Here is a 230,686-nt window from a genome sequence, read left to right as displayed (position 1 = left end):
ATTTCAGCCGCCACCAGTTCACGTACGTGCCCATGGACATCGACGAGGGCCGACGCCACGTCATGGTCGTCGACGTCTTTCCCCCACGATGGGGCGACCTCATCTACCCCCTGCACAAGGAATTTGATCGCCTCCGCCCAGGTGTCGTCTTCCACCGGTACGCCGGGAGGACCGAACCTGCTCACCCTGCCGAGATATATGAGCTCACCGAGCGGGCTCGCTCGCAGGGCAACGAAGCGCGTGAACATCAAGGTCACCGTGACCACCGGCGCTGTCGCCGTGCTCGCACCGACCGAGGTCGCCCGACGAACGATCACCGGTTTCCTCCGCGACGAGCTGCTGGGCCAGCCGGAGGCCGCAGACCAGAGGAAGAAGGGGGCGGCCTCCAATCCGTTCGGGGGCTTCACCTCACTCCAGGCCCTGTGGCCTGACTCCCGATCCCCGGAGGAGTTCTGGCAGGAAGGGAGAGGGCGCGAGTGTGCGCCGGAGTGCGGAAGGAGCATTTCCCAGACCGCTCCGGAACACGCGCTCGCACGTCGGGGTGACTACCGGGGCACGTCGGTGCCTCACCTCCCGTACGGTCGCCCTCGTTCGGCCTCGGCCGGCCAACGGTGGAACGCGCCACGCCACACCCGGCCGCACGCCCCCGACGGGCCGATCACCACTGCTGTCCGCGCGTGTCGGCTCGGTGGCCGACGGCGAAGACGCCGTTATGGTGGCGTGTTCTGTTCTGCGTGGCCGACAGTGACCGCGCTATGAGGTGACCCGGCCTGCTGAAAACCTGCTCGCGGGTGGGGGAGCGACGTGTGCGGCCACCCGGGGCGGGACTGGGACGTCGGGCGGCCTGGCCGGTCGGCTGCTGCTGTCCGCAGTGCCAGCCGAGCCGGATTCTGCGGTTGTCCGTGGTGAGGGCCATGCACAGGTTGCCGAATTCAACGGCGGGGGCTTGTGGTGCGGGGCCGGTCAGCCCGGGGCGATGCGGCTGAGGTGTTCCCAGGACCGGTACAGGTCCGCCTGGGCCTGGTCCATCTCCAGGACGTGGTCGAAGGACTGGCTGCCGACGATCAGTCGCCGGGGCGGATCCGGCAGTGCGGCCAGCTTCATGATGACGGGAGCAGCGGTGTCCGGCTCGGGAGCGACGGCGTCGCCCCACATCGCCTCCATCTCGGTGCGCAGGGACTGATACGGCTCCAGGGGCTGGGTGGTCGTGGTGCCGGTGGTGAACAGGCCGGTGTTGTAGCCGCCCATCTGCACGATGGTGACCTTGACGCCGAACCCTTCGGCTTCCATCGCCAGTGCCTCGCTGACCGAGTCCAGCGCGGCCTTGCCTGCGCCGTAGAAGCCGACGGTGGCCATGCCGCCGCCGCTGCCCATCGAAGTGACCTGGAGAAGCCGTCCGCCGCCCTGGGTGCGCAAAAGAGGAAGGACTGCCTGAGCCACCCACACGGCGCCGAAGAAGTTCACCTCCATGTGTGCCCGGATCTGCTCCTCGGTGGCTTCCTCCACCATGCCGTAGAGCATGGCGCCGGCGTTGTTGACGACGACGTCCAGCCTGCCGAACACGGCCGCCGCCTGTTCTGCCCCGGCGAACACGGCACGGCGGTCGGTGACGTCCAGGGCCTGTGGGACCAGATGGCTGGGGTACTTCTCGGTCAGTTCCTTCAGGGGCTCGACGTTGCGGGCGGCCGCCACTACGCGGTCGCCTTGCGCCAGTGCGGCCTCAGTGAACGCCTTGCCCAGGCCGCGGGATGCGCCGGTGATGAGCCAGACTTTTGCGTTCGACACAGTCATTCACTCTCAGTAAACGAGACGGTGCGTACCGGTTCGTTCTCAGCCTAGGGTGCCACGCTCGACCTATCAATACGGTCCGTCTCGTTTCTGTTCAGAGGTAGGACCGGGTGGGTGCCTGACGAGGACGGTCTGCCGACGGTGGCCGTCGAAGAGCGCCGTCGTCTTCGCCGCCTTGCCGGCTCTGGGCGAGGACGTGGGCGGGCAGTCGGTCGTGCTGCCGGACAGGGGCGACCTCAGACCGACCTGAAGCTCGTCATGCATGCCACAGCACAGGAGCTCGCAGCCCCCTGTCTCCACCCTGGGGGAGACCGCCTGCCCATAGCCAGCGTGGCCGGGTGCCGGGACAGAGCTTCCGGGATGCTGTGGCTGGTGACATGGCAGCGGTGCCGTCGTGTCCGGTCATGACTCTGCGCTCTGTTCGTGCTGTCCTTGTCCTGGCGGCTGCTGCGGGTACCGGCTTGGCGGGAGTGGCTCCGGCGGTGACGGGCGGGGTGGGCGATGTGCTCTGCCCGGCATTCGGTACCAGTTGCGCCAATCGTCGCGGTGCCCACGCGGCCGGTACCACCCCCCCCGAGGCAGCGGCTCGGGTGACGTCAACCCCCTGGGGCTTCCCGTCGGCAGCCCGCTGGACCAGTGCGGAGGCTCCGACCTGCCCTCGCCGGACTTGACCGTCGCCCCCACCGCCAGCTCCGACGTCTGCGAAACGACCGAGGAACTCGGGCCCGTCGGCCTGGCCAAGGCCGGTCTCGCCGCGCCCGCCGGACTGTGCAGGTAGCTGACAGGCCGCAGGTGACAACGCCTCTGCTCAAAACCGGCGGCACGCGCGGTTGCACTGGCACTTGAACTGCCCATCGCCCTGGTAGGCCCGGTTCAAGGCCGGCTCACGATGTCGCGGCTGGTCAGCTTCTGGTGCCGTAGCCGAAGAGCGAGGGAATCCCGGCCAGTGCCAGGGGGTTGGCCGTGCCGGGCAGTTCGGCGCCGCCGCACTGGTTCAGTGGACTGCCGAGGGGCAGTCCGGCCCTGTTGCCGCCAACTGTGCCGGTGCCGTGGCCCGTTGTCGCGGCGGTCTGTGTGGTGCTGTGGTTGCCGCAAGAGGTGCCGAAGGCGGGGGAAGCGATCGGCAGGAGGCCCCCGGCCAGTGCGGGCGCGGCCGTGAGACCGGCGCCGAGCAGGACCAGGGAAGCGACGGTGCAGCTGCGGTACATGCCTGCCCAACGAGGACCGTTCCGGTCGGACACGCGCCGTCGGGGGTGGCGCCACCGGCCGGAGGCGACACGGGCGGCGACGCTGCCCTCTGCAGCCAGATTGGTCCCCACCAGCGTGACGGCGGGCGTCTTGGGGCTGATGCCCGACCCGCGGCGGGTTCATTTCCCGGGCTTCCCGGGCGCGGAGGCGGTGGGGTGAGGTTGAAGATCTGGTCGGTGCCCGGGTCTTGCTGGTTCTGCGTGCCTACGCCGAAGTGTCTGGGTGTTCGCTCTCCCTGGAGCCGCACGTCAGTCGCTGTTTCACTGACGGCCATTCGTCCTGCAGGATGCTGAAGAAGACGACGTCGTGGCGGCCGCCGCCGGGCGTGGGGTCGTAGCTGCGCAGGATGCCCTCCTCCGTAGCACCGATATTGCGCAGCGCACGGCGGGCCTGCTGGTTCAACACGTGCGTCTTGAACTCCACGCGCTCAGCCTTCATCTGTTCGAAGGCGTGCCCCATCAGCAGGAAGTCCACCCAGCGGTTGATGCCGCGCCCTTGGAACTCCTGTCCCAACCAGGCCTTGCCGATCTCCAGACGGCTGTCCGCCTCGGCCATGTTGCAAAAGCTCCTGCTGCCCGCAGCACGGCCGCTGCGCTTGTCGGTAATGTGAAAGACGGCACGGCGCCCTGCCTGATGTTCGCGGAGCGCGTCCTCGAAATACGCATCGAAGTCGGCGTCGGTCTCGATGCGGTCGACGGTATAGCGCCAGATGCTCGGGTTCACTGCGATGGAGTGCAACGACGCACGGTCACCCCGGACCAGGGGGCGCAGCCGGATGTACTTGTTCTCCAGCGTGGTTGCTGCCATGTCCAGCCAGCCCATGCCGCGCCTCCGTTCATTCCAGCCGTTGCAGCGGCTTGTCCAGAACCGTGGTCGCAGGCCCGTCCCGGTTCGAGGACACCCTTGAGGGAAGGCGGGGACGCCCTTCAGGGAGCGCTCAGCCACCGGCCAGGCGAGGAGTTCTCTCGCTGCCGACTGGCACTCGGGACCTGGCCGCGCCCCTACGGCACGGTCCCGGCCATGCTGCACCCCGAGCCGCACGGCGTCCGTACGCGCCGACCTCTGTCGCGCCCGCGCTCCGCACGAGCAAGGTTTCAAAAAGCTGGTTGTGGAAGGAATCCTCGGGCGTTCTTCGGCAGCCCCTCTACTGGGCGTAGGCGGCCAGGAGGGAGGTGACAACGTTCTTGATTTTGCCGGTCTCGCCAGTTGCCTGGGGCAGGTCGGCGCCACCGCATTGAGTGAGGGCGCCGACGACTGGCAGGCCTGCACCGTTGCTGGTGAGTGCTCCGGTTGCGCGCGTTGTGGCACCTTGGGCACGCGCCTCATTGTGCTGATTGGCGCAACTGGTCGCGAACGCGGGGGGAGAGGGAATCGCCGATTCCTCCAGCTGCGGCGGGTGTTGCTGTGGCCAATACTGCGCCCGCTGCGGTGGCTGAGAGCGTGAAAGCGAGGAATGCTGGGCCCCTGGTCATACCGTGTGGACGATCACGTAGTCGACCAGTCACCCTGCTCCGCGCTGGTCACGGCAACCCACCCCTGCCGGGCCGGGTCGAATGCGTGGCTGCCACGTCGTCTTCCACCGTGACGCACGCACGAGATCAGCAAGGGTTCAAAGATCTCCGTGAGTGGTGATTTCGGCGAGCAGGTACTGAAGGTCCGGCTCGGTGTGTCCTGGGTACAGGCAGCGGACTGCATCGTCCTCGCCTGGCCAGCCGCCGCCGTTGGGGATCGGGTGTCGGCGGCTGATGGCCGTGCGCCAGCCATGCCGCTCGTCCCACACCAGAACAGGCGTCGGAGCAGTGTCGGCCAGGACTAGGACAGCGGCCAGGGCAGTTCCGGATCGGCCACCGAGGCCGCGAGCATCGGGCCGGGAGGGACCATGGCGCGGGCACCGGGATCGGTCGTCGTCCTCGTCCAGGTCGACGTCCTGGGCGCCGTTGCGGTCGGGGTCGTTGCGGCCGGCTGCTGCGTCGGCGCGCTCGTCGAACCCGGACACGGCCGTCGGACTCTGCTGGTCCTGTGCGGCTGCGACGCTGATCCGGTAGGCGGTGTCCCGGTCCATCGGTGTCCCACGTCCTATACGGCCACCCTCACCCGACCCTGGCCGTCAGCGGGAGGCGCCACGTCACGCCCGGCCGCACACACCGCAGAGCGGACAGTGCCGCCGTGCCGGGGGGAGCGGCACAGTGCTCGTCCTTGGGCGCTGTCGTCCTTGCGGGCAGGGCAGCAACGGCGGGCTTCGGGGCGTAGGGAAGGTGCGCAGCCATGCGGCAGGGAGGGGATCCCGCGCCCGCAGGAGGGAAGCGGACTGCCCCTTGTGCTGCTGCTGGCTCGTGAGCGCTGCCAGCGGCTCGAACACCCTGAGGGGGAGGCCTCCTCCTGCCGCCCCTGGCGGGGGTGGGGTCCCGTCAGGGGGTGGTCTGGGCGAAGTCGTTGTGCTGCTGACGGCGTTGGGGGTGTGGACCGGGGTTGTTTCGTACAGGGCTGGGAGGTCTGGTGAGGGTGCTGGGATTCTCGCATGCGTGCCGGGGCGGTGGGAGACGGATTCCGCGTGGCCGGGTCTGTGGTGTCCGGCTGTGCCGTCGGCCGGTGGAGGAGCAGTCATAAAGACGGATGCAGTGCCCGGGCGTGAGGATGCTGTGGCGGCGGAGCTGTCGGGTGCTTACTGGTTGGACAGTGTCCTTCCCGGGGCGGGGCGGTGCTGGCGGTGGTGGCCGCCGGGTGGGTGGGACGGGCCCGCGGGGCGGGTGCCGGTGTGTCCGCGGGCGGGGGAGCGCTGCCGGTGAGGTCCTCCGTTGCTCGGCGCTGGGGTCCCGCGGTGCCGTCGGCGGATCGGGGGTTCGAGTTGGCTATTGCCGGCCTGTCGGCTTGCCGTTGCCGTTGCGGTGGCGGGAAGGAGGGCTGGGAGGTGGTGGGGTGTTCCGGCGCGGGCGTCAACACGGCGAGGGACTGCTGGACGTCGGCGATGTGTGCGGCCCGTTCCTCCAGGCGTTTGCGCAGGTGTCGGGCTTCGGCTTCGGCCCGGGTGCGGGCGTGGTCGGCTCAGGCGGAACACGTCGGCCCCTCGCGCCCGCGGGACGCGTCCCTCATCGTGCAGCCGGGCCCGGGGCGGTGCCTTCTGGGGTGGTGTGCACGTGATCATCAAGCAGTGCTCTGGCCCCGCAGTGGGCAAGGTCTGCCGCCAGCAGCTGTCGGGGCCAGATGGGCGAGGCAGACCTGCGAAGGGGTGTGTTCTGGGAGCAAATGGACCGGAAAGCGGGGCCCGTACTGCCGTGATCGATGGAGGAAACAGTGATGCGTATGCATACCGCCTGGGTGTCTGTGGGCCTGGCCGTCGGTGGCGTGCTGGGGGCCGTGGTCCCGGTTGCCGCCGCCGGTCAGGCAGCAGGCCGGGCTCCTCAGGTGGGCGACGTCAGGATCGGACTGATCGCCGAGAGCACGGCTGCCTGTCTGGGCATGCCGAAGAAGACTCCTCTCAAGGGGATCCCCGACTTGACGACCTTCACCGTGAAGGATTTGACCCGCTTCCAGACGAAGCAGGCAGACGAGTGCGTGCAAAAGGCGGGCAAGGACCCGGCCAACCCCGTCAACGCGTTGATCAAACGGCTCACCGCGCCGACGTCTCCCCCCGGCCCTGTCCCCGGCAAGGCAGACTCGCCCGGTAGCGCTGCTCTTCGGCCTGCATCCGCCCTGGGCAACCGGGCACCGGGTGATGAGAACCCGCAACTCGCCCTCATCGAAGCATCCTTCAACAAGGCCTGCCTCGGCTTGCCCGCCAAGGGGAAACTCCACGACCTCGTCGACCTGGCCCCTGCGGATGTCCAGCATTCCCCGCTCTTTGCCGCTCCGGCCACACACCAGTGCGCCGAGAAACACACTGCTGACGGAAAGGAGCCACTACTGCAGATCCTCGAAAACGTGGCCGTGCTCAGCAACAACGGGACCGGCACCTGAGGCCCCGCCAGCCGCCGCACCGCGGGCTCCTGGCGGCTAAGCGAAGATCCGGGCATCCGAACGGAACGGGACCGCGACGTACTCGCGAAGACGGTGGCGAGGGCGGCCACGCAGCCGCTCAGCTCTGGGGCGCTCCCATGCGCACGTCAGCGGCGTCACGATCGGCGCCGTGACAGACGGGCCGTGGTCAGCAGTGCGCCGACGGTAGCGGCTGCTGTGCGGGCAGGGCGGTGGTGCGGCCGGTGTACCGCACTCGGGCATGCCCCTGTCGCCGTAGCCGACCGATTTCTGAGCTGACCGGCCCGGCACCGCAGGACCTCCATCGGCTGCCGGGTCGGCCTGCCTTCCCTCGCCGCCGACGTGGAGGTCTCCCGGGCGGCGTCATCCTGCGCGTGCAGGCCGGCTGCGTTCGGCCGCTGTAGCGCCGCCTTCCGGTGGTCCGGGCCGTCGGCTCGATCTGGCAGCGACTGATCGTCACGGACGATCTGTTCGCGGGGGCGTCCAGACGGGCACGGACCCGTGTCTTTCGCGGCGCCGGGGGGAAGTCCAGGAACTCCTCCCGGGCAGCGAGCTGTTCCTGCCACACCTCTGCGCCCGGCTCCGGCCCGGTGGCGGCCCGCACCCCTTGGCGGTCCGATCCCGTCCCGGTGAGTGCCGGTCCGCGGTACCGGGCCAGTGCGGACCTGTACCGGTCGGTGACGGACGACTTCGCGGTCTGCTCCCCGCACGTCCGCGTGTTCCTGCCGGAGACCGGGACGTGGCCGTGCGCGTCGGCAATCATCTGCGGACGTGGCGCTGCTGGTGGAGATGTGTGCGAACTCACCGCTCCACTCCGGGCGCGACGCCGGCTACGCGAGCTGGCGCTCGGTGATTCGGCTGGGCCTGCCGAGCCTGGGGCCGCCGCCGTACGCCGAGTCCTTCGAGGACTACCGGCGCACCGCCGCGGCACTGGCCGCGGCGGGAACGATGCCCTTCGCCGAACGCTCTCGCCGGTACGTGGTCGTCACCCGGCCGGCCCGCCCGGGTCGTGCCGGTATCCCTGGCGTGGTCGCGTGGAAGGGCGGCCGATCATCGGACGGGTCGGCGCGGACGAAGGGTCCGGCACCGCTGGGCCGCCTTCCCGGAGCAGCAGGAGTGGTCATGGCCTTGCCACGTTGGAACCGTTTCGTCGTGCCCGTGTGCGCGATGGCCGGAGCCGGGTGCGCGCTGTCATGGGCCGGTGCGGCGGCCGGGGTGGCGCCGAGCGTGCTGCCCGCTCCCCAGATCAAAGTGTCGCGGGCACAGGCGGATCTGTGCCCGACCCCGGCTGTCACCCGGGCACTGGCCGAGCAGGGCGTGACACTGGGGGCGAAGAGCCCGGCGAGCACGGTCGACGTCGGCGGCCGCCGGTGCGTGCGGCTGCCCATGACCAGGGGAGAATTCGCACTGGACCTCAGCAGGGGCTCGGTACCGGCCGACGGCGGTATCACGTTCACCATGAAGCCCGCGGGCAAGACCGTGACCTTCGCGGACCTGACCTTCGACTTTGCCTCGCACAAGGTCCTCGGGACCTCCGGCACGCAGGCCGCAGTGCCCCGCGGTGCGCGGCGGCAGCCGGAGGAACTGTTCGGCTTCGTCTTCCAGATGGACAAGACCAAGGTCGATGTGATCGCGGGAGCGGCTCAGGGCGCCGCTGCCCTGCACACGGGCCCCAAGAGCCAGAGCACACTCGCGGACGCCTTCGGCACCAGCCCGCTGCCGGTGCAGGGCACCGTCTTCGACGCCACCGCCGCCGGGGATGTGGCCCAGGCCGCCGAGGCCCTGACCCGCACCCTGCTGCCGTGACCGGGGCGCGCGACGACGTTCTGACACCGGAAGCGGCCGGTGTCCGCGTCGGGGATGCGGCAGACCGCATCCATGTGGTGCTCCCACCGCGCTACTGCCCCCTGCCCACCGCCGCGCATCCGGACACCGCCCTGCTGAACGCGCGCGCCGCCACCTGGCTGCACGGGTACGGCCTGTGCCGAAAGGGTGCACAGCGCGTCCGGATGGCCGGCAACGACTGCGGGGGCTTCTACGGCCGGATCCTGCCCGGCGCACCGGCCGAGCGCCTCCAGCTCGCGGTCGACTGGTGCGTGCTGATGTTCGCCTTCGACGACCTGTACTGCGACGAGGGCCCTGCCAGCATGCGCGCCGACAACTTCACCGAAGTCGCCACGCGCCTCCTGCGCGTACTGGAGGCACCGGGAGCCGCACCGGTGACAGGGGACGGGGACCCGTTCCTCGCGGCGGCGGGCGACCTGGCGGCGCGCTGCCGGGCGGCAGGCACGCCGGTACAAGTGAGGCGAGTGATCGAAGGGCATCGTGCCTGGTTCTCGGGTGTGCTGTGGGAGTTCGGCTGCCGCCTGCGGGGCCGCACACCCTCCCTGGACGACTACGCTCCCCTGCGGCAGCACACCGCGGCGGGTACGGCGACGACGAGCTGGATGGAGATCGTCGACGGTGCGGAGATCCCGGGACGGGCACTGCGGGCACCCGCAGTACGCGCGCTGGAAGAACTGGCCTTCACCACCGCCGCCTTTGACGACGACCTGTTCTCCTACGGCAAGGAACACTGGCTGGCCGCCCGCGCCCCGCGGCCCCCGCGCTGCCGGCTGAACCTCGTGGACATCCTGGCCGCCGAACGTGGTCTGGGACTCGACGCGGCGATGGAGGCGGCCGTAGACCTGTGCAACCGGCTGACCCTGCGCTTCGTACAGCTTCGTGACCACGTGCTGCCCACCGCATGCGCTCCGCTGGCGCGCCACCTCGGCCACCTCTCCCGCCTGATCCGCGGCAACCTCGAATGGGGCCTGCGCGCGGGCCGCTACACCAACCCCGACGGCCGCCACCCCGCAGCGGTCACCACCACCGGCTCCTTCACCTCGACGGCGCCGCGTGAGGGCGCACCTCCGGCGATCCCTTCCATCGCCTGGTGGTGGGACCGCTTCTGACCCCAATGAGCCCCAGCTCGCGCTCAGCGGCGTGGTGTGAGCCGCAGGGCGACCCGGTGCCGGGGCCGCAGCGCCACCGCCGCTCTCGGCTCGGCCCGGCCCATCGCGGTGATGTCGAAACGGTGTGCCATCGTGGCGATGATCAGTGCGGCCTCGTGCAGGAAGAAGGACTGCCCGACACACTGATGAGGGCCGTCACCGAAGGGCAGGTACGCCTGCGGATGCCGACCGCGGACGCCCTCCTTGGTGAAGCGCCCCGGGTCGAAGCGCAGCGGCCGTTCCCAGAACTCGGGCAGCCGGTGCGTCAGGTACGGGGAGAGCACCACCGTGGCGCCGGCCGGAATGCGTACGCCGTCGATGACGTCCTCGGCGGCGGCCGTGCGCGGCACCGCCCACGCCACCGCGTACAGACGGCAGACCTCGGCCAGGACCTGACGTGTGTAGGGCAGCTTTCGCGACGCCGCATGCCGGACAGGGCCGCTTCCCAGCGCGTCGTCGGCCTCCGCACGGACCCGCGCCGCTACCTCGGGATGGCGGGCAAGAGCTGCCCAGGCCCAGGTCAGGGTGAGCGCGCTGGACTCCGAGCCCGCCACGAACAGGGCCACGATGTCCTGGGCGACCTGCTCGTCGGTCAGCCGCCGTCCGTCACCGTCCGTCCCGTCGACAAGGAGGCTCACCAGGTCCGCGCCCCCACCGCCCTCGTGCCGTATCCGGCGGACCAGCGGAAGCAGGATGCCCTTGACCGTACGCGTCGCCCTGCGGAACTCCCGGTCACCCGGCACCGGCACCACCGACGGCAGACCGGGCACCGCCATCCGCCACAGCACCGAGTCGAACGCGACGCTGACCGCCGCCGCGAGACGGTCGCCCTGGAACTGAGGGATGCGCGAGCCGAACAGCACCGGGTTGATGACGCGGTGCACGATCCGGGTCATCTCGGTCTCCGCGTCCACCACCGACTGTCCCGCCACCACACGCTGCTCCAGGTCCGCCACCGCGCAGGCCACCCAGGGGCCAAGGCCGTCGGTGGAAGCCTGCGCGGACACCCCCGCCAGTCCCCGGCACCAGAGGGCACGGCTCACCTGCCACGCGGGCCCCTCACCCGCGATCCCCGTGCCCGTCAGCCGGCTCAGCGCCTTCCACATCGCCGTGCCCCGCCGATAGCGGGTGGCCCGGTCGCACAGCACATGCCGCACGTGGTCAGGGTGCGTGACCACCAAGGGCCGGAACGGCCCGAGTTCCAACCGGACCAGTGCTCCTTGCGACAGCCGCGCGGTGCGCTCCAGGAACTCGAGCGGACCGCCCGCGCGTAGTCCACGCAGAACACGCCCCCAGGAAACGGTGTAGAGATCACCACCGGCAGGGACCGTCATGGCGCTGTGCTCCCGCCGCAGAGGTGACGATCGTCGAAACGGGTCCCGCTGCCCCGCACACACGGACGCTGCCCCGCACACACGGACGCTGCCCCGCACACACGGGCAAGGAGACCCCGCGGCAGACCCTATGCCCCACCGTGTCCTCCGCCAGGGAACGGCACTGCGCTCGGCGAACACGCACTCAGATGGATGATCTTCGCCGTTCCCCTGCCGTCCTTCGTACTTCGCGCAGCGCGTCTACGGAGGCGACGCTGCAGACCTCGCGGGTCAGATCGGCTGCGAGGACTCGCCCGAGGCGTACCTGGAGGCGATGTGGGCGTGCACTGCGGAGTGGGCTCGCGTCCTCAAGCCGTCCGGATCGATGTTCGTGCTGCTCGGCGACGGGGCCAGGGGCACTGGGGTGTTCGGGCGCGGGGCGGCTCCTGCGGCATGAGGGGATGGTGTGCGCGTTCGATTATTCAGTCCGGTCCGCCGTGCCGAGGACGCGGGCCGCAACAGCGATGCTCGAAGGGGCCGGGGCCTGGCGCGTCGTCACTTTCCTGTACGGGTCGGTGACTGTCCCCTGTCACTCCGCTGTTTAGACCGTGGCCGTGGCCGTGAGCGGAAAGCTTCTGGCAGCCGAGGGAGGGAAGCGCGGGCTGTGGGGCGGTGCGGAAAAGATCCAGTACGCCCGTGCCAGGGATGTTGGCCGTGCTAGGGACGGGGCATCAACGAGGCCGGGGGCCTGAGGGATCTGTCACTGACCCGGGGGCGGGAACAGGAGGAGGCACGTGTTCAGCACCCAGGCTGCCCGGCGCCGCTACGAGGCCTGCACCGCTCACCTGCGGCGCTGCTCCCAGTGCCATCACGACACCCGCTGCACCATCGGCGCGGCGCTGGTGCGCGCCTACCTGCGTCAAACTCGCCGGTCCCGTGATCCGCAACGGGTGTGATCTTGAGTGAGCTCGCTGATCGGGTGATGCGCGGCTGGGAGCTGTGTCGGTGGCTGGTGACATGATCGCGGCCATGGTTACTGTCCGTACTACTCCGCCGCGGCCTGTGGATGTGTCCGCGGTCTTTCCCGAGCTTGCTTTCCTCGCGCGGCCTGCGATGCGGCTGCATCCGCGTCCGGGGACACCTTCGGTCACGGACAGCTCGGTCGGTGGGCCGCTGCTGTGGCCGGCTGGGGAACCGTGGCCGCACTGCGATGACGCGTATCTGCACGTGGACACGGGATTTCGCCAGTCACCGGCCGAAGTGCGGCTCCACAGACGCTTGCAGTCCCGGTGGCGCGCTGACGGCCGACGCCCCGTGTTCACACCCGAGGAGGACGCGCTCAAGGAGCGCAGCGCCGCAGAGCTTGCTGAACGACTCGAGGCCGGTCCTCCCTACCCTTGTGAATGCCCGGTCCCGATGCTGCCCGTGGCGCAGCTCTTCCTGCGTGACGTACCCCTGCTGAGGCCGCCGGGGCAGGCCGATCTGCTGCAGATTCTCTGGTGTCCCTACGAGCACGAACCGGATGACAAACCGGCGACCGCACTGTTTTGGCGGTCGGCCGCGAAGGTCGGCGACATCCTCACCACACCACCGGAACCGTACGAGGCGGACTATCCGGGGTACGTGCCGGAGCCGTGTGTGCTGGCGCCCGAAGCAATCACCGATTTTCCCAACAGTCTGGATCTGAGCCCGCAGCTGCAACGGGCGCTGGAGGACTGGGACAGGTGGCAGGCAGCCGGTGTGGACAGTTCCTACGCGCGGTATCCGCGTGAGTTCTATTCCATCCATCTGGGCAACGCGCCCGGCTGGAAGGTCGGTGGCTGGCCTCCCTGGGGCCGCACCGACCCCAGCCCCCGGTACTGCGCTGTGTGTAACGTGCAGATGCTCCCGCTGCTGACGATCGCCTCCTGGGAATGGGACGGCGGCGAAGGCCACAGCTGGGCGCCTCAGGAAGACCAGGCCGTCGCTCTCGTCCGCTCCCACCGGGCGGGCCAGGATCCCGCACAGCCGACGAGGGTCGAAGTCGGCAGCACGGACAACATGCAGATCTACGTCTGCCCGGCCTCCCCCGACCATCCGCACACCGACCTGATCCAGTGAACCGCCGGACCTGTCACGCGCATACCCTTCCGTCGCCGGTCCCGGGGTGCCCTATGACCGGTCGCTTGTCCATCGACACACATCTTGATCGGAATTTCGATGAACGAGGAACCCAGGCGGGGGCAGGCGCCGTCCCACCCGGCCGCACGTCCCTACCGGGTCGGTGGTTGCGGGGCACAGTGCCCACGGCGCGGTCAGCCGCTGCTGTCGGAAGAGGGTTTCCAGGGTGGTCCTGCGCTGGTGGTAGGGCCAGTGGGTGGTGACGGTCCCGGAGTGGCGCAGGAGGTCGAACGCGACGTAGTGGGCGGGTGCCGCGGTGGCGGCCTGCCGTGCGCCGGCCCTGCGGCGGCGCAGCCGGTTCTGCAACCGCTCGAACGCGATCCGGCCTGCCTCTCCGGCTTCCCGCACGATCAGTTCCCCGTCCAGGGCGGTGGCGTCCGGCATGTTCCGGACAACCCGAAGGGTTCGTTCTTCAGGTTCTGCCCGGGCACAGAGACACCGGCTTCCGCCGGAGAAGCTGAGGGAAGCGAGGACGACCAGTAACCCACCTCGGTGGCAGCCTGCTGAACGGCCTCGTGCTCCTCGTCAAGGGTGGCGCGCGCCTTCTCCAGCGCTCGGTCCACGTCGTTGAGCGTGGCGTCGTCGGGGTTGAGCGCGTGCAGATCGGGTCGGGAAAGCGGTGCCGACTCCTGTGTCCGGGTGGGCCGTCTTCCCCCATGTGAGGCCGCAACTCCGCGAGTTCGGCCTCCAACACGTGGATACGGCGTGCCGCGTGGTCGGCTACCTGCTGGGCGATGCCCCGCTCTCGCTCGGCGCGAACCAACTGTTCGCGGAGTTCCGTCTCCTGCCGTTGCGCCCGGGAGAGGAGCTCCACCACCTTGCTGCTGGGGGGTTCAACCGCTGCGGACTCCAGCGCGTCAAGTCGACGCCTCAGTTCGACGACCTTCGCCTGGGCTTGTCCGAGCATGACGAACAGCAACGTGGCCATTGACAGGGCCTGTTGCCGCGCGTGCTCGTCGGCCTCGTAGGCCTGCCGGGCGCGCTGCATCTCCTGGAGGACCTCGATGGTGCGGTCTTTGGCCCCCAGCAACTCCCAGGCGGGCACCAGCTCCTGCGCTTCCGTGATTGCTGTGGGGTTCGCGCCCGCCCGGTCCCACAGCGTCCTCGCCTCCCCGAGGCGTCGCTGGGAGGGGTCGGCCTGTTCGTGGGGAAAACAGACGTCGGCCACGGCCTCGACGAGATCCCACTCCAGCGACTCGCCGGACAGCCGATCACGCAACTGGCGTAAATCGGGCACGGCCCCGGCGACGAAGTGCTCGGGAGTGAGCCGTGCGTGCAACTGCCGTACAGACACCGCCGATTCGTCGAGCCAGGGCCGCACCGTCGCGACCAGCTGGTTGATCTCGACGCACGAGCCCCGGGCCGGTCCCCACGGCCGCCCCGCCCGCTTCCTCTCGTCGGCCACTCGATCTCCCCCATGGTTTGTTCGCCGGACAACCCCCTGTTGTCACCGGAGAAGCGTCCAACCGTCCCACCAAGGCTTCCGCCCGGGGATCGTCGCAATTCGTCATCGACACCACACGACCCAGGCGGTGCCTTCATGAAACACACCTTCCCGGCGTTCCTGCTCCTCGCGCTGGCGGTGGCCGTCCTCTTCTCCGTCGTCGTCGGGGCGATCGCCTCCGCCCTCGCCCGCTGGGAGGGGGCCGCGGTGCCGACCGCCCTGTCACGCTGCGGCATCGCGTTTGCCGCGAGCCTCAGCCTGTGTCTGGCCACCTTCGCGGCATTGGACCAGACGTAGCGGAAGGGGAACAGGGGGCAGGTGGAAGATGGGCCGGGCCTTGACCCCGGCCGCCGACGGGCGCCGGCCTGGCGCTCATTCCGCACCGCCGGCCGTTGCGCCGGCGAGCGGTGACGACGTTCAGGCGGAGCTGGCCGGTAGCCGGCGAGTCCGGCCAGGGCGTGGGCGCCGGCCGCCCAGCCGCGCGGCGGGGGAGGCCTTCAGCTGGGACACGGCGGTGGTGAACCGCTCGGGGTGCAGGCGGGTGGCGTCGCGCAGCGCGCCGTCCTCGTCGACGCGCTGGCGCCGGTAGGCCACGACCAGGGCGACCAGGGCGCCCACGCCAGGCGACGTCCTTCCTGCGTCAGTGGGGCGTTGGGATGTCCCGGCATATCGGCACGTCGAGGCACCAGCTCCGAGCGTTCGGCACATACGTTATGAGGTGTGCCGCGACGCCGTGCTCACGGTGATCGTGCACAGTCTCTTGGTCGCACGCGTGAGGGCGACATACAGGTCGCGCTCACCGCCGGGGCGGGCTGCGGCGATCTCCTCCGGGGCGACGACGACGATCGCGTCGAACTCCAGGCCGCGGCTTTCGGAAGCCGGCACCACACGCGCCCACCGTGCGACATCCGCCGACGCCACCTCCTCGACCAGGTCGTCCGCGCAGATGACGGCGAGCAGGTCGCCCGGGTGCGCTTCCGCCTGGGCCCGGAGCTCCCCGGCCACGGTGGTGGCGACGGAGTGCGGGCAGGCGGTGAGGTGGCGCGGTGACTCGCCGTGGCGGATCGACCGGCTCGGTGTCCGACCGGGGGCGATCCGCGCCAGCAGGCGGTGGGTGCCGGCAAGGATCTCCTGGGTCGTGCGGTAGCTGACGGTCAACGTGTGCAGGGAGAACCTGCTGCCGAGGTGCGGTCCCAGCGCCTGAGACCAGTCGCTCGCCGCCGTCGCGGGGCCGGCCTGGGCAAAGTCACCCACCAGCGTCATCGACCTGGCCGGACACCGGCGCATCACCATCCGCCACTGCATTGCGGTCAGTTCCTGGGCCTCATCGACCACGACGTGCCCGAACGACTGATCCGGAAGCCCGTCCACCAGGGCTGCCGCCTCGTCCAGCAGCGGCACATCGGCATCCGTCCACGGGGCATCAGGCGAACGCACCAGCCAGGACCGCTCGTCGTCGGCGAGCGAGGGCAGGTGCCTGGCCAAGGTGCGAGCGTCTGCCAGCAGGGTCCGCACGACCACGGCGGGCGTCAGCCGCGGCCAGAGGGACTCCACCGCACGCTCGACGTGGGCGTCGCCCGCGAGATCCGCGCGGACGGCGTCCGCGTCGAACACCTCGGCCGGGTCCGGGGCCGGCGCGTCGTCGAAGCCGAGAGCCCGCAGATCGGCCTCGGCCGCGGCATCGAGATCCATGCCTGTGCTCTCGGCGATATCGGCGTCGATATGTTCGAGGGCTTCGACGGCATCGCGCTCGAGGGCATCCGTGACGGCGCTGATCAGGTGCTCCTTGAACACCTCCCGCGCCCGGTTGTGCGCCATACCGCTCGCCAACGCGGCCTCCCGGGCCGCCGCGACGTCTACGCTCTTCAGCCGGACCGTTTGCTGCCCCACCCGGACCGCGAAGCCGCCGACAGGTGCCTGCAGGGAGCGCACCAGGCCCGCGAGCGCCTCCGCCAGGGCGGAACTCCCCTTCAGGCGCGCGACAACCAACGACTCCACGGCTGCGGGCTCCACCGCGGCCAGCTCCGGGCACGTCGCCAGGAGCACGTCGTTCTCCCCCAGCGAGGGGAGCACCTGCGAAACGTAGTCGAGGAACCGCGCGTTCGGCCCGAGCACCAGCACACCGCGCGCGGCCACACCCGGGAACGCGTACAGCACGTATGCCGCCCGGTGCAGCGCAACCACGGTCTTGCCGGTACCGGGGCCGCCCTGCACCACCGTCACCCCTCGATGCGGGGACCGCACGATCGTGTCCTGCTCCGCCTGCAACGTTGCCACCGCCGCACGCATCCGCCCCGTGCGGTGCGCCTCCAGCGCCTCGGCCAGCGGACCGTCACCCACGATGTCGCCGACAGCGGCCAACGATCCGTCCAGCAACTCGTCGCTCACCGCACGCACCGCACGGTCCTCGATCCGCAGATGACGCCGACGCCGTAGCCCCATGGGGTGGACGGTCGTCGCCTCGTAGAAGGGCCGCGCGGCGTCCGCTCGCCAGTCGACGAGCAGTGGCAGGTCCCGGTCACCCAGGTGCAGGCCGAGCCGTCCAATGTGCAGGGCGGTTCCGTCCGCGCCGTCGACCCGGCCGAACGCCAGCCCTCCCCCAGCCCCCTCCAGCCGACGAACCTGACCGGCCAGACGCTCTGCGGCGACATCGCGCGCGTACATCTCGCCCGCGCTGTCGGCCGACGACCTCAGCACATCCGCCAGTTGGGCCTGTGCATCCGCCAGTCGTTCATCGAGCAGTCGGTACATGGCGGCCACATGGGCCTGCTCCATCTCGACCTGTCCCGCGGCAACCTCACCGGACTGCGACAAAACCAGCCCTCCTCTCGACGCGGCCCTCCACTATGCAGCCCAATTTCTTTGAAAGTAAGGCTTGACTTACTTGCCCGGTTCAGCCGGACGTGGCCGGCCTGCCATCACAGCTCGGGTCTGGGCTGCCTTCTGGCACTGAAGGTCGGACACGAGGAACTGACCGGGCTCTACTGATCTCCGCTGATCTCTTCGGGGTGCTGTCGGGTAGTGAGTGATGGTGAGTCCGGTGCCGGTGAGGCAGCCGTCGACGAGGTCGGGGCGGCTTTGGACGTGCCGCAGACCGCGGCGGAGGGTGTGTTCGAGGTGCTCGTCGTCGGTGAAAGCGACGTTGGCCAGTGGTCCCCCGCGCAACAGGGACCACACACCTTCGACCTCTGTAGGCGCAGAGCACATCGGTGGCGGTCTGGCGCAGTTCGCGAGTGGGGGCGTCGTCGGTGAGTCCGGCCAGGGCGTGGACGCCGCCCAGCCGCGCGGCGGGGGAGGCCTTCAGCTGGGACACGGCGGTGGTGAACCGCTCGGTGTGCAGGCGGGTGGCATCGAGCAGGGCGCCGTCCTCGTCGACGCGCTGGCGCCGGTAGGCCACGAGCAGGGTGACCGGCAACGTCGAAGCGTTGTCCGGGGCCGAACTGTCGCCGACGATGCCCCGCCCCCGCCCCGCAGTCTGGACTTGCTGGTCCATTTATGGCGGCCTAGCGTGCTGCCCGTTCCCCCCGTGACGAGCCTGCGCAGAGAGGTATCACCCATGCACGCGATCCGCATCGAGGAGCACGGCGGCCCCGAGGTCATGCGCTGGACCGAACTGCCCGACCCGGCCCCGGGGCCCGGCGAGGTGCTGGTGCGCCTGGGCGCAGCCGGCGTGAATTACATGGACGTCGGCGCTCGTGCAGAGGGCGGCCCGGGCTGGGCCGCCCCGGCCGTTCTGGGCGTTGAGGGGATGGGGTACGTCACCGCTCTTGGCGAGGGTGTGAGGGACTTCGCCGTCGGTGACCGGGTCGCCTGGTTCTACCACCCGGGCAGCTACGCGGAGTTGCTCGCCATTCCGGCACATTCGCTGGTCGGGGTGCCCGATGGCATCGGCGACGAGACGGCCGCCGCTGTGATGATGCAGGGTCTGACCGCCAGTCATCTGAGCACGGAGACCTATCCTGTAGGCCCGGGTGACGTGGCCGTGGTGCACGCGGCGGCGGGCGGCGTCGGGCGGCTGCTCACCCAGATGATCAAGGCGCGCGGCGGCAGCGTTCTCGGACTGGTCTCCCGCGAGGGCAAGGCCTCCGTCGCCGAGGAAGCCGGCGCGGACCACGTCCTGGTCCATACCGGCGGCGGCTTCGAGGAGCGGATCCGGGATCTGACCGGCGGTCGCGGAGCCGACGTCGTCTACGACGGCGGTGGGGCTAAAACGTTTCGCTCCTCCCAGCTCGCTCTTCGTCCGCACGGCGTGCACGCCTACTACGGCCCCTTCATGGGCGTCCCGGCTCTGCGGCCCACCGAGCTGCCCAACAGCATCCTGCTGACCTACCCCGTTGTTCACCACCACGTCGCCACCCGCGAAGCCCTGGTACGACGCACCGGGGAGGTGTTCGACCTGCTCATGGACGGGCGGCTCACCCCCTTGGTCACCGGCCGCTACCCACTCGCCGACGCGGCCCGGGCCCATGCCGACCTCGAATCGCGCCGCACCACGGGCAAACTGCTGCTCCTGCCCTGACCCGCCCTGGCCACAGCAGGCACTGCACCTCACCCCTTCGCCGGGGGCACCGACAACCCGTACCGGGAGGATCCGTGCCACTGACCAGCAAGGGCGCAGCGACCAGGCGGCGCATTGTCGAGGGCGCCGCCGAACAGATCCGTGAACAGGGAGTGTTCTCGGTGACGCTGGAGGACGTCATGGCCCGCACCGCGACCACCAAGAGCCAGCTCTTCCACTACTTCCCCGGCGGGAAGGACGACCTGCTCCTCGCCGTGGCCCGTCACGAAGCGGACCGGGTGATCGAGGACCAGCAGCCGGAACTCGGCTCACTCACCTCCTGGGCGGCCTGGGACCGGTGGCGCGAGAAGGTCCTCGCCCGCTACCGCACCCACGGCAGCGACTGCCCCCTCCACGCGGCCCTGGCCCGGCTCGGCGGGGCCACCGACGCCACCCGGGCCGTGGCCGGCGAACTGCTCGACCGGTGGCAGCGACATCTCGCCGAGGGTATCCGCCACCTGCAGGCCGAGGGCGGGACAGCCCCCGGCCTGAACACCGACCGGGAGGCCGCGGCCCTGCTGGCCGGTGTTCAGGGCGGCGTGCTGATCCTTATGACCACGGGCGCCTCCACCCACCTGGAGGCTGCCCTCGACGCGGGCATCGCCCGCCTGTGCGCCGCGAGCCGTCAAGAGCGTCGACCGTCAGGAGCGTTGCCTGACAGGAGCGTTGACCGACCCCGACGGCCATGCGCGCAACCTGCCGCTCGGCTCCCGCCGACGTGGGGAGACATGCGCACCCGCGGCGAGACGAACCGGGCGGCGGCACCCTGGACGCCGGTATTCCGGCCCGTCCCCTTCAGAGGGGATTCCCGCCGGGACCGGTTGGCTGTGCCGTCGGCATGACACCGGCACAGCCAGAAGAACACCTGACCCATCGATGGAAGGACAGAAAGTTGCTTGAACACGTAAGACGAGCGTCAGTGGGCCTGCTCCTTGCAGCGGCTGCGGCGACCGGCTTGGCGGTGACCGCAGGACCCGCTTCGGCGGCACCCCAGGTCACCTACGTCAACGACTTCGTACACGGGTGGTCGAAATACCCCGCTGACTCCCCGGTCACCGCCATCGGCCTGTGCACTGAACGCCAGCGTGAGTACAACCAGGCAAAATATGGCAACAGCAACGGAAGCAGCGATCAGTACTACTACTGCGCCTCTCGCGGCGACGGCGGAGCCAACCTCTGGTGGCGGCACCGCGTGTAGCACCCGCTCTGGACGACCCGCCCTGCCTAGCCGGTGAGGCCGCCTGCTGTCTCACCACCCGGCCGTCCGGCCAGGCCGTGCTCATACGGGTGCGCGTGCCCTTCCCGGACGGCCGGAAGCCGCCGTCTGACTCACGCCCTATCCGGTGCGTGGGCCAGACGGCGGCGAGACGCCGCAGCGGATGCAGGTGTCATCAGGACTGACACCGGCGCCTACAGCGCTGATCACCGGATCAAGCTGCAGGGCGTCATCACCGCGTACAAGCCGTCACCCAGACCCTGCTCTGCCTCGCCCGACGCCGGGCCGACGTCTTCGCCATGCTCCGCAAGCCGTCGCCGCAGTCACCTGACCTGCGGGTCTGCGTGAAGGACGATTCGATCGGCCTCGACATCGCAGCCGATCACCGGATGGCCACCGTCGTCCTCCGGATCCTTCAGCACCGGCTTGCCCAGCCGTCGGCCGATCTCCCGGAGGAAGTAGCAGAACACGTCCAGTCGTTTCTGGCCCTGCAACACCCGCAGGTCGACGTCGAAGTCGACTTCGCCGGCAGCAGGGAAGCGGAAGATCGCCAACACATCTGCAGTCGGCCAGACCCGCAGCTCCGGGCACTCGGCATCCGCAGGGCGGGGCAGCACGGCCTCCGCCCGGAGCACTGGAAACACTGTCTCTCCCTCGGAGTACTGGCACTTTCAGCCCTTCTCCGCGACAAGATCAAGGACCGTTTGCCAGTGCTCCACCGTGGCGTCCGGGACACGCACGTCCGGCAACGACCCCATCAAGTCCGGGTCGAAGAAGCACTTCACGTCATCCCACAGCAGATCAACCACCCCGCCATGCTGCCCAGGCTCACCGACTCGACGCACCCCCGATTCCCTTGACTGAAGACATAGGGGCCCCCGCAGAGGGACCAGCGAAGGCACCCAGGTATGCCTCACGGAACGTGATGCCTCAAATGGTCGTACGTGGGAAGCCGGAAGCGGTCGCTGTCAGGCGACTACGCCCCGCACATGACCCTCCTCCAGCGTCAATCCGATAGGGACAGGCAGAATTCGTTGCCTTCGGGATCGGCCAGGACGATGTGGTGTGCGTGCCGTGCTTGAACGCTCGCACCGAGATCGGTCAGGCGCTGTATCTCTGCCTCCGGGTCCACGGCGAGCAGGTCCAGATGCACGCGATTCTTACCGGCCTTGGCCTCTGGCACGAGTTGGAACCACAGACGAGGTCCTCCGTCCGGCGACTCGACGAGAACAGTGGGGTCGTCCTCGATGCTGGTGATCCCCAGGGAGCGCAGGCGTGCAAGTTCCGCATCGTCGTACGGTGCGACGGCATAGCCGTCCAGTGCCGCTGACCAGAAGCGGGCGGTGGCCGCAGGACGAGCGGAGTCGAAGACGATGTCGTGGAGGCGCGCCATCCACCCATGATCCGCGCGCCCGGCCACCCTGGTCGACCTGTCCTACACCTACGCCGACGCGGGTCAGGACGGCACGAAGGTCCGCACCCGCACGGACGCGGTCGCCGATTTGAAGATCAGCTACACCTACGACAGTGCTGGCCGGTTCTCCTACGCCAAGGAGGAGAAGGGGTCCACGCCCACCTACTCCTGGCGGTACTGCTTCGACCAAGCCGGGAACCTCACTTCGCAGGGCACCGGCAAGGGCTGCCCGAGCGACTCCACGTTCACCATCAACGACGCCGAGCAGATCACGGCGAAGAACGGCAGCGGCGCCAACTGGTCCTACGACGCGGCCGGGAACGAGACCTCGGGAGCCTCAAGCCTTGAGGGCACCCGCACCGGCGAGCAGTGGTCCGACTTCAGCCAGATGACCTCGAGCACTGTCGGCGGCACGACATATGAGGGCCAGTACGGCTCCACTGACCAGAGCGAACGCATCCGGCTGGGGGACACGTTCTTCCACAACGGGCCGCTGGGCCTTTCGGTGAAGAGCACGGCCGGTGTGGACACGGGATTCAACCGGGAGCCCGGGGGCACGCTGAACTCCATGACGACCGGGGGCAAGTCGTACTACTACCTCACCGACGCGCTCGGCTCCGTCGTCGCGCTCACCGACGAGTCCGGCACCAAGGTCAACACCTATAGCTACAGTCCCCGCGGCGTCGAACGTGCTGCGACCTCGGAGAAGGTCTCCCAGCCCTACCGCTTCGCGGGCGGCTACCAGGACCCCACCGGCCTGTACCACTTCGCGGCCCGCTACTACGACCCGCACATGACCCGCTTCACCCAGCCCGACCCCTCCGGCCAGGAGAAGAATCCCTACCTGTACGCCGAAGGCGACCCCGTCAACAAGCAACGGCACCCTTCCTTTCGGACAGGTCCTCAAGGCTGTAGGGGTGGCAAACACCATCGATACCGTCGGCCGAGCGTGGAATGCAAGCCTGGATGGCCAGTGGGGCAAAGCGGCAGGGAATGCCTTCGCCGGGGCAGTCGGCGCGGCCGTTGAATTTACTTGCATCGGTGCAGGTACTTATCTTGGAGGGCCTTCGACGGGCGCCGCTGTTGCAACTCCCTGCATAGCGGCCGACGAAGCGGCCGGATCGTGCGCTGAAAACAAAACCGTAGAAGCTTGGTCCTAATTCTTATCCGAGCTGCCCGGGGGGATTCCTGCTCATGGGCAGCCTGGTGCGCAGGGAGGTGCCTTGTGAGCGACATATGGCTGGCATCGGAAGGTAGAGGTTCTTGGATCCCCGACGGATGGCATCTGCCCATCCTGGTGGTATCCCTTACGGCCGTGGTTCTGATCATACTTGTGGCGCGGCATTACCAAAAGCGCCGATGAAAGGCACACGAGCATGCGACCGTCGGTACAGAGGAGTGTTTCATGGGGACTCATCTGTTGCGGTGGCCTCTTCTGCCTGTTGTGGGCGGCGTTTGGCGGGTCCAAGTGGATATCGATTTTCGTGGGAAGCGCTGCGATAGCGACTGGTCTGTTCCTGCGCGGGCACAAGAGCCAGCAACGCCAGCTCTCGGGCTATCGCACATGAATTTCTCCGAATTGGGTAATTCGGTTTCCAGGGCGGAAGCTTGCGTCCGTAGCCCGCTGAGCGCGACTTCTACCGCAGGCACAGGCCATGCTTGACCACTTCTCAAGCCGCCAGGACCAGTGGCTTCCCCCGCCTGGACTCTGCCGCCGGGCCACCGCATGTTTCGGCAGTGAACTCACCCAGACGAGCGGGGACACACATGCAGAGCTCCTGCTTCGGGAGGAAAATCCCCTCCATTCCCACGAAAGAGTGAGCCCGTACCGCTCCTGCAACCCTCCTCCGGCCACCGCTTCGCCGGGGGTCCGTATCGCCCCGCCAGCGGCCCCGGCCGCAGGAAGGGCAAGCCCAAGAAGCACATCGTGAAGAAGTGCTACCGCGGGTCCGTCATGGTCCCGCTGCGCTGCGGCAACGATCGCTGGGGGTACAAGCACCTGGTGAAGTCGGGTCGCTGGAGCGGCAGTTTCGACGAGAAGATCAGCCAGACGGTGTGGAGCGGTACCCTCACCTCGAACCGGCCCGGGGAGAGGATCTACGAGCGCAAGTTCGCCGGGTGCCCTCCCAGGACCCTGTTCAAGGTCATCACGAACCCCGGCGCCTACAGCGCTGACCGCAGGATCAAGCCGCAGGGCGTCATCACCGCGTACAAGCCCTCGAGTCTCGCCGCTTCCTGCTAGGAGGACACGGCCATGGCGACAGCCGAACAGGTACGGGACCTGCTCGTGCCGCACCTCATGGGGCAACTGGACGACGCTCAGGAGGAGTTGGACATCACCGCCTTGGAAGTGGTGGAAAGCGGCCGCAGCTTCACTCTCGTCCTGGAGCTCACCGCCTACCGCCAGCGCTGGCGCGTCCGACTGGACAGTGACCGCTCAGCAATGGCGCTGTTCAACGGAACACCGCCCCACCACCTGGTGCGCGCTGTCGCCGCGGAGTTCCGTATCCGCCTCTTCGAGTGGTGGCACACGAAGAACGCGGAGAAGCAGTCAGCCAGGCTCGGAGAACGCATCGACTGACGGCCTGCCGGTGCCACGCACGACCCCCGTATCGAAGTGGTGCGGGGGTCTTCGCCTGTGCCGGACGGCAGCGGTCCAGCCCGTGGGCCGCGATCTGGAACTGGCGCCCGCGCCGATCACCAGGGCGCGTCGGATCCGTCTGCGAGGTCTTCGGTGATCAGAGGGCTGTGGATCTGGTCGTCGCTCAGCCCGTAGTCGGCGAAGTCCTCGTCGTCCCACCATTCGGCGCCGGTGGCGCGGTCACGGAGGTTGTGGAGGCTGAACTCGGTGCGGGCGTGGCGGCGGCCGAGGGTTTCCAGTTCGGCGGTGGTGCGGTGGTGTCAGGCGGCGTGGATGTCGATGAGGTCGCGTGCCGCGCCACGGTCGGCCAGGGCGCGGACCTTGGTGCCGATGACGTCGTCGAGGGCGAGGACGAGGCCGTGCTCGGTGGGGGTGGGCGGGGACCAGAACGCCTTTTTGAGGACGTCGACCTCGCACTCCTGGCGGGATGTGGTGTCGGTGACGATGAGGCGGCCGGAGAGCGGGTCGGTCTCGATCTGCCGCACGTTCCAGCCGCGGGTGGTGAGGCCGGCGCTGAGCGTGTGGATGATCTCGTCCACGGGGGCCGGGTTCGGCGCCTTCGGCGGACCGAAACGAAGGGCGAAGCCCTGAGCATGATCCAGACGGGCAAGCTGGAACTGTCGTCGCAGGACACCTGTCGAGACGAAGAGCGGCAACACCAGCACCTTCACACGGGTCGACTACCCCACCCCGTTCCCGGCCGACTCGAACATCATCACGCAGGCCACGGTGCAGACCTTCAACGGCTCCGACACGCCGGGACTGCGTCTGGCCGACGTGAGGGAGACCGGCTTCCTCACCCGTATGAACGAGCTCTTCGGCGCGGGTGTCCAGAGCAATGGCGTGCACGCCGCGGAGACCGTCGGCTGGACCGCCTACACGGTCTGAGACGCAGCGAAGGTGGCCCCGGAAGACGGTTCCCGAGGCCACCTGCCGCACCGCCCGGCACGACCGGGCAGCAGCCCGCCGTCGAGCCCAGGGTCGTGAAGTCCGGCCTGCGATCAGAGGCGAGGAATCACAAGCCCGGCCGGCCCGGCGCGAGGGTGACCGGCGACCCGGTCATCTCTGGGCCTCGGCCCGCGAGGTCCCGAGCGGACCTGCCCTGCTCACTTCCCCCGGCCGGGGGTGTAGTCGGACGGCAGCGCGTACACGAATTCACGCGGGTCGCTGTATGCCTCTTCCAGCATGGTCGGCACGCTGTGGTAGCCGGTGGTGTAGAGGTTCCGGTTCGGGTCCCACGTGTTGTACGAGAGGATCGCCGCCCGCTTCTTCTTCATGTGCGCGGAGGGGATGTTGAGCACGTAGTCCGCGCCGCGGTCGCGCTGGCTGCGGCTGAACGCCTCGTAGGTGTAGATGTGGTTGAAGCGTACGTCCTTGAGCTCGCCGTTGTCGTGCAACCAGTATGCGGCGTCGCTGCACGCCTTGTGCGTGGCGTTCGTGGGCTGCGACGGATTGGTCGTGTCCAGCCACCCGGCAGCGAACTTGTGCGAAGCCTTCGGATACTGCTGGATGAGCCCGCGGACCTTGCTCATGATCTTCTTGACGAAGGCTTCGTACTCGCTCTCGGTGCCGTAAGCGGTGTCGGAGAGCTTGAAGTTGATGACCTTGTCGACGCCGAGGGCTTTGGCCGACGCGTTGAACTCCGACGTACGGGCCGAAACCACCTCGGGGGTCGGCCAGGTCTCCTGCCAGCCCAGCTCGTGGCGGTGACCGGGAGCCGAGCACTTGCTGCCCAGGACGCACGGTGTCCGGTTCAGGTACTCGGCGATACCGCCGTTCTCGCCCCTGGACACGAGCACGAGGTAGACCGGTCTGCCCGCTGCCTTGTGCTCCAGGATGGAACCGGCCATCCCGATCGCTTCGTCGTCCTGGTGCGGCGAATAGAAGATCGCGGGGGCTGCCGCCGCGGCGGCGCTCGTGGCTCCCCAGGACCCCTGGAGCGCGACGCCCGCAGCCGTCAGACCCGCGGCGGTCAGGACCGACCTGCGGGAAGGACCGGTCGGGACGGTGCCGTGGTGCTGGGGGACGGTCATGCGGTGACTCCTGTTTTCGGCGTGCGGGCCCTGCTCCCGGTCGGGTGCGCGGAACAGGGTGGACACGGTTGTTGTCTGTTCATCACGGTCACATGAGCCGCTCACGTCCGGCTCATGTTCTGCTGCCGCCGCGGCACGGAACCGCCGCTCCGCGCGGGTCCGGTGCTAGTCGAGCATGCGGGCCGCCTGCACGCGCTGCAGGTGGATGACGACGTCGTGCGTCTTCGCGAGCTGGATCCGCGGGGCGTCCGCGATGCCGGGGTAGGTGGCGCCGATGTTCTTGACGGTGTGCGGCGCGGTGAGCCAGGCGCGGGCGGTGGCGGGGGTGTTGCGCAGGTCCACCACGAAGTCGCGGTACCGCACCCGGTCCAGGGTGTGCTCGGCGGTGCCGGGCGCGGCCGGGTTGACGGTGAAGCGGTGGACGCCGCCGTCCTGGCCGAGGGCGTTGAACGAGCCCTGGTCGAAGGTGAGGCCGACACTGAGGTAGCCGTGGCCCAGCTTCTCGCGGAGGAATTCGCCCTGGATCTTCGGATGACTGCCGGGGGCGTAGGTCTTGAGAGCGATGTGGCTGTTGTGGGCGGCGAGGACGATCTTGTCGTCGGTCCGCTGCTGCCACCAGGCGACGTTCTGGGCCATGGTCTGGTCGCGGTAGCGCATGGCGTCGGGAATGCTCTTCGGATCGTCCCAGTCGAAGGCGTACAAGGTGGTCATCTGGTGGATCGCGGTGGCGTGCTGGACGGCCCACGCATGCGCGTCGGCGTCGGAGCCCGTGCCGGGCCGCTGCTTGAGCAGGTCCACCGCCCGGCCGGTCCGCTCGGCGAGCTTCTTGCGTTCGGCCAGCGGCTTGGCAAGGTAGTCGTTGACGTAGGTCTCGGCATCGGTTGCGGGCCGCAGGCCCCGGTACAGCCCGGTGAGCCGGCCGGCGATCCCGGGGCGGGCCTTGGCTGCGTAGGCGCTCACCCTGTCGTACAACTCGGCGCCGGCGAAACCGTTGTCGTCGCCGACGAAGCGGACCGGGTCCTCGGGGTGCTTGACGTTGTACGCGCGCATCCACTGGAGCAGATCGCGGTAGGCGGCGTTGTTCCAGAACCGGTAGGTGCCCTGGAACTCCTCGTCCATGATCTGCTTCAGGTCGCCCTCGCCGCGTACGAGGTAGGCGTCGAGCCGCAGTCCGGTGCTCCACGGGGCTTCCAGGGCGAAGGCCCTGAAGCCCTTCTCCTGGACCAGGTATCGCAGGATGCGGTGCTTGACGGTGAAGAACTCGTGCGAGCTGTGGGTGGCCTCGCCCACGCCCACCACCCTGGCGTCGCCGACCATCCGGCCGAACGGGCGCAGATCGGCCAGATTGCCGCGGGGGGCGGTGGTGCGCAGCGGGTGGGCCACCTGGCCCAGGGCCGCCTCGGGAGAACGGAACGCGGCGCCCGAAACCTCCTGCGGGCCAAAGGGCGCGGCGTTGACGGCGGCCGGGACGGGGGCCGGGGCGGGGGCAGTGGCGGCGGAGACGGCCGGGGCGACGGCCAGGGTGGCACCGAGCGGGACGAGCAGGGCGGTGAGCAGGGCCTTGTGCGTGTTCATGGGCCCAACTCTCGCCGCACGCGGGCGCCCTGCACCATACACCGCGCTCCCCCTTCGGCCCGGGGGCTGGCTACACCTTCCGACGGCTTTCCGGCAGGTCTACGAGGGTCTACGAGGTACGAGGCCCGCAACCGTTACCTGGAGAGTGCCCGGCGGCACAGTAAGTGAGGACCGTAGGGGAACCTCATCCTCCACCTTCCGGGCCGCGCACCCGGCGCCCCACGACCGCAAGAACATCGCCCTGCACAAGCAGAACGTGGCCGATGCCTACGCCGACGTACGGTGGCGGGCGCCCGAACTCGTGGCGGCGTTCCTCGACCACCCGGCTCCGTTCTTCGACCCCCTGACCACCGTCCGGGTGCCCTCGTGGTCCCGCGGCCGGGTCGTACTACTCGGGGACGCGGCGGCGGCGACAGCCTTGCTGGGTGACGGGTCGAGCATGGCGATGGCGGGCGCGTACGCCCTCGCGGAGGAGCTCGCCGCCCACCCCGGTGACCACGTCCGCGCCTTCGCCGCCTACGAGTCGCGGCTGCGCCGCGAGGTGGGTCCGCGGCAGCGACGCGTCGGTCTGCTCTCCAGGTTCATGGTGCCCCGCACCCGTCCGGGCCTCGCGGTGCGCAACGCGACGGGCCGCGCGGTCGCCCGCACGAACCGGGCCGCCTCTCGCGAAGCCGCGCACGCGAACCGGTAGACCGAGTCCGCGCCGACCTCTCAGGTGAAGACGGCCTCTAACGGTCGGCCTTGGCGTCGGGACCGCCGGCCTTGGTGTCGAGGCTGCCCAGAATGAGGCCGGTCAGCGCGGTGACCGCCTCGCCGTGGGTGGTCCGGCCTCGGTTCAGTTCGGCGGCGATCGCCTCGGCCGCGCCCAGCATGCCGACGCAGCCCAGCCGGAGGGGCGGGAGCGCGAGGCCGGAGTACGGTAGCAGCGCCGCCGCCATCAAGTCCGTGTAGCTGTCCGTCAGCTCGTGCAGGACCGTATCCATTTCCGGGTTTCCCCTCAGCGCGGCGGATACGGCGCCGAGCTCCGGCATGTCGGTGGCGCAGGCGAAGTAGGCGGTGCTGATGACTCGGGCGGTCTCGCCGGCGCTGGGTGTCGCGTCCTGCAGTGCCTGTGCGATCGCGGCCCGGTGGCGTTCGTCGAGTCGCCGGTGGAGAGCGAGCAGCAGGCCGGGGCGCGTGGCGAAGTGGTCGTACGCGATCGGCCGGCTCACCCCGGCTTCCTCCGCGAGGGTGACCAGCGTCAGACCGTCGGCGCCGTGCGTGCGCACGATCGCCGCGGCGGTGTCGAGCAACTGCTCCCGCCTGGCCTGTTTGGTCAGGCGGGCCGGTGTCGTGGCCATGGTCCCCCCTTGTGTTCGTACTCCAACTTAGGCTACAAAAAGTAAGTTACAAAATGTAGCTTCGTGGATGTGAGGAGAAACCGCAGTGGGGCAGCCGGAATCGGTACTGATCTTGGGTGGTACGGGGCAGGCGGGTGCGCGGGCCGCCGCCTTCCTGCGGCAATGGCATCCGGACCTGCCGCTGACGATCGCGGGGCGGGACATCGGCCGCGCCCGGCGGGTGGCCGACGAACTGGGCACCGCGACGGCGGTGACCACCGATCTGCGGCGCGGCGATCTCGGCCTACCGGCCGATCACCACTACTCGGCGGTGATCGCCGCACTGTGGGACAACCACCTGAACGGGCTGCGCTACGCACAGCGGCGCGGGTTGCCCTACCTCAGCATCTCCAGCGGCCTGACGGACATCGCACCGGAGGTCGTCGCGGGCGCCCACCGGACAGGTGCCGCACCGATCCTGCTGGCCAGCCACTACTGCGCCGGAACCGTCGTCCTCGCGGCTCTGCACTCGGCCCGGCCGTTCGACCGGATCGACAACCTCCGCATCGGTGCCGTCCTGGACGACCAGGACACCGGCGGGCCCGCGGGAGGAGCGGATCTGCAGCGGTGGTCCACCGCCACCTCGGCGGGGATGGTACGCCGGGACGGAGTCTTCACCTGGATCAGCGGCCCCGGCGCACAAGCGGACGTGCGCAGTACCGATGGCACCGTCGTGCCCGCCCAGAGCATCGCCATCCTCGACGTGCCGAGCCTCGCTCTCGCGACGGACGCGCCCGATGTCCGCTTCGACTTCGCCGTCGGCGAGTCCGCCGGCCGACGCCGCGGCGAACCCGCTTCCTTCGAGGTCCGGATCGACATCGAAGGCGCGGGCCGAGGGGGCGCGCCGCTCGGCACGAGCAGCTACCTGGTCCATCCGGCAGGGCAGTGTCCCTTGACCGCACTCGGCATCGCGCTCGGCACCGAGCGGCTGCTCGGGCTGCGCGGCGACGCCGTCACGCCGGGCATCCACACTCCCGAGACGCTGCTCGACCCGGCCTACGCGGTCGAGAGGATGACCGAGGCCGGCGCTGTCTTCATCGATGTGTCCGGCGTCGGCTGACCTGCACCGCGGGGGAGTCGCGCCCTTCTCCGTATGCCGCCGGTCGCCCGCGCGGGGCACCCGGTACGCGGCCCCGGCGGAACCCCTCCGCTCCCTTCGCGCCACCACCTTCAGCACAGGACGCACACCGTGGGCAGGGCTGGACCGACCGCACGCCTTGCGGTCTCTCCCGCACGCCGACACCGACTGGCGCCGGCCGGGCCCTGCCGAGGTGTGGGCCCCGATGGGCTGCCACCCCGGCGAGGCCATCATCCGCAAGCCCTCCTACGGGGCGTTCTACGCACCCCGCTCGACACGATGCTGCGCAACCTCGGCCGCGACACGGTCATCGTCACGGGAACGCTCACCAACTACTGCTGCGGCACCACGGCCCGGCAGGCGTACGAGCGCGGCTACAAGGTCGTCTTCGGCTCCGACGTCACGGCCACCGACGACGAGTCCCGCCAGGAACCTGAACTCGCGGTCCTGCGCAAGGGTTTCGCCCTCGTCCTGACCGCCGAAGAGATCACCGACCGACTGGCCACAGCCACCTCGACATGAGCCGGTGTCCATGGGTCTCGCCGGTGTCCATGGGCCGGATGACCCGCTCAGCGGCCCCGCAGCTCAGGCCGACGCGAATTCCGCTGACAGAAGGGCCAGCAGTTGCCCGGGTGCGTCCTCCTGGAGGAGGTGGCCGGCGCCCTCGATCCAGTGCAGCTCCGCCTGCGGGACGTGTTCGTGCAGCCACTCGGCGTACTCCGGGGGGAGGATGCGGTCCTCGCGGCCCCAGACGATCCGTACCGGGATCGAGATGCCGTGCAGCAGCTGCTCGTACGCGGTCGTGTCCGCCTGCCTGATCTGGCTGTACTGACGGTAGAACGCCGCCTGGCCCTTCTCCCCGCGCCACGGAGCGAGGAAGGCGTCGAGGATCCCCGGCCGGAACCCGGTGTGCGTGGCATGCCGCAGATGGGCGGCGACCAGCGCTTCGTGCGCGTAGCCGGGAAGCTCGCGGAAGACCTCCTCGTGCTCGAGGAAGAGCTGGAAGAGTCCTCGCTCCCAGGCGCCGCCGCTCACCGCGTCGAAGAGAGTCAGGTCCCGGTAGCTCCTCTGCTCCAGCAGCAGGGTCCGTAGCGCCACGGCCCCGCCGATGTCGTGCGCCACAACGCTGGGGCGCGACAGCCCCCAGTGGTCGAGGAGCCGGGCGAAGTTCTCCGCGTGGGCCGCCAGGCTCAGGTCCTGGCCCTCGCGCTGCTCGGACTGGCCGAAGCCGAGGTGGTCGAAGAAGAAGACCTTGCGCTCACGGGCGAGCGCGGGAGCGATGTCCCGCCACAGGAAGGAGGAGTACGGTGTGCCGTGCACCAGTACGAGTGGGTCTCCGCTGCCCAGCGTCGCCCACCGGACCACTCCTTGGGGCGTCTCGAATTCCTCGTCCAGTGTCCAGTCCACAGCTGCTCTCCTCTCCTGCCTCATGGGCACCACCTTCCACACGAAGCGCGCTTCGATGCCTCAGCGGCCGGGATCTGCTTGGTCCGTTCGGTGGCGCGCCTCGCGCATACAGGTCCAGACCTTGACAGGTCCAGACCAGTAGGGATTGAGTGACCGGCACGTCACGTGGGCCCGCCGAGGTGCTCGGCGCGTCGCGCCGAAGGAGTGAGCAGCGCTGAATCGCATCAAGAGGTTCCTGGCCGCACTGGGCGCCGCCGTCGCCACGGCCGCCTTCCTCCCCGCCGCCGCTCCCGCCGCGGCGGCCGGGGACAAGCCCGCCTGCGCGCCGTCGTGGAGCGCCACCACCGCCTACTCGTCCGGGGGCACCGTCTCCCACCACGGGCGCAACTGGAGCGCCAAGTGGTGGACCCAGAACGAGAATCCGGGCGCCACCGGCGTCTGGGCGGACCGGGGTGCCTGCGCCGGAAGGGTGTCGGACTTCGTCATCAGCGAGGCGCAGTTCGACGCGATCTTCCCGGAGCGCAACCCCTTCTACACGTACCAGGGGCTGATCGACGCGCTGCACGCCTACCCGGGCTTCGCCAACACGGGTACGCCGCAGACCCGGGCGCGGGAGGCCGCCGCCTTCCTGACGCACGCGGACTTCGAGTCGGTCGGGCTGCGGTACGTCAAGGAGATCAACGAGGCCAACTACGGGCGCAAGTGCGACGACAGCCGCCCCTACGGCTGCCCGGCGGGGCGGAAGGCGTACTACGGCCGCGGCCCGATCATGTTCAGCTGGAACTTCAACTACAAGGCCGCCGGTGACGCGCTCGGCCTGGACCTGCTGAACGACCCGTGGATGGTGGAGCGCGACCCGTCGGTGGCCTGGCAGACCGCCCTCTGGTACTGGAACACCCAGAACGGCCCCGGCACGATGACCTCCCACGAGGCGATGGTCGGCGGCGCGGGCTTCGGCCAGACCATCCGCTCCCTCAACGGCGCGCTGGAATGCGACGGCGGCAACCCGGAGTCGGTGGCCTCAAGGGTGGCCCGTTACGAGCGGATCACCGCGATCGTCGGTACGGCGCCGGGGTCCGGGCTCACCTGCTGACGCGGGCCGCTGCCCGCACCGGAGCTGCCGCCGCCGGGTCTCGATCCCCCTGCCGGAGAGGAACTGGAGGGGGACCGGAGAGGAGCCGGGGGGGAACCGGAGAGGAGCCGGAGAGGAAGAGGTGTCGGGTCCGAAGCTGTTCCGTTCATCTGCGCTGTTCCGTTCATCTGCGCGTCGCGGTCTCGGAGGGCAGTTCCGCGAAGCGGTCGCGGTACTCGCGGGCGAAGCGGCCGAGGTGCGCGACACCCCACCGGTAGGCGATCGTGCCGATGGGGTCGGCGGAGGTGAGGATGTCCTCACGGATGCGGTCGAGCCGTAGGTTGCGGACGTAGGACATGGGGGAGAGGCCCAGCCTGCCGCGGAACAGGGAGCTGAGGGTGCGCGGGCTGCAGCCCGCGGCATGCGCGATGCCGTCGAGGCCGAGACGCTCGGCGAGGTTCGCCTCGATGAACGCGAGAGCCACCCGCAGGGGGCGCGGGTGACCGGTTAGCGGACCGTCGCGCAGCTCGGCGGTGTGTGAGTGCGGCTGGGCGAGGAGCAGGGCGGTGACGAGGCAGCGCAGTTGGCTGCGCTGGAGCTCCGCGCGCCGGAACAGGGGTTCCGCCGCGTCGAGTTGCGCGACCAGGGAGCGGAACAGGAGCCGTACCGCTCGGCCCTCGGGCCGGGCCAGGTCGAGGGCGAAGTCGAAGCGTACAGGGGACACCGGCGGGTGCCCCCGCAGCGCGGCGAACTCCTCGTCGACCAGGGCGGCGTCGACGCGCAGGGCCAGGAACCGCGTCCTGCGGCCGGGCAGGGGCCGCAGTTCCTGGGTGTCGCCGGGGTTGGCGATGCCTGCCGTGGCGTCGTCCAGGGTCGCCCGGATGTCGCCACGGGATGCCGAAAGGGCGCCGGAGAGACCGACGTTGACGAAGTACGAGCCGCAGCGGCCGGACACGGCCGAGGTGACGCGCACATCGAGGGGTGAGGCGAAGCAGCCCACCGCGAAGTCGTGCGCGGCTGCTCCGCGCAGTTCGTGCACGCCGCCGCACAGCTCACCCAGCGGCGAGGCCGCGATCGAGCCGCCGAACAGGCGGGTGGTGGCGTTGAGCAGGTCGGCGGGGTTCCGCGACCTGGTGATGAGGTGGTTGCACAGCGGTGTCGGCACGATGGTGGGCCCTCCTTGAACGCCCATTGTCGGTCGGCACAGCACCTGTTGCCCTGCATGGTGTCCGGCTGCGGTCGGCGGGGCCGCCGCCGCTCACACAGGCTCGGCCATCAGCCGGTGACAGGAATCGACCAGCGGATATGCCTCGTGGTGGCGCCGCGCCCGCTCCAGGGCGACGATCGTCACCGAGGTCTCCACCAGCGTTCGGCACCGCCGCCTGCGCCGCCGGACGAAGGCCTGGAGCCCCGCGCCGACGGAGTCGTGCCGTCCGAGTTCGCGGGCCAGTACGAGACCGTCCTCGACGGCCAGGGCGGCGCCACTGGCCATCTGCGGGGCGGGTGCGTGCGCGGCTTCACCGATGACCACGGCTCCGCCCCGGTTCCAGGCACCTTCCAAGAAATCCGTCAGGACCGGACGGCGCACCACCGCGTGCGACGCGGAGATCAGGGGGAGGAGCTCCGCCACCCTGCCCTGGAAGGGTTCGAGCAAGTGACGCAGGCGCGGGGCGAGTTCGGCGTCGGGCAGGCTGCTGAGCCCGACGCCGTTCTCCGTCAGGAACACATACGCCTGCCCGTCCGAGACGGGCACGAGTCCGGCCGTGCCGGTCTTCCCGGCGAACTGATGAATGCCGACGGCCCAGCGCGGACGGGGCACCAGGGCCCGCCACACCATCTGGCCGTGGAAGGCGCGCGCGGACGCGAGCCCCAGCAGGTCCCGTGTCGACGAGCGGATCCCGTCCGCGCCCACCAGCAGCGCGACCTCGCGGACCGTCCCGTCCGACAACCGCACGCGGACCGGACCCCCGTCCTGGTCCACCGCGGCGGCGGTCAGGCCATGGCGCACCACGACACCGCGCCTCTCGGCTTCCGCGTACAGGATGCGATGCAGTACGGGGCGCGCGATGCCCGCCATCGCGGGCCGTCGCGCGCCGATGAGACGCGGCAACCGGACCGTGTCGGCGGGCTCGCCGTGCACGTCCACGTGCGTGATGGCGCTCATGCCGCAGCCCTCGGCCAGACACGCGTCCGCCAGACCCAGCGCGTCCAGCGCGCGCAGCGCGGGGCCGGTCAGACACAACCCCCACCCGGACGTCGCGTCCGGCGGGCCGACTTCGGCGATCTCGACCTGCCACCCCTCGCGCGCCAGGGCGGTGGCCGCTGCCAGACCGGCCACGCCCGCCCCCACGATCAAGGCTGTCCTCGCACCGCGGTCGCTGTCCATGTACCCCTCCAGAGCGCCGATTTCCGCATCACCGTAGGGGGCGCCGACGCTCCGCCTTGTCCGCATCAGGCAGGGACCATCCGCTGTCGGCAGACACGCGGACGACCCCGGACCCGGATGCACCGTCCTCCCCTTCCTCCGTCCCCCCCTTCCTCCGTCCTTCCGTTCCCCCGTCCTCCGTTCTTCCGGTACTCCGCTACTCCGCCAGGGCTTCGCGGAGGAACGCGAGGATCTCCGCACGGGCGGCCGCGGCCTGCGGTTCCACGCCGGGGAGGGTGAGGAACGCGTGCTTCGCGCCCGGGTATTCGGTGAGCCGTACGGGCGTCCCGGCCGCGTGGAGCCGTTCGGCGTAGCGGCGGCCGTGGTCGGCGACGGCGTCCCGGGTGGGCACCACCACCAGCGCCGGGGCGAGGCCGCCCAGGTCGTCCGCGTACAGCGGTGACACCGCGCGGGCGTCGGTGCCCGGCGGGACGGCGAGTCGCTGGAAGTAGCGCAGCAGCGGCAGGGCCCGGCTCGGGCTGTAGGCGTACTCGGTGATCGAGGCATGATCGAACATCGTCGCGGTCACGTCGACGGCCGGGTTGACCAGTACCTGCGCCGCGAGCCGCAGCCCGGCCTCCCGGGCCCGGAGGGCCGTGAGAGCGCTGATCAGCGCTCCGCAGCTTTCGCCGAACACGGCCGTACGCGCCGGGTCGGCGCCCCACTGCGCGGCGTGCCGCACCACGTGGTCGAGTACGTCCCAGCCGTCGTCGGCGGCGTCCGCGAGCGGGCTGTCCGTGGCCACGAGGCGGTGCTCGACCGAGACGACGAGGGCGGGCAGCCGGGCGGCCAGGTGGCTGTTGGTCCAGTCGCACTGCGTCGCCGTACCCACGAAGCCGCCCCCGTGGACATGCACCACGAGCGGCAGGTCGCTCGGCACGGCGGCCTCGTCGTCACCCGTCGGCACCGGCCGGTACACCCGGACCGGCAGGTCGCGGCCGGGCAGTGCGACCACCTGCCAGGTGATCGCGGCGCCGGGGTCCGGTTCCCCGAGGTACGCACGGGCCGCCGCGGAGGCCCGGAAGCGGTTCTCCGCCTCGCGGTAGACGAGCAGTTCCTCGGGCGTCAGCGTCGAGAAGTCCGGCTCCTGCGGCCGTGTCACGGCAGTGATCTCGCTCATGGCTCCTTCTTCCCCCCGGGTCGGGTGCCGGGTGCGACAGCATGTTGTCCTCAGTATGCACGCAGTGCGTGCATCAGCAAGTGCATAGGTTAGGCTGAGCGCGCCGGGAGAGGGGCGAGGGAGCCACGAGAGGGGCGACGGAGCGAGATGACTGGCCGCAGGCGATGGTCGACCGAGGAGATCCTGGACACGGCGGCGCAACTGCTGCGCTCGGGCGACGCCGAGTCGTTCAGCGTGCGCAAGCTCGCCGCGGCGCTCGGGACCGACTCCTCCAGCCTCTACCGGCACTTCCGCAACAAGACCGAACTCCTGCGCGCGGTGGCCGACCGCATCCTGCTTTCCGCCATGGACGGCTACCGCCCCGAGGGCGACTGGAAGCAGCGCGTCACCGCCCTGGCCCTGCGCGTGCGCGAGGCGTTCGGACAGCAGCCGCAACTGGCCGCGGTCTGGGGGCGCTACGGGTCCGGCGGGGCCGGATCCCGCCTGGTCATGGAGGAACTGCTGCAAGCCCTGCGCCTGTCGGGCCTGCCCGACGAGGAGATCCCGGCGCGCTACCACCGCCTCGTGATCCTCATCGTCGCACTGATCGCCTCCGAGGCCGGGATCGGCACGATCTCCCCGGAGGAGTACGAGCAGGGCATGGAGCAGTTCCGCGTCGCGGTGCTCGGCGCCGACCCCGAGCGCTTTCCCGCCCTGGCCCACTTCGCCCGTGACATCCGCCCCCTCGGGGCGGACCGCCGCGCCGCCTTCGACGAGCTCATCGCCGCCCAGCTCGCCCGCATAGAGAGCCAACTCCCCTGACGTGCGGGAACTGACGAGGGTGGAGGTGACGTGCGGGAACTGACGAGGGTGGAGGTGACGTGCCGGAACTTACGAGCGTGGAGGACCACACGGCTACCGGGGTCGTTGCGCGTCCGGCGCCCGCCCTGCGGAGCTACGTCGGCTCGTACGTCGGATTCGACCTCCGCGGGTTCCCGACGGGGGTGCACTGCGGTCCGCCGGGCCGGGTCCTCACTGCGGTGATCAGTCTGTCCGGCCCTCTGGAGATGGCGTCGGGCGTCGACGACGGTTCACCGGTCACCCGCTTCGACAGCGTGGCCGGGGGCCTGATGCGCCGCTCCGTCGCGATCCACCACGACGGGCGCCAGCAAGGTGTGCTGGTGTCGCTGACACCGCTCGGGGCTCGGGCTGTCTACGGCGTGCCCGCCGCCGCGCTCGCCGACCGGCTGGTTCCTCTCGACGAACTTCTCGGGGCGCTCGGTGCCGAGTTGGTCGACCGGCTCCGGGCGGCGACGACATGGGCCGGGCGGTTCGCCGCGCTGGACGAGTTGTTCCTGCGAGCCGTGGGCCGCACCGGCGGCGGCGACCGGGTGCCCCGGACGGGTCCCGAGGTGGCCGAGGCATGGCGCCGCCTCGTCGCCGCGCGGGGCCGTGTCCAGGTCGGGGCGGTCGCCGCGGAGCTGGGCTGGAGCCGCCGGCACCTCACCGAGCGGTTCCGCGACGAGGTGGGCCTGTCGCCGAAGACCTTCGCCCGGGTGCTGCGCTTCGAGCACGCGCACGACCTGGCGACGGCGCACGACCCGCTTCCCTGGGCGGGGGTGGCGACCGTCTCCGGCTACGCCGACCAGGCCCATCTCGTACGGGACTGGCGCGAGTTCACGGGCCGGTCGCCCACGGCCTGGCGTCGCGGCGAAGTCCTCCTCGGGGGCGGGTAGCCGCCGGCCGGCCTGCCCGTCGCGTAGGCAGTCGTTCCCATTTCTTCAAGACCACGCGATCGTCGTCCTGTGACGATCGTCGGCATGAGACTCGTCAACAATGAACGCAACGCCATCGACCTGCGGACAACCCCGGTGCACCTCGGGCTGGGTTCGAGAGCGAAATCAGTCGAGGGTTTCGCCTGGGACCCGGAGGTTCTCCAGGCCTACAGCGCCGCAGTCGCGGCGGACGGCGCCGAGGGCCGACTGGTGACGATCTTCGACGGCGACGGCCCCGGCGACCACTGGGAGTGTCACCCCGCCGGTGACGAACTGGTCGTCTGCGTCAGCGGGTCGGTGACGGTCACCCGCGACGTGGACGGGGTGACCGAGCGCGTGGCGCTCGGTCCTGGCGAGGCCACCGTCAACCCGGCCGGGGCGTGGCACGCGGTCGACATGGCGGAGCCGTCGACGATCCTGACCATCACCGCCGGCCTCGACACCGACCACCGTCCCCGGACCGGCACCCGCCCGCCTGAGCACGCAAACACGCCCGGCGCGCAAGCGACGTGATGAGGCTCGTGCCTGCGACGCGCTTCCCTGCAACGCGTGCCCCTGCAACGCGTGTCCCTACGACGCGCGTCTCTTCGGCACGACGCCGATTCGGCCCGGCATGCGCGGGGATGCCCCGTGAGGGGCATCGCGCTTGAGCGAAGTCGGCCCCGCGTTCGCGGGGCCGACGAGGCCGAGGGAAGGCCCGGCCTACGGCAGGACGATGTTCCGGCCCGGTCCGCCCCGGACGGTGTCCTTGCCGGAGCCGCCGACGATCAGGTCGTTGCCGCCCTCGCCGTGCAGCGTGTCGTCGCCGGAGCCGCCGAGGAGGGTGTCGTCGCCGTCGCCGCCCATGACGTGGTCCTTGCCGGAGCCCGCGTACACGAGGTCCTTGCCGCCGTACCCCTCGATCATGTCGTCGCCCCGGCCGCCCCACATCCGCTGGTCGCCGTCGTCGCCCATCAGGTGGTCCATGCCGTCGCCGCCGTCCAGGACGACGCGCCCCATGACCATGTCGTCGCCCTCGTCGCCCCGGACCGTGTGGGCGGTGTGCGCGTGCAGGGTGTCGTCACCGGGCCCGCCGCTGACGGTGGCGACCCCGGAGTCGCTGGTGGCGATCTCGTCGTCGCCGTCGCCGAGGAAGACGTCGATCCGGTCCGGCCGGGCGCTGCCGGTGGGCAGTTCGCAGACGACGTACGTCTCGTCGCCCGGTTCCAGGTACGTGCAGTGGTCGCCCGGCTGGAGCGGGACCGCGTCGCGGAAGCCGATGCGCCGGACCCCGTCGCCCTGATCCATCGGCACCACGTGGAGGTCGTTGACCTGCCCCGGGGCCGCGGTGAAGGTGATGGACTGCTTCGCCCAGTCGGCGCCGACGCGTGCCTTGCCCCCGGGGGCGGCGGAATCCGCGGCGGCGGGGGCGGCGGCGAGACCGGTGGCGAGCAGGGCCACGGCGGCCGCGCGGGCGGTGACTCGGTGGCGGTTCATGGGACCTCATCTCGATGGGGCCGGGGACGCCCGGAGCGGACGGTGCCCGCCCGCTCCGGGCGCCGGCGGAGCCGGGTCGTGCGCGGTGGTGCGGTGGTGCAGTGATTCGGTGGTGCGGTTGTGCGGTGGTGCAGTGATTCGGTGTTGCCGTGTTGCGGTGTTGCCATGGTGCCGTGGTGCCGTGTTGCGGTGGAGGGTCAGCTCACGTTGACGTCCACGCAGGCGTAGAAGGCGTTGGGGGTGTCGGCGATGTTCCACACGGCCAGAACCTTCTGCTTGCCGGAGAGGCTGCCGAAGTTCACCTGGTGCGTGACGGTCTCGCCGGGCCGCGCCCCGCCGTCGTTGAACTCGGCGATCTTGCGGCCGCCCGCGTAGTACTGCCAGGTGCTGGTGGCGTGACGGGCGGTCAGCCGCCAGTTGAAGCTGGTCGTCCTGCTGACCGGAGTGGCCTTCCAGCCCTTGCTGTCATCGTCGAGCTCGCGGAACGCGGAGTTGCCGCCACTGCAACTGGTCAGGCCCTTGGGACCCTCGACGCTCTGCGGCTCGTACTTGATGGCGCCGCACGAGACGACACCGGAGGCGCACTGGGCCTGCCGGCTGGGCGGAGAGGATATGTAGCCGTGCGCACTCGCGCTGCCGGCGGGCAGGCACACGGCCAGGAGCGGGGCGATTCCCGCTCCGATGGTGACGGCCAGCATCTTCTTGCTCTTCATGACAACTCCTCTGTGGGGGTGGGAGCTTGTCCGTACGAAACGGACAAGCGTGTACATGACAAGCGATGTCACATATGAGGGTGGGGCCTTCATGTGCGACGATGGAAGCGTACCCCGTTTGGTCTAGACCAAGCCATGATTGATTTCGGCGGGACAGTGGCGGGACGGTGGCGGGGCAGCGCCGGGTCGGTGGCGGGCCGATGGCGGGCGCGGTGAACAAGTGCGGCGTGACGGGCCGGGTCCCTACACCCTCGACGCCCCAGTCCTCCCCCTGCAAACCTGACTTTCCGCCAACTCCGCCTCGGTCGAACGGGCCTTCGCGCGGACACGGTCGACTGTTCGAGTCTCCGGTCTGACCTCAAGGCTGTTCCTTCGGGCCCGGGTGCCCGGCGCACGCGCTGCGGATGGGCTCGGTGGCAGTGGAGTGCGGACTGCCGCGGTGACGGAGCCACCCACCTGGCATTTCGCAACTACCCTTCGGTATTTGCAGTGTGGCGTATTTCACGCGGCGAGAAACTCCACTCTGCCAGCATCAACTCCCATCGAAATTCCGCGTGTCCGGACTGCGACGGGGGGGTCGGTCATGGGGCTGCTCGACAATGAGCCGGCGTTCGCACAGGCACTGACTGCCCAGGAGTACGAGAGCGTCATGGCTCTGGGCGGCCGGGTGCGCTACCCGGCTGACGCCCATCTCCTGACAGAGGGGGACCGGTCCAGCCACGTCGTGATCGTCCTTCGAGGATGGGTGACCGTATCCGTGGTGACGGACCGCGGAGCCACCCAGCTGATACTCGGACTGCGCGGTCCGGGCGAACTCCTCGGCGAGATGGCGGCGTTGGACGCGCATCCCCGCAGCGCCACCGTGCGCGCGTTGGGCCCCATGGAGGGGCAGGTCATATCGGGCGACGCCTTCCGCCGCTTTCTCACCCTGCACCCCCGGGTCAGCGGCCTGGTGATACGGCAGCTCACATCCCGGCTCCGCAGCGCCGACCAGGAGCGCTCCGCGCTCGCCTCGCTCACCGTGCTACAGCGGCTGGCAAGCCGACTCACCGAACTGTCGAGACCCAGAGCCGCCGGCCCTTACGCCGCGCCCGCGTCGGGGCCCGCGGGCAGCCCCTCGATCGCGGTCGTCCAACTGGCCCAGGACGAACTTGCCGCCACCATCGGGGCCACCCGGGAGGCCGTCGCCAAGGCCCTGCGGCTCCTGCGCACCCAGAAGCTGGTGCGCACCGGCAACCGCATGGTGGAGATCCTCGATCCGGCCCTCCTCGCCCTCCTCGCGGACGGCCATCGCGAGTAGATCCCCCGGCCCGCCGTGTGTAAACGGCTACAGACGACGCTCGTCCCGGGCCCGATGCTGAGGGAACGGGCCACCTCCACGGACGACTTCTCCGGCAGTACGAACGATCTCTCCGGCAGTACGAACGATTGCTCCGGCAGCACAACCGATCTCTCCGGCAGTACGAACGACTTCTCCGGCAGCACGACCGATCTCTTCGGCAAGTGGACAGAACACGCAGGGGGCATGGGTGAAACACGACGCGCTGGAACTCACCGAGGCGCACTACGAGTTGGTGATCAGCGTCGACGCCAGACGGTCGGGCGAGTACGACGACGTCGACAAGACCCGGATGCGGGACCGCGTCTACCGGGTGCTGGAGACGGCGTTCACCCACGCCAAGGTGGCACGGGACGCCGTGCACATGGAGGACCGCGGCGACGGAGTGCTGCTGGCGGTCGCGGGAAGGATCGCGGCGAGCCGCATGCTCGGCCTGTGGCTGATCGAGGCGCACGAGAAGCTGCGGGACGAGAACCGCGGCCTGGTCGTGCCCCTCGGCCTGCGCATCGGCATGAACATCGGCCCGGTGCGGCATGACGCCCGGGGCATCAGCGGGCGCGCCGTCGACCTCGCCTGCCGTCTGGCCGACACCGCCGTCGCCCGTGAACTGCTCGACGCGGAGAAGGCGAACCTGGTCCTGGTGACCTCCGCTTCCCTGTACGAGGAAGTCGTCAGCACGGGCGGCAAGTTCATTGAGCCCGCGCACTACTCCCCGGCGCGTCTCGAACTCAAGGAGGGGGAGGTCACCGCCTGGTTCCACCTCCCCGGGCGGCCGGCCCCGAAGATCCCCGGGACCTCGCCGGCACCGCCCGCACCGCCCGCACCGGCCGCTGGCCCCCTGCCCGGCGACGACGATCCCGCCCACGGCGACGAAGGGGAGACCGGCGACAACGGCACGCCCGGCTCCGCCGGCGTGCGTTACGACGTCGCCGGTGACATGTCCCACCACCATCACAACGAGTACCGGGGCCCCGTGCACATCGGCCGGAACATCGGCCGCGGCACCGAGCAGGGGAGGGGCTGAGCCGCGTGCAGGACGACGAGCGGGCGGGCGGCGTGACCGACGAGGCCTCCGCGAAGCAGCACGAGGGCAGGTCGCCCGGCGCCGACGACAAGAAGGCCAGGGACGAGCGGGTCCCCGACGACCGGGGCAAGGCCAAGGGCAACGACAAGAAGTCAGCCGATGACGAGGACGAGACCGCGTCGAAGGAGCGGGAGAAGGAACGCGAGAAGGAACGCGAGAAGGAGCGGGAGCGAGAACGAGCCGCCGGGCGGTTCAAGGAACGCACCCGGGACCCCCTCGCCGACGGCGACGGCGAGGACGCGACCACCGATCTCGCCGCCGCCGCGCGGACGCGCCTGGCCACCAAGCAGCTCTTCGACGTCCAGCGTGACCTCATCAGCTTCGCCGACTCGCGCCTCCAGAGCGCCCACATCGGTGACAACATCAATTTGATGCTCGGCCCGCGGCGGCTCGGTCCGGGCCTGCGCAGCGGCCCCGTGCCCGAGGAGGAACTGCTGCGGCTGCGGCAGGTCCATGTGGAGCCGCAGGGGTATGTGAGGCTGCGCACCGCCCTCCGCGCCCGTCGGCTGCTGGTACTCGGCGCCGCCCCCGGTACGGGACGCACCAGCACGGCGCTCTCACTCCTCGACGAGGTCACCCGGCGCCTGCTGGACGGCACCGACGACGAGCCCGTCGTCGGCCTGCGGGTGATACGCGTCGATCCGGAGGGCGGGCCGCGGCAGTTGGCCCAGATGCTGGACGGCGAGGACGAGGGGACGCGATGCGGTACCGGCTATCTGCTGGAGCTGTCCCTCACCCGTCCGGGGGCGCTGCCCCCGGACGAGATGGACCTCGACGAGCTGGCGGCGGCCCTGGCCCGCCAGGAGGCCTTCGCTGTGATCGTCGTAGCCGTGGGCTCGGCGGCCAACCCCTTGCTCGCCGGGCGGTACGGCATGATCTGCCCGCCCGCGCCCACCGAGGAACTGCTCGCCACCCGCCTGCGGGAGCGGCTGGAGGATCGCGCCGCGGAGGCCGGGGAGGACGAGGCCCCCGCGGCCGGGCTGCTGGCCCGCGCCGAGGGTCTCGCGGACCGCGAGGAGATCAAGGACGCGGTCGGTCTGAAGGACCTGCGCCCGGCCGAGGCCGAGTTGCTCGCGTCGTTGCTGGCCGGACACGTGCGGGGGGACGTCTCGTACGAGGAACTGCTGTCCGGCTGCCGCAGCCTCGCCGCCCGCCAGGCCCACGAGTGGTTCGCCGGAGTGGACCGGGTGCTGACAGCACCCCGGGCCGACACGGAACAGCCGCACGGGAAGGCGCGGCGGTCGGCTACGGCGACGCTGTTCCACCCGGTGGCGTTCCGTATCGCCCTGGCCGTGCTCGGCGGGGCCTCCTACAGCTCCGTTGCTACCGCCGCCCACCTGCTGACCTGGGAACTGTCGGTGCAGTGCGATCCGGACAACACACCGGCCCGCCCGCTGTTCTGCGACGACCCGGAAGCCGATCAGGCGCTCTCGCGTGCCGAGGTGGTCGACGGCAAGGTCGAGGTGGACGGGCACGACGTGCCGGCACAGCTGATCTGGTACCGGGGCTCCGCCCTGCCGTCAGCGGTGCTGACCGAGCTGTGGGACCGGCACTTCCCCGTCCGGGCGCCGGTGGTGCGCTGGCTGCGGATGCTGGCGGACGATCCGCGCTCGCAGGTGTGGATGCGCGCCGCGGTCGCCGCCGGTGAGCTGTGCGTACGGGACTTCGACCACGGTTACACGGAGCTGATCCGGCCGCTCGCCGAGGCGTCCACGCCCCTCCGGAAGATCTTCGCGGCCACCACCATGGACCAGACCGCCGTCCACGCGTCACACCGCAAGGCGGTGCACAAGCTGGTCGGTGACTGGAGCAGGAACGGCACCAAGGCACTGCGCTGGACGGCGGCGATGGCGCTGGGATACGGCAACGCCGCCGCCACTACGGGCGACACCCTGGACGCCCTCGCCAGGATCGCGGTCCGCGACGACGGGGAGCAGTTGGCGGTCGCCTCCTTCAACGTCGTACGGCTGCTGGCGCTGCCGGACGCCGCGGAGGTGCTGGCACGGGTGGGCGAGTGGACCCACCACAAGCGCGAGCCGTATCAGGACCTGGGCCTTGTGACCACGGTCCGCCTCGCGGTGACCACCGTGGAGGAGGTACTGACGGACGACCCCGAGTTCCTGTCGGGCGGCCCCGGTTCCCTGTGGGGCGACCGCGGCGACTGGCCGCTGCCGCTCGCTCTCGCCGCAGCCAGGCCCGAACTGGTCGACCCCATGGCGGACCTGCTGTGGACGGCGCTGAACACGGCCCGGTCGAGGGACGTGGCGGTGGACGCCCTGGAGACGCTGCTGCGCTCGGCCGTGCGCAAGGACGGCTCCGCGTGGGCGCGGCCCGGCCTTGCCGCCCTGCTGCCGGCGCTGGTGACCGAGGGGCACGACCAACGGCGCCTCGACTGGCTGCTGCGCCGCATGATGGCCGACCCGGAGAGGCCGTTCCCCGACGCAGCGGCACGCGACCTGTGGTGGCTCGCCGTCGCGCCGGAGGACGGCGTGGCACGCAGGAACGAGCCGCGCCAGGACGGACCACGTCGGGAAGGCCCAGGTCAGGAGAGGCCCCGTCGGAACACATCGCGCCAGGACAGGGCACGCCCGGACCGGCCGCGCGGGGAGAGGACACACGAGGAGAGCCATGGCTGAGGACGAGAACGGAGCCGCAGGCGCGGCCGGGGGAGGGCCTGCGGCCTCGGGGCCCGCGGGCCCGCTGCTGAAGGACTACAGCGCGTCGGCGGCCGGACTTCCGCAGGTGACCACACGGACGGCGGTGGTGCAGTTCTACCGGAACGGCGGTTACAGCGTGTTCAGGGTGTCCGGTGTCCAGCATGTCGGCAAGCGGGCGCTGGCCAGGCCGCACAGCATCTGCGAGATCGCGCTCGGCACCTATGTGACGCCGCTGCGGATGGAGCTTCCGGCCATCGGCGGCACCACCTTCTTCAAGGCGGAGGTGGACATCCAGTGGACCGTGGTCGATCCCCACCTGGTCGCCCTGGAGGTAGTGACCGATGTCGCGGGCCGGCTCACCTCCCCGGTCCTCGAGCGGCTGTGCGAGGTCACCACCACCTACCGGGTGAATGAGGCGGAGCAGGCCAACCGTGCCATCACGCGTGAGTGCGCCGACGGCAGATGGGCCGACCTGGGCTCCGAACTCGGCCTGAGGGTGCGGCTGTACGTACGCCTGCGGGTGGACGACCGGACCATCGAGCACGCCGACGAGGAACGGGACGTGCACGCTCGGGCGAAAGTGACCCGGCTGCGTCAGGACTCGTTCCGGCGCATGCTGCAAGGGGGTGAGCTGGAGCAGCTCAGCTTCATGCTGGCGGCCGACCCGGAGGGGGCCAAGGAGTTCCTGGAGAAGATCCGCCAGGAGGGCCGGCAGGACGAGAGGGACCGCGTCGACCGGCTCTTCGCCATGGCCGCCCAGGGCGAACTCGCCACCGTCGACGTGGAGACACAGGTCCTGAACCTCCTCAACCAGGGCGTCGCCCGACCGGTGGTGGGCCCCATCGGGACGGTTCCCGCCCGTCGGGTGCCGCGGCAGCTCGAGCCCGCCACCGACCAGTCGTTCACCCCGGGCTGGGTGTCGGACGAGCCGCCGCGGCGACCGCCCAGAGGGGCGGAGCCCTCCCGCGCCGAGCGGGGGCGGCGGAGGCCCGGTCCGTGGGAGTCGCGCCGGGAGGAGGACGTCGACCACGACGAGCCACGCCCCCGCACACGGCGCGACACACGGCGCGACACCCACTGGCCCGAGCTGGACGCCACACGTGACGACCCGCGAGTCGAAGGGCGCGACGACCCGCGTGCGGAACGGCGCGACGACGCCGCGTACGACGGACCGCACACCCCGGCCGACCACGCGCCCTACCGGCCCGAGCCGCTCTTCCCGGACGACCGGTACCGCGACGACGACCGGTACCGCGACGACGACCGGTACCACGACGGCGACCGGGACCACGACGACCGGGACCAAGAGCCCCCGCGCCGCCCCATCCGCCCCGAAGTGGGCGGATGGTCCTGGGCGGAAGAGGACCGATGACTGCCGACGGGGCGACACAGACCTCCCCCGACCCGATCGTGCCCGCGCCGGACGGGGGTCGGCACCGTCGCGAGGGGTCGGGGGAGCGCGTCGCCGAGCGGCTGCTGAGCACGGCGCGGGAGGACCTGGGGAGGGCGGACTCCAAGGCGGCCGTACTGCTGTCGGCGACGCTCGCCTCGCCCGCGTTCCTGGTCGGATGGCAGGGCGGCCCCGACTGGGACGGTCCTGCCGACGTGACGCTCGTCCTCGCCGGTGTGCTCTGGGCCGTCGCGGTGACCGCGCTGGTCGGTGCGCTGATGCCGCGCACCGGCACGGTCCGCGGCCGGGAGGCGGTGACGTACTTCCGCGACCTGGTGGCGCCCGTCGACCCCGTGAAGGTGTCCGCCGGGCTCGCCGAGGCCGGGCGTGATCCCGCCGGATGGCTGCTCCTCCAGGTCGTCGACGTCAGCTCGATCCTGTCCGCCAAGTACCGGGCCATCCGCTGGGGAGTGGGCTCGCTCGCTCCGGCGGCGGCTCTGGCCCTGGTCTGGGACATGACCGCCCGCTGACCCCGGTCCGATCCGGCCCCGCACCGCACGGGCCACCACACATCACGCGAACACCGAACGCACAGCGCAGACACAGCGAAGACGAAGACACAGCGAAGACACAGCGCAGACACAGAGCAGTGTCGGACACGAACCGAGGATCAGGGGACGCCGTGGGACGAGTCACGGGAAGACGGCAGACAGGAAGGGGCCGGGTGCGCCGCGCCCAGGTCTCGTTGGCGGTGGGCGGCGCCGCGGTGCTCGTGTCCCTGCTGGCACCGGCCGGTCACGAGCCGGTACCGGCGGCGGACTCCGCGCCGTCGTTCCCGGCCGTCAATTACGCGGTGGCCGTGGACGAGTCGGCCAGTCTCACGCCCGCGGACCTGAAGGCGGAGAAGGCCGCGGCCACGCGCATCGCGCTGGGTGACGTCTCCTCGTCCTCCCACGTCACGGTCTTCGGCTTCGCCGCGGCCGAGTCCGACGACCAGCGCGCCGTGGACCCGGTATGCCCTCGTACCACGCTGGACGCCGCGGGCCGCGAGACGATCGGCGACTGTGTCGGCAAGCTGCGCGGACGCAAGAAGAGCGAAGGCACAGGCACCGACTTCCCGAGCGCGATCCGGCAGGGCGTGCACGACCTGACCGAGGGCACCGACGAGTCGGAGCCACGGGTGTTGTTCGTGCTGACCGACGGGAAGATGGACGTCGCCGACAGTCCTCAGTACGGCGACCCCGCGCACCGCGAGGCCGAGGGCGAACGGCAGCTGAAGGCGGCGCTGAAGGAAGCCGCCCGGCAGCGCGTCCAGGTCTGGCCGCTGGGTTTCGGCTCCGACCCGGACAAGAAGCAACTCGACCGGATCGCCCTCGGCGGCTACCAGAAGGGCTGCACCGAACTCCCTTCCGCCACCCCCAAGGCCCACAAGGTCTCCGACGCGGCGGACGTCGGCACCACACTGGAGAAGATCTTCGCCGCCGCTCACTGCCTGCGCCACGAGGAGGGGCCCAGCGAGCGGCCGCCGGCCTCCCTGGAGATCGGTATCTCACCGCTGGCGACCGTGGGCAGCATCGTCGTCGACAAGGGGGACCCCGAAGTCGAGATCACCTACTTCGACCCGTCCGGTGACGAGGTCCCGACATCGGGGACGTTCAAGAAGTCCCGGTTCGAGCTCGCGGGCGGCAACGGCACCGTCGAGGCGCTGAAGGTCGTCGACCCGCTGCCCGGCACCTGGAAGGTGAAGGCCGAGGCCCCGGAGGGGCACCGCTCGCTGCCCGTCGCCGTCAGCGTGTTGTGGCAGGGCGAGCTGCGCGGTGCCATCACCATGGATCCGCCCTCTCCGCAGGCCGGGGAGAAGGTCACGGTCACCATGCGACTACAGACGCGCGAGGGCTACGAGATCAAGGACCCGCGCGACTACGAGGGGTTGCGCGTCCGCAGCGAGCTGACCGGGGACGGCTTCTCCCCGAGGACACTCGACCTCACCGACGACGGCAGGGGACCCGACGACGGTCCGAGCGACGGCTCCTTCGCCGGCACCACCACGATCCCGGCGGACGCCGACGGGGCGCTGCTGGTGAGAGCCACCCTGACCGCCTCGGGGCTGAGTGCCGACACCCGCAGCGGACGAGGCGAGGTCGTGGCCGGTGAACTGCCCGTCAAGGCCGCGCTCGACCTGCCCACCGTGCGTACCCACCCCGGCGGCGAGGCCACCGGCAGCCTCGATGTCAGCAACGCCACCGGCGCCCCGCACACCCTGCGTCTGTCCGTCGCCGACGTGCGGGACGGGCTGCTCTCCATCGAGCCCAGCAAGATCACCCTCAGGCCCGGTGAGCGGGGGACCCGGAAGGTGACGGTCAAGGCCGCCCCCGCGGCCGCCTTCGGGGAGCGCCTCGGTGCCGGCGAACTGAAGCTCGCGGGCACCGTCACCGTCGTCGACGCCACTGGCGAGGACCGGGTCCTCGTGCGGTCTCCGCTCTCCGTGCACGTGACGCCGGAGCCCGGCATCTGGGAGAAGTACTGGTGGGCCTTCGTGTCCGGCATCGTCCTCGTCGTGACGGCCGCGGTGGCCGTGGCCGCCTGGCTGCGGTTGCGCAGGCGCCGCAGGGACCCCTTCGGCCTGGTGCTGCGCCTGGTCACGGAGGACGGCACCGTACTCAACGAGCACAGGGCCGGACACGGGAACAACAGGCAGTGGTACGAGTTCGCCGTCGCCGAGGCTCACCGCAGCCCGCGCATCGAGCGGCGCCCCCACGGCCCGTACGCCGTCCAGAGGCGCCGCGAGGGCGGGGCGGTGCTCCGCACCCAGGGCGGCAGCCGGACCGCGGTGCCTCCGCACGGCCAGGTCCAGCTGACCGACGCGCTGAGCCTCGCCCTCGGCGAGGTCAACCGCGGCGCGGGGCGCCGACCACGGACCGCCGTAGCCACCACCCCCACCGCCGACTCCAGTTCCGGCGCGGGTGGAAACGGGGGCGGGTACGACGACAATCCGTACCTCTGACGCGCGGGGAGCGGGCGGCGCACGTCACCGCCTCGTCCGCCCCCGGGCATCGCGTCGCACCGCAGCGCGGTCGTCGTACCGCGCGCCATCACAGACGTACCGAGCATGAACCTGCGGCCGTGCCGGCCGTTGAGCGGGGAGGAAACCATGAAGATCTTCCAGCCGATGCTGTTCGTCGGCCTGGGCGGCACCGGAGGCCTGGTCGGCGCCGAGCTGGAACGCAGACTGCGCGCCGAGCTGTGCGGTCCGGACGGCATGGCGCTGAGCCGGCAGAGCGGCAGCCACGCCCCCTTCCAGCTGCCCGACTGCCTCCAGTTCGTGTACTCGGACTACAGCGAGGGCGACCTCAGGCGGCTGCCGCAGTTCAACGTGGACACCTCGCTGCGAGCCGCGTACGCGCGCACCTCCCGTGCCACCCACAACCTGCTGCCGAACTTCGACAGTTCCCCGGAAGTGACCAAGATGCTCCGGGCGAGCATGCGCGGCGAGGTGGCCGACTGGCTGCCACCGATCACCGGCGAGCCGGAGGTCACCCCGCTCCACAACGGCGCCGGGCAACTGCCCACCGTGGGGCGTGCCGCCCTGTTCGCCACGCTGCGGCACGGCCTCTCCCCGGTTCTGGAGCCACTGCTGCAGGCCATCGACGCGATGGCCAAGTCGGTGGGCGAACTCAGTGAGCTGGGCGGCGGCAAGGTCAACGGCTGCGACGTGTTCGTCTCCTTCTCGGTGGCAGGCGGCACCGGTGCCGGGATCTTCCTGGACTATCTGCACCTCATCAACTACGCCTTCCAGCTGCGTCGCTTCGACGGCGTGAAGATCTACCCGCTCGTCGTGATGCCGTCGTCGTTCTCCGCCGCCACCGGCGGCGGCCGGGAGGCCGAGCTCAACGCCTCCCGGGCGCTGGTCGACCTGTTCCGGCTGGTGGACCGGCAGAACTCGCCGAGGGAGGGCGCGGAGATCGGAGACCTCGACCACGACGCCGGCTTCGGCATCCGCTACCCGGGCACGACGCCGGTCCGGCTGCGGACCGGCATCCTGCCCACGGCGTTCCTGTTCAGCCCGACCGCCGGCATCCGCGCGGACGACCTGCGCCGTTCCATCGTCTCCCTGGTGATGTCGCTGATCGGCACCGAACTGGGCGACGGTCGTTCACGGGGCCGGAAGCTGGCGGGCGAGGACGACTTCACGACGTTCGCCGCGAGCTTCATCAACCGGGGAGTGGCCCGCAGCGCCCCGTCCCCCACCGGGATCGGCCGCCAGGGAGTCTCCACCAGCCTGGTCGCCTCCATGACCGCGCCCATGGACCAGATGGCGGACCTGGTGGCGGGGCGGCTGCTGCGGGAGGCGGTCACGGATCTCGTGGAGCGGCCGCGCGCCGCGCTCAAGGACGGAGCGGTGCCGCTGATCCGGCAACTGTTCGCGGACTCCCACCTGGAGGAGCTGTGGGAACGCAAGCAACTGCCGGTGCAGGAGGCCGATCCCCCGCCGCGCGGCGGTAAGAACATCGAGCGGGCGTTGAACGAGCGGATCGCGGACATGCAGCGGGCGCTGTCCGATCTGCGGGCCGAGGCCGATCGGCAGGCCGCCACGATGGCCGACCGGTTCGCCCCGCGCACCGCCATCGACAAGCTGCTCCACAGCGAGGACCCCTTCCTCGCCGAACGCGTCGTCCGCGGCGCTCCGGGCAGCGACGACCCGATCGCCGCGCGCGGCTTCCTCGGCATGCTGGACAACCGCTCCCGCGCGCCCCAGCGTCCACCGGGCGTGACCGAGCAGCCGCCCAACGTCCCGCGCATCAAGGGGCAGCTCGGCGGCCTTGCGCCGGCTCGCTGGGGCGACGACGACGTGCAGTCGGTCATCCGGGAACAGGACGTCTGGTACCAGTGGCGCTGCCGGTCGATCTGGCACGAGGCCTGGCGGGAGCAGCGCCAGCACTGGCAGCCGCAGGCGGACGCGGCCGGGGGCGACCTCGTGCGCCTGGTGAACGCCTTCCGGCGGCACTGCGACCAGGAGCCCAAGGTCTCCGCGCAGAAGGGCCACGAGCTGTACGAGGACCGCACCGGCATCTCGTATCTGATGCCGCCGCAGCGCACTCTGAACCATTTCTACGAGGACGTGGTCACCCGCTTGGTCCGACGGGAAGGCCTGCGTGAGACCGACTACGAGTCCGCGCTGCTGCTCAAGCTGGTCGACGGGGACACCTGGCGGCAGGTACTGACGCTCAGCCGCCGTGATCCGGAGGGCTCGGTGGCCAGGGTCAAGGGGCAGCTCGAGGCGCTGATCACCCGGCTGTTCGCCGAGCGGGGCACCCATCTGGAGGAGCGGCCGCTGCTGCCGTCCATGGGCACGCTGCTGGCCGCGGGGGCGGGTGACGCCGACGCCAACGACCAGGTCAGCAGGGAGGCCCTCGACCTCTTCGGCCGCAAGCTGGCCGGCCTGCTGCCGGTCGGCTTCACGCCGGAGGGCACCGGGCCGCTGCGGGTCCTGATCACCTATCCGAGGGTGCAGGCGGTGGAGGAGGTGCAGGAGTACCTCGGCAAGACGCTGCGGCTGCCCTCGGACGCGAAGAACTCCGTGGAGTACCGGGGGGTGGAGAGCGACTCGATCACCGTCGTGCTCTTCCGCAGCGAGATGAGCCTCACCCAGGTGCCCGAGGCCCGCAAGGTGCTGCGCCAGTGGGCGCGGGCGAAGAAGGCCGAAGCGCCGCAGGACGTGCTGCGGTGGCGGCAACGGCTCGGATACCGGGACAACTGGATGGTGAGCTGCGAGGAGGACCGGCGCACCATCCTGCACCGGCTGTTGTGCTGTATGTGGAACGGCCAGGTGGACGTACTGGACGGCGACCCGGCGTCGCCGGAGCGGGTCAGGCTGAGGCTCTTCCCCGAGAAGGGGCCGGACGTCCCCGGGGTCCGGCTGCGGCTGGACGACTTTCCCGGTGGGGTGTCGAGCTGGGCGGAACTGCTGCGGTCGTACGAGCGCTGGACGGTCCTCGACGACGAACGGACCGTCGAGGACTACTGCCGTGAGCTGATGAGGGCGCAGCCGCTGGGCCTCGCCAGGACCGGCAGTGAACCGCACCCCCTCTTCGTGGACCTGGTGGAGAAGATCGCCCCCCGTCAGCTGGAGCTTCTGACGGACCGGCGTGAACGGGGCGGAGAACGGGTCGAGGGCTGGGTGCAGCCCCTGTGGGAGTTCTGGGCGGAGACCCTCCCGGCGGCCCTGGACGGCGAGTTCGGGGACCAGCGCGCCGTCCAGCCGACCCTGCGGACCCTGCTGGAACACATCCGCGGCGGCACACCGTCCCGCCCGCCCGTCCGCGACGGCGTCCCGGAGCCCCGCCGCCCCGAGTCCGATGACGACGACTGGGGCACCACCCCGGTCGACTCCTTCGAGCGGCCGTACCGCGACGAGCGTGGTGAGCGGGGCGGCCGGCCGAGCGAGCCCGACGAGGAGTTGACGCACGGAAGCCGGTTCCCCTCCGCGGAGCGCGACGACCTGCCTCGGGCGCCCTGGGACGAGGCCGGCCCCCGCGACGCCCGGGACGGTGACGACCAGTGAGCATGCCTGAGGACACCGGTGCCGTCGTTCAGCTGGATCTGCGTGCCGGAGCGGCGGCACTGCACAGCCCGGCGGCCGTGCGGGCCGAAGTCGCCCGCGCACTGGGCGGAGCCGGGCTGCCGGAACCCGACGACCCCCTGTTCCTGGTGGTCGACACCCCCGCCGGGCTCACCGACCACCAGACGCAGTACGAACTGCTCGCCGGCTATCGGGCGGTGGGCGAGGTCAGGCTCCTGGTGCTGCTCGTCGGCAGCGCGCCGGGGGCGTTCGCCGGGGAGGAAGGGGGGTTCCAGCCCGACCGGCGACTGCTGCGCCCCGCGGTGCTGCGGGCCTCGGGCACCGCGCTCCTGTGGGTCGGTGACCTGCGCTCCGCCCGCACCGCGTCGGAGCAGCCCGCCCCCGACGACCCGGACGCGCTCGCCGCCCTGGTGGACGTGCTGTCCGTCCCGGACGTCTACCTCCGTGTGCTGGACGGCATCCAGACGCTGCCCGACGCCGTCGCGGCGCCCGGGGTCCGGATCCTGGAGCAGGACCTGCCGCCGGAGGTGCGCGAACGGGCCTGGCGCGACGCGCTCACCCGGTTCGCGGGCGAGGACTCCGAACGCGCGCCGGACGCGTCGCCGACCGCCTCGTCGGGCGCCGACCTGCCGGAGCCGCTGCGCGGTCTCGTGGCGGGCCCCGGCGGCGGGGGCGCGGGGCACCGGGAACCCGGTGGTGTCGCGGACGACGCCTACCGCGCCTGCGCGGACGCTCTCGGGTACGCGGGGGAAGCACTGGCCGGGCTGCGGACACTGTCCGGGCTGGTGCGGGCCTCGCACCGGGAGGCGTTCGAAACGGACGTCGACGAGGCCCGCCGGGCGCTCGACGACTACTGGCACCTCGCCAGGACGGTCCTGCGCGGCGGTGGCGAAAAGGCACAGTCCGCAGGCGAGTCGGCGGCCCACCTCGCGGCCCTCGGGCTGCGGGTGCCGTCGGCCGAGGGCGTGGGAGCGCGGATCGGTGAGGGGCTGAAGGAGTTCGCCGGGAAACTCCTCGGCCAGGGGTTCGCGCTGCGGTCGGTTGCGCAGCGCTGCACGGGTCTGGCCGGACGGGTGGAGCCGCTGCGGGGCACGGCACTGGTGTCGCAGCTCGACGCCCACTCCGCCGACGCGGTGACCCGCCGGATGCGTACGACGGCTGCCGCGGTACCGGACCCGCCGCGGGCCGGTGCGGCAGCGGCAGCGGGGGCCGGGCTGCTCGGGGCGCTGTGGTGGGGGCCCTACCTGGCGTTCGCGTTCGCGGTGCCGCTGCTGCTCCTCGGCGCGGCGGTGCTCGGGGCGGTGCGGCTCCAGGGGGACCGGGGGGAAGGGAAGCCCCGCCGCCCGGCCGTGGTTCCCAGGTTCGCGGCGTTCGGTGGCGCCGTGGTCGGCGCGGGGCTCGCGTACGTGGTCGAACCGCCCGTCTGGGTGGGCGCCATCGGCCTTGCGGCCGGCCTCGGCGTCGCGGCGGAGACGGTACGCCGGCTCTGGCGTGCGGCGGCCACCGCGTGGGGGCCGGGCCGTGCCACCACCGTGCTCCGCCAGACCCTGGACCGCCTTGACGCGCTGCTGGTCGAGGCGGTCCGGGAGCACTGGGCCGTCGAGGAGCGCCTGTACTGCGCCGACGCTGCCCGCTCCGTGGCCGGCATGCTGCGGGCGACGGCGGCCGCGGCGGAGGACGAGGCAGTGCCCGGCCCGGAGCGGCTCGCGCCCACAGCGGCGCCCGGCGGCCACGGTCCGACCGGCGACGCCCCGCGGGCCGAGGACCCCTGGCTCGTCGACGACGCGGACCTGGAGCCGGAAGAGGCCTCCCCTCTCCCCGACGACGGGGACAGCGACTGGGCGAGTGTGTACGCGTGGGAGGACGGGCCGACGTGGGACCAGCCCGCGGAGGCCGACGAGGAGGAGCGGGCCCGGGAGCCGAGAGCCGCGGGCCCGCGGGACCCTCGTACCGGGAAAGTTCCGCGCTGGCTGGAACGCGAGAACGCCGAGGGCGGCCCCGAACTGGTCGCCACCCTGTCCGCCGACCTGATCGATGCCGCCCTGGAAGCGATGAAGCACTACTGGGGCGCCGTCGAACGCGGGCAGTCCGGCGCCCTCAACGCCCAGCGCACCGAGGCACGGGTGCGCGAGCTGCTGTCGACGGTGCACCATCACCTCCGGCACAACGGAGTTCTGGCCCCACCTCCGTTCGCGGCCCCTCGCCGGGTCCGCCCCGCGTCGGCCGACCTCCTCGGCACCGACCCGCACGGACCGGCCGAACTGGTCGGCGCGGAAGCCGACCGCCGGGCCGTGGTGCAACTGTCCTCACCCGAGCAGGGTGCCCTGCTCAGCCGGGACCCGGCGGCCGCGGTGTGGCTCAGGTTCGCCCCCAGAGCGATCCGCGACGAGGTCGAGAAGGCCTGGGTGTCGAGCGGTTCGGTCCACCCCGACGGAGTCCTGTGGACGTCGTCGGGACGGTACGCCGGCCTGGTGCGCCTCGTCCCGCTGCGGATGGGAGTGGTGGACACCGTCCGCCCCCGGTACGGCTCCACGACCGGCCCGGAGGACCCGTACGGCCGGCCGGACACCCGGCACCGCGGGGACGGCGACCGCGGGTGACGCGCCCCCCGCGCCCCGCCCGGCCCAGTGCCCAGTACGAACGAAAGGACCGAGGGTGACCAGCACCCTGTATCCCCAGCCGGAGGGACCGGGCGGCCCGCCTCCGGACAAGCTCACGTTCACTCTGCCCTCCGGGCGCCGACGTGCCACCCAGGTCCGCGTCGGCCGGGAGTTCCGCCGCGACCGGCTGCTGCCTCAACTCATCCGCAAGGCCGTGCTCGACGACGACGGACAGCAGTGCGTGCAGGTGCGTCTCAGCGCCAAGGACGCGGCGAACCCGGCGGCGCGCGCCCTGCTGGACACCGAGGCGGGTACCGCCCTGCACCTGCACCAACTGCTCGGCGGTACGGAGTACGCGGCGCTGTTCCCGAGGATCGTCGGCCACGAGCTGGACACGGCCGAGCCGTTCTTGCTGTACGCGCCGCCGCGGGGCACGCCCGTCGAGCGGCTGCACGTGATGTCCGCGACCGATCAGGAGCACTTCACCCGTGATCTGCTGCTCGCCCTGCACCTGCTGGACGGGCAGGGCCTGGTGTCGCGCGGGGTCTCGCCCGCCACCGTCCGCTGGGACGGCGCCAAGGCCCAGCTGTGGGGACTGGAGTCGGTGACCCGGACCGGAGCGCCGAGACGCCCGTGGGGCCGCGCACCCTTCTGCGCGCCCGAACAGCGCCGGGGCGAGGGGCTCGCCGACTCCAGGGACGCGGTGTGGAGCACCGCCCAGGTGCTCTACCAGCTGGTGACCGGCCGGCCAGGACCCGCCGACCGGCCCCCGCCCGATCTCGCCGAGCACCGCAAGCTCGACCGGACGTTGCAGGACGCCTTCGCCCCGCGGGCCGCCGACCGGCCGACACCCGCCCAGGCGCTCGACGTCGTGGCGCCGGACACCGCCCGCCGCGTCCGGCTCGCGCTGCCTGCCGACGAGTCCCCCACGGACCAGGAGGCCTTCGACGCGGCACTGCGGCGCAAGCGGCAGCACCCGCGCGCGGACCGGCCCCGGCAGGGAGCCGCGGCGGAGGCCGAGCGGGGCAACGGCGAGGTGCTCTGCCCGTACTGCCTGGAGAACATCCGGCTCGACCTCACGAAACTGTTCGTCACCGACAGCCGTATGCAGTACAAGCCGCTGAACCTCAAAGGCATCAACAACACGGTGCGGCGGAACGACATCATGCGCGGCGCCGTCCAGAAGTGCGTGGCGGACCCGGCCTTCCCCGAACACTTCATCCCGGTGCCCTACCTGACCTACGGCCGTCCGCTGACCGTCGCGATGGTCGGCCAGTCCTCCACCGGCAAGAGCCATCTGCTGACCCAGATGATCGCGGCGATCACCGACGGCGGACTTGAACCCTTCGGTCTGACGTGGCAGTCCGTCAATCCGGAGCAGCACGCGAAGTTCGTACGGGAGCGGGTGCAGCCCCTGCGCAACGGCAAGGTCCTGGACCACACCGCCGCGCTGGGACTGGACGACTTCGCCCGCTTCGTGGAGTCCCTCCTGCTCACCGACGACCGTGGCCGAGTGCGTCCGGTCGCCTTCTTCGACCTCGGCGGTGAGGACCTCGTACGCACGGACGCGGCGCTGCGGTTCCTGCTGGGTGTGGACGCCCTCATCTTCGTCGTCGACCCCGCCCTCGCCCTCCCGCTGCCGCAGCTGCACCACGCCAGGGAACGCTGGGGCGTGGAAGTGAACCCGGACGGCGACCTCGCCTTCGGCACGGTCCTCGACCGGTTGCCGAAGGACGGCGGCTGTCTGGACGTACCGACCGCGGTGGTGCTCGGCAAGGCGGACCTGCTCAGGTTCCAGCCACCCGTGGACCGGTGGTTGAGCCGGCCGGCGCCGAACTCGCTGGATCCCGACGCGGTGCGTGCGGAGAGCCGGGACGTGTACGGGCTGCTGCGGCGGCACGCGGGCCCGGCATGGCTGCGCCCCTTCGAGACGATCCGCCGGTGCACCCTGCACATCGCGTCCGCCACCGGCAGCCAGGAGGACAGGGGCCGGTATCCGGCGGGGGCGGGGCCCCGGCGGGTGCTTGAGCCGTTGCTCGCGCTCCTCGCGATGCACGGGCTGATCCCCGTACCGGGTGACAGGGACGCGTTGGCCCTGGGGGAGACGCCCGCGATCGAGTGGACGCCACCGGAGCAGGCCGGGGTGCCGGACTCCGGTGACCCGATGCGTCCGACGGAGAGGAACCGCAGTGAGTGACTTCCAGGACCGGGGCACGACCCCCGGCGGACCGACGGGCCCCCGTGGCCCGGACGGCGGTGACACCGCCGAGCGCTCGGTGCACCAGGTCGTCTTCCGGTGGGACGGCAACCACGGTCGTCAGGACACCGGTATGAAGGCCGTCGCTCACTCCTGTGTGCCCGAGCGGGCCGCGGAGCTCGGCCGGGAGCTCGGCCCCCTGTTGTGGGTGTCGGGCGCGGCGGCAAAGTGGCCCAGTGTTGTGCGGACGCTGTCACTCGACGGTGACGTCCTGCTCGTCCAGCGCCGGCCCACCACCGACCGCGGCGGTCGGCCCAGCACGGTCAGTCATGTCCTCATCGGTGACAGGGGAGTCCTCCAGCCCGAACAGTGTCTCGGTCTCGCGTACGGGGGCTGGCGCGAGCGGGAGACGGTCGAGCAGTTGTCGGGGCGCCAGCCCAGGATCGAACGCGGGGACCTCGACCGGCTGGTGGGGAGCCGGCAACAGGACATGCTGAGCCTGCTGCCCGGGGTCGAGCACGCCCTGATCCTCGTCACAGCGGAGTTGCTGCGCGACCCGACGCAGCGGGTGTCGCTGCTCCTGGAGAGGACGGCACCGCGCGGCTGGCCGGACCGGGAGCAGGTGCCGCTCGTGTATCTGGGGCTGTTCCTGCTGTTCGGCCCCTGGCTGAAGCAGCCGTGGACTTTCGCCACCTGCGACGCGGTGGACACGCATGCCCTGCGGCTGATGTCGGTCCCGCACTGGGAACCGGACTCCGGCGGCTCCGGCCCGCTGGCCAGGGTCATGGGCCGCACACCGGAGGAAGTCCGGTTCGAGCACCGGGCGGCCTCCCAGCTGGTGGATCACCTCCTCGCACACAGGGAGGCGCGCCCCGGCGTGCCGCAGCTCGTCGACGAGCTCCCCGACGGGGCGTCACTGGACTGGGAGCGGCGCAGCGTCCGGCTGAAGAGGATTCTCGGCACGCGCCGCTCCTCCGGTACGGGAACGACCTCGTCCGCGCGGCGCGTGGCAGGCCCGAGGCCGAACCCGGAAGGGGGCAGGGTCAAGGAGCGGGACCGGGGCAAGGAACGGGGGCAGGATCAGGACCGGCATCGCCGGGATCAGGGCCGTGCCTGGGAGGCGGAGCGGCAGGCCGGGGACGAGGCGGCCCCGACCCCGGCCGTCCCCGAGGGCAGCGGCGCACACACCGTCCACCGGGAACTGCGCGCACACTGGCCTGGAGACGGGGACGGCAGCCGACGCGGCGTGCTGCCGGCGGATCTGCGCGCGCTGCCCGACGAACTGCTGCTGGGGGAACTCCGCAGCGGCGAACTCCCCTCGGACGCGCTGGAGCTGGTCCTTGACGAGCTCGGCAGGCCGGACCGCGCACAGGGGCGTGACCTGGCGATGCGGCACGAGTTGTGCGCCGAGGTCCTTGGCAACGACCTGTACTTCGCGCCGCAGGGGCAGAGCCCCGAGCACGCGTCGAGGAAGGCCACGGCCGATCGGGCTGCCGACCTCTTCACCTGGGCCGTGGCGCCGCTGGCCAGGGACGAGCGCTATCTGCCCGACCTCAAGGAACTGATGTACCGCATGATCCGGCACCCGCACCCCGCCGCGGGCAACTGGCTTCGGCAGTGCGTCATCGAACCGCGCAGCGGCCAGTACCCGGATCTGCCGCCAGTCGTGTGGAGTGAGATCGTACGGGAGGTGATGGGCCGGAACGGCCCCCCGCTCCCCGCCTACCCGCCACCCCCCTCCGGCCTGGCGTCCGCGGCTCCCGCGCTGCCGTCGGTCTTCACACCGGACGTGCCGACCGGCGCGGCCCGGCTCTCCGACATGCTCAACAAGCCGGGCTGCCTGATCGGCGCCCTGCTCACCCCGGTCGCCCTGCTCGTGGTGCTCGTACTCATGCTCGTCCTGTGACGCGGCGACGTGGGGCAGGGGCGCACGTGCCGATGCCATGACAGGGAACCCCGCGGCGCCCTCTACGACCTCGTCCGTGTCGGCCGACCCGGCCTACGAAGAGCCCCGGTCCGACGCCGGCCAGAGGTAGGGCAGGTCGTCGGGGACGTCGGGGAAGAGCGGGGTGTAGAACTCCGGGGCCTTGCGCACCAGCGCCGACCGGTGGCTGCGGTGGAAGGCCGGGTCGCCCAGCCAGGGAGGCAGCTCGCCGTCGGCGGCGAGCTGCTCCTGGGCGCGGACGGCGGCGCCGGGACGGTGCCGGGTGAAGTCGGTGACGAGGGTGGCGGCACAGGTGTCGGCGCGGCCCTCCGCCACCCACACGGCGCACACGTCGAGTCCGTAGCGGACCAGGGCCTCCTCGTAGCCGGTCCACATGCGGACCGCCGGATGGTGCCGCCACCCGTAGCCGGGCACCGTCAGACCGCGGAGCACCTGAAGGGCCTCGACCCGCTGCTTGCCGAGCCGGGCCCGGTCGAGGACCGCAGCCGAGCGCGTGAAGTCGGAGTACGGGAGGAAGGTCTGCACGGGGAATGCCTACCGCGGCGCGGCTCCTCTCACCCGTGTCCGTGCGTCGTCCGGTCTAGGGCAAGGGGCCGCCGCGGGCGGTGACCCACAGGTCGTACCACTCCTCGTGGGTGAGACCGGGCTCGCGGCCGACGGCGTCACGGCAGGCGCGGATGCGGTCGGGGCGGCTGGTGCCGATGACGGGGGCGATGCGGGCCGGGTGGTGCTGGAGCCACCACAGCAGGATCGTCTCGGGCGTGGTTTCTTTGCGTGCGGCGAGGGCGGCGACGTGGCGCGCGGTGGGTGAGTCGCCGTCGCCGGTGCAGCGGCCCTGGGCGAGGGCGCCCCAGGCCTGGAGCTGGATCTCCCGGGCGTGGCAGTACTCGACCGTCCCGTGCGGGAAGCCGTTCCCGGCGGCGGCCGGGGTGTTCACGAGGACGCCCGCCTCGACCCAGTCCCGGCTGCCCAGGCTCATCTCCAGCTGGTTGGCGACCAGCGGGATGTCGAGGTGACCCTGGAGGTGCGCGATCTGTGCGGCGCTCATGTTCGACACGCCGAAGCGGCGTACCAGCCCCTGCCCGTGCAGGGACGTGAGGGCCTTCGCGATGTCCTGCGGGTCGGCCAGCGGGTCGGGCCGGTGCAGGAGCAGGACGTCGATCACGTCGGTGCGCAGCCGGGTGAGGCTCTCCTCCACGCTCCGGAGAATGTGCGTGCCGCGCAGGTCGTACATGCCGGGGTGATGGCCGTCGGCCTGGCGGATGCCGCACTTGGTCTGCACGACGATGCGCTCCCGCAGCCCCGCCGCCCGGTCGAGCAGTTCGCCGAAGACCGCCTCCGCCTTGCCGCGCCGGTAGATGTCGGCGTGGTCGAACACCGTGATGCCGATGTCGAGCGCGGCCTCGACGGCGGCCTCGGCGTGCGCGATGTCCGCGGCCGTGTACGGCACGCCGTCCCAGGTTCCGCCCAGCCCCATGCATCCGTACACGGGCTGTCCGGCACGTACGCCAGTGCTGGCAGTGCTGGCAGTGCTGCCGGAGCCGTCGGCGCTGTCGGTGCTGGCGGTGCCGTCGGTGCCGTTCGCTTGACCCGTCGTCATGCGTCGCCCTCCCTCTGTCCTCTGTAGGTGGTCGGTCGGTGGTCCCCCATCCGAGATGTGCCCAGGACGCATGCGTCTTCCTACCGGGATCGCACATCGGGATCACGAACCGGGATCGCACACCGGGATCACAACCCGGGATCACACACCGGCAGCTCCTTGCGGCAGCTCCTTCCGGCACGCTCCCACCGGCCCGTGCCGTGCCCTGCTCAGTGCTTGCCGATGTCCTTGGTCTTCTCCTTGGCCTCGCGCGCGTCGCCCTTCATCTGCTGGGCGCGGCCCTTGGCGGTGAGGCTCTCGTTGCCCACGGCACGTCCGGCGGCCTGGGCGGCGGCGCCGGTGGCCTGCTCGAACTTCGCCTTGGCCTTCTCGTTGGCGGTCATCGTCCGCTCACGCTCCCTTGGCATCGACATCATGTGCTGCCGGTACGCCTGGCCGCTCAGCGGTGCGGTAAACGTGGTGCTCACCGCGCTTCTCGTTCCTCCCCGTTTCACCGTGTTCGTTGTGGTTACGTGTGCTTCCCGGTCCCTGATCCGAGGGGCCGGGGTCGACGAGCACGGTGGAACAGGCGGGAACGGATGGGGTCTTCGGGGCGCGTGGTGGATCGGGTACGAAGGGGATGGGCGTGGGTGGCGCGTGCCTGCGGCACGCCGGGGCACGAGCGTGACACGGCGCTGCTGATCGGGAAGTGCGTGCTCGCGGCGACGCCGGCCTGGTGGATCGCGCACGCGCTGCTGGACGCGACGTCACCGGCGTTCGCACCGTTCTCCGCGGTGCTGACCATGAACGTCACGATCCACCGGTCCGTGTGGCAGACCCTGCGCTACATCGCCGCGGTCATCGTCGGTGTGGCGGTGCAGGCGGCGATCGGTTTCACGGCGGGCCCCGACCTGTTCGCGTTCGTGGTGGTCGCCGCCGTCGCGCTGACGCTGGGACAGTGGCCGGCCCTCGGCGAGCAGCGCTCCCAGGTCGCCACGGCCGCGTTCTTCGCGTTCTCCACCTATGCGACGGCCACCACGAACACCGACAGGGCCCTGCAACTCGGGCAGATCATTCTCCTCGTGCTCATCGGCTGCGGCATCGGCCTGGTCGTGAACCTGTGCATCGCGCCCCCGCTGCGCTACCGCAGCGCCGAGCAGGGGCTGCACACCCTCGCCGCCGAGATGGCATCGCTGCTCGACGACATGGCCGACGGCCTGGGCAGCGGCGACGTCGACGCCGAGCGCGCCGAGCAGTGGCGCACGGCGGGGGAGCGCGTGCAGAGCGCGGTCGGGCAGGCCCGCGCCGGGCTGAGCGCCGCGGAGAACAGCCTGCCGTTCAACCCTCGCAGGCTGCTGCCCGCACACCGCGGCTACCTCACCTTCGACCGCTACCGCAACGCCCTGGACGCCCTGGAGCGCGCGGTGTACCAGCTGGGTTCGCTCACGCGCAGCCTCGGCCGCTGGCGGGAGACGGAGAACACCTACACCTACGCCCCCGTCCTGGAGGCCTACGCCGACTTCGCCCTCCGGCTGCGCGACATCGCCCACGTCATCGCGGAACTGGACAGCGACACCCTCGCCGAGCAGGCCGAGGAGATGTGCAGGCTGGCGAACGTCGCCCAGGAGGCCCTGCAGACGGTCCTGAACGCGGCCGGGGACCAGGAGCTGCCCCTGGCCGACTCCTCCCGCCCGTACGGAGTCCTCGTCGTCGAGGCCAGCCGTCTGATGGAGGAGTTCCAGAACACCTGCGACGTGCTCCAGGAGACCGCCGAGGACTGAGCCGTCCTGGCCTCTGGCGTCTTGCGTGCTCCGGTGCCCCGGTGCCGTCCGGTGCTGTAAAGGGCCGTCCGGGGCGTCCGGCGTCGTCCCGCGCCGTCCGCTGGGCCGCCGCCTCGCGCCGTGTGTGGTTCCGCGAGTGACGTGTGTGGTTCTACGAGGTCGGAGGGATGCGTGCGGCCGAGAGGGGTACTGGGTGCTGCGCAGCCGGGCCGACGCCGGCGCCCTCGACGACGGATGCCCATGCTGGAGGCCCGTGTGACCCTCACACCCCCGAAGACGCCCGACCACCTCCGTACCCCGGAGCGGCGTACGGCGGACCTGTTCGCCGCGTTCGTCGAGCGGGAGGCCCCCGGCGTACCGCTGCCGGGCACGTCGACGGCGCGCCGCTTCGCCGCCCTCACCGCACTGGGACGCCGGGACCTGTCCCTCGCCCGCCTCGCGGAGGGGCACCTCGACGCCGCGGCGATCCTGCACGAACTGGGTCAGCCGCTGCCCGCGCCGGGGGAGCGGTGGGGGGTCTGGGCCGCGCGCCCACCGGGGCCAGGCACCCGCGCCGCACGCTCCGGCGGAGGGTGGCGGATCAGCGGCGGCAAGCCCTACTGCTCGGGAGCGCACAGCTGCACCCACGCCCTGGTGACGGCGGACGCCGACGACGGCTACCGCCTGTTCGCCGTGTCCCTCGACCATCCTGGCGCGGAGCCGGTGCCGGGGACGTGGCCGGCGATCGGCATGGCGGGGAGCGACAGCCTGCACATGGCGTTCACGGACGTGCCGGCGCGCGCCGTCGGCGATGCGGAGAGCTATCTGACGCGGCCCGGGTTCCAGCACGGGGGCATCGGCGTGGCCGCCTGCTGGCTCGGCGGCGCGCACGCCGTCGCCGCGCCGCTGTACGAGCGGGCCGCTGCGGGGCGCCTGAACGAGCACGCGGCCGCCCACCTCGGCGCCGTCGACGTGCTGCTGCACACCGCCGAGACCGTCCTGCGCCGGGCGGGCGACGACATCGACGCCGACCCCCTCGACACACGGGAGGAGGCACGGCTGCGCAGCCTGCGCGTGCGTGCCCTGGTCGAGAAGGTGTGCACCGAGGTCCTCGACCGCGTCGGGCGCGCCACCGGCGCGGGGCCGCTGTGCCACGACGAGCGGCACGCCCGCGCGGTGGCGGACCTGACGGTGTACGTACGCCAGCACCACGCCGAGGGGAACCTGGCCGAACTCGGCCGGTCCGTGACGCCGGACACCGCGACGGAGGAGCAGTGAACGCCCCGAGCTCCACGGACACCCAGGGCATGCCACGCACCCCGGGCACCCAGGGCACGCCGAGCACCCGGAGCGCACCAAGCACCGCAGGCGCCCCAGGCGCCCCGAGCACCCAGGGCACGCCAAGCACCGCAGGCGCCCCGAGCACCCCGGGCGCCCCGAGCACCCCGGCCCCCGCACGACAGGCCGCCGCCGCTGCCATCGACGCGCGCGGCACCGACGAGGCCGTCTGGCGCGCGGCGCGGCTGCCGGAGCTGCTGCCGAGCCTGGCCCTCCCCGCGGGCCCCGTCCTGGTCGTGGCGGCCCACCCGGACGACGAGGTCCTCGGCTTCGGTGGCACCATCGCCGCCCTGCGCCACGCGGGTGCGCGGGTCCACACGGTGTGCCTGACCGACGGCGAGGCCTCCCACGGCCCCGCCTCACCGGCGGCCCGCGCCCGCCTCGCGGCCAGGCGCCGGGACGAACTCGCCGCGGCCCTCGGCGATCTCGGCGAGCTGCCCGCCCCGGTGCACGCCGGTCTGCCCGACACGGCCCTCGACGCGTACGAGGACGACGCGGCGGCCCTGATCGGCCGGCTTCTGGACGCCGTCGGGGCGGCGGTGTGCGTGGCCCCGTGGGAGGGCGACCTGCACAGCGACCACGAGGCCGCGGGTCGGGCCGCCCGGCGCGCGGGCCGCGACACCGCCACACCGGTCTGGTCCTACCCGGTGTGGATGTGGCACTGGGCCCGCCCCCACGACCCCCGCGTGCCGTGGCACCGGGCCGCCGTCCTCCCGCTCGCGGCGGAGGCCGCCGTCCGCAAGAGGGCGGCCCTGGCACGGTTCGCCAGCCAGCTGGAGCCGCGCAGCGCCGGCGCCGGGCCGGTGCTGCCGCCGCAGGAGATCGCCCATCACACCCGCGCCTTCGAGACGGTGCTGCGGTGAACACGCCCGCGAGCTACTTCGACGACCAGTACGCCGGTGCCGCGGACCCCTGGCACCTCGGTGAGCGGTGGTACGACCGCCGCAAGTACGCCCTGACCGTGGCGGCGCTGCCCCGCCCCCGCTACGCGCACGCCTTCGAACCGGGCTGCTCGGTGGGGGTCCTGACGGAACTCCTCGCCGCTCGCTGCGACCGGCTGCTCGCCACCGACCGCACGGCCTCCGCCGTCGCGACCGCGACCCGGCGCGTCGGCGGCCTCGACCACGTCACGGTGCGGCGGATGACGGTGCCCGAGCAGTGGCCCGAGGAGCCGGGGGAGCCCTTCGACCTCGTGGTGCTCTCGGAGCTCCTCTACTACTTCGACACCGGGACGCGTACGCGGATCCTGCGCGCGAGCATGGCGAGCCTGGCCGAGGGCGGGCATCTGGTCGCCGTGCACTGGAACCACCCGGTGCCCGAGCACACCTGCACGGGCCGTGCCGTCGCCGACCAGCTGGACGGGACGCCGGGCCTGCACCGCCTCGCCCGCTACGACGACCCGGACTTCACCCTCACCGTCCACGAACGCGGCCACGGTCCGGGCCCGGCGCTGTCCCCGGCCCGCGCGGAGGGCCTGGCGTGACGGGAAGGCCCGGCGTGACGCCCGGGGCCCTGGCCGTCGTGGTCCCCGCCCACAACGAGGAGGCCCGCGTCACGGCCTGTCTGCGCAGCCTGCGCAAGGCGGCTGCGCGGGCGGCACCGCTGCCCGTCACGGTCGTGGTGGTGGCGGACGCGTGCACGGACGCCACGGCGGCCCTGGCCGCCCGCGCGGGAGCGCACGTCGTGGAGACCCGCGGCCGCAACGTCGGCGCCGCGCGGGCGGCGGGCGTCGAGCACGCGCTGGCCGGACCGGCCGCCGGACCGGACGTGTGGCTGGCCATGACGGACGCCGACACCACCGTGCCCGAGGCCTGGCTCACCCACCAGGTCGCCTGGGCACGCGAGGGGTACGACGCCGTCCTCGGCACCATCCGCCTGGACCCCGGCACCGCCGGGCCCCCTCTCGTCGCCCGGCACGACGCCGACTACTTCCTCTCCCGGCGGCTCGCCGGAACCCTGCGGACGTGGGAGCACCCGCACGTCCACGGGGCGAACCTCGGCGTGTCCGCCGAGGCGTACCTGCGGGTGGGCGGGTTCGCGCCCCTGCCGACCGGCGAGGACCACGACCTCGCGGCCCGGCTCGCCGCGACGGGGCACCGCATCGCCCGCACCGACGAGCACCCGGTCCACACCGCGGCCCGGCTGCACGGACGCGCCCCGGGCGGCCTCGCCGACCTGCTGGCCACCCTGCACCCCGAGAGCCCGGCCGTGAGCCCGGCCGGGCACGACACATGACGATCACGGCGGTGGCGGTGGCGGTGGTGGCGACCGTGGCTGTCGCCGTCGTCGTCGTTGCGGCGGCGCCACCCACCCCGGGCCGTCAGGGACGGGGGTTGCCCTGTTCCGGGTCGTCGTCGGGGGTCTGCCAGCTGCTGCCGCGCTGCGCCTCGCCCCCGGCGGGGTCGCCGCCGTGGGCGGGCGTGGTGCTGCGGGTGCGGTGCGCGGCGCGGCGACGGCCGGCGACGAACATGGCGATGAGGCCGGCGACCACCACTACGCCCACCAGGACGAGGGCGAGCGAGGCGCCGCCCGAGGCGGCCAGGACGATATGGCTGTGAGTCTGCATGCCCGCTCGTGTACCCGATCTTCGGCAGGACGTGCAGGTCCGGGAGGGTGAGAAAACGGCGAGGCGCGCACGGCCCGGCCGCCGCCGCACACAGTAGCCCTGCGCATAGTAGCTATGTACATAGTTGCCATGTACTCTATCTGTCATGAGCAAGGGATCACCGTGCCCCACACCCGGCTTCCTGGTGTGGCGGCTCGCCAACAAGTGGCGCGTCGCCGTCGACCGCGCGGTGGCGCCGCTGGGCCTCACGCACGCGCAGTACTCACTGGTCGCGTCGCTGCACGGCATGCAGCGCGCCGGTGAGCGGCCCAGTCAGCGCCGGCTCGCCGACCACGTCGGCATGGAGGCGCTGTACGTCTCCAAGCTGGCGCGCGCCCTGGAGTCGGCCGGGCTGATCGAGCGCACCCGCGACCCCCGCGACCCGCGCGCCGTGCAACTCGCCCTCACCGAGCAGGGCCAGGCCGTGACCCGGCAGGCCGTCGCGGTGGTCCAGGAACTGCTCCAGCAGCTCCTTGAGCCGCTCGGCGGGCTCGACGCGCCCCGGACACGCGCGTTCGTCGACGAACTGACGACCCTGCTCGACGCACCTCTGGCACCCCCCGCGCCACCTGCTCCACCCGCAGCGCCTGCTCCACCCGCGCCACCCGCTCCACCCGTACTCGACGACGAGAGCACGCAGGAGACCACCCCATGACCACCACCGCCCCCGCAGCCGACCCCCGCGCCCTCGGCCTCGCCCACTACGCCGCCCGCGGTGTCCTGGAGCACGTCCTCGCCCGGCACGGCGTCACGTTCGAACAGCAGATCGCCCTGCGTGCCGCCGCCACCGCCGACACCCCGCAGACACCGGACGACCTCGTCGCACAGGTCCAGGTCACCCTCAAGACGGACCCGGCCGGCATCCGCGTCACGCTCGACGAGCTGCTGGCGCGGCAACTGCTCGTCGCCGACGGGGCGCACCTGCGCGCCACGGACGCGGGCCACACGCTGTTGTCCGTCATCGGTACGGAGGCCGCCCCGCTCACCGCCCGCATCTGGGGCGGGATACCGGCCGCCGACCTGGCCGCCACCGGACGCGTCCTGGCCCTGGTCAGGGAGCGCGCCGACGCGGAACTCGCAGCCTTGCGCAAGTGACCGGAATACTCCGGTACTTCCGTATCGGCCCGAACGCCTGAGCCCCCGAGAGTGCCTCCGTCCTGTGGGTAGGACGCAGACGCACTCCGGGGGCTTTTTGACCGGTGGTCGGCTCCGGTGCGGACCTCGGGCGTCGGCTCGGGCATCGGCACGGCTGTCGACGTGGCAGGCGCGCGGCGGTCACTGAACGCTGCCCTGCGGTGTGCGATGTGTGAGGTGAACCACGATGCCCCGGGCATGAGACCGAAACGGGCACGAAACGGAGCCTCGCGGTGGCCAAACGGGCACGGCGGGCACCGGGGGCGCCCGCTTCCCCGGACGGGTGTGCGCCACCTCGAACGTGTCGACGTCAGGTGTCGCGGACGCGAAGTGTGTGCGTCGATGGCAGGTGGTGCACGGCATCCGCCATTCGCGTCGGCATATGTGCGGGGGTGTTCGCCGCGACAAGCGGCGCGGGCCAATGATGCTTACGCGCAAGTAAGGATGTGTTGTTTCGCTTCCGATAACCACAAACAGGGAGGCTGGTACGGGCAGTGGCCATTCCGATACGGTTGTGCCAGCACGGGATCGCGGGTTTTCGCGATCCGTCCGACGTCCGCGCGACCCCACCGCGCCTCCAATCGAGATTTCCGGGGCGTCGTTCCCCCCGGACTCTCCGTTTCGCGCCGGTGCCCGCGTCGAGTCCATATAAAGGGGGGCCAAGGCACAGTGACCCAGGATGCAGGTTCCGGTGCTTCCAGACGGGCGCACTCCACTGCCATGCGAAGACCGGATCGGTCTGTCGAACGCAGTCGAACACACATCACCTCCGCCGTGCCGCTGTACTCGGCCCGCGTATCGCAAACCTCACTTCCGACTTGTGTTTTGACGCGGTCGGAACGGAGTTATTGCATTGTCTTTCCGCGAGCCCCCGCGACCATGACGGCATCGGTCATCTCCCTGCCATGAACCGGCCACTCCGGCGACATGTTGTGGCGCGCCGACGTGCCTTCCGGCCGGCCGGACCTGAGGCGCCGCCGCTTCGGCCTCGGGCGTGCCCCGTGTTCGGCAGTCGGGTGCCATGACCCGTTGACGCGTCTCTGACGTGCGCGTACTTGCGGAACCCCGTTGTGAGTGAGGGGCCCCGCACGCGCTCGGCGAGGCGGCCCAGCCGTCGCCTGCGGCCGTCGGGCAGGTGACGTGTAAGCGGCATACAGTTGGCGCGAAGTTGGTGTTTCAGGGGCCATCTACCGCGTGCTGGCTTGTTATCGGGGGATGCCTGGCCGGAAATTGACGGTCCTATGTCCTGAGGGTGTCGGGCAATGCGCCCGATGTTGCCCTCCCGGTACCTTCTCGGCTGCCCTTCTCGTCATGGGACCGGGCAGGATTCGTTGTGTCCACCGGGCAGGAGCCGACCTCCGCCCGCCTCTCGGGGGAGTGTCCAGAGTCGGTAAATTCCGTAAGTCGGCGCGGTAAATTCCGCACGGCTGCGCACGTCGGTACGCGTTCGCGCGTACCTGACAAGCATTCCCTCACCTGGGGTGGGGGTCATCCTGTAACACGGCTGCAATGTGTCCGAGCGTGAATAGTCCTCGGTTGACAATTACTTGAGCGCTGGCTTGACTATCGGCCGTTGTCTCGGCGCATTGGCCGAGAAAAGCTCGGGCCAATTCGGCCAGCAGATGTTGAGTTCCAGCGAACGACTGACGGGGGCGGAGACTGCCATGTGCGAATCAGCACGAGTGGACGCCGGTACTGTCGCTGTCATCGGGGCCGCACTCGCGGCGCCGGTGCGGGCGGAACGGGTTCCCGGTGTACTGGCCGAGCTGACCGGTGTGCCGCTGCCCGCGGACCGGACGGCCGAACTGGAGTCGGCGTGGAGGGCCTGCGAGGACGCGGGTGTCCACGCGGACGGCCCGACGGGCGTCGGCGTGTTCCTGGCCGCCGGCGGCCGGGGCGCGGACGACGACGCGGAGCACGCCGGTGAACTGGCGCGTGTCCTCGGCTTATCCGGACCGCGGCGCGCCGGGGACGACCCCGTCGCCGACGCCGTGGCCGCTGTGCGGTCCGGGGAGTGCGATGTCGCGCTGGTCGGCGCGGTTGCCTCGGGTGGTGCGATTGCCTGGAGCGGCGCGGGTGGTGCGGTTGCCTCGGGTGGTGCGGACGCCGCCGCTGGTGCGGGTGGCTCGGGTGGGCCGGATGCCTCCGGGGGTGCGGACGACACAGATGGTGCGGTTGTCTCTGGTGGCACGGGTGGCACGGGTGGCACGGGTGGCCCGAGTGCCGCGGGTGACTCGGGCGGTGCGGGTGGCGCGTTCGTCGTGATCGCACGTGCCGACGGGCCGCGGACCGCGACCTTCGGCTATCTCCTCGGCCCCGACTCCACATGGCCCGACAACGTTTCCTCCCTCGCCGAAGCCGCCCTGGCCGCAGGGCGCCCCGCTCCCGGTCGCTCGGTTCCCGGCGGCTCCGCTTCCTCTGACGACGACTCCACCCCCGACGAAACCCCCGTCCCCGTCACCCTGTCCGCCCACAGCCCGGACGCGCTGCGTGCCCGTGCCGCAGGGCTGCACGCGCTGCTCGGTGCCGAGCCGGAGCTGCCGGTCGTCGATCTCGCCTACTCCCTCGCCACGACCCGGCCCGCCCTCGCCCACCGTGCCGTCCTCGTCGGCGGGAACCGCGCCCGGCTCGCCGGTGACCTGCTCGCCCTCAGCGAGGGCCGGCTGCCGCTGCCGGGGCTCACCCTGCCCGTCCGGGAGCACCCGGCCGGGGCGCCCGCGGCGGACGGACCCGTCTTCGTGTTCCCCGGGCACGGGCCGCAGTGGCCGGGCATGGCCGACGAACTGCTCGCCGCCTCACCGGTGTTCGCCGAGCATCTGCACGCCTGCGCGGAGGCCCTCGCCCCGCACGTCGACTGGCCGGTCCTCGACGTCCTGCGCGGCGTCCCGGGCACGCCGTCCCTGGAACGGCCGGACGTGGGCCAGCCCGCGCTCTGGGCGATGATGGTGTCCCTGTCCGCCCTGTGGCGGTCCTGGGGCGTACGGCCTGGCGCCGTGATCGGCTCCAGCGTCGGTGAGATCCCGGCCGCGACAGTCGCGGGCGCGCTGTCCGTCGAGGACGGCGCGCGCGCCGTGGCCCTGTTCAGCCAGGCGCAGGTGCACCTGCTCGAACAGGGCGTGATGCTGTCCGTCCTCGCGCACGCCGACGACGTACGCGAGCGGCTCGCCCGGTACGAGGGTCTCGACCTGGCCGCCGTGCACGGCCCCCGCTCGGTCCTGGTCTCCGGCACCGAGGACGCGGCCACCGAACTCCTCGCCGAACTGGCCGCCGACGGCGTCAGGGCCAGGAGCATCGCCATCCGGCTCGCGGCGCACGGCCGCCAGGTCGACTCCATCCTCGACTCGCTGCGCGCCGACCTGGACTGGGTCCGCCCCCGCGCGACGGACGTACCGATCTACATGGCCACCACGGGCGCACGCGTCGACCCGCTCACGCTCACCGTGGACCACTGGTGCCGCGACGTGCGCGGCACCGCGAACCTCCACGGCGCCACGCGTGCCGCCCTCGCCGACGGGCACCGCCTCTTCCTCGAACCGAGCCCGCACCCCGTCCTCACCAGGGCCGTACAGGAGACCGCCGAGGACGCCGGTGTCGAGGCCGCCGTCGTCGGCACGCTGCGCAGGGACCGGGGCGGCGCCGACCAGACGACCGCCGCGCTCGCCGAACTGCACGCGCACGGCGTGCTGCCCGACTGGAACGCGGTGTTCGCGGGCCGCGACGCACGCGCCGTGCCGCTGCCGCCCTACCCGCTGCACGCGGCCCCCGAGGCCGCCCCCGCAGCGTCGTTCGCCGACCGGGTGTCGGCCGCCCCCGACCGCACCGCGTTCCTGCTCGACGTCGTCCGCGCCCAGGTGGCCACCGTCGTCGGCGGCACCGTCACCGGGGACTCCGGGACCACCGGCGGCACCCCGTACGACGCCGACATCGACGCGCCGCTGCTCGAACTCGGCGTCGACTCGGCGGGCGCGGTGTCCCTGCGCAACCTCCTGAACGCCGCCACCGGCCTGAACCTGCCCGTGTCGGCGGTGTTCGACAACCCGACGTGCCGAGGCCTCGCCCGGCACATCGACCGGGTCCTGCTCGGCGTCCCCGTCGACGACGACGAGCCGATCGCCGTGACGGCGGCCGTCGACGACGACCCGATCGCGATCGTGGCGATGAGCTGCCGACTGCCCGGCGGTGTGCGCAGCCCCGAGGACCTGTGGGAGTTCCTCGTCGCGGAGGGCGACGGCGTCACCGCGTTCCCCAACGACCGCGGCTGGGACCTGGAGGGCCGCTACGACGAGGACGCCGAGCGCGCGGGCGGCTACTACCAGCGCGAGGCCGGTTTCCTGCACGACGTCCACCAGTTCGACCCCGAGTTCTTCGGGATCTCGCCGCGCGAGGCCCTCGCGATGGACCCGCAGCAGCGGCTGCTCCTGGAGATCTCCTGGGAGGCGATCGAACGCGCGGGCATCGACCCGACGGGCCTGCGCGGCAGCCGGGCCGGTGTGTTCGTGGGCGCGATGGCGATGGACTACGCGCCGAAGCTGCACGAGGCCCCCGCGGACCTGGAGGGCTATCTGCTCACCGGCAACACCGCGAGCGTCGCGTCCGGCAGGCTCTCGTACACGTTCGGATTCGCGGGTCCCGCCGTCACCGTCGACACGGCGTGCTCGTCGTCGCTGACCGCTCTGCACATGGCCGTGCAGTCGCTGCGGCGCGGCGAGTGCCCCCTCGCGCTCGCGGGCGGCGTCACGACCATGTCGACGCAGGGCCTGTTCGTGGAGTTCAGCCGTCAGCGCGCGCTCGCCCCCGACGGGCGGTGCAAGGCGTTCTCGGCGAGCGCGGACGGCTTCGGCCTCGCCGAGGGCGCCACGATGGTGGTCCTCGAGCGGCTGTCCGACGCGCGCCGCAACGGACACCCCGTGCTCGCGCTGATCAAGGGCACCGCCATCAACCAGGACGGCGCGTCCAACGGCCTCACCGCCCCCAGCGGCCCCGCGCAGCGCAGGGTGATCCGGCAGGCCCTCGCCGACGCGGGCGTCCCCGCCGCCGAGGTCGACGCCGTCGAGGCGCACGGCACCGGCACCCGCCTCGGCGACCCCATCGAGGCGGACGCCCTCCTGGCCACGTACGGCCAGGACCGGCCCGCGGACCGACCGCTGTGGCTCGGGTCGGTGAAGTCCAACATCGGCCACACCCAGGCGGCCTCCGGCGTCGCGGGGCTCATCAAGATGGTGCTCGCGCTGCGCCACGGCGTCCTGCCCCGCAGCCTGCACATCACCGAGCCCACCCCGCACGTCGACTGGACGACCGGCGCGGTGTCGCTGGTCACCGAGGCCACGCCGTGGCCCGAGGCGGGCCGGCCCCGGCGGGCCGGCGTGTCCTCGTTCGGCATCAGCGGCACCAACGCCCACGCCGTCCTGGAGCAGGCGCCCGAGGAGAACCCGGCCGAACCGCCGTCGGCGTCGGGCCCGGTTCCGCTGGTGCTCTCCGCCCGTACGGAGGAGGCCCTGCGCGCCCACGCCGGGCAACTCGCCCCGGTGGTGGCCAGGTTCGCCCCGGCGGACGTGGCGTCCACCCTGCTGTCGCGGTCGGCCTTCGACCACCGCGCCGTGGTGGTGGCGGGCGGCACCGACGCGCTGGCGGCAGTGGCAGGCGGCATGGAGTCGGCCCGGGTTGCCGTAGGCGTGGCGCGCCCCGCGGGGCAGGTGGCGTTCGTGTTCCCGGGTCAGGGTTCGCAGTGGCTCGGCATGGGTGCGGATCTTGCCGCGTCGTCGCCGGTGTTCCGTGCGTCGTTGGACGCGTGTGCCGAGGCGTTGGCTCCGTTCGTGGACTGGTCGTTGTACGAGGTCCTCGGTGACGCGGCCGCGTTGGAGCGGGTGGATGTGGTGCAGCCCGCGTTGTGGGCGGTGATGGTGTCGCTGGCGGCGCTGTGGCGTTCGTACGGTGTGGAGCCGGACGCGGTGGTGGGTCACAGTCAGGGGGAGATCGCGGCGGCTCATGTGGCGGGTGCGTTGTCCCTGGAGGACGCCGCGAAGGTGGTGGCGCTGCGGAGCAAGGCGATTGTGGCGTTGTCGGGCCGGGGCGGCATGGTGTCGCTGGCCGTGACCGTCGAGCAGGTGCGGGAGCGTATAGCGCGCTGGGACGGGCGTATATCGGTGGCCGCGGTCAATGGGCCTCGTTCGGTGGTGGTGGCGGGTGACGCGGACGCGCTGGACGAGTTGATGGAGTCCTGCGCGGTCGATGAGGTGCGGGCCCGGCGGGTGCCGGTGGACTACGCCTCGCACTCGTCGCACGTCGAGCGCATCGAGGATGCCTTGGCGGAGGCCCTTGCGGGGGTGGAGCCGCGGGAGGCCGGTGTGCCGATGCTGTCCACGGTCACCGGTGAGTGGCTGACGGGGACCGAGGTGGGTGCCGGGTACTGGTACCAGAACCTGCGCAACACCGTGCGGTTCGAGGACGCGACCCGTGGTCTGACGGAGCGTGGCGTCGGCGTGTTCGTCGAGTGCAGCCCCCACCCCGTCCTCACCATCGGCGTGCGCGAGACGGTGGAGGCCGCGGAGCGCGACGCCGTCGTCGTGGGCACGCTGCGCCGGACCGACGGCGACCTCGACCGGTTCCTGCTCTCCGCCGCCGAGGCGTACGTGGAGGGCCTGCCGTTCGACTGGAGTGCCGTGGTGCCCGCGGGACGCACCGTCGACCTGCCCACCTACCCCTTCCGGCGCCGGCGGTTCTGGCTCGACGAGACGGCCCGCCCGACGGCGGCCGGCGACCCCGCCCTTGAGGAGTTCTGGTCCGCGGTGGAGCGTGGCGACCTCGCGGCCACGCTGGACGTGCCCGCCGACGCGCCCCTCACCGACGTCCTGCCGAGCCTCGCCGACTGGCGCCGCCGCACGCAGGAGCGGTCCGCCGTCGACTCCTGGCGGCACCGCGTCACCTGGCGGCCCCTCGCCGCCTCCGACGCCCCGGCCCTGACCGGCACCTGGCTCGTCGTCGGCTCCCCGGCCGAGGCGGAGCACCCGTGGCGGGCCGCGGCCGTCGACGCGCTGCGCGCCCACGGCGCCGACGTCCTGGAGATCGACGTCACGACCGACGGAGCGGGTGACGAGGCGGCCGACGGAACGGGTGCCGAGGCGGCCGGCGGAACGGCCGAGGAGGCGGCCGACGCCACGATCGCCCGCACAGCCGACGCGCTGCGCGCCCTGGACGTCGTCCCCAGCGGAGTGCTGTCCCTCCTCGCCCTCGACGAGCGGCCCGACGCCGCGTCGCCGACCGTCCCGAACGGCCTCTCCGGCACGCTCGCCCTCGTACGGGCGCTCGGCGACGCCGGGATCGACGCGCCGCTGTGGCTGGCCACGACCGGCGCGGTGTCCGTCGGACGGTCCGACCCGCTGACCCGCCCCGTACAGAGCCAGACCTGGGGTCTCGGCCTCTCCGTCGGCCTGGAGCACCCCGAACGCTGGGGCGGCCTGGTGGACCTGCCCCCGGCCCCCGACGCCAGGACCACCGGGCGGCTCGCCGCCGTCCTCGCCGGACCGTCGGACGAGGACCAACTCGCGATCCGTGCCTCCGGCGTGTCCGTACGACGGCTGCTGCCCGCCCCCGCACCGGCCGACGCGCCCGCCTGGCGCGCCACGGGCACCGTACTGATCACCGGTGGCACCGGCGCCATCGGCGGCCACGTCGCCCGCTGGCTCGCCGCCAACGGCGCCGAGCACATCGTCCTGACCAGCCGCAGCGGCATGGACGCGCCCGGCGCGAGCGAACTGCGGGACGAGCTGACCGGGCTCGGCGTGCGGACCACGATCGCCGCCTGCGACGCCGCCGACCGCACCGCGCTCGCCGACCTGTTCGCCCGGCTCGACGCCGACGGCACCCCCGTCCGCTCGGTCTTCCACGCCGCGGGCACCGTGCCGTCCCTGCCGCTCGCGGAGACCGGCACCGCCGACCTCGCGTACGCCCTCGGCGCCAAGGCCGTCGGCGCCGCCCACCTGGACGAGCTGTGCGCCGGACGCGAACTCGACGCGTTCGTGCTGTTCTCCTCCGGGTCCGCGGTATGGGGCAGCGGCGACCTCGGCGCGTACGGCGCCGCCAACGCCTTCCTCGACGGCCTCGCCCAGCGCCGCCGCGCCGAAGGGCTGCCCGCCACCTCGGTGTCCTGGGGCATGTGGGCGGGCGGCGGCATGGTCACCGGCGACCTAGACGACCAGCTGCGCCGCCGCGGCCTGCGCCCCATGCGGCCGCAGCTCGCGGTCGGCGCGCTCGCCACCGCCCTCGCGACGGGCGAGACGACCCTGACGGTCGCCGACGTCGACTGGGCCCGCTTCGCCCCCGGCTTCACCGCGGCCCGCTCCCGCCCGCTCATCGGCGAGATACCCGGCGTCGTCGCGCTCGCCGAGCAGGACGTCGTGGACGAGCCGGCCGCGGGCGGCGCCCTCGCCGAACGCCTCGCCGGGCTCAACGACGCCGACCGGCACCGCCTCCTGCTCGACCTGGTCCGCGGCCACGCCGCGGCGGTCCTCGGCCACGAGGGACCCGACACCGTCACGCCCGACCGGGCGTTCCGCGAACTGGGCGTCGACTCCCTCACCGCCATCGAGCTGCGCAAGCGACTCAACACCGCCACCGGCGTACGGCTGCCCGCCACCGTCGTCTTCGACCACCCGACGCCGGAGGCCCTCGCCGAACAGCTGCACTCCGTGGTGCTCGGCGAGCGGCAGACCGCGCCCGCCGCGCCCACGGGCACCGCCACGGCGGCCCGCGCCGACGACGACCCGATCGCCGTGGTCGCGATGAGCTGCCGCTACCCCGGCGGTGTCCGCGGCCCCGAGGACCTGTGGTCGCTCGTCGTCGAAGGGCGCGACGCCGTCGGCGCGTTCCCCGACGACCGGGGCTGGGACACCGACCGCCTGTACCCGGCCGACGCCGGGGACCACGGCCGCAGCACCACCCTGGAAGGCGCCTTCCTCGACGGGGCGGGCGGCTTCGACGCGGGATTCTTCGGCATCGCCCCGCGCGAGGCCCTGGCGATGGACCCGCAGCAGCGGCAGGTGCTCGAACTGGCCTGGGAGGCCTTCGAACGGGCCGGTATCGACCCGTCCTCCGTACGCGACAGCCTCACCGGCGTCTTCGTCGGCGCCTCCCCACAGGGCTACGCGGGCACCCTGGAACAGGCCGCGCCCGAGATGGACGGCTACCGGCTCACCGGTGACGCGCTGAGTGTCGTCTCGGGCCGCATCGCCTACTTCCTCGGCCTGCGCGGGCCCGCCGTCACCGTGGACACCGCCTGCTCGTCGTCCCTGGTGGCCCTGCACCTCGCGGTGCAGGCGCTGCGGTCGGGGGAGTGCTCGATGGCCCTCGCGGGCGGCACGGCGATCATGGCGTCGCCGACGCCCTTCGCCGAGTTCAGCCTCCAGGGCGGCCTCGCCCCCGACGGCCGCTGCAAGCCCTTCGCGGACGCCGCCGACGGCGTCGGCTGGGGCGAGGGCGCCGGCCTGATCCTCCTCGAACGGCTCTCCGACGCACGGGCCAACGGCCACGAGGTGCTCGCCGTCGTCCGGGGCTCCGCCACCAACCAGGACGGCGCCTCCAACGGCCTGTCCGCGCCCAGCGGACCCGCGCAGCAGCGCGTCATCCAGGCCGCCCTCGCCAACGCGGGCCTCTCCACCGGCGACGTGGACGCCGTCGAGGGCCACGGCACCGGCACCCGCCTCGGCGACCCCATCGAGGCGCAGGCACTCCTCGCCACCTACGGCCAGGGCCGCCCCGCCGACCGGCCGCTGCTCCTCGGCGCCCTGAAGTCCAACATCGGCCACACCCAGGCCGCTTCGGGCATCGCGGGCGTCATCAAGATGGTGCAGGCGATGCGCCACGGCGTGCTCCCGCGCACCCTCCACCTCGACCGCCCCTCCGAGCACGTGGACTGGACGACCGGCGCCGTCGAACTCCTCCCCGAGCAGCGGCCGTGGCCCGACGCGGGCCGCCCGCGGCGCGCCGCCGTCTCCGCGTTCGGCGTCAGCGGCACCAACGGCCACGTCATCCTCGAACAGGCCGACAACCTCGAACAGGCCGACATCCTCGAAAAGACCGAACCCGCCCCCGGGCAGGACCCCGCCGTTTCCGCCGCTCCCGCCGCCGAGCCCGTCGGCCGCACCCTCGCCTGGGCGCTGTCCGCCCGCGACACCGCCGCGCTGCGCGAGCAGGCCGCCCGTCTCGCCGCCACCGTCGACGCGCGCCCGGACCTCGACCCGGCGGACGTCGCCGCGACCCTCGCCACCGGCCGGGCCGCGCTCGACCACCGCGCGGTCGTCCTCGGCACCGGCACGCCCGCCCTGCGCGCGGGACTCGACGCCCTCGCCGCGGGCACCGACGACGCGGCCGTCGTCCGCGGCGCCCCCGACGGCGGCAGGCTCGCCGTGCTGTTCTCCGGACAGGGCTCCCAGCGCGTCGGCATGGGCCGCGACCTGTACGCGGCACACCCCGTGTTCGCCGACGCCCTCGACGAGGCGTTCGCCCACCTCGACCCGCACCTCGACGTGCCGCTGCGCGACATCGTCTTCGGCGACGACCAGGCCGTCCTGGACCGCACCGAGTACGCCCAGCCCGCCCTGTTCGCCGTCGAGGTCGCCCTCTACCGGCTGTGGGAGTCCTGGGGCATGCGGCCCGACGCCCTCGCGGGCCACTCGATCGGCGAGCTGGCCGCCGCGCATGTCGCGGGCGTCTTCTCACTGGCCGACGCCGGCGCGATCGTCGCCGCCCGCGGCGCGCTCATGCAGGCACTGCCCGCGGGTGGCGTCATGGTCGCGGTGCGCGCCACCGAGGACGAGATCGCACCGCAGTGCACCGAGCACGTCGGCATCGCCGCCATCAACGGCCCCGACTCGCTGGTGCTCTCCGGCCGCGAGCACGAGGTGATGCAGCTCGCCGACCGCCTGAAGGCGCAGGGCCGCAAGGTGACCCGGCTGCGGGTCAGCCACGCCTTCCACTCGCCGCTGATGGAACCGATGCTCGCGGAGTTCCGCCGCGTCGTCGAGGCCGCCACCGCCCACCCGCCGACCCTGCCGATCGTGTCCACCCTGACCGGCGAGCGGGTCGACGCCGGGGAACTCGCCGCGCCGGACCACTGGGTCCAGCACGTGCGCAGGCCCGTACGGTTCGCCGACGGCGTCACCACGCTCGTCGCGCAGGGCGTCACGACGATGGTGGAGGTCGGACCCGGCAGCGTGCTCACCGCGATGGGCCAGGACAGTGCCCCCGGCGCCGTGTTCGTGCCCACGCTGCGCTCCGACCGCCCCGAACCCGACACGCTGGCCCTCGCCGCCGCCCACCTGTACGTGCGGGGCGCCGACCTCGACCTCGCGGCCGCCCTCGGCGCCCACGGCACCCACGTGGACCTGCCCACCTACGCGTTCCAGCACGAGCGGTACTGGCTGACCGCGGCCGTCGCCCCCGCGGGCGACGGCGCGACGGCGGCCCTCGGTGTCGCCACGGGCGACCACCCGCTGCTGCGCGCCGCGGTCGCGCTGCCCGACTCCGACGGGGTCGTCTTCACCGGCAGGCTCTCCACGCGGACCCAGCCCTGGCTCGCCGACCACGGCGTCGGCGACCGGGTCCTGTTCCCCGGCACCGGCTTCCTCGACCTCGCCCTGCACGCCGCAGGACACTGCGGGCTCGACACGGTCGAGGAACTGACCCTGCACGCACCGCTCGTCCTGCCCGAGCGCGGGGGCCGCGACCTGCGCGTCACGGTCGGCGCGGCCACCGAGGACGCCGCGGGCACGGCGAGCGGCAGGCGGAGCGTCCGCGTGCACTCGCGCGCCGACGACGCCGACCGGGACGCGCCGTGGACGGAGCACGCGACGGGCACCCTCACGACGGGCGAGGCCCCGGCGACCGAGCTGTCCGAGTGGCCGCCCCGGGGTGCGGCCCCGATGGACGCCGACGGCATCTACGACCGCCTCGTCGAACTCGGCTACGGCTACGGGCCGGTGTTCCGCGCGGTGCGCGCGGCCTGGAGCCTCGGCTCCGACGTGTACGTCGAGGTGTCCCTGCCCGAGGGCACCGGCGGCGAGGGCTTCAGCGTGCATCCCGCGCTGCTCGACGCCTCCCTGCACGCGCCGGTCCTGCGCGCCCTCGACGAGAGCGGCGGCGGCCCCCGGCTGCCGTTCAGCTTCACCGGGGTGCGGCTGCACGCCGTCGGCGCCTCGACGCTGCGGGTGCGCTGGACGCCGACGGGGCAGGACGAGATGTCGCTGGCCGTCGCGGACCCGGCGGGCAGGCCCGTCGCCACGGTCGAGTCCCTCGTGATGCGGCCGGTGGACCTCCGCAGGGCCGCGCCAGGGACCGCCGACGCCCTGTTCTCGCTGGAGTGGGAGCCCGCCGCCGGGTCCGCGGAGGAGCGGCAGGTCGCGCTCGCCGTACTCGGCGCGGACGGTTCCGGTGATCACGCGGACGGTTCCGGTGGCCACGCGGACGGTTCCGGTGGCCACGCGGACGGCCTCGGCGCTCTCGCGGCCGACCTCGGCTCCGACGTACCGGTCGTGTCCGGATTCGGCGCCCTGGACGGCGTCACCGACCTGCTCGCCCTCTGCCCTCGCCCGGCAGGCACGTACGACGCGGCAGGCACGGACGATGCGGCAGGCACGGACGACACGTACTCCACGCACGACACATACGACACGGACGGTGCGGTCGGCGCGGACGCGCAGGCAGTGCGCGACGCCCTGTCCTGGGCGCTCGCCCTCGCCAAGGGCTGGCTCGCCGACGAGCGGACGGCCGGGACGCGCCTGGTGTTCGTCACCCGTGGCGCCGTCGCCACCGGGACGCCCGACCCGGCGCAGGCCGCCGTGTGGGGGCTCGTGCGCTCGGCCCAGACCGAGAACCCCGGCCGGTTCGCGCTGATCGACCTCGACGGCGCCGCGGAGTCCGCCCTCGCCGTACGGGCCGCGCTGGCCTCCGGTGAACCCCAGTCCGCGGTGCGGGCGGGAGCGGTCACCGCGCCGAGGCTCGCCCGCGCCACCGCCGACCACCTGCTCGCACCGCCCGCCGAGGGCCCCTGGCGCCTCGACGTCCCGGCCCGCGGCTCCCGTGGCTCCCTGGACGGCCTCGCCCTGGTGCCGCACCCCGAGGCCGAGGCGCCCCTCGCGCCGGGCCAGGTGCGGGTCGCCGTACGGGCCGCCGGCCTCGACTACCGGGACGTCCTCGTCGCCCTCGGCACCCACCACGGCGAGGGCGGGCCGGGCAGCGAACCCGACGGCGTGGTGACCGAGGTCGCGGGCGTCGTGACGGAGGTCGGCGCGGCGGTGACCGACCTCGCCGTCGGCGACCGCGTCCTCGGCATGGCCGCCAAGGGCTTCGGGCCGCTCGCGGTCGCCGACCGCAAGCTCCTCGCCCCGGTGCCCGCCGGCTGGTCCTTCGCCCACGCCGCGTCCGTGCCGCTCGCGTTCCTCACGGCCTACTACGCCCTGCACGACCTGGCGGACCTGCGCCCCGGCGAGGCCGTGCTCGTGCACGACGCGGCGGGCGACGTCGGCCTCGCGGCCGTGCGGCTCGCCCGCCACTGGGGCGCGGAGGTGTACGCGACGGCGAGCCCCGCCGACCAGGACGCCGTACGCGCGGCGGGCGTGCCCGACACGCACCTGGCGTCCTCGCTCGACACCGGCTTCGCGGCACGGTTCGCCGCCGAGACCGGCGGGCGCGGCGTGAAGGTCGTCCTCAACTCGCTGGTACGGGAGCTGGTGGGCGCCTCGCGGGAGCCCTCCGAGGACTCCCCGGAGCTGCGGGAGTTCGTGCGGGCCTCCCTGGAACTGCTGCCCGACGGCGGCCGGTTCATCGAGCTGGGCAAGGCCGACGTCCCCGAGCCCGACGACCTGCCGCCCGGCGTCAAGTACGCCACGTTCGACCAGACGCAGCCGGACCCCGACCGCTTCCAGGACATGCTGGCCGAGGTGCTGGAGCTGTTCGCGGCGGGCGCCCTCAGCCCCCTGCCGGTGCGTGTCTGGGACGTCCGCCGCGCACCCGAGGCGTTCCGCCACCTCAGTGAGGGCCGGCACGCGGGCAAGGTCGTCCTGACGGTGCCCGCCCCGCTCGACCCGGACCGCACGGTCCTGGTCACCGGCGGCCTCGGCACGCTCGGCGCCCTGGTGGCCCGGCACCTCGTCACCGAACGCGGTGCCCGCAACCTCGTCCTCACCGGACGCAAGGGTCTCGCGACCGACGGCGCGCGGGAGTTGCGCGACGACCTTGCGGCCCTCGGCGCCGAGGTGACCGTCGCGGCCTGCGACGTGTCCGACCGTGCCGCGCTCGCCGCGCTCCTCGCCTCCCTCGACCGGCCGCTCGGCGCCGTCGTGCACGCGGCGGGCGTCGTCGACGACGGGGTCCTCGACGCGCTCACGCCCGAGCGGGTGGACCGCGTCCTCGGCCCGAAGGTCGACGGCCTGCTGCACCTGGACGAGCTGACCCGGGACGCCGACCTGTCCGCGTTCGTCGTCTTCTCCTCGGCGGCCGGGATACTCGGCAGCGCGGGCCAGGCGAGCTACGCGGCGGCCAACGCGGCACTGGACGCACTCGTCCGGCGCCGCCACGCCCTCGGTCTGCCCGGCGTCTCCCTGGCGTGGGGCATGTGGGCGGCGGCGAGCGGCATGACGGCGGGCCTCGCCGCCGACGACCGGGCCCGGCTCGGCCGCTCCGGCATCCTCGAACTGCCCACCGACACCGCCCTCGCGCTGCTCGACGCCGCGACACGGGACGACCGCGCCGCACTCGTGCCGGTCCTCCTCGACACCGCGACGCTGCGCGGCCAGGCGGCGGACGGGACGCTGCCCCCGACGCTGCGGGGCCTGGTCCGCGCACCCGCCCGCCGCGTCACGGCGGCGCCCGCCGCCGTGGGCGCGACCTTCACCGACACCGTCGCGGCGCAGTCCGCGGCGGACCGCGAGCAGACGGTCCTCGACCTGGTCTGCGCGCAGGTCGCCGCGGTCCTCGGCCACTCCGCGGGCACCCAGGTCGACCCCGGCCGCGCCCTCCAGGACCTCGGCTTCGACTCGCTGACCTCCGTGGAGCTGCGCAACCGCCTCACCGCGGCCACCGGCCTGCGGCTGCCCTCGACGCTGGTGTTCGACCACCCGTCGGCGGCGGCGATCACCCGGCACGTCCTGACGCTGCTCCCGAGCGCCGAGCCCGAGGCGGAGACCGGCGTACTGGACCAACTGGACCGGCTGGAGAGCACGCTGCTCGCCCTCACCGACGACGGCACCGCCACCAAGGTCGACCTCCGGCTGCGGGCCCTGCTCGCCCGGTGGAGCGACGCACGCGCCGACGACGCCGCCGACGACGCCGGGTCCGACGACCTCTCCGCGGCCACCGACGACGAACTCTTCGGCTACCTCGACAACGAACTCGAGACCTCGTGACCGGGTCGGACCGCAACGATCTCGCCCGCCCCGCCGTAAGGAGCACACGCCAGATGCAGAACGAGGACAAGCTCCGCGACTACCTCAAGCGGGCCACCACCGATCTGCGCACCGCACGCCGTCGCCTGCGCGAGGTCGAGGAGCGGGAGAACGAGCCCATCGCCATCATCGGGATGAGCTGCCGCTACCCCGGCGGCGTCGAGTCGCCGGAGGACCTGTGGCAGCTGGTCTCCGAAGGCCGCGACGCCGTGGTGGAGTTCCCGTCCGACCGCGGCTGGGACGTCGCGTCCCTGTACGACCCGGACCCGGACCACGCGGGCACCTCGATCACCCGGCACGGCGGCTTCCTGGAGGGCGCCGCGGGCTTCGACCCGGCGTTCTTCGGCCTCAGCCCCCGCGAGGCCCTGGCGACGGACCCGCAGCAGCGGCTCCTCCTGGAGACCTCCTGGGAGGCGTTCGAACGCGCCGGCATCGACCCGGCGCAGGTCAGGGACAGCAGAACCGGTGTGTTCGCGGGCGTCATGTACAACGACTACGCGATGCGGCTGCCCGAGGCCCCCGAAGGGTTCGAGGGCTTCCTCGCCAACGGCAGCGCGGGCAGCATCGCGTCCGGCCGGATCGCCTACACCCTCGGCCTCACCGGGCCCGCCGTGACGGTGGACACGGCCTGCTCGTCGTCCCTGGTCGCCCTGCATCTGGCGATGGTGGCGCTGCGCCGCGACGAGTGCTCTCTGGCCCTCGCGGGCGGCGCCACCTTCATGTCGACGCCGCGCACGTTCGTCGAGTACAGCAGGCAGCGCGCCCTGTCCGTGGACGGCCGCTGCAAGGCGTTCTCCGACAGCGCCGACGGCACCGGCTGGGGCGAGGGCGTCGGCATGCTCCTCGTGGAGCGCCTGTCCGACGCGCAGCGCAACGGGCACCCCGTCCTCGCGGTCGTCCGCGGCTCGGCGGTGAACCAGGACGGCGCGTCGCACGGCCTGACCGCGCCCAACGGGCCCTCCCAGCAGGCCGTCATCAACCAGGCCCTGGCGAGCGCACGGCTCACCCCGGCCCAGGTGGACGCCGTCGAGGCGCACGGCACCGGCACCACCCTCGGCGACCCCATCGAGGCGCAGGCCCTCATCGCGACGTACGGCGCGGAGCGGGAGGCCGACCAGCCGCTGTGGCTGGGTTCGCTGAAGTCGAACATCGGCCACTCCCAGGCCGCCGCCGGAGCCGGCGGCATCATCAAGATGGTCATGGCGATGCGGCACGGCGTGCTGCCGCGCACCCTGCACGTCGACGAGCCCTCCTCCCACGTCGACTGGTCCGCGGGCACCGTGGAACTCCTCACGGACGCCAGGCCGTGGCCGGGGACCGGCGAACCGCGCCGCGCCGGTGTGTCCTCGTTCGGTGTGAGCGGCACGAACGCCCACGTCATCCTGGAGGAGCCGCCCGCCCCCGAGCCGCCGTCCACGACGGAAGCCACCGCTCCGGCCCCCGCGCCCGCCGCGCGGACCGTGCCCGCCGTCACGCCGTGGGTGCTGTCCGCCCGGACCCCCGACGCGCTGCGCGCCCAGGCCGACCGCCTCCGTTCCGCCGTGGCGGACGCCGCCGCGTTCGACCCGGCGGACATCGGCTTCTCGCTGGCCACCACCCGCTCCCGGTTCGAACACCGTGCCGTGCTCCTCGCCGACGACCGGGCCACCACCCTCGACCGGCTCGCCGCGCTCGCGGAGGGCCGCAGCGGCCCCGGCGTCGTCCTGGGCGAGGCCGGGCAGCACCGACTGGGCTTCCTGTTCTCGGGTCAGGGCTCGCAGCGGCTCGGTATGGGCCGTGAGCTGGCGGACGGTTTCCCGGTGTTCGCGGGTGCGCTGGATGCCGTACTGGACGCGTTCGAGCCGCGGGTGCGGGAGGTGCTGTTCGGTGAGGACGCCGATGCCCTGAACGAGACGGGGGTGACGCAGCCCGCGTTGTTCGCGGTGGAGGTGGCGCTGTTCCGGCTCCTGGAGTCGTGGGGCGTACGCCCGGATGTGCTGGCGGGTCACTCGATCGGTGAGCTGGCCGCCGCGCATGTGGCTGGTGTGTGGTCCCTCGCGGACGCGGTGAAGGTGGTGTCGGCGCGGGGTGTGCTGATGCAGGCGCTGCCTACCGGTGGTGCGATGGTCGCGATCCAGGCGTCCGAGGCCGAGGTGGCCTCGGACCTGTCGGAGACCGTGGGCATCGCGGCGGTCAACGGCCCGGCGTCGGTGGTGATTTCGGGTGTCACCGCCGATGTGGAGGCGGTCGCGGAGCGGTGGCGTGCGGCGGGCCGGAAGGTGTCCCGTCTGAAGGTGAGCCATGCGTTCCACTCGCCGCTGATGGACCCGATGCTGGACGACTTCCGCCGGGTCCTGGAAGGGGTGTCGTACGAGGCTCCGTCGATCCCGATCGTGTCGACGCTGACCGGCGCCCGCGCGAGCGCGGAGGAGCTGACCTCGCCCGAGTACTGGGTGCGGCACGTGCGCGGGTCCGTGCGGTTCCACGGCGCGGTCGTCGGGCTGCGCGAGCAGGGCGTCGACGTCTTCCTGGAGATCGGCCCCGGCGGCGTCCTGTCCGGCCTGGGGCAGCTCAACGCCCCGGAGGCCGTGTTCGTCCCCGCGCTGCGCGGCGACCGCCCCGAGCTCGTCGCCCTGACCACCGCCGTCGGCCGACTCCACGTGCACGGCGTCGCGGTGGACCTGCCCGCCCTCTTCGACGGCAGCGGCGCCACCCGCGTGGACCTGCCGACGTACGCGTTCCAGCGCGAGCACTACTGGCTCGACGCCCCGGCCGCCGCCGCGGAGAGCGCCGAGCGGGTGTCGCCGGTGGAGGCACGGTTCTGGGAGGCCGTGGAGGAAGGCGACCCCGCGGATCTCGCCCGTACGCTGGGAGTGTCGTCCGACGATCCGCTGAGTGCGGTGTTGCCGCGGTTGTCGGCGTGGCGCAGGAAGCAGCGGGACCGGTCCACCGCCGATGGCTGGCGGTACCGGGAGGAGTGGCGGCCGGTGACCGCCGGGCCCGGACGCGTCGACGGGGTCTGGCGGGTTGTGGCGCCGGTGGGTGCGGAGTCCGCCGCCGCGTGGGTGCGGGAGTCGCTGGCGCGCAACGGTGCGGACGAGGTGCGCGTCCTGCACGCGGACCTCCAAGCGGCCGACTGGGCCGAGCAGTTGACCGATGTGCCGGTGCTCAGTGGTGTCGTCTCGCTCCTCGGCACGGCCGAATCGGATCAGGGGGCCGTGCCCGCCGGTGTCGCGGCAACGGTGCGTCTGCTCCAGGAGCTCGACGGTGTCGACGCGCCGCTGTGGTGCCTGACGTCGGGAGCCGTGTCCGCGGGTACGGGCGACGAGGTGACCGGGTTCGAGCAGGCCATGCTGTGGGGTCTCGGCCGGGCGGCCGCGCTGGAACACCCCGACCGCTGGGGCGGTCTCGTCGACCTGGCGGAGGTGCGCGACGACACGACCGGTGACCTGCTGGCCTGCGTCCTCGCCGGGGCGGACGGCGAGGACCAGCTCGCCCTGCGCGGCACGGGGATCCTCGGCCGCCGGCTCGTGCCCGCCCCGCTCGGAGACGCCGCCGCCGAGAGCTGGTCGCCGCGCGGCACCGTCCTGGTCACCGGCGGCACCGGCGCCCTCGGCGGCCACGTGGCGCGCTGGCTCGCGGCGCACGGCGCCGAGCACGTCGTCCTCGCGGCACGCCGGGGCCGGGCCGCCCCGGGGGCGCGGGAACTGGAGGCCGAACTCGGCGGGCTCGGCGCCCGCGTCACGTACGCCGTCTGCGACGTCGCCGACCGGGAGTCCGTCAGGGAACTCCTCGACAGCGTCCCGACGCTCACCGCCGTCGTCCACACGGCGGGCGTCGAGCGCTCGGCGGCCCTCGCCGACCTCGACCCCGCCGACCTCTCCGGGTTCGCCGACGTCCTGGCCGCCAAGGCCGACGGCGCGCGGCACCTGCACGAACTGCTCGGCAACACACCCCTGGACGCCTTCGTGCTGTTCTCGTCCATCGCGGGCGTATGGGGCAGCGGCGGCCAGGCCGCCTACGGCGCGGCCAACGCCTACCTGGACGCCCTCGCCGACCACCGCCGTGCCGCGGGCCTGCCCGCCACGGCCGTCGGATGGGGCCCGTGGGGCGGCGGCGGCATGGTCGAGGACTCCGGCACGGAAGCCCACCTCCAGCGCCTCGGCCTGACCACGATGGCCCCCGAGGCGGCACTCGCGGGCCTCGGCGCGGCCGTCGGGCACGGCGACGGCAAGGTCACCGTCGCGGACGTCGACTGGAGCCGGTTCGCCGCCACCTTCACGGCACAGCGGCCGAGCGCGCTCCTGAGCGAACTCCCCGAGGTCCGCGCCGCGTCGCAGGACACGCCCGCCCAGCGGGCCGACGGCACCTCGGAGCTCGCGCGGCGCCTCGCCGCGCTCGACGGGGCCGAGCAGGAGCGGCAGCTCACCGAACTCGTCAGGGCCGAGGCCGCCGCGGTGCTCGGGCACACGAGCGCCGAGGCGTTCTCCGCGACCCGCGCCTTCAGGGAACTGGGCTTCGACTCGCTCACGGCCGTGGAACTGCGCGCCCGCCTCAGCGCGGCCACCGGCACCGCCCTGCCCGCGTCCGTGGTGTTCGACTACCCGACGGCCACCGCCCTGGCCGCCCACCTGCGCACGGAGCTGTCCGGAGCGGCACCTGCCGCCACCGCCCCGACGGCCGCCGCCGCGGTCACCGACGAGCCGATCGCGATCGTGGCGATGGCCTGCCGGTACCCCGGCGGTGTGGCGAGCCCCGAGGACCTGTGGCAGGTCCTCCTCGCGGGCGAGGACGCCGTGACGGACTTCCCCGCCGACCGCGGCTGGGACGTCGAGGCGCTGTACAGCCCCGACCCGGACACCGCGGGCGTCGGTACGACGTACTCCCGCAGGGGCGCATTCCTCGACCACGTGGCGGACTTCGACCCGGCGCTGTTCGGGATCTCGCCGCGCGAGGCCCTCGCGATGGACCCGCAGCAGCGGCTGCTCCTGGAAACCTCCTGGGAGGCGTTCGAACGGGCGGGCATCGACCCGGCCTCGCTGCGCGGCAGCCGGTCCGGTGTGTTCGTCGGCACCAACGGCCAGGACTACACGACCCTGATGATGGCCGTACCGGACAGCGTCGACGGCTACTTCGGCACGGGCAGCGCGGCGAGCGTCATCTCCGGCCGCCTGTCGTACACGTTCGGTCTCGAAGGGCCCGCCGTCACGGTCGACACGGCGTGCTCGTCGTCCCTGGTCGCCCTGCACCTGGCCGTACAGGCCCTCCAGAAGGGCGAGTGCGAACTGGCGCTCGCGGGCGGTGTCACGGTGATGTCGACGCCCGCCGCGTTCGTGGAGTTCAGCAGGCAGCGCGGCTTGTCGGCCGACGGCCGCTGCAAGGCCTTCGGGGCGGGCGCGGACGGCACCGGCTGGGGCGAGGGCGTCGGCATGCTCCTCGTGGAGCGCCTCTCCGACGCCCAGCGCAACGGCCACCAGATTCTCGCCGTCGTACGGGGCTCCGCCGTCAACCAGGACGGCGCCTCCAACGGCCTGACCGCACCCAACGGCCCCTCCCAGCAGCGCGTCATCCGGGCCGCCCTGGAGGCCACCGGCCTCACGCCGTCCGACGTGGACGCGGTGGAGGCCCACGGCACCGGCACGAAGCTGGGCGACCCCATCGAGGCGCAGGCCCTCCTCGCCACCTACGGCAAGGACCGCCCCGCCGACCGGCCTCTGCTGCTGGGCTCCATCAAGTCCAACATCGGCCACACGCAGGCCGCCGCCGGTGTCGCGGGTGTCATCAAGATGGTCATGGCGATGCGGCACGGCGTCCTCCCCAAGACCCTGCACGCGGACGAGCCCTCGCCGCACGTCGACTGGTCGTCCGGCGGGGTCGAACTCCTCACCGACCAGCGCGCGTGGCCCGCCTCCGACCGGCCGTGGCGGGCCGGTGTGTCGTCGTTCGGCTTCAGCGGCACGAACGCCCACGCCATCATCGAGCAGGCCCCCGAGCCCGAACCCGAACCCGCCCAGGCCCCGGAGTCGCTGCCGGCCGGCACGGCCGTCCCGTGGCCGCTGTCGGCCAAGACCCCCGAGGCACTGCGGGAGCAGGCAGCCCGGCTGAAGACCTTCGTGGACGCGGCACCGGACCTGGCCGTGGCGGACGTGGCCCGAGCGCTGACGTTCACCCGGGCGGTCCTCGAACACCGCGCGGTGGTCGTCGCCGCGGAACCCGCCGCATTCGCGTCCGCCCTGACCGCGCTCGCCGAAGGGCGGACCGCGCCGGGAACCGTGGTCGGCGAGGCCGCACCGCACGCGCTGGGCTTCCTGTTCTCGGGGCAGGGGTCGCAGCGGCTCGGTATGGGGCGTGAGCTGGCGGGGCGTTTCCCGGTTTTCGCGGGTGCGCTGGATGCCGTACTGGACGCGTTCGATCCGCGGGTGCGGGAGACCGTGTTCGGTGCGGACGCGGATGCGCTGAACGAGACGGGGGTGACGCAGCCCGCGTTGTTCGCGGTGGAGGTGGCGCTGTTCCGGCTCCTGGAGTCGTGGGGCGTACGCCCGGATGTGCTGGCGGGTCACTCGATCGGTGAGCTGGCCGCCGCGCATGTGGCTGGTGTGTGGTCCCTCGCGGACGCCGTGAAGGTGGTGTCGGCGCGTGGCGAGCTGATGCAGGCGCTGCCTACCGGTGGTGCGATGATCGCGATCCAGGCGTCCGAGGCCGAGGTGGCCGCCGATCTCCCGGAGACGGTCGGTGTCGCGGCGGTCAACGGGCCTCATTCCGTGGTGGTTTCGGGTGTTGCCGCTGACGCGGAGGTGGTGGCGGAGCGGTGGCGTGAGGCGGGCCGCAAGGTGTCCCGCCTGAAGGTCAGCCACGCGTTCCACTCGCCGCTGATGGACCCGATGCTCGACGACTTCCGGCAGGTCCTGGAAGGGGTGTCGTACGAGGCTCCGTCGATCCCGATCGTGTCGACGCTGACCGGCACGCGTGCGAGCGCGGAGGAGCTGACCTCCCCCGAGTACTGGGTGCGGCACGTGCGGGAGTCGGTGCGATTCGCCGACGCCGTGAACACGCTGGTCGCCGAGGGCGTCGGGACGTTCGTGGAGGTCGGTCCCGGCGGCACGCTCTCCGCGCTCGGGCAGGAGTCCGCGCCGGACGCGGGCTTCGTGCCGGTGCTGCGCGGCGACCGCCCCGAGGCGGTAGCCGTGACCACGGCTCTCGGCCAGCTGCACGTACGCGGTGCGGAGCTGGACTGGGCGGCGTACTTCGCCGGTCCCGCGACCCGGCACCTGGACCTGCCGACGTACGCGTTCCAGCGCGAGCGCTTCTGGCTGGACACCCCGGCCGCCGCGGAGCACACCGAGCGGCTGTCGCCCGGGGAGGCGCGGTTCTGGGAGGTCGTGGAAGAAGGTGACATCGCCGACCTGGCCCGCACCCTGGAGGTGTCGTCCGACGATCCGCTGAGTGCGGTGTTGCCGCGGTTGTCGGCGTGGCGGAGGAAGCAGCGGGACCGGTCCACCGCCGATGGCTGGCGGTACCGGGTGGAGTGGCGGCCGGTGGCTGCCGGGTCCGGGCGTCCTGACGGGGTCTGGCTGGTTGTGGCGCCGGTGGGTGCGGAGCCCGCCGCGGCGTGGGTGCGGGAGTCGCTGGCGCGCAACGGTGCGGACGAGGTGCGCGTCCTGCACGCGGACCTCGAAGTGGGCGACTGGACGGAGCAGTTGACCGATCCGGCGGCGCTGAGCGGTGTGGTGTCCCTGCTCGCCCTGGCCGACGCGGGCGAGGACGCGACCGTGCCCGCCGGTGTCGCGGCAACCGTCGCGCTGATGAAGGCACTTGATGACGTGGAGGTGCCCTTGTGGTGCCTGACGTCGGGTGCGGTGTCGGTGGGCTCGGGCGATGTGGTGGCCGGGTTCGAGCAGGGGATGCTGTGGGGTCTTGGCCGGGTCGCGGCGCTGGAACAGCCGGGTCGCTGGGGTGGTCTCGTCGACCTGGCGGAGGCGCGCGACGACAGGGCCGGTGACCTGGACGACAGGGCCGGTGACCTGTTGGCCTCCGTCCTCGCCGGGGCGGGCGGCGAGGACCAGGTCGCGCTGCGCGACGGCAAGGCGCTGGGCCGCCGCCTGGTGTCCGCGCCCGTGGGTGCCCGCGACCGGGCGTCCGGTTCCGGCTGGTCGCCGCGCGGCACGGTTCTGGTGACCGGTGGCACTGGTGCGCTGGGTGCGCATGTCGCCCGGTGGCTGGTGGGGAGGGGTGCCGAGCACCTGCTCCTGACCAGCAGGCGCGGGCCTGCGGCTGAGGGTGCGGAGGAACTGCGCGCGGAACTGCTGGAGTTGGGTGCTGTCCGGGTCACGGTAGTGGCTTGTGACGCGGCCGACCGTGACGCGCTCGCGGACGTCCTGGCGGCGGTGCCGGACGAGTTCCCCCTCACCGGCGTGGTGCACGCGGCGGGCATCGAGCGCTCCGCCGCCCTCGCCGATCTCGACCCGGGGGACCTGACCGGGTTCGCCGATGTCCTGACGGCCAAGGTCGACGGCGCCCGCAACCTCCACGAGCTCCTCGCCGACCGGAAGTTGGACGCGTTCGTGCTGTTCTCGTCCATCGCGGGCGTGTGGGGAAGCAGCGGGCAGGGCGCGTACGCCGCCGCCAACGCCTATCTGGACGCCCTCGCCGAGCACCGCCGTGCGGCGGGTCTGCCCGCCACGGCCGTCGCGTGGGGCCCGTGGGGCGGCGGCGGCATGGTCGCCACCGACGAGCAGGCCGCGCAGCTGCAACGCTGGGGCCTCGCGACGATGGACCCGGACGTGGCGATCGCCGGCCTGGCCACCGCCCTGGAGCACGAGGACGGCAACACCGTCGTCGCCGACGTCGACTGGACCCGGTTCGCGGGCACCTTCATGGCGCAGCGTCCGAGCGCCCTCCTCGGCGAACTTGACGAGGTGCGCGCCGCGTTCGACGCCGCCCCCGCAGAGCAGGACGGCACGTCCGCTCTCGCGCGGCGCCTCGCCGGGCTCGACGAGGCCGAGCAGGAACGGCAGCTCACCGACCTCGTACGGTACGAGGCCGCCGCCGTCCTCGGACACGTCTCCGGTGACGCGTTCTCGCCGACGCGCGCGTTCAAGGAACTCGGCTTCGACTCGCTGACGGCCGTCGAACTGCGGGCCCGGCTCCGCGACGCCACCGGCATCGCGCTGCCCGCGACCCTGGTCTTCGACTATCCCAACGCCGCCGTTCTCGCCGCCTACCTGCGCGGGGAGCTGTCCGGCACGGCCGCGACGCCCACCGCGTCCGCCCCGGCCGCCCTCACCGGTGCCACGGACGAGCCGATCGCGATCGTGGCGATGGCGTGCCGGTTCCCCGGCGGCGTCACCAGCCCCGAGGACCTCTGGGACTTCCTCCAGGCGGGCGGGGACGCGGTCACGGAGTTCCCGGCCGACCGCGGCTGGGACGTCGAGGCGCTGTACGACCCCGACCCGGACGCGGTGGGGACCACCTATCTGCGCTCCGGCGCGTTCCTGTCGGACGTGAGCGGGTTCGACGCGGAGTTCTTCGGGATATCCCCGCGCGAGGCCCTCGCGATGGACCCGCAGCAGCGGCTGCTCCTGGAGACGTCCTGGGAGGTGTTCGAGCGGGCCGGGATCGACCCGGCGTCGCTGCGCGGTGAGAACGTCGGCGTGTTCGTCGGCTCGAACGCGCAGGACTACGGCCTCGTCCTCGGAGAGGCCGCCGAGGACATCGGCGGCTACCTCGCGACGGGCAACGCGGCCAGCGTGGTGTCCGGCCGCCTGTCGTACACGTTCGGTCTTGAAGGGCCCGCCGTCACCGTCGACACGGCGTGCTCGTCGTCCCTGGTCGCCCTGCACATGGCAGTGCAGTCGCTGCGGGCGGGGGAGTGCGCGCTGGCCCTCGCGGGAGGTGTCACTGTGATGTCGACGCCGGGCGCGTTCATCGAGTTCAGCCGCCAGCGCGGACTCTCCCTCGACGGCCGGTGCAAGGCGTTCGCCGCCGCCGCCGACGGCACGAGCTGGGGCGAGGGCGTCGGCATGCTGTTCGTGGAGCGGTTGTCGGACGCCCGGCGCAACGGCCATCAGGTCCTCGCCGTCGTACGGGGCTCCGCCGTCAACCAGGACGGCGCCTCCAACGGCCTCACCGCCCCCAACGGCCCCTCCCAGCAGCGCGTCATCCGCCAGGCCCTCGCCAGTGCCGGTCTGACGCCGTCCGACGTGGACGCCGTCGAGGCCCACGGCACCGGCACCAGGCTCGGCGACCCCATCGAGGCGCAGGCCCTGCTCGCCACCTACGGCCAGGACCGGCCCGCGGACCGGCCGCTGTGGCTCGGCTCCGTCAAGTCCAACATCGGTCACACGCAGGCGCCCGCCGGTGTCGCGGGTGTCATCAAGATGGTCCTGGCCATGCGGCACGGGGTGCTGCCGAGGACACTGCACGTCGACGAGCCGTCGCCGCACGTCGACTGGTCGGCCGGCGCGGTCGAACTCCTCACGGAACAGCGCGCGTGGCCCGCCGTGGACCGGCCGTGGCGGGCCGGTGTGTCGTCGTTCGGCTTCAGCGGGACCAACGCGCACGCCATCATCGAGCAGGCCCCCGAGGCGACGACGGACCAGGCCCCCGAGGCCACGACGGACCAGGCCCCCGAGGCGGTGTCCGCGCCCACCCGATCCGCCGGGCCCCGCGCCGTCCCGTGGGTCCTCTCCGCACGGACCGGCGAGGCACTGCGGGAACAGGCCAACCGCCTGCGGCAGCAGTACGAGCGGGAGCCGTCCCTGCCGGTCGCCGACGTCGCCCGCTCGCTGCGGACTCGCGCGGTGTTCGACCACCGGGCCGTCGTGGTGGGCCAGGAGCGGGAGGAGTTCCTCACCGGTCTCTCCGCGCTCGCCGACGGCCGTGAGGCGCCGAACGTCAGGACCGGTGTCGCCGAGGACCGCGGTGCCGGAGCGGTGTTCGTGTTCCCCGGCCACGGCTCGCAGTGGGTCGGCATGGCCCGGGAACTCCTGTACACCTCACCGGTGTTCCGCACCCGGATGGAGGAGTGCGCCGAGGCGCTCGGCGCGCACACCGACTGGTCCCTGCTCGACGCGATCGAGGACCCCGGGCAGATGGAGCGGCTCGACGTCGTCCAGCCCGCCCTGTTCGCGGTGATGGTGTCCCTCGCCGCCACCTGGCGGTCGTGGGGTGTCGAACCCAGCGCCGTGCTCGGCCACTCCCAGGGCGAGATCGCGGCGGCGTGCGTCGCGGGCGCCCTGTCCCTGAAGGACGCGGCGCGCCTCGCCGTCCTCAGGAGCAAGGCGCTGACCGCCCTCGCCGGACACGGCGGCATGGTGTCGGTCGCGCTCGACGTCGACTCCGTACGGGAACTGCTCGCACCCTGGGACGGCCGGCTCGCGGTCGGCGTGGTGAACGGCCCCGCCTCCGTCGTCGTCTCCGGAGACATCGACGCCGTCGACGAACTGGTGGCGGCCTGTGCCGAGCGCGGCGTGTGGGCGCGGCGGGTCCTCGCCGACTACGCCCCGCACTCCCACCACGTCGAGCGGATCGAGAAGGAACTCCTGGAGGGCCTGGCCGACGTGGCGCCGCGCGCCGGCGACCTGCCGTACTTCTCTCCCCTCAACGGCGGCTGGCTGGACACCCGGGACCTGGACGCCGGCTACTGGTACCGGAGCCTGCGGCAGCCCGTGCAGTTCGCCGACTCCGTGTCCGCCCTGGTCGCGGCGGGCTTCAAGGCCTTCGTCGAGGTGAGCCCCCACCCGGTCCTCACCGCCGGGCTCGGTGAACTCGTCGGCGGCGACGGCGTGGTGACCGGCTCGGTGCGGCGCGGCGACGGCACCCTGGCGCGGCTGCTCGACTCGGCGGCCGGGCTCTTCGTGCGCGGCGGCCACGTCGACTGGGAGCTGCCCGGCGCCCACCGCGCCGACCTGCCCACCTACCCCTTCCAGCACCGGCGCTACTGGCCCACGACGGCGCACACCGCGGCCGGCGACGTGACCTCCGCGGGCCTCGGCCGGGTCGACCACCCGCTGCTCGCCGCCGTCACCGAACTCGCGGACTCCGCGGGCCTCGTGTTCAGCGGCAGGCTGTCCCTGCGCACCCACCCCTGGCTCGCCGACCACCGCGTCCTCGACACGGCGGTGCTCCCCGGCTCCGCCTACGTCGACCTCGTGCTGCGCGCCGGTGACCACGTCGGCTGCGCGTCCCTGGACGACCTGGTCGTCGAAGCGCCCCTGGTGCTGCCCGAACGGGACGGCGTCCAGATCCGGCTCAGTCTCGACGGGCCGGACACGGCGGGCGCCCGAGCCTTCACCGTGGACTCCCGGCGGGACGAGGGCGGGGACTGGACCCGGCACGCCACCGGCACCCTGACGGCCGCGGCGGCGCCCGTCACCGGCGACCTCGTCGCCTGGCCGCCCGCCGAAGCCGAACCGGTCGACCTGGACCCGCACCACGCCGCCGTCGCCGCGTCCGGCCGCGACCACGGCCCCGCCTTCCAGGGCCTGACCGCCGCCTGGCGCAAGGGCGACGAGGTGTTCGCCGAAGCGGTCCTGCCGGACGGCCTCGCCGACGAGGGCTTCGGCCTGCACCCGGCGCTCCTGGACGCCGCGCTGCACGCCGTCGGCCTCGGCGTCGGCTCGGACGGCCTGCCGTTCTCGTGGGCCGGCGCACGGCTCGTCGCGACCGGCGCGACGGAGCTGCGGGTCCGCCTCACACCGGTCGGCGTGGACGCCGTGGCGGTGCTCGTCGCCGACGGGTCCGGCGAACCGGTCGCCGCCGTCGACGAGCTGAGCCTGCGGCCCCTGACGGCCGACCAGCTCGACGCCGCCCGGTCCGCGCACCGCGACTCGCTGTTCGAGGTCGCCTGGGTGCCGATGCCGGACACCGCCCCCGAGCCCGGCACCTGGGCGGTCGTCGGCGGCGACACCGCCCGCGTCGCCCACGCGCTCACCGCGGCGGGGGAGCCGGTCGACGAGTACCTCGACCTGGCCGGGCTCCGCGCCGCCGTCGACGCCGGAGCCCCCGTGCCCCGGTGGGTGGCCGTCGAGCCCGGCGAGGGCGCGACGACACCCCGCGAGGCGACGCACCGCACCCTCGGCCTGCTCCAGCGGTGGCTCGCCGACGACAGGTTCGCCGACGCGCGGCTCGTGTGCGTGACGAGCGGCGCCGTGGCGGCAGGACCCGACGACGACGTACCGGACCTCGTGCGCGCCCCCGCGTGGGGCCTGGTCCGCTCGGCGCAGTCGGAACACCCGGGGCGGTTCACCCTCGTCGACGTGGCAGGACCCGCCGACCTGGCAGGGGGGCCCGCCGGCGTGGCGGCACTCCCCGACGCGGACGGGCACGAGAAGTCGCTGCGCAGACTGCCCGCCGCCGTCGCGACAGGGGAGCCGCAGATCGCGGTGCGCAACGGCACCGCCACCGTCGCCAGGCTGGCGCGGCTCGCCGTGCCCGCCGAGACGTCCGGGCGGGCGCCGTTCACCGCCGACAGCAAGGTGCTCGTCACCGGCGGCCTCGGCGTGCTCGGCGGTCTCACGGCACGGCACCTCGTCACCCGCCACGGCGTCCGCGACCTGGTCCTCACCGGCAGGCGCGGCCCGGCCACGCCGGGCGCGGAGGAACTGCGCCGGGACCTCGCGGAACTGGGCGCGCGCGTCACGGTCGCCGCGTGCGACGTCGGTGACCGCGACGCCGTCGCGGCGCTCCTCGCCGAGCACCCGGTGACCGCCGTCGTGCACACGGCGGGCGTCCTGGACGACAGCGTCCTGGAGTCCCTGACCCCGGAACACGTCGACAAGGTGTTCCGCCCCAAGGCCGACGCCGCCCTGCACCTGCACGAGCTGACCCGCGACGCGGACCTCACCGCGTTCGTGCTGTTCTCCGGCGCCGCCGGCGTGTTCGGCAGCCCCGGCCAGGGCAACTACGCGGCCGCCAACGCCTTCCTCGACGCGCTCGCCCGGCACCGCAGGGCCCGGGGCCTGCCCGCGACGTCCCTCGCCTGGGGCCTGTGGGCCGAGGCCAGCGGCATCACGGGCCACCTCGACGCCGCCGACGTACAGCGGATGGCGCGGGGCGGCATGAACCCGCTGCCCTCCGCGGACGGCATGGCCCTCTTCGACGCCGTGCACACCACCGGTACCGCCGCCGCGGTGCCCGCCGCGCTCGACCTGGCGGCGCTGCGGGCCCACCCGGAGCAGGTGCCGCCGCTGCTGCGCGGCCTGGTGCCCACGACCGCCCGCCGGTCCGCGCGGTCCGGCGGCGGCGCGGCCCCCGTTCCGCTCGCCCAGCGCCTCGCCGGCCTCACCGAGGCGGAGCAGGACCGGGCCCTGGTGCAGCTCGTACGCACCCACACGGCCGCCGTGCTCGGCTTCCCCGGCCCCGACTCCGTCGAGGCGGAGCGGGCGTTCAAGGAACTCGGCTTCGACTCGCTGACCGCCGTGGAGCTGCGCAACAGGCTCGACGCCGAAGTCGACACGCGACTGCCCGCGACCCTGGTCTTCGACCACCCCAACCCGGCGGCGCTCGCCGCCCATCTGCGGACGACGGTGCTCGCCGACGGCGGCACACCCGCCGCCGCGGTGCTCGACGAGCTCAACAAGCTGACCGTCACCATCGCCAAGCTCGACCCGGACGACGTGCTGGCCGGGGACATCCGGCTGCGGCTCCGTTCGCTCCTGTCCACCTGGGACGAGAGCGAGCCGGAGGCCGCGGCGGACGACCTGGACTCGGCAACCCTTGACGACGTCTTCGACATCATCGACGAGGAACTCGGAAAGTCCTGACCAACCAGTACGGACTGCCATCGACCGGACACACCGGTACGGACGAAACCGACCGGACGCACCGGTACGGACTGAAACCGACCGGACAAGCCGGTACGGACTCTCACCACAGCGGGCACGGACTCTCACCCAAAGGGGTAGCAAGCACATGTCGAACGACGACAAGGTCCTCGACTACTTGAAGCGGCTGACCGCCGACCTGCGGCAGGCCAAGCAACGGCTCCGCGAGGTCGAGGAGAAGGACAGCGAGCCGATCGCGATCGTCGGCATGAGCTGCCGCTTCCCGGGTGGGGTCGCGTCGCCCGAAGACCTGTGGCGCCTTGTCGAGTCCGGTGCCGACGCGGTGTCCGGGTTCCCCGCCGACCGCGGCTGGGACCTGGAGTCGCTGTACGACGCGGACCCCGACCACTCCGGTACGACCTACGCCCGCGAGGGCGGGTTCCTCTACGAGGCGCCGCAGTTCGACTCGGAGTTCTTCGGTATCTCGCCGCGCGAGGCGGCGGCGATGGACCCCCAGCAGCGGCTGCTCCTCGAAACGTCCTGGGAGGTGTTCGAGCGGGCCGGGATCGACCCGGCGTCGCTGCGCGGCAGCCGGTCGGGTGTGTTCGTCGGCACCAACGGCCAGGACTACGCGGCACTGTTGATGGCCGCGCAGGAAGAGGTCGCGGGCTTCGCGGGCACCGGCATCTCCGCGAGCGTCATCTCCGGCCGTCTGTCGTACACGTTCGGTCTCGAAGGGCCCGCCGTCACCGTCGACACGGCGTGCTCGTCGTCCCTGGTCGCCCTGCACCTGGCCGTGCAGGCCCTGCACAAGGGCGAGTGCGAGCTGGCGCTCGTCGGCGGCGTGACGGTCATGTCGACGCCGGGCTCGTTCATCGAGTTCAGCCGTCAGCGCGGCCTCGCGGAGGACGGCCGCTGCAAGGCGTTCTCGGACAGCGCCGACGGCACGGGCTGGGGCGAGGGCGTCGGCATGCTCCTCGTCGAGCGGTTGTCGGACGCCGAGCGCAACGGCCACCAGATCCTCGCGGTCGTACGGGGCTCCGCCGTGAATCAGGACGGCGCGTCCAACGGCCTGACCGCCCCCAACGGTCCTTCCCAGCAGCGCGTCATCCGGCAGGCCCTCGCCGGTGCCGGCCTGACGCCGTCCGACGTCGACGCGATGGAGGCCCACGGCACCGGCACCAAGCTGGGCGACCCCATCGAGGCCCAGGCCCTGCTCGCCACCTACGGGCAGGACCGCCCTGCCGACCGGCCCCTGTGGCTCGGCTCGATCAAGTCCAACATCGGTCACACCCAGGCCGCCGCCGGTGTCGCCGGTGTCATCAAGATGGTCATGGCGATGCGGCACGGCGTCCTCCCCAAGACCCTGCACGTCACCGAGCCCTCGTCGCACGTCGACTGGTCGGCGGGCGCCGTGGAACTCCTCACGGAGACCCGGCCGTGGCCGGAGACGGGCCGCCCGTGGCGGGCCGGTGTGTCGTCGTTCGGCGTGAGCGGCACGAACGCCCACACCATCATCGAGCAGGCCCCGGCAGCCGAGGAGCAGGAGCCCGCCCCGGAGCCCGCGCCGGGCGGTCAGGTGCCGTGGGTCCTGTCTGCGCGGACCGAGGAGGCCCTGCGGCACCAGGCCGAACGGCTGCGCTCCGGCGCGACCGGCCTGCACCCCGTGGACGTCGGCTTCTCCCTCGCCACGACGCGGTCGGCTCACGAACACCGCGCGGTCGTCGTCACGGACGACCCCGGGACCCGGCTGACCGCCCTGACCGCACTGGCGGAGGGCAGGCAGACAGCGGGCCTCGTCACGGCCACCGCCACCACCGGGCTGCTGGGCTTCCTGTTCTCGGGTCAGGGGTCGCAGCGGCTCGGCATGGGCCGTGAACTGGCGGACCGTTTCCCGGTGTTCGCCGATGCCCTGGATCTCGTCCTGGACGCGTTCGATCCGCGAGTACGGGAGACCGTGTTCGGTGAGGACGCGGACGCGTTGAACGAGACGGGGGTGACGCAGCCCGCGTTGTTCGCGGTGGAGGTGGCGCTGTTCCGGCTCCTGGAGTCGTGGGGCATCCGGCCCGCCATGCTGGCCGGTCACTCGATCGGTGAGCTGGCCGCCGCGCACGTCGCCGGTGTGTGGTCCCTCGCGGACGCGGTGAAGGTGGTGTCGGCGCGGGGTGCGCTGATGCAGGCGCTGCCCGCCGGGGGTGCGATGGTCGCGATTCAGGCGTCCGAGGACGAGGTGGCGGCCGATCTGCCGGAGACGGTGGGCATCGCGGCGGTCAACGGGCCTGATTCCGTGGTGATTTCGGGTGTCGCCGCTGACGCGGAGGCGGTGGCGGAGCGCTGGCGCGGGGCGGGCCGCAAGGTGTCCCGCCTGAAGGTGAGCCATGCGTTCCACTCGCCGCTGATGGACCCGATGCTGGACGACTTCCGGCAGGTCCTCGAAGAGGTCTCGTACGAGGCTCCCGCCGTCCCGATCGTGTCGACGCTGACGGGTCGGACGGCCTCCACGGAGGAACTCTCGTCGCCGGAGTACTGGGTGCGGCACGTGCGCGAGTCGGTGCGGTTCGCCGACGCCGTGAACACGTTGATCGCCGAAGGTGTGGGGACGTTCGTCGAGGTCGGGCCGGGTGGGACGCTGTCCGCCCTCGGCCCGGGAAGCGCGCCCGACGCCGTCTTCCTGCCCGCGCTGCGCGGCGACAGGCCCGAGGAGAACGCCCTCGTCACCACGGTCGCCACGCTGCACGCGCGGGGCGTGCCGGTCGACTGGAACGCCTACTTCGCCGGCAGCGGGGCGCGGCGGGTGGACCTGCCGACGTACCCGTTCCAGCGGGTGCGCTACTGGCTGGACGCCGCCGCCGTCAGCATGGGCGTCGAGCGGATGTCCCCGGTCGAGGCCCGGTTCTGGGGTGCCGTCGAGGACGGCGACATCGCCGACCTGGCCGCCACCCTGGAGGTGTCGTCCGACGACCCGCTGAGCACGGTGCTGCCCCGCCTCTCCGCGTGGCGCAAGGAGCAGCAGGGCCGCACCGCCGTGGAGGACTGGCGGTACCGCGTCGAGTGGCGGCAGATGACCGCCGGGAACAGGCGTCTCGACGGTACGTGGCTGATCGTCGCGCCGACCGGTGAGGACCGCGCCGCGTGGGTGCGGGAGTCGCTGGCACGGAACGGCGCGGACGAGGTGCGCGTCCTGCACGTGGACGTCGAAGCGGCCGACTGGGCTGCGGAGTTGACCGACCTGTCGGCTCTGCGCGGTGTGGTCTCGCTCCTCGGGTTCGCCGCCCCGGGCGAGGGAACCGTATCCGCCGGTGTCGCGGCGACGGTTGCGCTCTTGCAGGGTCTTGGTGACGTGGAGGTGCCGTTGTGGTGCCTGACGTCGGGTGCGGTGTCGGTGGGCTCGGGCGATGTGGTGGCCGGGTTCGAGCAGGGGATGCTGTGGGGTCTTGGCCGGGTCGCGGCGCTGGAGCAGCCGGGTCGCTGGGGTGGTCTCGTCGACCTGGCGGAGGCGCGCGACGACAGGGCCGGTGACCTCCTGGCCTCCGTCCTCGCCGGGACGAACGGCGAGGACCAGGTCGCCCTGCGGGGCAACCGGATCCTGGGCCGCAGGCTGGTGCCCGCACCGCTGGGTGGGGCGTCCGCTTCCGGCTGGTCGCCGCGCGGCACGGTTCTGGTGACCGGTGGTACCGGTGCGTTGGGTGCGCATGTCGCCCGGTGGCTGGTGGGGAGGGGTGCCGAGCACCTGCTCCTGACCAGTAGGCGTGGGCCTGCGGCTGAGGGTGCGGAGGAACTGCGCGCTGAGCTGGTGGAGTTGGGTGCTGCTCGGGTCACGGTCGTGGCCTGTGACGCGGCCGACCGTGACGCGCTCGCGGGCGTCCTGGCGTCGGTGCCGGACGAGTTTCCCCTCACCGCGGTGGTGCACGCGGCGGGCATCGAGCGGACGGCCGCCCTCGCCGATCTCGACCCGGGGGACCTGGCCGGGTTCGCCGATGTCCTGACGGCCAAGGTCGACGGCGCCCGCAACCTCCACGAACTCCTCGCCGACACACCGCTGGACGCGTTCGTGCTGTTCTCGTCCATCGCCGGTGTGTGGGGCAGCGGCAGACAAGGCGGGTACGCCGCCGCCAACGCCTACCTGGACGCCCTCGCCGAGCACCGCCGGGCGGCGGGTCTGCCCGCCACGGCCGTCGCGTGGGGCCCGTGGGGCGGCGGCGGCATGGTCGCCGACTCCGGGCAGGACGCCGCCGCGCAGCTGCGGCGCCGCGGCCTCGCGACGATGCCGCCCGACCTGGCCCTCGCCGGGCTGGCCACGGCCCTGGAGCGCGGCCACGAGAACATCGTCGTCGCCGACGTCGACTGGACCCGGTTCGCGGGCACCTTCATGGCGCAGCGGCCCAGCCCCCTTCTCGGCGAACTGCCCGACGTCCGTGCCGCGTTCGGCGCGGCGTCGGCGGACGGCGGCACGTCCGCCCTGGCGCGGCGCCTCGCCGGGCTCGACGAGGCCGAGCAGGAACGGCAGCTCACCGACCTCGTACGGTACGAGGCCGCCGCCGTCCTCGGACACGTCTCCGGTGACGCGTTCTCGCCGACGCGCGCGTTCAAGGAACTCGGCTTCGACTCGCTGACGGCCGTCGAACTGCGCGCCCGGCTCCGCGACGCCACCGGCATCGCGCTGCCCGCGACCCTGGTCTTCGACTACCCCAACGCCGCCGTTCTCGCCGCCTACCTGCGGACGGAACTGTCCGGAGCCGCGGCGGCCACCCCCGCGGCCCCGGCCGCCGTCTCCGGCGCGGCCGACGAGCCCATCGCGATCGTGGCGATGGCGTGCCGGTTCCCCGGCGGCGTCACCAGCCCCGAGGACCTGTGGGACTTCCTCCAGGCCGGCGGGGACGCCGTCTCGGACTTCCCGGCCGACCGCGGCTGGGACGTCGAGTCGCTGTACGACCCCGACCCCGACACCTCGGGCACCAGCTACAGCCGCATGGGTGCCTTCCTCTACGGCGCTGCGGACTTCGACCCGGCGTTCTTCGGGATCTCGCCCCGCGAGGCCCTCGCGATGGACCCGCAGCAGCGGCTGCTCCTGGAGACGTCCTGGGAGGCGTTCGAGCGCGCCGGAGTCGACCCGGCGTCGCTGCGCGGCGAGCGCGTCGGCGTGTTCGTCGGCTCGAACATGCAGGACTACGGAGTGGTCCTCGGCGGGGCGGCCGAGGACGTCGGCGGCTACGTGGCGACCGGCAACGCGGCCAGCGTGGCCTCGGGCCGCCTGTCGTACACGTTCGGCTTCGAAGGCCCCGCCGTCACCGTGGACACGGCGTGCTCGTCCTCCCTCGTGGCTCTCCACCTGGCGGTGCAGGCCCTGCGTTCCGGCGAGTGCTCGCTGGCCCTCGCCGGTGGTGTCACCGTGATGTCGACGCCGGGCTCCTTCATCGAGTTCAGCCGCCAGCGGGGCCTCGCGGAGGACGGCCGCTGCAAGGCGTTCGCCGCCGCGGCCGACGGCACCGGCTGGGGCGAAGGTGTCGGCATGCTGTTCGTGGAGCGCCTCTCCGACGCCCGGCGCAACGGCCACCAGGTCCTCGCTGTCGTACGGGGCTCCGCGGTCAACCAGGACGGCGCGTCCAACGGCCTGACCGCGCCGAACGGCCCCTCGCAGCAGCGGGTGATCCGCCAGGCCCTTGCGAGCGCGGGCCTGGCACCCTCCGACGTGGACGCGGTCGAGGCGCACGGCACGGGCACCACCCTCGGCGACCCGATCGAGGCGCAGGCCCTGCTCGCGACCTACGGTCAGGACCGGTCCGCCGACCGGCCGCTGTGGCTGGGCTCGATCAAGTCGAACATCGGTCACACGCAGGCCGCCGCGGGTGTGGCGGGCATCATCAAGATGGTCATGTCGATGCGGCACGGCGTGCTGCCCCGCACCCTGCACGTCGACGAGCCGTCGCCGCACGTCGACTGGTCCGCGGGCGCCGTGGAACTCCTCGCGGAGCCCCAGCCGTGGCCGCGGACCGGTGAGCCGCTGCGCGCAGGTGTGTCGTCGTTCGGGTTCAGCGGCACCAACGCGCACACCATCATCGAGCAGGCGCCCCTGGAGGAGCCGAGCGAGCCCCCGGCACCCACGGAGCCGGCGCGCGACGGCGGCCCGGTGCCGTGGCCCCTCTCGGCTGCCGACGCGACCGCCCTGCGCGCGCAGGCGGAGCGGCTGCTGACCGTCGTCGGTGCGGACACGCCGCTCGTCGACATCGGTTACTCGCTCGCGACGACACGTACGGCGCTGGACCACCGCGCGGTGCTCGTGGCCACCGACCGCGCCGAGTTCCTGGACACACTGACGGCGATGGCCGAAGGCCGGGAGACCGGCACTGTGGTCACCGGAGTCGCCGACGAACCGGGCAGATTGGGCTTCCTGTTCTCGGGGCAGGGGTCGCAGCGGCTCGGCATGGGCCGTGAACTGGCGGACCTTTTCCCGGTGTTCGCCGAAGCGCTGGACACGGTCCTGGACGCGTTCGAGCCGCGGGTGCGGGAGGTGCTGTTCGGTGAGGACGCGGACGCGCTGAACGAGACGGGGGTGACGCAGCCTGCGTTGTTCGCGGTGGAGGTGGCGCTGTTCCGTCTGCTTGAGTCGTGGGGAGTCCGGCCGGATGTGCTGGCCGGTCACTCGATCGGTGAGCTGGCAGCGGCGCACGTGGCTGGTGTGTGGTCGTTGGCCGACGCGGTGAAGGTGGTGTCGGCGCGTGGCGAGCTGATGCAGGCGCTGCCTACCGGTGGTGCGATGATCGCGATCCAGGCGTCCGAGGACGAGGTGGCGGCCGACCTGCCGGAGACGGTGGGTATCGCGGCGGTCAACGGGCCCTCCTCTGCGGTGATTTCGGGTGTTGCCGCTGACGCGGAGGTGGTGGCGGAGCGGTGGCGTGCGGCGGGCCGCAAGGTGTCCCGTCTCAAGGTGAGCCATGCGTTCCACTCGCCGCTGATGGAGCCGATGCTTGACGACTTCCGGCAGGTTCTCGAAGGGGTCTCGTACGAGGCTCCCGCCATCCCGATCGTGTCGACGCTGACCGGCGCCCGCGCGACCGCCGAGGAGCTGGCGTCCCCCGAGTACTGGGTGCGCCACGTGCGCGAGTCGGTGCGGTTCGCCGACGCCGTGAACACGCTGGCCGCCGAGGGCGTCGGCACGTTCGTGGAGATCGGTCCCGGCGGCACCCTGTCCGCCCTCGGCCAGGAGTCCGCGCCCGACGCGGCCTTCGTACCGGCACTGCGCACCGACCGCCCCGAGACGGTGGCCGCCACGACGGCGCTGGGTCAGATTCACGCACGCGGCGTGCACGTCGACTGGGAGCTGTTCTTCTCCGGGCGGGGCGCCCGCCGTGTGGAGCTTCCGACGTACGCGTTCCAGCGGCAGCGCTACTGGCCCGAGACGCTGTCCGCGACCGGCGACGCCGGGGCGATCGGGCTCGGCGCGGCGGAGCATCCGCTGCTGGGCGCGAGCGTGACGGTGGGCGGCACGGACGGAGTGCTCCTGACGGGCCGGTTGTCGGCCCGGTCCCACCCGTGGCTGGCCGACTACCTCATCGAGGGCTCGGTGCTGCTGCCGGGCACGGCGATGGTCGACCTCGCGGTGCGGGCCGGTGACCAGGTCGGCTGCGACCTGGTGGAGGAACTCACCCTGGAGGAGCCGCTCGTCCTGCCCGAGGGCGGCTCGGTGCGGGTGCAGATGTGGGTCGGCGCGGCGGACGACTCCGGCCGCCGCGAGCTGACGTTCCACTCCAGTACCGGTGCCGCCGCCGACGCCGGTTCGTGGACCCGGCACGCCACCGGTGTGCTGCGTGCGGGCGTCCCGTCCGCCGGGGCCTCGCTGGCCGAGTGGCCGCCCGCGGGCGCGGACGTCGTGGACCTGGAGGGGTTCTACGACCGTGCGGCCGAGGAAGGACTCGCGTACGGGCCTGTGTTCCGGGGCCTGCGGGCCGCGTGGCGCAAGGGCGACGAGGTGTTCGCCGAGGTCGCGCTCCCCGAGGGCACGGCGGTCGAAGGCTTCGGCCTGCACCCGGCGCTCCTCGACGCGGCCCTGCACGCCATCGGCCTGACCGGCGACGCCGACCGCTCCGGTGCGCTGCCGTCCGCGTGGACGGGGGTGCGGCTGCACGCCTCGGGCGCGACGGCGCTGCGCGTGCGGTTGACGCCCGCGACGTCGGACGAGACGCCGAACGGGGTCGCCGGGGGAGTGGCGTTGGCGGTCGCCGACGGGGCCGGCGCCCCGGTCGCCACGGTCGACTCGCTGGTGCTCCGCCCGGCGGCGACCCTGACACGGCAGCGGCAGGACCGGGACGCGCTGTTCGGCGTCGACTGGGTGGCGGTGCCCCCGGCCGGGGGCACCGCCACCACCACCCGGTGGGCCGACCTGGAGACCCTGACCCGGCAGGGGACCGCGGACCTCGCGGACTTCGTCGTCGTGCCCTGCCCGGCCACCGCCGCGTCCGACCCGGTCACCGCCGCCCACGAGGCCGCGCACCGGGCGCTGCACACGATCCAGACCTGGCTCGCCGACGAGCGGTACGAGACGGCGCGCCTGGCCGTCGCCACCAGCGGCGCGATCGCCACTGCGGCCGAGGACGACGTACGCGACCTGGCACAGGCCGCGGTGTGGGGCCTGGTGCGGTCCGCGCAGTCGGAGAACCCCGACCGGATCGTCCTGGTCGACCTCGACGACGAGGCCGCCTCGCTGGACGCGCTGCCGTCCGCCCTCGCCACCGGGGAGCCGCAGCTCGCCGTGCGTTCCGGTGAGATCCACGTACCCCGCCTGGCCAGGGCGGCCGGGCACTCCACGGCGGACGGCGACCCCGGCTTCGGCACGGGAGCGGTCCTCGTGACCGGCGCGACGGGCACCCTGGGCGGTCTGTTCGCCCGGCACCTGGTCGCCGCGCGCGGGGTGCGCAAACTGCTCCTGGTGAGCAGGCGCGGCGAGGCGGCCGAGGGCGCCAGCGAGCTGCGGGACGAACTTGTCGCGCAGGGCGCCGAGGTGACCCTCGCCGCCTGCGACGTGGCGGACCGCGACGCCCTCGCGGCGCTGCTCGCCGAGCACGAGGTCACCGCCGTCGTCCACACCGCCGGTGTCCTCGACGACGGCGTCATCGGCTCGCTCACGCCGGAGCGGATCGACACGGTGTTCCGGCCCAAGGTCGACGCGGCCTGGCACCTGCACGAGCTGACCCGCGACCTGGACCTGTCCGCGTTCGTCCTGTTCTCCTCGGTGTCGGGCACCCTCGGCGCACCCGGCCAGGGCAACTACGCGGCGGCCAACACCTTCCTGGACGCCCTCGCCCAGCACCGCCGCGCCCAGGGCCTGCCCGCGACCTCGCTGGCGTGGGGCCTGTGGGCCGACAGCGGCATGGCAGGGCAGCTCGCCGAGACCGACGTACGGCGCCTCGCCCGGGGCGGGATGATCCCGCTCCGCCCCGCCGAGGGCCTCGCGCTGTTCGACGCGGCGGGCTCCACGGAGCGCGCGCTCCTCGCCCCGGTACCGCTCGACCTGCCCGTGCTGCACCGGCAGGCGCGCTCCACTCCCGTACCGCACCTCCTGCGCGGACTCGTACGCGGCACGGCACGCAGGGCCGCCGCACCCGCGGCGGGCCGGTCGGCGCTCGCGCGGTCCCTGGCGGGACTGACCGCCGCCGAACGCGAGAAGACACTCCTCGACCTCGTGCTCGGCCATGTGGCCGCGGTGCTCGGCCACGGCTCGGCGGGGGCCGTCGCGCCCGACCGCGCGTTCAAGGAACTCGGCTTCGACTCGCTCAGCTCCGTCGAGCTGCGCAACCGGCTCAACACGGCCACCGACCTCGCCCTGCCCGCCACGCTCGTCTTCGACCACCCGAACCCCGCCGCCCTCGCGGCGCACCTCGGCGCCGAACTCCTCGGCGAAGTGCTCGACGTGGCGGCCACCGACCACACCCTGACCGTGACCGGGTCCGACGAGCCCATCGCGATCGTCGGCATGAGCTGCCGCTTCCCCGGCGGGGTCGCGTCACCGGAAGACCTGTGGCGCCTGGTGGCGGCGGGCGGCGACGCGATGTCGGAGTTCCCGGCCGACCGCGGCTGGGACGTGGAGTCGCTGTACGACCCCGACCCCGACACCGCGGGCACCACCTACGCGCGTGAGGGCGGGTTCCTCGACGACGCGATGGACTTCGACCCGGCGTTCTTCGGCATCTCGCCGCGCGAGGCCGCGGCGATGGACCCGCAGCAGCGGCTGCTCCTGGAGACGTCCTGGGAGGTGTTCGAGCGGGCGGGCATCGACCCGGAGTCGGTGCGGGGCAGCCGGTCGGGTGTGTTCGTCGGCACCAACGGCCAGGACTACGCGGCGCTGTTGATGGCCGCGCGGGAAGAGGTCGAGGGCTTCGTGGGCACGGGCAGCGCGGCGAGCGTCATCTCCGGCCGTCTGTCGTACACGTTCGGTCTCGAAGGGCCCGCCGTCACCGTCGACACGGCGTGCTCGTCGTCCCTGGTCGCCCTGCACATGGCGGTGCAGTCGCTGCGTTCCGGCGAGTGCTCGCTGGCCCTCGCCGGCGGTGTCACCGTGATGTCGACCCCCGGCGCGTTCGTGGAGTTCAGCCGTCAGCGGGGCCTCGCCGCGGACGGCCGCTGCAAGGCGTTCGCCGACGGCGCGGACGGCACGGGCTGGGGCGAGGGCGTCGGCATGCTCCTCGTGGAGCGTCTCTCCGACGCCCGGCGCAACGGCCACCAGGTCCTCGCGGTCGTACGGGGCTCCGCCGTCAACCAGGACGGCGCGTCCAACGGCCTCACCGCCCCCAACGGGCCTTCCCAGCAGCGGGTGATCCGCCAGGCCCTCGCCAGCGCCGGTCTGACGCCGTCCGACGTGGACGCCGTCGAGGCCCACGGCACGGGCACCAAGCTCGGCGACCCCATCGAGGCGCAGGCCCTGCTCGCGACCTACGGTCAGGACCGGTCCGCCGACCGGCCGCTGTGGCTGGGCTCGATCAAGTCGAACATCGGTCACACGCAGGCCGCCGCGGGTGTGGCGGGCATCATCAAGATGGTCATGTCGATGCGGCACGGCGTGCTGCCCCGCACCCTGCACGTCGACGAGCCCTCCTCCCACGTGGACTGGTCGGCGGGCGCCGTGCGCCTGCTCACCGAGCAGCGCGCGTGGCCTGCCGCGGACCGGCCGTGGCGGGCCGGTGTGTCGTCGTTCGGCGTGAGCGGCACGAACGCCCACACCGTCATCGAGCAGGCGCCCGCGGAGCAGCCGAGCGAGCCCGCGGAAGCGCCCGAGCCGCGGCGTGCAGGCGGCGGCCTGGTGCCGTGGGTCCTCTCGGCCCGTGACGCGGCCGCCCTGCGCGGCCAGGCCGAGCGGCTCCTGCCCTACGCGGACGCGCAGTCGCCCCTCGACGTGGGCCACTCGCTCGCGACGACGCGGGCGGCGCTCTCCCACCGCGCGGTGATCACGGCCGCGGAGCCCGCCGGGTTCCAGTCGGCCCTCGCCGCCCTCGCCGAAGGCCGGGACGCGCCGGGAGTCGTGGTCGGCGAGGCGGCACCCCGCCGCGTCGCCTTCCTGTTCTCGGGTCAGGGCTCGCAGCGGCTCGGCATGGGCCGTGAACTGGCGGACCTTTTCCCGGTGTTCGCCGATGCCCTGGATCTCGTACTGGACGAGTGCGATCCGCGGGTGCGGGAGGTGCTGTTCGGTGAGGACGCCGACGCCCTGAACGAGACGGGGGTGACGCAGCCCGCGTTGTTCGCGGTCGAGGTCGCTCTCTTCCGTCTGCTCGAGTCCTGGGGAGTCCGGCCGGATGTGCTGGCCGGTCACTCGATCGGTGAGCTGGCAGCGGCGCACGTCGCCGGTGTGTGGTCCCTCGCGGACGCCGTGAAGGTGGTGTCGGCGCGGGGTGCGCTGATGCAGGCGCTGCCCGCCGGCGGCGCGATGATTGCGATCCAGGCCACGGAAGCCGAGGTTCTCGCGTCGGAGCTGCCCGGGACCGTGGGCATCGCGGCCGCCAACGGCCCGACGTCGGTGGTCGTCTCCGGTGCCGCCGCCGACGTCGACGCGGTCGCCGAGCGGTGGCGCGAGGCGGGCCGCAAGGTGGCCCGGCTCCGGGTCAGCCACGCGTTCCACTCGCCGCTGATGGACCCGATGCTGGACGACTTCCGGCAGGTCCTCGAAGGGGTGTCGTACGAGGCTCCCGCCGTCCCGATCGTGTCGACGCTGACGGGTCGGACGGCCTCCACGGAGGAACTCTCGTCGCCGGAGTACTGGGTGCGGCATGTGCGGGAGTCGGTGCGGTTCGCCGACGCCGTGCGCACTCTGGCCGTCGAGGGCGTGGGCACGTTCGTCGAGGTCGGTCCCGGCGGCACCCTGTCCGCGCTCGGCCAGGAGACCGCGCCCGACGCGGCCTTCGTACCGGCACTGCGCACCGACCGCCCCGAAGAGACGGCGCTGACCGCCGCGGTCGCGGAAGCGTATGTGCGGGGCACCTCCGTGGACTGGGCCGCCCGCTTCGAGGGCAGCGGCGCGCGCCGGGTCGAGCTGCCGACGTACGCGTTTCAGCGGCAGCGCTACTGGCTGGACACGCTGCCCGCCATCGGTGACGTCGGCGCGGCCGGGCTCGGTGCGGCGGAACATCCGCTCCTCGGCGCCACGCTCGCCGTGGGCGGCACCGACGGCGTGCTCCTCACCGGCCGCCTCTCGGTCAGGACCCACCCGTGGCTGGCCGACCACGTGGTCCGGGGCGCGGTGCTGCTGCCCGGTTCCGTGTTCGTCGAACTCGCGGTGCGCGCGGGCGACCAGGTCGGCTGCGACCTCGTCGAGGAGCTGACCGTCGAGTCGCCGCTCGCCCTGCCCGACAGCGGCTCGGTGCGGGTGCAGGTGTCCGTCGGCGCGGCGGACACCTCGGGCCGGCGCGAGCTGACGTTCTACACCGCTGCGGGCGACGACGACCGGACGTGGACGCGGCGCGCCACCGGTGTGCTGCGTGCGGATGTCCCCTCCGCCGGGCTCTCGCTGGCCGAGTGGCCGCCCGCGGGCGCGGACGTCGTGGACCTGGAGGGGTTCTACGACCGTGCGGCCGAGGAAGGACTCGCGTACGGGCCGGTGTTCCAGGGCCTGCGGGCCGCGTGGCGCAAGGGCGACGAGGTGTTCGCCGAGGTCGCGCTCCCCGAGGGCACGGCGGCCGGTGGCTTCGGCCTGCACCCGGCGCTTCTCGACGCGGCGTCGCAGGCGGCCGGACTGACGGACGAGGCCGTCGGCGGGCTGCCGTTCGCGTGGTCGGGTGTGCGCCTGCACGCCTCCGGTGCGACGGTGCTGCGCGTGCAGGTGGCGCCCGCCGCCGGGACCCCCTTCGCGGACGCGGCGACCGGCGCGCTGTCCTTGGCGGTCGCGGACGGGGCCGGTGCCCCGGTGGCCACGGTCGACGCGCTGGCCCTGCGCCCCGTGTCGCAGGCGCAGCCGGCCGGTGACGACCTCGGCGACGCGCTGTTCGGCGTCGACTGGGTACCGGTGCCTCTGCCCGAGGGCGACGAACCGCCGACGACCTGGTGGACGGAGCTGGAGGCCCTGACCGGGTCCGGGTCCTCGGACCTCGCGGACTTCGTCGTCGTGCCCTGCCCCGGCACCTCCGCGTCCGACCCGGTCGCCGGTGCCCACGCGGCCTCGCACTGGGCGCTCGACGCGGTCAGGACGTGGCTCGCGGACGAGCGCTACGAGACGGCCCGCCTGGCCGTCGTGACCAGGGGAGCGGTCGCCGCGTCGGCCGACGAGCAGGTGCGGGACGTCGCGCAGGCCGCGGTGTGGGGCCTGGTGCGGTCCGCGCAGTCGGAGAACCCCGACCGGATCGTCCTGGTCGACCTCGACGACGAGACGGTGTCGCTCGACGCGCTGCCCGCCGCCCTCTCCACCGGCGAGCCCCAGGTGGCGGTCCGCTCCGGCGCCGTCAGCGTGCCGCGCCTCGCCCGGGTGCGGCAGTCGGTGACGGACGACCCCGGCTTCGGCGCGGGAGCGGTCCTTGTGACCGGCGCGACGGGTACCCTGGGCGGTCTGTTCGCCCGGCACCTGGTGGCTGAGCGCGGCGTACGGAAGCTGCTCCTGGTGAGCAGGCGCGGCGAGGCGGCCGAGGGCGCCAGCGAGTTGCGGGACGAACTTGTCGCGCAGGGAGCCGAGGTGACCCTCGCCGCGTGCGACGTGGCCGACCGCGACGCCCTCGCGAAACTGCTGGCCGAACACGACGTCACCGCGGTCGTGCACACGGCGGGCGTCCTCGACGACGGCACCATCGGGTCACTCACACCCGAGCGGATCGACACGGTGTTCCGGCCCAAGGTCGACGCGGCCTGGCACCTCCACGAGCTGACGAAGGAATCGGACCTGTCGGCGTTCGTGCTGTTCTCCTCCGTGGCCGGCACGCTCGGCGGCCCTGGCCAGGGCAACTACGCGGCGGCCAACACCTTCCTGGACGCCCTCGCCCAGCACCGCCGCGCCGCCGGACTGCCCGCCACGTCCCTCGCGTGGGGTCTGTGGGCCGAGGCCGGCGGCATGGCAGGGCAGCTCGACGAGGCCGACGTCAAGCGGATGGGCCGCGGTGGCCTGATCCCCCTCCGCGCCGCCCGGGGCCTGGCCCTGTTCGACGCGGCGGGCACCACGGGGCGTGCCGTCCTCGCCCCGGTCCCGCTCGACCTGCCCGTGCTGCACCGGCAGGCACGCTCCACCCCCGTACCGCACCTCCTGCGCGGACTCGTACGCGGCACGGCACGCAGGACCGCCGAGTCCGCCGCCGCGACCGGGTCGGCGCTCGCGCGGTCCCTCGCGGGGCTGACCGGCGCCGAACGCCAGGAGGCACTCCTCGACCTCGTCCTGAACCATGTGGCCGTGGTCCTCGGCCACAGCTCCGCCCAGGCCGTCGCGCCCGACCGCGCGTTCAAGGAACTCGGCTTCGACTCGCTGACCGCCGTCGAACTGCGCAACCGCCTCGGCGCGGCCACCGAACTGCGCCTGCCCGCCACGCTGGTCTTCGACTACCCGACCCCCGCGGCACTCGCCGAGCACCTCGGCACCCACCTCGTGGGCGCACCCGTCACCGCGACGGCCACCCGGACGGCCACGGCCGTCACCGACGAGCCCATCGCGATCGTCGCGATGAGCTGCCGGTTCCCCGGCGGGGTGAACTCGCCCGAGGACCTGTGGCGGCTCGTCGACAACGGCGTCGACGCCATCGGCGAGTTCCCCGCCAACCGCGGCTGGGACCTGGCGAACCTGTACGACCCCGACCCGGCGCGCACCGGCACCTCGTACGCACGGGAAGGCGGATTCCTCTACGACGCCGACCTGTTCGACCCGGCGTTCTTCGGGATCTCGCCGCGCGAGGCCCTCGCGATGGACCCGCAGCAGCGGCTGCTCCTGGAGACGTCCTGGGAGGCGTTCGAACGCGCCGGGATCGACCCGGGCTCGGTGCGGGGGCGTGACATCGGCGTCTTCACCGGCTCGAACGTGCAGGACTACACGATGCTCCTCGCGGAGAGCGAGGAGACCGTCGAAGGCTTCGTCGGGACCGGCAACGCGGCGAGCGTCGTGTCCGGCCGCGTCGCTTACGCCTTCGGCCTCGAAGGCCCCGCGGTGACGGTGGACACGGCGTGCTCGTCGTCCCTGGTCGCCCTGCACATGGCGGTGCAGTCGCTGCGGACGGGCGACTGCTCGATGGCGCTCGCCGGCGGTGTCACGGTGATGACGACGCCCGGCTCGTTCATCGAGTTCAGCCGCCAGCGCGGCCTGTCCACCGACGGCCGGTGCAGGCCCTTCTCGTCGGACGCGGACGGCACCGGCTGGGGCGAGGGCGTCGGCACCGTCGTCCTTGAACGCCTGTCCGACGCGCGGCGCAACGGGCACCAGGTGCTCGCGGTCGTGCGCGGCTCGGCGCTCAACCAGGACGGCGCGTCCAACGGCCTCACCGCGCCCAACGGCCCCGCCCAGCAGCGGGTGATCCGGCAGGCCCTGGCCAGCGCGGGACTCACGGCGTCCGACGTGGACGCCGTCGAGGCGCACGGCACCGGCACCACCCTCGGCGACCCCATCGAGGCCCAGGCGCTCCTCGCCACCTACGGCCAGGACCGGCCCGCCGACCGCCCCCTGTGGCTCGGGTCGGTGAAGTCCAACATCGGCCACACGCAGGGCGCGGCCGGTGTCGCGGGCATCATCAAGATGGTCATGGCGATGCGGCACGGCGTGCTGCCGAAGACGCTGAACGTCGCCGAACCCACCCCGGAGGTCGACTGGACAGCCGGTGACATCGCCCTCCTCAGCGAGGCCCGCCCCTGGCCCGACACCGAGCGGCCCCGCCGGTTCGGCGTGTCGTCGTTCGGGTTCAGCGGCACCAACGCGCACGCCATCATCGAGCAGGCACCCGACGAGGAGGCCCCCGCACCGACCGCCGAGCCGGGCACGGCCCCGGTGCCGCTCCTGGTGTCCGCCAAGGACGACGACGCCCTGCGGGCGCAGGCCGAGCGGCTGCGCGCCCACCTCGTGGCGCACCCCGAGCTGAACATGCTCGACGTCGCCACCACGCTCACCGAGGCGCGGTCGGCCTTCGACAGCCGGGCCGTCCTCGTGGGCCAGGACCGCGACGGCCTCCTCGCCGGACTCGCCGCCCTCGTCGAGGGACCGACGGCGCTCGCACGGGGCGTCGAGTCGGCGCACGTGGCGACGGGCGTCGCGGGACTCGCGGGCAAGGTCGCCTTCGTGTTCCCCGGCCAGGGCTCGCAGTGGCTGACCATGGGCGCGGACCTCGCGGAATCGTCGCCGGTGTTCCGGGCCTCGCTCGACGCGTGTGCCGAGGCGCTGGCTCCGTTCGTGGACTGGTCGTTGTACGAGGTCCTCGGTGATGGGTCCGCGTTGGAGCGGGTGGATGTGGTGCAGCCCGCGTTGTGGGCGGTGATGGTGTCGCTGGCGGCGCTGTGGCGTTCGTACGGTGTGGAGCCGGACGCGGTGGTGGGTCACAGCCAGGGGGAGATCGCGGCGGCTCATGTCGCGGGTGCGCTGTCCCTGGAGGACGCCGCGAAGGTGGTGGCCCTGCGCAGTAAGGCGATCCTGGCGCTGTCGGGTCAGGGCGGCATGGTGTCGCTCGCGGCGACGGTGGAGCAGGCGCGGGAGCGCACAGCCCGCTGGGACGGGCGTATATCCGTGGCCGCCGTCAACGGCCCTCGTTCGGTGGTGGTGGCGGGCGACGCTGACGCGCTGGACGAGTTGATGGAGTCCTGCGCGGTCGATGAGGTGCGGGCCCGGCGGGTGCCGGTGGACTACGCCTCGCACTCGTCGCATGTCGAGCGCATCGAGGGCGAGCTGGCACAGGTCCTTGCGGGGATCGAGCCCCGGGAGGCGAGGGTGCCGATGCTGTCCACGGTCACCGGTGAGTGGCTGACCGGGGCCGAGGTGGGTGCCGAGTACTGGTACCAGAACCTCCGCAACACCGTGCGGTTCGAGGACGCCACCCGTGGTCTGATCGAGCGTGGCGTCGGCGTGTTCGTCGAGTGCAGCCCCCACCCCGTCCTGACCTTCGGGGTGCGCGAGACCCTGGAGGCGACCGACGGCGCGGCCGTCGTCGTGGGCACACTGCGCCGCGACGACGGCGACCTCGACCGGTTCCTGCACTCCGTCGCCGAAGGGTATGTCCAGGGCCTGCCCTTCGACTGGCGGCAGGTGACACCCGCGGGACAGCGCGTGGACCTGCCCACCTACGCCTTCCGGCGCAAGCGGTTCTGGCCGAACCCGGCGGCCGCCCCCAAGGGCGACGCCACCGGCACCGTCGACGCCCGCTTCTGGGCGGCCGTCGCGGACGGCGACCTCGGCGACCTCGCGGGCGAGCTCGACGTGTCCCTCGACGACCCGATCAGCGCCGTGCTTCCCCGCCTCGCGTCCTGGCGGCAGACACAGTCCGCGAACTCCGAGACCGACGGCTGGCGCTACCGCGTCGCCTGGCTGCCCGTCCCCGAGCCCACCGCCGCCCTCACCGGCACCTGGCTCGTCGTCAGCCGCGACGGCGCCGAGGAGGAGTCCGTCACGGCGGCGCTGACCCGGCACGGAGCACGCGTACTGCCGGTCAGGGCCGGTGCGGCCCTCGACAGGGAGTCGCTGGTGGCGCCCCTCACAGCCGGTGAACCCGTCACCGGTGTGCTCTCGCTCCTCGCCCTCGACCCCGAACTGCCCGCGGGCGGCCTGTACGCGAACCTCGCCCTCGTCCAGGCACTCGGCGACGCCGGCCTCGACGCCCCGCTGTGGTACGCGACCCGCGGCGGCGTCACGACCGGCCGCTCCGACACCCCCGTCCGCCCCGAACAGGCCATGAACTGGGGCCTCGCCCGCTGCGTCGGCAAGGAGCAGCCCGAGCGCTGGGGCGGCCTCGTCGACCTGCCCCAGGCACTCGACGACCGTGCCGGGGCGCGCCTCGCGGGCATCCTGTCCGGCACACCGGAGGAGGACCAGGTCGCGCTCCGCGCGAACGGCGTCTTCGCCCGCAGGCTGGTGCAGGCCCCCGCGGGACACCTCGGCGACTGGGACCCCACCGGCACCGTGCTCGTCACCGGCGGCACCGGCGGAATCGGCGCCCACGTCGCCAGGTGGCTCGTCGCGAAGGGCGCCGACCACCTGCTCCTCACCAGCAGGCGCGGACCGGACGCCGAAGGCGCCACGGAACTGCACGCGGAGCTGACCGCCCTCGGCGCGCAGGTGACGATCGCCGCCTGCGACGTCGCCGACCGGGACGCGGTCGCGGAACTCCTCGCCTCGGTGCCCGCGGAGCACCCGCTCACCGCGGTCATGCACACGGCGGGCGTCCTGGACGACGGCGTGCTGACCGCGCTCACCCCGGACCGCCTCGCCACCGTGCTGCGGCCCAAGGTCGACGCGGCGGTCCACCTGGACGAGCTGACCCGGGACCTGGAGCTGTCCGCGTTCGTGATGTTCTCCTCGATCTCGGGCACCTTCGGCGCGGTGGCCCAGGGCAGCTACGCCGCCGCCAACGCCTTCCTCGACGCGCTGGCCGAACAGCGCGCGGCGGCGGGCCTGGCCGCCCACTCGGTGGCGTGGGGGCCGTGGGGCGGCGGCGGCATGGTCAGCGAGAAACTCGGCGAGATCCTGCGCGGCCGCGGCACCACCCCCTTCGAGCCCGCCCTCGCCATCACCGCACTGGACCGCGCCGTACGCCAGGCCGATCCGACGGTCCTCGTCGTGGCGGACATCGACTGGAACCTGTACGCGTCCTCGCTGCCGCCGTCGCTGCTGCGGGAACTGCCCGCCGCGCGCCCCGCCCCCGCGGCGGCCGCCGCCGCCGAACAGGACGCGCCCCTCGACCTGCGGTCCAGGCTCGCCGCGCTGTCCGGCCCCGACCAGGAGCGCGCCGTACTGGACCTCGTACGGGAGCAGGTGGCGGCCGTCCTCAGCTACGACAGCTCCTCGATGGTGGAACCCGGCCGGGCGTTCAAGGACCTGGGCTTCGACTCGCTCACCGCGGTCGAGTTCCGCAACGTGTTCAACTCCGTCACCGGGTTGAGCCTGCCCTCGACGCTCGTCTTCGACCATCCCAACCCGTCCGCGCTCGCCGCCCACGTACTGGAGCAGATGCCGGGCGCGAAAGCACCGACCATCGACGCCGAACTGGACCGTCTCGAGGCCGCACTGGCCCTCCTCGCCCCGGACGACCAGCGGACCGACGCCGTCGGTGACCGCCTTCGCGCGCTCCTTTCCAGGCTGGAGGGGGCGCACACCACCACGGAACCGGCCGACTCCGGGCCGGACGCGCGCACCGCGTCGGCGGACGAACTGCTCGCACTGCTCGATGAACAACTCGGTAGGTCCTGAGCCGATGAACTCGCCTGAAAGGTCACAACAGATGTCGAACGAGGAGAAGTACCTCGACTACCTCCGGCGAGCCACGGTGGACCTCCAAGAGGCACGTGGCAAGCTGCGCGAGGTCGAGGAGCGCGAGGTCGAACCGATCGCGATCATCGGCATGAGCTGCCGGTTCCCCGGCGGCGTGCGGTCGCCGGAGGAGCTGTGGCAGCTCGTGGCGGACGGCCGGGACGCAGTCTCCGGCTTCCCCACCAACCGGGGCTGGGACCTGGAGGGGCTCTACGACGACAACCCCGACCAGCAGGGGACCAGTTACACCCGTGAGGGCGGCTTCCTGCACGACGCCGACCAGTTCGACCCGGCGTTCTTCGGGATATCCCCGCGCGAGGCCGCGGCGATGGACCCCCAGCAGCGGCTGCTCCTGGAGACGTCCTGGGAGGCGTTCGAGCGGGCCGGGATCGACCCGCACTCGGTACGGGGCAGCAAGAGCGGCGTCTTCATCGGCACCAACGGCCAGGGCTACCTGGTACGCCTGGCCGCGGGCGGCGTGCCGGACGGCTACGAGGGGTACTTCCTCACCGGCAACGCGGCCAGCGTCGTGTCCGGCCGCATCTCCTACGCGCTCGGCCTCGAAGGCCCCGCGCTGACCATCGACACCGCCTGCTCGTCGTCGCTGGTCGCCCTGCACCTCGCCGTCCACGCGCTGCGGCACAACGAGTGCGGGCTCGCCGTCGCGGGCGGTGTCACCGTGATGTCGACGCCCGACACGTTCATCGAGTTCAGTCGCCAGCGCGGCCTCGCCATGGACGGCCGCTGCAAGCCCTTCGCGGACGCCGCGGACGGCACCGGCTGGGGCGAGGGCGCCGGCCTGCTGCTCCTCGAACGCCTCTCCGACGCACGGCGCAACGGCCACCCCGTCCTCGCGGTCGTACGGGGCTCCGCCGTCAACCAGGACGGCGCCTCCAACGGCCTGACCGCCCCCAACGGCCCCTCGCAGCAGCGCGTGATCCGGGCAGCCCTCGCCGCCTCGAACCTCGCTCCGTCCGACGTGGACGCCGTGGAGGCACACGGCACCGGCACCACCCTCGGCGACCCCATCGAGGCGCAGGCGCTCCTCGCCACCTACGGCCAGGGCAGGCCCGCGGACCGGCCGCTGTGGCTGGGCGCCCTGAAGTCCAACATCGGTCACACCCAGGCGGTCTCCGGTGTGGCCGGTGTGATGAAGATGGTCATGGCGATGCGGCACGGCGTGCTGCCGAAGACCCTGCACGTCGACCAGCCGTCGACGCACGTGGACTGGTCGGCGGGCGCGGTGGAGCTGCTGACCGAGGCCCGGTCGTGGCCCGAGACCGGTCAGCCGTGGCGTGCGGGTGTGTCGTCGTTCGGCGTCAGCGGCACCAACGCGCACGTCATCGTCGAGCAGGCCCCCGAGTCACCCGAGACCGAACACGAGGACTCCCCGGAGCCCGCGCGTGCCGACGGCCCGCTGCCGTGGACCCTCTCGGCCCGTGACGCCGACGCCCTGCGCGGCCAGGCCGAGCGGCTCCTGACCTTCGTGGGCGAGAACCCCGAGTGGTCCGTGGCCGATGTGGGCCACTCCCTCGTGGTTTCCCGTGCGGTCCTGGAACATCGCGCCGTGCTGGTGGCCGGTGACCGGGCCGGGCTTGTCGAGGCCCTGACGGCCGTGGCCGAGGGCAGGTCGACGCCCGCCGCGGTCACGGGCCGCGCCGAGGAGTCCGGCCAGGTGGCGTTACTGTTCTCGGGTCAGGGGTCGCAGCGGCTCGGCATGGGCCGTGAACTGGCGGACCGTTTCCCGGTGTTCGCCGGTGCGCTGGACGCCGTACTGGACGAGTTCGATCCGCGAGTACGGGAGACCGTGTTCGGTGAGGACGCGGACGCGCTGAACGAGACGGGGGTGACGCAGCCCGCGTTGTTCGCGGTGGAGGTGGCTCTCTTCCGTCTGCTGGAGTCGTGGGGCGTACGCCCGGATGTGCTGGCGGGTCACTCGATCGGTGAGCTGGCCGCGGCGCATGTGGCTGGTGTGTGGTCGTTGGCCGATGCCGTGAAGGTGGTGTCGGCGCGGGGTGCGCTGATGCAGGCGCTGCCTACCGGTGGTGCGATGGTCGCGATTCAGGCGTCCGAGGACGAGGTGGCGGCCGATCTGCCGGAGACGGTGGGCATCGCGGCGGTCAACGGGCCTCATTCCGTGGTGATTTCGGGTGTTGCCGCTGACGCGGAGGTGGTGGCGGAGCGGTGGCGTGAGGCGGGCCGCAAGGTGTCCCGTCTCAAGGTGAGCCATGCGTTCCACTCGCCGCTGATGGACCCGATGCTGGACGACTTCCGGCAGGTTCTCGAAGGGGTGTCGTACGAGGCTCCCGCCGTCCCGATCGTGTCGACGCTGACGGGTCGGACGGCCTCCACGGAAGAGCTCTCGTCGCCGGAGTACTGGGTGCGGCATGTGCGGGAGTCGGTGCGGTTCGCCGACGCCGTGCGCACCCTGGTCGCCGAAGGTGTGGGGACGTTCGTCGAGGTCGGGCCGGGTGGGACGCTGTCCGCCCTCGGGCAGGAGTCCGCGCCGGACGCGGGCTTCGTGCCGGTGCTGCGCGGCGACCGCCCCGAGGCGGTGGCCGTCACGGCGGCCGCCGGACAGCTCCACGTACGCGGTGTGCACGTGGAGTGGAAGGAGTTCTTCACCGGGCGTGGGGCACGGCGGGTCGACCTGCCGACGTACGCGTTCCAGCGCGACCGCCACTGGCTCGACGCCCTGCCCGCGACCGGAGACGTCACGGCGGCGGGTCTCGGTGCCGCCGACCACCCGCTGCTTGGGGCTGCCGTCACCGTGGGCGGCACGGACGGCGTGCTGCTCACCGGCCGCCTCGCGGTCCAGACCCACCCGTGGCTCGGCGACCACGTGGTGCACGGCTCGGTGGTGCTTCCCGGCACGGCCTTCCTCGAACTGGCGGTACGCGCGGGCGATCAGGTCGGCTGCGACCTGGTCGAGGAACTCACCCTGGAGGCGCCCCTCGTGGTGCCCGAGAGCGGTGGCGTCCGCGTACAGGTGTGGGTCGGTGCCGAGGAGGAGTCGGGCAGCCGCGAGCTGACCGTTTATGCGAGCGCGGGCGACACCGACGACGACCGGCCGTGGACCCGGCACGCCACCGGTGTGCTGCGCGCGGTCGGACGCTCCGGCGGGACCGCTTTGACGGAGTGGCCGCCCACGGGCGCCAAGGTCGTCGACCTGGACGGGTACCCCGACCACGCGGCCGACGCCGGGCTCGGCTACGGACCGGTGTTCCAGGGCCTGCGCGCCGTGTGGCGCCGCGCCGACGAGGTGTTCGCCGAGGTCGTGCTCCCGGACGGCGTGGAGGTGGACGGATTCGGGCTGCACCCGGCGCTCCTCGACGCGGCCCTGCACGCCATCGGCCTGACCGGCGAGGCCGACGAGCGCGGTCAGCTGCCGCACACCTGGTCCGGGGTGCGGCTGCACGCCTCCGGCGCGACCGTGCTGCGGGTGCGCCTCGCGCCCACCGGGGCCGACGGGGTGTCGCTGACGGTGGCGGACGGGGCGGGCGCCCCAGTGGCCACCGTCGACGGTCTCGTCCTCCGCCCGGTCACGCCGGAACAGCTCACCGACGGTGAGCACGGAGACGCGCTGTTCGGTGTCGACTGGGCACCGGTGCCGCAGGCCGACGGCGACCTCCCGACGGTCGCGTGGGCCGACCCCGCCGACCCGACCGACCCCGCCGACCCGACCGACCCCGCCGACCCGACCGACCCCGCGAGCCTGGCCGACCTGACCGGCCTGATCGAGCCGCAGCCCGACTTCGTGGTCGTGGCGTGCCCCGACACGTCCGCTTCCGGCCCGGTCACCGGCGCGCACGAAGCCGCGCACTGGGCGCTGCACACGGTCAGGACGTGGCTGGCGGACGAACGCTTCGAGGCGGCACGCCTGGTCGTGGTGACCGGGGGAGCCGTCGCCGTGACGCCTGCGCCGTCCGGTGACGCCACCGGGCCCGACACGTCCGGCGGGCCCCACGCGTCCGGCGGGTCTCACGCGTCCGGCGGGTCTCACACGTCACATGAGTCCGACGCGTCCGACGCGTCCCACACGTCCGGCGAGGCGGTGCGGAACCTCGCGCAGGCCGCCGTGTGGGGCCTGGTGCGCTCGGCACAGCTGGAGAACCCCGACCGGATCGTCCTGGTGGACCTCGACGGGGAAGCGGCTTCGCGCGACGCGCTGCCCGCCGCCCTCGCCACCGGTGAGACCCAACTGGCGGTCCGCGCGGGGGCGATCAGCGCTCCCCGCCTCGCCAGGATCCCGAAGTCCGTGGTCGACGACCCCGGCTTCGGCTCCGGTGCCGTCCTCGTCACCGGTGCCACGGGCACCCTGGGCGCGCTCGTCGCCCGGCACCTGGTCGCCGGGCGCGGGGTGCGCAACCTGCTCCTGGTGAGCAGGCGCGGCGAAGCGGCCGAGGGCGCCACGGAACTGCGGGACGAACTCGTCGCGCAGGGCGCCGAGGTGACCCTGGCGGCCTGCGACGTGGCCGACCGCGACGCCGTCGCGGCCCTCCTTGCCGAGCACCCCGTGACCGCTGTCGTGCACACCGCGGGTGTCCTCGACGACGGCGTGCTCGGCTCGCTGACGCCGGAGCGGATCGACACGGTGTTCCGGCCCAAGGTCGACGCGGCCTGGCACCTGCACGAGCTGACCCGCGACCTGGACCTGTCCGCGTTCGTCCTGTTCTCCTCGGTGGCGGGCCTCCTCGGCGCACCCGGCCAGGCCAACTACGCGGCGGCCAACACCTTCCTGGACGCCCTCGCCCAGCACCGCCGCGCCCAGGGCCTGCCCGCCACGTCCCTCGCCTGGGGCCTGTGGGCCGAGGCCAGCGGCATGACGGGGCAGCTCGCCGACGCCGACCTCAAGCGGATGGGCCGCGGCGGTCTGCTCCCGCTCCGCAACGCCGACGGGCTCGCCCTGTTCGACGCCGCCGCCCCGACCGGACGGGCCCTCCTCGCGCCCGCCCCCCTCGATCTGCCCGCCCTGCACCGCCAGGCGCGCTCGCACCCGGTGGCCCACATCCTCCGCGGCCTGGTGCGCGGCCCGGCACGCAGGACCGCCGACGCCGGTTCCGTCGCCGAGTCCGCGCTGGCGCAGACCCTGGCAGGGATGACCGCGGCGGAACGGGAGAAGGCACTCCTCGACCTCGTCCTCGGCCGCGTGGCCGTGGTCCTCGGCCACAGCTCCGCCCAGGCCGTCGCGCCCGACCGCGCGTTCAAGGAACTCGGCTTCGACTCGCTGACCGCCGTCGAACTGCGCAACCACCTCAACGCGGTCACCGAGCTGCGGCTGCCCTCGACGCTGGTCTTCGACTACCCGACGCCCGCCGCCCTGGCGGCGTTCCTCGACACCGAACTCGCCGGCGCGCCCGTCCTCGCGGCGACCGCGCACACCGCGGCCGCCCTCGACGAACCCCTCGCGATCGTCGGCATGAGCTGCCGCTTCCCGGGCGGCGTGAACTCGCCCGAGGACCTGTGGCGGCTGCTCGCCGGCGGCGAGGACGCCGTCGTGGAGTTCCCCGGCGACCGCGGCTGGGACCTGGACGCCCTGTACGACCCGGACGCCGCGAACTCCGGCACCTCGTACACCCGCATGGGCGCCTTCCTCGACCGCGCGGCGGACTTCGACCCGGCGTTCTTCGGGATCTCGCCGCGCGAGGCCCTCGCGATGGACCCGCAGCAGCGGCTCCTCCTGGAGACGTCCTGGGAGGCGTTCGAGCGGGCGGGCATCGACCCGCACTCGCTGCGCGGCAGCCGGTCCGGCGTGTTCGTCGGCACCAACGGCCAGGACTATCCGTCGCTGCTGATGGCAGCCCCGGACAACTGGGCCGAGGTCGAGGGCTACATCGGCACCGGCAACGCGGCCAGCGTCATCTCCGGCCGGGTGTCCTACGCGTTCGGCCTCGAAGGCCCCGCCGTGACGGTGGACACGGCGTGCTCCTCGTCGCTCGTCGCGCTGCACTGGGCGAGCCAGGCGCTGCGCTCCGGCGAGTGCTCCCTCGCGCTCGTCGGCGGTGTCACGGTGATGTCGACCCCCGGGGTGTTCATCGACTTCAGCCGTCAGCGCGGCCTCGCGGAGGACGGCCGCTGCAAGGCGTTCTCGGACAGCGCCGACGGCACGGGCTGGGGCGAGGGCGTCGGCATGCTCCTCGTGGAGCGCCTCTCGGACGCCGAGCGCAACGGCCACCAGATCCTCGCGGTCGTCCGCGGTTCCGCCGTGAACCAGGACGGCGCCTCCAACGGCCTGACCGCCCCGAACGGCCCCTCGCAGCAGCGCGTGATCCGGCAAGCCCTCGCCGGCGCCGGGCTCGAACCGTCCGACGTGGACGCCGTGGAGGCGCACGGCACCGGCACCACCCTCGGCGACCCCATCGAGGCGCAGGCGCTCCTCGCCACCTACGGCAAGGACCGCACCGGGGACCCCCTGTGGCTGGGTTCGGTGAAGTCCAACATCGGTCACACGCAGGCCGCCGCGGGCGTGGCCGGTGTCATCAAGATGGTGCTCGCCCTGCGGCACGGCTTGCTGCCGCCGACTCTGCACGTCACCGAACCTTCCACCCACGTGGACTGGTCCGCGGGCGCGGTGGAGCTGCTGACCGAGGCCCGGCCGTGGCCCGAGACGGGGCGGCCGCGGCGTGCGGGTGTGTCGTCGTTCGGCGTGAGCGGCACGAACGCGCACGTCGTCGTCGAGCAGGCGCCCGCGGCCGGGCGGACCGACCGGGAACCGGAACCGGAGCCCGTCGGCGACGGCCTGGTCCCGTGGACGCTGTCCGCCCACACCCCGGAAGCACTGCGGGGGCAGGCAGATCGGCTCAAATCCGCGGTGGGCGAGAACCCCGAGTGGTCCGTGGCCGATGTGGGCCACTCCCTCGTGGCTTCCCGTGCGGTCCTGGAACACCGCGCCGTGCTGGTGGCCGGTGACCGGGCCGGGCTCGTGGAGGCCCTGACGGCCCTGGCCGAGGGCAGGACGACGCCCGCCGCGGTCACGGGCCGCGCCGAGGAGTCCGGCCAGGTGGCGTTCCTGTTCTCGGGTCAGGGGTCGCAGCGGCTCGGCATGGGCCGCGAACTGGCGGGGCGTTTCCCGGTGTTCGCGGGTGCGCTGGATGCCGTACTGGACGAGTTCGATCCGCGAGTACGGGAGACCGTGTTCGGTGAGGACGCGGACGCGTTGAACGAGACGGGGGTGACGCAGCCCGCGCTGTTCGCGGTCGAGGTCGCTCTCTTCCGGCTGTTTGAGTCGTGGGGCGTTCGGCCGGATGTGCTGGCCGGTCACTCGATTGGCGAGCTGGCCGCCGCGCATGTGGCTGGTGTGTGGTCCCTCGCGGACGCGGTGAAGGTGGTGTCGGCGCGTGGCGAGCTGATGCAGGCGCTGCCTACCGGTGGCGCGATGGTCGCGATCCAGGCGTCCGAGGCCGAGGTGGCCTCGGACCTGTCGGAGACCGTGGGCATCGCGGCGGTCAACGGCCCGACATCGGTGGTGATCTCCGGTGTCACCGCCGATGTGGAGGCGGTCGCGGAGCGCTGGCGTGAGGCGGGCCGGAAGCTGTCCCGCCTGAAGGTCAGCCACGCGTTCCACTCGCCGCTGATGGACCCGATGCTCGACGACTTCCGCCGGGTCCTGGAAGGGGTCTCGTACGAGGCTCCGTCGATCCCGATCGTGTCGACGCTGACCGGCGCCCGCGCGAGCGCGGAGGAGCTGGCGTCCCCCGAGTACTGGGTGCGCCATGTGCGGGAGTCGGTGCGGTTCGCCGACGCCGTGAACACGCTGGTCGCCGAGGGCGTCGGGACGTTCGTCGAGGTCGGCCCCGGCGGCACGCTCTCCGCGCTCGGGCAGGAGTCCGCGCCGGACGCGGGCTTCGTGCCGGTGCTGCGCGGCGACCGCCCCGAGGCGGTGGCCGTCACGGCGGCCGCCGGACAGCTCCACGTACGCGGTGTGCGCGTCGAGTGGGAGCCGTTCTTCGCCGACGGCGCCGCGCGCCGCGTGGGACTGCCGACGTACGCGTTCCAGCACCAGCGGTACTGGCCCGACGTGCTGCCCGCGATCGGTGACGTCACGGCGGCGGGTCTCGGCGCGGCCGACCACCCGCTGCTCGGGGCTGCCGTCACCGTGGGCGGCACGGACGGCGTGCTGCTCACCGGCCGCCTCTCGGCCCGGACCCACCCGTGGCTTGCCGACCACGCGGTGCACGGCTCGATCCTGCTCCCCGGCACCGCGTTCCTCGAACTGGCGGTACGCGCGGGCGACCAGGTCGGCTGCGACCTGGTCGAGGAACTCACCCTGGAGGCCCCCCTCGTCCTGCCCGAGAACGGCACCGTACGGGTACAGGTGTGGGTCGGCGCCGAGGACGGATCGGGCCGGCGCGAGCTGACCCTCCACTCCAGCGCCGGTGACACCGACGACGGCAGGTCGTGGACCCGGCACGCCGTCGGTGTGCTCCGGGCGGGCGGCCGGTCCGAGGGAACCGGCCTGGCCGCCTGGCCGCCCGCGGACGCGGAGACCGTCACGCTGGACGGGTTCTACGACCACATGGCCGCCGGAGGCTTCGGCTACGGACCGGTGTTCCAGGGCCTGCGGGCCGCCTGGCGGCGCCACGGCGAGGTGTTCGCCGAGGTCGCGCTGCCGGAGGACACGAAGGCGGACGGCTTCGGCCTGCACCCGGCGCTCCTCGACGCGGCCCTGCACGCCATCGGCCTGACCGGTGACGCCGACGGGGTCGGACGGCTGCCGTTCGTGTGGACGGGCGTACGTCTGCACGCCTCGGGCGCGGAAAGGCTGCGGGTGCGGCTGACCCCCTCCGGGGCGGACCGGGTGGCGCTGACGATCGCGGACGGGGCGGGCGCCCCGGTAGCCACAGTGGACTCGCTGGTGATCCGGCCGGTCTCGCGGGAGCAGCTCGCCGGTGACGACCTCGGGGACGCGCTGTTCGGCGTGGACTGGGTGCCGGTGCCGCTGCCCGACGGCGACCTCCCGACGACCAGGTGGTCCGACCTGGAGGCCCTGCCGACGTCGGGGGAACTGCCCGACTTCGTCGTCCTGCCGCGCCCCGTCGTGTCCACGTCCGGGCCGGTGCCCGCCGCGCACGAGGCCGCGCACTGGGCACTGGACGCCGTCAGGACCTGGCTCGCCGACGACCGGTTCGACACGGCACGCCTCGTCGTGGTCACCGGGGGAGCGGTCGCCGCCTCCGCCGACGAGGACGTACGGGATGTCGCGCAGGCCGCGGTGTGGGGCCTGGTGCGGTCCGCGCAGTCGGAGAACCCCGACCGGATCGTCCTGGTCGACCTCGACGACGAAGTGGCGTCGCTCGACGTCCTGCCCGCAGCCCTCGCCACCGGCGAGGCGCAGCTGGCGATCCGCTCCGGCGCTGTCAGCGTGCCGCGTTTCGTCCGGGCACAGAGGTCCGTGACGGACGACCCCGGCTTCGGCACGGGAGCGGTCCTCGTGACCGGCGCGACGGGCACCCTGGGCGGTCTGTTCGCCCGGCACCTGGTGGCTGAGCGCGGCGTACGGAAGCTGCTCCTGGTGAGCAGGCGCGGCGAGGCGGCCGAGGGCGCCACCGAGCTGCGGGACGAACTTGTCGCGCAGGGCGCCGAGGTGACCCTCGCCGCCTGCGACGTGGCGGACCGCGACGCCCTCGCGGCGCTGCTCGCCGAGCACGAGGTCACCTCCGTCGTCCACACCGCCGGTGTCCTCGACGACGGCGTCATCGGCTCGCTCACCCCGGAGCGGATCGACACGGTGTTCCGGCCCAAGGTCGACGCGGCCTGGCACCTGCACGAGCTGACCCGCGACCTGGACCTGTCCGCGTTCGTCCTGTTCTCCTCCGCCTCCGGTGTGTTCGGCGGACCCGGCCAGGGCAACTACGCGGCGGCCAACACCTTCCTGGACGCCCTCGCCCAGCACCGCCGCGCCCAGGGCCTGCCCGCCACGTCCCTCGCCTGGGGTCTGTGGGCCGAGGCCAGCGGCATGGCAGGGCAGCTCGACGACGCCGACATCAAGCGGATGAGCCGCGGCGGCCTGATCCCGCTCCGCAACACTGAGGGGCTCGCCCTGTTCGACGCGGCGGGCTCGACCGGGCGCGCCGTCCTCGCCCCCGTGCCCCTCGACCTGCCCGCCCTGCACCAGCAGGCGCGGAACCACCCCGTGGCGCCCGTCCTGCGCGGCCTGGTGCGCTCCACCGTCCGCAGGACCGTCGAGCGCGCCGCCGTCGAGGGCTCGGCGCTCGCCGCGTCGCTGGTGGGCCTGACCGACGCGGAGCGCGAGAAGGTCCTGCTCGACCTCGTACTCGGCCACGTGGCCGTCGTGCTCGGCCACAGCTCCGCGCACGCCGTCGCACCCGACCGCGCCTTCAGGGAACTCGGCTTCGACTCCCTCAGCGCCGTCGAACTGCGCAACCACCTCAACGCCGTCACCGAACTGCGCCTGCCCGCGACGCTCGTCTTCGACCACCCGACCCCCGAGGCGGTGGCCGCGTTCATCGGCACCGAACTCGCGGGCGCCCCGGTCGTCACGGCGACCACCCGCACGGTGGCCGCCGTCACCGACGAGCCGATCGCGATCGTCGGCATGAGCTGCCGCTACCCCGGCGGTGTCAACTCGCCCGAGGACCTGTGGCAGCTCGTCCTGAACGGTGTCGACGCCATCGGCGAGTTCCCCGACAACCGCGGCTGGGACCTGGCACGGCTCTACCACCCGGACCCCGAGCACATGGGCACCTCCTACACCCGTGAAGGCGGCTTCCTCTACGGCGCCGACCAGTTCGACCCGGCGTTCTTCGGGATATCCCCGCGCGAGGCCCTCGCGATGGACCCCCAGCAGCGGCTGCTCCTGGAGGCGTCGTGGGAGGCGTTCGAGCGCGCGGGGATCGCCCCGGAGTCGGCGCGGGGCAGCGCCACCGGCGTGTACGCGGGCCTCATGTACCACGACTACGCGGCGCGCCTTCGCTCCGTGCCGGACGACGTGGAGGGATACCTCGGCACCGGCGCGTCCGGCAGCGTCGCGTCCGGCCGCGTCGCCTACGCCCTCGGGCTCGAAGGCCCCGCGGTGACCGTGGACACGGCGTGCTCGTCGTCCCTGGTCGCTCTGCACATGGCAGTGCAGGCGCTGCGGTCCGGAGAGTGCGACATGGCGCTCGCGGGCGGTGTCGCCGTGATGGCCACCGCCGGCACGTTCGTGGACTTCAGCCGCCAGCGCGGTCTGTCCGCCGACGGCCGCTGCAAGTCGTTCTCCGACACCGCGGACGGCACCGGCTGGGGCGAGGGCGTCGGCATGCTCCTCGTGGAGCGCCTCTCCGACGCCCGCCGCAACGGCCACCCGGTCCTGGCCCTCGTACGGGGCTCGGCGATCAACCAGGACGGCGCGTCGAACGGCCTGACCGCGCCGAACGGCCCCTCGCAGCAGCGGGTCATCCGCCAGGCCCTGGCGAGCGCGGGCCTGGCCCCCTCCGACGTGGACGCGGTCGAGGCGCACGGCACGGGCACCACCCTCGGCGACCCCATCGAGGCGCAGGCGCTCCTCGCCACCTACGGGCAGGACCGCACCGGGGACCCCCTGTGGCTCGGCTCCATCAAGTCCAACATCGGCCACACCCAGGCCGCGGCCGGAGTCTCCGGCATCATCAAGATGGTCATGGCGCTGCGCCACGGCGTGCTGCCGCCCACCCTGCACGTCAGCGAGCCCACGTCGCAGGTGGACTGGTCCGCCGGTGACGTCGAACTCCTCACGGAGGCCAGGCCGTGGCCGGAGACCGGCCGCCTGCGCCGGGCCGGTGTGTCGTCGTTCGGTGTGAGCGGCACGAACGCGCACACCATCATCGAGCACGTGCCGGACGAGGAGCACCGCCCGGCCCCGCTCGACGGCGCCGCGCCGTGGGTGCTTTCCGGCCGGAGCGCGCAGGCGCTGCGGGCGCAGGCCGCGCGGCTGCGGGACCACGTCTCGGGCGATCCGGCGACCGGTGAACTGGACGTCGCCTACTCGCTCGCGGCCACCAGGTCCGCGTTCGACCACCGTGCCGTCGTCGTGGCCGACGACCGCACGGCGCTCCTCGACGGCCTCACCGCACTCGCCGACGGCCGGTCGTTCCCCGGCCTCGACACGGGGACCGTCACCGTCGGAGGCGTGGGCTTCCTGTTCTCGGGCCAGGGCTCGCAGCGGCTCGGCATGGGCCGCGAACTCGCCGCGCGCTTCCCCGTGTTCGCCGAAGCGCTCGACACGGTCCTGGACGCGTTCGACCCGCGGGTGCGTGCGGTGCTGTCCGGCGACGACGCCGACGCCCTGAACGAGACCGGCATCACCCAGCCCGCCCTGTTCGCCGTCGAGGTGGCCCTCTTCAGCCTCCTCGAGGAGTGGGGCATCCGGCCCGCCATGCTGGCCGGTCACTCGATCGGTGAGCTGGCCGCCGCCCACGTCGCCGGTGTGTGGTCCCTCGCGGACGCCGTGAAGGTGGTGTCGGCGCGTGGCGAGCTGATGCAGGCGCTGCCTACCGGTGGTGCGATGGTCGCCATTCAGGCGTCCGAGGACGAGGTGGCGGCCGATCTGCCGGAGACGGTGGGCATCGCGGCGGTCAACGGGCCCTCCTCTGTGGTGATTTCGGGTGTTGCCGCCGACGCGGAGGCGGTGGCGGAGCGGTGGCGTGAGGCGGGCCGCAAGGTGTCCCGTCTCAAGGTGAGCCACGCGTTCCACTCGCCGCTGATGGACCCGATGCTCGACGACTTCCGGCAGGTCCTCGAAGGGGTCTCGTACGAGGCTCCCGCCATCCCGATCGTGTCGACGCTGACCGGCGCCCGCGCGAGCGCGGAGGAGCTGACCTCCCCCGAGTACTGGGTGCGCCACGTGCGGGAGTCGGTGCGGTTCGCCGACGCCGTGCGCACCCTGGCCGCCGAGGGCATGATCACGTTCGTCGAGGTCGGCCCCGGCGGCACCCTGTCCGCCCTCGGCCAGGAGACCGCGCCCGAAGCGGCCTTCGTCCCCGTACTGCGCACCGACCGCCCGGAGCCGGTGGCCGCCACGACAGCAGCGGGACAGCTCCACGTACGCGGCGTACGCGTCGACTGGGCGGCGTACTTCGCCGGGCGCGGCGCGCGCCGGGTCGACCTGCCCACGTACGCGTTCCAGCACCGGCGCTACTGGCTGGACGCCGGAGTGTCCGCGGGCGACCTGGACGCGGCGGGCCTCGGCGCGGCCGGGCATCCGCTGCTCGCCGCGGTCGTCGACACGGCCGACTCGGACGAGCAGCTCTTCACGGGCCGGTTGTCCCTGGAGTCCCACCCGTGGCTCGCCGACCACGCCGTCCAGGGCGCGGTCCTGCTGCCCGGCACGGCGTTCCTCGAACTGGCCGTGCGCGCGGGCGACCAGCTCGGCTGCGACCTCGTCGAGGAACTCACCCTGGAGGCGCCCCTCGTGGTGCCCGAGAGCGGTGGCGTCCGCTTGCAGGTGCGGGTCGGCGCGCCGGACGCGTCGGAGCGGCGCGCGCTGACGGTGTACGCGCGCGGCGACGACGGCGAGCTGTGGGTACGGCACGCGAGCGGCACGCTCACGGCCGGAGCCGACGCCCCGTCCTCCGACGTCGGCGCCTGGCCGCCCGCCGGGGCCGAGACCGTCGACCTGGACGGGTTCTACGACCACATGGCCGACGCGGGCTTCGGCTACGGCCCGGCCTTCCAGGGCCTGCGGGCCGCATGGCGGCGCGACGGCGAGGTGTTCGCCGAGGTCGCCCTGGAGGAGGAAGTGGGCGCCGACGGATTCGGCCTGCACCCGGCCCTGCTCGACGCGGCCCTGCACGCCATCGGCCTCGCCGCGGGCACCGACGGCGTCGGCAGGCTGCCGTTCTCCTGGTCGGGCGCGCGGCTGCACGCCTTCGGAGCGACCGTGCTGCGGGTGCGGCTCGCACCCGCGGGCACCGACGGCATGGCGTTGGCCATCGCCGACGGGACGGGCGCCCCGGTGGCCACGATCGACTCGCTGGTCCTGCGCCCGCTGGCGGCGACGCTGTCGGGGCAGGGCCGCGATTCGCTGTTCCGCCTCGACTGGGTGCCCGCGTCGACGCCGTCCGGGAGTACCGCTGCGGCGGGTGAGGTCGCGGAGTTCGCCGACCGGGCCGCGATCGTCGCTGCCCTCGACGCGGGCGGGACGCTGCCGGACACCGTCGTGGTGCGGTGCGCCGAGACCCGCGACGCGGGCGCCGCCCGCCAGGAGGTCCTCGCCGCCCTGGAGCTCGTGCAGAGCTGGCTGGCCGACGAGCGCTGCGCCGCCTCACGGCTCGTCCTCGTCACCCGCGGCGCGGTGGCCGCCGGCTCCGGCGACGACGTGCCGGACCTGGCGGCGGCCGCGGTGTGGGGTCTGATCCGCTCCGCGCAGTCGGAGCACCCCGACCGCTTCGTGCTTGTGGACACCGACGACCAGGACGGCTGGCGGGCCGCGCTCGCCACCGGCGAACCCCAGGCCGTCGTACGGGACGGCCGCGTGCTCGTGGCCCGCCTCACCCGCGTACGGCCGCAGGAGACCGGCACCGACCCGGCGTCCGCGCCGGCGTTCGGACCGGACAGCACCGTCCTGGTGACCGGCGCCTCGGGCGCGCTCGGCGGCCTGTTCGCCCGGCACCTCGTCGCCCGGCACGGCGTCGGCCGCCTCGTGCTCGCGAGCAGGCGCGGCCCCTCGGCCGCGGGCGCCGCGGAACTCCGCGACGAACTGACCGCGCAGGGCGCCGAGGTCACCGTGGTCGCCTGCGACGTCGCGGACCGCGACGCGGTGGCGGCGCTGCTCGCCGAGCACCCCGTCACGGCCGTCGTGCACACCGCCGGTGTCCTCGACGACGCCACCGTCGGCTCGCTCACCCCGGACCAGGTCGACACGGTGTTCCGGCCCAAGGTCGACGCGGCCCGGCACCTGCACGAGCTGACCCGCGACCTGGACCTGTCCGCTTTCGTGCTGTTCTCGTCCGTCGCGGGCACCCTCGGCGGCTCCGGTCAGGGCAACTACGCGGCGGCGAACACGTTCCTCGACGCGCTCGCCCGGCACCGCGCCGCCACGGGCCTGCCCGCCACGTCACTGGCGTGGGGCCTGTGGGCCGACGGCATGGGCGCCCGGGTGGCACACTCCGCCACCACGGGCCTGTCCGCCGCGGAAGGAGTCGCGCTGTTCGACGCCGCGGTCGCGGGGACCGACACGGTCGTCGTACCGATGCGGCTCGACACGAAGGCCGTACGGGAACTCCCGCTGGTGCCCCCGGTGTTCAGCAACCTGGTACGGACGACGAGCCGCAGGGCCGCGGGGCACGGAACCGACCCCGCCGCCGCCCTCCGCGAGAGCCTCGCGCCGCTGGCCGGGGCCGACCGGGACCGGGTCCTGCTCGACCTCGTCCGCACCCAGGCCGCCGCCGTCCTCGGCCACTCCGGCCCGGAGGCCGTCGCCTCCGGGCAGGCGTTCACGGAGCTGGGCTTCGACTCGCTGACCGCCGTCGACCTGCGCAACCGCATGGGTGCGGCCACCGGCCTGCGGCTGCCCGCCACCCTGGTCTTCGACTACCCGACCCCGGCGGCGCTCGCCGCGTTCGTGGGCACCGAACTCGCGGGCGCCCCGGTCGTCACGGCGAGCGCCCCCACGGCGGCAGCCGCGACCGACGAGCCGATCGCCATCGTCGGCATGAGCTGCCGCTACCCCGGCGGGGTCCGCTCCCCGGAGGACCTGTGGCGGATGCTCGCCGACGGGGCCGAGGGCATCACCTCGTTCCCGGCCGAGCGCGGCTGGGACGTGGAGGCGCTGTACGACCCGTCGGGCGAGCGCGCCAACACCTCGTACACCCGCGAGGGCGGCTTCCTCCACGACGCCGACCGGTTCGACCCGGCGTTCTTCGGCATCTCGCCCCGCGAGGCGCTGGCGATGGACCCGCAGCAGCGGCTGCTCCTGGAGACGTCCTGGGAGGCGTTCGAACGAGCGGGCATCGACCCGCACTCGCTGAAGGGCAGCGCGACCGGCGTGTTCGCGGGCGTCATGTACCACGACTACGCCTCCCAGCTGCACAGCGCGCCGGACGGCGTCGAGGGCTTCCTCGGCACCGGCAACGCGGGCAGTGTCGCGTCCGGCCGCGTGTCCTACCTGTTCGGTCTCGAAGGGCCCGCGATGACGGTGGACACGGCCTGCTCGTCGTCCCTGGTGGCCCTGCACCTGGCCGCCCGGGCGCTGCGCTCGGGCGAGTGCTCCCTCGCGCTCGCGGGCGGCGTCACCGTCATGGCGACACCCGGCGCGTTCATCGACTTCAGCCGCCAGCAGGGCCTGTCGCCCGACGGCCGGTGCCGTTCGTTCGCCGCCGACGCCGACGGCACCGGCTGGGGCGAAGGTGTCGGCATGCTCGTCCTCGAACGGCTCTCGGACGCGCGGCGCAACGGCCACCCCGTCCTCGCGGTGGTCCGCGGCTCCGCCGTCAACCAGGACGGCGCGTCGAACGGCCTGACCGCGCCGAACGGCCCCTCGCAGCAGCGGGTCATCCGGCAGGCGCTCGCCGGCGCCGGTCTGACACCGTCCGACGTGGACGCGGTCGAGGCGCACGGCACCGGTACCACCCTCGGGGACCCCATCGAGGCGCAGGCGCTCCTCGCCACCTACGGGCAGGACCGCGCCGGTGACCCCCTGTGGCTGGGCTCGCTGAAGTCCAACATCGGCCACACCCAGGCCGCCGCGGGTGTGGGCGGCGTCATCAAGATGGTCATGGCGCTGCGGAGCGAGACGCTGCCCAAGACGCTGCACGCGGAGGAGCGCTCGCCGCACATCGACTGGTCGGCGGGCGCGGTGGAGCTCCTCACCGAGGCGCGGCCGTGGCCGCGGACGGACCGGCCCCGGCGGGCCGGTGTCTCCTCCTTCGGCTTCAGCGGCACCAACGCGCACGTCATCATCGAGTCCGCGCCCGACGCCGACGCGCCCCGGAGCCACGGCACGCAGGCCGGCCCGTGGCTCCTGTCCGCCCGTACCGAGGACGCCCTGCGCGCGCAGGCCGTGCGCCTCGGCGAACTCCTCACCGCCCAGCCCGGTCTGGACCCGGCGGACGTGGCCCGCGCGCTCGCCACCTCGCGGAGCGCGTTCGAGCACCGGCTCGCCGTCCTCGGGCAGGACCGGACCGAACTGCTCGCCGGGCTCGGCGACGCCGTCGAGGGCCGTCCCGCCGCCACCGTCGTCAGGGGTGTCGCCTACGAGCGCCGCGTCGCCTTCCTGTTCTCGGGTCAGGGGTCGCAGCGGCTCGGCATGGGCCGTGAACTGGCGGACCGTTTCCCGGTGTTCGCCGATGCCCTGGATCTCGTACTGGACGCGTTCGATCCGCGGGTGAGGGAGGTGTTGTTCGGTGAGGACGCGGACGCCCTGAACGAGACGGGGGTGACGCAGCCCGCGTTGTTCGCGGTCGAGGTCGCTCTCTTCCGTCTGCTTGAGTCCTGGGGAGTCCGGCCGGATGTGCTGGCCGGTCACTCGATCGGTGAGCTGGCCGCGGCGCATGTGGCTGGTGTGTGGTCGTTGGCCGATGCCGTGAAGGTGGTGTCGGCGCGGGGTGCGCTGATGCAGGCGCTGCCCGCCGGCGGCGCGATGGTCGCGATCCAGGCCGCCGAGGCCGAGGTCGCCTCCGAACTGCCCGGGACCGTGGGCATCGCCGCAGTCAACGGCCCGACATCGGTGGTCGTCTCCGGTGCCGCCGCCGACGTCGACGCGGTCGCCGAGCGGTGGCGCGAGGCGGGCCGCAAGGTCTCCCGCCTCAAGGTCAGCCACGCGTTCCACTCGCCGCTGATGGACCCGATGCTGGACGACTTCCGGCAGGTCCTCGAAGAGGTCTCGTACGGGGCTCCCGCGATCCCGATCGTGTCGACGCTCACCGGCCGGTCGGCGACCGCCGGTGAACTCGCCGCGCCGGACTACTGGGTGCGGCACGTGCGCGAGTCCGTGCGGTTCGCCGACGCCGTGGCCGGCACGGGAGCCGACGTCCTCGTCGAGATCGGGCCCGGCGGGGTCCTCTCGGCCCTGGGGCAGGAGACCCTGCCGGACGCGGCGTTCGTCCCGGTCCTGCGCGCCGACCGCGCGGAGGACGGCGCCGTCGTGGCCGCCCTCGCCGCACTGCACGTACGCGGCGTACGCGTCGACTGGGAGGCCTGCTTCCCCGGCCACGGCTACGGCGTCGACCTGCCCACGTACGCCTTCCAGTACCAGCGGTTCTGGCCCGACACGAGCGTCGGGCCCGCCACCGACGCGACCGGGCTCGGGCTCGGATCCGCCGACCACCCGCTGCTCGGCACCGCCGTCGCGCTCGCGGACGAGGACACCGTCCTGTTCACGGGCAGGCTGTCGCTGCGCACGCACCCCTGGCTCGCCCAGCACGAGATCATGGGGTCCGTCATCCTCCCGGGCACGGCGTTCGTCGAACTCGCCGTGCGGGCGGGCGACCAGGTCGGCTGCGCCCGCGTCGACGAACTGACGCTGGAGGCGCCCCTGGTGCTGCCCGAGCACGGCGGCGTGCAGATCCAGGTACGGGTCGGCCCGCCGGACGCCTCGGGCCGGCGCCCCGTGACGGTGCACTCCCGGGACGAGGACGGCGACCTGCCGTGGACCCGGCACGCCGGCGGCGTCCTCGCCGACGACGGCGGCGAACCCGCCGACCTCGGCACCTGGCCGCCCGGGGGCGCGCAGGCCGTGGACCTCGACGGCTTCTACGACTCCATGGCCGACGGCGGCTTCGCCTACGGGCCGCTGTTCCAGGGCCTCAAGTCGGTGTGGCGCGACGGGGACGCGGTGTTCGCCGAGGTCGCCCTCGACGCCGACACCCCGGTGACCGGGTTCGGCGTGCACCCCGCACTGCTCGACGCGGTGCTGCACGCCGTCGCGTTCGGGACGCTCGCCCCGGTCGAGCACGGACGGCTGCCGTTCGCGTGGACGGGGGTCCGGCTGCACGCCGAGGGCGCGACCTCCCTGCGGGTGCGGCTCACCCCCGCGGGACCCGACGCGGTGGCCCTGGCCGTCGCCGACGGCTCCGGGGCACCGGTCGCGACCGTGGACTCGCTGGTCCTGCGCGCGGTGTCGCCCGCCTCGCTCGGCACGGCACGCGGCCACGAGTCGCTGTTCCGGCTCGACTGGGTGCCCGCCCCGGCAGCGGCCGGCAGCTCCGGCGCCGCGGGTTCGGTCGCGGAGTTCGCCGACTGGGCCGCGGTGCGGGCCGCACTCGACGCGGGCGAGTCGCTGCCCGAGCACGTCGTGGTGCGGTACGCACGGCCCGGCGAGCCCGACGCGACGGACGCGGGCGTGGTGCGCCGCCGGGTGCACACCGCCCTGGAACTGGTGCAGGGCTGGCTGGCCGACGACCGCTGCGCCGCGTCCCGCCTCGTCCTCGTGACCCACGGCGCCGTCCCGGTCGACACCGCGGGCGACGAGAGCGACGTCCGTGACCTGGCGTCCGCCGCGGTGTGGGGTCTGGTGCGGACGGCACGGGCGGAGAACCCGGACCGCTTCGTCCTCGTGGACGTCGACGACGAGGACAGCTGGAAGCCCGCCGTCGGCAGCCCGGAGCCCGAGCTCGCCGTACGCGCCGGTGAGACGTTCGTGCCACGGCTCGTACGGGCCAGGACGACGGCGGCCGGGACCACGGAGCAGGACACGCCGGGCTTCGGCGCCGGTCCTGTCCTCGTGACCGGCGCCAGCGGCAAGCTCGGCGGCCTCGTGGCACGGCACCTGGTGCTGCGCCACGGAGTGCGGCACCTGGTCCTCGCCAGCAGGCGCGGCCACGTGGGCGCGCTGCACGGCGAGTTGGAGGCCCTGGGTGCCGATGTGCACGCCGTGGCCTGCGACGTGGCGGACCGGGACGCGGTGGCGGCGCTGCTCGCCGAGCACCCCGTGACGGCCGTCGTGCACGTGGCGGGCGTCCTCGACGACGGTGTGATCGCGTCGCAGACACCGGAGCGGATCGACACGGTGTTCCGGCCCAAGGTCGACGCGGCCTGGAACCTGCACGAGCTGACCCGCGACCTGGACCTGTCCGCGTTCGTCCTGTTCTCCTCCGCCGCGGGCACGCTCGGCACCCCGGGCCAGGCCAACTACGCCGCCGCCAACGCCTTCCTGGACGCGCTCGCCCACCACCGCCGGGCGCAGGGCCTGCCCGGGACGTCGCTCGCCTGGGGCCTGTGGGACGGCGAGGACGGCATGGGCGCCCGCATGGCCGGGACCGGTGCCGCCGGTCTCTCCGCCGACGAGGGCATGGAACTGTTCGACGCGACGGCGCTCGGCGACGACCCCGTCGTCGTACCGATGCGGCTCGACCTGCGGGCCGTGCGGGAACTCCCCGTGGTGCCGCCGGTGTTCAGCGGCCTGGTGCGGACGAAGGACCGCAGGACGGCGGAGACCGGGTCCGACCCGGCCGCCGCGCTGCGGGAGCGGCTCGCGGCGCTGCCGGCGACCGAGCGGACGTCCGCCCTCGTGGACGTGGTGTGCACGCACGTCGCGGCCGTACTGGCGCTCCCCGGCGCCGCGTCGGTCGACGAACGGCGGCCCTTCACCGACGCGGGCTTCGACTCGCTGACCGCCGTCGAACTGCGCAACCGCCTCGGTGCGGCCACGGGCCTGCGGCTGCCCGCCACCCTGATATTCGACTACCCGACCCCGCTCGACCTGGTCGGCCTCCTCACCGAGGAACTCGTCGTCGACGAGCCCGGCGGGGTGGCGCCGCTGCTCGCCGAGCTGAACCGCATCGAGGCGAGCCTCGCCGCGTTCGGGCCCGGCGACGACGAGGACGACCGGATCGGTGCCCGTCTCTCCGCCTTGCTGGCGGTGTGGCGCGACAGCCGTGCCGACGCCGCCGAGCAGCCGTCCGACGATCTCGACACCGCGACGGACGACGAGGTGTTCGACCTGCTCGGCAAGGAATTCGGCATCTCCTGAACCGCCCGCCCACTTGCTCGACGTTCCCTGGAGTAAAGACAGCATGGACAACGAGGACAAGCTCCGGTACTTCCTCAAGCGGGTCACCGCAGACCTGCGCGACACCCGCAGGCGGCTGCAAGAGGTCGAGGAGGGCGAGCAGGAGCCCGTCGCGATCATCGGCATGAGCTGCCGCTACCCCGGCGACGTGCGCTCGCCCGAGGACCTGTGGGAGCTGGTCGCGGACGGCCGCGACGGCGTGACGGCGTACCCCGCCGACCGGGGCTGGGGCGATGTCGCCCTGGCCGACCCCGAAGACCCCGACCGCGCGTTCCTGACCGAGGGCGGATTCCTGCACGACGCCGCCGAGTTCGACCCCGGCGTGTTCGGGATATCCCCGCGCGAGGCCCTCGCGATGGACCCGCAGCAGCGGCTGCTCCTCGAGACCTCCTGGGAGGCCTTCGAGCGGGCCGGGATCGACGCGTCCTCGCTGCGCGGCAGCAGGACGGGCGTGTTCACCGGCGTGATGTACCACGACTACGCGTCACGGCTGCGGTCGGTGCCCGAGGAAGTGGCGGGCTTCCTCGGCACCGGCAACTTCGGCAGCGTCGCGTCCGGCCGCGTGTCGTACACGTTCGCCCTGGAGGGGCCCGCCGTCACGGTGGACACCGCCTGCTCCTCCTCCCTGGTCACCCTGCACCTGGCGGCCCAGGCACTGCGGTCGGGCGAGTGCACGCTCGCCCTCGCGGGCGGAGTCACCGTGATGGCGACCCCGGACACCTTCATCGGCTTCAGCCAGCAGCGCGGCCTCGCCACGGACGGCCGGTGCAAGTCGTTCTCCGACGACGCCGACGGCACCGGTTGGGGCGAGGGCGCCGGCATGCTGCTCCTGGAGCGGCTCTCCGACGCCCGCCGCAACGGCCACACCGTCCTGGGGCTCGTCCGCGGCTCCGCCGTCAACCAGGACGGCGCCTCCAACGGCCTGACCGCACCCAACGGCCCCTCCCAGCAGCGCGTCATCCGCCAGGCCCTCGACAGCGCCGGACTGACCGCCGCCCAGGTCGACGCGGTCGAGGCGCACGGCACCGGCACCACCCTCGGCGACCCCATCGAGGCCCAGGCCCTCCTCGCCACCTACGGCAAGGACCGGCCCGCCGACCGGCCGCTGTGGCTCGGCTCGATCAAGTCCAACATCGGTCACACCCAGGCCGCCGCCGGTGTCGCCGGTGTCATCAAGTCGGTCATGGCCATGCGGCACGGCGTGCTGCCGCCGACCCTGCACGTCGGCGAGCGCTCCCGGCACGTCGACTGGTCGGCGGGCGCCGTGGAACTCCTCACCGAGGGCCGCCCGTGGCCGACGACGGGGCAGCCGCGCAGGACGGCCGTGTCGTCGTTCGGCATCAGCGGCACCAACGCCCACGTCGTCCTCGAACAGGCCCCGGCCGCCGACCCCGACGACGATCCCGCCGCGCCCGCCCCCGTCGACCCCGTGTCGGCCGATGCCGTGCCGTGGGTCCTCTCCGGCAACGACCCCGCAGCCCTGCGCGCACGCGCCGCCACCCTCCTGTCCCACCTGGACGGCAGGGACACCCCACCGGTGGACGTCGGCTACTCGCTCGCCGTCAGCAGGACCGCGCTCGAACACCGGGCCGCCGTCGTCGGGGCGGACCGCGCGGAACTCCTGACCGGCCTCCGGGCCCTCGCCGACGGCGGTGACGCGCCGAACCTGGTGCGCTCCACCGTGGGCTCGCGCGGCAAGCTCGCGTTCCTCTTCAGCGGCCAGGGCAGCCAGCGGGTGGGCATGGGCCGCGAGCTGTACGCGGAGTTCCCCCTGTTCGCCCAGGCCCTCGACGAGGTCTGCGCCGCTCTCGACCCGCACCTGGACCGGCCGCTGCGGGACGTGCTGTTCGCCGAGCCCTTCACCGACGACGCCGCCCTCCTCGACCGCACCACCTACACCCAGCCCGCGCTGTTCGCGATCGAGGTGGCGCTGTTCCGCCTCGTCACGGCGTGGGGCCTCACCCCGCAGTTCCTCGCGGGCCACTCCATCGGCGAACTCGCCGCCGCCCACGTGTCCGGCGTGTTCTCCCTCGCCGACGCGTGCACGCTCGTCGCCGCCCGCGGCCGGCTCATGGGCGCGCTGCCCGAGGGCGGCACCATGCTGTCGCTGCGCGCCGACGAGGCGACCGTCCGGAACCTGGTCGCCGAGCACGGCGGCACCGTCGACGTCGCGGCCGTCAACGGGCCCGAGTCCACGGTCGTCGCGGGCGACGCGGACGCCGTCGCCGGAATCGACGCCGCCTGGCGGGAGCGCGGCGGGAAGACCCGGTATCTGCGGGTCAGCCACGCCTTCCACTCGCCGCACGTCGACGCCGTCCTCGACGACTTCCGGACCGTCGCGAGGACGATCACCTACAACACCCCGGCGATCCCGATCGTCTCCACCCTGACCGGGGCCCTCCTGACGCCCGCGCAGGCACGCGACCCGGAGCACTGGGTGCGCCACGTCCGGCAGGCCGTGCGGTTCCTCGACGGCGTACGGAGCCTCGGCGAACAGGGCGTCACGAACTTCCTGGAGCTCGGCCCCGACGCGGTCCTGACGGCGGCGGGCCGCGACTGCGCCGACGAGGGCGCGCTCCTCGTCGCCGGGACGCGCGCGGGCAGGCCCGAGGGCACCACGCTCACCTCGGCGGTCGCGGCCCTGCACGTACGGGGCGTCGCCCTCGACTGGGAGGCGGTGTTCGCGGGCCGCGGCGCCCGCCGCACCGACCTGCCCACCTACCCCTTCCAGCGCACCAGGTACTGGCTGGACGTCGGCGCCCACCTCGGCGACGTGACCTCGGTGGGCCTGCGGTCCGCCGACCACCCGCTGCTCGGCGCCGCCGTCACCCTCGCCGACGAGGAAGGGGCGCTGCTCACCGGCAGGCTCTCCCTCACCACCCACCCGTGGCTCGCCGACCACACCGTCGGCGGCGTGGTCCTCGTCCCCGGCGCCGCCCTGGTGGAACTGGCGATCAGGGCGGGCGACCAGGTCGGGCTCGACCACGTCGAGGAGCTCACCCTCGCGGCGCCCCTCGTCCTGCCGGAGGACGGCGCCGTCAGGCTCCAGGTGTCCGCCGGGGCACCGGACGCCTCGGGGCGGCGGACGCTCACCGTGTACTCGCGGATCGACGACGCGTCCGACACCGCGCCCGACGCCGCAGCCGACGACCTGCCGTGGACCCGGCACGCCTCCGGCACGCTCGCGGCGGCCCCGGCGGGTGCGGCCGTTCCCGCCGCCGCCGACGGAGGGGCCTGGCCGCCCGCGGACGCCGAGCGCGTCGACATCGAGGGCCGCTACGACGACCTCGCCGCAGGCGGCCTCGGCTACGGGCCCGCGTTCCGCGGCCTGCGCACGACGTGGCGGCGCGGCGACGAGGTGTTCGTGGAGGTCGAACTGCCCGACCAGGACAGCGCGGGCGCCTTCGGACTGCACCCCGCGCTCCTCGACTCCGCGCTGCACGCCATCGGCCTCGGCGGCTTCGTCGCCGACACGGAGCGACTGCACCTGCCGTACTCCTGGCGCGGGGTGCGCCTGCACAGCAGCGGCGCGTCGGTGCTGCGCGGACGGCTGTCCCCGGCGGGGGCCCCGGGCGCCGCGGGCGTCGCGATCGCCCTCACCGACGACACGGGCGCGCCCGTGGCCTCGGTAGAGGAACTGTCGCTGCGGCCCCTCACGGCGGACGGCCTCGGCGGTGACCGCCTCGACTCGCTGTTCCGGGTGGACTGGGCCCACGTGCCGCCCGCCGCCGCGGACCCGGGCGACTGGGTGGTCCTCGGAGACGGACTCGGCCAGGCGGAGAGCTTCGAGCAGGTCACCACCTACCCGGACCTGGCGGCGCTCGGCGCGGACCGGGCACCGCAAGACCGGGCACCGCAAGACCGGGCATCGGACGGCCGGGCACCGGAGGGTCGGGCGTCGGAGGACCGGGCGTCGGACGGCCGGGCACCGGAGGGCCGGGCACCGGACCTCGTGATCGCTCCCGTGCCCGCCGCCGACACCCCCGCGCAGGCGGCGCACTGGGCCCTCGCGCTGCTCCAGGACTGGCTCGCCGACAGCCGCTTCGCCGCCTCCCGGCTGATGTTCGTCACCAGCGGCGCGGTGGCCGCCACCGCCGACGACGGCGTCCCCGACCTGGCCAACGCGCCGGTGTGGGGCCTGGTGCGCGCCGCGCAGGCCGAGCACCCGGACCGGTTCCTGCTCGCCGACGTCGACCTGCTCGCGGCCTCCGTGCGGGAGCTGCCCGCCGCCGCCGCGACGGGCGAACCCCAACTCGCCCTGCGCTCCGGCGACCTGCTCGCGCCGCGACTGGTACGGGCACGCCCCGAGGAGCCGAGGGACACGGACTTCGGCACGGGCGCGGTCCTCGTCACCGGCGCGAGCGGCACGCTCGGCGGGCTCGTCGCCCGGCACCTGGTGCTGCGGCACGGCGTACGCCGACTGGTCCTCGCGAGCCGCAGCAACCGACTCGGCGCGCTGAAGGAGGAGTTGACCGGCCTGGGCGCCGAGGTCGCCGACGTCGCCTGCGACGTCGCCGACCGGGAGGCCGTGGCGGCCCTGCTCGCCGAGCACCCCGTGACGGCCGTCGTGCACGCGGCGGGCGTCCTCGACGACGGCGTGCTGGAGTCGCTGACACCGGAGCGTGTCGACACGGTGTTCCGGCCGAAGGCCGACGCGGCCCGGCACCTGCACGAGCTGACCCGCGACCTGGACCTGTCCGCGTTCGTCCTGTTCTCCTCCGCCGCCGGTACGTTCGGCAACCCCGGCCAGGCCAACTACGCCGCCGCCAACGCCTTCCTGGACGCGTTGGCCGAGCACCGCCGGGCGTCCGGTCTGCCCGGCACGTCGCTCGCCTGGGGCCTGTGGGACGGCGAGGACGGCATGGGCGCCCGCATGGCCGGGACCGGTGCCGCGGGCCTCTCCGCCGAGGAGGGGCTGCGCCTCTTCGACGCCGCCGTCGCCCTGCCGTCGGCCGTGGCCGTGCCCATGCGCCTCGACCTGGCGCCGCTGCGGGCGCGCCCCGACACGGTCCCGCCGCTGCTGCGCGCCCTGGTGCGCCCCGGCCGCCCCGGCGCCGCGAAGGCGACGCGCCCCGACGGCGGCCTGGCCGCCCGGATCGCGGCGCTGCCGTCGGACGAGCGACTCCCCGCGCTGCTCGACCTCGTCCGCACCTGCGTCGCCGCCGTACTCGGCCACGCCTCCCCGGCGGCCGTGGAGCCCGAGCGGGCCTTCGACGAACTCGGCTTCGACTCGCTCACCGCGGTCGAACTGCGCAACGGCCTCGACACGGCCACCGGCCTTCGCCTGCCCGCCACCCTCGTCTTCGACTACCCGACACCCCTGGCGCTCGCGGGACATCTGCGCGCCACCCTGCTCGGCGCCGACGAGACGCCGGCGGCGGCCGTCCGCACGGCCGCCGTCGACGACGAGCCGATCGCGATCGTCGGCATGAGCTGCCGCTACCCCGGCGGCGTGCGCTCGCCCGAGGACCTGTGGCGCCTCGTCGCCGAGGGCCGGGACGCGGTGTCCGACTTCCCGGACGACCGGGGCTGGAACGTGGACGCGCTCTACGACCCGGACCCCGCCCGCACCGGCACCAGCAGCGTCCGCAGGGGCGGATTCCTCTACGACGCCGCCGAGTTCGACCCGGCGTTCTTCGGCATGTCGCCGCGCGAGGCCCTGGCCGTCGACCCGCAGCAGCGGCTGCTCCTCGAAACGTCGTGGGAGGCCCTCGAACGGGCCGGGATCGACCCGGACTCGGTACGGGGCAGCGCGACCGGTGTGTTCGCGGGCGTGATGTACAACGACTACGCCTCCCGGCTCCGGCGCGCCCCGGACGGATTCGAGGGACAGCTCGGCTTCGGCAGCTCGGGCAGTGTCGCCTCCGGCCGCGTGTCGTACGTGTTCGGGCTCGAAGGACCCGCGGTGACCGTGGACACGGCGTGCTCGTCGTCGCTCGTGGCCGTGCACCTGGCGGCGCAGGCGCTGCGCTCCGGCGAGTGCTCGCTGGCGCTCGCGGGCGGCGTGACGGTGATGTCGAGTCCCGGCGCCTTCGTGGAGTTCAGCCGTCAGCGGGGCCTCGCCCCGGACGGCCGCTGCAAGGCGTTCTCCGCCGACGCGGACGGGACCGGCTGGGGCGAGGGCGTCGGCATGCTCGTCCTCGAACGGCTGTCGGAGGCGCGCCGCAACGGCCACCGGGTCCTCGCCCTCGTACGGGGCTCCGCCGTCAACCAGGACGGCGCGTCCAACGGCCTCACCGCGCCGAACGGCCCCTCCCAGCAGCGCGTGATCCGCCAGGCCCTCGCGAGCGGCGGCCTCGAACCGGCCGACGTGGACGCGGTCGAGGCGCACGGCACGGGCACCACCCTCGGCGACCCCATCGAGGCGCAGGCGCTCCTCGCCACGTACGGGCAGGACCGCACCGGAGAGCCCCTGTGGCTCGGGTCGCTGAAGTCGAACGTCGGCCACACGCAGGCCGCGGCCGGTGTCGGCGGCATCATCAAGATGGTCATGGCACTGCGGCACGGTGTGCTGCCGAAGACCCTGCACGTCGGCGAGCGCTCCCCGCACGTCGACTGGTCCGCGGGCGCCGTCGACGTCCTGACGGAGACCCGGCCGTGGACGGCGCCGGGCCGGCCCCGGCGGGCGGGCGTGTCGTCGTTCGGCGTGAGCGGCACGAACGCGCACACGGTCATCGAGGAAGCCCCAGAAGCAGCGGAGGCCGAGGCCCCGGCAGCAGCGGAGGCCGAGGCCCCGGCAGCAGCGGAGACCGTGGGGTCCTTGGAGGCAGCGGAGGCCGCGGGGTCCCTGGAGGTCGCGGCGGCCCCGGTCACCGAACGGGCCGCTCCCGCCGTGCCGTCCGCCCCCGACGGGCCCGTGCCGTGGGTGCTCTCGGGCAGGAGTGCCCAGGCGCTCCGGGACCAGGCGTCCCGGTTGCGTGCGCACGTCGCGGGTGCGCCGGAGGCCGGGACCGTGGACGTCGGCCACGCGCTGGCGACGACGCGCGCGGCCTTCGGGCACCGGGCCGTCGTCATCGGCGACGACCGCGAGGCGCTCCTGGCCGGGCTCGCCGCCCTGGCCGAGGGGCGGCCGTACCCGGGCCTGGTCACGGACTCCGTGGCCGTGGGCGGTGCGGCCTTCCTGTTCTCGGGCCAGGGCTCGCAGCGGCTCGGCATGGGCCGTGAACTGGCGGCACGCTTCCCGGTGTTCGCCGAGGCGCTCGACGCCGTACTGGACGCGTTCGAGCCGCGGGTGCGGGAGGTGCTGTTCGGCGAGGACGCCGACGCCCTGAACGAGACCGGTGTCACCCAGCCCGCCCTGTTCGCCGTCGAGGTGGCCCTCTTCCGCCTGCTCCAGTCGTGGGGTGTGCGGCCGGACGCCCTCGCGGGCCACTCGATCGGCGAGCTGGCCGCGGCGCACGTCGCCGGTGTGTGGTCCCTCGCCGACGCCGTCGAGGTGGTGTCGGCGCGGGCCGGTCTGATGCAGGCGCTGCCCGAGGGCGGCGCGATGATCGCGATCCGGGCGACCGAGGACGAGGTGGCGGCCGAGCTGCCCGAGACCGTCGGCATCGCGGCGGTCAACGGTCCGGACTCGGTGGTGATCTCGGGTGCCGCAGCCGACGCGGAGGCGGTCGCGGAGCGGTGGCGCGAGGCGGGCCGGAAGGTGTCCCGACTCAAGGTCAGCCATGCGTTCCACTCGCCGCTGATGGAGCCGATGCTGGACGGCTTCCGGCAGGTCCTCGAAGGGGTCTCGTACGCGGCTCCGTCGATCCCGATCGTGTCGACGCTGACCGGCGCGCGGGCCACCGCCGAGGAGCTGTCCTCGCCGGAGTACTGGGTGCGGCACGTGCGCGAGCCGGTGCGGTTCGCCGACGCCGTGCGCACCCTGGTGGCCGACGGGGTCGTCACGTTCGTGGAGGTCGGCCCGGGTGGGACGCTGTCCGCGCTCGGGCAGGAGTCCGCGCCGGACGCGGGCTTCGTCCCCGTACTGCGCAACGACCGCCCGGAACGGACGGCCCTGACCTCCGCCCTGGCGGGACTGCACGTGCGGGGCGTCCGGGTGGACTGGAGGGGCCTGCTCCCCGGCGGTCGCCCGGTCGAGCTCCCCACGTACGCGTTCCAGCGCAAGCGCTACTGGCTGGACGCCCCCCGTGACCTGAGCCTCGACGAGGCCGCGGGCGGCCTCGGCCTCGCGGGCGCGGACCACCCGCTGCTCGGCGCCGCCGTGGACCTCGCCGACGGGCAGGGCCTCGTGTGCACCGGCAGGCTCGGCGTCGACACCCACCCGTGGCTCGCCGACCACGCCGTCGGACCGGTCACCCTCCTGCCCGGCACGGCCTTCGCCGAACTCGCGCTCGCCGCGGGCGGCAGGCTCGGCCTGGACGAGGTGGACGAACTGACCCTCGGCGCGCCGCTGGTGCTGCCCGAACGCGGCGGGGTGCGACTGCGCGTCACCGTCGGCGGCGACGACGGCTCCGGCCGCCGGGCCCTGAGCGTCGACTCCTGCCCGGACGAGCAGGGCACGGGCACCGACTGGACCCGGCACGCCTCGGGCTTCCTCACCACCGCGGCCCCCGGCCGCCCGGACACGGGCACCGACTGGCCGCCGGCCGGCGCCGAGCCCGTCGACGTCGACGGCCTCTACGACAGCCTGGAAGGGGCCGGGTTCGGCTACGGGCCCGCCTTCCAGGGGCTGCGCGCGGCGTGGCGCGGCGATGACGCCGTGTACGCCGAGATCGCCCTCGACGAGGAGCAGCACCGGGACGCCACATCGTTCGGGCTGCACCCGGCGCTGCTCGACGCGGCGCTGCACGCCTGCATGCTCGGCGGCCTCGTCGAGGACGCCGGTCGCCCCCGGCTGCCGTTCTCCTGGAGCGGCGTCCGGTGGCACGCGACCGGCGCGACCGCGGCACGGGTCCGGATCGCTCCGGCAGGACCCGAAGCCGTCTCCCTCGAACTGACCGACGCCCAGGGGCACCCCCTGGCGACGGTCGCATCCCTCGTCCTGCGGCCGATCGCCGCGGAACAGTGGGGTGCGCGCCACCGCGACGCCATGTACCGGCTGGAGTGGGTGGCCGCACCGACCCGTGCGGCCACCCCCGCTCCCGCCCGCGGGTGCGCGGTCGTCGGCCCCGACGATCTGAAGATCGGCGCGGGCATCGCCGCGACCGGTGTCGCCGTCGAGGAGCACGAGGACCTCGCGGCGCTCGCCGCAGCCCGAGCCGAAGGCGGAGCCGCAGCCGGGACCGGCACCGGGACCCGAACCGGGACCGGCACCGGGACCCGAACCGGGACCGGCACCGGGACCGGGACCGGCACCGGCACCGGAAACGGCACCGGCACCGGCACCGGCACCGGCACCGGAAACGGCACCGGCACCGGCACCGGCACCGGCACCGGCACCGGAAACGGCACCAGCACCGGGACCGGCAAGGGCAACGGAACCGGAACCCGAACCGGCAACGGCACCGGAAACGGGACCGGCACGGGCACCGGCACCGGCATTCCCGACCTCGTCCTCGTCCCGGTCGTCGCCGACGGCTGCGACCCGGTCGCCGCCGCCAGGACCGCCGCCCTGCGCGCCCTGCGCCTCGCCCAGGAATGGCTGGCCGACGACCGGTTCCTCGACTCGCGCCTCGTCCTCGTGACCCGCGGGGCCGTCGCGACGGGACCCGACGAGGACGTGCCCGACCTCGCGGCGGCCGCGGTGTGGGGCCTGATCCGGTCCGCGCAGTCCGAGAACCCCGACCGGTTCACGCTCCTCGACGTGGACGCGCACGACGCGTCCCTCGCGGCGCTGCCCGGCGTCCTCGCCACCGCCGAGCCGCAGCTGGCCGTGCGCGCGGGCGACGCCCTGGTGCCGCGCCTCGCCCGGCCCCGGCCGTCCGAACCGGCCGCCCCCGCCCGCGGGGACACCCCGAGCGAGTCGACGGCCCCGGCCGGGTTCGTGCCCGGCGGCACCGTCCTCGTGACCGGCGCCACCGGCACGCTCGGCGCCCTCGTCGCCCGGCACCTGGTGACCGGGCACGGCGTCCGGCACCTCGTCCTCGCCAGCCGCAGGGGCGCCGCCGCGCCCGGCGCCGAGGACCTCCGCGCGGCCCTCACCGGCCTCGGCGCCGAGGTCACCCTCGCCGCCTGCGACGTCACCGACCCCGACGCCCTCGCGGAACTCCTCGCCGCGGTGCCCCTGGACCACCCGCTGACGGGCGTGGTGCACTCGGCGGGCGTCCTGGACGACGGCACCATCGGCTCGCTGACGCCGGAGCGCGTCGACACCGTGTTCCGGCCGAAGGTCGACGCGGCCTGGCACCTGCACGAGCTGACCCGCGACCTGGACCTGTCCGCGTTCGTGCTGTTCTCGTCGGTGTCGGGCATCCTCGGCGGCCCGGGACAGGGCAACTACGCGGCGGCCAACGCCTTCCTCGACGCGCTGGCCCAGCACCGCAGGGCGTCCGGTCTGCCCGCCGCGTCGCTCGCCTGGGGCCTGTGGGAGACGGCCGGCGAGATGACCGACGGCCTCGCGGACACCGACGTGGCGCGGATGTCCCGCTCCGGCGTCCACGGCCTGACCGAGGAAGAGGGCCTCGACCTGTTCGACCTCGGGTACGCGGCGGGCGACGCGGTCGTGGTGCCGATGCGCCTCGACGTCGGCGCCCTGCGCGGCAGGCCCGAGGAGGTGCCCGCGCTGCTGCGCGGCCTGGTGCGCCCCCGCACCACGGTGGCCGCCGCGGCGGGCGAGGAACCGGTGGCGCGGCGCCTGGCCGGGCTGACCGAGGAGGAGCAGGAGCGCGAACTGCTGCTGCTCGTACGGGACCAGACGGCGCTCGTCCTCGGCTGGGCGCCGGACGAACTCGACGTCACCGGTGTCCTGACCCAGCTCGGCCTCGACTCCCTGACCGCCCTCGAACTGCGCAACCGGCTCGCCGGCGCCACCGGGCTCCGGCTGCCCGCCACCGTCGTGTTCGACCAGCCGACGGGGCCGGCGCTCGCCGCGTACCTGCGGCGCGAACTCGCCGTGGAGACCGGCGCGGGGGCCGGGGGCGTGACCGCCGAGCCCGCCGCGCTCGCGGTCGAGGACACCTTCGCCGGTATGTTCCGGCAGTCCTGCGACCTCGGCCTGTACGAGGAGGGCTGGCAGATGGTGATGGCGGCCTCCCGGGTGCGACCGGTGTTCGAGACACCGGACGAGATGCCCGCGCTGCCGCCGGTCACCCTGGCGACGGGCCCCGGTGTCCCGCTGCTGTGCTTCGCCCCGTCGATGGCGCCATCGGGGCCGCACTACTTCGCCCGGTTCGCCCCGGTGTTCGCCGGTGAACGCGACGTGACCGTGCTGCCCCACCCCGGTTTCGCACCGGGGGAGGCGCTGCCCGCGTCCCGGGAGGCGGTCGTCCGCTACCAGGCCGAGGCCGTCCTGCGGCAGGCGGGCGAGGGGCCGTTCGTGCTCCTCGGCTACTCGTCGGGCGGATGGATGGTGAACGCCGTCACCGCGTTCCTGGAGAAGGAGGGCAGGGCACCGGCGGCCGCCGTGCTCCTCGACACCTACACGGCGACGAACTCCTTCGAGACACGTCTGGAGGCGGCGCTGCGGGAACGCCTGTCGAACAGCAAGGCGTTCGAGCTGATGACGGGGGCGCAGCTCACCGGGCAGGGCGGCTACGCGCGCGCGTTCGGCGACTGGGAGCCCGACCCCGTCCGGACACCGACGCTGTACGTGCACGCCACGTTCCCGCCGGGAGAGTCACAGGCCCTTGAGACCGAGGACGACTGGCAGCCCACGTGGCCGTTCCCGCACGAGTCGGCCGACGTCCCCGGCAACCACTTCACGATCATGGAGGACCACTCCGCGTCGACGGCGCTCGCCGTGCGCTCCTGGCTGGACGCGTCCGGCCACGTGCGGTGAAGTCCGCGGGCCTTCGAGTACGACCTAGTACGACTGAGCAAGACCGAGTACGACAACCACAGCAGAACGGACGATCGACATGACTGCTACCGACGGCAGCGACCTCTGGCTCCGCCGGTTCCACCCCGCACCGGACGCCCCGGCCCGTCTGGTGTGCTTCCCGCACGCGGGCGGATCGGCGACCTTCTACCACCCCGTCTCGGCGGCGCTCAAGAGCGACAGCGACGTGACGGCTCTGCAGTACCCCGGCCGCCAGGACCGGCGGATGGAGCCGAACGTGGACGACATCGGTGAGCTCGCCGACCGGATCGCCCCCGTGGTGGCGCCGCTGTTCGACCGGCCCGTCGTGTTCTTCGGGCACAGCATGGGCGCGGTCGTCGCGTTCGAGGTCGCGCGCAGGCTCCAGGAGCAGGGCCGCACGCCCGTCAGGCTCTTCGCCTCCGGCAGGCGCGCACCCTCCACGTCGCGCGAGGAGAACGTCCACCAGCGGGACGACGACGGCATCGTGGCCGAGATGAAGGCCATGAGCGGCACCGACGCCCAGGTGCTCGGCGACGAGGAGCTGCTGCGGATGGTGCTGCCCGCCATCCGCAGCGACTACCGGGCCATCGAGACGTACGGCCCGGTGGACACCACCGTCGACTGCCCGATCACCGCCCTCGTGGGCGACGACGACCCGAAGACGACGGTGCCGGAGGCGCAGGCGTGGCGCGCCCACACCACCGCCGCCTTCGACATCCAGGTGTTCCAGGGCGGCCACTTCTACCTCAGCCCGCGCGCGGCCGAGGTGATAGCGACCGTGCGCGAGACGCTGCGCGGCGCCGTGGCCGTCGGCTAGGCACCCGCCCCGTAAGGGGCGCGGGGAACTGCGTGCTCAGCCGAGGAATGGCCGCAGACGCGTCTGCCGGGTGGTGAGCAGACGAGTCTGCGGCTTTTCCGTGGCCGGCCGCGAAGCTTCCCGCGCCCCTTACGGGGCCCGCCCCGGGCGCGAAGCCCGGGAAGCTCACCCGCGTGCGGAGCCTCAGATGTAGCCCGCCCGCAACGCGTACGCCACCGCGTGCGCCCGGTTGCGGAGCTGGAGGCGCGACGACAGGTTGTGCAGGGCGTTCTTGACGGTCCGTTCGGAGTAGGCGAGCTTCACCGCGATCTCCGCGGTGTCGAGGCCGTCCGCCACCAGGCGCAGGATGTCGACCTCGCGCGGCGCCATCCCCACGGCGGCGATCCCGGCCGGATCCGGCGTGTCGCCCCGCAGCCGCCCCATCCGGGTGAGGAGCGTGCCGAGCAGGTCGCCCGGGAGGTCGCCGTCACCGCGGTGCGCCGCGAGGACGGCCCGGAGCAGCCGCGCCGGTGTGGCCTCGCGGCGCCACACGATCGAGGTGACACCGCAGCCCGCGACGTCCAGGAGGTCGGCCTCCCGCATCCGGTCCACGACCAGGACCACCCGTACGCCGTCGGTGTGGACGAGTCCGCGCAGGTGCGTCAGGATCGCGTCGTCCACGGTGCCCGCGAGGAGCAGGGCGACCTGGCCGCGGTCCTTCCGGGCGTGGTCCGCGCGAGGACGATCTCCGGGTACTGCCGCAACTGACTCAGCACTCCGGCCCGGGAGATCGGGTCCGACGCGTGAATGCTCACCGACACACGCTGAGTGGGGGGGACGTTCTCGGCGGTCTGCTGCACGGTCCTGCGCACCTCCTGCTTCACGACGCTGTTCACCAGGCTGAACATGCGCGCTCACGTACCGCTCACGTCATTCTCGCGTTCCGCTGACGCCCCGCCCGCGGCGTACGGGTGCGAGGGCCGTCGACGTGGCGCGCCCCGCGCCCACGGAAACCGGCGGGACCGGTGGGACCGGGTTCCGCGGAGCGCTCAACGCCCCTTGCTCAAGGAGCACTTGAGGACCGGTCGAGCTTCCGGCCCCCGGCCTGCCCGTTACCGCGGAGGTAATCGACACCCGGTCCGGGATCTGGAAAAGTCCGGATCATGACTTCTACCGAGGAACAGCTCGAGCGGGAAGCCGTGCTCGGGCGGCTCAAGCCGGCCGCGATGGCGCGGCTCACGGAACGGCACCGCGCCAACCTGGACCCGGCGGCCGTGGCAGCGGAAGCGGGCGTCGACACCCAGGAGGCGGGCAAGCACTTCCCCGACGAGGACGCGTTGCTGTCCGCCCTCGTCCTCGGCTCCTACCGGGCCCTCGCCGACCGCACGGAGGCCGCCGCCGAGGCGGCCCTCGCGGCGGGCGCCGATCCGCTGCGGCGCTGGGTGGCCGTGTGGCAGGGCATCCGGGAGTGGGCCGTGGCCCACCCGGAGGAGTACGTGCTCCTCTGGGGCCGCCCGGTGCCCGGCTACAGCGCCCCGCCGGAGACCATGGAGGCGGTCGCCCGCATCGTCCTCGCGATGGTGGCCGTCCTGCGCGACGCCGAGAAGGCGGGCGAACTCACCGGCGACCGGCCCGGCGAGGCGCCGCTGACCGACGGGATGAGCCAGAACGTCGACGCGCTCGCCGCCGGCCTCCTCGAAGGGCTGCCCCGCTCCGTGATGGCCCGCATGTTCGTGGTGTGGACGCAACTGCACGGCATGGTGGGCTTCGAGGTCAACAGCCACATCATGGACATCGCTCCGGACCCCACCGCGGTCTTCGAGTACGGGGCCGCCGCCATGGGCGAGTACATCGGCCTGCGCCGCCCTGCCGACGGGTGACGCGAACACCCCGCGTCACCACACGGTGCGGGCCCCCGCCCGGTTCCTGCGGCAGGCCGCCCGCCCCGCCGCCCACGCGAATCTCCTCCGCACGGGCCGCTCCGCCGGCGCGGCGTCGGCCAGGGCGGCCTCCAGGGAGGGGTACGGGCGGAAGACGTCGAACAGCCGGATGAGGCGCAACAGCCGCAGCGTGCCCGGGTGCGGGCAGACCACCACGAGCTGCCCGCACCGCTCCACGACGCGCCGCCGTGCGCGGCACAGCAGCCGCAGGCCGGAGCAGTCGAAGAAGGTGCTGGGCGTCAGATCGATGACGACCAGGGCCTCGGGTGCCTCGGTCGCACGGTCGAGTCGGGGCTGGATCTCCTGAGCCGCGGCGATGTCGATCTCGCCGTGGAACTCCAGGACGGTGTGCCCTCGGGTGCGGTAGGCGCGCAGGTGGCGCGTGGAACGTGGGGTGCCGGACGTCACGGAGCTTCACCTCGGTGCGGCGCGGCCTGACCCGGAGTGGTGCAGGCGGAACAGATGGGGGTCGTGTCGCCGGGGTCCTGGGCGACGGCGGGCGTCGAGCCCGGGGAGTGGTTCCCATCATGCGCCGACTGCTGCCGTACGCAAGTGACTCGACCGTTCCAGGACTTCGCCGCAGCGCAGGTGGGGCGGCGGTGCGCCGCGCACGCTCCCGCTGCGCCCGGCCGACCGGTAGCCTCGGGGGACGACCCCGACAGCGGGCGGACGGCCGGGTGGACGTCGCTGCGACGTCCGGGCGCGCTCCGTGACGAAGAGGCGGGGGAGAAGCGGGGGAGTCACGAACTGGCGATGTCCGTCGACGCCGAGAGCGATCTGAGCAGGCTGACCCGCGCCGCCCTCGTCGAGCTGCGGCCCGAGGGCGGCGACGGCATGTGGGGAACCGGCTTCTTCGTCGCCCCCGGCTGGATTCTGACCTGCGCGCACGTGCTCGCCCCGCATCTCGGCAAGGACCCCGGAACGCCCTTTCTCGTACGGGGCGACGGCCTCGCCGGGGGCGAGCCGCGCGCGGCCCGCCTGGAGGCATGGCTCCTCGACGACGATCCGCGTGCCCCCGTACCGCCCGAGAGGGACCTGGCCCTCGTACGGCTGATCGACGAGGTGTCGCACCCTTCGGTGTGGCTCAGCGACCGGCCCGCCCGGCTGCCGGGACAGGTCGTGGTCGAGGGCCACGTCCGTTCCCCGGAGGGCGAGGTGCGGCCGTGGCGGGAAGGGATGACGCGCGTCGGCGGCGTCGGGGAGTACGGGATGCGGGTCGACGGCTTCCTCCCGTTCGGGGCCTGCGGCGGCCCCGCCGTCGACCCGGCCACCGGAGAAGTGGTGGCGCTGGCCCGCTCCAGGCACGCGGCAACGCGTACGTCGCTCCTGGTCAGCACCACGGCCCTGCACCACTTCGGCGCCCTGGGACGCCGGGTGCTCGCCGCCCACGACGCCTGGCACGCACACCGGGCCGCGCACGACGCCGACACCTGGACGGCCCTGCAGCGGAAGCTGCCCGGCGGCCTCGTGGTCTCCGGCGACCAGTGGAGCCCCGGCGACCGTGGCACGGCCCTGGCGCTCCTGGCCGCCCTGGGGCCGCCCCCCTCGCCCCGCGCCGTCACCGAGACGCTCCGGGCCGTCCTGAGCGAGGACCCCCGCGCCGACGCCCGGACGCCGCCGCGCAGTTGGCGCGACGGTCACGGGATGCTCTACGGACAGGACACGACGCCCGCGGTCGTGTACCTCCGCTACCTCCACCTGGTGGCGCAGTACGCGCGGCAGACGGAACCGGAAGGCGGGGCCGCCGACAGGCTGCTCGCCTGGGTGCGGGAGCGGACGGGGGAAGTCGCCCACTTCCTGCGGCCCTTGGTCGCGGGGGCGTCCCTGCCGGACACCCTGCGGCCCGCGGGCACGGCCGGGGCGAGACCGTTCCCCGCCCGCGGCGACGGCCGCCCCGTCGTCACCGTCGAACTCGATCCGGTGCACTGGGCCCGGCCGCCCCGCTTCTACTGGCGCATCGGGATCGACCACGGAGACGGGAACCGGGTGGCGCTCGCCGAGGAGAACGGTGGCGCCGGGGTGCCCGTGGCCGACGTCGTTCGCCACCTCGCGGCGCCCCTGGCTGAGGCCTTCCGCCGGGTGGACCTCCCGGAGCAGCCCGCCCCGCTCGAAGTGGCCGTACCGCCCGAGCACTTCGACATGGAAGTCCATCTGTGGCGCACCGGCGACCTGGAGCGGCCCGGGACACAGCGCGAACTCGGTGCGCACCGCAGCGTCGTGCTGCGCGCCCTGAGCCGACGCTCGGAGCGCACCGAGCACCTCCGCGAGCAGCGCTGGGACGCGTTGCAGCGGGCCGACAGACTGACCGCGCAGCGCGACAGGCCCGCCGGCACTGCCGGGGGCGTCGACCGGCGGGCGGCCACGGAGCGGGCGGAGGGGTGGGAGGACGCGGGGCCCGGCGTGGTCCCCGTCGTCTGCCGCCCGGTCGGGCGGGGGGAGGGACAGCGGACGCTGCGGGAGGCGCTCGACGCCGGTCACGCCGTGGCCGTGTGGGGCACGGGCGAGCACACGCCTCCCGCCACCCGTGCCGAAGCCGCAAACGTCTTCGCGCGAGGTGTCGCCGAGTTGCTCGGGGAGATCCGGACCATCCGTGAACTCCCGGACGAAGTACGCCGGTTGCGGCACCATGGCGGCGAGGGGGGCGAGGCCGAGCACTGGGCCAGACACACGGCACTCCTCTGGGACGACCCCCACCGACCGCTGGCCCCGGAAGACACCGTCCTCGAAGCCCCCTAGCGGACCACGACACCCACCGGAAGCGACAGCCCCGACCCGAGCGAGGAACTCATCCACCATGGACGACTGGCTGATCTACCGGGGAACCGGTGAACCCGACCCCGAGCGGATGTCGTTGCTCCCCGAGGCCCCGGCCTGGCGCAGGTTCGACGGCACCGTCGTCCCGTACGAGGTGCCACCGGTCGACTCCACCACCCGGCGCAGGCTCGGCAACGGGGCCGGAGCGCCGAAGGTGCACAGCGAGGCCGCGGTCGAGCTGGTCAACGCCGCCCTGTATCTGCGGCGGCCGCTGCTCGTCACCGGCGAACCGGGCTCGGGCAAGTCGACCCTCGCGCACGCGGTCGCCCACGAACTCGGCCTCGGCCGGGTCCTCCAGTGGCCCGTCGTCAGCCGGACGACCCTGCGGGACGGGCTCTACCAGTACGACGCCATCGGCCGCCTCCAGGACTCCCAGCTCGGCCCGGGGGACGGTGGCGCGCAGCCGGACGGCATCGGGCGCTACATCCGCCTCGGCCCGCTCGGCACGGCGCTGCTCCCCACGGAACGGCCGCGCGTCCTGCTCGTCGACGAGCTGGACAAGAGCGACATCGACCTGCCCAACGACCTCCTGCACGTGCTGGAGGAGGGGGAGTTCACCATCCCCGAGCTGGAGCGCATCGCCGACCGGCAGCCCGAGACCACCGTCCTCACGGACGACGGGGCGCGGATCGCGGTGCACGGCGGCAAGGTGCGCTGCCGGGCCTTCCCGTTCATCGTGATCACCAGCAACGGCGAACGGGACTTCCCCGCCGCGCTGCTCCGCCGCTGTCTCTCCCTGGAGCTCTCCGCGCCGGGTCCCGCACAGCTCGCGGCCCTGGTCGAAGCGCACTTCGGGCCCGGTGGGGAGGACCGCAACCACGCACTGATCGAGCGCTTCGTGCAGAGCGCCGCAGCGGGGGAGCTGCGACCCGCGGACCAACTCCTCAACGCCATCTTCCTGGTGCAGCTCGCATCGGGCGGCGACGCCGTCCAGCGCGGGGAACTCATCGACATGCTCATGCGGCCGATCGCGCCGCGGTACAGGTGACCGGAGGACACACATGGGCGAGCAGGGATCCCGGTCCACCACCGGGACCCGCCGCGCAGGGGAGCGGCGGCAGGGGGACCCGGCAGCGGCGGGGCCGCTCGCCGCCCTCATCGCGCGCCTGCGCGAGGACGGCGGCGACGTCCGGGCGGAGGACCTGGCCGACGTCCTGTGGCTGGCCGCGAAGGTCCCGGGGATCACCGGCACACCGGCCACACTGCCGGTCACGGACCCGCCCGTCACCGCCGAGCCCGCGGACACCGGGAACGGTTCCTCCGGGCAGCCACAGGACACCGACCGCGCGTCGGAAGCGGCGCCGGGACCGCCCACCGCCCCGCTCGCCTCCCTCTCGGTGCCCCGCGCCGCCACCACCGGCCGCGCGCCAGGACCCGACCCGGGGGACGGCTGCGGGACGACCGTGCACATCCCCGCCCCCAGCACACTCCCCGACCCCTACGCCCTGCTCAGGGCGCTGCGCCCGCTGCGCCGCCGCACCCCTGTGCCCGGCGCGGTCGCGCAGTTCGACGAGTTCGCGACCGCCGAGCGCGCCGCCGAGTCGCGTCTGCTGCTGCCCGTGCTGCGGCCCGCGGACACCTCGACGCACCGGATCGCCCTGCTCATGGACGTCTCGTCGTCCAATGCCGTGTGGCGGGACACCTTCGAGGACCTGCGGCAGGCCGCCGCGCAGGCAGGCGTGTTCCGCGACGTCGCGCACCACTACGTCCACGAGACCCCGTACGGGGAGCCGAGGCTCGCCCGCACCTTCGCGCCCGGGTCGCCGTCCCTGTCCGGAGACCGTCTCCTGGCCCCCGGCGGCCACCGTCTGGTCCTGGTCCTCAGCGACTGCGTGGGGCCGCTGTGGCGCGACGGCCACATGCAGCGGCTTCTGCACCGCCTGGCGCGCAGCGGTCCTGTGGCCGTCATGCAGCCCCTGCCCCAGCGCATGTGGGCGCGGACCCATCTGCCGCCGGAGCCCGGCATCCTGACGCGCCGCCCGGGGCTCTCCGGGACGATCGGCTTCCACGCCCACTCCGCACCGGCCGCCGAGCGGGCCCGGCCGGGCCGTGTCCCCGTACCGATCCTCGCCCCGCGCGCCGAGGCCCTCGCCGCCTGGGCACGCCTGGTGGCGGACCTCACCGGCGGCGCGACGCCCGGAGTGGCCGGTTTCGTCGGGGCCGACCACCCCGCGGCCCCCGCCGCCCCGGCGGCCGAGTCCCCCGGCGCGCCGGTGGAGCGGGTGAGCCGGTTCCGCGCCACGGGCTCCCCGGACGCCGTCCGCCTGGCCACCCTCCTCGCCGCCGTGCCGCTCGCGTTCCCGGTGATGCAACTCGTGCAACGCGCCCTGCTGCCCGAATCGGGTCCCGACGTCATGGCCGAGGTCGTGCTGAGCGGCCTGTTGCGGCGCGTCGACAACTCCGCGTCCGGCGCCGGGGCGGCCGTCGGCCACACGTCCGACGGGGCCCTGGAGTTCGCGTTCCGGCCGGGCGTGCGCGAGGAGTTGCTGCTGCGGCTGAGCGTGGAGGACGCGCAGGACGTGCTCAGGCAGGCCTCCGCGTACGTGGAGCGCCGGTTCGGCCGCGGCGGCCGCAACTTCCCCGTCATCGCCTCGGCCGCCCTGTCGGACCGTGTCGCCCCCGAGCACATCCACGCCCGCACCGCGGGCGCGGCGGCGGCCGATCTCGACGGCGGGGCACCGGACGCGCCGCTGCTCCAGGACTTCGCCCGGGTCTCCGCGCAGGTGCTGCGGCGGTTCGGCGCCCCGGCGGCCCTCGCGGACCGGGCGCACGAGTCGGCCGCGGCAGCCGTCCCCGCGGACATGCTGGCTGCTCGCGCCCGGGATCGCCTCGACGACTTCCGCAGGCTCGGGTCCCTGCGCCATCTCGACCTGGCCGTAACGGACCTGGGCGCCGCCGTGGAGACGGAGCGCGAGCCCGCCGCGCGCGCCGGACACCACGCCGAGCTGGCCGAGGCCCTCCTGCTGCGGTGGTCGTTCCGCCCCCTCGGAGAACAGCTGCGCGAGGCGCTGTACGCGGCCCAGGAAGCGGTGCCGCTGGTTCCGTCCGCCCGTCTGACCCTGACGCGGGTCCTGGAGAGGATGGCCGACGAGGCCGTGGCCGACCGCCTCGACCGCGACCTCCTGCCCCGCTGGGCGCTCACCATGATGGACGCCCAGCGCGTCGACGGGCGCACGTCGTCGGCCGAGGGTTCCCGGATCGCGGCCGTCCTGCTCGCCGGAGCCGTCGACCACCTCGCCGGTCCCGCGGCCCGCGCCGACGCGGACGACACCCTGGTCCGCGACCTCGCCCTGGCCCGCGTCCGGGTGCTCCGCCGCCTCGCGGTGATCGGGGCGCCCTTCGCCCGCGAACGTCCCGGGCAGTGGTGCGCCGCCCGGCTCCTGGAAGCCCTGGACACCGCCGACCTGCTCGTCGCGGGCGGCCCGGTGGACGGCGCCCTGGTGGCGCGCGGCGCGGTCCTGTTCGACCTCGCCCGCCACCACAGCGACGCCGGTCTTCTGCCGCCCGGCAACGGCCGCCCCCACGACGCCGCGACCACCGCGGACCCCGCGGCCCGCCGGGCCCACGCGGTGCGTGCCGCCGCGGACCTGGGTGCCGCCGCGGACGAGCCGTCGTGGGGCGCGCTCCACCCGGCCGAACGCTGCCGGTGCGTCCTCGACCGCGCACACGCCCTGGTGCTCGCCCAGGCCGGGCCGCCGGACGACGCAGCACTGGAGGAGATCCACACCCTGCTCGACGAGGCCCGCCGCCTGGCCGAGACCCCGGTGGCCGACTCCCGTTCGGCCGACACACCACCGGACCCGGCTGCGGACGCCGTGCCCACCGCGCGCCTTGCGGCTGCCGGGCCGGCCGCGCCCGGCCGGATCCTCGGGGGCGTCGGGGACGCCCCCCTGCCCGGCCGGGCCCGCATCGTCGCGGAGTGCGCCCTGCGCCGGGCACTCGTCCTCACCGACTGCTGCCCGCCGGGGCCGGCCGGAGCCTTCGTACGGCGACAGGACGACGCGATCGAGGCGTGGGCGGACGCCCTGTCGCTCCTCGTCCGCGACGATCCGCGGCTGCCCGCCGCCCGCACGTCGCTGGGCGAGTTGCTGACCGCCCGCGCCACCCGCACCGGCTCCGTCGGCGACCGCGGCGCCGCCGTGCGCATGCTGCGCCGCGCCGTCGACGTGTCGGCGCCCCACGACCCCGAGTCGGCCGGGCGCCGGCTGCTCCTCGCGCGGAGCCTGCTGGCGTTCGCCGAAACCACCGACACGAGCGCGCCCCGCGAGGCCGACGACATCCTGGACGCCGTGCAACCCGACGCGACACCTCCCGCCGTGGACGCCGCCGTCTGGCAGCTGCGCGGCGACCTCGCCGCCCGCGCGGGCGATCCGAAGCGCGCCGCCCGCTGCTACGCCACCGCCGCGGACCGGGCGTGGCGGCACTCTCCCGCACCCCAGTGGTTCCAGGCGGCGGCAGCCCACGCGGACGCACTGGAGCACCTCGGCGACACCGTGCGGGCCCTGCACGTGTACGAGCAACTCGTCCGGGCCCTGCACGAGGGCGGGGCACCGGACCTGTGCACGGCCCGGGAAGCCGACCGCGTACGCGCCGCGGCGACCCGCCTCGGCGCCGCCCCCGCGGCGGACGGCGGCGGACCGTGACCGAGGGCGCCGCGTCGGGAGTGGCGGACGGGGAGCCGGACTGGGAAGCCGCCCTGCCGCCGGAACGGGGCAAATCGGCGAGCGCCCCCGAGGGTGTGCACCCCGACGCCTGGCACTGCGCGCTCCTGCTGCGCAGGCTCTTCGCGGCCCTCGACACGACCATGGAGGCCTACGGCAGGAGGAAGTCCCTGCACAAGTCGACCGTGTCCCGCTACCTCAGCGGAGCGCAGGCCGCGCCGGTCGAGTTCGTGGAGCACCTGCTCGCCGCCCACGCCGAGGCCGCGCACAGCGCGCCGGACCCCCGCCTGCGCGCCGAGGTGCTGCGCAGACAGGAGCTGGCCATGCGCGCCACCAATCGGCAGCGGTGGGAGACCGAGCACCTGAAGGGGAAGTGGCAGGCGGAGCACCACCGCAGGGAACAGGCCGAGCGGCAGGCCGTGACGGCCCGGCGGGAACGGGACGCGGCCCTGGAGCGGCTCGCCGCGCTCCGCTTCGAGCACGACACCCTGGAGGAGAAGGCGTCCCGACTGGCGCTGGAGAACGGCGACCTGCTGCGCAGAGCGGAGGCCCTGGAGCGCGACCGGGCGGCGGCCGAGCGGCGGGCCGAGGACGGCGAACAGCGCCGCCGGCACCTCGCCGAGCGCCTGGAGGCCGCCGAAGTGGCGCGGGAGCGGGCGGTCGCCGACCAGGAGGCGGCCGTGGCGGCGGTGCGCCGGGAAGCGGCGGTGCTGCTACGGCAGGCGCGCCGCGAGTCGGCCGTGAGCAGGTCCCGGTACGGGGCGGGCCCGCCGCCCGACGGAGTCCGGCGCTACCACGTGCTGTTCGCGGGCCCCGACGCGCCCTGGGGCGCGTGGCTCACCGGCAGGCTGCGCGCGTACGGCGCCGACGCGAGCGCCGAACTGCTCACCCCCGTACCGGGAGAGAGCGTCGCGGAGCTGCTCGCGGCCCGGCTGCGGACCGGGGACCCGGTCGTCGTCAGCGGCTGCCTGGGCGCGGCCGGCCGGTACACAGCCGCGGAGTGGGCCGAGGGCTTCCGGCTCACCGGGGAGCACCACCCGGGCCGGCTGACCGTCGTCACCCCGTACGGCTCCGGCGAGTCCGGCGGCCCGCGCGGCCCCGGTGACGTGCGGGCCGCCGCAGGCACTCCCCACGGCGTGACGGCCGTCGACCTGAGCGGTGCGGGCGTGGTGGCGGCGGACCGGCGTCTGCGCCTGGCCACCGGCACGACCACGGTCCCCGCAGCCCCCGGGCCCGTCGAAGCCCTGCCCACCGACCTTCCCGAGGTGTGGGGCGGGGTCGGGCACCGCGACGACCGGTTCACCGGGCGCGACGAACTGCTGTGGACGATCCACCAGGAACTGACGGACGACCCGCCGCCACCGCCCGGCGTCCCCACGACCGGAACAGCCGCGGCCGGTGCGGAAACCGGGAACGCGGGCCGGGCCGACGGCAGTCCGGGCACCCCGGCGACCCCTGACTCCTCGAACCTCCCGGAGACCTCGGGGGGCCCTGACGTACCACCCGCCGTCGTCCGCGTGCTCGTCGGGCTCCCCGGCGTCGGAAAGTCGGCGGCGGCCGTCGAGTACGTCCACCGCTTCAAGGGCCTCTACGACGTCGTCTGGTGGGTGGACGCGCGCTCCCAGGACTCCGTGCGCGCGGAACTCGCCCGGCTCGGCGAGGAGCTGGGCGGCGCCCGGACCGAACCGGGCGCGGAACTCGCCGCGTTGTACACCGCCGTCAGGTCTCCGCGCGCCCCGGCGGACCGCCGCCGGATTCTGCTGGTCCTCGACGGCGCGGAGGAACCGGCGGTCCTGGCGCCGCTGCTGCCGGGCCCCGCGGTGCGTGTCCTGATCACCTCGCAGAACCGTGCCTGGGAGCGGTACGCGGCCGAACTCATCGACGTGCCCTGCTTCGTCTGGGCGGAGAGCCTGACCTGTGTGACCCGCTTCGACCCCGGCCGCGGACTGCGCGGCGACCGGGAACTGGCCCGGCGCGTGGGCGACCACCCGGGAGCCCTCGTACAGGCGATGACCCGGCGGCACCCGGGCGACGAGGTGCGGCTGCCCTCGCTGACGGACGCGCTGGGCCGCCTGCACGCCCGGGTGCCGCAGGCCCGTCTGCTGCTGCGCCTGAGCGACCGCTTCGCCGAGGGCGAGGTGCCGTTGCGCTGGCTGCGGCCGTTGCCCACCCCGGACGACGGCACGTGGGACGCCGCCGCGCACGCGCTGGTGGAGGCGTCGCTGGCCCGCATCGAGGCGGACACCCTGCGGGTGCATCCGCTCGTACGCCGGGCGGCGCTGCGCGGGGCGCACGACGGGCACCGTGCCGAGGCCGCCGCGCTCGCCGTGCAGGCGCTGACGACCGCGGACCCCCGGCTGCCCGAGGCCCCCGCGCTGTGGCCCCGCTACGGGGAGCTGTTGCGGCACCTGCGCCCCTCGGGCGTCCTGGAGAGCGATGCCCCGGACGCCCGCCGTCTGGTGCGCAACTGCCTTGCCTTCTGCCGCTGGTCGGGCGCCCACCACCAGGGCCTCGAACTGACGTCGCGGGCCCGCGCCGGCACCACCGCCGCCCTCGACCCCGAACTCCTGGAAGTACGCGCCCGCCTGCTGCGCGAGACGGGCAGGCTGCCCGAGGCCGCCCGGCTCCTCGACCGCGGGACGGACGGCGCACCCGGCGCCGACGGCGGACTCGTCACCGGCGCGCGGGCCGCGACACTGCTCTGCCGCGGACGCTACGCGGAGGCGGACGAGCACGCCCGTACCGCGTACGAGGAGCGGTTGAGCACCTCGGGCCCGGACGCCCCGGTCACCCTCCGGGCCCGCGCCCTGCTCGCCGAGTGCGCGCGGGCGTGCGGGCGGTGGGAGGAGGCCCTGGAGATCGGCACGGAGGTCCTCGCCCGCTGCGACACCCTGACGCCCTGGTCCCCGCAGACGCTGTTCGCCCGCAGCCGCCACGCCCTGGACCTGCGGCTCCTGGGCCGCTACGGCGAGGCCGACGACGAACAGACCGCGGCCCTGCAGGGTCTGCGGGCGGTGCTCGGTCCCCGGCATCCGCAGACCCTGGCGGCGGAGTACGAGGTGGCCCTGTGCCGGTGGCACACCGGGCACGTGGACGAGGCGGCGGCCCGGCTCGACCGGGTCCGCCGCGCCGTGCTCCGCCTCCCCGAAGGCAACCCGCTCGCCCTCCACGTGCTCAGTGCCTGTTCGTGGGTGGCACCGCACGCGAGAGCCGGCGGCGGGGGCGACCCCGCGGACATCAGCGGCAGACGGGCCCTGGACGGCTACCGGGCCATGCTGCCCGAGGGGCACCCCTATCTCTTCGGGATCGAGGCCAACGCCGCGCTGGCCGCGGCGGGTACGGACCTCGAACGAGCCCGACCCGTGCTCGAAGCGAGCTGGCGGGGATTCTCCGCACGACTCGGCCAGGCGCATCCGTGGACGCTGGGCCTCGCCGTCGCCCTCTCCGCGAGCCGCCACGCGGACGGCGACACGGACGGCGCCGCGGAGCTGAGCGGCGCCGCGCGGGAGCGGGCCGACGCCGTGCTGCGCTCCCGGCATCCGCTGACGCTGCTGCTGACCGTCGCGCACGCCGCCGATCTCCGTGCCCTCGGCCGGACGGGCCGCGCCGACGCGTTCGACGGGCCCGCCCTGCGGGAACTGCGCCGGTCCTACGCGGATCACCCGGGGACAGTCGCGGTCACCGAAGGGCGGCGCCCCGTCTGGGAGTTCGAGCCCGTCCCTCTGCACGGCCTTCCCTGACCCGGCCCTCGCGGGCCGGGACGGAAGGACGACGGGCCGGGACTGCCGCACCACGGGCCGGGCGTCAGGACGACGGCCACACCACGTCGAGGACCTTGGCGACCAGGGCGCGCACGGCGCCCGACACCACGGCCACGGCCAGTGCCAGGCGTGTGGTGCGCTGTTTCGGCTGACGGTTCATCGGACCTCCCGAGCAGGACCCCGGCCGAGTGCCGGGTTGCTCTCCATGTCAGTGCGGAAGGCGCCGTTGCCGAAGACCCGACTTGTTGCGTCATGGCGTCGTCATGGCGGCCCGGCCCCGGAAGTCCGGTTGTTGCCGGGCGGAAACAGCACGCGACGGCGCGAAACGGCGCGGCCGGCCCTCGTGGCCGACATTGCCCGCGACGCGGTCACTACGTTCGGTGACTGATCGGAATCTGTCCGCACTTAGCGGCCCGCGCCCGGCTAAACCGGACATAGAGCGATGAAGGACGGCTGTCGGAACGCCGGAGCCGGGTGCGGATGGTGCAACACGCCCAGGCCGTTCGGCAATGTCGTACCGGGGCGGAAAAGAAACCCTCGAAAAAGCGCCATCAGGCATCGGTGTGCCATGCATCCTGCCTGTCTCGTTAACAGGACATCGGAGCCGGGAGATACGCGGTCGAGGATGAACGTGCTGGGTGCAGTGATGTTCTGGCCGAAGCCCGCGTCGGACGAGAAGAAGACGTGCGTGGTACCGCCATTGGATAAGCCTGTCGGGCGGCGACGAGTGAGTGCTACGGTCCCCGGGCTGTGGCGGAAATGGCCGACGGGCGGGGGAGTGGTGGCCGTGGAAGGCGATGCATGAAATCAGCCAGGCAAGCGGGAAAAGTGCGCCTCGATGTGCCCCAAGTGGCGCTTGATCAGCGGTTTCTTCACGATGTGCGGTGCCTGACCAGCGGCTCGTCGGCGCTGCCTGTGTTGTCCGTGCTGTCCGTGCTGTTCGGGAGTGGCCCGGGTTCACCCGATCCTTGCTCCGCCTCCGGACATCTCCGTCAGCGGGTGCGGAATCCGGTGAAGAGAACGCAGTAAGAAGATTCGTGGCGAGAGCGCGAATTGAGCGGGCGGAAATCGAATGCACGGTCCGCAGATTCTTGTGAGTTTGTTGTGAATGCAGGGAACGAGGCCGCGTCGGCCCAAGCAATCGCCCAGCCCGGACTTGTCCTCGTCCGGGCCAGCCGAACAGGAGTGGCAAGTAAATGATCCCGTTGTCCTACGCGCAGCGTCGCCTGTGGTTCATCGACCGCTTCGAGGGGCCTTCGGCGACCTACAACGTCCCGTTCATGGTCAGGTTCACCGGCGCGCTGGACACGGACGCACTCACGGCGGCCGTTCACGACGTGGTGGTCAGGCACGAGAGCCTGCGCACCCTGATCGTCGAGACCCCCGACGGCGTGCCCGGCCAGGAAGCCGTCGCTCCCGAAGACCTGCGTCTGGACGTGCCGCTGGTGGAGGTGGCGGCAGAGGACCTGCGGGCCGCCGCGGAGCAGGTCGCCCACCGCCCGCTGATCCTCACCGAGGACCTGCCGCTGCGCGCGACGCTCTTCCGCACCGGCGCACAGGAGCACCACCTCCTCCTGCTGATCCACCACATCGCCGCCGACGGCGAGTCGGTGGGCCCGCTCGCCCGCGACCTCCTCGCCTGCTACACCGCGCGCAGCGAGGGCGCGGAGCCCGAACTGCCCGAGCTGCCCGTCCAGTACGCCGACTACACGCTGTGGCAGCGCGAGATGCTCGGCGACGAGAACGACCCCGAGAGCCTCCTCTCCGAGCAGCTCGGCTACTGGCACGACGAGTTGGCCGGGGTCCCGCAGCCGCTGCGCCTCTCCACGGACCGGCCGCGACCGCCGGTGGCGAGCCACCGCGGCGGCGGGCTGCGCTTCGCCGTGGAACCGGGTCTCCTGTCCCGCGTGGAGGAGGTCGCGCGCGCCGCCGACGTGACGCTGCCGATGGCCTTCCAGGCGGCGCTCGTGGTGACGTTGCAGCACCTCGGGGCGGGCGAGGACATCGCGATCGGCTCCACCATCGCGGGCCGCACCGACGACGACCTCGCCGAACTCGTCGGCTTCTTCGTCAACACCTGGGTACTGCGCACCGACCTGTCGGGAGCCCCGTCGTTCCTGGAGATCCTCTCCCAGGTGCGCACCAAGTCCCTGGCCGCGTACGACAACCAGGACGCGCCCTTCGAGCGCCTGGTGGAAGCGCTCAACCCGGAGCGCTCCACCGCCTACCACCCGCTGTTCCAGACGATGTTCACGTGGGAGGAGTCGGGCCTGTGGCACGACTTCGCACTGCCGGGGCTCCAGGTGCGCCTGGAGGCCCTCTCCACGCCGACCGCCAAGTTCGACCTGGAGTTCAACTACTTCGCGGACCCTGAAACCGGCGGTCTTGCGATCGTCCTGGAGTACGCCACGGACCTGTTCGACCGGTCCACGGCGGAAGCCGTCGCGGCGCGCCACCTCCGCGTCCTCGACCAGCTCGCGAACGCCCCGGACCGGCCGGTGGCCCTCACCGACGTCCTCGCGGCCGACGAGCGCGAGCTGGTGCTCCGCGGCTTCAACGACACCGTGGCGGAGACGCCCGAGCTGACGGTCCCGGGTCTGTTGGAGCGGCAGGTCGCCGCGGTGCCGGACGCCACCGCTGTCCTCTTCGGTGATCTGGAGCTGACGTACGCCGAGCTGGACGCGCGGGCCGAGCGCCTCGCCCGTGAGCTGGTCGCCCGTGGCGCGGGCCCCGAGACGATCGTGGGCCTGGCCCTGCCGCGCTCCGCCGACCTGGTCGTGGGCATGCTGGGCATCCTGAAGGCGGGCGCCGCCTACCTGCCGATCGACCCCAAGTACCCCAGCACGCGCCTGAACCACATCCTGTCCGACGCGGCCCCGCACGTGATCCTCACCAGCGCCGCGACCGCGGGTGTCCTGCCCGCATCCGACGTGCCGCACCTGTATGTGGAGGACGTCGACTTCGACGCTCCGGGACCTGACGTCCAGCGGGCCGTGGTGCGGCCTGCGAACGCCGCGTACGTGATGTACACCTCCGGTTCCACCGGTCTGCCCAAGGGCGTAACCGTCACCCATCGTGACGTGGTCAACGGTGTGCTGCGTCTTGCCGACTCCGTGGGCATCGGTGCCGGGACGCGTGTCCTGGCCGGTACTTCGGTGAACTTCGACGTCTCCGTCTTCGAGACCATCACCTGCCTCTCCGTCGGCGGGATCCTCGAAGTGGTCCGTGACGTGCTGGTGATCGGGGAGCGGGGCGGCTGGAGCGGCGGCGTCATCAGTACGGTGCCGTCGGTGTTCGCCGAGCTTCTCGACCAGGTCGGCGGAAAGATCGAGGCCGAGGCGGTGGTGTTCGCCGGTGAGGCGTTGCCGGCCGCTCTGGTCGAGCGGGTGCGGGAGGCGATCCCGGGTGTCCGGGTGGTCAACGCGTACGGTCAGACCGAGTCGTTCTACGCGACGACCTTCACCGCCGACGAGTCGTGGACGGGCACGGCGAGCGCGCCGATCGGTTCGCCGCTCGGCAACATGCGCACCTACGTCCTCGGCCCCGGGCTCGTTCCTGTACCCGTCGGTGTCGTGGGGGAGCTCTATGTGGCGGGCAACGTCGCGCGCGGCTACTTCGGGCGGACCGCGCTGACCGCCGAACGCTTCGTGGCCGACCCCTACGGCCCGCCGGGCTCCCGCATGTACCGCACGGGCGACCTCGCCCGCTGGACGCGCGCAGGCTGCCTGGAGTACGTGGGCCGTGACGACGCGCAGGTCAAGGTGCGCGGCTTCCGTATCGAGCCCGGCGAGATCGAGGCGGCGCTGACCGCGCACCCGGGTGTGGCGCAGGCCGTCGTGGTCACCCACCAGGGCCGCGGCTCCACCCAGCTCGTCGGCTACGTCGTACCGCAGGGAGCCGAGGAGTCGGGCCTCGGCTCGGTGGAGAGCCTCGGCGATCTGGAGATCGACCTCAGGGCCACCGTGTCGTCGCGCGAGCTGCGGAAGTTCGTGTCCGGCAGGCTGCCGGAGTTCATGGTGCCCTCCCTGTTCGTGATGCTGGACCGGCTGCCGCTCGCCCTGAACGGCAAGCTGGACCGCAAGGCCCTGCCCGAGCCGGAGTACACCGCCACGACCTATCGCGCCCCGCGCACTCCGGTGGAGGAGGTCCTCGCCGGGGTGTACGCCGAGGTCCTGGGTCTGGACCGGGTCGGTATCGACGACGACTTCTTCGCCGTCGGCGGTGACTCGATCCGCTCCATCCAGGTCGTCTCGCGGGCCCGCGCGCAGGGTGTGGAGGTGACCCCGCGGCAGATCTTCGAGCACCGCACCGTCGTCGACCTGGCGGAGGAGGCGGAGAAGGGCGTCGCGGCCGGGCCGGTCCTGGAGGAGCTGGAGGGCGGCGGCGTCGGGTTCGTGCCGCTGCTGCCCATCGGCCACTACCTGGCCGAACTGGGCGGCGACCACGACCGGTTCACCATGTCGATGACCGTCGACCTGCCCGCGGGCATCCACGAGGCGGGCCTGAACGCCGTCCTGTCAGCCGTCGTCGACCGGCACGACATGCTCCGCTCCAGGCTGGTGCTCACGGGCGGAACAGGCGGCCCGGCCGGTACCGGTGGTGCCAACGCCAACGCCAACAGCAACAGCAACAGCAACAGCAACGGCAACGGCAGCGGCCTCGAAGTCGGCGCCCCCGGCACCGTCGACATCGCCTCCCTCATCCACCGCGTGACCTGGACGGAACCCTGGGACGAGCACTGGCACCGGCGCGCCGCCGCGGAGGTGGCGGCCGCCGCGGACCGGCTCGACGCCGAGGCCGGGGTCATGGCGCAGTTCGTGTGGTTCGATGCGGGCACCGCGACCACCGGACGGCTCCTGCTGGTCCTGCACCACTTCGCCGTCGACGGCGTGTCCTGGCGCATCCTGCTGCCCGACCTCGCCGACGCCTGGCGGCAGGTCCGCGACGGCCGCGCGCCGGAACTCGCCGAGGTCGCCACCTCCGCGCGGCGCTGGGCACACGCCCTGGTCGAGGAGGCCGCGTCCGGGACGCGGACGGCGGAACTCGCGCTGTGGCGCTCCGTCGTCTCCGGGCCCGACCCGGACCTCGGCCGGCGCCCGTTCGACCCCGCCGTGGACGTGATGTCCACCGTCGAGTCCGTCCACATGGACCTGCCCGTCGCCGCCACCGAGTCGCTCCTGACGACCCTGCCCGCCGCCTACCGCGGCAGCGTCAACGACGGCCTGCTCGCCGCCCTCGCGCTCGCCGTCGCCAAGTGGCGCAAGCAGCGCGGCGTCGCCGACAGCGAGGCATCCTCGCTGCTGCTGCGCCTCGAAGGCCACGGCCGTGAGGAGGCGGCGGCGCCCGGCGCCGACCTGTCCCGCACCGTCGGCTGGTTCACCAGCATGTTCCCCGTCCGCCTCGACGTGGCGGGAGCCGACCTCGGCGAGGCGCTCGCGGGCGGCGCGGCCGCGGGCCGGGCCGTCAAGGCCGTCAAGGAACAGCTCCTCGCCGTCCCCGACAAGGGCATCGGCTACGGCCTCCTGCGCCACCTCAACCCGGAGACCGCGGAGATCCTCGCCCGGCACGCGTCCGGCCAGATCTCCTTCAACTACCTGGGCCGCTACGCGGGCGCGGCCAACATGCCGGAGAACCTCCGCGGCCTCGGCTTCACCCAGGTCGAGGGCACCACGGAACTCATGGCCGCCCCGGACCCGGCCATGCCCGCCCTCGCGACCCTGGCCGTGAGCGCCTACGTCACCGACACCGCGGCGGGCCCCCGCCTCGACGCCCGCCTCGACTTCCCCGCCGGGCTGCTCGCCGCCGCCGACGTCGAGGAGCTCGCCGCGCTGTGGCGCACCGCCCTCGAAGGCCTCGCCCGGCACGCCGCCGAGCCCGGCGCGGGCGGCCTGACCCCGTCCGACGTGCCGCTGGTCAGCACCGACCAGGCCGAACTCGAACGGTGGGAGGAGACGTACCCGGGCCTCGTCGACGTCTGGCCGCTGACCGCCATGCAGGACGGCCTGCTGTTCCACGCCGAACTGGCCGGCGCCGACTTCGACGCCTACCAGATGCAACTCGCCCTCCACCTCGCGGGCGAGGTCGACCCGCGGCGGATGCGCGCCGCGGGCCAGGCGCTCCTGGACCGCTACCCCAACCTGCGGGCCGGGTTCGTCCTCGACACCGCGGGCGAACGCGTCCAGGTCGTCGCCGAGCACGTCGCCCTGCCCTGGCAGGAGTACGACTTCAGCGACCTGCCCGAAGCGGAGCGCGACGCCCGCCTCAAGCAGCACCTGGCCACGGAACACGCCACCCACTTCGACCTGAGCGCCGCACCGCTGGTGCGGATGTCCCTCGTCAAGCTGGCCGACGACAAGTGGGACCTGGTCCTCACCGCCCACCACGTCCTCTTCGACGGCTGGTCGGTGCCCATCGTCCTCCAGGACCTGCTGCGCCTGTACGGCTCCGCGGGCGACGCCTCCGAGCTGCCGCGGGCCCGCAGCTACCGCGACTTCCTCGCCTGGCTGTCCCGGCGCGACCGCGCCGACGCGGCCCGCGCCTGGGCCGGGGAACTCGCCGGCATCGAGGCGCCCACCCTGCTGTCCACCGGCCGCGTCGAAGCGGAGGCCGAGGCCATCGGCCAGGTCGACGTGGAGCTGTCCCCGACGGCCGCCCGCGAACTCGCCCGCAGGGCGGCCGAGCTCGGCGTCACCCAGAACACCCTGATCCAGGGCGCCTGGGCAGTCGTGCTCGCCGGTCTCACCGGCCGCCAGGACGTCGTGTTCGGCGCCACCGTGTCCGGCCGCCCCCCGCAGGTGACGGGCGTCGACGACATGGTCGGCCTGTTCATCAACACCCTGCCCGTGCGCGTCGACTGCACGCCGTCCGCCACCCTGCGCGGCGTGCTCGGCGACCTCCAGGAGCGGCAGAGCCGCCTCATGGACCACCACCACCACGGTCTTCTCCAGATCCACCAGGCCATGGGCCTGCACGTCCTGTTCGACAGCATCGTCGGCTTCGAGTCCTTCCCCATGGACGCCGTCGCCCTCACCGAGGCCAACACGGCATCGGGCATCGAACTCACCGGCGTCAGCCCGTCGAGCGGCGCGCACTACTCGCTGGTCGTCATGGCCTTCGCCGAGCCGCACCTCAAGGTGGCCCTCCAGTACCAGCACCACCTCTTCGCACGGGAGCGGGTCGCCGACATCGCCGCTCGCCTCGGCCGCGTGCTCGACCTCCTGGTGACCGACCCGGACACCCCGGTGGCGGCCCTCGGCCTCCTCGACCAGGGCGAGCGCACCCGTGTCCTCGTCGAGTGGAACGACACCGCCGTCCCCGCGGCGGGCCGTACCGTGCCCGTGACGTTCCAGGCGCAGGCCGCCCGCACACCGGACGCCACCGCGATCCAGGACGGCACGCGGTCCCTGACGTACCGGGAGGTCGACGAGCGGGCGAACCGGCTCGCCCGGCTCCTCACCGCGCGGGGCGTGGGCCAGGACTCGGTGGTCGGCCTCGCCCTGCCGCGCTCCGCGGCGCAGGTCGTCGCCGTCGTCGCCGTCCTCAAGGCGGGCGGCACCTATCTGCCCGTCGACCCCGAGTACCCCGCCGAGCGCCTCGCCTTCATGCTGCGCGACGCCGACCCCGCCCTCGTCCTCACCGACACCGCGATCGCGGCCGGACTGCCGCGCGGCGGCTGCCCGTACGTGGTGCTCGACGACCCCGCCGTCGAGCGGGAGCTCGCCGCCGCCCCGGCGGGTCCGCCGCCCGAGGCGGCCCGCGGCCACGAGGACCAGCTCGCGTACGTGATGTACACGTCCGGCTCGACCGGCACCCCGAAGGGCGTCGGCGTCACGCACCGCGGCGTGGTCGGTCTCGCGGCGGACCGCGCCTACGAGGGCGACCGGCACGAGCGCGTCCTGATGCACTCCGCGCAGGCCTTCGACGCCTCCACCTACGAACTGTGGGTGCCGCTCCTGAACGGCGGCACCGTCGTCGTCGCCCCGCCCGGACGCCTCGACGCGACCGCGCTCGCCCACGTGATCGCCGAGCAGCGGGTGACCGCGCTCCTCGTCGCCGCGGGCCTCTTCAAGGTCGTCGCCGACGAGATGCCCGAGGCCTTCACCGGCGTCCGCGAGGTGTGGTCCGGCGGCGACGTGGTGCCGCCGGCCGCCGTGTCCAGGGTCATGGCCGCCTGCCCCGGTATCAGGGTCGTGGACGCCTACGGCCCGACCGAGGCCACGATGGCCGCCTCCGTGCACCCCATGGACACCACCGACGACATCGGCCCCGTCGTGCCCATCGGCCGCCCCCTGGACAACACCCGTGTGTACGTACTCGACTCGGCGCTGCGGCCGGTGCTCCCCGGGGTGCCCGGCGAGCTGTACGTAGCCGGGGAGCGGCTCGCCCGCGGCTATCTGAACCGGCACGCCCTGACCGCCGAACGCTTCGTCGCCTGCCCCTTCGGCGGGACCGGCGAGCGCATGTACCGCACCGGTGACGTCGTGGCGTGGACGCCGGAGGGCCGCCTGGTCTTCCAGGGCCGCGCCGACACACAGGTCAAGGTGCGGGGCTTCCGCATCGAGCCCGGCGAGGTCGAGGCCGCCCTCGTCGGCCACCCCGGCGTCGCCCAGGCCGTGGTGACCGTCAGCGAGGACACCGCCGGTGAGCGGCGCCTCGCCGGTTACGTGGTGCCGCTCCTCGACGGCACCGACCACAGCCAGGAGGCCGAGCAGCAGGTCGACGAGTGGGAGCAGATCTACGACCAGGTGTACTCCGCCGCCGACACCGTCTGGGGCGAGGACTTCACCGGCTGGGACTCCAGCTACTCCGGCCGCCCCATCGCCCTGCACGAGATGCGGGACTGGCGTGACGCCGCCGTCGGACAGATCACCCGCCAGGGCCCCCGCCGCGTCCTCGAACTCGGCGTGGGATCGGGCCTGCTGATGGCGCACCTCCTCGCCGACGTGGCGGAGTACTGGGCCACGGACCTGTCCTCGCAGGTCGTCCAGCGCCTCACCGCCGAGGTCGAGCAGGCCGGACACGCCGGCAAGGTCACCCTGCGCCACCAGCTGGCCGACGACGTCACCGGGCTCCCGCAGGGCCACTTCGACACGGTCGTCCTCAACTCGGTCATCCAGTACTTCCCCGACGCCGACTACCTCGACCAGGTGCTCGCCCAGGCCTTCGACCTGCTCGCCCCCGGCGGGCGGATCGTGGTGGGCGACGTGCGCAACGCCGCCACCCTGCCGCTGTTCCGTACCGGAGTGCAGCGCGCCCACCACCCCGAGGCGCCGCCCTCGGTGGCGCGCGCCGCCATCGCCCGCTCCATGCTGATGGAGCAGGAACTGGTCCTCGACCCGGAGTGGTTCACGCGCTGGGCCGAGCGGCACGGCGCGGCCGGCGCGGACATCCGCCTCAAGCCGGGCGCCGCGCACAACGAACTCACCCGGCACCGCTACGAGATCGTCCTGCACAAGGCACCCGCCGACGTCGTCGACCTGAGCGGCGTCCCCGTCGTCCACTGGGGCCGTCAGGCCGGTGACCTGCGCGGCCTGGCCCAGCTCTGCCGCAGCACGGAGGGCGGGCCCGTCCTGCGCGTGGCGCGCGTACCCAACGCACGCCTCACGGGTGAGGTCGCCATGGCCGTCGAGGCCGGGGTGATGGACGCGCCCGCGGTCTCGGGCCCTCCGGTGGACCCGCAGGACCTGCGGGACTGGGCGGACGAGCACGGCCACGGCCTGCTCCTGACCTGGTCGGCGCAGGCCACCGAGTGCTTCGACGCGCTCGTCTTCATCGGCGGCCCGGTGCCCGAGGGGCCGCTCACCGGGGGCTTCGTGCCCTCGCACCGTGCGGACCGGACGCTCGCCAGCGACCCGGCGGCGGCGGGCCGCATCGGCACCCTCGTCGGCGACCTGCGCGGCTGGCTCCAGGAGCGGCTGCCCGCGCACCTCGTCCCCGCGTCGGTCGTGGCCATCGCCGAGGTGCCGCTGACCGCCAACGGCAAGCTGGACCACAGGGCGCTGCCCGCACCCGACTTCGCCGCGGTGGCCACCGGCCGGGCGCCGCGCACCCCGCAGGAAGAGCTCCTGTGCGGTCTGTTCGCCGAGGTCCTCGGCCTGGACCGGGTCGGCATCGACGACGACTTCTTCACCCTCGGCGGCCACTCCCTGCTCGCCACCCGGCTCGTCAGCCGCATCCGTGCCGTCCTCGGCGTCGAACTGCCCATCCGGGTCGTGTTCGCCGCGCCCAGCGTCGTGGACCTCGTCGGCCACCTCGGCCGCGGGGACCGGGTGCGGCCGCCGCTGACCCGGGTCGAGCCCCGCCCGGACCTGGTGCCGCTGTCCTTCGCCCAGCGCCGCCTGTGGTTCATCGACAAGTTCGAGGGGCCGTCCTCGACGTACAACGCGCCCTTCCCGCTGCGCCTGACCGGCGAGGTGGACACCGACGCGCTCGCCGCCGCGGTGCAGGACGTGGTCACCCGGCACGAGAGCCTGCGCACCGTGTTCGCGGAGGACGACGGCGGCGTGCCGCACCAGCGGGTGCTGCCCGCCGCCGAGGCCAGGATCGACGTGCCCGTCGTCGATGTCGCCCCCGCCGACGTGGCGGACGCGATCGCGGAGTTCGCGGCCCACCGCTTCGACCTGGCCGGGCACATCCCCGTGAAGGCGGTCCTGCTGCGGGCGGCCGCACAGGACCACGTTCTGATCCTGATGACCCATCACATCGCGAGCGACGGCTCGTCGATGACCCCCATGGCCCGTGACCTGGCGACCGCCTACACCGCGCGCCTGGCGGGGCAGGCGCCGCGCTGGGCGGAGCTGCCCGCCCAGTACGTGGACTACACGCTGTGGCAGCGCGACCTGCTCGGCGACGAGGACGACCCCGAGAGCCTGCTGTCCGCGCAGTTCGGCTACTGGCGCGAGGAGCTGGCGGGGGTGCCGCAGCCGCTGCGGCTGCCCACGGACCGGCCGCGCCCGCCGCAGGCCGGCCACCGCGGCGAGGCCGTCGAGTTCGCGGTCGCCCCCGGCACCGCGGCGGCCGTCGAGGAGCTGGCCCGTGAGCGCGGCGCCACCGTGTCGATCGTCCTGGAGGCCGCGCTCGCCGTGCTCCTGCACGGCCTCGGCGGCGGGGACGACATCACCATCGGCTCCCCGATCGCCAACCGCACCGACGAGAACCTCACCGACATGGTCGGCTTCTTCGTCAACACCTGGGTGCTGCGCGCCCGCCTCGCGGGCAACCCGGCCTTCACCGACGTCCTCGACCAAGTGCGCACCAAGTCCCTGGCCGCGTACGACAACCAGGACGTGCCCTTCGAGCGCCTGGTGGAGGAACTCAACCCGGACCGCTCCACCGCCTACTCGCCGCTGTTCCAGGTGATGTTCGCCTGGCAGAACTTCAGCCGTGAGGACTTCGAACTCCCCGGCGTACAGGTGGAGTTCGAGCGGCTGCGGGGCGAGACCGCGAAGTTCGACCTGTTCTTCAACATGGGCGACCTGCCAGGGCTCGGAGTCATGGGCTCGCTGGAGTTCGCCACGGACCTGTTCGACGCTGCCACCGCCCGCAAGATCGCCGACCGGTTCGTGCGGCTGCTCGACGGGCTCGCGGCGGATCCCACCCGGCGCATCGGCTCCGTCGAACTCGTCGAACCCGCCGAGCGGGAACTGGTGCTGCACGGCCTCAACGACACCACTGCCGAGACGCCCGCCCTGACCGTCCCCGGCCTCGTCGCCCGGCAGGCCGCGGCCACCCCCGACGCCGTCGCCGTGGTCCACGGCGACCAGCACCTCACGTACGCGGACCTGGAGGCCAGGGCCACGTGCCTCGCCGCCGAACTCGCCGGTCGGGGAGTCGGCACGGAATCGGTCGTGGGCCTGGCCCTGCCGCGCTCCGCCGACCTGGTCGTGGGCATGCTGGGCATCCTGAAGGCGGGCGCCGCCTACCTGCCGATCGACCCCAAGTACCCGAGCACGCGCCTCGACTTCATCCTCGACGACGCCGCGCCGCAGCTCGTCCTCACCGACGCCGACACCGTCGGCGTCCTGCCCGACAGCGGCGTCCCGCACCTGTTCATCGACGACGTCGACCTCACCGGCACCGCGGACCACGCCGTCCCGGACGGCCCGCGCCCCGACCACATCGCGTACGTGATGTACACCTCCGGCTCCACCGGCACCCCCAAGGGTGTCGCGATCACCCACCACAACGTGGTGAACGGAGCGCTGCGCCTCGTCGACGCGGTGGGCGTGGGCGCGGGGACGCGGATGCTCGCGGGCACGTCGGTGAACTTCGACGTCTCCGTCTTCGAGACGGTGACGACGCTCGCGGTGGGCGGCACCCTCGAAGTGGTCCGTGACGTGCTGGTGATCGGGGAGCGGGGCGGCTGGAGCGGCGGTGTCATCAGTACGGTGCCGTCGGTGTTCGCGGAGCTGCTGGACCAGGTCGGCGGGAAGATCGAGGCCGAGGCGGTGGTGTTCGCCGGTGAGGCGTTGCCGGCCGCTCTGGTCGAGCGGGTGCGGGAGGCGATCCCGGGTGTCCGGGTGGTCAACGCGTACGGTCAGACCGAGTCGTTCTACGCGACGACCTTCACCGCCGACGAGTCGTGGACGGGCACGGCGAGCGCGCCGATCGGTTCGCCGCTCGGCAACATGCGCACCTACGTCCTCGGCCCCGGGCTCGTTCCCGTACCCGTCGGTGTCGTGGGGGAGCTCTATGTGGCGGGCAACGTCGCGCGCGGCTACTTCGGGCGGACCGCGCTGACCGCCGAACGCTTCGTGGCCGACCCCTACGGCCCGCCCGGCGCCCGGATGTACCGCACGGGCGACCTGGCGCGGTGGACGTCCGAGGGCCGCCTGGAGTACGCGGGCCGCGACGACGCGCAGGTCAAGGTGCGCGGTTTCCGTATCGAGCCCGGGGAGATCGAGGCCGCCCTGACGCAGCACCGCAACGTCGCCCAGGCCGTGGTGACCACCCGTCAGGTGGGGGGCAGCACCCAGCTCGTCGGCTATGTGGTGCCGGTCGGTGCCGCCGAGGCCGAAGCGGACGACAGCGTGGACCTGACGGCCGGGGTCTCCGCCAAGGAGCTGCGCAGGTTCGCCGGCGACCGGCTGCCCGAGTTCATGGTGCCCGCCGTCTTCGTGCTCCTGGACCGGCTGCCGCTCGCACCCAACGGAAAGCTGGACCGCGCCGCGCTGCCCGAGCCGGAGTTCACCGGCGGCGCCTACCGTGCCCCGCGCACCCCGGCCGAGCGGGTGCTCGCCGGTGTTTACGCCGAGGTCCTCGGCCTGGACCGGGTCGGTGTCGACGACGACTTCTTCGCCGTCGGCGGCGACTCCATCCGCTCCATCCAGGTGGTCTCCCGCGCCCGCGCCCAGGGCGTCGAGGTGACCCCGCGGCAGATCTTCGAGCACCGCACGGTCGCCGACCTCGCCGAGGCCGCCCAGGACGGCGCCGGACACGGCACCGCCCTGGAGGAACTGGAGGGCGGCGGCACCGGCACCATGCCGCTGCTGCCCATCGCCCGGCACATCACCGAACTGGGCGGCGGGCACGACCGGTTCGCGATGTCCACCGTGCTCGACCTGCCCCCGGGCATCGACGAGCCCGGCCTCCTCGCCACCCTCCGCACCGTCGTCGACCACCACGACGTGCTGCGCGCCGAACTGCGCACCGAGGGCGACGGCGCCCTGGAGGTCACCGCACCCGGCACGGTCGACGTGGCGGCGCTCGTGCGCCGGGTGGAGTGCGACGGCCGCTGGGACACCCCCGCCTGGCAGGAGCTGGCCGCCGCCGAACTGCACGCCGCCACCGGCCGCCTGGCCCCGAAGGCCGGAGTGATGGCCCAGTTCGTCTGGTTCGACACGACGGACGCCGCCGAGCGCACGGCCGGTGTCGAGGACGCGACCGGTGCCGAGCGCACTGCCAGTGCCCAGGACGTGACCGGCGCCGAGGACGTGACCGGTGCCGAGGACGTGACCGGCAGCGCGGACGGAACCCGTGCCGCGACCACCGGCGACGCCGCCCCCGGCCGCCTGATCGTCGTCCTGCACCACCTCGCCGTCGACGGCGTCTCCTGGCGCATCCTGCTCCCGGACCTCGCCCAGGCCTGGGACCAGGTACGGGAGGGCCGCACCCCCGAGCTCGCCGCCGTCGGCACCTCCGTGCGCCGCTGGTCGCACGCCCTCGCCGAGGCAGCGTGCACCCCGGAGCGGGAGGCCGAACTCCCCCTGTGGCGGCGCGTGGTGGAGGGCCCCGACCCGCGTATCGGCCACCGGGCGTTCGACCCGGCGGTGGATGTGCGGTCCACCGTGGAGACCGTACGCGTCGACCTGCCCGCGACCGCCACCGAGACGCTCCTGACGACGCTGCCCGCCGCGTTCCACGGCGGAGTCAACGACGGCCTGCTGGCCGGGCTCGCCCTCGCCGTGACCAAGTGGCGCGGATCCCGGGGCGTCGCGGCGGGCGAGGCGTCCTCGACGCTGATCAAGCTGGAGGGCCACGGCCGCGAGGAGCACGCCGCGCCCGGCGCCGACCTGTCGCGGACCATGGGCTGGTTCACCAGCATGTTCCCCGTGCGCCTCGACGTCGGCGGCTTCGACGTCGACCAGGCACTCGCCGGTGGCGCCGCAGCGGGCGGCGTGGTCAAGGCCGTCAAGGAACAGCTCCACGCGATCCCCGACAAGGGCATCGGCTACGGCATGCTCCGCCACCTCAACCCTCGTACGGCGGAGGTCCTCGCGGCCCACGACACCGGGCAGATCTCCTTCAACTACCTGGGCCGCTTCGCCGCCGACGACATGCCGGAGGACCTGCGGGGCCTCGGCTGGACCGTGGCCGCGGGCGCCGACGGTCTCTTCGCCGAGCCGGACGCCGACATGCCGGCCCTGGCGACGGTGGAGGTCACCGCGTACGTCACCGACACCGCCGAAGGGCCGCGCCTCACCGCCCGCATCGGCTTCCCCGGCGGGCTGCTCGCCGCGGCGGAGGCGCAGGAGCTCGCCGACCTGTGGTGCACCGCACTCGAAGGCCTCGCCCGGCACGCCGCCGAGCCGGGCGCGGGCGGCCTGACACCGTCGGACGTACCTCTGGTGACGGTCGGGCAGCGCGACATCGAGGGCTGGGAGAAGCAGTACCCCGGCGTGGTGGACGTGTGGCCGCTGACCGCCATGCAGTCAGGACTGCTGTTCCAGAGCAGGATGACCGGCACCGGCTTCGACGCCTACCAGATGCAGCTCGCCTTCCACCTCGCGGGCGCCGTCGACCCGCGGCGGATGCGGGCGGCCGGACAGGCGCTCCTGGACCGGCACGAGAACCTGCGCACCGCGTTCGTGACCAGCGCCGCGGGCCAGGAGGTCCAGCTCGTCCTCGAACGGGCCGAACTGCCGTGGCGGGAGACCGACCTCAGCCGGCTGCCGGAGGCCGAGCGGGAGGCCGCCCTGGAGGAGTTCCTCGCCGCCGACCACGCCGCGCACTTCGACCCGGCCGCACCGCCGATGCTGCGCATGTCCCTGATCCGCATGGACACCGAACGCCACGAGCTGGTGTTCACCGCCCACCACGCGCTGTACGACGGCTGGTCGCTGCCGCTCCTGATGCAGGACCTGATCCTGCTGTACGGCTCCCACGGGGACGCGGGACAGCTGGAGCGGGTGCGCGGCTACCGGGACTTCCTCACCTGGCTGGACCGCCAGGACCGGGAGGAGGCCGCCCGTGCCTGGGCGGCCGAACTGGCGGGCGTGGACGAGCCGACCCTCGTCGCCCCGCACGCGGCACAGTCGGCCGGTGGCGAGCTCGGGGGCGCCGATGTCGAACTCGGCGGCGACACCGCCCGTCGCCTCACCCGGCGCGCGGCCGAGCTCGGCATCACCCTCAACACCCTGGTCCAGGGCGTCTGGGGGGTGCTGCTCAGCCATCTGACCGGCCGCCAGGACGTGGTGTTCGGTGCCACGGTGTCGGGCCGCCCGCCGCAGGTGCCGGGCGTCGACGAGATGGTGGGCCTGTTCATCAACAGCCTGCCGGTACGGGTACGGCCCACGCCCCGCCGCACCCTGGGCGACCTGCTCGTCGAGGTGCAGGAACGGCAGGGCGCGCTCCTCGACCACCACCACTTCGCGCTCGCGGAGATCCAGGAGAGCACCGGCCTCGGCACCCTGTTCGACACCCTGGTGGTCTTCGAGTCCTACCCGGTCGACCGGGCCGGGCTCGACGAGGCCCACAGCGTCGCCGGGATCACCGTCACCGGCATCCGTCCGCAGTCGGGCACCCACTACCCGCTGACGCTGGGAGCCAGCGCCGACCCGCACCTGCGCCTGGGGCTCCAGTACCGGGACGACCTGTTCACGGAGGCGGAGGCACAGCGGATCGCGGCCCGGCTCGGCCGGATCCTCGACCGGCTCGCCGACGACCCGCACACGCCGCTCGCCGCTCTCGACGTCCTGGACGAGGACGAGCGCGACCTCGTCGTCAACCGGTTCAACGACACGGCGCGGGAACTGCCCGAGCGGACCCTCACCCAGCTCGTCGAGGAGCAGGCAGCGCAGCAGCCGGAGGCACTCGCGGTGGTCTGCGGCGCACAGCGGCTGACCTACGGGCAGGTGAACGAGCGCGCCAACCGGCTCGCCCGGGACTTCGCGGGCCGCGGCATCGGCCCCGACGACACCGTGGCCGTGGTCCTGCCGCGCACCCCCGACCTCGTGGTCGCCCTCCTCGCCGTGATCAAGTCCGGTGCCGCCTATGTGCCGATCGACCCGAACTACCCGAGCGCACGCCTGGAGCACATCCTGGCCACCGCCGCGCCCCGCCTGATCGTCACCGACACGACGGCGGCCGGGGTGCTCCCCGAGCGGCACAGCTCGGGCACCGAGCTGCTGCACGTCGACCGGGTGGACGTCTCCGGGTACCCCGGCACCGACCTGGCCGACAGCGAGCGCACCCGTGCCCTGCACCAGGGCCACCTCGTCTACCAGGTGTACACCTCGGGTTCGACGGGCCTGCCCAAGGGTGTCGGCATCACCCACGCCAACCTGGTCAACGCCCTGGACGGCCTGGTCAGGCAGGTGGGTGTCGCGCCGGGCTGGAGGATGCTGGCCAGTACGTCGATCGGCTTCGACGTGGCGGCGTTCGAGCTGTTCTCGACGCTCACCACGGGCGGCACCGTGGAGCTCGTCCGCGACGTCCTGGCTCTGGCGGAGCGGGATGCCTGGGACGTGGACGTGATCAGTTCGGTGCCGTCGGCCTTCGCGGAGCTGGTGGATCAGCTCGGTGACCGGGTCCGGCCGAAGTCCCTCGTCTTCGCCGGTGAGGCGCTCACTCCGGCCTTGGTGGAGCGGGTCCGGGCGAACTGGCCCGAGGCACGCATCGTCAACGGTTACGGTCCGAGTGAGACGTTCTATGTGACGGCTCATGGTCTGGATGCCGGACGTGAGTACGTCTCGGGTGTGCCGATCGGTGGTCCGCTGGGGAACCTGCGGGCGTACATCCTGGGCCCGGGTCTGACGCCGACGGCGCCGGGTGCGGTGGGTGAGCTGTACATGGCCGGAGCGGGCGTGGGTCGTGGCTATCACAACCGCCCGGCGCTGACCGCGGAGCGTTTCGTGGCCGATCCGTTCGGCGGGGCCGGGGCGCGTATGTACCGCACGGGTGACCTGGCGCGCTGGGACGAGGACGGTGAGCTGGAGTACGTCGGGCGTGCGGACTCGCAGGTGAAGATCCGCGGGTTCCGTATCGAGCCGGGTGAGGTCGAGGCGGCGGTGGCCGCGCACCCGAAGGTGGCGCAGGCCGCGGTGGTCGCGCGGACCAGCGCGGGCAGCAAGCAGCTGGTCGCGTACGCGGTGCCGGCGCCGGACGCGGTGGATGTGACCGTGGGTGAGCTGCGGGAGTTCGTGGCGGCGAAGTTGCCGGAGTTCATGGTGCCTGCGGCGTTCGTGGTCCTGGACCGGCTGCCGCTGTCGCCGAACGGGAAGCTGGACCAGCGGGCGCTCCCGGCGCCGGAGTTGACGGGTTCGGCGGCCTACCGGGCGCCGCGTTCGCCGCAGGAAGAGGTTCTGGCGGGTCTGTTCGCGGACGTGCTCGGGGTGGAGAAGGTCGGGATCGACGACAACTTCTTCGACCTGGGTGGCCACTCCCTGCGGGCGACACGTCTGGTGAGCCGGATCCGCACGGTCCTGATGCTGGACGTGCCGATGCGGGTCGTCTTCCAGGCCCCGACCGTCGCCGGGCTGATGGAGTATCTGATGTCCGGGGACGAGACCGCCTCCGGGTACACCGACCCCTACGGGGTGGTGCTGCCCCTGAAGACCGGCGGCTCCGAGGGCACCGTGTGGTTCATCCACCCCGGCATCGGCCTGTGCTGGTCCTACCTGGGATTCGCCGTGCAGCTCGGGGACCGGCCCGTGTACGCCGTCCAGGCGCGCGGCTTCGACGGCTCACCGCGGCCCACGTCCGTCGAGGAGATGGTGACCGACTACACGGAGCAGATCCTCGGCGTGCAGCCCGAGGGCCCCTTCCGCCTCGTCGGCCACTCCATCGGCGGCACCCTCGGGCACGCCGTCGCCGCGGAACTCCAGCGGCGCGGGCACCAGGTGGACCTGCTGGCCCTCCTGGACTCCGTACCGAGTGTCTGGTTCGCGCGGAACAGCGGGGAGAACGACCTCCAGCTCTCCGAGGCCCGGGAGTTCCTCCTGGACTATCTGCCGGACCCGGGCGGCGACGCCACGGCCGACCGGGAGGCCCTCGCCGAGAACGGCGCCGCGCTCATGGTCGACCACGTCACGATGATGCGGGACTACCCGGCCCCGCAGTACCGCGGAGACGTGCTCTTCTTCAACGCGACCCTGAATCCCGACGAGTCGTACGTGAGCCAGTGGGAGCCCTACATCCAGGGCGGGATAACGGAATTCGACATCGAGGCCACCCACTTCGGGTTGAACTCACCGGAGCCCGCGGCCGAAATCTGCAAGATCATCAATCGTCATCTGTGAACGTCTCCGAACATCCGTGAGCACAGGGAGCCCCGCATGAGCAGCAACCCGTTCGACGACACCAGCGGCACGTTCTACGTGCTGGTGAACGACGAGGACCAGCACTCGCTGTGGCCCTCCTACGCCGACGTCCCGGACGGCTGGCGGATCGCCTTCGGCGCCGACAGCCGCAAGAAGTGCCTGGACCACATCGAGAAGAACTGGACCGACCTCCGTCCGAAGAGCCTGCGCGAGAAGGCGCACGCCTGAGACAGGCCCGCACCACACCCCCCCCACAAGCACGGAGAGGCGAGAAGGAATTGACGAACGGACTCGGTGACCGCTGGGGACTCGATCCCGGCTATTTCTGGATGTGGGACGAGCAGGCGGAACATCCCGTCAAGATCGACGAGAACGGCATGGTGCACGTGTACGGCCACGCCGAGACCGTCGAGGTGTACGGCGACCCGCGGAACTACTCGAACAACATCGCCCCGCAGTTCCTCGGCGACACCGAGGACGCCGGGGAGTTCAACAGCGGCAGCCTGCTCCAGTCCGACCCGCCGCACCACACCAAACTGCGCAAGATCATCAGCCGGGCGTTCACCCCGCGGATGGTGGCCGGGCTCGAACCCCGGATCGTAGAGATCACCCATGAGCTCCTGGGCGCGGCGGATGCCAAGGAGGCCGGCGGCTTCGAGATGGTCGACGACCTGACGTACCCGCTGCCGGTGATCGTCATCGCGGAGCTGCTCGGCATCCCCCACAGCGACCGGGGCCTGTTCAAGAAGTGGGTGGACCAGATGCTCGCCGCGGCGGGCGTCATGGCCGCCGACGACAGCACGGGGGAGCAGTCCGAGGACGCCGACACCGCGGCCGCGCTGCGCCGGGTTCCCGAGATGCTCGCGTACCTGCACGAGCACGCCGCCGACCGCAGGAGGAAGCCGCGCGCGGACCTCCTGTCGGAACTCGTCCACGCGGAGGTCGACGGCGCCCGGCTCAGCGACGACGCGGTGGTGGACTTCGCCAACGAACTCCTCGTCGTCGGACACGGCACCACCACGGCCCTGCTCGGCAACATGCTGCTGTGCCTTGACGCCCACCCGCAGGAGATGGAGCGGCTGCGCAAGGACCCGGCGCGCGCCCCGGGGGTGACCGAGGAGACGCTGCGGTTCCTCAGCCCCATCGCGGGCTCCTACCGCCTCGCCACCGCGGACACCGAACTCGCCGGGGTGCGGGTCTCGCAGGGGCAGTTGCTCACGCTGTGGCTCGGCGCGGCCAACCGCGACGAGCGGGTCTTCGAGCAGCCGCACGTGTTCGACCCCGACCGTACGACCAATCCCCACCTCGGGTTCGGCCGTGGCATCCACTTCTGCCTGGGTGCCCCGCTGGCCCGCCTGGAGGCCCGGGTAGCGGTCAACATCCTTCTCGACCGCTATCCGACGCTGCGCACGGACCCGGACAACCCCCCGGAGTTCCTGCCGATCCCCGACCTGATCGGCACGTCCAAGCTGCCTCTGCTCACCGGCTGACAGGCGGTTGCGCGCACCGACCGGGGAGGCACCCGCCGGCACACATCCGGCGGGTGCCTCCCCCTTCGCGTGTCACCGGCCGGTCCAGGCGAGCAGCTCCTCGGCGCTCCAGGTGGTGACCACGCGTTCGGGCGGCACTCCGCACTCCTCGGCGCGGGCGCAGCCGACGGCCTGCCAGTCGAGCTGGCCGGGCGCGTGGGCGTCGGTGTCGACGGCGAACAGGGTGCCCGCTTCGACGGCCCGGCGCAGCAGCCGGCGCGGCGGGTCCTTGCGCTCGGGGCGGCTGTTGATCTCCACGGCGGTACCGGACTCGGCGCAGGCGGCGAAGACCGCGTCGGCGTCGAAGGCGGACTCGGGGCGGCCCCGGCCGGTGAGGAGACGGCCGGTGCAGTGGCCGAGGACGTCGGCGTGCGGATTGCGCACGGCCTTGATCATGCGGCGGGTCATCTCGGGCGCGTCCATGCGCAGCTTGGAGTGGACGGAGACGACCACGACGTCGAGGCGCGCCAGGAGTTCGGGCTCCTGGTCGAGTTCGCCGTCCAGGAGGATGTCGCACTCGATGCCGGTGAGGAGCCGGAACGGCGCCCAGGTCTCGTTGAGTGCGGCCACCACCCGCAGCTGTTCGCGCAGCCGGTCGGGGGAGAGCCCGCGGGCGATCGTCAGGCGCGGCGAGTGGTCGGTGAGCACCGCCCACTCGTGGCCGATGCCGGCGGCCGCCCGTCCCATCTCCTCGATGGGACTGCCGCCGTCGGACCAGTCCGAGTGCAGATGGCAGTCGCCCCGCAGCAGGGACCGCAACCGCTCGCCGCCGGACACCAGCGGCTTGCCGGACTCCTCCTCCAAGTGGGCGAGGTAGCCCGGCACCTCACCGCCGAGGGCCTCGCGCACCACCTGGCCCGTCTTGGGGCCGACACCCTTGAGCTTCCCCAGGGAGCCGGTGCGCACCCGCTCGGCGAGCTCCCCGGGGGAGAGCGCGCCGACAGTGGCCGCGGCGGTGCGGAAGGCCCGTACCCGGTAGGTCGGCGCCTGGGCGCGCTCCAGCAGGAAGGCGATGCGGTTCAGCGCCTCGACGGGCTCCATCCGGGTCACCGCCTCCCGTCCCGTGGGACGCTCACGCCCCGTGCCACACCGTGGTGGTGTTGCAGAACTCCTTGATGCCGTGGCCGGACAGCTCACGGCCGTAGCCGGAGCGCTTGACGCCACCGAAGGGGAACGCCGGGTGCGAGGCGGTCATGCCGTTGAAGTACACGCCGCCCGCCTGCAGATCGCGTACGCACCGGTCCTGCTCGGCCTCGTCGCGCGTCCACACGTTGGAGCTGAGGCCGAACGAGGTGTCGTTGGCCACGGCGAGGGCCTCGTCCAGATCCGCGACGCGGTAGACGGTGGCGACCGGGCCGAAGGTCTCCTCACGGTGGATGCGCATCCCGGGGGTGATGCCGGTCAGGACGGTCGGCTCGTAGTAGAAGCCGCGCTCCAGGCCTTTCGGCCGCTGCCCGCCGCAGACGGCGGTGGCGCCGTGGCGCACGGCGTCGTCGACCAGTTCCTCCAGGTCGTCGCGGCCCTGCTCGCTGGAGAGCGGGCCCACGTCCGTGCCCTCGTCCTTCGGATCGCCGACGGTCAGCTCCCGCATGCCCGCGGCGAACCGCTCCAGGAACGCGTCGTACACCTGCGTGTGCACGATGAACCGCTTGGCGGCGATGCACGACTGGCCCGCGTTCTGCACCCGCGCCGTGACGGCGGTGCGGGCGGCGGCGTCCACGTCGGCCGAGGGGAGCACCAGGTACGGGTCGCTGCCGCCCAGCTCCAGGACGGTCTTCTTGATCTCGTCACCCGCGATCGCGGCGACCGAGCGGCCCGCGCCCTCGCTGCCGGTGAGCGTGGCGGCGGCGACCCGCGGGTCCCGCAGGATGTCCTCGATGGCGCCGGAGCCGACGAGCAGCGTCTGGAAGCAGCCCTCGTCGTAGCCCGCGCGCCGGAACAGGTCCGCCAGGTACAGGGCGGTCTGCGGCACGTTCGACGCGTGCTTGAGCAGGCCGACGTTCCCCGCCATCAGGGCGGGCGCGGCGAACCGCACCACCTGCCAGAGCGGGAAGTTCCACGGCATCACGGCGAGGACCACCCCGAGCGGGCGGTACCGCACGAAGGCGCGGGCCCCGCCGGAGTCGCGCACGTCGCCTTGGTCAGGGTGCTCGTCCGCGAGCAGCCCCTCGGCGTGCTCCGCGTACCAGCGCATGGTCTTCGCGCACTTCCCGGCCTCCGCGCGGGCCGCCGCCAGGGGTTTGCCCATCTCCGTGGTGATGGTCCGCGCGATGTCGTCGGTGTCCTCGTCGAGGAGGTCGGCCGCGCGGCGCAGCAGGGCCGCGCGCTCGGCGAAGGGGGTGGTGCGGAAGTGCTCGAAGGTCGCCCCGGCGCGGGCGAGGCACTCCTCGATCTCCTGGGAACCGAGCGGTTCGAAGGTCCGCTCGGTCTCGCCGGTCGCCGGGTTCACCGTTGCGATGGGCATGCCTCTGGCCTCCTTGTGAGCCTGACTACGACCTTGGCCCCGGGTGCGCCGGGGCGCAACGCGGGGGCCTGCCGCGTACCCGGCCGGAGGCAGCCGCACGCAGGATCCACGGCACCCCTCGGAAAGGCACCCCTGGAAGGCCCGCGAGGGCACCCCCTGAAGGGCCGGAGAGCGGTGGGGTTAGCATATGAGCGCCGCCTAGCTCGAAAGATACTCCTGTGACTGTCAATGACGACTCGTTCACCAACTGGAAGAACCGCGAGGAGATCGCGGAGTCGATGATCCCGATCATCGGGAAGCTGCACCGCGAGCGGGACGTGACCGTCCTGCTGCACAGCCGCTCCCTGGTGAACAAGTCGGTGGTCAGCATCCTCAAGACCCACCGCTTCGCCCGGCAGATCGCGGGCGCGGAGCTCTCGGTCACCGAGACGCTGCCCTTCCTCCAGGCGCTCACCGCCCTCGACCTCGGCCCCTCCCAGATCGACATCGGCATGCTCGCCGCCACCTACCGGGCCGACGACCGCGGCCTGTCGGTGGCCGAGTTCACCGCGGAGGCCGTCGCGGGCGCCACCGGCGCCAACAAGATCGAGCGCGGCGCGGGCCGCGACGTCGTCCTGTACGGCTTCGGCCGCATCGGGCGCCTCGTCGCCCGCCTCCTGATCGAGAAGGCCGGTTCCGGCAACGGTCTGCGGCTGCGCGCCATCGTCGTCCGCGGGGGCGGCGAGCAGGATCTGGTCAAGCGTGCCTCGCTGCTGCGGCGCGACTCCATCCACGGCCAGTTCCAGGGCACGATCACCGTGGACGAGGCGACCGACACCATCGTCGCCAACGGCAACGCCATCAAGGTGATCTACGCGAACGACCCGTCCGAGGTCGACTACACGGCGTACGGCATCAAGGACGCCATCCTCATCGACAACACCGGCAAGTGGCGCGACCGCGAGGGCCTCTCCCTCCACCTGCGCCCCGGCATCGACAAGGTCGTCCTGACCGCGCCGGGCAAGGGCGACGTCCCGAACATCGTGCACGGCGTCAACCACGACACGATCAAGCCGGACGAGCAGATCCTGTCCTGCGCCTCCTGCACCACCAACGCCATCGTGCCGCCGCTGAAGGCCATGGACGACGAGTACGGCGTGCTGCGCGGGCACGTGGAGACGGTCCACTCGTTCACCAACGACCAGAACCTCCTGGACAACTACCACAAGGCCGACCGCCGCGGCCGCTCGGCCCCGCTCAACATGGTGATCACCGAGACCGGTGCCGCCTCCGCCGTCGCCAAGGCCCTGCCGGACCTCAAGGCCCCCATCACCGGCAGCTCGATCCGCGTGCCCGTCCCGGACGTGTCGATCGCCATCCTGAGCCTGCGCCTGGGCCGCGAGACCACCCGCGAGGAGGTCCTCGACCACCTCCGCGACGTCTCGCTGAACTCGCCCCTGAAGCGCCAGATCGACTTCACCACCGCGCCGGACGCCGTCTCCATGGACTTCGTCGGCTCCCGGCACGCGTCGATCGTGGACGCGGGCGCCACCAAGGTCGACGGCGACAACGCGATCCTCTACCTCTGGTACGACAACGAGTTCGGCTACTCCTGCCAGGTCATCCGCGTCGTCCAGCACGTCTCGGGTGTCGAGTACCCGACGTACCCCGCCGTGGCGGTCTGAGCCGCAGGGCGCGCGCCGAAAGAGGGGCCCTCCTCGGAGGGCCCCTCTTTCGTGTGCCATCGCTCTAATGCCATTTGCCTAAATGTATTAGGCAAATGCATAATCGCTTCAGGGGAAGGTGGGGCGAGGGAGGAACGGAGACGGACATGGCGCGCGCAGGACTGACCGCCGAGCGGCTGGCGCGGGCCGGGGCGGACCTCGCCGACGAGGTCGGCTTCGACCAGGTGACCGTCTCGGCGATCGCCAGGCACTTCGACGTGAAGGCCGCGAGCCTGTACTCGCACGTGCGGAACTCCCACGACCTCAGGACACGGATCGCCCTGCTCGCCCTGGAGGAACTCGCCGACCGGTGCGCCGCCGCCATCGCGGGCCGGGCCGGCAAGGACGCGCTCGCCGCGTTCGCCGACGTCTACCGCGACTACGCCCGCGAGCACCCCGGCCGGTACACCGCGGCCCGGTTCCCCCTGGACCCCGGGACGGCGGCCGCGAGCGCGGGCCCCCGGCACGCAGCGATGTCCCGCGCCCTCCTGCGCGGCTACGCCCTCGCGGAGCCCGAGGAGACACACGCGGTCCGCCTCCTCGGCAGCGTCTTCCACGGCTACGTCAGCCTGGAGTCCGCGGGCGGCTTCAGCCACAGCGCCCCCGACTCCCAGGAGTCCTGGACCCGCATCGTCGACGCGCTCGACGCGCTGCTGCGCAACTGGCCGACGGCCACCTGACCGCCTCCGCCGACCCGTCCCGGGCTGCGCCGCCCCCTCGTACCGAAGCCGAAGCCCGAAGTCCCACCGACAGGTTGAGAACCATGCACACCACCCCTCTCACCGGCGACCTCCTGCGAGGCGCCCTCGACCTCGAACGCACCGCGCACGGCGTGCTGCCGCACCGGCTGCCCGCGCGGGCCCGCGCCCAGTGCTCCGACCCGCAGCTCGCCATGGCCGAGTCCCAGCCCTCCGGCGTCCGCCTCGCGCTGCGCACCCGCGCCACCGTCGTCGAACTGGACACACTGCCCACCAAACGCGTCTACGTCGGTGCCCCGCCCCGCCCGGACGGCGTGTACGACCTGCTCGTCGACGGGGAGCCGAGCGGCCGGGCCGTGGCGGCGGGCGGCAGCACGCTCACCGTCGACATGAGCGCCGGCACCATGGAGCACACCCCCGGCGAGCCGGTCACCGTACGCTTCGCCGGGCTGCCCGACCGCGTCAAGGACGTCGAGATCTGGCTGCCCCACAACGAGACCACCGAACTGGTCGCCCTGCGCACCGACGCCCCCGTCGAGCCCGTGCCGGACCGCGGGCGCAAGGTCTGGCTGCACCACGGCAGCTCCATCAGCCACGGCTCCGACGCCGCGACCCCCACCGGCACCTGGCCCGCACGCGCCGCCGCGCTCGCCGGAGTGGACCTGGTCAACCTGGGCTTCGGCGGCGGCGCCCTGCTCGACCCCTTCACCGCTCGCGCCATGCGGGACACCCCCGCCGACGTGATCAGCGTCAAGCTGGGCATCAACGTGGTCAACGCGGACCTGATGCGCCTGCGCGCCTTCGGTCCCGCCGTGCACGGCTTCCTCGACACCCTCCGCGAGGGCCACCCCACCGCGCCGCTCCTGGTCGTGTCGCCCATCCTGTGCCCCATCCACGAGGACACCCCGGGCCCCTGCGCACCGGACTTCAGCGGCCTCGACGAGGGGCGCCTGCGCTTCAAGGCCATGGGCGACCCCGCGGAGCGCGCGAGCGGCAAGCTGACCCTGAACGTCATCCGCGAGGAGCTGGCCCGCATCGTCGGGGAGCGGGCGGAGCAGGACCCGAACCTGCACCACCTCGACGGCCGCGAACTCTACGGCGAGAGCGACTTCGCCGAACTGCCGCTGCCCGACGCCCTGCACCCCGACGCGGCCACCCACCTCCGCATGGGCGAGCGCTTCGCGGCGGCGGTGTTCGGCACGGAGGGGCCCTTCGCCGCCGCCGGAGCCGAGTCCGCCGCCGACAGCCCCGGCACGGACGGCAGTTCCTGAACCACCGCGGCGGGCCGGACGACCCCTGTCAATACCGCCCGCCCCACGAAGTGTGAGCCGGGCAGCCGCATGGTCCGGTGCCGCGGATCTTCATAGCGTCATGGTGACGACCACGTCCGACACGAGGAGCACCATGCGCATCCCGTCCACGGTCACCCTGGGCCTCGGCCTGGCCGCGTTACTCACCGCGGCCGTCCCCGCCACCGCCGCGCCCGCGCAGCGGACCACGCCCGCGCAGCAGACCGCACCCAGGCCGGACCTGCCGCGGCAGCGCCTCGACTGGGGACCGTGCCCGGCGGCGCAGACCGAGCTGAACGAGGCCGGGGCGCAGTGCGCGCACGTGACCGTGCCGCTCGACTACGCCGACCCCGGCGGCCGGACGATCCGTGTCGCCGTCTCCCGGATCAAGGCCACGGCGCCGGGCGAACGGCGCGGCATCCTGCTCTCCAACCCCGGCGGCCCCGGCGGCACCGGGCTCGCCCACACCCTCTCCCTGCGCCCGGCCCTGAAGGACGTCGCCGCGCACTACGACCTGATCGGGTTCGATCCGCGCTTCCTCGGTGACAGCAGCCCCATCCGCTGCGCCCCCGCCGCGCCGTCGAAACCGCCGGGCCCGGTCACCTCGCCGCGCGCGGACTTCGAGACGTCGGTCGCGTCGGCCCGCGAGACCGCCCGGCGCTGCCAGGAGCACGGGGACAACGCCGCGCTCCTGCCGCACGCCTCGACCCGCAACGTGGCCCGCGACATGGACGCCATCAGGGCCGCGCTCGGCGAGCCCCGGATGTCGTACTTCGGCACCTCCTACGGCGCCGACCTGGGCGCCGTCTTCACCCAGATGTTCCCCCGCAGCGCGGACCGCGTGGTCATCGACTCCTCCACCGACCCGGCCGCCACCCAGTACGAGCTGTTCCGGAGCGCGGGCACCCCGCTGGAGGAGGGCCTCGACGAATGGGCCCGGTGGGCCGCACGGCACCACGACCGGTACCGCCTCGGCCGTACCGCGCCCCAGGTGCGGGCGACCGTGCAGCGCGTGCTCGACCGCGCCGAGCGGCACCTCGTGCGGATCGGCGATGTCCGCCTGAACGCACCGGTGCTGCGCCTTTTCCTGCGCCAGTTCGTCCAGAACGAGGAGGGCGACCCCGCTCTCGCCGCCGTCGTGCGGGACGTGGCGGACGCCGCGGCGGGCAAGCAGGTGGAGCCGGGGCCCGAACTCGCCGCCATGCTCCAGTTCCTGAACTCGCCGGACCTGGAGGACGCCATGGTGGGCGGGGCGCTGTTCATGTGCGGTGACGGCGGCTGGCCCGCCGGTGGCTGGCCGAAGGACCCGGAGACGTACTGGCGCAACAGCGTCCGCAGCCGCGCCACCCAGCCCGTTTTCGGCCCGTGGGCCAACGGCATGATCTCGCCGTGCGCGTTCTGGAAGGGCGAATCCCGCGAACGGGGCACCGACGTCCGCAACGACGTGCCCGTCCTGATGCTCCAGGCCCGCCGCGACAACAACGTCCCCTACGAAGGGGCACTCGCCCTGCACCGCAGGCTCACCGGATCGCGCCTGGTGACGGCCGACATCAGGTCGCACGGCGTGTACGGGCGCGGCACCGAGGGGAACCGTCCCGTGCCGTGCGCCGACGACGCCGTCAACGACTACCTCCGCGACGGCACCCTGCCCGGCCGCGACCTCACCTGCCCGCCCGCCGGAGCCGGGCGGTGACCGCGCGCGGACCGGTGGTCAGCCGGCGCGGGGGTCTGGCGGCCGCCGCCGCGGCAGTCCTTACGGGGGCGGGCGCGGGGACCGCCGCCGCGCGGCCCCGGCACGGCGCCCCCGGCCGGGCGGCCGGGCAGGACCCAGCCCGCCGAGGACCCCGCCGGAACCCCCGCCACGAGCCCCTCCAGGAGTCCCTTCGCCAGGCCCTCCAAGCCGACGTGGACGCCATCCGCGCCGCCGGAACCACCGGCGTCCTCGCGGAAGTCCAGGACGGCCGGTCCCGCGCCGCCGCCCGGTCCGGCACCGCGGACCTCACGAGCCGCGCGCCGGTGCCCTGGGACGCGTACTACCGCATCGGCAGCGACACCAAGCCCTTCACCGCCACGGTCGTCCTGCAACTCGTGGGCGAGGGAAGGATCGCGCTCGACGACACCGTGGAGCGGCTGCTGCCCGGCCTGGTCACCGGCAACGGCAACGACGGCCGCAGGATCACCCTCGCCGACCTGCTGCGCCAGACCAGCGGCCTGAACGACTACGTGGCCGTGGCGGGCGGCGCGGACGACTTCACGCCCGAGGGCTACCGCAAGGGCCGCTTCCGGGTCACGTCCCCGCGGGAGCGGGTGCGGGCCGCCCTCGGCGAGCCGCCGCTGTGGCTGCCCGACCCGGCGGCCCCGCCGGGGAAGCGGCGCTGGGGCTACTCCAACACCAACTACGTGCTCCTCGGCCTCGTCGTCGAGCAGGTCACCGGCCACCCCTGGGCCCAGGAGATCCACGAACGCGTCGTCGCGCCGCTCCGGCTCACCAGGACCCTCGTCCCCGGCACCTCCGCGTACGTCCCGCAGCCGACGGCGACCGCCTACACCCAGTTCCCGGGGCGTGCGGGCCTCACCGACACCTCCCTCGCCACCGGCGGCGGCGCGGACGGAGGCCTCATCAGCACCCCGCACGACCTCGCCGTGTTCCTGCGCGCGCTCCTGGGCGGCCAACTCCTGCGCCCGGACCAGCTCGCCGCGATGAAGGAGACCGTGCCGGCGGACGACTGGATCGAGGCCGAGGGCGTGCGGTACGGCCTGGGCATCGCCTGGCGGCCCGGCGGCCGCGGCGGCGAGGGCGTCTGGTTCCACGGCGGCACCCACCTCGGCACCGTCTCGGAGAGCGGCGTCACCGAGGACGGCCGCCGCGCCGCGACCGCCGCCCTCTTCACCCTGCGCACCGACGACACGGCGGACGCCCAGGCACGGGCCGCCCTGCGCCTGGTGGACCGGGCGCTGGCCCGCTGACACGCGCCCGGACCGCCCCCCGGCGGGGCGTCCGGCCCGTGGGACATGCCCGCGCCCGTACGGGGCAGGAGCCACCATGGTTCGAACACGGCCGGTGCCCGCGCGGCACCGGCCGCCCCGTACGACGCACCCGAAGGACAGCACCATGACGACTTCCGCTCAGGTACCCGCCGGAACAGGCCCGGCGGCGGCACGCCTGGAGGAGGCCCGGCGCGCGTACGCCGACCTGCTCGGCCAGGGGCTCTCGCTCGACCTGACGCGCGGCAAGCCGTCCGCACGCCAACTCGACCTGTCCGCGGACCTGCTGCGCCTGCCGGGCGACCGGCACACCGCCGCCGACGGAACGGACTGCCGCAACTACGGCGCCCCGAACGGGCTGCCCGAGCTGCGCGAGATGTTCAGCGGCTTCCTCCAGGTGCCCGTCGAGCAGCTCATCGCCGTCGGCAACTCCAGCCTGGAGCTGATGCACGACTGCCTGGTCCACGCCCTCCTCGGCACCGTGCCCGGGGCGCCGCGCCGCTGGGCCGACGAGGACCGCGTCGCGTTCCTGTGCCCGGTGCCCGGCTACGACCGGCACTTCTCGCTCTGCGAGCGCTTCGGCATCGAGATGATCCCCGTACCGATGACCGCGGAGGGCCCCGACATGGCCGAGGTGACGCGCCTCGTCGCCGCCGACCCGGCGATCAAGGGGATCTGGTGCGTGCCCAAGTACAGCAACCCCGACGGCACGACGTACAGCGACGCCGTCGTCCGCGCCCTGGCCACCATGCCGACGGCCGCGCCGGACTTCCGCATCTTCTGGGACAACGCCTACGCGGTGCACCACCTCACCGACGAGGAGACCGAGGTCGGTGACATCCTCGGCGCGTGCACCGCCGCGGGCCACCCCGACCGGGCCTTCGTTTTCGGCTCCACCTCGAAGATCACCTTCGGTGGCGCGGGCGTCGCCTTCTTCGGCTCCTCGCCCGCCAACGTCGCCTGGCTGCGCGGCCACAGCGCCAAGCGCTCCATCGGCCCCGACAAGGTCAACCAGCTCCGGCACGTCCTGTTCCTGCGGGACGCCGACGGCGTCCGCGCGCACATGCGGCGCCACCGCGCGCTGCTGCGCCCCAAGTTCGACGCGGTGCTGCGCGTCCTCGCCGAGGAGCTCGGCGACACCGGGCTCGCCACCTGGTCCACGCCCAAGGGCGGCTACTTCATCGTCCTGAACGTCCCCGACGGCTGCGCCGCCGAGGTGGTGCGCCGCGCCGGGGACGCGGGCATCGCCCTGACCCCGGCGGGCGCCACGCACCCGTACGGGAAGGATCCGCGGGACAGCGTCATCCGCGTCAGCCCCTCCTACCCGGACCTGGCGGAGGTCGAGCAGATCGTCCGCGGGGTGGCCACCTGTGTCCGGCTCGTCGGGTACGAGAAGCAGGTCGCCGCAGAGGGGTGAACGCGCCCGCGCCACCGCGGGCGGCTGAGCTCGCACATCACCGTGCGCGGGCGAGAGCGCCGGACATGACCGCCGCCACGGCCTTGCGCAGGGACTCCCGCTCCGGCGGGGGCCCCGTGCGGTCGGCGAACAGCGGATGGGCCGCGCCGATCAGCGTGGGCGCGAGCGTGCCGACGTCGGCGTCCGCGGCGATACGGCCGAGGTCGCGCTCGGCGGCGAGACAGGAGGCGACCATCGCCTCCGCCTCCGTCAGGAGGGGAACACCGGCAGGCAGCGTCCGACGCAGCCGCGCACGGAGGCCGTCCCCGGAGGTGACCAGGGAGACGATCGCCACCGCACCGCGCCCGGGGCCTCGCGGAGTCGTTCGGCGCCGAGGCCGACCGCTACGACCGGGCCCGGCCGTCCTGTCCGGCGGCCCTGGTGGACCGCGTCCTCGCGGGCTCCCCGGCCGCCCCGGGCACCGGCGCCCCGGACGTCCTGGACGTGGGGGTCGGCACCGGCATCGCCGCCCGGCAGTTCCTCGCGGCGGGCTGCCGGGTGCTCGGGGTCGACGTCGGCGTCGGCGGCGCCTTCACGATGCCCTACGCGACGGTCGCGGTCACCGCCGTGCGGCGCGCCCCGCTCCAGGGCCCGTCCGGCGAAGCCTGGGCGGCCGGTTCGACATGCAGATCGAGGCCGCCCGTGCCCGGGGCCTCCACACCCGGCAGCAGGCGCATGTCGTGGTCGTAGTCGCCGCCCACCAGTGAGCGGAAGGGCACCGGGGCGTCACTGAAGAGGCCGTCCAGGCGGTGTTCGTACGCGCGGCGGGCCGCCTCGAACCGCTCCGCGGGCAGCTCGTTCGCGCCGTACACAGCGAACGGTTCGAGCGGCGCCATGCCCGTGAACCAGAACAGGCCGTGCTGGAGCGGGTGCAGGACGTCCGCGAGCCGCCCGTGGACACCGCGGTCGGAGAACGCCGACTCCCGGGCCCCGGCCGTCACCGACACCAGCGCCCGCCGCCCGGCGAGGGCGCCCTCGCTGTACGGCGGCGGCACCGCGGGCCCGTACCCGAAACCGGCGGTGAAGACCCGGTCGATCCAGCCCTTCAGGATCGCCGGGGGACCGAACCACCACATCGGGAACTGCAGCACCACCGCGTCCGACCAGGTCACCTTCTCCTGCTCGGCCGCGACGTCGGCCGACAGGCGGCCCGCGAGGGTCGCCCGCTCCGAGGCGGCCATCACGTGCAGGCGCTCCCGCGCCGGGTGGTCGGGGAAATCGTCGGCGTCCACCGTCGCCTTCCACTTCATCGCGTAGAGGTCGGACACCTCCACCGCGTGGCCCGCCGCGCGCAGCCGTTCGACGGCGACGTCGGTGAGGGCGGCGTTGAGGGAGTCGGCGCCGGGGTGGGCGCTGACGACGAGGATCTTCCTGGGCTGCACAGGCTGCACGGGCTGTGCCTGCGGTGGTGACTGCGGCTGTGCCTGTGCCTGCGACTGCGACTGCGGGGCGACATCATTCATGGGAACACGCTCTCCCGGACGCGCCGGGACAACCAGCACCCTCTTCGACCGGCGGACCCGCTGTCCTGGTACTGCGAGGACCACCCGCCGGGCCGGGCCGCATACTTGAGCGCATGGATCGCGTGGAGGAACGCATCGGAGACGGCACGGCGGCGGCGCCGGTGCGCGCCGGGGACCTCGGTGGTTTCCTGCGTGCCCGCCGCGGCCGGGTGGCGCCCGAGGAGGTCGGGATCGCGGGCGGGCGGCGGCGCCGGGTGCGCGGCCTGCGCCGTGAGGAACTCGCGCAGCTCGCCGGGATCAGCGTCGACTACTACGTCCGCCTGGAACAGGGCAGGGCCACCCAGCCGTCACCGGAGGTCCTCGACGCGCTCGCCGGGGCCCTCGGCCTCGACGCCGCGGAGCGCCGCCACCTCGACACCCTCGCGGGGGCACGGCGTGGCCCCACGCCCCAGGTCCGGGTCAGCCCCCTGCTGCAACGGGTCCTCGACTCCCTGACGCACTTCCCGGTGTTCGTCACCGACCACCGGCTCGACGCGGTCGCCTGGAACAGCCTCGGCGCGGAACTGGTCGGCGGCCTCGGCAGGCCCGGCGGACGCGACCCGAACAACGCCCGCTACCTCTTCCTCGACCCGGCGTCCCGGACCGTGCACCCCGACTGGCAGGACCGCGCGGCGGAAGCGGTCGGCCAACTGAGGGTCTCCTCGGGCCGCTACCCCGACGACACCCGACTGACCGCGCTGATCGCCGGACTCTCCGCCCACAGCGCGGAGTTCCGGAAGATCTGGGCCACGGGCGAGGTCGTGATGTGCACGGCGGGCCGCAAGCGCCTGCGGCACCCGGTGGCCGGGCTGCTCACCCTGGACTTCGAGACCCTGCACGTACCGGCGGAGCCCGGCGAGACGGGCCTGGTGGTGCATGTGTTCAGTGCCGTCGGCGGAAGCCCGGAGGCGGCGGCCCTCGCCCGACTCCGGGACTCCGTGCCGGACGGTCGGCTCGCATAGGCCGCCACCTCACTGAACCGGGCGGCGGGCCTGCATCCCGGGTTGCCGCGGCCCGACTCCGGCCAGGGCCCGAACCCGGGGATCAGACCCGCAGCCAGACCGCCGTGTCCCGCGGCAGCAGCCCCCCGTCGGCCAGGGGGCCGCTGGCCAGCAGGAGGCTCGCGCGGGCGGGCAGCGCGCAGGGCGCGGGGGCGAGATTGACCACGCAGACGAGGCCGTCGGCGCGGGCGAACGAGAGGACCCCCTCGGGTGCGGGCAGCCAGGTCAGCGGCCCGTCCCCGAAGCCGGGCCCGGTGCGCCGGAGCCGCAGCGCCTCGCGGTACAGGGCGAGCATCGACGCGGGGTCCGCGGCCTGCCGGTCGGCAGCGTACGAGGACCAGTCGGCGGGCAGCGGAAGCCAGGGCTCCGCCCGCGAGCCGAAGCCCGCGTGCGGTGCGTCCGCCGCCCACGGCAGCGGGACGCGGCAGCCGTCGCGCCCCGGATCGACGCCGCCCGAGCGGAAGTGCATCGGGTCCTGGATCCGGTCCACCGGCACCTCGTGCTCCGGCAGGCCCAGTTCCTCGCCCTGGTAGACGTACACCGAACCCGGAAGGGCCAGCGAGAGCAGCGCCGCCGCGCGTGCCCTGCGGGTGCCGAGCGCCAGGTCGGTGGGGGTGCCGAAGGCCTTCGTCGCGAAGTCGAAGCCGGTGTCCGCGCGGCCGTAGCGGGTGACCGTCCGCGTGATGTCGTGATTGCAGAGCACCCAGGTCGCGGGCGCGCCGACCGGGGCGTGCTCGGCGAGGGTCTCCTCGACGGACGTCCGCAGCCGGGCCGCGTCCCAGGGGCAGCTCAGGAAGGACAGATTGAACGCGGTGTGCAGCTCGTCGGGGCGCAGATAGCGGGCGAAGCGCTCGGAGTCCGGCAGCCACACCTCACCCACGAAGATCGCGCCGTACTCGTCGGCGACGGCCCGCCAGGAGCGGTAGACATCGTGCAGCTCGTCCCGGTCGAGGAAGGGGTGCGGGTCGCGGCCCTCCACGAAGTCGGGCAGGTCGGGGTCCTTGGCGGGCAGCGCGGCCGAGTCGATCCGCACCCCCGCGACTCCGCGCTCCAGCCAGTACCGCAGCACGTCCTCGTGCTCCTGGCGGACCGCCGGATGCGCCCAGTTGAGGTCGGGCTGCTCGGGCGCGAACAGGTGCAGATACCACTCGCCGTCCGCCACCCGGGTCCAGGTGGAGGCGGACGCGGCGAACTGCGACGGCCAGTCGTTGGGCGGCAGCTCGCCGTGCGCGCCGCGTCCCGGCCGGAAGTGGAACAGCTCGCGCTCGGGGCTTCCGGGGCCCGCGGCGAGCGCTGCCTGGAACCAGACGTGCTGGTCGGATACGTGGTTCGGGACGATGTCGACGATGGTGCGCAGGCCGAGGGCCCGTGCCTCGGCGATGAGCTTCTCGGCCTCGGCGACGGTGCCGAAGGCGGGGTCGATCACCCGGTAGTCGGCCACGTCGTAGCCGCCGTCGACCATGGGAGAGAGGTACCACGGGTTGAACCAGAGGGCGTCGACGCCGAGCTCGGCCAGATACGGCAGCCTGGCGCGCACCCCCGCCAGGTCCCCGGTGCCGTCGCCGTCGCCGTCGGCGAAGCTGCGTACGTACACCTGGTAGATGACGGCGGAGCGCCACCAGTCGGAGGCGGAGCCGGGGGGAGCCGGGCGCGTGGCTGCCACGGTGAAGGGTCCTTTCGCAGGGGGCGGAGCGGTGCCGGGCACGGGTCGCTGACGACGCAGGCCTTGAGGCAGGTCCCGACGGCGTCAGCCCTTGAGGCTGCCCGCCGTGAGGCCGCTCACGATGTGGCGCTGGAAGACCAGGAAGATCGCGAGCGTCGGCAGGGAGGCGATGGCCAGGGCCGCGAGCAGCCAGTTCTCGGTGACACTCGCGGCGAGCGAGTAGATCCCGACGTTGATGGTCTGCTTGCCCGGGTCGGGCAGGGTGAGCATGGGCCAGAGGAAGTCCTTCCAGACCCCGACCACCGCGAAGATCGACACGACACCGAGGACCGGCCGGGAGATCGGCAGGACCACCGAGCGCAGGGTGCGCAGCGGCGAGGCACCGTCGATGGCGGCGGCGTCGAGCAGTTCGCGCGGGATCGAGTCGAAGAACCGTTTGAGCAGGAAGATGTTGAAGGCATTGGTCACCGAGGGGAGCCAGATCGCCCAGGGCGAGTTGACGAGGTTCCGCTCGACGATCGGCACGTCGAGGACCGTCAGGTACTGCGGTACGACGAGGACGGCCGCCGGGATCATCAGGGTGAGCAGCATCGCGCCGAGGACGATGTTGCCGAGGGCGGGCCGCAGCTTGGACAGGGAGTAGGCGGCGGCCACGTCGAGGACGAGTTGGAAGGCGAGCGCCCCCAGCGCGTAGTACAGGGTGTTGCCGAGGAGCCTCGCGAGGTCCAGGACTCCCCAGGCGTCCGCGTAGTTGCCCGGGTGGGCGTTCTCGGGGACCAGGGTGGGCGGCGTCCGCGCGAACTCCTGGGGCGACTTGAGCCCGCTGGTCACCATCCAGTACAGCGGTCCGACGAAGACCAGCGTGAACAGGGCGACGACGAGGACGAAGGCCGTCCAGTAGAGGAACTTGCCGCGCGGCCGGGCGAGTTGGGCGGGGGAGATCAGTGTGCGGGTCGTCATCGGGGCTCCTTCACTCCTCGCTCGCGCGGCTGAGGCGGACGTACGCGGCGGAGAACGCGGCGAGCAGGACGAGCAGCACCAGGCCGAGCGCGGCCGCGCTGCCGTAGTTGTTGAAGGTGAACGCGTACTGGTAGATGAGCTGGACGACGGTGAGCGTCGCGCCCTCGGGGCCCGCGCCGCCGGTCAGCAGGAACGGCTCCACGAAGACCTGCGTGGTCGCGATGATCTGCATGAGCAGCATCAGCGAGAGCACGAGCCGGGTCTGCGGGATGGTGACGTGCCAGATCTTGCGGAGGATCCCGGCGCCGTCGAGCTCGGCGGCCTCGTACTGCTCGCCCGGGACGCCCTGGAGCGCGGCCAGATAGATCAGGGTCGCGCCGCCCATGTTCATCCAGGTCGCGGCGATCACCACGGACAGCATCGCGGTGTCGGTGGACTGCAGCCACTGCTGCTCCGGCAGGCCCACCGCGCCGAGCACGCGGTTGAACAGCCCGTACCCGGGGTCGTAGAAGTACTTGAAGAGCAGCACCGAGGCGACCGGCGGCAGCATCACCGGCAGATACACCAAGAGCCGCAGATATCCCCGGCCGTGCCGGAACTCGTTGAGGACCAGGGCGACCACGAACGGCACGGCGAAGCCGAGGAGCAGCGCGAGCCCGGTGAACAGCAGGGTGTTGCGCCAGGCCTGCCAGAAGGCGGGGTCGTTGAAGATGTACGTGAAGTTCGACCAGCCGGCCCACACGGTCGCGCCGTTCTCGCGCTTCTCGAAGGCCAGGAAGAACTCCCTGACCATCGGGTACCAGGAGAAGAAGGAGAAGCAGAGCACGGCGCCGATCAGGAAGCCGTGGGCGGTGAGGTTGCGCCTGAGCGCCTGCCGGAAGGCGGCGCGGTCCCGTGGGGAGCGTGGGGCGGGGGCGGCCGGTGCGGAGGGCGGCGGCTGCCGCTCGGCCAGGACGGGGGCGGACACGGTGCGCCCCCCTACTGGTTCGCCAGGATCTGGTCGACCTGGCGTCGCGCGGTGTCCAGCAGCTTGCCGGTGTCCGCGTCCTCGTTGGTGAGGACGGCCGACATGACCGTGTCGAGGACCTTGTAGATCTCCTGCGCCTTGGGCGGCTCGTGCCTGCCCTGGACCGGATGCGCGGTGAAGGCCCTGAAGTTGGCGACGGGCATCGTGGAGCTCGCCGCGCGGGCCTTGTCGTCGGCGGACTTGGTGGCGCCGGTCCAGAAGGCGGGCTGGGGCAGACCGACGGGCAGGCCGTCCGCCTTGGTGCGGGCCCAGTCGAACTGGCCCTTGCCGGGGGTGAGGAACTTGAAGGTGATCCAGGCGACGGCGGCCTTGACCTTGTCGGACGAGATGCCCTTCTTGATCATGTAGTCGTTGCCGCCGAAGAGCGTGGCCCGCTGCCCGGGGATCGGGGCCATGCCGTAGTCCTCGTACTTCGCGCCGAGGTTCTGCACCATGTACGTGATGTCGTCGGGCGCGGCGAGGAACATGCCGAGCTTGCCGGCGGCCATCTGCTTCTGCAGGTCGCCCCACTTCAGGAGCTGGGTCCTGCCCATGCTGTCGTCGTCCCAGCGCATCGCCTTGAGGTTGTCGAGGATGCGTCTGCCCCGCGCGTCGTCGAACGCGGCCCCGGTGCCGCGCTCGTCGACGATGTCGCCGCCGAGGCCGTAGGTGGTGGCGGTGTAGTGCCAGCCGCCGTTGTTGCCCGCGCTGTACTCGCCGAATCCGGCAGTGCCGTCGCCGAGCGCCGCGATCCGCTTGGCGGCGGCGCGCACCTCGGGCCAGGTGGCCGGGGGCCTGTCGGGGTCGAGTCCGGCCTTCTCGAACAGCGGACGGTTGATCAGCAGGCCCATCGTGTAGTTGCTGCAGGGCAGGCCGTAGAGCTTGCCGTCCCGCTTCAGGACGTCCAGGACACCGGGGTCCATGTCCTTGAGGGCGGGCACCGTCCTGTCGTTGACGTACGCGCTGATGTCGGTGGCGCCGTCGTTGTCGAGCACCTGTTGGAGGTCGGTGAAGTAGGTGTAGAAGACGTCCGGCTGCGACTTGGCCTTGAGCATCGCGGTGAACCGGGGCGGCTCCAGACAGGGATCGGTCTGCTTGCCCTCGATCGTGACGTTCGGATACTTCTCGTTGAACTTCTCGACGTCTTCCTTCCACTGCCGTAGCTCGGCCTTCTCGGTGGCCGGCGGCATGCAGTCGATGGTCAGCGAGACCTTGGCCGCGGGGTCGAGGGGCGCGGCCGCCTCGGCCGCGTCCACGGCGTCGCCACCGCCTCCACCGCCGTCGTCGCTGCTGCTGGTGCCGCAGGCGGCCAGCGCCGCCAGGGCGAGTGCGGAGGCGAGCGCAGCCGCGTGGCGTCGGCGGTCGCGGGGACGGATCATCCCGGAGCGTGTCATCGGTGGACCCCTTTTGGGCAGCGCCGCCGCCCGTGAGGGCGTGCGCGCGGTCCGGGCAGCAGGAGCGGGGAGGCCCACAGCGGAGCGCTGTGGGGCGGCGCTCACTCAAGCACCGCCAGCACACGAGCGCAATATGTCGAGCAGAATTCGCAAATACTTGACAGTTGCTCGTCGGGAATCGGTGGTGTCGGGGGCGACGGGAAGCCGGTGGTGTCAGGCGCGGAGTGCCTGGGCCGTCGAGCCGCGCACCACCAGTTCCGGTTCGAAGAGCAACTCCTCCGACGGCACGGAGCTGCCCGCGATCTGTAGCGCGAGGAGTTCCACCGCGGCCCGGCCCATCGCCTCGATCGGCTGCCTGACCGTGGTCAGCGGCGGCTCGGTGCAATTCATGAACGCCGAGTCGTCGAAGCCGACCACCGACACCTCGCGCGGCACGTCGAGGCCGCGCCTGCGGGCCGCGCGGACGGCGCCGAGCGCGAGCGGGTCGCTGGCGCAGACGATGCCCGTGACCCCGGCCCCGATGAGCCGGTTCGCCGCGGCCTGGCCGCCCTCCAGGGAGAACATCGCCCGCGCCACCCGCTCCTCGGGGAGCCGCCCGCCCGCGGCCTCCGCGAGGGCGCGGGCGGCGGCGAGCTTGCGCTGCGAGGGCATGTGGTCGGCGGGGCCGAGCACCAGGCCGATGCGTTCGTGGCCGAGCGAGACGAGGTGCCGCCAGGCCTGCTCGACGGCCACGCCGTCGTCGCACGAGACCGCGGGGAAGCCGAGGTCCTCGATGGCCGCGTTCACCAGGACCACCGGGATGTTGCGGTCGGCCAGTTGCTTGTAGTGCTGGTGGGGCGCGTCGGCCTGCGCGTACAGACCGCCCGCGAAGACGACGCCGGACACCTGCTGCTGGAGCAGCAGCTCCACGTAGTCCGCCTCCGAGACGCCGCCCTTGGTCTGGGTGCACAGCACCGGGGTGAGCCCCTGCTGCGCGAGGGAGCCCCCGATGACTTCGGCGAACGCAGGGAAGATCGGGTTCTGAAGCTCCGGCAGGACCAGGCCCACCAGGCGGGCGCGCTCCCCGCGCAGCTGCGTCGGCCGTTCGTAGCCGAGCACGTCGAGGGCGGACAGAACGGCCTGGCGGGTGGCCTCCGAGACCCCGGGCTTGTCGTTGAGCACCCGGCTGACCGTGGCCTCGCTGACCCCGACCTTCTTGGCCACTTGAGCAAGTCGTCGCGTCATGCACGCAAGATTAGCGCAAGACTTGCGTTCCGTTTGCGTTCTGTCGGTGTCAGCCGCGCACCCGGCGCCACTTGCGCAGGCTCACCAGCTCGCGCGGCGGCGTCAGCTTGCTGCCGACCTCGACGTAGGAGACCTCGGCGGCGTAGACGCTGCCCTCGGAGTCGACGGCGACGCTGTGCAGCCAGTTGAACTGGTCAGGCCCCTCGCCCGGCAGGTCGGCGCCGAACCCGGTGACGCGGCGGCCCGCGCGGTCGTAGATCTGGATCTTGTGGCCGAGCCCCGGCACGCCGTACTGCACCGGCGGCGGCCCCTGTTCGGCGACGTACACATGGGTGTCCGCACCGCGGCCCGCGCACACCGCGACGGCCCGGTGGACGTGCCAGGACGTACGGAAGGCGCCGTCCAGAGAGAACACCTGCACCCGGTGGTTCTCACGGTCGCAGACGATCACCGCGTCGTCGCCGAACAGCGCGATGCCGTGCGGCAGGCTGAACCGGCCCTCGGCGCTGCCCGGCTCGCCCCAGGACCCGAGGTGCCGTCCCTCGGCGTCGTAGCGGTGGACCCGGGAGTTGCCGTAGCCGTCGGTCACGAAGACGTCGCCGGTGCGCGGTGACACCGCCACGTCGGTGGGCCGGTTGAAGGGATCCCCGCTCTGGAAGCCGGACGGGCGGCCGGCGCCGAGCGTGAGCAGGGTGTTCCCCTTCCGGTCGGTCTTGGTGACGCGGTTGCCGATGTCGTCCACGAGCCAGAGGTGGTCCTCGTGGTCGACGGTGAGCGCGTGGGCGCGCTGGAAACGGCAGCCCTTCCAGCGCGACATCGTGTTCCCGTAGGGGTCCTCGAACAACTCGGTGCCCGCGAAGGGGGTGTCGTTGCCCCACATGTCGACGAGGTTCCCGTCCCGGTCGAACACCACGACCGGCATGTTGCCGCGGTTGAAGACGTACACCCGGTCCTCGGAGTCGACGGCGACGGAGGTGGCCTCCCGCAGCCACACCCCGTGCGGGACCCTCGCCCAGTAGGGGACGGGTTCGTAGACGGTGTCGGGGGTCGCGGGGCCGACGCTGGTCGTGGGTCCGGTGCTCAACGGTCCTCCCGGGGCGAAGCCGGACCGGATCATAGGACGGGCGAGCGCGCCGGCGACAGGGGGCGCGGGCACCCCGAGGCGCCGGGGGAGTGCCCCCGTACGGGCCAGCACCGCGTGCCGCAGCCCGCCGGGACCGCTGGAATGGACGGGTGACCGCGCCTCCGGACGACTGCCTCGCGCGCAACGAGTGGATCTGCGGCAGATATCTGAGCACCCGCCGCGAGATCCTCGTCGACGCCGTGCTGCAACACCTGGAGCTGACCGCGCTCTCCGTGGCCGTCGCCCTCGCGATCGCCCTGCCGCTCGCCGTGCTCGCCCGCCGCTGGGTCCTCGCGGCCGGGCCCGTCCTCGCCCTCACCACGGTCCTGTACACGATCCCGTCGCTCGCGATGTTCTCGCTGCTGCTCCCGGTCTACGGCCTGTCGTCGACGCTGGTCGTCGCGGGCCTCGTGCTGTACTCGCTGACGCTGCTCGTCCGCAACATCCTGGCCGGGCTCCGCGCCGTGCCCGAGGAGACCCGGCAGGCCGCCCGCGGCATGGGCTACGGGCCGATCCGGCTGCTCCTGACCGTCGAGCTGCCGCTCGCCCTGCCCGCGGCCATGGCGGGCCTGCGCATCGCCACCGTCTCGGCGGTCTCCCTGGCCACCGTCGGCGCGATCGTCGGCTTCGGCGGACTCGGCAACCTCATCTACTCCGGCATGAACACCTACTTCAAGGCCCAGGTCCTCACCGCCTCCGTGCTCTGCGTCGTCGTCGCCGTCCTCGCCGACCTGCTGCTGCTCGGCGTGCAGCGCCTGCTCACGCCCTGGACGAGGGCGGTCCGGTCATGACGGCCCGCGGCGGTGCGGCCCGCGGCGGTGCGGCCCATGGCGGTGCGGCCCATGGCGGTGCGGCCCGCGGCGGTGCGGCCCGCGGCGGGCAGGCCGGCGCATGAAGACGCTCGCCGACGCCTGGGACTGGCTCGCCGACTCCGCGCACTGGGCGGGCGACGGCGGCATCGGGCAGCGGCTCGCCCAGCACCTCGTCCTCACCGTCGTGTGCCTGATCATCAGCTGCCTCGTCGCGCTGCCGGTGGCGCTCGTCCTCGGCCACCTCGGCAGGGGCGGGGCGCTCGCGGTGAACATCTCCAACGTCGGACGCGCCGTACCGACCTTCGCGGTGCTCGTGCTGCTGCTCCTCACCCCCCTCGGGAAGTGGGGCGAGGGCCCCACCGTCGTCGCTCTCGTCCTGTTCGCCGTGCCGCCGCTGCTCACCAACGCGTACGTGGGGATGCGCGGCGTCGACCGCGGCGTCGTGCAGGCCGCGCGCGGGATGGGCATGACGGGCCCGCAGCTCCTGTGGCGCGTCGAGGTGCCGCTCGCACTGCCCCTGATCATGAGCGGGGTGCGGCTCGCCGCCGTGCAACTCGTCGCCACCGCCACCATCGCGGCGCTGGCGGGCGGCGGCGGCCTCGGCCGGATCATCACGGCGGGCTTCAACCTGGCCAGCACCCCGCAGGTGGTGGCGGGCGCGGTGCTCGTGGCGGTGTTCGCGCTGCTCGTCGAGGGCCTGTTCGAGATCGCGGAGCGGTTCGCACCCGGGTGGGCGCGCCGGGCCCGGAACGGGAAGGGGTGAGCGCCGTGCGCACCGCGCACCACGGGAGCAGGACGCGGCACACCCGCGGGAGCAGAACCTGGCGCACCCGCCGCGGTGTCCTCGCCGCCGTCGCCGTCGCGCTGCTCGCCGCGGGCTGCGGCTCCGGTCCTTCCCTGGAGAACCGGGGCGAGGTCACCGCGCCGCCCGGCGACAGCAAGCACCTCGTCGTCGGCTCCGCGGGCTTCACCGAGAGCGACCTGCTCGCGCAGATGTACGCCCTGCTCCTGGACGAGGCGGGATACGGCACCGAGATCCTCTCCGTCGCCAACCGCGAACTCTACGAACCCGCCCTGGAGTCGGGTCAGATCGACGTCGTCCCCGAGTACGCGGCGACCTTCGCGGACTGGCTCAACGCCAAGGCCAACGGCGCCGACGCCGAGCCCGTCGGCTCACCCGACCTCGCCACCACCATGAAGGCCCTGCGCGGCCTCGCCGCGCCGCGCGGCCTCACCGTCCTCGACGCGGGCCGCGCCGTGGACCAGAACGCGTTCGCGGTCGCCGCCTCGTACGCGCGCGAGCACCGCCTGCGGACCCTCAGCGACCTCGGCAGATCCGGTCTGAAGGTGCGGCTCGCCGCGGGCGACGAATGTGTGCGGCGGCCCTACTGCGAACCCGGCCTGAAGAAGGTCTACGGCATCGACGTCACCGGCGTCGACCCCAAGGGCGTCGGCACCACCCAGGCCAAGAAGGCCGTCCAGAGCGGCCAGGACCAGATGGTCCTCACCACCACGACCGACGCCACCCTCGACGAGTTCGGCCTGGTGCTCCTCGCCGACGACAAGCACCTCCAGAACGCCGACCACATCGTCCCCGTCGTCAACCGCTCCCGCGCCGGGAGCAAGGGCGTGGCCGCCGCCCTGGCCCGCCTCAACACCGTCCTCACGACGAAGGACCTGGCCACCCTCAACCGAGAGGTCGACAGCTGGCGCCGCCTGCCGGAGGCGGTGGCGAAGCGGTACTTGCAGGACAAGGGCCTGCTGTGAACCCCGCCACCCCGCCACCCCGCGCCGGAGAGGCGCTACGCGTCCGCGATCGAGTCGAACTCCACATCCCCGCGCCCCACGCCGTGGGCATCCGCGTCCACCGACCGCCGCAGCGCCTCGTGCAGCTTCGCCGGGGTGAGGACGCCGACGAAGCGGGCGCCGTCGACGACGGCGACCCAGCCCGCGTCGTGCTGGAGCATCACCCCGAAGGCCTGCTTCAGCGGGGTGCCGACGGGCACCCACGCGTTCATGCGGTGGGCGAGGTCGCCGACCGTGGCGCCGGGACCGGCGTGGGCGACCTCGTCGACGCCGACCCAGCCGTGCAGATCCCCCTCGGCGTCGAGGACCATCGCCCAGCGGGCGTCGTCCCCGCGCAGCCGGGCGGCGGCCCGCGCGGCGGACTCGTCGAGGCGGGCGACGGGCGGCTGCTCCAGGTCGTCGGCCTCGATCGCGGTCACCGAGAGCCGCTTGAGACCCCGGTCCGCGCCCACGAACTCGGCCACGTACGGAGTCGCGGGCGTGCCGAGCACCGCGCCCGGCGTGTCGAACTGCTCGATGCGGCCCTGCCCGTACACGGCGACGCGGTCACCGAGCCGCACGGCCTCCTCGATGTCGTGCGTGACCATGAGGACGGTCTTGCGCACGGTGCGCTGGAGGTTCAGGAACTCGTTCTGGAGCCGCTCCCGCACCACCGGGTCGACGGCGCCGAACGGTTCGTCCATCAGGAGCACCGGTGGGTCGGCGGCGAGCGCGCGGGCCACGCCGACCCGCTGCCGCTGACCACCGGAGAGCTGCTCGGGGTAGCGCGGCCCGTACGTCTTGGGGTCGAGCCCCACCAGGTCGAGGAGTTCGGCCGCGCGCGCCCGCGCCCTGGCCCGCTTCCAGCCGACGAGGGCGGGCACGGTCGCCGTGTTGTCGAGGACGGTGCGGTGCGGGAAGAGGCCGACCTGCTGGATGACGTAGCCGATGCGCCGCCGCAGCCGCACGGGGTCGACACCGGCGATGTCCTCGCCGTCCACCCGGATGCGGCCGGAGGTCGGTTCGATGAGCCGGTTCACCATCATCATGGTGGTCGTCTTGCCGCAGCCGGACGGGCCGACGAGCGTGACCAGCTCGCCCTCGGCGACCTCGAAGGACAGTCCGTCCACGGCGGTCGTGCCGTCCGGGTAGCGCTTGGTCACCTGCTCGAACCGGATCATCCCCTCACGCTAACCGCGCGTGATCGTCCCCGCACACGCGCGGTCGGCGCCCTCGACGAGCACCACCTCTAGGGTGCGCGGCCCGTGCACGCCCTCGACGCGGTCGAGTTCGATGTCGCTGGTCGCGGAGGGCCCGGAGATCCACGTGAGGGGGCGCAGGGGGTCGAGCCGCCGCAGCGCCCGCGGTACGGAGGCGACGACCTGGCCGGGTACGCGGACGACGCAGACGTGGTGGTCGGGGACGAGGGTGATGCGGCGGCGCCCCTGGTCGGGGGAGCCGTCGAGGACGATCGTGCCGGTCTCGGCGACGGCGAGGGCGCAGCCGGTGACGACGCTGTCGGCCCGGTCGAGCTCCGCGGGCGTGCTCCCCGCCAGGTCGGGGACGCGCACGGCGTCGGCGGCGGCCAGCCACCCGGGCGGCAGCCCCGGCGGCACCAGGACGGCGCGGGCGCCGCGGGCGGCGAGGAGCCGCGCCAGGAGCTCCGGCAGACCCGTCTCCTCCGTCCGGTGCACGAGCGCCCGGTAGTCGGCGAGGTTCGCGGCGAGCAGGTCGACGGTCTGCTCGACGGTGAGGTCGCCGTGCCGGTCCGCGTACCCGCGGTCGACGGCTGCCTCGTACGCGTCGTACGGCTCGCCGGGGGCCGGGCCCAGCGCCCGCGCGATCCGGCCGAGGACGATGTCCCTGCTGCTCACGCGCCCGCCTCCCGGCCGTCGGTGCGCTCCGGGCGGCCGGGGCCCTCCTGAGTGCGCCGCCACCAGTCGCGGAACGGTTCCGCGGGTACCGCGGGCAGGTCCCGGGTGGCGCTCCACGCCCGGCCGGGGCCCGGCAGCGTCCGGGGGTGCGCCCTGCGGGTGCGGGCGGCGAGGCGCTGACCGGCCCGCAGCAGGCCGGGGTGGGCGAACACCAGGCCCGCCGCGCGCATCGCGGCCCGCTCGGCCGCGTGCCCCCCGGCCGGCTTCAGCGTCACCTTCGCGCCGTGGCGGGTGAACTCGCCGCCCTGGACGACGCGTTCCCGCAGGTGCACCAGGACCTCGGGGATGTCGATGGCGACCGGGCACACCTCGTAGCAGGCGCCGCAGAGGCTGGAGGCGTAGGGGAGCGAGGCGTCGATCGCGGAGGCCGTGCCGCGCAGCTGCGGGCTGAGGACGGCGCCGATGGGCCCGGGGTAGACCGAGCCGTACGCGTGCCCGCCCGCGCGCTCGTAGACGGGGCACACGTTCAGGCACGCCGAGCACCGGATGCAGCGCAACGCCTGCCGGCCGACCTCGTCGGCGAGGGTGTCGGTGCGGCCGTTGTCGAGCAGGACGAGGTGGAAGGCGCGCGGCCCGTCGCCGTCCGCGGTGCCGGTCCACGTCGAGGTGTACGGGTTCATGCGCTCGGCGGTCGAGGAGCGCGGCAGCGTCTGGAGGAACACCTCCAGGTCCCGCCACGTCGGCACGGTCTTCTCGATGCCGACGACGGAGATCAGGGTCTCGGGCAGCGTCAGACACATCCGGCCGTTGCCCTCGGACTCCACGACCACCAGGGTGCCCGTCTCGGCGACCATGAAGTTCGCGCCGGAGATGCCGACCTTGGCGCGCAGGAACTTCTCCCGCAGGTGCAGCCGGGCGGCCTCGGCGAGTTCGGCGGGCGTGTCGGTGAGGCCCTCGGGGGCGGGGCGGCCCCAGCGCGCCATCCGGGAGCGGAAGATGTCGCGGATCTCGGCGCGGTTGCGGTGGATGGCGGGCACGAGGATGTGAGAGGGCCGGTCCTCGCCGAGCTGCACGATCAGCTCCGCGAGGTCGGTCTCGTAGGCGCGGATCCCCGCCGCCTCCAGGGCCTCGTTGAGGCCGATCTCCTGCGTGGCCATCGACTTGACCTTGACGACTTCGCGTTCACCGGTGGCCTCGACCAGGCCGGTCACGATCCGGTTGGCCTCGTCCGCGTCGGCGGCCCAGTGGACGGTGCCGCCCGCCGCCGTGACGGCCGCCTCCAGTTGCTCCAGATAGTGCCCGAGGTGGCGCAGCGTGTGGTCCTTGATCTGCTTGCCCGCCTCGCGGAGCCGGTCCCAGTCGTCGAGTTCGGCGACGGCCTTCGCGCGTCTGTCGCGGATGGTGCGGGTGGCGTGGCGGAGGTTGGCGCGCAGGGTGGGATCGCGGACGGCGTCGTGCGCGGCTCTGGGGAACGCGGGCATGCCCACGAAGGTCCCGCCGGGCGTGCGGCCGGGGGTCTTGCCGGACGTGTGGCCGGGGGCCTTGCCGGAGGCCCGGTCGGGCATTCCGCTCATGACCAGGGCTCCTCCTCCGTGGCGGCCAGGATCTCGGCGATGTGGACCGGCCGCATCGCGGTGCGCAGCCGCGTCATGGTGCCGCCGAGGTGCATCAGGCAGGAGTTGTCCGCCGCGCACAGGACCTCCGCGCCCGTCGACTCGGCGCCGCGCACCTTGTCGGCGCCCATCGCCGCCGACACGTCGGCGTTCTTCACGGCGAACGTGCCGCCGAAGCCGCAGCACTCCTCGGCGCCGGGCAGCTCGGCGAGGGTCAGGCCGCGGACCGCGGCGAGCAGCCGCTCCGGCCGGTCGCCGAGGCCGAGGGAGCGCAGGCCGTGGCAGGTGGGGTGGTAGGTGACGGTGTGCGGGAAGTACGCGCCGACATCGGTCACACCGAGGACGTCGACCAGGAACTCGGTCAGTTCGTACGTCTTCGGCACCACCGGCGCGAGCACCCGGGCGAGCGCCTCGCCCCGGCCCTCGGCGCGGGCCCGCTCGCCCAGCCGCGGATACAGCTCCCGCACCATCGCCGCGCACGACCCGGACGGCGTCACGACGGCCTCGTACGCGCCGAAGACATCGGAGAAGTGCCGGGCGAGCGGCTCGGCCTGATGCCGGTACCCGGTGTTGTAGTGGGCCTGGCCGCAACAGGTCTGCGCCGCCGGGAAGTCCACCTCCACGCCGAGTCTGGTCAGGAGCTTCACGACGGCGCGGCCCGTGCCGGGATACAGCGTGTCGTTCACGCACGTCAGGAACAGGGCGATGCGCATCGTCGGCGCCTCCCGTCGATCATCGGATGCCTGCGCTCGGGCAGCGTAATCTGGCGGGGGCGCCTTGGGCAGAGCGAGTCGCCCGAAGGGCTCGTCCTCCCACGCCGGACGGGCTGCTACTTCCTTCCTAGGAGTTGGCTTGAGCGCGTCGTACCGTCAGCCCGGAGTCGTCCTCACCGATCGGCGGTTCAGCGTGCCGCTGGACCACGGTGCGCCGGACGGCGAGCGGATCGAGGTGTTCGCGCGGGAGTGCGTCGCCGCGGGCCGCGAGGACGCCGGGCTGCCGTGGCTGGTGTACCTCCAGGGCGGCCCCGGCTTCGGCGCGCAGCGCTTCAGCGGCAAGCAGGCCTGGCTCGGCCGGGCCCTGCGCGACCACCGCGTGCTGCTGCTCGACCAGCGCGGCACCGGCAGCTCGACGCCCGCCAACCGACAGACGCTGCCGCTGCGCGGCGGACCCCGGGAGCAGGCCGACTACCTGGCCCACTTCCGCGCCGACGCCATCGTGCGCGACTGCGAGGCCATCCGCGCCGAGGTGACCGGCGGCGCGCCCTGGACGGTCCTCGGCCAGAGCTTCGGCGGCTTCTGCGCCACGCACTATCTGTCGACGGCGCCCGAGGGCCTCGCGGCGGCCCTGATCACCGGTGGTCTGCCCACGCTCGACGGCCACGCGGACGACGTGTACCGCGCCGCGTACCCGCGCATGGAGCGCAAGACCCTCGCGCACTACGCCCGTTACCCGAAGGACGCCGAGCGCGCCGCACGCGTCGTCGAGCACGTCGCCGAGCACGAGCCCGTGCTGCCCGGCGGCTACCGCCTCACCGCCGAGGCCTTCCAGTCCCTCGGCATCCTGCTCGGCACCGGCGACGGCAGCGACCGCCTGCACTACCTCCTGGAGGACGCCTTCGTGCGGACCCCGGCGGGGCACGTCCTGTCGGACGCCTTCCAGGAAGCCGTCCAGGCGATCCTGTCGTACGCGTCGGCGCCGCTGTACGCCGTCCTGCACGAGGTGATCTACGCCCAGGACGGGCGGCCCACCGCCTGGTCAGCGGAGCGGATGCGGGCCGGGTTCCCGCAGTTCGACGCGGGCAAGAGTCTCGCCGACGGCACCCCGCCGCTGTTCACCGGCGAGGCGGTGCAGCGCTGGATGTTCGACTGCGACCCGGCCCTGCGCCCGCTGCGCGAGACGGCCGACCTGCTCGCCGAACGCACCGACTGGGCACCGCTGTACGACCCCGCGCGGCTCGCCGCGAACGAGGTCCCCGTGGCCGCCGCCGTCTACCACGACGACATGTACGTCGACACGGAGCACTCCCTGCGCACCGCCCGCACGATCCGGGGCCTGCGGACCTGGGTGACGGACGAGTTCGAGCACGACGGGCTGCGGGCCGGGGGGCCGCGGGTCCTCGACCGGCTGCTCGGGCTGGTGCGCGGCGAGCTGTGACCGGTTCCGGCCGACGGGCACGGACCGGAACGGGCTGGTGGGTACTGGCCCGTCGCGGCTGGTGGGTGACGACTGGTCGTAGCTGGTGGGTACTTACCGGTCCCGGCTGGTGGGTGCCGACTGATCCCGGCCGGTGGGTACTTACCGGTCCCGGCTGGTGGGTGCCGACTGATCCCGGCCGGTGGGTACTTACCGGTCCCGGCTGGTGGGTGCCGACTGATCCCGGCCGGTGGGTACCGACCGGTCCCGGCCGGTGGGTACCGACCGGTCCCGGCCGGTGGGTACCGACCGGTCCCGGCCGGTAGGCACCGACTGGACCCGGCCGGTGGGCGCCGACCCGTCCCGGCCGGTGAGTGCCTGCCCGGTCCCGGCCGGTAGCGCTGACCGGGACCGCCGGTACGCCCTAGGCTGCCGCCCATGACCGACCAGCAGAACAGCGCCGCCGCGCCCGCGCAGCTCGCCCCCATGCCCGAGGACTGGCAGCGGGCGCTCGCCGTCGTCGCGCACCCGGACGACCTGGAGTACGGCTGCGCGGGCGCCATCGCCACGTGGACCGACGCCGGGCGCGAGGTCGCGTACCTGCTCGCGACGCGCGGCGAGGCGGGCATCGACACCATCGCGCCCGCCGACGCGGGCCCGCTGCGCGAACGCGAGCAGCGGGCCAGTGCCGCCGTCGTCGGCGTGGACACCGTCGAGTTCCTCGACCACCGCGACGGTGTCATCGAGTACGGGGTCGCCCTGCGCCGCGACATCGCGGCCGCCGTCCGCAGGCACCGGCCCGAGCTCGTCATCACCCTCAACCACCGCGACACCTGGGGCGGCGTCGCCTGGAACACCCCGGACCACGTCGCCGTCGGCCGCGCGACGCTGGACGCCGCCTCCGACGCGGGCAACCGCTGGATCTTCCCCGAGCTGACCGAGCAGGGGCTCGAACCCTGGGACGGCGTGCGGTGGGTCGCCGTGGCCGGCACCACGTCCCCCACCCACGCCGTGGACGCGACACCCGGCCTCGACCGGGCCGTGCGCTCCCTGCTCGAACACCGGACGTATCTGGAGGTGCTGACCGACGAGGACCCCGAGACCTACTGCCGGACCTTCCTCACCGGCTACGCCGAGCAACTGGCGCCCCGGTTCGGAGGGAAGCCCGCGGTGGCCTTCGAGGTGTTCTCCCGGTAGCCGGGGCCCTGACGCCCGCAGCGCACGGGACCTGCCGGATTGACACATCGGCTTGCTGATTCTGCAATGGGGAGCATGAACAGCGCGAAGGACGACGACATCCCCGCCGCCGACGAGAGCGGCATCGCCGACGACGGTGCGACCGACAAGGTGCTCACCGCCGTCGGCCCCCGGCTCCGCAAGATCCGCAAGGAGCGGGGCGCCACCCTGGCCGGGCTCTCCGCCGCGACCGGGATCTCCGTCAGCACCCTCTCCCGGCTCGAGTCGGGGGGCCGCAGACCCAGCCTCGAACTGCTGCTGCCCATCGCCCGCGCCCATCAGGTGCCCCTCGACGAACTCGTCGGGGCGCCCCCGGTGGGCGACCCCCGGGTGCGGGCCAAGCCGATCGTCCGGCACGGCCGCACCATGGTGCCGCTGACCCGGCAGCCCGGCGGGCTCCAGGCGTACAAGGTCGTCGAGCCCGCGCGCACCGCCGAACCCGACCCCAGGACCCATGAGGGGTACGAGTGGCTGTACGTCCTGTCCGGGCGGCTGCGCCTCGTGCTCGCCGAGCACGACGTGGTGCTCGGCCCCGGCGAGGCCGCGGAGTTCGACACCCGGGTACCGCACTGGTTCGGGGCCGCGGGCGACGGCCCGGCGGAGTACCTGAGCCTCTTCGGGCCGCAGGGCGAGCGGATGCACGTCCGCGCGCGGCCCGCCGCCAAGCGCAAGCAGGAGGAGTAGACCGGAACGGGTGGAGCCGGTCTCCGCGCACTGTTCCCCTCGGGGCAAGCGACCGCTTAGTATGCGTCTTGAGCACGGTCGACTACGGCGTGGAGGCCCCGCATGCGCGCATGGCACGTACACCGCAACGGCGAGCCCGGCGAGGTGATGCGGCTCGAAGAGGCCGAGCGGCCGGTGCCCGGCGACGGGCAGGTGCTCCTGAAGGTCCGCGCCGCGGGCGTCAACTTCCCGGACGCGCTGCTGTGCCGCGGCCAGTACCAGATCACTCCGCCGCTGCCGTTCACGCCGGGCGTGGAGATCTGCGGCGAGACCGAGGACGGACGGCGCGTCATCGCCACCCCGGCGCTGCCGCACGGCGGCTTCGCCGAGTACGCCGTCGCGGACGCCGCCGCCCTGCTGCCCGCGCCCGAGGCCCTGGACGACGCGGAGGCCGCGGCCCTGCACATCGGCTACCAGACCGGCTGGTTCGGGCTGCACCGGCGCGCGCGGCTCCAGGCGGGCGAGACCCTGCTCGTGCACGCGGCGGCGGGCGGCGTCGGCAGCGCCGCGGTGCAGCTCGGCAAGGCCGCGGGCGCCACCGTCATCGGTGTGGTCGGCGGCGCCGACAAGGCCGAGGCCGCCCGGCGCCTCGGCTGCGACCTGGTCCTCGACCGGCGCGCGGACGACATCGTGGCCGCCGTGAAGGAGGCCACCGGCGGTCGCGGCGCCGACGTCGTCTACGACCCCGTGGGCGGCGACGCCTACGCCAAGTCCGCGAAGTGCGTGGCCTTCGAGGGCCGCATCCTGGTCGTCGGCTTCGCGAGCGGCACCGTCCCCGCGCCCGCCCTGAACCACGCCCTGGTGAAGAACTACTCGATCGTCGGCCTGCACTGGGGCCTGTACAACACCAAGGACCCCCGCGCCGTCCTGGAGTGCCACGACCACCTCACCGAGCTGGCCGCCAAGGGCGCGATCAAGCCGCTGATCAGCGAGCGCGTGCCGCTCGGCGAGGCAGCGAGCGCCGTGCAGCGCGTCGCCGACGGCACCACCACGGGCCGCGTGACCGTCCTGCCCGCGCTCACCGGGGAGGCCGCCGCATGACCGCCGCCGAGACGACCGCCGCCGAACTCCGCCGCCGCACCCGGGACCTGCTCGCCGCCCACCCGGTGGCGACCACCGGGCACACCGCGTTCCTCGGGGCGCGCTTCGACGCCGGGCTCGCCTGGGTCCACTACCCCGAGGGCCTCGGCGGCCTCGGCGCCCCGCGTTCGCTCCAGGCCGTGGTGGACGCCGAGCTGGCGGCCGCGGGCGCGCCCGACAACGACCCGCGCCGCATCGGCATCGGCCTGGGCATGGCCGCGCCCACCGTCCTGGCCTTCGGCACGGACGAGCAGAAGCGCCGCCTGCTGCGGCCGCTGTGGATCGGCGAGGAGGTGTGGTGCCAGCTGTTCAGCGAGCCGGGCGCCGGGTCCGACCTCGCGGCGCTCTCCACCCGCGCCGTCCGCGACGGCGACGACTGGGTCGTGGACGGGCAGAAGGTGTGGACGTCCAGCGCGCACACCGCCCGCTGGGGCATCCTCATCGCCCGCACCGACCCCGAGGTGCCCAAGCACCGCGGCATCACGTACTTCGTCTGCGACATGACCGCCCCGGGCGTCGAGGTGCGGCCGCTGCGCCAGATCACCGGTGAGGCCGAGTTCAACGAGGTCTTCCTCACCGGCGTGCGCATCCCCGACACCCGGCGCCTCGGCGGGGTCGGCGACGGCTGGAAGGTCGCGCAGACGACCCTCATGAACGAGCGTGTGGCCATCGGCGGCATGCGCGTCCCGCGCGAGGGCGGCATGATCGCCCCGGTCGCGCGGGCCTGGCGTGAGCGCCCCGACCTGCGCACCCACGACCTGCACCAGCGCCTCCTCACGCTGTGGGTGGAGGCGGAGGCCGCCCGGCTCACCGGGGAACGCCTGCGTCAGCAGCTCGCCGCCGGAGAGCCGGGCCCCGAGGGCTCCGGCATGAAGCTCGGCTTCGCCCGGCTCAACCAGGAGATCAGCGGCCTCGAAGTGGAACTCCTCGGCGAGGAGGGCCTGTTGTACGACGACTGGACGATGCGCAGGCCCGACCTCGTCGACTTCACCGGGCGCGAGGCCGGCTACCGCTATCTGCGCGCCAAGGGCAACAGCATCGAGGGCGGCACCAGCGAGGTGCTCCTGAACATCGTCGCCGAGCGCGTCCTCGGACTGCCGCAGGAACCGCGCACCGACAAGGACGTCGCCTGGAAGGACCTGGCCCGATGACGGTGAAGCCCGCACAGTCCGATCTGCTCTACACGGAGGAAGAGGAGGCGCTGCGGTCCGCCGTGCGCTCCCTCCTCGCCGACCGCTGCGACGCGGCCGGCGTCCTCGCCCGCACCGAGTCGGAGCATCCGCACGACCGCGACCTGTGGAAGGCCCTCGCCGAGGGCATGGGTCTGGCCGGGCTCCTCGTGCCCGAGACCCACGGCGGGCAGGGCGCCACGCACCGCGAGGCCGCCGTCGTCCTGGAGGAACTCGGCCGGGCGGTGGCGCCGGTGCCGTTCCTGACGAGCGCGGTGATCGCCACCGAGACGCTGCTCGCCTGCCCGGGGGAGGAGGCCGCGGACCTGCTTGCCGCGCTGGCGTCGGGCCGTACGGTCGGCGGGCTCGCGGTGCCGTTCGCGAACGCGCCGGGTCCCGTCCGCACGCCGGTGCGGTACTCGGGCGGGGCGCTGCGCGGCGAGGTCGCCGGTGTCGCCGACGCCGCGGTCGCCGACATCCTGCTCGTCCCGACGGCCGAGGGCCTCTTCGCCGTCGACACCGGCCGCGACGGCGTCACCGTCACTCCGCAGACCTCCCTGGACCGCACTCGCCCGCTGGCCGCGGTCACCTTCGACGGGGCCCCGGCCCGGCGGCTCGCCGCGCGCGCGGGCACCCCGGTACGGACCGGTCTGCGCGCCGGGGCCGGGCTGCTCGCCTCCGAGCAGCTGGGCATCGCCGAGTGGTGCTTGGCGGAAACCGTCCGCCACACGAAGGAACGGCACCAGTTCAACCGGCCCGTCGGCTCCTTCCAGGCACTCAAGCACCGCCTCGCCAAGCTCTGGCTGGACGTGGTGAACACCCGCGCCGTCGCCCGGCACGCCGCCGACGCCCTCGCCACCGGCAGCGACGAGCCGAACCTCGCCGCGGCCCTCGCGCAGGCCCACGCGTCCCCCGTGGCGGTGCGCGCCGCCGAGGAGGCGCTCCAGCTCCACGGCGGCATCGGAATGACCTGGGAGCACCCCGTCCACCTCTACCTCAAGCGCGCCAAGGCCGACTCGATCGGGCTCGGTACGGCGGGGCAGCACAAGGAGGCCCTGGCGGAGCTGGTCGCGCTCCCATCGCCCTGACCTGGGCCTGTTCCGGAAGCTGTAGGACACCCCTCCGTTACGCACCCATTACGTGAGGCATAATTGCGAGCTGTTCGCAAGAAGGATTGATCTTCAGTAGGGGTGTGGAGCATGAGGGCCCGATCCATACGGACCACGGGCGCGGTCGCGGCGACCGCCGCACTGGTGGTCGCCGCGTCGGCCTGTTCGTCGCCGGACGGCAACAAGGGCGGGTCCGCGACGTCGGCGGTCGTCGGCATCGCGTACGAACCCGAGACCCTCAGCCCGCTCCTCGGCTACGGCAAGGACGGCAACTCCAAGATCTTCGACGGTCTGCTCACGCACGACGCGGACATGAAGCTGAAGCCCGCGCTCGCCGCGAAGCTGCCGAAGGTCGGCGACGGCGGCACCACGTACACCTACGAGCTGCGCAAGGGCGTCAAGTTCAGCGACGGCAAGCCCTTCACCGCCAAGGACGTCGTCTTCACGTACGAGACGATCCTCGACAAGAAGACGAACAACGCCTCCAAGACCGAGCTGGACGCCGTCAAGAGCGTCGAGGCCAAGGGCGACGACACCGTCGTCTTCCACCTCAAGTACCCCTACGCCCCGTTCGCCGAGCGCACCGTACTGCCCATCGCGCCCGAGCACGTCGCGGGCGAGCAGGACGTGAACAGCGGCGCCTTCACCACCAAGCCGATCGGCACCGGGCCCTACGAGCTGGTGAAGTGGTCCAAGGGCGAGAAGCTCGTCTTCAAGGCCAACCCGGACTACTGGGGCGGCGCACCGAAGATCAAGAACTTCACGATGGCGATCGTCAAGGACGACGACCTGCGCGCCACCCGGCTGCGCACCGGCGACCTCGACGGCGCCATCCTGCCGCCGAACCTCGCGGGGACCTTCAAGTCCGACGCGGACAAGAAGACGTACGCGGCCAAGACCTTCGACTACCGCGTCGTGACCCTGCCGACCGGCAACAAGGTCGCGGGCGACACCGCCGTACGGCGCGCGCTCGACGTCGGCGTCGACCGCAAGACCATGGTCGACTCCATCCTGGAGGGCGCGGGCAAGGAGGCCTACGGCCCGGTCCCGACGGACAGCCCCTGGTTCACCAAGGGCACCGAGCGGAAGTTCGACGTCACGCGGGCCAAGCAGATCCTCGACGACGCCGGCTGGAAGCCCGGCAAGGGCGGCGTCCGCGAGAAGGACGGCGTCCAGGCGAAGTTCCCGCTCTGGTACCTCTCCGGCGACAAGCTCCGCCAGGACCACGCGCTCGCCTACGCCTCCGACGCCAAGAAGCTCGGCATCAAGGTCGAGGTGCAGTCCGGCACCTGGGAGGTCATCGAGCCGCGCATGCCCAAGGACGCGGTCCTCGCGGGCGGCGGCTCCCCGGCCGACCCCGACTTCGACCAGTACACGCTCCTGAAGTCCTCCCTCGCCGGTGACGGCTTCAACAACATGGCGCACTACGACAACCCCAAGGTCGACAAGGCCCTGGAGGAGGCCCGCAGGAGCGGCGACCACGCGAAGCGGCAGGCCGCCTACGACACCGTCCAGCGCGAACTGGTGAAGAACCCGGGCTACACCTTCCTCACCCACATCGACCACCTGTACGTGGTGGACAAGTCCTACGGCGACCTCACCACCCAGGTCGAGCCGCACGACCACGGCCTGGCCTCCGGGCCCTGGTGGAACGTCGAGGACTGGCAGCCGAAGAAGTGACCCGGTCCCTGCCCTGGGGCCCGATGGCGCGGCTCGTGGGACGACGGGCGGCGTTCGCCGTCCCCGTCCTGCTCGCCGTCACCTTCGGCGTCTTCGCCGTCGCCGAGGCCTCGCCCTTCGACCCCGTCAAGGCGTACGCGGGCACGGCCGGGCTCACCGCGTCCCAGGAGAACCTGGACCAGCTCCGCGCCAACCTCGGCGTCGACAAGCCCCTGGTCTCCCGCTGGTGGGACTGGCTCACCGCGGCCCTCCACGGCGACCTCGGCGACTCCAGCACGCTGCGCCAGCCCGTCGCGGACGCCATCGGTGAACGCATCGGCTGGTCCGTGCTGCTCGCCACGACGGCGTTCGTCCTCGCGATCCTCGTCGGCTCCGCGCTCGGCGTGCTCGCCGCGCGCCGCCCCGGCGGCTGGCTCGACCGCTGCGTGACCTCCCTCGCCTACACCCTGGAGGCCGCGCCGCCGTTCTGGCTCGGCCTGCTCGCCGTGTGGCTGTTCGCCCTCCACCTGGGCGTGCTGCCCGCGGGCGGGCTCACCGACACCTCCAGCGTCGCCGTGACGGCCGGGCAGGTGAGCAGGCACCTCGTGCTGCCCGCCGCCGTGCTCGCCGTCTCGCAGCTGCCCTGGTTCGTCCTGTACGTACGCCAGGGCGTCGGCGACGCGCTCGGCGACGACCCGGTCCGCGGCGCCCGCGCCCGCGGCCTCGCCGAGCGGACCGTGCTCCTGAAGCACGCGTTCCGCTCCGGCATGCTGCCGGTGCTCACACTCGTCGGCTCCCGCGTGCCCGAACTCATCACCGGGGCGCTGCTCGTGGAGACCGTCTTCAGCTGGCCCGGCATCGCCGCCGCGACCGTACAGGCCGCGACGTCCGTCGACTTCCCGCTGCTCGCCGCGCTCACCGCGCTCGCCACCGTCGCGGTGCTGCTCGGCAATCTGCTCGCGGACCTGCTCTACGGACTCGCCGACCCGAGGGTGGGATTCGATGGCTGACACCGAGGCGACCACCGGCCCCGGCACGGCGGCCGACCCGGTGACGCGCTGGCGCCCCGTGGCGGGCCGGTCCCTCGCGGGTGCGCGCAAGGCCTCCCGCTCCACCCGCGCCTGGCGCGTGGGGAGCTCCGCCGCGATCGTCACGGCGGTCGTCCTCGCCGTCCTGATCGTGCCGCCGCTCGTCGCCCTCGACGAGCAGGCCGTGCACCTCGCCGACAAGCTCCTGCCGCCCTCCGCGGCGCATCCGTTCGGCACCGACGACGTGGGCCGCGACCTGCTCGTCCGCTGCGTGTACGGGCTCCGCGTCTCCCTCCTCGTCGGGGTGGTCGCCGCCGTCGTGGCCACCGTCATCGGCACCGCCGTGGGCGCGCTCGCCGCCTCCGCGGGCGGCTGGGTGGACCGCGTCGTCATGCGGCTCGTCGACGTCTTCTCCTCCGTGCCGCACCTGCTGCTCGGCATCTTCATCGTGGCGATGTTCCGGCCGGGCGTCTGGCCGGTGGTGATCTCCGTGGCGCTCACGCACTGGCTGTCCACGGCCCGCATCGTGCGCGCCGAGGTCCTGTCGCTGCGCTCGCGCCCCTACGTCGACGCGGCCATCTCCGGCGGGGCGTCCCGGTGGCGCGTCACCGTGCGGCACCTGCTGCCGGGTGTGCTGCCGCAGGCAGGCCTCGCCGCCGTCCTGATGGTCCCGCACGCCATCTGGCACGAGTCCGCCCTGTCCTTCCTCGGCCTCGGCCTGCCTACCCACCAGGCGAGCCTCGGCACCCTCGTGCAGGGCGCCCGCAGCTCCCTGCTTGCGGGCGACTGGTGGCCGACGCTCTTCCCCGGCCTGTTCATCATCGTGCCGACCCTCGCGATCGCGGGCCTCGCGGGCGCCTGGCGCGACCGGATCAACCCGCGCCGTCGATCGGAGCTGATGCTGTGACCGGGCCCGTTCCCCCCGCCGGCGCGCCGGCGCCCGCCCTCTCGGTGCGGGGGCTCTCCGTGCGCTTCCGCATGCACGGCGGCACCCATGTGGCCGCCGTCACCGACGCCCGCTTCGACCTGGCCGCGGGGGAGTGCCTGGCCCTCGTCGGCGAGAGCGGCTGCGGCAAGTCGGTGCTCGCCTCCGCGCTGCTCGGCCTGCTGCCCGAGAACGCCGAGACCGCAGGCGCCGCCCTCCTCGGCGACGGCACCGACCTGCTCACCGCCGACGAGCGCACCCTCGCCCGCACCGTGCGCGGACGGCGCGTCGGCCTCGTGCCGCAGAGCCCCGCCGCGCACCTGACGCCCGTGCGGACCGTGCGCTCCCAACTGGAGGAGACCCTGCGGGAACTCGCCGGGGTCCGCAGGCCCGACCTGCGCAAGGCCGCGGCGGCCGCCGCCGAGCGCGCCTCCTTCCCGCTCGGCCACCTCGACCGCTACCCGCACGAGCTGTCCGGCGGCCTCGCCCAGCGCGCCGCGACCGCCCTCGCCCTGATCGGCGACGCCCCGCTGCTCCTCGCCGACGAGCCCACCACGGGACTCGACCGGGAGCTCGTCGACCGCACCGTCGACGAACTGCGCCGCCACGTCGGCGACGACCGCGCCCTGCTCCTGATCACCCACGACCTCGCGGCCGCCGAGCGCATCGCCGACCGCGTCGCCGTGATGTACGCGAGCCGCGTCGTCGAGATCGCCGCCGCGGACGACTTCTTCGGCGACGCCGGGCCGCGCCACCCCTACGCGCGCGGCCTCCTGAACGCCCTGCCCGAGCGGGAGTTCACGCCCATCCCCGGCATGCCGCCCGAGCTGTCCGCGCTGCCCGGCGGCTGCGCGTTCGCCGCCCGGTGCGACCGCGCGGACGCGGCGTGCGGGACCGTCCCCGCGCTCACCGGGGGCGTCCCCCTGTCCACCGGGGCCGGGGGCGCGTCCACCGGGGCCGTTCCCGTGTCCGCCGGGGCCGGGGTCGCCTGCCATCACCCGGTCACCGCCGCGCTGGAGGCCCCCCGTGCTTGAACTGCGCTCCCTCACGGCCGGGTACGACCGCCGCGACCCCGTCGTCCGCGACGTCAGCCTCACCGTCGCGCCCGGCGAGTCCGTCGGCCTGCTCGGGCCCAGCGGCTGCGGCAAGTCGACCCTCGCACGGGTCGCCGCGCTCCTGCACCGGCCGGACCGGGGGCAGGTCGTCGTCGACGGCGAACCGGTCCACGGCTGGCGGCACCGGGCCCCCCGCGACCGGCGCACCGCGTTCGGCGTCGTTTTCCAGCAGCCGCGCCTCTCGGCCGACCCGCGCCTGTCCCTCGCCCAGATCGTCGCGGAGCCGCTGCGGGCCACCGGGCGCGCCGCCGACGTCCCGGAGCGGGTGCCGGAGCTCGCGCGCACCGTCGGCCTGGGCGCGGACCTGCTCGGCCGCCGCCCGCACGAGGTGAGCGACGGCCAGCTCCAGCGCGCCTGCCTGGCCCGCGCGCTCGTCCTGCGCCCGCGCTGGCTGATCTGCGACGAGATGACGGCCATGCTGGACGCCTCCACGACGGCCGCGCTCGTGGCCGTCGTCGAGGAGTACCGCGCGGCGAGCGGCGCGGGGCTGCTGGCCGTGGGCCACGACCGGGTGCTCCTCGAGCGGTGGTGCGAACGGACCGTGGAGTGGCGCGAGTTGACCGGCGCTACCGGCGCTACCGGCGGTTCCGCCGCACACCCGGCAGCGGAATAATCCCGTGCCCCTGCGCGCGGCCCCCGCTACGGTGGAGGCGTCCAGGTGCGAAGGGGCGGGCTACTTCGTTTGGGAACGGGCGGTCGCGGGTTCGAATCCCGTCGTCGACCTCGGGTCGGCGTAGCTCAGCGGTAGAGCACCATGTCGCCTGCTCCGGCTCCGACCTCTGGACACGCGATGCGAGCCGTCTGCCCACGGGGGAAACCGGGCAGGCGGCTTCGTCGTGCCGGGTGTGCAGGGAGCGCCGGACGTGCGTGGCGGACGTGTTGAGGCGGCTGCTCCTCGTGCCCGAGGCGGCTGCTCCTCGCGCCGGGGGACGTACGGCAGGCAAGGTGAGCGGACCCGGTGAACGCACGGCGTCGATAGCGGCAACTCCCAGGGCAGGGGGGTTTCGTGGAGCGGCCCGGGCCTCATACTCACTGGGGCTCCCGGCCCCACGGGTCCGGCTCCGCTCGCTCGCACCCGTATCCACCGTCCCCTGGAGACACCCATGGCCCTCACCCGTCGCAGAGCCCTGACCACCCTCGGCGCGGCCGTCGCCACCGGCGTCGCCGCGCCGGGTGTGGCCCACGCGGACACCCCGGCCCCGGCCGCGCAGTCCCCGGCCACCGCGGCCGCGCAGGCCCCGGGCGCCGGACCCGCGGGATCGCGTCGGCACCGCCGCCGTCCTCTCGCCCAGGCCCACGCGCACAACGACTACGAGCACCCCCGCCCCCTCCTCGACGCCCTGGATCACCGCTTCACCAGCGTCGAGGCCGACATCTTCCTCGTCGGCGGCGAGCTCCTCGTCGCCCACGACCCGGAGGACCTCGACCCGACCCGCACCCTCGCGTCGCTCTACCTGGACCCGCTCGCCGCCCGCGTCCGCAGCCACCAGGGCTCGGTGTACCGGCACTGGCACGGACAGTTCCAGCTCCTGATCGACATCAAGACCGAGGGCGCGTCGACGTACCGCGAACTGGATCGGCAACTGCGCCGCCACCGGCACCTGTTCACGACGTACACCGACGGAAAGGTGCGCCGCTCCGCCGTCACCGCCGTGATCTCCGGCGACCGCGCCGCCCGCGGGCCGATGGAGGCGCAGCGGGTGCGCCGCGCCTTCTACGACGGCAGGCTCGCCGATCTCGGCACCGCGGCCCCCGCCTCGTTCATCCCGCTCATCAGCGACAACTGGTCGCTCAACTTCACCTGGCGGGGCGTCGGGCCGATCCCGTCCGCCGAACGTGCGAAGCTGCGCGGCATCGTCTCCGCCGCACACCGGCGGGGGCAGCGCGTCCGCTTCTGGGCCACCCCCGACCTGCCGGGCCCCGCCCGCGACGCGGTGTGGGGCGAACTCCTCGCCGCCGGTGTCGACCACCTCAACACCGACGACCTGGCAGGCCTCCAGACGTTCCTCGACGCCCGCGGAAGGTAACGGCCGATACGCCCGGATTCCCGGGAAACCACTCGTCCGGCAGACACGCCGGTCACCCGGACAAACCCTCCGCTACGCCACACTTGCGGCCGAAAGGCGTGATTCCGGCGTGGCGGAGGAGGTCCGTGGTGGCTGTGTCGATTTCCGTGGGACTGTTGCTCGCGATCGTGGCGGCTGTCCTGCTGCGCAACGGCGGCATGAAGGTGTCGCACGCCGTGGTGTGCGGGCTGCTCGGCTTCTACCTCGCGAGCACGAGCGTGGCGCCCACCATCCACAACGGCATGACGGCGACGGCGGACATCGTCAGCGGCATCCACCCGTGAGCTACTTGCCGGAGAACACCGCGATGCCGTTGGGCACGGGCCGTTCCGCGCCGCCGCTCGGATGGTTGCGCACCGACACCGCGGGCGCGCCCGGCGCCCGCGCGGCCAGCGTGCTCGAGCCGCCGCCGTCCAGGCTGAACCCGTCGTCCGCACCGAGGGCGCGCAGAGCGGCGGCGACCTCGGCGATCGTCAGACCGGTGCGGTACTCGGCGGCGCCGTCCAGGGCCAGCAGGAACAGTCGTCTGCCGTCGGCGGAGACGCCCGCGGCGGTGCGCACCGCGGAGACCCGGCCGTCGAGTCCGGGCAGCGGCGCGCCGTCCCGCAGCACCGGATAGCCGCCGACGGCGAATCCGTACGGCACCCGCGAGGCGGACGCGACGAGCCGGTGCCGCACCTGGACCCGCTCGCCGACGGCCAGCTTGCGCAGTTCCCGGGCGCCCGCCTCGCGGCCGACGAGGACCGTGGTGTCCGCCGCGATGGCGCCGCGGCCCGGCGTCTCGGCCCGCTCCGCCACCCGGCCCTGCCGCACCGTCACCTCGTAGGTGTCCGTACTGCACGGCGCGCCCCGGTCGGTGTCGGTGCCGCAGGTCGCGCGGACCCGTGAGGTGGTGCCCCACAGGCTGGTGAACGCCCCGATCGATCCCTCCGCGAGCGCGTACTGGTTGAGGCCCCGCAGCGGCAGCCGCCCCTGCCGTGAGTCGATGCGGCCGTCCAGGCTCATACGGTCGAGACGGGCCCTGCCGTCGACGCCCACACCGAGGACGTCCTCGGTGGTGGTGCCGGGCGGCAGGGCGGGCCCGAACCGCTGGCCGTCGGGAACGGCCGCCTTCAGCGGGCGGCCGGACGCGACGGCGGGGCCGACGGGCGCGCCCGTCGCCTCGACGCCGGGGTGCTGGGTCTCCGTGATGTTGAAGAAGTCCCCGTTCACGCCCGCGACCGCGCCCGCCCGGTCCGCCATCGCGGACACCGCTTGCCGGGCACCGACGGCACCCGGGTGGAGCAGGCCGACGCGTACGCGCGGGTCGCGCAGGTTCACGTCCAGGACATGGGCGTGGGCGGTGCCGTTCGCGGCCGGGATGTCGTAGTCGCGGTAGGCCACTCCGGGGGCGATCCGGGTGTTCCCCGACGGGTCGCCGACAGCGCCGCCGGAAACGGCACCGGCCGGCACCGCTCCCGTGAGAGCGACACCGGCCAGTGTGGTCAGAGCCGTGAGCAGGGTCAGCGCGGCTCTGCCGCCCGCCCACCTCCGGGAGCCGGTTCTGCACCGTCCACCGCGCTGCGTACGTCGTGTCACGAGTCCCCCTCTGATAGGAGTCGGGCCGCCCAACCTTCCCAGTGCCAGGGGGACTTGACCAGACGGTGGTGGCTAGCCGCCGACCAGCCGGGAACGGATGAGGAAACGCACCCCTTCGGGCGCCTCCAGCGAGAAGCCGCTGCCCCGGCCCGCCACCACGTCGACGATGAGCCGGGTGTGGCTCCACACCTCGAACTGGGTCTTGGACATCCAGAACGGTACTGGCTCCGCCACCCCCGGCACGGTGAGCGACGCGAGCAGGACGTCGGAGTCACCCGTGCGGAACTCTCCGTCGGGGTAGCACATCGGCGCGCTGCCGTCGCAGCAGCCGCCGGACTGGTGGAACATCAGCGGACCGTGGGCCTGCCGGAGCTGCCGCACCAGGTCGGCGGCGGCCGGCGTCAGCTCCACGCGCGGGGTGTCAGCCATGGCTCGTGGGTCTCCCGTCCGTGGGCGAGTCGTCCCTGCGCCGTCCAGTGAAGGGCCTCGGACGTTGCGAGGAGGTTGCGGCCCGCGCCCGCCGCACGAGTGCCGCGCCCGCCTCGCGAGTCACGAGTGCCGTGCCCGCCTCGCGATCGCTGTGCCCGCCCCGCGGGACAGAGTCGGTGAACCGGGAGGGAGGAGTCCGTTTTGTGGGATGTTATAGGGTGATAAATAGGTCATTACGGGCTTGGTGTCCTGCTGACGGGACACCCGGTGCCGTGACCTTGCTAGGGGGAGCGGAGCCCTCATAGGCTCACCGCCGGACCGCGAAAAGCAGTCTTCTGAGTTCTGTCACCGCGGTGTGCCGAATATGCGGATCACCGCTCCGTCCAGAAGAACTCCGCCGTCCATAGGAAACCTTGACGCGTGTTCTTGATAACTCGGCGAAACGGTTCCCCGGTTTGTGGAAGATCCTGCCCGTGATATTCACCGGGCGCGCCCTTCACGCAATGCTCCGACACCCCTGCGGCAATGCTCAGGGCCCCTTGCGGCGAAGGCGCGAGAAGGGTTGACGGCGCCTCGCCCACCTGTTGTTCACATCCTCCGGACCGAGGCGTCCAAGTCCCGTAACCATGGCGCGGTTTAAGATTCCGTCAGCAGTCCGACCGGGTTCTGAAGGCGCTTGACTCCTCGGCCCGCAGGACGGAGTCTTTGCTGGTGTTCGGGGGTCGCTCGAGGAACGGGGTGAGCGTCCCGGCCGAACCGAAAACCAACGAAACAGGCGCCCAGCAATCGCCTGTTCGGTAGCGGCGTGAGGAACACGCGACGGGGATGCGGGGGCATTGGCCCCTGGGCACGCACTCTCGTTGCGGGGCCTCGAGTGAGAAGAGTCGGAGCGGTCACCCGGCGATCGGGTCGCTGGGCCGTGGATCACCACTGTGGGGGTGAACGCTCCGGGCTCTTTTGAGCACAGTTCATTGAAGGGGGAGCTCAATGGCGCGGAGCCGCCATCGCCGACCGGGGGAAATGCGAGAACCGGTCGTGCGGCAGCGAGTCATGACGTCGACAGCGGTGCCGGTGCTCCCCGGCGCCGCCCCGGAGCGCACGGGGAAGACCCCTGCCCTCTGTCGAACAACTGGTTGATGCCGAACGACTTGAGTTCATGCTGCGCAACGACGCGCCGCAGGCCCCGGTGACCGAAGCGGTGGCTGCCGCCACCGGTCCCACCCGCGCCTCCGGCAGCGGCAGAGACACCCGTGCGGGGTTCTTTGCCTCATCGGCCCCGCGTTCCTCGCCGCGCCGACGCCACTCGACTCCCGCACACCGTTTTGAGCTTCTGGAGCTTTCGTGACCGACCGTCAAGTCTCTTCCGCTGTTGGTTCTTCAGCCGAGGCACCGCGACCTCTGACCACCTTCCCCGCGTTGTTCGAGGCGCGGGTGGCCGAGGGGCCGGGGTCGCTGGGCGTGGAGTCGGCTGTTCGTGCGTGGTCGTACGGGGAGTTGAATGAGCGTGCGAATCGTGTGGCGCATTGGCTGATCGGCC

114 protein-coding genes and 9 pseudogenes (1 of these 123 cut by a window edge) are annotated in these 230,686 nt (G+C 73.3%); 76 read left to right on the top strand and 47 right to left on the bottom strand.

Annotated elements, in window-relative coordinates; all coding sequences use genetic code 11:
• The 5 genes from GPA10_RS09425 to GPA10_RS09405 form a co-directional block, all read right to left on the bottom strand.
• On the bottom strand, positions 1 to 248 hold the 5' portion of the coding sequence (locus GPA10_RS09425) for a hypothetical protein (protein WP_157165080.1). The gene continues 157 nt to the left of window position 1, outside the view; only the first 248 of its 405 coding nucleotides appear in the window; it begins with the start codon at positions 246 to 248; its stop codon lies off the left edge, out of view.
• Between the two features lie 715 nt (positions 249 to 963).
• On the bottom strand, positions 964 to 1,791 hold the full coding sequence (locus tag GPA10_RS09420) for an SDR family NAD(P)-dependent oxidoreductase (protein WP_157165079.1): 828 nt from the start codon (positions 1,789 to 1,791) through the stop codon (positions 964 to 966).
• Between the two features lie 899 nt (positions 1,792 to 2,690).
• A complete protein-coding gene (locus GPA10_RS09415; protein WP_157165078.1) occupies positions 2,691 to 2,996 on the bottom strand; it encodes a hypothetical protein in 306 nt (101 codons plus the stop codon).
• A gap of 244 nt (positions 2,997 to 3,240) precedes the next feature.
• Positions 3,241 to 3,858: a GNAT family N-acetyltransferase gene (locus GPA10_RS09410; protein ID WP_157165077.1), complete on the bottom strand. Its 618-nt coding sequence runs from the start codon at positions 3,856 to 3,858 to the stop codon at positions 3,241 to 3,243.
• Positions 3,859 to 4,645: 787 nt separating this feature from the next.
• On the bottom strand, positions 4,646 to 5,098 hold the full coding sequence (locus GPA10_RS09405) for a hypothetical protein (RefSeq protein ID WP_157165076.1): 453 nt from the start codon (positions 5,096 to 5,098) through the stop codon (positions 4,646 to 4,648).
• Between the two features lie 1,232 nt (positions 5,099 to 6,330).
• Here GPA10_RS09405 and GPA10_RS09400 point away from each other — a divergent pair.
• From GPA10_RS09400 to GPA10_RS09390, 4 genes and pseudogenes are all read left to right on the top strand, one after another.
• Entirely contained in the window at positions 6,331 to 6,990 is a 660-nt protein-coding gene (locus GPA10_RS09400; protein WP_198351548.1) for a hypothetical protein, read from the top strand.
• Between the two features lie 789 nt (positions 6,991 to 7,779).
• Positions 7,780 to 7,965 (top strand): annotated as a pseudogene (locus GPA10_RS44000) (glutamate-cysteine ligase family protein); the annotation flags it as partial.
• Positions 7,966 to 8,130: 165 nt separating this feature from the next.
• On the top strand, positions 8,131 to 8,814 hold the full coding sequence (locus tag GPA10_RS09395) for a hypothetical protein (RefSeq protein WP_246259001.1): 684 nt from the start codon (positions 8,131 to 8,133) through the stop codon (positions 8,812 to 8,814).
• Complete coding sequence (locus GPA10_RS09390) at positions 8,811 to 9,962, top strand: terpene synthase family protein (RefSeq protein WP_343040579.1); 1,152 nt, start codon at positions 8,811 to 8,813, stop codon at positions 9,960 to 9,962. Before GPA10_RS09395 ends, GPA10_RS09390 begins: the two co-directional genes overlap by 4 nt.
• Before the next feature lie 23 nt (positions 9,963 to 9,985).
• On the opposite strand, the gene GPA10_RS09385 is transcribed toward GPA10_RS09390, so the two are convergent.
• Positions 9,986 to 11,335 (bottom strand): cytochrome P450, encoded by a 1,350-nt coding sequence (locus GPA10_RS09385; RefSeq protein WP_157165073.1) that lies wholly within the window; start codon positions 11,333 to 11,335, stop codon positions 9,986 to 9,988.
• Positions 11,336 to 12,108: 773 nt separating this feature from the next.
• Between GPA10_RS09385 and GPA10_RS09380 the strand changes: the two genes are divergently transcribed.
• Entirely contained in the window at positions 12,109 to 12,270 is a 162-nt protein-coding gene (locus GPA10_RS09380; RefSeq protein ID WP_157165072.1) for a hypothetical protein, read from the top strand.
• Between the two features lie 73 nt (positions 12,271 to 12,343).
• Positions 12,344 to 13,414 carry a YwqG family protein gene (locus GPA10_RS09375; protein ID WP_157165236.1) on the top strand — a complete coding sequence of 357 codons (1,071 nt, stop codon included), beginning with the start codon at positions 12,344 to 12,346 and terminating at the stop codon, positions 13,412 to 13,414.
• 51 nt (positions 13,415 to 13,465) lie between these two features.
• On the opposite strand, the gene GPA10_RS09370 is transcribed toward GPA10_RS09375, so the two are convergent.
• Together GPA10_RS09370 and GPA10_RS09365 are read right to left on the bottom strand one after the other, a co-directional pair.
• Positions 13,466 to 13,858 carry an ATP-dependent DNA ligase gene (locus tag GPA10_RS09370; RefSeq protein ID WP_157165071.1) on the bottom strand — a complete coding sequence of 131 codons (393 nt, stop codon included), beginning with the start codon at positions 13,856 to 13,858 and terminating at the stop codon, positions 13,466 to 13,468.
• Positions 13,859 to 13,886: 28 nt separating this feature from the next.
• Positions 13,887 to 14,879 carry a hypothetical protein gene (locus tag GPA10_RS09365; RefSeq protein ID WP_157165070.1) on the bottom strand — a complete coding sequence of 331 codons (993 nt, stop codon included), beginning with the start codon at positions 14,877 to 14,879 and terminating at the stop codon, positions 13,887 to 13,889.
• A 135-nt stretch (positions 14,880 to 15,014) separates the two neighbouring features.
• Here GPA10_RS09365 and GPA10_RS09360 point away from each other — a divergent pair, with 135 nt between their 5' ends.
• Positions 15,015 to 15,215: a hypothetical protein gene (locus GPA10_RS09360; protein WP_157165069.1), complete on the top strand. Its 201-nt coding sequence runs from the start codon at positions 15,015 to 15,017 to the stop codon at positions 15,213 to 15,215.
• Between the two features lie 120 nt (positions 15,216 to 15,335).
• On the opposite strand, the gene GPA10_RS09355 is transcribed toward GPA10_RS09360, so the two are convergent.
• The 4 genes and pseudogenes from GPA10_RS09355 to GPA10_RS42305 all read right to left on the bottom strand — a co-directional run.
• The gene (locus GPA10_RS09355; RefSeq protein WP_425505706.1) at positions 15,336 to 15,536 is read right to left on the bottom strand and encodes a hypothetical protein; all 201 of its coding nucleotides are present in this window, start codon (positions 15,534 to 15,536) and stop codon (positions 15,336 to 15,338) included.
• A gap of 93 nt (positions 15,537 to 15,629) precedes the next feature.
• On the bottom strand, positions 15,630 to 17,669 hold the full coding sequence (locus GPA10_RS09350; protein ID WP_246258987.1) for a HelD family protein: 2,040 nt from the start codon (positions 17,667 to 17,669) through the stop codon (positions 15,630 to 15,632).
• A gap of 276 nt (positions 17,670 to 17,945) precedes the next feature.
• Positions 17,946 to 18,104, bottom strand: a pseudogene (locus tag GPA10_RS42310) (IS630 family transposase); the annotation flags it as partial.
• Between the two features lie 4 nt (positions 18,105 to 18,108).
• Positions 18,109 to 18,327: pseudogene (locus tag GPA10_RS42305) on the bottom strand (pentapeptide repeat-containing protein); the annotation flags it as partial.
• 147 nt (positions 18,328 to 18,474) lie between these two features.
• Here GPA10_RS42305 and GPA10_RS09345 point away from each other — a divergent pair.
• Positions 18,475 to 19,437 carry a quinone oxidoreductase family protein gene (locus GPA10_RS09345; RefSeq protein WP_157165068.1) on the top strand — a complete coding sequence of 321 codons (963 nt, stop codon included), beginning with the start codon at positions 18,475 to 18,477 and terminating at the stop codon, positions 19,435 to 19,437.
• Positions 19,438 to 19,511: 74 nt separating this feature from the next.
• Positions 19,512 to 20,102: pseudogene (locus tag GPA10_RS09340) on the top strand (TetR/AcrR family transcriptional regulator); the annotation flags it as partial.
• 913 nt (positions 20,103 to 21,015) lie between these two features.
• Here the strand turns inward: GPA10_RS09340 and GPA10_RS09335 are convergent.
• Together GPA10_RS09335 and GPA10_RS09330 are read right to left on the bottom strand one after the other, a co-directional pair.
• A pseudogene (locus tag GPA10_RS09335) lies at positions 21,016 to 21,501 on the bottom strand (hypothetical protein).
• 197 nt (positions 21,502 to 21,698) lie between these two features.
• Positions 21,699 to 22,085 carry a VOC family protein gene (locus GPA10_RS09330; protein ID WP_157165067.1) on the bottom strand — a complete coding sequence of 129 codons (387 nt, stop codon included), beginning with the start codon at positions 22,083 to 22,085 and terminating at the stop codon, positions 21,699 to 21,701.
• A 25-nt stretch (positions 22,086 to 22,110) separates the two neighbouring features.
• Between GPA10_RS09330 and GPA10_RS09325 the strand changes: the two are divergent.
• From GPA10_RS09325 to GPA10_RS09315, 3 genes and pseudogenes are all read left to right on the top strand, one after another.
• Positions 22,111 to 23,266: pseudogene (locus GPA10_RS09325) on the top strand (RHS repeat-associated core domain-containing protein); the annotation flags it as partial.
• Between the two features lie 767 nt (positions 23,267 to 24,033).
• Positions 24,034 to 24,348, top strand: coding sequence for a hypothetical protein (locus GPA10_RS09320; protein WP_157165066.1), 315 nt, complete (start codon positions 24,034 to 24,036; stop codon positions 24,346 to 24,348).
• 12 nt (positions 24,349 to 24,360) lie between these two features.
• On the top strand, positions 24,361 to 24,687 hold the full coding sequence (locus tag GPA10_RS09315; RefSeq protein ID WP_157165065.1) for a hypothetical protein: 327 nt from the start codon (positions 24,361 to 24,363) through the stop codon (positions 24,685 to 24,687).
• 173 nt (positions 24,688 to 24,860) lie between these two features.
• On the opposite strand, the pseudogene GPA10_RS09310 reads toward GPA10_RS09315, so the two are convergent.
• Positions 24,861 to 25,298: pseudogene (locus GPA10_RS09310) on the bottom strand (nucleotidyl transferase AbiEii/AbiGii toxin family protein); the annotation flags it as partial.
• A 178-nt stretch (positions 25,299 to 25,476) separates the two neighbouring features.
• Here GPA10_RS09310 and GPA10_RS42300 point away from each other — a divergent pair.
• Complete coding sequence (locus GPA10_RS42300; RefSeq protein WP_246258962.1) at positions 25,477 to 25,635, top strand: hypothetical protein; 159 nt, start codon at positions 25,477 to 25,479, stop codon at positions 25,633 to 25,635.
• Between the two features lie 218 nt (positions 25,636 to 25,853).
• Here the strand turns inward: GPA10_RS42300 and GPA10_RS09300 are convergent, their stop codons facing one another.
• Together GPA10_RS09300 and GPA10_RS09295 are read right to left on the bottom strand one after the other, a co-directional pair.
• Positions 25,854 to 26,780: a PIG-L deacetylase family protein gene (locus GPA10_RS09300; RefSeq protein ID WP_058847536.1), complete on the bottom strand. Its 927-nt coding sequence runs from the start codon at positions 26,778 to 26,780 to the stop codon at positions 25,854 to 25,856.
• Positions 26,781 to 26,945: 165 nt separating this feature from the next.
• Positions 26,946 to 28,355, bottom strand: a complete 1,410-nt coding sequence (locus GPA10_RS09295) for an erythromycin esterase family protein (RefSeq protein ID WP_157165064.1) — start codon at positions 28,353 to 28,355, stop codon at positions 26,946 to 26,948.
• Between the two features lie 256 nt (positions 28,356 to 28,611).
• Between GPA10_RS09295 and GPA10_RS09290 the strand changes: the two genes are divergently transcribed.
• Positions 28,612 to 29,046, top strand: coding sequence for a Rossmann-fold NAD(P)-binding domain-containing protein (locus GPA10_RS09290; RefSeq protein WP_246258961.1), 435 nt, complete (start codon positions 28,612 to 28,614; stop codon positions 29,044 to 29,046).
• Between the two features lie 37 nt (positions 29,047 to 29,083).
• Here the strand turns inward: GPA10_RS09290 and GPA10_RS09285 are convergent, their stop codons facing one another.
• Entirely contained in the window at positions 29,084 to 29,695 is a 612-nt protein-coding gene (locus GPA10_RS09285; RefSeq protein ID WP_157165063.1) for a TetR/AcrR family transcriptional regulator, read from the bottom strand.
• An 85-nt stretch (positions 29,696 to 29,780) separates the two neighbouring features.
• Between GPA10_RS09285 and GPA10_RS09280 the strand changes: the two genes are divergently transcribed.
• Positions 29,781 to 30,794: a saccharopine dehydrogenase gene (locus tag GPA10_RS09280; RefSeq protein WP_343040578.1), complete on the top strand. Its 1,014-nt coding sequence runs from the start codon at positions 29,781 to 29,783 to the stop codon at positions 30,792 to 30,794.
• A gap of 297 nt (positions 30,795 to 31,091) precedes the next feature.
• Positions 31,092 to 31,334 carry an isochorismatase family protein gene (locus GPA10_RS42295; protein ID WP_246258960.1) on the top strand — a complete coding sequence of 81 codons (243 nt, stop codon included), beginning with the start codon at positions 31,092 to 31,094 and terminating at the stop codon, positions 31,332 to 31,334.
• A gap of 63 nt (positions 31,335 to 31,397) precedes the next feature.
• On the opposite strand, the gene GPA10_RS09270 is transcribed toward GPA10_RS42295, so the two are convergent.
• Entirely contained in the window at positions 31,398 to 32,219 is an 822-nt protein-coding gene (locus tag GPA10_RS09270) for an alpha/beta fold hydrolase (protein WP_425505705.1), read from the bottom strand.
• A 214-nt stretch (positions 32,220 to 32,433) separates the two neighbouring features.
• Between GPA10_RS09270 and GPA10_RS09265 the strand changes: the two genes are divergently transcribed.
• Positions 32,434 to 33,312 (top strand): glycoside hydrolase family 19 protein, encoded by an 879-nt coding sequence (locus GPA10_RS09265; RefSeq protein WP_157165231.1) that lies wholly within the window; start codon positions 32,434 to 32,436, stop codon positions 33,310 to 33,312.
• A gap of 163 nt (positions 33,313 to 33,475) precedes the next feature.
• Here GPA10_RS09265 and GPA10_RS09260 read toward each other — a convergent pair whose 3' ends face one another.
• From GPA10_RS09260 to GPA10_RS09250, 3 genes are all read right to left on the bottom strand, one after another.
• Positions 33,476 to 34,456 (bottom strand): helix-turn-helix transcriptional regulator, encoded by a 981-nt coding sequence (locus GPA10_RS09260; protein ID WP_343040577.1) that lies wholly within the window; start codon positions 34,454 to 34,456, stop codon positions 33,476 to 33,478.
• Between the two features lie 93 nt (positions 34,457 to 34,549).
• A complete protein-coding gene (locus GPA10_RS09255; RefSeq protein WP_246258959.1) occupies positions 34,550 to 35,677 on the bottom strand; it encodes an FAD-dependent monooxygenase in 1,128 nt (375 codons plus the stop codon).
• A 196-nt stretch (positions 35,678 to 35,873) separates the two neighbouring features.
• The gene (locus GPA10_RS09250; RefSeq protein ID WP_157165060.1) at positions 35,874 to 36,836 is read right to left on the bottom strand and encodes an alpha/beta hydrolase; all 963 of its coding nucleotides are present in this window, start codon (positions 36,834 to 36,836) and stop codon (positions 35,874 to 35,876) included.
• Positions 36,837 to 36,983: 147 nt separating this feature from the next.
• Between GPA10_RS09250 and GPA10_RS09245 the strand changes: the two genes are divergently transcribed.
• From GPA10_RS09245 to GPA10_RS09235, 3 genes are all read left to right on the top strand, one after another.
• The gene (locus GPA10_RS09245) at positions 36,984 to 37,637 is read left to right on the top strand and encodes a TetR/AcrR family transcriptional regulator (RefSeq protein WP_157165059.1); all 654 of its coding nucleotides are present in this window, start codon (positions 36,984 to 36,986) and stop codon (positions 37,635 to 37,637) included.
• A 77-nt stretch (positions 37,638 to 37,714) separates the two neighbouring features.
• Complete coding sequence (locus GPA10_RS09240; RefSeq protein ID WP_343040637.1) at positions 37,715 to 38,551, top strand: AraC family transcriptional regulator; 837 nt, start codon at positions 37,715 to 37,717, stop codon at positions 38,549 to 38,551.
• Positions 38,552 to 38,635: 84 nt separating this feature from the next.
• On the top strand, positions 38,636 to 39,103 hold the full coding sequence (locus GPA10_RS09235) for a cupin domain-containing protein (RefSeq protein ID WP_157165058.1): 468 nt from the start codon (positions 38,636 to 38,638) through the stop codon (positions 39,101 to 39,103).
• Between the two features lie 189 nt (positions 39,104 to 39,292).
• On the opposite strand, the gene GPA10_RS09230 is transcribed toward GPA10_RS09235, so the two are convergent.
• Together GPA10_RS09230 and GPA10_RS09225 are read right to left on the bottom strand one after the other, a co-directional pair.
• Entirely contained in the window at positions 39,293 to 40,066 is a 774-nt protein-coding gene (locus GPA10_RS09230; protein WP_058852124.1) for a calcium-binding protein, read from the bottom strand.
• A gap of 197 nt (positions 40,067 to 40,263) precedes the next feature.
• Positions 40,264 to 40,779: a lytic polysaccharide monooxygenase auxiliary activity family 9 protein gene (locus GPA10_RS09225; protein WP_058852123.1), complete on the bottom strand. Its 516-nt coding sequence runs from the start codon at positions 40,777 to 40,779 to the stop codon at positions 40,264 to 40,266.
• A gap of 583 nt (positions 40,780 to 41,362) precedes the next feature.
• Between GPA10_RS09225 and GPA10_RS09220 the strand changes: the two genes are divergently transcribed.
• From GPA10_RS09220 to GPA10_RS09175, 10 genes are all read left to right on the top strand, one after another.
• Entirely contained in the window at positions 41,363 to 42,079 is a 717-nt protein-coding gene (locus GPA10_RS09220; protein WP_157165057.1) for a Crp/Fnr family transcriptional regulator, read from the top strand.
• A gap of 229 nt (positions 42,080 to 42,308) precedes the next feature.
• Positions 42,309 to 43,142: a nucleotidyl cyclase domain-containing protein gene (locus GPA10_RS09215; protein WP_343040576.1), complete on the top strand. Its 834-nt coding sequence runs from the start codon at positions 42,309 to 42,311 to the stop codon at positions 43,140 to 43,142.
• Between the two features lie 5 nt (positions 43,143 to 43,147).
• On the top strand, positions 43,148 to 45,838 hold the full coding sequence (locus GPA10_RS09210; protein ID WP_343040575.1) for a hypothetical protein: 2,691 nt from the start codon (positions 43,148 to 43,150) through the stop codon (positions 45,836 to 45,838).
• Positions 45,831 to 47,231 carry a hypothetical protein gene (locus GPA10_RS09205; protein WP_198351547.1) on the top strand — a complete coding sequence of 467 codons (1,401 nt, stop codon included), beginning with the start codon at positions 45,831 to 45,833 and terminating at the stop codon, positions 47,229 to 47,231. Before GPA10_RS09210 ends, GPA10_RS09205 begins: the two co-directional genes overlap by 8 nt.
• The gene (locus GPA10_RS09200) at positions 47,228 to 47,779 is read left to right on the top strand and encodes a Pycsar system effector family protein (RefSeq protein ID WP_157165056.1); all 552 of its coding nucleotides are present in this window, start codon (positions 47,228 to 47,230) and stop codon (positions 47,777 to 47,779) included. Before GPA10_RS09205 ends, GPA10_RS09200 begins: the two co-directional genes overlap by 4 nt.
• A 194-nt stretch (positions 47,780 to 47,973) precedes the next feature.
• Positions 47,974 to 50,253 carry a VWA domain-containing protein gene (locus GPA10_RS09195; RefSeq protein WP_343040574.1) on the top strand — a complete coding sequence of 760 codons (2,280 nt, stop codon included), beginning with the start codon at positions 47,974 to 47,976 and terminating at the stop codon, positions 50,251 to 50,253.
• A 147-nt stretch (positions 50,254 to 50,400) separates the two neighbouring features.
• Complete coding sequence (locus GPA10_RS09190; protein WP_157165055.1) at positions 50,401 to 53,811, top strand: tubulin-like doman-containing protein; 3,411 nt, start codon at positions 50,401 to 50,403, stop codon at positions 53,809 to 53,811.
• A 2-nt stretch (positions 53,812 to 53,813) separates the two neighbouring features.
• The gene (locus GPA10_RS09185; RefSeq protein ID WP_246258983.1) at positions 53,814 to 56,429 is read left to right on the top strand and encodes a hypothetical protein; all 2,616 of its coding nucleotides are present in this window, start codon (positions 53,814 to 53,816) and stop codon (positions 56,427 to 56,429) included.
• Positions 56,430 to 56,484: 55 nt separating this feature from the next.
• Positions 56,485 to 58,626, top strand: a complete 2,142-nt coding sequence (locus GPA10_RS09180; RefSeq protein ID WP_343040573.1) for a serine/threonine-protein kinase — start codon at positions 56,485 to 56,487, stop codon at positions 58,624 to 58,626.
• Entirely contained in the window at positions 58,619 to 60,532 is a 1,914-nt protein-coding gene (locus GPA10_RS09175; RefSeq protein ID WP_157165053.1) for a hypothetical protein, read from the top strand. The genes GPA10_RS09180 and GPA10_RS09175 overlap by 8 nt, the downstream gene beginning before the upstream one ends.
• Before the next feature lie 93 nt (positions 60,533 to 60,625).
• Here GPA10_RS09175 and GPA10_RS09170 read toward each other — a convergent pair whose 3' ends face one another.
• The 3 genes from GPA10_RS09170 to GPA10_RS09160 form a co-directional block, all read right to left on the bottom strand.
• On the bottom strand, positions 60,626 to 61,096 hold the full coding sequence (locus tag GPA10_RS09170; RefSeq protein ID WP_058852115.1) for an MSMEG_6728 family protein: 471 nt from the start codon (positions 61,094 to 61,096) through the stop codon (positions 60,626 to 60,628).
• A gap of 55 nt (positions 61,097 to 61,151) precedes the next feature.
• Positions 61,152 to 62,171, bottom strand: coding sequence for an aldo/keto reductase (locus tag GPA10_RS09165; RefSeq protein WP_246258958.1), 1,020 nt, complete (start codon positions 62,169 to 62,171; stop codon positions 61,152 to 61,154).
• A gap of 209 nt (positions 62,172 to 62,380) precedes the next feature.
• Entirely contained in the window at positions 62,381 to 62,554 is a 174-nt protein-coding gene (locus GPA10_RS09160) for a CsbD family protein (protein WP_079087021.1), read from the bottom strand.
• Between the two features lie 246 nt (positions 62,555 to 62,800).
• Between GPA10_RS09160 and GPA10_RS09155 the strand changes: the two genes are divergently transcribed.
• From GPA10_RS09155 to GPA10_RS09135, 5 genes are all read left to right on the top strand, one after another.
• Positions 62,801 to 63,931: an FUSC family protein gene (locus tag GPA10_RS09155; RefSeq protein WP_343040572.1), complete on the top strand. Its 1,131-nt coding sequence runs from the start codon at positions 62,801 to 62,803 to the stop codon at positions 63,929 to 63,931.
• Positions 63,932 to 64,186: 255 nt separating this feature from the next.
• Positions 64,187 to 65,188, top strand: coding sequence for an acyl-CoA dehydrogenase (locus GPA10_RS09150; RefSeq protein WP_343040571.1), 1,002 nt, complete (start codon positions 64,187 to 64,189; stop codon positions 65,186 to 65,188).
• Positions 65,185 to 66,111, top strand: a complete 927-nt coding sequence (locus GPA10_RS09145) for a PIG-L deacetylase family protein (protein WP_343040570.1) — start codon at positions 65,185 to 65,187, stop codon at positions 66,109 to 66,111. Before GPA10_RS09150 ends, GPA10_RS09145 begins: the two co-directional genes overlap by 4 nt.
• On the top strand, positions 66,108 to 66,731 hold the full coding sequence (locus tag GPA10_RS09140) for an SAM-dependent methyltransferase (protein WP_343040569.1): 624 nt from the start codon (positions 66,108 to 66,110) through the stop codon (positions 66,729 to 66,731). The genes GPA10_RS09145 and GPA10_RS09140 overlap by 4 nt, the downstream gene beginning before the upstream one ends.
• Positions 66,728 to 67,483, top strand: a complete 756-nt coding sequence (locus tag GPA10_RS09135; RefSeq protein WP_343040568.1) for a glycosyltransferase family 2 protein — start codon at positions 66,728 to 66,730, stop codon at positions 67,481 to 67,483. The genes GPA10_RS09140 and GPA10_RS09135 overlap by 4 nt, the downstream gene beginning before the upstream one ends.
• An 85-nt stretch (positions 67,484 to 67,568) precedes the next feature.
• On the opposite strand, the gene GPA10_RS09130 is transcribed toward GPA10_RS09135, so the two are convergent.
• Complete coding sequence (locus GPA10_RS09130; RefSeq protein WP_157165050.1) at positions 67,569 to 67,814, bottom strand: DUF6479 family protein; 246 nt, start codon at positions 67,812 to 67,814, stop codon at positions 67,569 to 67,571.
• Positions 67,815 to 67,959: 145 nt separating this feature from the next.
• Between GPA10_RS09130 and GPA10_RS09125 the strand changes: the two genes are divergently transcribed.
• From GPA10_RS09125 to GPA10_RS09090, 8 genes are all read left to right on the top strand, one after another.
• Positions 67,960 to 68,508 (top strand): MarR family winged helix-turn-helix transcriptional regulator, encoded by a 549-nt coding sequence (locus GPA10_RS09125; RefSeq protein ID WP_157165049.1) that lies wholly within the window; start codon positions 67,960 to 67,962, stop codon positions 68,506 to 68,508.
• On the top strand, positions 68,505 to 68,948 hold the full coding sequence (locus tag GPA10_RS09120; protein WP_157165048.1) for a MarR family transcriptional regulator: 444 nt from the start codon (positions 68,505 to 68,507) through the stop codon (positions 68,946 to 68,948). Before GPA10_RS09125 ends, GPA10_RS09120 begins: the two co-directional genes overlap by 4 nt.
• 1,703 nt (positions 68,949 to 70,651) lie before the next feature.
• On the top strand, positions 70,652 to 84,382 hold the full coding sequence (locus GPA10_RS09115) for a type I polyketide synthase (RefSeq protein ID WP_157165047.1): 13,731 nt from the start codon (positions 70,652 to 70,654) through the stop codon (positions 84,380 to 84,382).
• 53 nt (positions 84,383 to 84,435) lie between these two features.
• Positions 84,436 to 99,162 carry a type I polyketide synthase gene (locus GPA10_RS09110; RefSeq protein ID WP_157165046.1) on the top strand — a complete coding sequence of 4,909 codons (14,727 nt, stop codon included), beginning with the start codon at positions 84,436 to 84,438 and terminating at the stop codon, positions 99,160 to 99,162.
• Between the two features lie 148 nt (positions 99,163 to 99,310).
• On the top strand, positions 99,311 to 118,987 hold the full coding sequence (locus tag GPA10_RS09105; protein WP_157165045.1) for a type I polyketide synthase: 19,677 nt from the start codon (positions 99,311 to 99,313) through the stop codon (positions 118,985 to 118,987).
• 31 nt (positions 118,988 to 119,018) lie between these two features.
• Positions 119,019 to 139,931: a type I polyketide synthase gene (locus GPA10_RS09100; protein ID WP_198351546.1), complete on the top strand. Its 20,913-nt coding sequence runs from the start codon at positions 119,019 to 119,021 to the stop codon at positions 139,929 to 139,931.
• Between the two features lie 43 nt (positions 139,932 to 139,974).
• On the top strand, positions 139,975 to 151,848 hold the full coding sequence (locus GPA10_RS09095) for a type I polyketide synthase (protein WP_157165043.1): 11,874 nt from the start codon (positions 139,975 to 139,977) through the stop codon (positions 151,846 to 151,848).
• Between the two features lie 79 nt (positions 151,849 to 151,927).
• Entirely contained in the window at positions 151,928 to 152,686 is a 759-nt protein-coding gene (locus tag GPA10_RS09090; RefSeq protein WP_157165042.1) for a thioesterase II family protein, read from the top strand.
• 183 nt (positions 152,687 to 152,869) lie between these two features.
• On the opposite strand, the gene GPA10_RS09085 is transcribed toward GPA10_RS09090, so the two are convergent.
• Entirely contained in the window at positions 152,870 to 153,346 is a 477-nt protein-coding gene (locus GPA10_RS09085) for a helix-turn-helix transcriptional regulator (protein WP_425505704.1), read from the bottom strand.
• Positions 153,328 to 153,573 carry a hypothetical protein gene (locus GPA10_RS43995; RefSeq protein WP_425505703.1) on the bottom strand — a complete coding sequence of 82 codons (246 nt, stop codon included), beginning with the start codon at positions 153,571 to 153,573 and terminating at the stop codon, positions 153,328 to 153,330. Before GPA10_RS43995 ends, GPA10_RS09085 begins: the two co-directional genes overlap by 19 nt.
• A gap of 255 nt (positions 153,574 to 153,828) precedes the next feature.
• Here GPA10_RS43995 and GPA10_RS09080 point away from each other — a divergent pair, with 255 nt between their 5' ends.
• Positions 153,829 to 154,545: a TetR/AcrR family transcriptional regulator gene (locus GPA10_RS09080; RefSeq protein WP_157165041.1), complete on the top strand. Its 717-nt coding sequence runs from the start codon at positions 153,829 to 153,831 to the stop codon at positions 154,543 to 154,545.
• A 15-nt stretch (positions 154,546 to 154,560) separates the two neighbouring features.
• Here GPA10_RS09080 and GPA10_RS09075 read toward each other — a convergent pair whose 3' ends face one another.
• Entirely contained in the window at positions 154,561 to 155,013 is a 453-nt protein-coding gene (locus tag GPA10_RS09075) for an anti-sigma factor antagonist (RefSeq protein WP_343040567.1), read from the bottom strand.
• Between the two features lie 144 nt (positions 155,014 to 155,157).
• Here GPA10_RS09075 and GPA10_RS09070 point away from each other — a divergent pair, with 144 nt between their 5' ends.
• From GPA10_RS09070 to GPA10_RS09040, 7 genes are all read left to right on the top strand, one after another.
• Positions 155,158 to 157,341, top strand: coding sequence for a VMAP-C domain-containing protein (locus GPA10_RS09070; protein WP_157165040.1), 2,184 nt, complete (start codon positions 155,158 to 155,160; stop codon positions 157,339 to 157,341).
• Positions 157,342 to 157,399: 58 nt separating this feature from the next.
• Positions 157,400 to 158,407 (top strand): AAA family ATPase, encoded by a 1,008-nt coding sequence (locus GPA10_RS09065; RefSeq protein ID WP_157165039.1) that lies wholly within the window; start codon positions 157,400 to 157,402, stop codon positions 158,405 to 158,407.
• 13 nt (positions 158,408 to 158,420) lie between these two features.
• A complete protein-coding gene (locus GPA10_RS09060) occupies positions 158,421 to 162,062 on the top strand; it encodes an SAV_2336 N-terminal domain-related protein (protein ID WP_157165038.1) in 3,642 nt (1,213 codons plus the stop codon).
• Entirely contained in the window at positions 162,059 to 165,820 is a 3,762-nt protein-coding gene (locus GPA10_RS43615) for a tetratricopeptide repeat protein (RefSeq protein WP_157165037.1), read from the top strand. The genes GPA10_RS09060 and GPA10_RS43615 overlap by 4 nt, the downstream gene beginning before the upstream one ends.
• A gap of 1,217 nt (positions 165,821 to 167,037) precedes the next feature.
• On the top strand, positions 167,038 to 184,797 hold the full coding sequence (locus tag GPA10_RS09050; protein ID WP_157165036.1) for a non-ribosomal peptide synthetase: 17,760 nt from the start codon (positions 167,038 to 167,040) through the stop codon (positions 184,795 to 184,797).
• Between the two features lie 36 nt (positions 184,798 to 184,833).
• A complete protein-coding gene (locus GPA10_RS09045; RefSeq protein WP_058849822.1) occupies positions 184,834 to 185,046 on the top strand; it encodes an MbtH family protein in 213 nt (70 codons plus the stop codon).
• Between the two features lie 50 nt (positions 185,047 to 185,096).
• On the top strand, positions 185,097 to 186,308 hold the full coding sequence (locus GPA10_RS09040; RefSeq protein WP_246258957.1) for a cytochrome P450: 1,212 nt from the start codon (positions 185,097 to 185,099) through the stop codon (positions 186,306 to 186,308).
• 72 nt (positions 186,309 to 186,380) lie between these two features.
• Here GPA10_RS09040 and GPA10_RS09035 read toward each other — a convergent pair whose 3' ends face one another.
• Positions 186,381 to 187,388 carry a PHP domain-containing protein gene (locus GPA10_RS09035; protein ID WP_157165220.1) on the bottom strand — a complete coding sequence of 336 codons (1,008 nt, stop codon included), beginning with the start codon at positions 187,386 to 187,388 and terminating at the stop codon, positions 186,381 to 186,383.
• Between the two features lie 31 nt (positions 187,389 to 187,419).
• On the bottom strand, positions 187,420 to 188,811 hold the full coding sequence (locus tag GPA10_RS09030; protein WP_058849824.1) for an NADP-dependent succinic semialdehyde dehydrogenase: 1,392 nt from the start codon (positions 188,809 to 188,811) through the stop codon (positions 187,420 to 187,422).
• A 218-nt stretch (positions 188,812 to 189,029) separates the two neighbouring features.
• On the opposite strand from GPA10_RS09030, the gene GPA10_RS09025 reads away from it, so the two are divergent.
• The 6 genes from GPA10_RS09025 (at position 189,030) to GPA10_RS09000 (ending at position 196,903) form a co-directional block, all read left to right on the top strand.
• A complete protein-coding gene (locus tag GPA10_RS09025; RefSeq protein WP_058849825.1) occupies positions 189,030 to 190,475 on the top strand; it encodes a glyceraldehyde-3-phosphate dehydrogenase in 1,446 nt (481 codons plus the stop codon).
• Between the two features lie 146 nt (positions 190,476 to 190,621).
• Positions 190,622 to 191,194 carry a TetR/AcrR family transcriptional regulator gene (locus GPA10_RS09020; protein WP_157165035.1) on the top strand — a complete coding sequence of 191 codons (573 nt, stop codon included), beginning with the start codon at positions 190,622 to 190,624 and terminating at the stop codon, positions 191,192 to 191,194.
• 83 nt (positions 191,195 to 191,277) lie between these two features.
• A complete protein-coding gene (locus GPA10_RS09015) occupies positions 191,278 to 192,483 on the top strand; it encodes a GDSL-type esterase/lipase family protein (RefSeq protein WP_157165034.1) in 1,206 nt (401 codons plus the stop codon).
• A gap of 133 nt (positions 192,484 to 192,616) precedes the next feature.
• A complete protein-coding gene (locus tag GPA10_RS09010; protein ID WP_157165219.1) occupies positions 192,617 to 194,194 on the top strand; it encodes an alpha/beta hydrolase in 1,578 nt (525 codons plus the stop codon).
• 212 nt (positions 194,195 to 194,406) lie between these two features.
• The gene (locus GPA10_RS09005; protein WP_343040562.1) at positions 194,407 to 195,468 is read left to right on the top strand and encodes a serine hydrolase domain-containing protein; all 1,062 of its coding nucleotides are present in this window, start codon (positions 194,407 to 194,409) and stop codon (positions 195,466 to 195,468) included.
• 145 nt (positions 195,469 to 195,613) lie between these two features.
• Positions 195,614 to 196,903, top strand: coding sequence for an aspartate aminotransferase type Ic (locus GPA10_RS09000; protein WP_157165033.1), 1,290 nt, complete (start codon positions 195,614 to 195,616; stop codon positions 196,901 to 196,903).
• 37 nt (positions 196,904 to 196,940) lie between these two features.
• On the opposite strand, the pseudogene GPA10_RS08995 reads toward GPA10_RS09000, so the two are convergent.
• A pseudogene (locus tag GPA10_RS08995) lies at positions 196,941 to 197,240 on the bottom strand (TetR/AcrR family transcriptional regulator); the annotation flags it as partial.
• On the opposite strand from GPA10_RS08995, the pseudogene GPA10_RS42285 reads away from it, so the two are divergent.
• Positions 197,237 to 197,455: pseudogene (locus tag GPA10_RS42285) on the top strand (class I SAM-dependent methyltransferase); the annotation flags it as partial. The pseudogenes GPA10_RS08995 and GPA10_RS42285 sit on opposite strands and share 4 nt — an antisense overlap.
• Positions 197,456 to 197,484: 29 nt before the next feature.
• Here the strand turns inward: GPA10_RS42285 and GPA10_RS08985 are convergent.
• On the bottom strand, positions 197,485 to 198,405 hold the full coding sequence (locus GPA10_RS08985) for an NAD(P)H-dependent oxidoreductase (RefSeq protein ID WP_157165032.1): 921 nt from the start codon (positions 198,403 to 198,405) through the stop codon (positions 197,485 to 197,487).
• A 113-nt stretch (positions 198,406 to 198,518) separates the two neighbouring features.
• Here GPA10_RS08985 and GPA10_RS08980 point away from each other — a divergent pair, with 113 nt between their 5' ends.
• The gene (locus GPA10_RS08980; protein WP_157165031.1) at positions 198,519 to 199,406 is read left to right on the top strand and encodes a helix-turn-helix domain-containing protein; all 888 of its coding nucleotides are present in this window, start codon (positions 198,519 to 198,521) and stop codon (positions 199,404 to 199,406) included.
• Between the two features lie 82 nt (positions 199,407 to 199,488).
• Here GPA10_RS08980 and GPA10_RS08975 read toward each other — a convergent pair whose 3' ends face one another.
• From GPA10_RS08975 to GPA10_RS08950, 6 genes are all read right to left on the bottom strand, one after another.
• Positions 199,489 to 201,108 carry a glycoside hydrolase family 13 protein gene (locus GPA10_RS08975; protein WP_343040560.1) on the bottom strand — a complete coding sequence of 540 codons (1,620 nt, stop codon included), beginning with the start codon at positions 201,106 to 201,108 and terminating at the stop codon, positions 199,489 to 199,491.
• Between the two features lie 84 nt (positions 201,109 to 201,192).
• The gene (locus GPA10_RS08970) at positions 201,193 to 202,068 is read right to left on the bottom strand and encodes a carbohydrate ABC transporter permease (protein ID WP_157165030.1); all 876 of its coding nucleotides are present in this window, start codon (positions 202,066 to 202,068) and stop codon (positions 201,193 to 201,195) included.
• A gap of 10 nt (positions 202,069 to 202,078) precedes the next feature.
• A complete protein-coding gene (locus GPA10_RS08965) occupies positions 202,079 to 203,035 on the bottom strand; it encodes a carbohydrate ABC transporter permease (protein ID WP_343040559.1) in 957 nt (318 codons plus the stop codon).
• An 11-nt stretch (positions 203,036 to 203,046) separates the two neighbouring features.
• Positions 203,047 to 204,468 (bottom strand): ABC transporter substrate-binding protein, encoded by a 1,422-nt coding sequence (locus tag GPA10_RS08960; RefSeq protein WP_157165029.1) that lies wholly within the window; start codon positions 204,466 to 204,468, stop codon positions 203,047 to 203,049.
• A 213-nt stretch (positions 204,469 to 204,681) separates the two neighbouring features.
• The gene (locus GPA10_RS08955; RefSeq protein ID WP_157165028.1) at positions 204,682 to 205,692 is read right to left on the bottom strand and encodes a LacI family DNA-binding transcriptional regulator; all 1,011 of its coding nucleotides are present in this window, start codon (positions 205,690 to 205,692) and stop codon (positions 204,682 to 204,684) included.
• Between the two features lie 49 nt (positions 205,693 to 205,741).
• Complete coding sequence (locus tag GPA10_RS08950) at positions 205,742 to 206,776, bottom strand: peptidyl-alpha-hydroxyglycine alpha-amidating lyase family protein (RefSeq protein ID WP_246258956.1); 1,035 nt, start codon at positions 206,774 to 206,776, stop codon at positions 205,742 to 205,744.
• Positions 206,777 to 206,925: 149 nt separating this feature from the next.
• Here GPA10_RS08950 and GPA10_RS08945 point away from each other — a divergent pair, with 149 nt between their 5' ends.
• The 3 genes from GPA10_RS08945 to GPA10_RS08935 all read left to right on the top strand — a co-directional run bounded on the left by GPA10_RS08945 (position 206,926) and on the right by GPA10_RS08935 (position 209,394).
• The gene (locus GPA10_RS08945; protein WP_343040558.1) at positions 206,926 to 207,606 is read left to right on the top strand and encodes an ABC transporter permease; all 681 of its coding nucleotides are present in this window, start codon (positions 206,926 to 206,928) and stop codon (positions 207,604 to 207,606) included.
• A gap of 100 nt (positions 207,607 to 207,706) precedes the next feature.
• The gene (locus tag GPA10_RS08940; RefSeq protein WP_058849837.1) at positions 207,707 to 208,390 is read left to right on the top strand and encodes an ABC transporter permease; all 684 of its coding nucleotides are present in this window, start codon (positions 207,707 to 207,709) and stop codon (positions 208,388 to 208,390) included.
• A gap of 101 nt (positions 208,391 to 208,491) precedes the next feature.
• A complete protein-coding gene (locus tag GPA10_RS08935; RefSeq protein WP_157165214.1) occupies positions 208,492 to 209,394 on the top strand; it encodes an ABC transporter substrate-binding protein in 903 nt (300 codons plus the stop codon).
• Between the two features lie 35 nt (positions 209,395 to 209,429).
• On the opposite strand, the gene GPA10_RS08930 is transcribed toward GPA10_RS08935, so the two are convergent.
• The 4 genes from GPA10_RS08930 to GPA10_RS08915 form a co-directional block, all read right to left on the bottom strand.
• On the bottom strand, positions 209,430 to 210,593 hold the full coding sequence (locus GPA10_RS08930; protein WP_058849838.1) for a betaine/proline/choline family ABC transporter ATP-binding protein: 1,164 nt from the start codon (positions 210,591 to 210,593) through the stop codon (positions 209,430 to 209,432).
• Positions 210,594 to 210,602: 9 nt separating this feature from the next.
• Positions 210,603 to 211,286 carry a LutC/YkgG family protein gene (locus GPA10_RS08925; protein ID WP_343040555.1) on the bottom strand — a complete coding sequence of 228 codons (684 nt, stop codon included), beginning with the start codon at positions 211,284 to 211,286 and terminating at the stop codon, positions 210,603 to 210,605.
• Positions 211,283 to 212,767 carry a LutB/LldF family L-lactate oxidation iron-sulfur protein gene (locus tag GPA10_RS08920; protein WP_157165212.1) on the bottom strand — a complete coding sequence of 495 codons (1,485 nt, stop codon included), beginning with the start codon at positions 212,765 to 212,767 and terminating at the stop codon, positions 211,283 to 211,285. Before GPA10_RS08920 ends, GPA10_RS08925 begins: the two co-directional genes overlap by 4 nt.
• Positions 212,768 to 212,856: 89 nt before the next feature.
• Positions 212,857 to 213,612, bottom strand: a complete 756-nt coding sequence (locus GPA10_RS08915; protein ID WP_157165026.1) for a (Fe-S)-binding protein — start codon at positions 213,610 to 213,612, stop codon at positions 212,857 to 212,859.
• 139 nt (positions 213,613 to 213,751) lie between these two features.
• Between GPA10_RS08915 and GPA10_RS08910 the strand changes: the two genes are divergently transcribed.
• The 13 genes from GPA10_RS08910 to GPA10_RS08850 all read left to right on the top strand — a co-directional run bounded on the left by GPA10_RS08910 (position 213,752) and on the right by GPA10_RS08850 (position 227,426).
• A complete protein-coding gene (locus GPA10_RS08910) occupies positions 213,752 to 215,053 on the top strand; it encodes an alpha/beta fold hydrolase (RefSeq protein WP_157165025.1) in 1,302 nt (433 codons plus the stop codon).
• A gap of 417 nt (positions 215,054 to 215,470) precedes the next feature.
• Positions 215,471 to 216,229 (top strand): PIG-L deacetylase family protein, encoded by a 759-nt coding sequence (locus GPA10_RS08905; RefSeq protein WP_157165024.1) that lies wholly within the window; start codon positions 215,471 to 215,473, stop codon positions 216,227 to 216,229.
• A 75-nt stretch (positions 216,230 to 216,304) separates the two neighbouring features.
• Positions 216,305 to 216,952, top strand: a complete 648-nt coding sequence (locus tag GPA10_RS08900; RefSeq protein ID WP_157165023.1) for a helix-turn-helix domain-containing protein — start codon at positions 216,305 to 216,307, stop codon at positions 216,950 to 216,952.
• A 102-nt stretch (positions 216,953 to 217,054) separates the two neighbouring features.
• Positions 217,055 to 218,032 carry an NADPH:quinone oxidoreductase family protein gene (locus GPA10_RS08895; protein WP_157165022.1) on the top strand — a complete coding sequence of 326 codons (978 nt, stop codon included), beginning with the start codon at positions 217,055 to 217,057 and terminating at the stop codon, positions 218,030 to 218,032.
• Complete coding sequence (locus GPA10_RS08890) at positions 218,029 to 219,222, top strand: acyl-CoA dehydrogenase family protein (RefSeq protein WP_157165021.1); 1,194 nt, start codon at positions 218,029 to 218,031, stop codon at positions 219,220 to 219,222. Before GPA10_RS08895 ends, GPA10_RS08890 begins: the two co-directional genes overlap by 4 nt.
• Positions 219,219 to 220,328 (top strand): acyl-CoA dehydrogenase family protein, encoded by a 1,110-nt coding sequence (locus tag GPA10_RS08885; RefSeq protein ID WP_157165020.1) that lies wholly within the window; start codon positions 219,219 to 219,221, stop codon positions 220,326 to 220,328. The genes GPA10_RS08890 and GPA10_RS08885 overlap by 4 nt, the downstream gene beginning before the upstream one ends.
• A gap of 111 nt (positions 220,329 to 220,439) precedes the next feature.
• The gene (locus GPA10_RS08880) at positions 220,440 to 222,029 is read left to right on the top strand and encodes an ABC transporter substrate-binding protein (RefSeq protein WP_157165019.1); all 1,590 of its coding nucleotides are present in this window, start codon (positions 220,440 to 220,442) and stop codon (positions 222,027 to 222,029) included.
• Positions 222,026 to 223,018: an ABC transporter permease gene (locus GPA10_RS08875; RefSeq protein ID WP_058849846.1), complete on the top strand. Its 993-nt coding sequence runs from the start codon at positions 222,026 to 222,028 to the stop codon at positions 223,016 to 223,018. Before GPA10_RS08880 ends, GPA10_RS08875 begins: the two co-directional genes overlap by 4 nt.
• Positions 223,011 to 223,943 (top strand): ABC transporter permease, encoded by a 933-nt coding sequence (locus GPA10_RS08870; protein ID WP_157165018.1) that lies wholly within the window; start codon positions 223,011 to 223,013, stop codon positions 223,941 to 223,943. Before GPA10_RS08875 ends, GPA10_RS08870 begins: the two co-directional genes overlap by 8 nt.
• Before the next feature lie 71 nt (positions 223,944 to 224,014).
• Positions 224,015 to 224,995, top strand: a complete 981-nt coding sequence (locus tag GPA10_RS08865) for an ABC transporter ATP-binding protein (RefSeq protein WP_157165209.1) — start codon at positions 224,015 to 224,017, stop codon at positions 224,993 to 224,995.
• Positions 224,988 to 225,689 (top strand): ABC transporter ATP-binding protein, encoded by a 702-nt coding sequence (locus GPA10_RS08860; protein WP_343040554.1) that lies wholly within the window; start codon positions 224,988 to 224,990, stop codon positions 225,687 to 225,689. The genes GPA10_RS08865 and GPA10_RS08860 overlap by 8 nt, the downstream gene beginning before the upstream one ends.
• A 490-nt stretch (positions 225,690 to 226,179) precedes the next feature.
• Entirely contained in the window at positions 226,180 to 227,103 is a 924-nt protein-coding gene (locus tag GPA10_RS08855) for a phosphatidylinositol-specific phospholipase C/glycerophosphodiester phosphodiesterase family protein (RefSeq protein WP_157165017.1), read from the top strand.
• A 128-nt stretch (positions 227,104 to 227,231) separates the two neighbouring features.
• The gene (locus tag GPA10_RS08850) at positions 227,232 to 227,426 is read left to right on the top strand and encodes a hypothetical protein (RefSeq protein WP_058849850.1); all 195 of its coding nucleotides are present in this window, start codon (positions 227,232 to 227,234) and stop codon (positions 227,424 to 227,426) included.
• Between the two features lies 1 nt (position 227,427).
• Here the strand turns inward: GPA10_RS08850 and GPA10_RS08845 are convergent, their stop codons facing one another.
• Together GPA10_RS08845 and GPA10_RS08840 are read right to left on the bottom strand one after the other, a co-directional pair.
• Complete coding sequence (locus GPA10_RS08845) at positions 227,428 to 228,648, bottom strand: phosphodiester glycosidase family protein (RefSeq protein ID WP_079086639.1); 1,221 nt, start codon at positions 228,646 to 228,648, stop codon at positions 227,428 to 227,430.
• 144 nt (positions 228,649 to 228,792) lie between these two features.
• Positions 228,793 to 229,149 (bottom strand): DUF779 domain-containing protein, encoded by a 357-nt coding sequence (locus GPA10_RS08840; RefSeq protein ID WP_157165015.1) that lies wholly within the window; start codon positions 229,147 to 229,149, stop codon positions 228,793 to 228,795.
• Positions 229,150 to 230,490: 1,341 nt separating this feature from the next.
• On the opposite strand from GPA10_RS08840, the gene GPA10_RS42055 reads away from it, so the two are divergent.
• Positions 230,491 to 230,686 (top strand): hypothetical protein (locus GPA10_RS42055; RefSeq protein WP_214660344.1); only part of this gene is annotated, 196 nt, incomplete at its 3' end.

This window comes from Streptomyces typhae (assembly GCF_009755605.1).
In the GTDB taxonomy this organism is placed as follows: domain Bacteria; phylum Actinomycetota; class Actinomycetes; order Streptomycetales; family Streptomycetaceae; genus Streptomyces; species Streptomyces typhae.
The sequence above is the reverse complement of the archived record's forward strand: the minus strand, read 5'-3'. Positions and strand labels throughout refer to the sequence as shown.

Bases quoted from the DNA above. Each gene is read 5' to 3' on its own strand.
- GPA10_RS09375 (WP_157165236.1), top strand. From the start codon at position 12,344: ATGGTTACTGTCCGTACTACTCCGCCGCGGCCTGTGGATGTGTCCGCG.
- GPA10_RS08885 (WP_157165020.1), top strand. From the start codon at position 219,219: ATGACGGTGAAGCCCGCACAGTCCGATCTGCTCTACACGGAGGAAGAG.
- GPA10_RS09415 (WP_157165078.1), bottom strand. From the start codon at position 2,996: ATGTACCGCAGCTGCACCGTCGCTTCCCTGGTCCTGCTCGGCGCCGGT.
- GPA10_RS09105 (WP_157165045.1), top strand. From the start codon at position 99,311: ATGTCGAACGACGACAAGGTCCTCGACTACTTGAAGCGGCTGACCGCC.
- GPA10_RS08855 (WP_157165017.1), top strand. From the start codon at position 226,180: ATGGCCCTCACCCGTCGCAGAGCCCTGACCACCCTCGGCGCGGCCGTC.
- GPA10_RS09050 (WP_157165036.1), top strand. From the start codon at position 167,038: ATGATCCCGTTGTCCTACGCGCAGCGTCGCCTGTGGTTCATCGACCGC.
- GPA10_RS08840 (WP_157165015.1), bottom strand. From the start codon at position 229,149: ATGGCTGACACCCCGCGCGTGGAGCTGACGCCGGCCGCCGCCGACCTG.
- GPA10_RS09205 (WP_198351547.1), top strand. From the start codon at position 45,831: ATGGCTGAGGACGAGAACGGAGCCGCAGGCGCGGCCGGGGGAGGGCCT.
- GPA10_RS09000 (WP_157165033.1), top strand. From the start codon at position 195,614: ATGACGACTTCCGCTCAGGTACCCGCCGGAACAGGCCCGGCGGCGGCA.
- GPA10_RS08940 (WP_058849837.1), top strand. From the start codon at position 207,707: ATGAAGACGCTCGCCGACGCCTGGGACTGGCTCGCCGACTCCGCGCAC.
- GPA10_RS09130 (WP_157165050.1), bottom strand. From the start codon at position 67,814: ATGCAGACTCACAGCCATATCGTCCTGGCCGCCTCGGGCGGCGCCTCG.
- GPA10_RS09220 (WP_157165057.1), top strand. From the start codon at position 41,363: ATGGGGCTGCTCGACAATGAGCCGGCGTTCGCACAGGCACTGACTGCC.
- GPA10_RS09200 (WP_157165056.1), top strand. From the start codon at position 47,228: ATGACTGCCGACGGGGCGACACAGACCTCCCCCGACCCGATCGTGCCC.
- GPA10_RS09045 (WP_058849822.1), top strand. From the start codon at position 184,834: ATGAGCAGCAACCCGTTCGACGACACCAGCGGCACGTTCTACGTGCTG.
- GPA10_RS09315 (WP_157165065.1), top strand. From the start codon at position 24,361: ATGGCGACAGCCGAACAGGTACGGGACCTGCTCGTGCCGCACCTCATG.
- GPA10_RS08900 (WP_157165023.1), top strand. From the start codon at position 216,305: ATGAACAGCGCGAAGGACGACGACATCCCCGCCGCCGACGAGAGCGGC.
- GPA10_RS09420 (WP_157165079.1), bottom strand. From the start codon at position 1,791: ATGACTGTGTCGAACGCAAAAGTCTGGCTCATCACCGGCGCATCCCGC.
- GPA10_RS09060 (WP_157165038.1), top strand. From the start codon at position 158,421: ATGGGCGAGCAGGGATCCCGGTCCACCACCGGGACCCGCCGCGCAGGG.
- GPA10_RS09030 (WP_058849824.1), bottom strand. From the start codon at position 188,811: ATGCCCATCGCAACGGTGAACCCGGCGACCGGCGAGACCGAGCGGACC.
- GPA10_RS09020 (WP_157165035.1), top strand. From the start codon at position 190,622: ATGGCGCGCGCAGGACTGACCGCCGAGCGGCTGGCGCGGGCCGGGGCG.
- GPA10_RS09295 (WP_157165064.1), bottom strand. From the start codon at position 28,355: ATGAACACGCACAAGGCCCTGCTCACCGCCCTGCTCGTCCCGCTCGGT.
- GPA10_RS42295 (WP_246258960.1), top strand. From the start codon at position 31,092: ATGCTGCGCAACCTCGGCCGCGACACGGTCATCGTCACGGGAACGCTC.
- GPA10_RS09245 (WP_157165059.1), top strand. From the start codon at position 36,984: ATGACTGGCCGCAGGCGATGGTCGACCGAGGAGATCCTGGACACGGCG.
- GPA10_RS08880 (WP_157165019.1), top strand. From the start codon at position 220,440: ATGAGGGCCCGATCCATACGGACCACGGGCGCGGTCGCGGCGACCGCC.
- GPA10_RS09010 (WP_157165219.1), top strand. From the start codon at position 192,617: ATGCGCATCCCGTCCACGGTCACCCTGGGCCTCGGCCTGGCCGCGTTA.
- GPA10_RS09385 (WP_157165073.1), bottom strand. From the start codon at position 11,335: ATGACGGTCCCTGCCGGTGGTGATCTCTACACCGTTTCCTGGGGGCGT.
- GPA10_RS08905 (WP_157165024.1), top strand. From the start codon at position 215,471: ATGACCGACCAGCAGAACAGCGCCGCCGCGCCCGCGCAGCTCGCCCCC.
- GPA10_RS09285 (WP_157165063.1), bottom strand. From the start codon at position 29,695: ATGGCCACGACACCGGCCCGCCTGACCAAACAGGCCAGGCGGGAGCAG.
- GPA10_RS09395 (WP_246259001.1), top strand. From the start codon at position 8,131: ATGGCCTTGCCACGTTGGAACCGTTTCGTCGTGCCCGTGTGCGCGATG.
- GPA10_RS08985 (WP_157165032.1), bottom strand. From the start codon at position 198,405: ATGAATGATGTCGCCCCGCAGTCGCAGTCGCAGGCACAGGCACAGCCG.
- GPA10_RS08915 (WP_157165026.1), bottom strand. From the start codon at position 213,612: ATGCGCATCGCCCTGTTCCTGACGTGCGTGAACGACACGCTGTATCCC.
- GPA10_RS09250 (WP_157165060.1), bottom strand. From the start codon at position 36,836: ATGAGCGAGATCACTGCCGTGACACGGCCGCAGGAGCCGGACTTCTCG.
- GPA10_RS08930 (WP_058849838.1), bottom strand. From the start codon at position 210,593: ATGATCCGGTTCGAGCAGGTGACCAAGCGCTACCCGGACGGCACGACC.
- GPA10_RS09100 (WP_198351546.1), top strand. From the start codon at position 119,019: ATGTCGAACGAGGAGAAGTACCTCGACTACCTCCGGCGAGCCACGGTG.
- GPA10_RS08970 (WP_157165030.1), bottom strand. From the start codon at position 202,068: ATGACGACCCGCACACTGATCTCCCCCGCCCAACTCGCCCGGCCGCGC.
- GPA10_RS08895 (WP_157165022.1), top strand. From the start codon at position 217,055: ATGCGCGCATGGCACGTACACCGCAACGGCGAGCCCGGCGAGGTGATG.
- GPA10_RS09405 (WP_157165076.1), bottom strand. From the start codon at position 5,098: ATGGACCGGGACACCGCCTACCGGATCAGCGTCGCAGCCGCACAGGAC.
- GPA10_RS08870 (WP_157165018.1), top strand. From the start codon at position 223,011: ATGGCTGACACCGAGGCGACCACCGGCCCCGGCACGGCGGCCGACCCG.
- GPA10_RS09110 (WP_157165046.1), top strand. From the start codon at position 84,436: ATGCAGAACGAGGACAAGCTCCGCGACTACCTCAAGCGGGCCACCACC.
- GPA10_RS09115 (WP_157165047.1), top strand. From the start codon at position 70,652: ATGTGCGAATCAGCACGAGTGGACGCCGGTACTGTCGCTGTCATCGGG.
- GPA10_RS09330 (WP_157165067.1), bottom strand. From the start codon at position 22,085: ATGGCGCGCCTCCACGACATCGTCTTCGACTCCGCTCGTCCTGCGGCC.
- GPA10_RS09015 (WP_157165034.1), top strand. From the start codon at position 191,278: ATGCACACCACCCCTCTCACCGGCGACCTCCTGCGAGGCGCCCTCGAC.
- GPA10_RS09065 (WP_157165039.1), top strand. From the start codon at position 157,400: ATGGACGACTGGCTGATCTACCGGGGAACCGGTGAACCCGACCCCGAG.
- GPA10_RS09350 (WP_246258987.1), bottom strand. From the start codon at position 17,669: ATGTACCGACTGCTCGATGAACGACTGGCGGATGCACAGGCCCAACTG.
- GPA10_RS09230 (WP_058852124.1), bottom strand. From the start codon at position 40,066: ATGAACCGCCACCGAGTCACCGCCCGCGCGGCCGCCGTGGCCCTGCTC.
- GPA10_RS09360 (WP_157165069.1), top strand. From the start codon at position 15,015: ATGAAACACACCTTCCCGGCGTTCCTGCTCCTCGCGCTGGCGGTGGCC.
- GPA10_RS08920 (WP_157165212.1), bottom strand. From the start codon at position 212,767: ATGCCCGCGTTCCCCAGAGCCGCGCACGACGCCGTCCGCGATCCCACC.
- GPA10_RS09190 (WP_157165055.1), top strand. From the start codon at position 50,401: ATGAAGATCTTCCAGCCGATGCTGTTCGTCGGCCTGGGCGGCACCGGA.
- GPA10_RS09185 (WP_246258983.1), top strand. From the start codon at position 53,814: ATGCCTGAGGACACCGGTGCCGTCGTTCAGCTGGATCTGCGTGCCGGA.
- GPA10_RS08980 (WP_157165031.1), top strand. From the start codon at position 198,519: ATGGATCGCGTGGAGGAACGCATCGGAGACGGCACGGCGGCGGCGCCG.
- GPA10_RS09160 (WP_079087021.1), bottom strand. From the start codon at position 62,554: ATGACCGCCAACGAGAAGGCCAAGGCGAAGTTCGAGCAGGCCACCGGC.
- GPA10_RS09300 (WP_058847536.1), bottom strand. From the start codon at position 26,780: ATGACCGTCCCCCAGCACCACGGCACCGTCCCGACCGGTCCTTCCCGC.
- GPA10_RS09090 (WP_157165042.1), top strand. From the start codon at position 151,928: ATGACTGCTACCGACGGCAGCGACCTCTGGCTCCGCCGGTTCCACCCC.
- GPA10_RS09125 (WP_157165049.1), top strand. From the start codon at position 67,960: ATGAGCAAGGGATCACCGTGCCCCACACCCGGCTTCCTGGTGTGGCGG.
- GPA10_RS09035 (WP_157165220.1), bottom strand. From the start codon at position 187,388: ATGGAGCCCGTCGAGGCGCTGAACCGCATCGCCTTCCTGCTGGAGCGC.
- GPA10_RS09345 (WP_157165068.1), top strand. From the start codon at position 18,475: ATGCACGCGATCCGCATCGAGGAGCACGGCGGCCCCGAGGTCATGCGC.
- GPA10_RS09400 (WP_198351548.1), top strand. From the start codon at position 6,331: ATGCGTATGCATACCGCCTGGGTGTCTGTGGGCCTGGCCGTCGGTGGC.
- GPA10_RS08955 (WP_157165028.1), bottom strand. From the start codon at position 205,692: ATGACGCGACGACTTGCTCAAGTGGCCAAGAAGGTCGGGGTCAGCGAG.
- GPA10_RS08890 (WP_157165021.1), top strand. From the start codon at position 218,029: ATGACCGCCGCCGAGACGACCGCCGCCGAACTCCGCCGCCGCACCCGG.
- GPA10_RS09255 (WP_246258959.1), bottom strand. From the start codon at position 35,677: ATGGACAGCGACCGCGGTGCGAGGACAGCCTTGATCGTGGGGGCGGGC.
- GPA10_RS09370 (WP_157165071.1), bottom strand. From the start codon at position 13,858: ATGCCGGACGCCACCGCCCTGGACGGGGAACTGATCGTGCGGGAAGCC.
- GPA10_RS08960 (WP_157165029.1), bottom strand. From the start codon at position 204,468: ATGACACGCTCCGGGATGATCCGTCCCCGCGACCGCCGACGCCACGCG.
- GPA10_RS09235 (WP_157165058.1), top strand. From the start codon at position 38,636: ATGAGACTCGTCAACAATGAACGCAACGCCATCGACCTGCGGACAACC.
- GPA10_RS09120 (WP_157165048.1), top strand. From the start codon at position 68,505: ATGACCACCACCGCCCCCGCAGCCGACCCCCGCGCCCTCGGCCTCGCC.
- GPA10_RS08865 (WP_157165209.1), top strand. From the start codon at position 224,015: ATGCACGGCGGCACCCATGTGGCCGCCGTCACCGACGCCCGCTTCGAC.
- GPA10_RS09225 (WP_058852123.1), bottom strand. From the start codon at position 40,779: ATGAAGAGCAAGAAGATGCTGGCCGTCACCATCGGAGCGGGAATCGCC.
- GPA10_RS43995 (WP_425505703.1), bottom strand. From the start codon at position 153,573: ATGTTCAGCCTGGTGAACAGCGTCGTGAAGCAGGAGGTGCGCAGGACC.
- GPA10_RS09095 (WP_157165043.1), top strand. From the start codon at position 139,975: ATGGACAACGAGGACAAGCTCCGGTACTTCCTCAAGCGGGTCACCGCA.
- GPA10_RS09080 (WP_157165041.1), top strand. From the start codon at position 153,829: ATGACTTCTACCGAGGAACAGCTCGAGCGGGAAGCCGTGCTCGGGCGG.
- GPA10_RS09410 (WP_157165077.1), bottom strand. From the start codon at position 3,858: ATGGGCTGGCTGGACATGGCAGCAACCACGCTGGAGAACAAGTACATC.
- GPA10_RS09165 (WP_246258958.1), bottom strand. From the start codon at position 62,171: ATGACGACGGGTCAAGCGAACGGCACCGACGGCACCGCCAGCACCGAC.